We start from the raw sequence: 230686 nt of genomic DNA on the forward strand, positions 1-230686 counted from the left end.
TACCCCAGAATTTTTCACAGATGCACAAGGGGAATTAAGTAGAACAGGGTAAATAATTAAATGTTTGTAGTGAGAACTAAAGTTCTCAAACCAGGATTAAAGTCCTGAACACGAACTGAAGCCTAGTATTTTTACATCACTTAACATAGGTTGCTTTTTTCAAGTCGTTCTACTTACTCATGCGATCGCTCTCACTTTAGTAAAATAAAATACTGATGTCAACGAGTACCCATAATTTTTTTCCAAGCACCTTCTAAAATCTACTTGACCAAAGAAAAACAGGATACAAGCCCCTCTCATACTAAGTTCCGATGCCTGCGGCATAGCGTTGCTTAACACGTAGGGTCTCGTAGAGAAGCGACGTGAAAACTGGCTCTCAACCTTCACTTTTGACCAATACAATCTACACGGGTATTTCTATGATAAATTCCGTACCTTCTCCTAAAGCCGAGTTACATTTCAACTGGCCACCGTGGCTTTCCACAACAATTTGTTTAGCTATAGCCAACCCTAAACCTGTACCTTTACCTACACCTTTGGTAGTAAATAAATGGTCAAATATTTTGTGTTTAACTTCTTCGCTCATACCTTTACCATTATCAGCAATGGAGATTTTCACAGATTTATCTGCTATTGATGTAGTAATTGTGATCTGGTTAGGATGAGATTTAATCTCCTCAAAATTCCGTCCGTGATTCGATTCATCTAATGCGTCAATTGCATTAACTAAAATATTCATAAATACCTGATTTAATTGCCCAGGAAAACATTCTAATTGTGGTAAATTCCCGTAGTTAGTTATTACCTCGATTGCGGGACGTTGTTCGTTAGATTTGAGACGATGTTTGAGAATTAAGATTGTGCTGTCAATACCTTCGTGAAGATTAAATGGTACTTTGTAGTCTCTATCAGCACGGGAGAAAGTGCGTAGGGAAGTGCTAATATTTTTTAACCTATCACAAGCTATTGTCATAGAATCCAGCATTTTTGGCAGGTCTTCTATGGTGTATTCCAAATCAATTTCCGACTCGTGATCGAGAATTTCTTCGGTTTTATCGGGTAAAGTTTCTTGATAGATTTTCAAATGTTCGAGAATATCGGCAAAGGTAGGTTTAGCTTGCTTGAGACTGGCAGCAATAAAGCCCAAAGGATTATTCATTTCGTGGGCGACACCAGCCACCAAGTTACCCAAGGCGGACATTTTCTCACTTTGAATGATTTGTAATTGGGCTTGTTGCAAATCCAGTTCAGCTTGTTTGAGATCGCTAATTTCAATCAAAATGCCATCCCATACAATTTCACCATCCTCACCACGTTCTGGCTGGGATGCAGCCTTTACCCACTTGATATTTCCATTAGGTGTAATAATGCGCCATTCATGCTGAAAAGGGGTGAGATTTTTCGCTGACTCGACAACTATTTGAAACGCCTTTGCTCGGTCGTCAGGATGTTCAAAATCGCGCAAGCTGTATTTCCCTGACATGAAATCTTCTGCTGCTATTTCATAAAGTGTTTGACACCCAGAACTAACGTAAGGTATAGAAGCTGAACCATCAGCCTTAATCCGGATCTGATAAATTATTCCAGGAACATTATTTGCCAGTTTTTGAAAGCGGGCTTCACTGAGCCGTAATTTTTCCAGCGATCGCTCTAACTGTTGGGCATTTTCCTGAGAACGTTGATAAAGTTGGGCATTTTCTAGAGAAATGGCAACTTGTGTGCAAAGTAAATTCAATAGTTGCACGCGATCGCTCGTAAATGCCCCTCTCACTAAATTATTTTCTAGATATAAAATCCCCAGCAATTTACCTTGATACAAAATCGGGCTGCACAAAATACTCAAAGGCTTTTGACGGATGATGTATGGGTCATTGGCTAAGGTGGTATCTGCGGTTGCATCCAACAAAACAACAGTGTGTTGACTATGCTTGACTTTGTAAATGAGTTTGTGAGGAATTTCCAGGCTGTCTTCAACGGGAAGACTTGGTAACATAATTGGCTTATAACCCTGGGTAATTGAACCTTGAATTAATAAATGATTGTCTTGCAACAGCATTAACACACATTTATCAGCCCCAGCATTTTCGATGATGATTCTCAGTAAAGACGAAAGCAGTTTTTCTAGTTCGATTTCTCCAGAGATCGCTTGAGATGCTTTGAGAATTGCTGTTAAATCTAGGGTATCTGAGACATTACTGCTACTGCTAGAGACTGAAGAACTACTTTTTGTGACAGTCCCCACGGTGAAGATAGTTTCGTTGGTGGAAAGGGTCGAACGGCTTTGCTGTAATATGGGGGCAAGTAACTGCGGATAGCGTCTTTCTAAATCGGCGACTTTCGCTTTTGCTCCCCATTTAGCATAACAATAATAGGCTTCTTGCAAATACCAAATGGCAGCTTTTTCTCTACCCCAATCCAGGTAAAATTTTGCTGCTAATTCGTTGGCTAAACCTTCTTCTTGGATATAGCCATTTGCTTTAGCGCCAGCAATAGCGCGATCGTACCTGTCTCCCGCTTCATAGTAATATCCTAAAACCCGTTGTTTTTCTGCCTCAACTAAATACCATTTATGTAAATGATTCATAGGGGCATTTTGTGCAGAATGATGCAGACGAGTTTGATGGGTTGCGATTTGGGCGAGGATTTCAGCCTGCTCTGGCTTTGACTGTGTGCGGAAGATAGCGAGATATGTCAGGGCTGCGTAAAAGTGAAAAATCGGAACACAAATTAATCCCGATACTGCCATTAAATACAGCTTGATTTGTTTAATGTAGCTTATTGCAGGCGAGTAATTTCCCCATAAGTAAGCTAGCATCAGTTTGGCTATGTAAGCCGTAGAGATAGCCGTCAGTTCACGATCCTGAAAATGCTTAGGAAACATCTGTGTTTCATCATAAGCACTACCAATTAAGCAATCTGGTTGATTGACAGGTTCCCGCAAATTTTTGACTGTCTGCCAAGTTAGGTTTAAATAAACTTGCGGAGAAAATTGTTTAACCTGAGCCAAGGCGGCGCTGTAAGTTGCTAACTCAGATTCGCAAATATCTAATTCCACCCCACTAAATAATCTTACCTGGCTATAACCCACAATGCTGTAGCCAGCACGGAGAAAATCACCAGTATCCATACCAATCCTATAGCTATCTTTCAGTGTTAATTTTGTTGCCTGCAAAGTTTCCCGATGATGCTGAATAAAATCCCCAAACAGATGTAGAGTCATGGATTTATACTCTGGTAAATTGAAACGCTCCAGCAATGAGAGGGCTAATTTACCAAAACTGTAGCCTGTTTCCACTTCTTGCAAAACAGCACACATCACCAGTCCATGAATTGCATACCCCACCGTCGATGTTGGTGTATTTCCGAACTGGAGTGACAAACTCACCATCTTTGCGCTCAGAATAGGTAATAAACCTGGTATTCCCACGAAAATGGGTGAAAATAACCTTCCTAATAGTTGCATTGCTGCCACTGATGTAGGATCGGTCATGACTGGTAGATCAACTAGTTCCCCAATCTGTCTGCTCTGGAGTTGATTCGTAATAGCTTGTAGAACCTTGGCAATTTCAGCTTCATCGGGTTCACGAGGAAATTCTACTCCTAATTGGGAAAGTGCATCTGTTCCTATGGCAATCGCCTCTAACATCTGGCTCTGGGTTGTTTGTGCCGCGATTTGAATTGTGTAAATTTTCACTTTGTCTAAAATTGTCTGAGCGGATCGCAACACCATTGCTGCTATCTTTTCCATCTCCTCAAAGTCACCATTGAGATAGGCAACTTCAACAGCCGCAATATGGAGGTTGAGAGCTAATTCATACTGAGTTTGCCAGCAGTTTGTTTGTAGCAACTCAATGCCTAGTTGTAAATACTCCGTTGCGGCGGCATAAGCTGTGGAATTTCTCGCTTTAACTCCCGCTTGTAAGTTGAGTTTAGCTAATGCTTCCCGTTCACTTAGTTGAGTAATTAGCTCTTGTCCTCGGTTCAAGTGTCCGACAATATCAAATAGTTTTTCCTCTTGCTCTATTTGAGATAAATTTTGCCGTAGTAATTCTCCAATTTTTAGATGAGTTACTGCTTTTTGATTATTAGGGATGAGAGAATAAGCTGCTTGTTGGACTCGGTCGTGTAAGAATTTATAAGTGAATACTCTTTTGCCATTATCATTAGTTATGCGTTGATGATCTAATAATGTATCTTGTTGATAAAACTTATAAATATTACTAGTTGGTAGGATCAAACCTTCCTGTAATGCTTGCCACAAATCAGTAGCAATTTCTACCTCCGTCTGACCGGAAACAATTGCTAAAATTGATAAATCAAAATAGTTACCAATACAAGCAGCTAATTTCAGCACATCTTGAGTTGATGCAGATAATCTCTGTAATTGAAATACCATAAATTCAACTACATCTGAAGTAAGTGATTGCTGGTTGATTGCCGTAATATCACATTGCCAATATCCCTCAAAGAAGTTGAATTGAATCAGATTTTCCTGATGTAATGCTTTGAGAAACTGTGTACTAAAAAATGGATTACCTTGAGTTTTTTGATATACCAGTTGTGAAAGATTCCAGGCTAAAGCTTCTGTACATTTGAGTGTGTCAGCCACTAATTGATTGATGCGTATTTGACTCAGTGGTGTTAAGGTAATTGTATTAATTATTGATGGTAATTTTTTAATTTCACCCAAGGTAAACATTAATGGATGTGATGGGCTGACTTCGTTATCACGATATGCACCTATTAATAGTAGATATTCTGTATCAGCAATTAAGATTTGCATTAAGTTTAATGATGCCAAATCCGCCCATTGTAAATCATCTAAAAATATTACTAATGGATGCTCTTTACTAGTAAAAACGTGAGTGAACTTCTGGAATAATAAATTAAAGCGATTTTGGGCTGCGCTACCTGATAAGTCTTTTGTGGGTGGTTGTTGACCAATAATGAGTTCTAGTTCGGGAATAACGTCAATAATTACCTGTCCATTTTCACCCAATGCCTCTAAAATCTGAACTTTCCATTGCTGAATTTGGCTATTGCTTTCTGTTAATAATTTACCTATTAAATTACGAAACGCTTGGACAAAGGCCGAGAAGGGAATATTGCGTTGAAATTGCTCAAATTTACCTTTAATAAAATAACCACGTTGTCTAACAATCGGTTTATGCACTTCATTGACAACTGCCGTTTTACCAATTCCTGAAAAGCCAGCCACCAGCATCATTTCTGTTGCACCAAGACTGACTCTATCAAAGGCTTGTAGCAACATTTCTATTTGGGCTTCTCTACCATAAAGTTTATCAGGAATGATGAAGCGATCGCACACATCCCTCTGGGCAATTTTAAAACTCTCAATTTTGCCAGTTGCTTGGAGTTGAGACAAACAATTTTCTAAATCATATTTTAATCCCAATGCACTTTGATAGCGGTCTTCGACATTTTTTGCCATCAATTTGCTGACAATTGCTGATAATATTGGTGGGATTTGGGGATTAACTTCATGCGCTAATGGTGCTGTTTTGGCAATATGACAATGTACTACTTCCATCGGTTCATTAGCTGGAAAAGGTAACTCTCTTGTGAGTAATTCATAAAAAGTTACACCCAGAGAGTAGAAATCTGTCCGGTAATCAATTCCGCGATTCATTCTCCCGGTTTGTTCGGGAGATATATAAGCTAGTGTTCCTTCTAAAACATTGGGGTTAACCAAAGTTTGGGTTTCTCTTGGTAGTAAAGATGCAATACTAAAGTCGATTAATTTAACTTGCTTAGTTTCAGGGTTAATTAATATATTGCTGGGTTTAATATCTTTATGAATAATGCGCTCTTTGTAGAGTATATCTAAGGTGTTACAGAGGGCGATCGCTATTTGTAAAAACTCATCAAGTGACGAAACATAATTCTTAAAAAAATAGTCCTTGAGGGAAATTCCCCCAAAGTCTTCCATTACCAAGATATAACCATTTTGGAACGATTCCAGGCTATAGGTTCGGATGATTCCAGGATAGTTAAGATTTTTAGCAATAGTATACTGGTTGCGGAATTGTACTAGTTCGCTAAAGCTGGGATAATGATTTTTCAACAGTTTGATAACTACGGGTTTGTTATCAGTTTCTTTTACAGATCGGTAGACAAAAGTTCTAGAACCATCATAGAGTTGTTCATGAACTATATATCCAGGAATACTGACTTGAGTAGCAATCATACTGCGTCCAGGCTAGATAATTTCCTACTTAGTATTCCCAGATTGGCAAGTTAAATACCCGACAGCTTATCCATATTTAATTTTAAATGTGAATACTTGCTTGTGTTTTATTGAGAAAGTAAACCTGCATTCAATGCTTTCGTGATGCGATCGCTCGAAAATTGCAAGTGGGCTAACGTGTAAATATCCCCTTGTTTATCCCATTGTTTTAGTTGGGTGTCAATAGCGTTTTGCAATTGGCGTAATTCATACCAAGCTAGGGTGCTACCGTCTTCGGGTATATCAAGATGATGTAAGACCATTTCCAGCAAGATATCTAAATATTCTCGTTGCAACGAACGGCGGATGCTAGAAATTGGCTGTGGTTCTGCTGTGCTGAAAACTTCCGTCCAGATGCCTTGTTGCAAGGTATCGAATAATTCTGGTATGGAAAGGGCTTGTTCAGAGGAGCTTTTCAGTTCTATATCTTGTAAACGGTGCAGACGTTCACTATCTAAGAGCGATCGTAAAATAAATCGTTGAAAATTTAAAACACGTTCGTGAATGGGATAGTCAAGGCGGTTGTTGGGTACAGAACTGCCCCAATGTTGCCAACGGGATGGGGCTAACTGATTGAGTAATTTTGGTGAAAAACTAAAAGCATCTTCAGCAAATACATACTCTTGTAACTCTGCCAAAGCTTGACGTTGTTTGCTAAGGGGAACCGGTACAAATGCCCAGGAACTATCATCACTAGCATGAGTCCGGCGAAAGGACTGCCCACCAATATATTTAGAAAGTAGCGCGGCGTTACGAAAATAATATTTCAATACTCGATTAAATAAAACGCGCAAATGACTATAGCTTTCTCCCTTGGGTAGATAATGCTCGTCCAAGCGTTGCCACATGGCGCGGGCGTTATCCATTTGCCATTGCGAATAAACCAGCACATCACTACTCATATCCCAAACATTCGCCAAAGGATTGATATCCCAAATATCTTCATCTGTGGCATAAGATAATTCTGGTTGCGGCGATGCTAAAGCAATTTGCTGTAAAAAACTTCTTTCTACTTCCGGCGTAACTACCTCATCTACTCCATGAGGACTGTATCTATAACCGTACTCAATCGCCCATTCATCATAGGGGCCAATCACTCCGGGAAAATAATCCCCTTGTTCCACTCCCTGGGGTGCAATGTTCACAGGTAGATAATCCATCACCGAACTCACTAAACCCTTGACGCGAGTAATTTCTCGGTTATTTAATTCTTGGGGCGTTAACATAGTGCTACCGTGAAAGTTGTGGCGCAAACCGAGAGTATGACCAACTTCATGAGCTACAAGATAGCGCAGATATTGATGCACATACTCCTCCATCGTTTCCCTACTAGGTTGAGTATTTTGCAAAAGCGATAACGCCAAAGCCCCCATAGCGGCTTGTTCAGAAGTATTTTGGCTATAGCAGAGTTCGGAGGAGTGGAGGGGTGTAGGGGTATAGGGGTGTAGGGGTGTGGGGGCAGAATATTTGTTAATATCCCCCTGCTCCCGTTCGCGTAGCGTCCCGTAGGGAAGTTCGCCCGGAGGGAAACCCTCCGGGCGACTTCTCTTCCTGCTTCCTGCCCCCCTGCCCCCTGCTTCTCTGCACATATCCCCCAGAGACAAACCATCATTCATCAACGCTTGGTACTCATGCTGAACAGACAGCACCATATTGGCATCGATGATGATATCTGCATCCAAAATTTCCCCTGTGAGAGGGTTGACACGGACTGGCCCTTTGGCAAAACCTGCATCCAGAGAATTGAACCAGCGAATAGTGTTGTAGCGGACATCAGCTGGTTGCCAGTCGGCATCATCTGGCATTTGTCGCACTTCCATAGCGTTGATAAATCCGGCTTTGGCAAATGCTTTATTCCACATCAGTACACCTTCCCGAATCGCTTGGCGGTACTGCTGGGGTACAGCATTTTCAATCCAAAATACTATCGGTTGTTTGGGTACAGATGAAGGTGCATCCGGGTCAGATGGTTCCAGATGCCAGCGATTGATGTAACGGACAAAGGATTCTTGTGTGTTGTGATGCGAGAAGTCTTGAAAAGCAGTAATGAAATATCCAACTCTGTCATCGGCTAGGCGGGGAATATAGCCATTGTTTTCTTGAATTTGGGAAAAACTGTAGTGTACCTTGAGGGTGAGCGCTCGGCTATCGGGTAAGGTAACTAAATTTGCTCCTTCTGGCGAGGAAAAACCGTAAACTGCATCGATTTCTAGATTTTCCGGCAAGCTGTTGACATCACCAAAATAGGATTTGCTTGCTTCTAGGCGATAGTCTGCCTGTAAAGAGTATTTCAATAGAGGTGTTAAGCCTGGAAAGTCCTGCATTAGCAGGTCGCCCAAGTTTATGAGTATGCTTTTACTACGTGAATCAATGCTGTTGATGGGTAGTGAATAAAGAACTGAGTCGCTAAATGAGCGAGCAAGCGATCGCTGTTCTGGTTGACTTGCATCTGTACGGAATTTAACATTACGCACTACAAAATGCAAATTATTATTGACTCGCTGAAAATAGAACAGATAATCAGCCAGGGGTGAACCGCTATAAATACCGCTTTCCCCAATACCTGATTCTAAAGTCACCGTAGCTAAGTAGTTTTTATTTAATTGTTCTGGCTTAATTTCTAAGAAAATATCCCCAAAATTTTCCTGACCATAAAGAGTAAAAAGCCCTTGTACTTTCTTGATTCCTTTGACAAACTCACGAAATCGCCGAAAATCTTCCTGTGGTTTCTCCCCAAGATTATTTTCGGCAACAGTTAAGTTTTCTACTACTGGATATGTGTTGAATTGCTCTAATTCAAGGCGTGTCAGTTGCTCGGCTCTTACATAATTAGTACTGAGTAAGAAACTGTATAGAAAGGCTACAAATATTACTAACCTAGTTAACCAGTATCTCATCCTTTAGTTTTCTGCCTGAAGCGGTTTTCTTGTAGAAAAATTTAGATTAATTCATCATTTGTCAACTGTACAAACATTTACGTGATATTCATGGATAACAGGTAACTAAGTTTACTTGAGTCAAATAACATTGCTAACCCAAAAATGGTGTGCGATTTGAATTTTGTGAGCGTTATTCTGCAATTTTTCATTTATAAAATAAAATTGATTATTCAGCAATATTTATTTCTTAAGACAGATATTTTATAAGCCCCAAGATAGATGTATCAGAAGTATATCTGCATTGAACATGAAAAAATGTAATGGATGCTACGCTGAAAAGCTGATAAATTGTGAAGAACGCAGTAAGTGATCGCGTAAACGCTCAGCATCCCTCAGGGAGAGTAGAAATTTTCAGATGTTAAACTCATCAACGCCGAACTCTACAATGCTGATGTAGAAAGCGTTGTTCTGACTAATACTGATTTAAGGGGAGCTATTTTATACGGTGCTTACTCTAGATAAAATTAGAAAACCATGACTTTAATCACAACTGCATTCGTGACTTTTGACCTATTTAGCCATACAAATCTAGTTTTATGATTAACAATGGCTTGGATTTAGCCGGCCACAACTAATTTTATTAACATTTTATTTACGGAGCATAAATTTACTATGGCCTTCCGTCTTCCCGTAATAGCTACTGCTTTTATGGTTACCAGCATCAGTATTGGTGCAATGTTGAGTGTTGCTCCCCCTGCCTCAGCTCAACAAATCATAACTTGTGAGAGTCAAAATAATCGGAGGAACGTTTGTATCGCACCCTCAACAGGTAGAGTGAGGTTGGTTAGGCAGTTGTCTAATGCTAGCTGTAGAGGAAATTGGGGTCAGAACAGAAATCGTATTTGGGTGAGAAACGGTTGTCGAGCCGAGTTCTCAACTGCTAATTCTAGATATGGCAGAGGTGGCAGGTATAACAGAGATACCCGATACAACAGAGACAGAGACAGCAGATACAACAGAGACGATAGGTATAACAGATGGTAGCTCTAGTAGTTCCTCAAGCACATTATTCTATGTCATAAATACCCGACTTTTTGAAAAGTCGGGGATCTGAACGTCCGCAGTCTGTCAAAATCAATTGAGTGGAGTACTAGATAGGTTATGATAAATTAGTTATCCTTGCCCTAAAAAAGTATTCACATAACTAGTTAATCTAGTTTTTCTTCGCAATAGATTGATTTTGAGAAAGTAGCAAAATCTCCGGAGAGGAAAACAAGAAACTCCTCTGCAAAACCCTACGTCTAGACGGACGCAAGGGTTTCATTTTTAAATAATATAATAGCGATTCCGAGTTAAGAGAGGTACAGAACCTCATGTTTTTAAGCGCCGAGAGATTGCCTAATTTTATTAGCAGTGTACTCCGTACCTCAGCAGACTCAGAAATGCTATACAAATATTCCAAACTGTATTACGTATGCGGCATTATACAATGGATGCACTTAGAAGTTGTTTGAAAAGTGATTGGCTGTGATTTTAAGCACTCATTGATCCCCCCTAGCCCCCCTTAAAAAGGGGGGAAAATGAATCAAAGTCCCCCTTTTTAAGGGGGATTTAGGGGGATCTAAAATGTTTTGCTACCAAGCATATGACTTTTCAAACATCCTCTTAGACCAATTACCACCCTCTACCAATAATTTACTTAAACATAATGACTAATCATACCTATGCTTTTTTGATTTAATTACTTCAATAACATCATCATGACGTTGACCATCGATAATATCTTTTAAATGAATTTTACCCTCAATATACTGAAGATGAAGTCGCCATCCTGATAATTTATCGATATCAGCACGATATATTGCCTGTTTGATACCTTTGACTTTACGGAGTCTAGTTTTAGGAAAAGTTCTAGTTCGATGACATTCATGATCTTCTAGTTCTGCCAAAGCTTCTAGAAAATCAATTTTTAGATGATCAGGTAAGATATCCATAGCCTCATGAATGACACCATGCTCATCTAAAAGTGGCTTAATCCGTGACATCAGTTGGAGTGAACCTCAAGTTCTTGATTTTTCACACTAAAATCGTGATAGAGAGATTCAGCTATTGAATTGTAAGCTTTTGAAGCGTCTTCAGTATGGACTACTCTAAATAACGTTATTACCGTCACGTCAAAAATTGGATCGTCGTCAATAGTAATTATTAATCTGACATCTTTATCGATAATCAAGGCGTAAAGAGAAGATTCATAATCTGCATCAAGTTTGATATCTTTTAATCTAAAAGCTTGATTTTCCAATAACTTTTTATTTTTCGATAATAACTCAACGTAGCGATTAAGCTTTTTAACTATTTTAAATTTTTCTTTATTATTAAACTTATTTAAATCGTGTTCAAATTCTTTTGTGGACTCAATAAGTATTTCCATTTAACTGATTCCAGACCTGAAACACTAAACTAATTTCAAATTTAACCTATAACGATAAAAAATTGAGTATTCCCAAGCTATTTATCTGGAAAGGTAATGATATGGATAGATTTATAACTATATGTTACTCACTACGTTAATTATACTTGCATAAAAACAGCGATCGCCCTCAGAAATTAGTATACATAAATTTGTAGTGATAATCAGTTGTATTTAACACCACATCTCTTATGCCAAATACAGTATTTTCCCCTTTACTCATACTCGTATTAGGACTTACTCTTACTCAAACTATCGGTTGTGCAAATAATCCAGATGATTCTGTCGTTGCCCAAACTTCGACGAAGCCAGAACCTCAAATTGTTGTACAGCCAGGGGAAATTAGGGCTTTACCAGGAAAGTTAGATAACATCCCTGTATTTAACAGTAATAGTCCAGAGTGGGTAAAGAGTGAAGGAATTTTGCTGTCTACTTTTCCCACAAATGGTAAAAAAACACCAACAGCACACCTCAATTTTCCTTTTCAGGGACGGTTTGATTTATTTGCCCACCATTACACCCACACACCTAAGGATTTACAAACGCTTTACCTGGGGGTAATTGTCAATAATCCTGGGAAAAAACCTGTGACAGTCGATGTCTTACAAGCAGCCAGTTATCTGATGCAGGATGCACCTTTTGTCACCTTACCCCCCTACATAGAAAACAACGATGGTAAAGCCTACTCAGGGCCAGGGGCTAGGGCTGTTGCTGATGTTTTGCGGGGTGTGAGACAGGCTGATTTTCCCGCTAAGTTGGTGATTCCCCCTGGACAAAGCCGGATGTTGCTGAATCATCCTATTCCTGTACGGAATTTGGCAAAGCCTGTCAATGGTCGCTCAAGTTTTTTGCGTTTGCGGAGTAGCGATAAAATTTACACAGCAAGCTTGGCGATGTTTGCTAAAAAAAATACTGATGGTTCTGACCGTGCGCCTACTATGGCTGAATGGCAAGCTTTACTCAATAATGGTAACTTTGCTGGGCCACGGGATAAAACGCCTACTCCACCCAATGCTACCAGTGGGGCGTTGATTTATGGTCGTGTGGCTGGCGTTTCTCAAGGTTCCCAATGGCAAGCCATTCTCACTGATAATCCCCAGGCAACAACTCTCACCATACCCCAAGTCGGCAAAGGCATTTCTTACCCTATAGTAACTCTGCGTGGTGGTCGATTGGGTACAGGACAAAGCCAAACAGCTAAGATGCTGGTGCGCTATCCTGATACGGCATATGAAGCGCATGGTAATTACGGTGTGGAATATAACCTCAACTTGCCCTTGAAGAATAACACTAACCAAACGCAAAAGGTGACTATTACTTTAGAAACACCCTTAAAGGAAGATAAGTTATCTCAAGGTGGTGTACGCTTTCGTAAACCTTCCTTAGACTTTCCCTTTTTCCGAGGTACAGTCAGGCTACGTTACTTTGATGACCAGGGAAAACAAAAGACGCGTTACGTACATTTATGGCATAGAACCGGACAGGTTTTAGAACCATTAGTACAACTTGTTATGCCACCATCAAGTAGACGCAATGTGCAGGTAGATGTAATTTATCCACCAGATTCCACACCACCCCAGATTTTGACTGTAAGAACTTCGTCAATTAATAATTAGCCGCTTTATCTAAATAAAATATGACAAGCGTAGGCCTAGCCTACGCCCAAACTTACTTACCGCCGTAGAAAAAGGCAATATCTTTTTCTTTCAGGGGTGCAAAGCCTGCTTCTATCAGTAATTGATCAAGTTCTGCTTGAGGAATATGTTTTGCGCCAATACGGATGATGCGCGATCGCATAGTATTAGATACACCACTACGCTGTCTATTTGCTTCCAAGGCCATGACTTTGTGATATAGTTCTAGCTTCACAGGGGGAATAGGTGTACCATCAAAATCGATACCTTTAGCGATCGCTTCATCAATAGCATCAGCACCTTTCGTATCAGAATTGGCTACGTTAGTTTCAGCAGTCATGATAATTTATTCTAATTTTATAGGTATATTTTACCAGTCAAGTCGCTTCGCTCCAATTCAAAATTCGTCTTGAAAAGTTTCCTACGGCGGGAAACCCGCCTACAGAACTTTCCGCAAAATTCAAAATTCAAAATTCAAAATGAAGACAGGACGAGAGTTTGGGGCTGTATATCTATCGCATTCTTTTTTCAAATTGCTATTATTTTTCGCGTTCTTTAAGTAATAAGTAATGACCATTTACTCATTACTCATTTAATCGGGTTCACCGATGATGACACCAACACGGTATGAATAAAAAATAGGTAAATCAATTACCAATACGCCAAATTCTCATAGTGTTATCTTCACTACCACTAACTAGGTTTGCCCCATCAGGAGTAAAGGCGACGGTTGTCACAGTATTTTCATGTCCTTCTAGGGTGCGAATTTCCTCACCAGTTTCCAAATTCCACAACTTGATAGTCTGGTCGCGGCTGGCACTAGCAAGAGTGTTACCATCTGGACTAAAGGCAATTGATGTAATTGTTTCTGTACTACCTTTTAATGTACGGACTCTGGTACCTGCGCCTACCTTCCAAATTTTAATGGTGCGATCGCGGCTGGCACTGGCAAGAGTGTTACCATCGGGACTAAAGGCGATTGATGTCACTGTTTCGCCATTTCCCGCCAGTGTGTGAGTTAAATTTCCCGTTTCTAAGTTCCAAATTTTCACAGTTTTATCAAAACTGCCACTAGCAATATTCACACCATCGGGACTAATAGCAACGGAACGCACCCAAAATGTATGTCCGGTAAGAGTATTTATCAATCTTCCTGTATTTAAATTCCAGACTTTAACGGTGTTATCATCACTACCACTAACTAAGGTTTTGCCATTGGGACTGATGGCGAGGGTATGAACTGCATCGCTATGTCCTGTTATGGTGCGAATTACTTGCCCAGTTTTCAGATTCCAGATTTTGATAGTGTTATCGTCACTACCACTAACTAAAGTTTTCCCATCTGGGCTAAAAACTACAGCATTCACTTTTCGGGAGTGTCCGTTCAAGGTAGAAATATCTTCACCTGTAGCTAACTGCCAAATTTTAATGGAGCGATCGCTACCACAGCTAGCTATGATTTGACCATTAGGACTAATAGCGAGGGAAACAAACGCGTTTTCGTCACTGGGAAGAGTGTTAGCCAGAGAAATAGTTCTCAAAGTTGTTTTGTGGGGCTGTGCTAAAACCACTTCACCAGCCTTATTCTGAGTTAATCTGGCGGATAAACTGCTGTAAATCCGTAGATATTGGCTAAACCAAGATTCGCTAAAACCAAATAGCAAAACTAAAGCACTAAGCAAGACTACACTTCTTAGTAGGGAATATTTCTTGGGTGACTTAGATAAATATGTCGTCTGAGGTACAGGGATTTTTCCAGAAGTCTGGCCGGCGGCTGGTAAAGCGAGGGGCTGTTTGGGAGTGATATCTTTAATAACTTCATCAGCCGATGTGTAGCGGTGCTTGAGGTCTTTTTGCAGCAGCTTGTCCAGCACAAAATCTAATTCAGGCGTTAAGGGACTGCGTAAATATTGCCGCCAATTGGACACCCAGCTATAACCGTGTTCCATCCACAATTGGAATGGCGAAACACTAGTTATGAGGTGAAAGCAGGTAGCCCCCAAGGCAAACAAATCACTAGCAGCATAAGCCTTACCATCCCGAATTTGTTCTAGTGGTGAGTAACCATGTGAGCCAATGGATGTGCCAAAATTCTGTACTTTGGCGGTTAATTGTTTAGATGAACCAAAGTCAATGAGATTTAATCGCCCATCGGTGCGACACCGGATAATATTTTCCGGTTTGATATCTCGATGAATCACACCGCGATCGTGAATAAACTTAAGAACAGGCAGTAAATCTAGTAAAATTGCTTGAATTTCCCCTGGTCGATAATTCTTACGCTGCTGCAACTCCTTGAGGAGATTTTGCCCATTAATAAACTGCTGCACCAAATACAGACAGTTGTCTTGCTCAAAATAAGCCATCAAGGTGGGAATTTGGGGGTGTTCGCCGAGTTCTTGTAAGCGCTTGGCTTCCTCAGCAAATAACTCCACAGCTTTTTTTTGTGACCAAGTACCTTGAAACTTTGGTGCTAGTTGCTTAATAACACAAGGTTCATTTAATTTATCTTTATCTTCTGATAGATAAGTTCTGCCAAATCCCCCCTCATCAGAAAGTACTCGCACAACACGAAAACGATTCCTCAAAAGCGGTACTAAGGTAGTACCACAACTTTGACACGACTTTTTTCCATCAGCATTTAATGGATTTAGGCAATCTGGATTTAAGCAGCAGATCATGTTCTGACAGGCGCGGCTGCATGAAAATGTATAGGAACTTTGTCCCGAAATTCCCTTGGTGAAGAGTAGCTCTCACATACGTTTGGTAGACGACGCTGGCTGAGGAATTTGGGGCGCTTTTATATCGTAAATCCTGGTAAATGCTGAACAGTCTTGCTCATTACAGCAAAACTTGGAGAGCTTGATAATTTATTATTCTCCAGATTATAGAATATTCCGAATTGAATTGGGGATTGGGAAGAGGCAGGGGAGCAGGGAGCAGGGAGCAGGGGGAAAAGATATACTAACCCATGACTTGAAAATTTAAAAGCCATCTGTTAAATCAGCAGGTGTCATGTGGGAATGAACTACTTGACCGTCTTTAAACCATACAATGCGTTTGGTTTGCCGAGCAACTTCTGGTTCGTGCGTGACCATAACTACTGTAATTCCACCGCTATTTAATTCGGTAAAAATATCCAACACCTCTTGGGTAGTGCGGGAATCAAGTGCGCCTGTTGGTTCATCTGCTAAGAGGACGACGGGACGATTGACAATGGCACGGGCGATCGCTACTCTTTGTTGTTGTCCACCAGATAATTGAGTAGGTTTGTTGTTGAGGCGTTTTTCTAAGCCTACACGAATCAAAGCTTCTGTGGCGCGATCGCGTCTTTCATTGGGGGTAACATCAGCATAAACCATCGGTAGCATAACGTTTTCTAAAGCCGATAGTTGGGGTAACAAATGGAATTGTTGAAACACAAACCCCAATTTTCTGTTGCGGATATGCGCCAAATCTTTATCATTCATTTGCGCCACATCCAGACCATCTAAATAATAATGTCCTTCTGTAGGACGATCCAAACAGCCAATAATATTCATCGCTGTGGATTTACCAGAACCCGAAGGCCCCATAATGGAACAATACTCACCCTCATTAATTACCAAATTCACATCATTGAGGGCTTTAACTTCAGTTTCCCCAATACCATAAACTTTAAAAATATTTTCTAGGCGAATAATTGCTGACTGTGGTGCAGGATGAGGAACGAGGGAATCGGTAAGAGAAATTGTGTTTGACATGGGTAAATGGGTAATTGGTAATTGGTAAATTAACTCTTGCTGTTGGGAATAGGTAGTGATATGTGTAAGACTTTTATGTTAGCAATAATACTTTTTAAATAACTCCACAAATTTCTGCCCAATCCCCAATCCCCAATCCCTAACCCCCAATCCCCAATCCCCAGCGTAACGTGTTTTCAGTTACAGTTATGCCGGATGCAATTAAGCCACAATGTTGATTAATCAATAGAAGTGCAGCCCTACCTATAAACGATGCTGCTGTCACATGAAACCTCGAATTATTGTTTGTGGCTTAGGACGAACTGGATATAAAATCTTCCGTTTGCTGAGACAGCAAGGTGCGTTTGTAGTAGGTATTCATCACAAACCCATCCCTGGCGAAGCTGGGGGAGATGTAATTATTGGCAATTTACAAACGGCTGCTACCTTAGCAGCCGCAGGGATTCATCAAGCACAAACTTTGGTGATTGCTAGCTCGGATGATGCTGTAAATTTGTCGATTATGATGCAGGCAAGGGTGCTAAATCCGCATATTCGGATTATTAACCGCTTTTACAATATTAATTTAGGCGATCGCCTAGATCAAACTCTGCCAGAACACCTGAGTATGAGTGTGATTGGATTAGCCGCACCATTATTTACTTTTGCTGCTTTAGGAAATCAAGCAATTGGGCAGATCAAGTTATATGAGCAGACTTGGCCTGTCCAAGAAGAGTATATTGATGAAAATCATCCTTGGCTTGGTCGTAAGTTAAGTGACCTGTGGGAGTGTCCGACACGGATGCCGATTTATTACTTACCTGTGGAAGGGGAGATGAGTTTGGTATCGGCGGTACTGTCTGGACAACACTTAAGAATAGGCGATCGCTTAATCGTGGGTATCCAGCCCCGTATCCGTTCTAACAGACGATCCTTAATCAAAAAATGCCTGAAAGTTCTCACTAGTTTACGGCAATTTCAGCAACATGGACAATCGATAATTGTGGGGGCGATCGTTTTACTGGCGATCGTTATAATTGCTACCCTCACCTATATGTCTACTGAATTGAGCTTATCTATGGTTGATGCGCTCTATTTTTCTGTAGGTATGATTACTGGTGCAGGTGGCAATGACAAGGTAGCGGAAAATGCTCCCAACAGTATCAAATTATTCACTGTGGTTATGATGCTGGTTGGCGCTGTGGTAATTGGTATTTGGTATGCCATGATCACAGATTTTATTCTGGGTACACGCTTCAAGCAGTTTTGGGATGCAGCCCGGATTCCCCTGCGTCATCACTATATTGTCTGTGGTTTAAGCGGTGTTGGTAGTAAAATTGTTCAGCAACTTCATACCAGTGGTTATGAAGTGGTAGTGATTGAAACTGACTCCAACAATAAATACGTCAATTCTGTACGTGGGTTAGGTATTCCCGTAATTCAAGGCGATGCCAGTTTCCGTACCACCCTCAAAACCAGCAATATAGATTCTGCGGCCGCCGTGCTAGCTGTAACCAATAATGATGCTACTAACCTAGAGATCGCCCTAAAAGCTAAAGGTTTAGCCCCTAAGATTCCCGTAATTGTCCACTATGCCGACCCTGATTTTGCAGGTATAGCGCAACAAGTATTTGACTTTGAAGCGGTATTAAGTTCAGCAGAATTGGCAGCACCAGCCTTTGCGGCGGCGGCTTTGGGCGGACGTATTTTGGGTAACGGCATCACCGCAGATAAACTTTGGGTAGCATTTGCCACTTTAATTACGCCGTCACATCCTTTTTGTGGTCATGTGGTCAAAGATATAGCCATGTCGGCTGACTTTGTGCCTTTATATGTAGAAGCTAATGGTCAAAGGGTTCACGGCTGGAACTTATTAGCAACATACCTGAGGGAAGGCGATGTTTTATATTTAACAATGCCAGCAAATCAGCTATATAAATTGTGGCGTGACGAACGGGCGTGTAATGCCTAGTTTGAGGGATTGGGGAACAATACGCTTCGGATAAGCAGGGGAGGAAAGGAGTTTATTTTCATAATTTTTCTCTTCCTCTGCTTCTCTTCTCCCCTGACTTCCCCTGCCTGCCTTAACCAAGAAATCCCTTAACCGAAACGTATTGGATTAGAGAAGGTGGGACACTTTTCATTCTTCCAGCACTCAGTCCCTAATCCCCAGTCCCTAATCCCTAAACTTATCGCACTTCCACAACTGCAATCACTTTTTCATCGCGGTTGAGTTGGAGGATGGTTTCACCTTTACCATCTCTGGGCAATATCGGTACTGTGTCTGTGGATATCCGCACTACTCGCTCTCTATTGGTAAGTAATGCCACTTCACTAGAGGTATTTGCCCCTACCATAGCCGCGAGATTATCGGTTTTATTGACAAATTTCATGGATTGTGTACCTAAGTCACCTCGATTTGCTGACTTGATCTGATTGACTGGTAAGCGTTTCGCGTATCCTTCCTCAGTGACTAACAATAAATACTCTGCTTGTGCTGCATTCACGCAACCAACCATACACTGATTTCTCAGCAACCGGAATGCTTGTAAACCCATCGCCGTCCTACCCATAATTGGTAGTTGTTCATCATTGGCAGAGAATCTCAACAATCGTCCCCCAGAACTAGCCAAAATTAGGTGCTGTCCTGCTTTACTGAACTGAGTTAAGAGTAATTCATCATCATCTTTGAGTTTTAAAATCGTTACACCACGACGAGTCAAGTTAGTTAATTCTTCCAACGATAGGCGTTTAATTCTTCCCTGCTTAGTTAAGAGAATTAATTGTTGCGCCGCCAAATTTTCTGGTAGTAAAAGGCGGCTGACTACGGGTTCTTGATTACCTTGGGCTGTGGTAGTTAGCATGGTAATCAATGGTGTTCCCCTTGGTGAACGTCCAGTAGTTAGGGGAATGTCTCCCACTTTCACTGGGTAGAGTTTACCGCCGTTGGTGAGTACTAATAATTCTTTGTGGGTGTCGGTGATGTTGGTTTGGATAATGAAGTCATGTTCTAGCAGACCATTTTCCACCTTAGATTTTTTCCCTGGCTGAATCCGGCGTAGGTATCCGCGATGGGTAATCTCTAAAATCGCTTCTTCCGCAGGTTCTAAAGGTGAAAGATTTTCTGTATCTTCATCTGTTTTGGCAGAACTATTGTGTTTATCAGCCTTTTTATTTTTGGGTAGTTCCTCCAAACTTTTAGCGCCTAACTTTGTGCGTCGAGGATCGCCGTATTTTCGTTTGAGCGATCGCAAATCTTTTTTCAGCGCCTTGAGTAATTCTTTGCGATCGCTTAATAACCGATCCAACAAAGTGATCTGTTCGCTCAGTTCCCCAAACTCACGCTGTAAGTTCTGTTGTTCTAAACTGGTAAGGCGACGCAATGGCATGGACAAAATTGCATCTGCTTGGTCTTCACTCAAATCTAGTTGGCTACACAGGGTAACTTTCGCCGTACTTCCATCGGGTGCTTGTCGCAAAATTTCGATGACCTCATCTAAGTTAGATAAGGCTTTGAGTAAACCTTCGACGGTGTTTAATCTGCTGGCTGCTTTACCCAACTCATAACTGTAGCGACGATTGAGGGTGTGTTCTCGAAAATTCAAAAACTCTTGTAACAATTGCCGCAAACTTAACTGGCGGGGTTGTCCCTCAACAATAGCCAAAAGAATTGCCCCAAAGTTAGTTTGCAAAGCTGTTTGATGATACAAATGCTGGAGAACTTCTTGGGGATTGGTATCCCGTTTGAGTTCAATCACAACCCGCATCCCTTCGCGATCGCTTTCATCCCGCAGATCAGAAATTCCTTGCAGGCGGCCTTGATTGACTAATTCCGCGACTTTCTCAATCCAGCCAGCCTTATTCACCTGATAAGGCAATTCCGTGACGATAATTGCCATCCGGCGTTTACTTCCCCTACCGCCAGGAATTTCCTCAACGGTAGCCACACCCCGCAGGACAATACCACCTTTACCCGTGATATAAGCTTCCCGAATCCCAGTCTCACCAACTATTTCCCCACCAGTGGGAAAGTCTGGCCCCGGTATCAACTCTAATAATTTTTCATCAGCTAAATCTGGTTGGTCAATGAGGGCAATCAAACCATCAACTATTTCCCCTAAATTATGCGGGGGAATATTTGTCGCCATCCCCACCGCAATTCCTGAACAACCATTCAGCAATAAAAACGGCAACTGAGCAGGTAATACTGTCGGCTCTTGTTGGGAGTTATCAAAGTTACCCACAAATTCCACAGTTTCTTCACCAATTTCTGTCAGCATTCCCTCATGACTAATGGGAGCTAGACGCGTTTCTGTGTAACGCATCGCCGCCGGTGGGTCATTATCGACGCTGCCAAAATTACCATGTCCACCAAGTAAAGGGTAACGGCTGGAAAAATCCTGCACCAGCCTCACCAAAGCATCATAAACAGCTTGATCGCCATGAGGGTGGTATTTACCCAGCACATCCCCCACCACACGGGCGCATTTCCGGTATGGTCTATCGGGGGTTAAACCAAGTTCGTGCATGGCATATAAAATCCGCCGATGAACTGGCTTTAAGCCATCACGAACATCTGGTAATGCTCGGCCAACAATCACACTCATGGCATATTCGAGATAAGACCGTTGCATCTCTGTGTGCAGGGCTGTTGTGATTACCTGTCCCGTGGAGAGAAGGTTTAACTGTTTTGCCATGAGTTTTTTCCCTGAGATTGAATTACATAAAAGTCGCTTGCACTAAACACGGCAGCAAACACAGCATAACGGATGAAATGGGATTCATAACACAATATTGATGATCACCGGATAAAAAGCCGTAGTATTATCCTTGATGACAGCAAAGCATATTGATACTAAAAATAAGCTAGACAACTGTGTTTATTCAGATTGTCATCCCATTACCTCTATAAATAAAATTCTCATGAAAACTGTTTTGATTGTCGAAGACGATCTAATTAATGCTCGTGTATTTTCCAAAATTTTGACCAAGCGCGGTGGCTTAGGCGTGAAACATACTGAAAATGTAGATGAGGTGATGAAAATTGCTCAGTTAGGAGAGGCAGACCTAATTCTAATGGATGTTTCTCTATCTAGGAGTGTTTATCAAGGCAAATCTGTGGATGGGATCAAGATTACACAAATGTTAAAGTCTGACCCCCAAACAGCAAACTTACCAGTAATTCTCGTCACAGCACACGCTATGGAAGGCGATCGCGAGAACTTTCTCCGGCTGAGTGGTGCTGATGGCTACATCTCTAAGCCCGTTGTAGACCACCAGCAATTCGTTGACCAAATCATAGCTCTTCTCCCCAGTGACAACCACTGAACGCTTTATAAATTTTTTCAGGAACCATCACTCAAAAAAAAGATTGGGTGATGGTTCCCAATTTTATAGTATAAACGTACTATAAACATGGATAATAAGCAAGTGGTTAGGGGTGTAAGGGTGTAGGGGTGTAGGGGTTTAGGGGTTGAAGAGAAATCAATCTCTTCTGCCTGGCTTTATGTCTCCGGGTACTGGTCTCTGCCTTTCTTGACAACTATTGGCAGAACTCAGTATATTCAGCGAGTGAATCAAGTTAATAGTTAACGTGAGTTCGACAAGTCTTTTTCGACCTCTCCCCCAGCCCCTCTCCGACGCGGAGAGGGGAGTAAAGAGCTAAAATGTCAACAAAAAATAGGGTTTTAAAGCCTCTCTCCTTGCAGGGGAGAGGTTTGGAGAGGGGTTTTTGTATTCGTCGAACTCACGTTAAGTTATTGGTCTCACCAATTTCCTACACCCCTACACTCCCATACCCCTACACTCCCATACCCGTACACCCTCATACCCCTACACCCCTAATTTCACTGTCTAGGAGTAGGTGCGCTTTCTCGCTGTCCTAAAGCTGCTTGGATGCGCGGTAATTCCAAGAATTGTTTTGTATCAGACAATAAGCGATCGCCCCACAAATTTTCTTTGAGAAAATCTATGCTGGCATAGCGCGGATCAATCCGGAGTGCGGCTTCTCCTAAAGATATACCCTGTTGGCGATCGCCTTTGGTATACAGAGCCACTGCTAGAGCTAGCAATGGTTCTGCGGCTTGTTTATCAATGGCAACAGCAGATTGCCATCGCTTAATGGCTTCGTCCACGTTACCTTGTTCGTAGCTGATTAAGCCAATATTGTTAATTGCTGGCCAGAATTTTTTATCTTGGGCTACAGCTTTATTGTATTGAGCGATCGCATCTGGCAATCGTCCTATCATGTAATAGGCGTTTCCTAAATCAAACAATCCATCTGCTTCGTTGGGTTTCAATGCCAAACCAGCTTGGTAATGTTCAATAGCTACTTGATATTTTTTTTGTTGAAAATTAGCCGAGCCTAAAGCAAACAAGACATCAGCATTCTTGGGATTGATTGTTTTTGATCTATTGAGAGATGCGATCGCTCCATCAAAATTTTTAGTTTGCAACTGCAAACCACCCAAGAGAAACCACACTTTATCATTCCCAGGAGCTAACTGGCTGGCCAATTTTGCTCTTGCTAAAGCCAATTCATACTGCTGGAACTGCCCCAGTTGAGCCGCTTCTTGGGCTAAACTCAACCCTTGCTTTTCCAACTTTGCTGGATCTAGTTGCAATGTATGAGGTATCAACGCCTGTGCATGAGCTGCTTGGGGCATACTCCACAAACCACAGACAACCAGAAGAGAAATCAAACTAACGTGTTTAGGCACACTACCGCCCTCTTGAGCCATAAATCAAATAATCTTTCAGCTAGCTTAAACGATCTCCGCCTAAGGCGGCAGGTAAATGTTACAGTCGTTTGCGCGAACAAGGGGAATGTTGGGGATTGGGGATTGGGGATTGGGGATTGGGGATTGGGGATTGGGGATTGGGGATTGGGGACTGGGGATTGGGGGCTGAAATGTTATGGAAGTAAGGTGGGCATTGCTTACAGATAGTTACGTTTGTTCAATCATCAATCAAATCGCATTCTTATATCCGCTTTGAAACTATGTTAGGCATTAGATAATTATCAGTATTAAAACAACGCCAAGTGCTTACATAAAAGCTACACAATTTTACTCATCCGCCTCATAATTTAGGTCAATCTCATCACCCCAAATTACGGATAATTCATATTTATTAATAAATAATGGCAAAACTTCTCACCTGTTTAATTCCCGGTTTTTCAGGTAATTATCAACTTATGTAGTGCAGAAAAATGATTTATTTTAACTCTAGCAGTAGATAAAAAATCAACGATGGTTGTGACTATAGTCATAGATAAATGAGCAAATACTAATGACTTTTGTCACTTATGAAATCTAGTCTGCCTGGCTGATAATTGCTGATATAGGTTGGCAAATTCCCAACGCCTGAACCTAAACAAACAGCAACATCAGCACAAACAAGAAGAAAATATTATGTTGAAAAAAAATCGTGCCACTATATTTTTAGCTGCTGTCGTCATGTTTGCTCCTATGCTTTTGGCTACTCCTGCCAATGCTGGAAGCAGATATAACAATAGAGAAGTAAACCAAAGAAGAGCAGTTTACCAAAGACCAGTTTACCAGCGAGTAGTCAGACTCCGTAATGGCGCTTATAGGCTTCCTAATGGGCAAGTTATTCCTGGTAACAGACTAGTCAGACTGCGTAATCAAGGTTATTGGAGACTACCTAATGGTGATATCGTTCTTCCTAGTCAGGAAATTGTTCCTGTTAGAAGCATTGTCAGGCTAAGAGATGGTAGCGTTAGGTTACCTAATGGAGTCCTAGTAAGACTGTAGTCTTGAATTTTATTTAAAGTCTAGAAACCTACAGAACTAGTATTGATTTACTAGTTCTGTATTAAATTTTTTAACAACGGAGTGCAAATGACAACTGAGACAACACACCCCGTAGATTCATCAATATTGCTGCCACAGACCAAGAAAAAAGCTAAAATCAATTGGCTTTCTTGGCTGATTGTCTTAGGGATTGTGGGTGGTATCGGCTACGCAATTTATTACCAATTAACAGTAGTTCCTCGTCAGCAAGCTAGAAGCAGGGTACTTACACAGGCTGTAGAAAGGCAGACTCTACCAATTACAGTTTCCGCAAATGGAACCGTCAAACCTGAACGGTCAGTCAACCTCAGCCCGAAGAATTCTGGCATACTCAAACAATTGCTAGTCAAGGAAGGGGATGTTGTTAAACAAGGGCAAGTTTTAGCCTACATGGATGATTCCAACTTGCGAGGACAACTGATCTCTGCACAGGGGCAGTTAGCTCAAGCTGAGGCAAACTTGCAAAAGGTACAAGCGGGGAATCGTCCTCAGGATATCGGTCAATCTCAGGCTCAGTTAGATGAAGCCTTGGCAAACTTACGTAAGCTAGAGACAGGTAATCGACCACAGGATATTGCTCAAGCCCAAGCACGCTTAAAAAGCGCACAAGCCAGCTTAACTCAAGCAGAAGACGATTTACGCCGGAATCAGCAACTTTATAATGACGGGGCGATCGCTCTACAAGTCGTCAATCAAAAACGTACAGAACGCGATAGCGCTCAAGCCCAAGTCAATGAAGCCCAGCAAGCATTGGCCTTACAACAAGCCGGCTCACGCCAAGAAGACATCGAGCAAGCAAGGGCGACAGTCAGACAGAGACAGGAAGCCTTGGCGCTGCTAAAAGCGGGGAACCGCCGAGAAGATATTGATGCAGCCAGAGCGCAGGTAACATCTGCCCGTGGTTCCCTACAAAATACCCAAGCGCAAATCAATGACACCGTACTGCGTGCGCCATTTGATGGTATTGTGACCCAAAAATACGCTGATCCAGGCGCTTTTGTTACACCCACAACCTCAGGAAGTGCTGTTTCTTCCGCCACCTCTTCTTCAATTTTGGCGTTAGCCTCACGTAATGAAGTTGTAGCCAATTTATCTGAATCGAATATTGCCAAAATCCGGTTAGGTCAAAAAGTGACAATTACCGCAGATGCCTATCCAGGTAGAACCTTTGAAGGTAAAGTCAGTCAGATTGCTGCTCAAGCCACAGTAGAGCAGAATGTCACCAGTTTTCAGGTCAAAGTATCATTGAGCGATTCTCAAAGATTATTGCGATCGGGGATGAATGTGTCAGCAGAATTCCAAGCTGGTCAATTAGATAATGCTTTAGTAGTACCCACAGCCGCAGTTGTGCGCCGGGAAAATGCCACAGGTGTTTTTGTCTCAGGAGCCAATAACCGACCAGTTTTTACTCCGATTAAAACTGGAGCGACTGTTAATAGTTTTACTGAAGTCCAATCTGGCTTGAAAGGTAACGAAAGAGTCCTGCTCAGTTTCCCTCCAGGAATGCGACCCCAATCAACACCAAGAGGAGGAGTTTTTCCAGGGGTAGGCGGCGGTGGTGGTCGTTCTTCCGGTGGTCGTTCGCGTAACGCTGCACCTTAAGGTGAGAGAGAATTTGTACACAAAGTCCGTAAATTATACCTTCCCCAGTCCCCAATCCCCAATCCCCATTTATGTTTAAGGGTTTTTATAAAAAAAATAATACTCGTACCGTCCCATTTCTAGAAATATTATTAATGGCGGCTGAAACCCTGTGGAGTAATAAATTACGCACAGGGTTAACTATGTTGGGTGTAATCATTGGTATTGCTTCAGTCATTGCTATTACTTCCGTGGGTCAGGGGGTGCAGAAGAGTGTGGAGCAACAAATTCAAGCTTTGGGAACAGATGTTATACAAATTTTGGCGGGTGCGCCTAGAAGTGGCAATGTTCGACAGGGTTTAGGTTCTACTAGTACATTAACTTGGGAAGATGCAAAAGCGATCGCCCAACAAGCGCCCTCAGCTGAAATTGTTTCTGCTTACCTCCAGCGCAACGCCCAAGTTGTTTATGGCGGGGAGAACACTTCTACCACAATTTACGGCACAGATTTAAACTACCCAGAAGCGAGAAATACTCACCCCCAAGAAGGAAGATATTTTACTCAACAAGAATTAGATTCCTCCGCCCAAGTTGCAGTGATTGGGCCAACAGTCCAGAGAACATTGTTTGGCCAGGGTGGTACACCCATAGGTGAGAAAATCCGCATTCAAGGAGAGGCTTATGATGTGATTGGAATTACGGAACCAAAGGGTTCTCAAGGCCCGATGGATAGAGATGACCAGATATTTATTCCTCTGACAAGTATGTCAAAGCGGTTGGTGGGAAACAATGCCCTGACTGGCGTTTCGGTAAGTGGAATTTTAGTTAAATCTAGTAATCAGGAACAGTTAGAAGCGGCACAATTTCAAGTTACAAATATTTTACGTTTGCGCCATAATATCTATCCGCCACAAGCCGATGATTTCCGCCTGACAAATCAAGCCGACATTGTGAGTACCTTCACAAACGTAGTGGGTTTATTTACGATTATGGTAGTGGCGATCGCTGGTATCTCCCTAGTTGTTGGTGGTATAGGTATTGCCAATATTATGCTAGTCTCCGTTGTGGAACGAACACGGGAAATTGGCATTCGTAAAGCCGTAGGAGCCACAAATTCAGCCATTCTCAATCAGTTTTTAGCCGAGGCGATCGTCATTTCTATTGTTGGCGGCGGTATAGGTATAGGCGGGGGAATTTTAATTGCTTTTGCCTCCGCTACTATATTCAAATTTCCCTTTGTAATTTCTATGATTTCCATTATTGTTGGCTTTGGACTCTCACTCACCGTTGGCTTAATTGCCGGAGTAATTCCCGCTAGAAATGCCTCCAAGCTAGACCCCATTACCGCCTTACGCAGTGATTAAAAATTAATTCCTGAGTGTTACTAATATGACAACAATGATTTGGATGGAATCTATTACTAAAACCTACCAATTAGGAGAAGTCCGCGTTCCTATACTTAAAGGTATTCAACTGGGTATTGAAGAAGGAGAATATGTTTCTATTATGGGTGCGTCAGGTTCTGGTAAATCTACACTCATGAATATTATGGGATGTTTGGATCGTCCTAGTGCCGGACACTATATTTTTGAAGGTAGAAATCTAACCACTTATAACGATGATGAATTAGCTTATATACGCAATCAACGCATAGGTTTCGTATTTCAACAGTTTAATTTGCTATCACGGGCAACAGCCTTAGAAAATGTGATGCTACCGATGGTTTACGCTAACTTACCTAAACGCAAACGTCGTGAAAGAGCATTAGAAGCATTAAAAAAAGTAGGATTGGGAGAACGGATTCTCAATCGTCCCAGTCAACTTTCTGGGGGACAACAACAACGAGTAGCTATTGCTCGTGCTTTAGTAAATCGACCAGCTTTAGTTTTAGCTGATGAGCCTACAGGAGCTTTAGACACCGAAACATCTTATGAAGTGATGAGTTTATTGACGGAATTAAATCAACAAGGAATTACGATTGTCATTGTTACCCATGAACCGGATATTGCGGCTCAAACTAAAAGAGTAATTCGAGTTCAAGATGGTTTAATCGTATCAGCCTAATGAATAGAACTTACGCAATTGTCATCATCAAACTAACTAGCGTGGCAAGCCTTAAATAGTGCGGGGAAAAAGTTTTTGTGGTGCAGTCATCTTGCCTGTACTAGAAGGGCTAGAAGCCCATCCCATAAGAGAACTATAATGCAACATTTGAGATTGGGCAGTCCAGTAGGGGTAGCAGGTAGAGATATTGTGCCATTTGAACTGTTTTATGACCTGAGTTCACCCATTTAGGTGAAGGCATATATATTTACTCAGGAATAATATTAGGTTAGAGAGGGAAACAATATCACGTATTTTACGTCCAAATACTGAATTTAAACAAATATTTACCTTATTATAGCTCTAAAGCGTTTTATCTCTGACCACTCCCCGAACCAAGGTTAATAGGCCGCTACTTATGACTGCGTACATAGAAGTTCCGATGATTGGTAAAGTTAAATACCCGGCGCGCTGGCTGGTGGGACTAGCAGCTGTTGGTGTTTTAGTAGTTGGCTCGGCCACAACCTACAAGATAGTTCAACAGGGAAATAGTAAGCAAGATGTAACGCAATTAACGGTTCCGGTAGAAGCTAAGAATGTCACTATCAGAATTACCGCCAGTGGTAAAGTTGTGCCGGTGCAGAGTGTGAATCTTAGCCCGAAAAACCCTGGTGTGCTGGCGCAGTTATATGTAGAACAAGGCGATCGCGTGGAGCAAGGACAGATCATTGCCCGGATGGATGTGGGTGAGATCGAAGCTCAAATTGCTCAATATCGCGCCAATATAGCCCAAGCCCAAGCCCAGTTAGATGAAGCTAGGGCGGGGAATCGTCCTCAAGAAATTGCTCAATCTAAAGCGCGTCTAGCCCAGGCTCAAGCTCAATTAGCTGAGTCTGTGGCCGGGAATCGTCCCCAAGAAGTTGCTAAAGCCCAATCTCAAGTTGATGCAGCCCAGGCCAGGGTAAATTACACATCGGAACAGGTAAAACGTTATCAATATCTCTTTAACCAAGGGGCAGAGAGAAAACAATTATTTGATCAAGCCGTTAGTGAAGACAAAAGTGCGAGAGCTAATTTAGCAGAAGCACAAAAGCAATTATCCTTATTGCAAAGTGGCACTCGGAGTGAGGTGATCTCTGCAAAGGAAGCTGCTGTCACCGAAGCACGGGCAGCATTAGTACTTTCACAAGAAGGTAGCCGCCCCGAAGAAATTGCCCAACGTCAAGCAGCTGTGAAAGCAGCCCAAGCACAGCTAGCAGCCGCCCAAGTTAGATTAGCAGATACGATTATTCGCGCGCCTTTCTCTGGCATAGTCACTCAGAAGTACTCCAACGTGGGTGCTTTCGTCACTCCTACAACCTCCGCTTCCACCAGTGCTTCTGCAACTTCTAGTTCCATTGTGGCGTTAGCCAGGGGTGTAGAAATCTTGGCGCAAGTCCCAGAAGCTGACATTGGCCGCATTAAACAAGGGCAACAAGTAGAAATTGTGGCAGATGCCTATCCTGATGAAGTTTTTCAAGGGCGTGTACGTTTAATTGCCCCGGAAGCAGTCATAGAACAGGGTGTGACATCCTTTCAAGTGCGGGTAGCCATCGATACGGGAGTGGATAAACTACGATCTGGCTTAAATGTAGATTTAACTTTCTTGGGCGATCGCGTCAATAATGCTCTGGTATTACCGACAGTTTCCATTGTCACAGAAAATGGCAAAACAGGTGTCTTAGTACCAGATGCCCAAAATAAACCCCAGTTTCGAGAAGTCACCGTTGGCGCACAAATCCAAGACCAAACTCAGGTTTTATCTGGCTTGAAAACAGGCGATCGCGTGTTTGTTGACTTACCCCAAGACTACAGAATCCAACAGGCCAAAGAAAAGGCAAATCAATGAATTTCCTAGAAAGTATGCAAATGGCAGGGAAAACCCTGCTGTCCAATAAGCTGCGTAGCGCCCTGACGATGTTGGGCATTGTTATTGGTAACGCCTCAGTCATTGCCATGATTGGGATTGGGGAAGGGGGACAGAGGTTTGTTCAGCAACAGTTAGAGTCACTAGGCCCAAACGTGCTGTTTATCATTCCAGGGAATCAAGCTACTCAACGGATCTCTAACGAATTACCCAAAACTCTGGTATTAGGGGACGCAGAAGCGATCGCCACCCAAGTACCAACCATCGCCGCCGTGACGGTAGAGTTAAATAGTCGGCAGGTAGTCACCTACAGTAACAGAAATACCAACGTTAATATTATTGGTACAAATCCCAACTTCTTAAGAGTGCGGGATTTTAATGTTGATAGAGGGCGATTTTTTACCGATATAGATATGAAACGCAGCAATCAAGTTGCGGTACTCGGTGCAAAATTAGCTGGAAGACTTTTTGGAAATACCAACCCAGTGGGGCAGCAATTACGTATCAAAAATGCTAGCTTTCAAGTCATTGGTGTATTGGAAGCCAAAGGCTCAAATCTTGGTGTCGATTATGATGATGCGGCAATGGTGCCAATCATTACCACGGCTAACCGGATTGTGGGACGCACCTCTCCCTATGGATTAGAGGTAACTTTTATTGTCGCCTCCGCGAAAAATGCCGAGAGTGTGGATGCAGCCGTATTCCAAATTACCAACTTACTGCGACAACGCCACAAAATCACCGGCGAAGATGACTTCACCATCCGTACCCAAAAAGATGCCTTGCAGACAGTCGGACAAATCTCCAGTGCATTGACAATTATGTTAGCGGCGATCGCTGGTATATCATTGTTTGTTGGTGGCATCGGCATCATGAATATTATGCTCGTTTCCGTCACTGAACGCACCCAAGAAATTGGACTCCGCAAAGCCATTGGCGCGACAGAACAAGATATTTTATTGCAATTTATTATTGAATCTGTGATTGTGTCTGCCATTGGTGGCTTAGTTGGGACTGGTGTTGGTGTTGGTGGCATCATGTTAGTGGCAGCCTTGACACCTCTAGAAGCCGCCATTTCTCCTGTAGCCATTGCCACAGCAGTGGGTATTTCTGGGGCGATCGGTTTATTTTTTGGCGTGGTTCCTGCCCGTCGTGCAGCTAAACTTGATCCTATTGTAGCCTTGAGAAGTGCTTAGTATGGGATCAGTTCATCTACAGTTTTCGGCAATAAAAAATGCCTGCATATGCAGACATTTATGAGGCTTTCTGTCACTGTAATCGGCTACAATCATGTTTGAATCATGATGCTTTTATTTTTGCTGATCCAAAATCATAAATCAATCCCATAAAATCATAATTTTAGACATAAATCACTGAATTATATCTTGAATTTTGCCTTTTTATTAATACAGTATTAGAGATTAATATACGACATTCATTATAAAATTCATATTTAGAATTTTTTTCGGAAATTTCCGATTATATGATGTTTCTAAATAGTGAATAATAAGCAGTTTTCCTAGCTATTAGTTAGACAAAAATGGGGTATTTACGTCTGCAAAATTTTATATTTCGCCCCAAATTTTAAATTATAAAAGTAGAGGTGGTCAGGTTAATAGCCCCAGAAACTTCCCAGTTCTGGGGTTTTACTTCGTTCACAAATACAACTACTATCCTACCGAGTTAAAAACTAATAATGCCTGTGGAGGTAGGTAATGGGTAAAACAATTACCTACCACCAATTACCAACCTCTCTTCGTAATTTCATAAATCACATCAGTCTGTCGTGTATCGCCGGGGTGTATAAACAGAGATACTACCATCACTACGCTGAATAGACCGGGTTTGTGTGGAACCAATCAAAATCACGGTTCGCATATCGGCGCTATCTGCTGCTAACTGGTCAAGAGTGATTACTTTAACAGTTTGTCCTGGTCTGCCAATATTCCGCGCCAATACTATGGGTGTAGAGGGTTTTCTATACTGCAATAATATATTTTTAGCTGCCGTTAATTGCCAAGTGCGTTCTTTAGAAACAGGATTGTAAAAGGCTATAACGAAATCAGCCTGGGCTGCTGCGGCAATGCGTTGTTCAATGATTGACCAAGGTTTTAAGATATCAGATAGGGAAATAGCACAAAAGTCATGCCCCAAGGGTGCGCCAATGGTGGCTGCTGCGGCCTGCATGGCAGAAATTCCTGGCGCAACGTGAATATTAATGCTTTCCCATTCTGGTTTCAAGTGATAATCCAGAACTTCAAACACAGCTGCTGCCATTGCATAGATACCAGGGTCGCCAGAAGAAACTACAGCCACATATCGCCCAGTAGCGGCTAAATCAAGCGCCATTGTTGCACGGGCAATTTCTTCGCGGTTATCTGACTCATGACGTTGCTTACCATCAGCTAGGGAACCAAGTAAATCTAGATAGGTTTTGTAACCTACCAAGTCAGTTGCTGACTTGAGTATGTCCTTGACTTCCGGCGACATCCATTGTGAACCACCAGGGCCAGTCCCAATAATAGCTAACCTCCCCCGTGGTTGACCGATGGTATCGGGGTCGATGGGTTGGGGGGAAATGGCGATCGCAATATGAGAAGATGAAGCAATTAGTTGACCAGATTTATCTGTGGCGGTTAGTGCAGTGGCTTCAGCGAGGTTATGACCTTCTGTGAGTAAGGTTTCTAGTTGGCTTGAAGAGAAAAATCGGGTCGGGACATCATAGGTATTGGCTACAGCATCAATTACTGAACTTGCGGCGATGGTGATAGGTGCAAAAACTGCGGCGATAGATGGGGGTGCGAGTTCCGCGTCAGCAAGTAACTGCTGTATGGATTCTACAGTAACAGAGGGGTGAGTGATGGCGATCGCTACAGTTTTGGGATGATACACCAAACAATTAGCTGAGGGAGTCACCAAGCGTTCAGTTACCAGAATAGTTAAATCACCCTTAGGGTCGATAGGTAATTGACTATTACTTAACCAAGGTGCCGTTCCTTCTAATCTTACCTGCGCCCCTGCTAACAAATCTGAGATAAACTTTTTTGCATCGTCTGGATTTGCTAAATAATATCCAGGGGGAGGAGATAACAAAGCCGTGCGGAAACGAATATCACCCGTTGTTGTAATTGCAGCCTTAACCTCTAGCGCCTCACCAATGCGCCGCGCCAAATCATTTACCCCATTTAGTCCACCCAACAAAGGCACAACCGCGCTACCATCCTCCGCCACAGCCAACACTGGCGGTTCTTGACGTTTATCGGAAATCAAGGGTGCTAATGTTCTGATGAGAATACCAGCCGCACAAATCCCAATTATCGGCGTTCCCCCAGCAAACAACTCCCGCAGTGTTTCACCAAAATTCGTCAAGCTAACATCCACCCCAGAGGTGCGTCCTGCTAAACCGTATAGTGTCGCCCCTGGTAAGACGGTCATTATTTTACGGGCTAGTGCGACACTATTTTGACCCAATACTACAACAGCAGGTGCAACCTTGTTCATTAGCGTTCTTGAGCTTTGGAATTGAAATTGTAGTTAATATTTTTCAAATCAAACCATGTAAAGTCCTGGAATATGCTTATCCAACATCTACAATTGTGACTTGATTGTTGCTTACAGAGAGAAAAGCACCTCCATGCTTCTGCGCCATTCCAAGAGATTCGAGTGACCAAGCTAAAGCATAAGAAATATCATTATTGGTTTTTGGAATAGATATTTCAAAATCGGGGAAACAAATCTGAGTTGTAACTTCTCGCCATACAGGCATTATTCCTCTATGCACCGTATAGTTCTGTAAATATATATTTACTTTAAAATCTTGGTTATATATTTTTTTTAAATCGTGTTCTTGGCGCATTGTGAAATCACTACAACTCACAACTGAAAGTCTTTGATCTATATAAAAATGCACTATATAATACATTGCTGGGACTACAGATTTATTTGTGATAATTGCATTCAATGCTATTGGCTTTGAAAACTTCTCATCTTCTTCAAAATCCAGTCTAACTGAGTTGTTCTCAATGCAAAATTGTAGTGCTAAGTCAGGAGCATCAGCACGATTAGCAGTATCTCGAACTTCGTACTCCTCCATCGGAACCGACTGATAATTAAACCTTTTGTAGAAAATATGATTATCTGCCATGTGAGGCGCACGTTTGCTTTGTGGAATGTTAACCACATAAATAACGCGTCCAGGATTATTTTGCTTTAGTTCAATTTGCTTGATCCTGATACCATCAATACGACGTTGAATCTTTGAATTGATTACTTGTTCAAGCCATTCTTTTGTTATGTCTGCGGGATCATAACCAACATCAATTTTAATTGGAAGATGATGCTCCTCAATTACGCCATATATGATTACGCCTCCTGCTGAGTTAGCAAAAGCAGATACATCTTTACTAATTTCCCTTCGTTTAGCATCAGTTTTTTGGAGAGCCTCACACGCTTTGTAGTCAAGCTCAAGGCTTTCTTGAACTCCTTCTTGTATGAGTAATTCAATATCTTCCTCTTCCCAATCCCAAGGTTCTTTCATAGCATTATTTCTTTATTCTAATTTAATGTGGCAGTCAAAAGATGTTATGTGTCTAAACCTATAAACAAAACATTAGAAGAGACAGTATAACAAAAAGATAATTTTCCAATTTTCAAAATATAAGAACAGTTAGTCCAACACTAATTAAAAAATAATATGAGCATTGGTTGGTACAAAACTTCTACAACCGACTCTTTGTAGGTATCACAATCATCGCAAAATAAGGTACTTCAGCCGGGTCAACTTCATCTAAAGGTACAATCCTTTGGTGTGTTGTTGTTGCTCGCTCGATATATAATGCCCGTGATGCTAGTCCTAATTTATGCAAGACATCGCGCACTTTGGTGAAGTGGCGACCTAGTTTCATAATGGCGGCTGCATCGGTTGTCAGCAATTTGGAAGTGAGTTCTTCTGCTGGGAGGGGTGCGGGTAGTACGGTGAGAATATCGTTGTAGTAGGTGAAGGGTACACCCAAGGAAACTGGACAAGCCATTAGTGAGGAAACGCCAGGGACGACTTCCGTTTGATACTTTTCCGAAAGTCGTGTGAATACATACATAAATGAACCGTAAAAAAACGGGTCGCCTTCACAAAGTACGACTACATCTCTTCCGGCTGCTAGGTGTTCGGCTATGGGTGCAACTTCTTGGTCGTAAATGTCCTGGGCTTTTTCTGGTTCTAAGGCGCGGGGGAGATGATAGGCTACTTCGATTTGTTCTCCTGTGAGATATTGAGAAACGATCGCTCGCGCTATACTCTCTTTATCTGTGGCTGATTGATAGGCAATGACAGGAGCAGCACGTAATAACCGCAATGCTTTGATGGTCAATAGTTCGGGGTCTCCTGGCCCTACACCCACCCCGTAGAGACGACCTTTAGCTGTCATGGTTATTCTTCCTCCGTTGCCAGGGCGTTAACTGCGGCGGCGGCGATCGCACTCCCACCCCGCCGACCGTGTAAAGTCATATATGGGATATTACGGCTATCTGCTGCCAATGCGGCTTTTGATTCAGCCGCGCCCACAAACCCGACTGGGAAACCCAAGATTAAGGCAGGTTTGGGGCATCCTGCATCTAGCATTTCCAATAGGCGAAATAGGGCTGTAGGTGCGTTCCCAATGGCGACAACTGCCCCTTCTAGATGGGGTATCCACAATTCTAAAGCCGCCGCCGAACGTGTATTACCCAATTTTTTTGCTAGTTCTGGTACTTCTGGTTCATTCAAGGTACAAATAACCTGGTTGTCAGCAGGTAAGCGCCGCCTTGTCACCCCGTCGGCTACCATACGACAATCACACAAAATCGGTGCGCCGACTGCTAGTGCTGCCCTGCCAGACTGTGCTGCGGTGGCTGAATATCCCAAGTCTGTGACAATATCAGTCATTCCACAGGCATGAATCAGGCGTACTGCAACTTTTGCTATATCTGGCGGGAGTATATCTAGATTTGCTTCCGATCGGATGATAGCAAAGGAATTGCGGTAAATTTCATTGGCATCGTGGATGTAGTCAGACATGGGATTTGCTTGAGGAAATAACTGCTTTAGTTGGGGTGTTTCATGGTGATTAGTGCATTGTCCGAAGGATTCGTCTGGTTTTGCATATTCGTTTTTATACATTCCCAATATTTGCTCTATTGTTGTCGGCAATTCAGCAACAGCTATATAGGGATGGACTTCCCGACCGAACTTTTCACGACTATCACGGTCACCCACATACACTTGATATCCTTCTCCGGTTTCATTATTAACACCAAGTAGAGTAATATCACTATCGCCGTGGTGGGCGCAGGATTTATCACAACCGCTAAAGTGGATAGTCACTGGGTGTTCTAGGGTGATGTGGGATTCCAGGTAATCTGCTAGCGCGAGGGCATGACTTTTAGTATCTGTAGCAGCAGCCGCACAACCTTGAATACCAGAACAAGCTACTAAGCCACTCTTAATATTTGCGGCTGAGAAGTCTAATCCTAACCCCAAAATGTGACTTTGAACCTCAGTCAGCCATTGTTGGGGAATATCTGTTAACAACAAGTTCTGCCAAGGTGTCAACCTGAGAGTCCCGTTCCCATATTTAGCAGATAAATCAGCTAGACTCTTTAATTGCCAAGTTTCCAAGCGACCAAGGGGTAAAACAAGACCAATGTAGTATAAGTTTTGTTGGTGTTGGGGATGAATACCGATGTGGTGGTATTTAGTATGTGACCTCTCCCCCAACCCCTCTCCTACAAGGAGAGGGGAGAAATGCTTTGTCTTCTCCCCCTTCCCTACGAGGGAAGGGGGTAGGGGGGTTAGGTTCTTCCCCCCAAAGGAAATAGTTAAAAGTTTCTCAACTTCTTGAAGATAATTATCTAACCCCAAACTATTCACTACTTCTCGCAGTCGGGGCTTGCGTTTATTATGAGCATCAGTATGAGCTAAGTAAACCTCTGTCAAAGCCATGAGGACTGGTAAACATTCCTCTGGTGACAACAAAATTCCGGTGTCAATGGGTGGTTTTCCTTTTGCACCGATACTTAAGCACAGACGGAAGTAAACTCTGTTCTCTACTAAAGTGGCAGCAAAGGTGATATCGTTGAGGCGATCGCTTACCGAAACTAATCCACCACCATCAAAACACACGCTAAACTTTGCCGATAGTCTTGACAAGGCAGAATTTTCAGTAATGTAACTATCCCAACTTCTAACGAAGGAACGGGTATCAATTAATTCTTGAGGATCAATACCAGCCGTGGGACTGGTCATAATATTACGGATTTGGTCTACACCTGTATTGCGAGAACCCAAACCAAGTTCTTGCAGGCGCTTGAGGACTGGAGAATCGATGTCGGCGCGAATTTCCCGGATTTGGATGTTAGCACGATTTGTCACATCCACATAGCCGCCACCGTATTCGTCAGCAATATCTGCGATCGCCTGACATTGTTTACTATTAATAATTCCACCTGGTATTCTGATGCGAGACAAAATCCCATCTTGGGCAGGTGTGGCATAAAACAAGCCAGGACAAGGTGTTGAACCAGACAACAAGACAATCACTCCTTCTCTGTGCGACGCAGAGATTAGACAGCTAACTCTTGGAATTGGCATTCTGACTCGGAAAGTTACAAGAATTTCGCTTGTGACTTTTCATTACAGCTGCGGCACAGCCCCGGAATCGCACCGGAGTTTCCCAACACCAAGCTTTAGTAATTTACCATGAGTTGCCACTTATCATATTGACTGCTTCATATTTTTCATTAATACCAATTCTCTATGAAGTTGCGTCAAATAAATGATGTAGAGACGTTGCATACAACGTCTCTACAGTACAGAATAAAGTGCATCTATGGCTACGCCAGGCAAGCTACATTAAGAAACGGTATAACTCTATTATCTTTGTTAATTAGCAAAAAATAACCGACTTACTTAATAAATCGGTTATCTCAGTTTTTAGCTCTGAAACTATTAACAAAAAACCAAAATACCGTTGCTAAACTCCGACTTTAGCTTTTGACCAAACGCCGTTTTCATCTTCGTCAAATTTTTGATGAACAGCTTCCCAAGCTGCTTGTTCAGCTGTAAACTCATCACTAGTCTCGTTCAATACACCGTTATAGCGTTCAATAAAGGTGCTTTGAGCTTCCGAAGAAAGATGAGAACGCACTTCAGGAGATAAATCTTCTGAACTCTTGCAAGGCCCAGGACAAGGACGAGCCAAAGTTTTATCAATTGTGCTGATTTCTTCTGCACCAGCACTTTCCAAGAGTAGCTGAAATTCACCAGTGCGATCGCTTGGTACTTCGGTTAATAACAAAAACTCACCGGCTTGTAGGCGGGTTTGGTAGATTGCAGCTTTATCTTCTGGCATTCCCAAGGTTGTCAGAACTGAGACTAAGCCAGCGCCAGCACTACCAGCGATCGCCCCACTAGCCGCCCCCAATAGTAAAGCACTGATGGGGCCTGCTGCCACAATCGGCCCGACGAAGGGAATAAACAGTACGCCTACACCTGTTAACAAGCTGAGGAAGGAACCAAACAAGGAACCAAAAATCGCTCCTGTTCGCAAACCACCCAAAATCACATCTCTTTTGGTGATAAAACCTGCAATCCGAGTTTCGGATTGAAAGTTTCTACCCATGACTGAGATATGGTCTCTAGGTACACCTCTATCTAACAAACGGCGAATTACATCATCAACTTGTTTCTGCTCTTTAAATACGGCAGAGATAGTACGTTCTGCTTGATAAACTTCTGGCACTTGTATACTCCCTAATTTTATTTTTATTTATTCTTAGGACTTAGGCACTGAACCAAAAAACTTTTCTGAGGGTGGTCAATAGTCAATAGTCCACAGTCCAAAAATTTTGATTTTGACTATTGACTAAAAGCATTACACACCAACAGGTGTTTTAGTTTCTGTTGCTGGTTGTGTACCATTTGGCTCGATTGGTTGCCCTTCAATAAATGAGCGCAACATCCAAGCGATCTCTTCGTGTTCTTCCATGAGTCCGGTGAGGAAGTCGGCAGTTCCTTGATCCTGGAACTCATCACCACTGCGGTCTACATGGTCTCTGAGGTTGCGAATCAATTGCTCATGATCCTGTACAAGATTAGCCACCATTCCCGTAGCACTGGGAACATCTCCGGCGTGTTCTTTGAGAGTAGCGATTTGCAGAAATCCTTCCATTGAACCTATAGGATAACCACCCAGAGTCCGGACTCGTTCAGCGATCGCATCAATATTCTCTGTTAGTTTTTCGTAGTGTTCTTCCCATAATTGATGTAGACTGCGGAACTGTGGCCCGACTACATCCCAATGGTATTTTTTTGTTTTCACCAAAAGTAAATAAGAATCTGCTAAATCTTGATTCAACAGATTAATTACACTTTGACGCTGTTCGTCTGTTAAACCAATGTTTATTCTAGGCATTGCTTTTCATTCTCCGGTGAACTTATAGATTAAGTTCTCAAAATATCGGCTAGATTTACATCGGTCACTAGAAAGATTGTCCTTTACAAGTAATTACAACTAAAGGACTACTTGGAGATTGGATTATAGAAAAATCTCAACATTATCAGAGTGGGAAATATATAGTAAAATCCGTTTATGACCTTTTTTGAATTTTGTTGGCGCAGCCTTACCGTAGGCTATTTTTAATTTTGAATTGGAGCCAAACATTTCTACTAGGAAACAACTTAATGACGATATTGCAACCTTTTTGAGCTAGGCGAATGGCGATCGCTTGCCCAATCCCTGAACTTCCGCCTGTAATGAGGGCATTTTTCCCTTTTAATCCTTTCATGGTATTTTTTTCTTATTTTGTATAAATTTTCATCTAGTAATACGGATAATCTTGTCCTGTTGTGGCGGGCAATTCCCTCGTCCATCACAGTTACTGGTTGTCACATATAATTCACCATCTGGCCCCATAATTGCCTCTCGCAGTCGTCCATATTTACCTTGTAAATACACCTCATGACGCTCGACTTGTTGGGGCGACTGAGGAGCGAAGACGACGCGCTGTAAGTGTTCTGAACGAAGCGTGGCAATAATCAAGCTACCTCTCCACTCAGGAATAGTATTACCTGTATAAATAGCTGCTCCCCCAGGCGGTAGAGCTTCACGCCAAACAATCGAGGGAGTCACAAGTCCTTCTCCTGATTCACAACGGTAGATAGTAGGCCAGCCAAGGTTGTCGCCAGATCTGGCTAGACTGAGTTTATCGTGACCTCTTCTGCCTAAATCACCGCTAGGGCCGTGGTCTGTTACCCATAGAGTTGATTGATCCCGCCAATCAAACCCCTGAGTGTTGCGAATTCCAGTGATATAGACAGGATTTTTCTCAAAGGGATTGTCCTGTGGCACTTGTCCATCCGGAGTCACACGCAGAATTTTTCCAGCTAGGCTATTAACATCCTGGGAAATTTGTGGATTCCTCGCATCACCAGTCCCAATGTACAACATTCCATCAGGGCCGAAGCGGATGCGACCCCCATTGTGAAATTGCGCTACAGGAATATCATCAACAATCACCCTATCTGGTGAAGCAGTGAGTCCGTTCTCAGATAGTCGCCATCGTTCAACGCGATTTACCTGCGAACCATTTCTATCAGCAGTATAGTAAACATAAAAAAATCTGTTTTCGGCAAAGTTGGGATGAGTTGCAATCCCAAGCAAACCATCTTCACCGCTATCAGTAACATTAATTGTAGCTACTGGCTGAGAAACAAGTTTACCATCCCGCACCAGGCGAACTCGTCCAGGACGTTCGGTCACTAACATATCTCGATTTGGCAGAAAAGCAATTCCCCAAGGCACTTCTAACCCTGTGACTACTTCTTCGGCACGCACATTTACCTTTCCTGGTGAACCGAAGCCATTTTCTACTAGAGTGCAGGCTTGATTGTTAGTAGCAGTTTGTTGACTAATTGGTGCGGCTGCTTGCGTTTCTTGATTGCTATTATCTGCGGACTCAGTTGTTGGTAAGTTACAAGTAGAAAGTCCTAGCAAAACCATGCCAAAAAGTAATTTTTTAGCAAGAATATTTCTCAGTTGCATGATTTATTTTCTCCTAAAAATCGCCGACCGCATGGTTTAATATCTAGATTATGTTAATTTTAAAACCATGAAAAATCTAGTTTGTATTGGTAGTAAAAATTATCAAAATTGTATTTTAGTCTAATAAATAAAACCTCAATTTACAGGTTTGTGTCAAAGAAATTTACTAGCCTTGGAAAGGGGTTAATCAAAAAAAAATCTACTGGAAATATTTCATGGTCACTAGGTTTACGTCCTATTTTTTCAAGTTATTCCATCTCAAAACTGAGTAATGTTAAATGACTAGGATTTATCATTAACTCTTTTGCTACTAAGAATGCTGCAATAGTCCAAGCTTGATATTTTCTGGATTGCTTACCAATGAGACGAGCATTCTTACCGTCGTAGTATTCTGGCCATCCATCCTGACGTAAACGTTTTTCTGCAATATCAATAGCTTTTTCGGCAATGTCTAAGCGGTTTGTCTTATGTGCGGCTGCTGTGAGTAACCACAATAAAACTGGCCAATTACCACCATTGTGATAAGACCAAGGAATATTTTTGGGATCGCTACCTGTGATAATTTGCCAATCTCTACCTTCTAGGGCTGGATAACAGAGTTTCATGGGCATATATCCAATTAAATCTTGCCAACGATACTCGATGAGATTCTTCTTCACTAGCTAAAGCAGTGATAATTGCCATGAGATTTCCCAGTGCAAAGAACCGAAAATCCATCCGTCCAGGGCCAAGATTACCTGCCAGATAACCACCATTATCCGGTAGCCATTCTGTTAACCAATCGGGAATCGATTCAGGATAAATATTAAATCTATTAGCTATTTCTTTACCAAATTCATCACCCTTAAAACGATAAATTTCATTTAAACGATTTAAATCAATCCAGTAATATTCTCGCAAATGATAGGTAAGAGGTTGTAAACGTTGAGTTACGCTATTAGAACAAGAAAGATTAGCATCATTGGAGAGCAGGAGTTCCTTAGCTGCACGTAAAGCCGCATAAAATAGCACCTGAATTTCTAGAGGATGTTCGTAGACACCCATACGTCTGTCAATCATAAAAGCACCATCGGGAACTAACATTGTGGGGTACATAGCAAACCGATGTGCAAGACACATTTCTAAAATTAATTTGATTCCCTGTTGAAATTCACTTTGGTGAGCCAGTGCAATATCACCTGTAGATTTTACATAAGCCCGTAGTAAAATAATCCACCACAAGCAAGAATCAACAGGTGGAACTCTGGCGATCGCGTGTTCTCCAAAATCAGCAGTTAAATACTCTTCACCATCTTTAACTACTACTTTAAAACTGGCTGGCATGAGTCCTGGCCCTGGTTTAAATGAGTCCATTTGCGGTTCATGACTCTGTAAATGCAAAGTTGCGATTAAGAAATTGCGGACAATTTCCGGTTTACCACTAGTCAAAAAAGCCAACGCTGATAAGACAAAATCACGGACAAAACATTGGTCATAATTTAGTGCATCTGACCCGGCTTCTAAGGCTGCTACTGTACCAATCGGACGACTACGATAATAAATAATCGACTTTTCTATTAATGTCCAAGCTTCGGCAATTGAGTCATGTTTTGTTTTCATTATTGGCATTATCTCCTTAATCACTGCTACATCTTTACTGAGGTTGAGAAACAGAAAGATATAAAATTCTGCGTTCTATATTTGTTTCTCTTGGGACAGGTCGGTATTGCAACCAGGCAAACAAAGCCGCAGTCCCAAGAAAAATTAAGGTGATAGCTGCTACTAATTGCAGCATGATACTGTAACGCATAAAAAAAATTTAATATTTATCTTTTGTGTGTGAGAATCAAGATTTTATCATCAATAAAGCACGGACATTATGAGTGCATTTATCAAATAACACCTTGACTAAAAATACTTAAATTAAGCATGAAGCTATCAAATAGCAACCTGTAAATTAAGTTAAACAAGGTTGTAATGTTCCATGTGAATGTGAGTGACAGGTACTTCTAATTCGTGTAAAGCTCTCTCTACTTGATCCATCATTTTTGGCGCAGCGCAGATGAAGTAATTGCGAGTTGCTGGACGCTTAGGAATGTAGCGTTCTAGTAGTTTCTTATCAACATATCCTCTTTCCCCTGACCAATCCTCTAGAGGTTCTTTGAGAACGTGAATCACTGTTAGGTCTAATTGGTTTTTTAAGTCTTCAATTTCTTCTCGATACGTGATATCTTCCCAAGTTTTACTAGCATAAATTAAGAGTAAGGGACGTTCATCTTGACGTTCTGCTAAGGTAAACAGCATACTGACGATTGGTGTGATGCCAATACCACCAGCAATCAAGACAAACCCGGCAGTATTTTCATAGCGGTCTGTGGTGAAAACTCCGTAAGGGCCATCAAGGAAGGCTTTAGTGCCTGGTTTGACATCTTTGATTGTGTTTGTAAAGTCTCCTAAAGCCTTAATACCAAACTCAACGCAATCGCTATGCTCTGCGCTGGAAGCAAAAGAAAATGGATGTTCCCGCATTCTAAAGGGCGAAATTCCTAAAGTTAACCAAGCAAATTGACCTGGTTGGAAATGAATTCCTGTATGTCCTCTGGGACGTAAGACTAAATTCCAAACATTGCCTCTTTGAGGAATTACGGCTTCCACTAAGTAAAGTTTTTTCTGCATAAAGTAAGGCTTAACCAAGCGGACATAAACCAACAACCACAACGCCGCGATGGCAATCCCACTCCAAATCACTGCTTTCCAAAATAGTCCTAAGTAATTACCCACACCCAAAGCGTGTCCCAAACCGAAAGTAACGATAATCACAGCTAAGATGCCATGAGCTGTACGCCAAGGTTCATAGGGAATGTTCAGTTGTTTGCGCCAAATAGAAGTAATAATAATTGCCATGAGTGCCAAAGTAGCGATTACTGCTGCCCTAGCTCGCCACGGTGCTGTAAAGAAATTTAATAGTTGTAGCGTCTCTGGATTATTAATAAACAAAATTATAGGGTGAGCCAGGATGAAGAAGAAAGCTGCTATCGAGGTATAGCGGTGAAATTGAAGAATTAAGTCTACACCGTAGGAAGCTTCAACGCGGTTAATCCGGGCAGTCAGAGCAAATTGCATTGCCATCATTGCTAAACCAATGAAACCCAAAGCCGCAGAAAATTCTAATAAAAAACTACGTTCATCGCTGGGTGTAGGTGGGTATAAAAGTAATATCAATAGGGGAAATAAGATAATTACAATATATGCAGCTATCCAAGATACCCCTATAACTACGGGATTCTTCATTAATAAACTTCTCATCAGCCCATACCTCTTAGCTTGGTTGTGATGATACAATTTGCAGCCTTTTCATTTCCGACTAGTTCACCTTCAAAAGGCCAAAAACTGCGGCTGTAATTAACAATTTCCTAAAGTTTTCTCTTTCCACTTCTGTTAGCTTATTTTTAGTATCGATGATGAATGTGAAGAAAAAGTGACAAATTACCATGCTGTCAATAATTTTGGGTTCTTTCGCTAGTTTTATGGTGAATCTCAAATTCAGACGAATTTTAATATCTGTAATTTATTGATATTGATGTCTGGAATATATGGAGGATAAGAGCTTAAGAACAATGGAACTCCCAAGTTAGTTATGATAAAATCTTATAAATAAATTAAATATGTCTCAATGTGATTAATAGCAATTAGTGGCAATCGCCCAAGACTGTAAAGGAATACACAAGTAATTAAGAATATAAAAGAGAATAAGTTTAAAAATAAAATTGCCATTTTAATAGAAATGCTATTCAATCTCCTACTTCATGTTATTACTAAAATTATTAATATTGAAAGTATCAAAGTTCTGAATTATGATTTTATGGATGATAATGAAATTGTAATTCAAATCTAAAATCAATCAAAATTTTGTCAGTGTCATCGCTGTGAAAAGACAACTAATAAAACTCATCAAAATCGTGGGTATATTTTCAGAGAATACAGAGTTAAGTAGACTTGTCCATCCTTCCACCGGAACGCAGATTTGGTAAACTCTGCACTGCCAATTCGTGAAATTGCTCCCAAATACTAAATAATAGGTAATAGGTGTTTTGAGCAACTACCTATTACCTATTATCAAAAGCTTATCTTCTTACAGTTGGAGATTGTCAGATTATTTATGTTTACTTTTTGCCGGTGACTTTTTCCAGTAAGTTTTGAATCTCACCTTCTACTGAGGTTGAGTCTTGGGAATTTGCAGGACGCTTCTGCTTATCGATATCTGCGGCTCCTTGAACTTCGTTTAGTCCTTCATTAGATTTCTTTTGAACTTCCTTTAGTCCAGGAGGTGCGGATCTGGCAACTTCATCAGTTGCTTTCTGTGTTTCTAAAAGTTGGTCTGTAGCTTCTGTAGGCTCACTTTGGTAGCTACTAATGGCAAAAGCAGGAACTGTGCTAGATAGAAATAGCAATGCACAAGTAAAAGCAACAATTAAAAAGCGGACTGGGCGTAACATAGATAAAACAACACTAAAAATCTTCATTTGTAACCCTCATTATTAGCATCAACTACTCTTAACTCTTACTTTGAGAAAGAAGCACATATTTTTATTTAAGCAAATTAAATAAATAGACTGCTTCCCTTGAAGTTGTTAAGTTACAAGCTTGGCGAATAATTATTTTGGTATACTTGTATTTGATTGAAAAATTCAAGCATTCACTCGGTTTTAATTATTCTTGCTCAAAGGCTTGCATGATGATTTTATATCCTAAAAAAATAAACTAATACATCGACCGGTAGACTGAATTTGTCTTGATTATTATTTACATTAAAATCATTCTTTAGATAGATCGAACACAAATAAATTATCTATTGATTTATTTCATGAAAAATATTTACTTTCAGAATATACAAACTAAATAATCTGTTGCTCAATAAATTAGGCAAAAATACTAGTGTTTCAATCTTTATCTTTATAGCTTGAATCATAATTGCTGATGATAAAAAATAAAGGTTTAAAACTACGTAGTAACACGACAAAAATGCACCAAGACTGGTAATGAGTAAAAACTCTATAGTATACGGATATAAGATTTTCAGTTTGTTTTTATAATTATGTGACTTTGTAATAATTTTCTGCGTAAGAATCCCTGGTATAGTTCATAAAAATGGTTTTTATGTAGTATCAAATTTCAGAAGAAGAGGCGATCGCCTGAGATATCGTTCCGCAAATGCGCTGATGATTTCCTTTCCCACCTTGATAAATTCAGCAGAATCACGGTTACGTAATTTTGTCCTTTTGATCAAAACTTCGATTATCCAGTTTATGAGGGTGAGTTAATGATTAGCCCTGTAACGAACGTCATTCGCGTCAATCAGGCGATGGCAAAAGAAGTTGCTCATGAGTGGGAGCGAGCCTCATGTAGTGAAATCAGTGCCTACTGTTTGCATATCTTGCAAGAGATCGGTTGTAGTTATACTGAACTCCCAGAAAACCTACAAACACGCGAACAGCAACTTAACTTAATCGCAGGCTTCGCATCTTATGCCTTTGGGGAGGTAGAAAATGTCCAAACTGCTAATTGAAGATAATTTTGACGATAATTTTTATACTTCAGAATGGGCAGAGACAGTAACTGTACCAGCAACGGATGACGATTTGTTAATTTTGACTCAAAAGTTATCTAATCAGTTCGTCCCGACCAAGGTATTTTTTCAAGCTGTGGCGATCGCTGCCTATGATGGTGCATCCGCTTTCCGCTATGCTGATAATTATTTGACTAGCGCTAAACATAAAAATAGGCGTAAAAATCCCTTGTTGTTCAGGAAACCATTGACAAATTTTGATTATAACTAAAGCTTTACAGGTGTAGGTTTTTCACATCAGAGCTAGTCACATCCTACGATAGATTCTCTATTTATCTCTTCTCTGACTTGTTCAATATTATTGTAAAAAACCTACATTCAAAAATAAAGATTACTGGGTTTGTCTCCCAGTCTACGCAAGTCAGTATGGCTAAGGGAATAATAATCAAAATCGAGTTTCATACTCAAATAATAATTGACTTTCGTTTCCTAAATTAGTTGAGCCGCGCACCAGAATTTCATCATTCAAACGATAGAGCAGGTTATAGCGCAAAGGTTCAGTAGTAGAAAAAGCTCGTGATAAAGAGACGGATAGATTGCGATTAAGGTTAAACACACCCTCTGCTGATAAATCGAGAACTGAAGCTCTTCTAGATTCCTGATTAGTGGTGGGGGTAGGAAAAATGCGAAATTCACTAAAACCAACAGCCTGTCCAATCGCCGTAATTGTGCCTTGCAAACCACCTAAAAGAGTAGAACTGGCAAAATTAGTCAGCCCTTGTGTCGCATCGCCTTGAGCAAAGTCACTCAAAATCGAGCCACCCAGCAGACTAACAATTTCGCCTCGACTACGGCGTGGTTCGCTTGTTAGTTCCAGATTATTTGTCAATTCACTAGCTGGCCCTGTCGCCCTTGCTTGGACGCGAACGGTGCGTAAAGTCCCGAAATTATTTGCAGAAACATCACTAATTTCCGCAGAAAAAGGTGATTCTAAGGTGCGATCGCTCCTAGTCGATGCTTCTGGTACAATTGCCACCAGCCGTACATCTAAAGTAGGGTCTAGCCCTTGATTTGGGGTAAATCGCGCGGTTTGTTCATAGCCCCGCGCCAAGGTAAACTCGGTTGTAAACAGGCTGATTCTTCCCCCCGTTAAACGAATGACTCCTTCAGGGAGAGGATTTGCTAATGTACCATTGATTGTTAAATCGCCTTCGGCATCGAAACTAAGTATCGGCTGACTAAAAACCTCTCCCCCTGGTAAAAAACCTAGTAGAGACTGGCTGGTGACACGCACATCATCACCCAGAGTCAATCGCAAATCTGCAAACTCTACAGGCAAATTCGGTCGAGTTGGTGGTTGTGGTGTGACCGTTGCTTGGGGCATATTGCTATTTAATTCTATAGTTGTAGCACGAGTGTTAGTTTCTGTTGTCGTTGTTTGTTTTGAGTTAGCGGTAGTGTTGCCAATAGTCACTTGACCATTGCTAAGTGTAATCTCACCACCAATTCGAGGTCTGAGCGCTGTTCCCCGAATCACAGCATTACCACTGACATCTCCTGTATATAAGCCTGCAACCTGGAAATTGAGTTGATTTTGGATTGCTACTGTTAGGGGATTAGTTACAGTTTCCCCAGTTGCGAAAATTGGTAGGCTGCCCGATGCAGATACTAAACCTTGATTATATGTGGCTTGAATTCCCTGAACATTCAACCTATCGCCATTAAACTGTAATGTGCCTGTAACGTTGGTGAGGGGATTGGCTAAAGCTTGAGCGCCAATCGTCGCATTGTTAATTGTGGCATTACCATTAATTATTGGCTGCTCAAAAGTCCCTTGAACATTGAGATTTACCTGTCCTTGACCATCTACCCAAGTAACTTGATTATTAGTCAAGACATTTAACAGCGCTAAGCCTTCATTGTTCACATTGGCGTTAACACTAATTTGATTGTTATCTGGTGGCTCGGTGACGAAAGGTAACTCGGCTGGTATGCTACCTGTAATTGCAATGGGTTGGGTTCCTGTTAACAGTAAAGTACTATTAAAATTCACACGAGCATTGTTATAGTCAAAATTTAGTTGCCCTGTTTGTATAGGTTGCTGGTTGAAAGTTGCATTGGCTAGGGTTACTTCTCCAGTCACCCTGGGTTGTTGTAAACTACCCGCTAAATTAGCGATCGCATTTACTTGTCCAGTAATATCTATAGGATATCGGGCGATGAATGGATCTAAGAGTGATATAGGTAGACTGTCTACCCTCAATTGTCCCGATAAATCCTCAGTGCCTAACTGTCCTGCAAAAGCCACCAATCCCTGATTTATACCTATACGTAATGGTGAGAGGGTGACAATACCATCAGCAAAATTACCATTAGCAACGACTTCATTAATTGAGTAATCACCCCATCGCCAATTAGCGCCTTGAAAATCAAAGCCGACATTTAACCCAGTCCGCAACGAACCACTGGCTGTAATTGCCCCACTTAAAGCACCAGTTAATTCTGATAGGCTGGGCAACGCTGGTGTTTGTTGTGTATCTGCTTGTTGTTGTTGTCTGACGGATGCTTCAAGTTTTGAGAAATACTCTAATTGGGTTTGCAAATCTGCATTAGGTAAACGCACAGGTGTAGTGTTGAGTACTTCCGCACCCGCCAGCGTCGGTGATTCTAAACCCCCACCAAAATCTCCAAAATCAAATAGACTAAACGCTTGTAATAGATTTTCAACTCTCGTTTGATTTAAATTAGCTTGTAGTTGAAACTTGGGGTCATTGCCTGCTTGCAAACTGCCACTGACAGCAATGTTACTATCACCTAACCGTAATAACCCGTTCGCTAAATTAGCAGTACCATCAGCGTAGTTGATGTTACCACGAAATTCGTCGGCTGAGGCTCTGGCAATCCGGGGATTAGCAATTGCCACATCTCCAGCTACGGCATAATTATTTAAATTAACAACTAAATTCCCCGATAGCTCTCCACCTAAAGGTCTGAATTGATTATTCGGTAAAAAACCACTCACTAGAGCGATGGGGAACTGTTGAGCGTTGATGATTAAGTTATCTTCCTCAGTTCTACCTGTCGTGACAGCGCCAGCACGTTGGACTAAAAACGAACTGGGTCGATAATTAGCATCTAAATTCAGGGCTATCTTGTCTTGTGTCCCGGCGAGTTGCAAACTTGCCCCTTGTCCTCCTTGAAAATTCACATTACCAGTTAAAACCGGGTCAAATGCCAAACTACCCACATTGAAATTTCTTAGCCGGATATTGCCGCTAGCCTCAGGAGTATTGAGAGTGCCGGTCACTTGTCCATTAAAGTTGAGTAACCCTGCGATTGCTACATCTCCAGGGGTTTGAAAACCAGTTTTGCTGAGGTCAAAATTCTGCGCTTGGACATTCAAATTCAAGCCAGCAATTTGGGGTGTACCCGTTTGAGGTAATTGTACAGCGATCGCACCACTCGCACTTAATCCTGGAGTTGTGGCACGTTGTACTATAATCTGCTTGCCATTCCACTGAAATTGAGCGTTAATTGGTTGCGCCAACTGTGCCAACCCTTGAGAAGCGTTGATTTGTCCTGCGGCGCGAATATCTGCTAGTTGAAAAGATGCTGTCGTCCCTGCCAATTGGATATTACTGCTGAGTCGTCCTTGCAGTTGGGGGGAAAAGCGGTTGAGTTGAATTTGCTCAGCATTAGCCAGCGCTTGCCAGCGACCATCATTTAAACTGACATTCCTCAGGTTGACTGTACCACCTGCCACATTTAGGTTTGCCCGTCCTGTAGCTTGGATAGTTGAAGGTTGAATAGCCGCCGTACTACCTGACAAATTAAATACCGCATTGCTTAACACTCCCTGAAATTGGGGCGGTATCTGCTCAAATCGGTCGAGTTGAATTTGGGAAACATTCGCCACTGCTTGCCAACGCCCAGCATTGAGGTTGACATTCCTCAGGTTAACACTACCACCTGCCACATTTAAGTTTGCCCGTCCTGTAGCTTGGATAGTTGAGGGTTGAATAGCCGCCGTACTACCTGACAAATTAAATACCGCATTGCTTAACACTCCCTGAAACTGGGGCGGTATCTGCTCAAATCGGTCGAGTTGAATTTGAGAAATATTCGCCACCGCTTGCCAGCGTTGTTGAGCAACCCGACCTGTAGCCCTGATTGTACCTCCTGCCACATTCAAAACAGCACTGGGTAAAAGCAAATTACTTCCTTGTTGAGCAACAACAATTTCCCCTGTAGTGGGATAGGTAGCCGTTGGTGCTTGTACTTGGGTCACAGCCCGCAAATTGCCCAGAGTACCAGAAACTCTAGTATTTGCCGATACATTACCAACTTTGATGGCTGCGTTTGTTTCTACCAGTGCATCCCCTGGTAAATTTTGGGCTTGGATATTCAACGAAACGTTACCTTGGGGCGCAAGTTGGACTTGACCACTCCCAACAATTTGCCCCCCAGATGGTGGCTGCACTTGAACACTAGAAATATTTAGAGCTAAAGGCTGTTGTCCCAAAGAACCAGTGATTTTTGCCTTAGCGGAGATATTTCCCACTTGAATAGGTGGAGTTATGCCATAACTACGTGACAGTATATCCCCTGAGACACCATCAGCCTGAATATCAAAATTTACATTACCGCCCAGTTGACCTTGACCACTTCCTGTAATTTGACCACCTGCGGCGGGAATTAATATCAGATTCGGTACAGCAATTTGAGTTGCCGTTTCAGATACACTCAAGCGGAAATTAGTTTTTACGCCTGTAAATAGAACACGGTCAACTTGAATCGGTTTGATACTGCTGGCTGTACCACTCAGAATAGGTTGCTGTAATTCACCTTGGACTTTAATATCTGCTGTTACTTCTCCCACTGCGGGGACTGGAGAATTTACCTTGAGGGTGTCTAAGAGTTGTTTGGCACTAACTGACTTTACTTGAGCCGCCAGATTAAAACCTGTTTGAGTATTAACTGTACCATTTGCCAACAAGGGAACTTGACCAAAGTTTGTCCTTAAATTCTCTAAAGCAATAGTCTGTCCTTGAAATATTAATCTGCCATTGGCGTTAGAAAAAGACTGCGGAAGATTTTGAACTTTAGCTGTAACTTGATTGGTGGTGGCCGTTCCCGTAATCGATATTTCTGACTGATTGGCGGGAATCTGTGCTGCTAAGTCCGCATCAATACGCCCAGATTGTAGAACAATGGGCAACTGAACTAAACGACTGATATCTGATGCTAATAAGCTTTGCGCTACAACCTGAAGATTAGTAAGTTGTGTTTTTGGTTGTGTTTCACCAGAGATTTTAACCGTTCCTCCCCTGGTGAGTTGACCATTAATTTGATAACCTATTCTCTCATTATCAGGCGAAAATCGAGCAACACCACCGACCTGTGTTAGTACAACAGAGCCTTGCGGTTTAGTTGGTGAGGAGGCTGATAATAATTCAATATTTCCATCAACAATATTTAGGGTTTGTAACTGAGTCTGGATTGCTCCACTTCCTTCTCCTGTCTTTACTTCAGCCGTTACCCAACGACCATCTTGCTCTTGTTGGATATAGACATTTGGTTTAACTAAGGTGACATCTAATACTAGCGTCCGAGTGACAAGAATTTGCCACGGGGAAAACTGCACATCTACAGCTTGTGCTGTTACTGTGTCAGGATCAGTGGGAGTTGCTGGTATTGATAGAGAGCTAAATCGGAGACTGGAGAGTGTAAAACCTTCGACTTGCCCTATTTTGATAGAACGTCCGAGTAATTGCTCTAGGTTAGTCTCAACTAAGGGTGCTAAATCGTTATATACATAATTTCTTGCCCACCAAGCACCAGTAGCGACTCCTGCTAGCGCCATAATTCCTAATACCAGACTGGCGCGTCTGGCAACAATTAGAGATAAACGACGGTGATTTGGAGAGCGCGTCATTTCCGTTACTAAATATTGTTATTGAGTAACAAATGATTTATTACCCCACAATAAAGTAGTGGTTTTACGCTCCGGGAACAACTCTTTCAAGATAGAGTTAGTATCTCCCTCTAATGAGGATTGACAATTGGTTACTAGTCAATAATGGTCACTGACAACTTTAGTTAGAAACTCTGGCGCAAGATGCCCCACCACCTCCGGGATCAGCGAAAACAGCCAGGGTATGATATTCCGGCGGGGTATCTTCATAAAGAACTTTAAAAGTATAAAGTTTACTTTGACCTTGAGCTTCAGTAATTACTGTTAAAAGTGTATTGTCGGTACTCCGCACACCCGGAAGATTGAGTTTAGGAATCCGTCGCAGTTGAATAACATTAGCGGCTGAGTTTTTACAATCAGCACCGCTTTCTGGGCCAAACTGCATACACATGGGGCCGTCAAAGTCTAGTGTTACCTGAGAAGGGTCATTTAACCAAACTTTGCGAATCTTTTCGCCTGCGGGAATAAAGCTCAGGTTTGTCCCTTGTTCGTACCAGACTTTGATAGTCGGGACTAATCCACCTAAACCTTGTGCTTGGCAGGAAAAAATAGAACGCAGAACAGAATTTTCAGCTACAGCACGACTTCCCAGTAAAACGATCGCACCAGAAAAAATCCAAGTAGCTAAAGACAAGGGGGAAAAATTATTTTTAGCCTTCATGAAACGAATTACGAATTACTTAAAGTTGTATTGGTTGATTGACATAAATTTCTACTTCGGTTCCAGCGCCAAGGAGCCAAACATTTGTTTGTTGCATCATTTGGGCGATCGCCTGTTGATTACGCTGGGAAATTTGCGGGACGACGGAGTTTAAACCACCTTCCACAATTCCAGCCGCTAAGTTGCGTTGGGGGTTGGTGCTGCTGATTGTAGTTCCAGCACCGGTCGAAGTCGTTATTTGGGATTCTGTACGGTTAAATAATTCTGCGGCTTTAGCCACACCACCTAAAATAAACAAGCCTGCATCCATCCCCGCAATAGATGAACCACGATCAGGGTATTGGCGTGCTAATAAAGGAGAACCTTTAGACCCCCGAATTGCCAGTGCATTGTTAGGTATATCTCTTTCCGAGAGTTCGCCATTATTCTCCACAATCATTTTGGCGATGTTGAGTTGCATCACCCCTTGTTCGGAAACCGATCGCAATTCAGTTAATAACTCGGTGTTGGCAGGTAAGGCGATCGTTCCATCCACGCTTTTGAGGGGTTCTCTTAAGCGAACAACAAACAAATTTTTATTTTCGTTGTTGTCGTCATTGTTGCCTCTGCCTCTAGTTGTTTCTCCAAAAACAGCTGTTGCCAACACTGCTTTAGCACTAGTTCCCACCTTCAATGATTGTGGGCTACGGGATTGCCTTTGGCTGATCAGCGAACTTGGTGGTTGTGGCGGTTGTTCTCCATTAGAATTCGTAGTCGGCCGTGGGACATTAAGTGGCGGCGGACTAGAGACGGTCATACTTGGTTGATCTACAGCATTTGCCTGGCCGTAACTACCTAACTTAGCCATCCTCGACCATTCTTCCCAAGGGTTGGGAGGGGTGGGTGCAGAATTTGGCTGTGCTAAAGGTGGTGGCGGTAGTTGGGGACTTGCAGAACTGGCTACTGGCATCGGTGCAGGTGGATAGGGATTTTGAGCAGGACGCTCAATAATAACCGTGCGGGGTGCTGATGTAGACGTTGTTGGCGATGCTAACGGTGTAACAGGATTGTTTGTTTGGGGAACGGAAACCCTGGCAGCATTTCTGAGATTTTGCTGGGCGACTTTTACCGCCTGGGTTTGTTCAGCCAGTGCTAATTTAGTTTTTAAAGTTTCTACTTCTTGTTCCAGGTTTGGCTTTGGGGTGAAGTTGGTGGCGGCGGCTTCAGGCTGAGACACAGTTGCTGGATTCTGTGTTGGCTTTTGATTGTTAGCACTCATGATCTGGGATAAAAACCCGCCAGCTATGACGACTAAGACTAAAGTACCCGTACCTACCAAGGCTAATTTAGCAAAAGGGTTAGATGCGAGGGGTTGCTCTGTTTGTACCTCTTGTGGTGGTGCGGAGGATGTCTGGTTTGTTGGTGCTATCTCTGCCACCTCTTTGGTGGGTTCTGCTGCCAATCCCACTAATTTAGCCATGTGGGATTCCCAATCAAAGGCATCTACTTCGGGGTGGGTTAGGGGTTTTGGTTGAGTTTCGGGAGTGGTGGAGTAAGGAGTCATGGTTTATTAATTAGGGAGTGGGGAGTTAGTTAGAAGTTCCGGCGCAATTTGTATCTTCGATATCGCAGATATTATAGATTTCTAAGCGAGATTCCCCTAAGCGGAAAGCTGCTAAATGCCAAGGCTGGGGTTGAGATGGTAGAGAAATAGACGGTTCATCTATAGCTCGAACTACAATTTGTTTATTAAAAGGAATTGACTTACCTAAATTGTCAGAACCATTAAAAATTAATTGATTGGCAAAAATTTCTACTTTCCATTGACGCTCTTTCACTAGTTTTGGTTGAGAGATTTTCTGGATTACTAATACATGATCATCACCTCTATTAGTATTACCAAATTGGCTCGGAGAATTTAACTGATTAATTTCTGATAAAAATTTTGCTTGTAAATTATTAACTAATAACTGTGAACTGGCTTCCCAAATGGCTGCTGGTGGTTGTTTGCGTGACCAAGTAAGCATGAGGCTCATAGTTTCACCCACAAAGCGGCGGACTGTTTCTGGATGTCGCTCTGAACTTGGTTTGGGGTCTGCTGTAATGGCGTTTCCATCAATTAGTTGTACCAAACTCCGGGGTGTAAATTGACGATTTAATTGCTGTAACATCGACCCGTGGAACATCAGTAACAGTAAAGTCAACAGGTTTAACCCAAATGTCCCCACAGCGAACAGGGGTAAAATACTAGTTTTTTTATTTTCTGGTTTAAGTAGCTGCATAAGTTTGGGGACTGGGGACTGGGGATTGGGGGAGAGATAATTTTTAACTGCTAACTTTTTTTCTGGGTAAATTATCGAATAAAGCTGCCAGCTTCACAGGGATAGGCTGCGTTGGTATTTGTGTTCTTATAGTCATCTAATAAACATAAGTTGCGGACTTCATAAATTTCTAATTTATCAGTGCGACTACTATAAATTGCTTTTTGCAGGTCGGTGCTATTTTCAGCTAAGGGATAAGGAAAATAGTCTACTGCACGTACTAATAAATCTTTATTGAAAGGAGTAATTGTTTTTCTGTTATCGCTACCTTTGGTTTGAATCAGGTCAGCTACCATCCCCACTCGCCAGGTTCCGGGTGCGATCGCTACTGGGGGGTAAACTCGTTTAATGGTTAATTGTGCTGACATCGCTTGAGTAGAATTGCTGGCAAAAACTTCGGGTGGAGTCATATCAGCGATCGCACTTAAAAAACCTTTGCGAAAATCCTCTGATAAGGCGAAACTCGCTACCCAACTACTGGTGCTGACTCGCTGGCTACCTCCTTGCGCTGTTCTAATCAATATTCCTGGGTCTGGCTGGGGTTTGGCGATGTCTTCCGCATTTTGTGGTGGTAGAGTTCCCGACCAATTAAACATGGATATCATCGTTTTACTAACGAATTGGCGAATCACTAAGGGATCTCTGGCTAAATCGTCCGTAACGCCTGCTGGCTTACCATCGATTGTCTGTACAAAATTGGGGGGTTTGCGGATACTCAACTGGCGGATATTTAAGCCTTGGACGAGAAAGATAACTAATACTAATAAGTGCAAACTAAAGGTGGCGATCGCAAATGTCGTCAGAATACTAACCGTTTGTTTTTTCTGCTGTAAAAAATTGACCATTTTCCCCACCCAATTTATATAAAACTCTATTTAATTTTGAAAATTTAAACTCTACAATTACCAATTACCACTTCTATATCCTGTCCCTAACAATAGTTGCTGCATTACTAATACCATTAAATACTGCTACAGCCCCCAACCCTGCTAAAACTAAAGATAATAGTGGTGCTAAAACTCCTAAGAAGATCATAAACCACATCAAATCTGGATTAGCATTAGGGTCTTGTGCGGGGCCGTTGACAATTACAGAGGCGGTGATAATAGCAATAATATTGAAGGAAAGTTTGGCAATTCCTGCTGATAAAAACCCTGTTAACCATAAGAAAATCGGTTTACCAGCCACCGGAAGTAAGGAACTGCCAACAGCTAGCGGCCCTAAGACTGCTATGAGTAACATAGTTGCTTCTATGAGATTTTGAAAAGCATATTGTAGTGAAACTAGAAAGTTTTTAATACTAGTTTGGACTGTATTTCCCATCAAAGCGCTAAAGTCAGTTTCTGATATATTACCTGTACCAAATCTGATTTGATTGACTTGAGTTTCCAGCCTAACTATCCAAGGCTTATTACCATATAAATTTCTATATTCTCTCCAAAGGTTATCGATTTTTTCACTAGCTTTAGTAAAGCATTGGGTTTGTTGTTCGCCAGTTAAAGATTGACAAGGACGAAGTAGTGAACCAGCTACTTCTTCCGCAATGCTCATGTTTAATGCTTGCTGATAAACTAAGTCAGCATCTGCGGTAGTAACTACTTGCTGATTGACCGTGTTAATAAAATTTCTGACACCTAATGTCAAAGTAGAAAGAAGACTACCATTACCTGAATTGCTTAACAGTACAACTACAATAAAAGGCCAAACAAGAGCCGATATTGGACGGGAGTATTCGCTGTGAATCATATCATTGAACCACTGGAGGACAAAGAATAATAAGGTTCCGACAGCAAAGAATATTCCTAGTTTTGTTAAGGCTCCATATAAGTTATCACTCGTATTATTTTGTAATAAATCTAGCCATTGATTGTCCCAACCTTCCGCAATACTACGAGCCGTTGCCATACCGCTATTCAAGGTATCAGTAACGCCAATATCAGCTAGGAGTGTGTAAATCGGGAATTTAATCATAATATTTATACAACTCTATTCTCTATGTCTTTATGGCAGAAAATAACGACCAGAGAAAAATAGATAAAGTAGTAATTTAATTTTCATTTTTTCGTCCAAATAAATCGATTTGAGAGGTAGTTCTCAACAGCCTCGCTGCTTCTGTGGATGTGTCTACTCGCCGTGCCCGATTGGCTTCTTCCATCTGTTGGGAAATATTCGCTAGATTTAAATTAGAGTATTGTAGAGACTGATTTGCCAATACCGTTTGATATAAGTTTTCACTGATAATCTTTGATTGCTCAGTTTGAATTTTAATACTTTGCACTTGTAAGTCAGCTTGACTTTGAGCCGCATTCAGTGCTGGATTCGCCGCCGCCGCAGCAGTATTAACGGCTGCCTGGAGAATGCTAGCCAAACCTGATTGAATTTGATCAGTTAAAGCAGAATACTCTTCAATTTTAGTAACACTTGCTTCTGTATCTTCCAATTTTGCTTTCATTCTTCTTTGTCCATTTTTACCCAGTGTTCCTTCTACCGAACTCCGGGTGAGGTAACGATTAATTTCATTTGTCACGGAGTTGGAACGTATCGCTTGATTACTTTCAAATTTGTCAGGTATGGAATTGAAAAATATGATATCTTTGCGAACCTGCTCACCAGCCGCAATAGGATTGGGTATATTCAAATCACCTGTTGCACCATTGAGAGCATTTTGACTGCTACTTTCTAGCGGTTTTAAAGTTTCACTCAAGTTATATTTTAAATAATTTTGCAAATCTGTGGAGTAGAATTGAAATTCAGTCCAAACTTTCCCCAATTGCGCTGTAGCTGGCGCTATCAACAATCCCAGTAATCCCAATGTGAATAAAATAGTTTTTTTCATTGCCATCACCATTCGTATTTTTCGATTAACTATTACGCAAACTAGCTACTAACTGACGTGCAAATACTGATATTGCTTCATATTTATTTCTGTAATCTTGCATTGCTTGTTGACGTGCTGTTTGCTCGTTAGGATTATTAGCAACTACTGCCAATTGTTCATAACCTGGATAATAACGACAGAAGGTATGAATGCCATTATCATCTAATAGCCATTGGCTATAAACGCCTTCTTTGCGAGGGAAAAAGCTTTCTGAGGCGTTACGTGCAATAATTTCTCTGGGATATTTGAGGATGCTGACAAAACTATCTACTGCAACTGGTTGGATACGACCAATTAATCGTGTGGTCAAGTTCTGTAAAATTTTGGATGAGGCTTTAGATTTGGCGATTGTATCGGGGTCTTGTGCAGATAAAATAACCCTAATCCCAGCTTTAGCGCCGTTCGCACACATCCTACCCACTAAATCAGATATTTGATCAAATTCAAATAAAATCGGTGCTTCATCAATAAAGAATATGGAGGCTGGACTACTTAAGGCGCGGCGTAAGGCGGCTGAATAAGCACTTAAGGATAGTACGGCTGCATCTTCGTTATCTGAGAGGTTGCGTAATGCAAATACCAATAGTTGTGCGTCTGTAGGAAAGCTAGAGGGTGCAGATATGGCTTGTCCTACGCGGCTGGAAAGCCAAAAACGTAAGCGCAGATGAATTTGACTGAGTGCATCTTCCACTCGGCCACTGACAGAATCTAGTTGCAGATGTTCTGGGGAACAAAAATGCAGAAAGTCGTGGAGAGTAGGGGTTTTTTGCCAGGCTGGAGTACCAAATCCACCAGCGATCGCCATTTTATATCTTTCTTGTATCCCTTTATCAGCGAAGAAGGCGCTTAAAGCCAAGTTGAGTAGGGAACGGACGGTTTGTGTTAATAGTTGGTTGTCGTTGGATGAGCCTAACACCATTGTCATGAGGGCTGATTCCAAAAAGCCCGTATAATCGAGTAGGCGATCGCGTTGTTGTTCTGGATCGAGCGATCGTAAATCTGGCTGCTCAAATAAATTATTTGATTGTTTAGAAATATCGAAATATGCACCATTCCCTTCCATAAAATGGGCATAGTCGGTAAAGGTAGATGTCCCATCAGGTTTAGGAAAATCTAAGGCGACTACGGGAATCCCATGCGCCAAAGCCTGGGTTAGAATTCCTGACACCAACACTGATTTACCTGCGCGGGTAGTCGCAAACAAGGCTAAATTCTTATGTTGGTTGAATAAATCTAACTGTACTGGTGTACCGCCTTCTTCGGCAATTAATTCAAAACCATGTTTATCACCAGCTTTGGTAATCACTAAAGGCATTAAACCAGGTACTTCACTAGTTAAATACAACTGGCGACGGTTAAAGGGTTTGACTAATAAACCTTCCCAAACTATTGGTAAAGACTGTAGCCAAATCTTCCAAGCATATTCAGTTTCTCGTACCACCCGCGCCGGACGTTGAAAGCAGTTTTCAATATACCGTGTGGCTTCATCCAATTTCTCAACACTGGGACGATGGACAAAAATAGCCAAACCTGTGTAAATTGGTACGGCTCCTTCAAATAATTGTTCTTGAGCTGCAACGGATTTTCTCAATTTCAATTGAGCGTTGACATCAATCGTCTTACTCTTTTCCTGTGCTAACATAGCCGTCATGTTCGACTGCTTCAGCACTCTTTGCAGGGTTGTCTTCACCAAAGCTGGGTTCGCCGCCGTTAGTTGACAAACAATTTCTGTATCTACTACCGATTCCCTCGCCAAGAGTTCCCATAGATAACGCAGTTGGGCAAATTTATTCGGCCAGCCACCTGGTTTTTCCAAAAAAGTCATCGCCCCAATGTAATTATTATTCACATTGACCCAACGGCGATCGGCACAAGGTACACCAGACTCCATCAACAGTGTTGTACTGTGGATATTTTCTATCAATAATTGCGTACTCGATAATTCTGAATGAGCTTGTTCATACAGTCCATTTTCATCCAGGGTTACTAATTGGGGAATCTCGATTGGTTGGGTATCATTAAACCTTCTCCAAACGTTTTCCCAAAGTTCCACCGCATTTAAAGGTTTAATATCTAAACCCATTTTGTTAGATAAAAGTTGCTCCCAACGACAAAATCCCTGTTGGTAAGCTTTAGCAATCACACTTTCGATTCGTTGGTTTTCAACTTCTGCAATGTCACCTTTGAACTTTAACCACCATCCTTCTGCTTTTCCTAACAGTTTTTCAATCCAATCATCGGCATTGGTGGAACTCGGTTCAATTGTATATGTAACGTATATTTTCAGGAATTTTGGCTTACGAATTCCCGCAGCAGTGAGTTCTTGCGCTCTAGCTCTCTCCGCCATCAACAAATATTTAATATCTCTAGAGGGAGCGCGCCTAATCAAGTCTGTTAATTCTGTTTGCCTTTGTTGATCTGAACTAAAAGACCCCATGTGCAGTGTCATTCTTTCCCCTTCGGGAATGTCTTTTAATCCAGATTCAATGTTATTGAAGATTGTGTCTATTTGTTCTTTTCTTAAAGTGGTATGGATGCCTTTACATTCAAACCCAAAAACAAAGCAAAATTTATCTTTCTGAGTTCCTTTCGTTAAAATATAAGCGCCAATATCACGACCATCCAACGCGATGCGTAGCATGGTTGATAAATGTAACGCATCTTCAAACGGCGTTAATCTACTTTCTTGTCCGGCGAGACCGATGCTTTGTTTTCCGATTTTTTGCTTCATAGTTAACTTCTAGCAAGCTGTGATAACGAGCAAAGCCTCTTGTCCAAGTGGGAACTCCAATAAACTTACTTAAAAAACGCCAGCTTCTACCACCCGATAATATCCACCAAGTGGCCATTCCCCAGCCAGCAATGAGAAAAGTCCATAGCCATCTTTGAAAGTCATCTGGGAAAATACCCCCAAAAATTCCATTGATGATGAAGTAAGCAGATAGACAAATAATTGTCCAAGGAAATATTTGGTCGGCAGGAATTGGCCCTAGTGAGGGCTGAGAGCCTAAAATTTGATTGACTGGGCGAAATTCTGGTTGCCGTTCCTCAGACATAAACAATCCGTAAAGACGAAGCTCTTATCTATTTACTAGTATCACCTATGACAAATCCTGTTAAAACATCTGCAATAGTGACAGCAATTACAACTAACAAAGGAGTCCTGGCAATACTTTGCCAATCCTCATCTTTACGTACTGCATTGATCACGCCAATGAGAGATACTGCAATATAGAGTAAGAATATTCCCCGTAATACGTTAAAAATTAAACTTACTGCTGGTTGCGTATTAGTATTATTTGTAGTGCCTTGGGTTAATGTATTTTTGAAAAAACTTTCTGCCTTGCCAAAAAATTGTGCCTGTGCAGGAAAGGCGAAATAATCTAACCAAAATAAACTAAGAATGACTGCTATTGCTGATATTTGACATACAATAAGCCACCGCTTTGGTAAATGCAATTGTTGTCCAATTTGTTGAATTATGATAGCGGTTAAACTACCAAATAGTAAGCAAAAAAGGAGCAAAGGGCTTTTTAAGCTGATAACGCTTAAAAATACGGCACAAGCTAACAGAAATGGGACTGATTCTACTAACTTAACCTTCCATCCTGCTAGTACTAGCCCGATTTTATTAATATCTAGCGTTACGTTTTTTCTGAAATTATAGTATTCTCTTTGAGAATTACCGTTCTGTTGAGACATCTACCAATTTTCCTACTAGCTATTACAAACCCTGGTTAAGACTGTTGTTTAAACCTTGATAATTTATCATGTACCAACGCCTGTTATTCAATAATTTATTAACTTTTAGTTACAATATTACTTCATGATATTATATATCGTTAAAAATTAGTTAACAATATCTTAACATTATGTTAAAAGTATATATTTCCATCTGCTACACTTGTCATGTTTGCTGAAAGCTATTGAGAGACTAACTCTTAATGTTTGATTACAAGCCTGGCTTATTGATGAATTAGCCAACTGACGATACTGCACGTTTATAGCAATTATCGGTCATAGTTTGCTGAATTGGCTCAAAATGCTAAACTCAATTATGTTATGGAAATCCGATTTGATTGTTAAAAAATATCTGAGTATCTTCGGGTTGGGTATTACCCACCCTACTACCTATATTTCAGAAATACCTAATTCTATCGTTGTCGAATTTATATTAATCCAAGATGATATGTCAGCTAATTTTTAGTTCTCAATTAGCACTATATATGATGATCTGAAGGTTTTAACTTGCCCAGAGATAATGCAGTAATTTCGGTAGATGCAGGTCATTACATCTCTAGCATACTCAATCAGAATTTTTTGACAAAGAGTTAAATACTTACACCCGTTTGTATAACTAGCAGTAAGTGTTGCTCATATGATAACCTCTGCACTAGGTTAATGGATAAATCAACAAATGTCCAGATTCTACTTTGTTCAGGACTTACGTATGAAAAGGGTTGGGGTAGGAGTGCAGGGGTTTAGGGGGTTTAGTGATAACTCTTTTTTTCTTACACCCTTACACCCTTACACCAGTCCCAGTATTATGTTTTGCGATTAACTAATGTGGCGCTGGCTTGGTCAACAGGCATGAGGATGACTTCGTTAATATTGACATGAGGCGATCGCGTGGCGCAAAAAAAGATGACATCAGCAACGTCCTCTGGTGTCAGTGGGTTGACTCCTTGGTAAACTTTTTTCGCCCGTTCTGTATCACCATGAAAGCGGACTTCACTAAATTCTGTTTCCACCATACCAGGGTCAACAGAAGTCACTCGTACTGGAGTACCTAACAAATCTTGTTTTAAGCCCTCGGAAATTGCCTTGACGGCAGCTTTTGTTCCACAGTAAACATTACCACCAGGATAGGTTTGATGTCCGGCGATAGAACCAAGGTTGATGACATGACCACGGCCACGATTTACCATCCCTGGAACCACATAACGGGTTAGATAAAGCAGACCTTTGATGTTGGTATCAATCATCTCTTCCCAGTCTTGAAAGTCGCCTTCATAAAGCTTATCTAAACCGCGACTGAGACCAGCGTTATTAATCAGAATATCAATTGCCGACCAAGCAGGAGGTAAACTAGTGATAGCAGATTCAACATGAGAGCGATCGCGCACATCTAACTGTAATAAGTGAGTCTCTACACCAAAATCTTGATTTAGTTCATCAGCTAACTGCTGCAACCTTTCCAGCCTTCGCGCCGCCAAGATAAGTTTTGCACCCGCACCAGCAAAAATCCTAGCGCAAGCATTACCAATCCCACTACTTGCGCCAGTAATCAAAACAATTTGATTCTTTAGGGAAATCATAGGTTAAGAGTCAATGGTCAATAGTCAACAGTCAACAGTCTGTAGTTGACTATTGACCCACCTACTACTATCTCACCACTTGTAAACGCTGTGTCACCATTGTCATACCACCGCCACGGAGGATAACGGCGGAAATCCAGCGATTACCTGGGGTGGATGGGGCGCGTCCCACTTTAAAAAGACCACCGGAATTGAGTAATTGCAAATCTACGGATGTGGGGTTGAGATATTTGGCAGGTTGAATAGCTTCTTCTAATGCGGTTCCCAATAGCAAATCTTCCCCTAAGGGTTCTTGGACGATCGCATCAAAATTATACTGCTGTCCAACTTTTACCTGTTGTGGTAATTTAACATCAACTTGGGGTGGTTTGTTCCCAGAAGTAATTAAGGTACGTTCCGCTAAAATTTCTTGGCGGGAGATTTTTCCGCCTGTAATACGCTGACGGGATCTAACAGTGGCATTGAGAGCCAAGTTATTATTTCCTGACGCTGAACCAGTAATGTTAGTAACAGTTTCTGCGATAATGGCGTTACCTTCAGACTTCCATGACTGTAGTTGTGTGGTGTATTGCAATTTGGGGTAACGCTGCCAAAATTTTACTAAGGCTTGTTCCAGAGTTTGGCGGTTTAACCCATCCCCATGAGTGAAAGTGGGGGTATAAAACTGCAATACTCCTTTAATATCCCCTTTACTAGCCGCAGCATCAATTTGCGTCAACAGACTGGTTAATTCAGTAGGGGCGTTTTGGGTAGTTCTGCTTTGAGCTACTTCGATGGCTTGGGTAGGTTGCCAAATGTTGACGAGACCCAAGGATAAAATACACAAAATCAGCCAAATGCTACGAGGAAATCTACTTTGGCGTTTCAGTAACAAAAAAATCATCTTTGTCATAGCGAAGAGTTTACTGATGGGAGTGGAGAAGGACAGGAAATTGTTTTATCTTAGTTAAGCTAGGCGCTAAACGGTAGACTTTGCATGGTAAACGCACCGATAAAATTACTAATAGCTGCCAGTGGGACTGGTGGACACTTGTTTCCGGCGATCGCACTGGCAGAAAAATTACCAGACTATGAGATTGAATGGCTTGGTGTCCCCAATCGCCTAGAGACTCAGCTAGTCCCTAAACAATATCCTTTGAATACTATTGCAGTCGAAGGGTTTCAGCAAGGCTTGGGACTTTCATCTTTAGTAATATTAGGTAAACTGATCGGTTCGATTCTGAAAGTCCGCCGACTGTTGAAACAAGGTAATTTTCAAGGAGTTGTCACCACAGGGGGATATATCGCCGGGCCAGCCGTGATTGCAGCGCGTTCTCTGGGTTTACCTGTAATTTTTCATGAATCGAATGCTTTACCCGGCAAAGTTACCCGCTTTTTTGGCCCTTGGTGTAGTGTAGTCGCCTTAGGATTTGATGTGGCTGCGAAGTATTTACCCCGTGCTACGAATGTTTGTGTGGGGACTCCAGTGCGATCGCAATTCTTAAATCTAAGTAATAATTCGCAACTAGATTTAGCCATTCCTGGCGGTGTCCCTGTAATTGTGGTGTTTGGGGGTAGCCAAGGGGCGGTGGCGGTGAATCAGTTAGTGCGTCAAGCGGCTCCAGCTTGGTTTGAGGCTGGGGCTTATGTGGTACATTTAACAGGCGATCGCGATCCTGATGTTGATAGTCTCAAGCATCCCCAATATATAGAATTACCCTTCTACGACAATATGGCGGCTTTGCTGCAACGGGCTAGTTTAGCAATTAGCCGTTCTGGTGCTGGTAGCTTAACAGAATTGGCTGTGTGTGGCACACCAGCAATTTTGATTCCCTACCCCTTTGCGGCGGAAGACCATCAATCTTACAACGCTGAGGTATTTACCAAAGCTGGGGCGGCGTTAAGCTTTAAGCAATCTGCTTTAACAGCAGAGTTATTGCAAAATCAAGTTTTAAATTTATTACAGTCCCCCCCAGAGTTAGCCAAAATGGGGGAAAATGCCAAGGCTATCGCTGTTCCTGATAGTGCTGATAAGTTGGCAGTTCTAGTACGGGAAGTTGTGGAGAGATGAGTCAATTCAAAATAAAGAGTCAATAGTCAACAGTCTCACCTGTTGTTAGTATTGGGGCATAAGGTGCGATCGCTTTTTGTCACATCCAGATTAGTTTTTAAATAATCTTGTAGTAAATCACACCCGCGTACTAGTAAATTTTCGAGTTTAATATCAGCTAAATTCTGGAAAATCACTTTACCATTGCCGCCGCCTGCTGCCAAAATTTGACTGTCGGGACTGAAGGTAACACTGGTTAATTCATCTTTGTCGCCTTTTAAAACCATCAGCAATGTGCCTTTCTGGTTCCAAAGCCTGATTTTATCATCACTATTAGCCGCTAACATCTTACCGTCGGGGCTAAAACTAACACTAATAAAACTATCACCGTCACCCGGTAGATTTCTTAACAAGCTACCGTCTCGATTCCACAGTTTAACTGTCCCGTCGATGCTGGCAGAAGCTACAATTTGTCCATCTGGCGACCATGCTACCCCGTTCACTCGGCGGCTATGTTCCTTGAGGGTGTGGAGTAGTTGCCCGTCTCGATTCCATAATTTCACGGTGGTATCATCGCTGACGGAGGCTAATATCTTACCATCAGGGCTAAAGCTGACCCAATTGACTGCATCGGTGTGACCTTGTAAGATGTGGAGTAGTTGCCCGTCTTGACTCCAGATTTTCACCATTTTATCTTTACTGGCAGAAGCTATTACCTGACTATCCGACGACCAGGCTACAGCTAAGACTGCATCTTGATGACCCTGTAAGGTATGTAATAATTTGCCATCTCGATTCCATAATTTCACTGTTTTATCTTTACTGGCTGAGGCTATCATCTGCTGATTTGGCGACCATGCTACGCCCCAAATTGACCCTGTATGCCCTTTGAAGATGTTTAATAGTTTCCCTTGCCGAGATAAAATTTTTACAGTTTGGTCTCGACTCGCCGCCGCCAAAGTCTCACCATCAGGACTAAAGCTAATACTTGTCACCCAGTCGTTACCATCGCCGTTGGGGTTTCGTAATAGCACTTCATCCCAGCGCCAGAGTGTCACCGTTTTATCTCGGCTACCAGAGGCGAAGGTGCGACCGTCAGGGCTAAAACTGACACTATTTACCCAACTGTTATGACCCTTTAAGGTTCCCAACAGCAGACCGCCAGGACTCCAAAGTTTGAGGGTTGCATCGATACTGGCGGAAGCGATAGTTTGACCGTTAGGGCTAAAGGTGACGGCTGTGACTCCCGCCGTGTGTCCTGATAGGGTTTTTAATAAATTACCTTGGCGATTCCACAGTTTAATAGTCTTATCAAAACTGGCGGTGGCGAGTATTTCACCATTGGGCGACCAAGCTACACCCAAGATTGCATCATCATGTCCTTTCCAGGTTTTGAGTGGTTGACCGTCCCGACTCCAAAAGTTGATGTTTTTGTCAGCACCTACAGAAGCGAGAGTTTGACCATCTGGTGTCCAAGCTATGCCCAAAACTGCATCATTATGGCCTGATAAAGTTTTGAGTAATTTCCCTTCTCGACTCCATAGTTTTACCGTCTTGTCGCTACTGGCGGAAGCAATCAGGGAACCATCGGGGCTAAAACTAGCATTATTTACTACATCTCTATGCCCTTGTAAGGTGGTTACTAGTTGACCGACTCGGTTCCATAGTTTGACGGTTTTGTCTTGGCTAGCAGAGGCAATTAACAAGCCATCAGGGCTGAAGTTGACACTATTTACTACATTAGTATGTTTGGATAAGGTGTTGATTAAGCTGCCATCATTACGCCAGAGATTGATAGTATTATCGGCACTGGCGGAAGCAATCAGGGAACCATCGGGGCTAAAGACCGCACTGTTTACCCCTGCGGTATGCCCGTCTAAACGGTTGTATTCCCTCACTCCCACAACGGCTTGATAGAGTGCTGTTTGCACCTGTTCTCTGGTGTAAGGGTCTACCCAAATAGCCCGTTGCAGTTTTCTGGCGGCTTTGACACCTTCTTTCACCGCATCAAGACCTTTTTGGGAAGCAAACAGGGCTTCGCTGGAGACGCTGAGGGTTTTAATTTCGCTATCTACTGCTGTAATAATAGAAACACTTAACCCCAAGATGGCGAGACATGAGGCAGCCAGGGCAATTTTTAGTGAACGATTGAGCTTGGCTTGGCTGAGCCTTTGTTGTTTCTGGCTTTCGGCTAGTTGGGCGGTTAATTCCTTTTCTTTGAGTTCAGCACGTAATTGTTCAATTTCTAGTTGAGTTAGTTCTTCTCGCTTGCGTAATTCCCGTAGTTCTGTGACTAAATCCAAACCTTGTTGGAGATGAGTATCTGTGAGTTTAGATTGCTTTTTTTGGCTGAGTTCGCTTTTAAGGCGGGCAATTTCCGTTTGACTTTGTTGGACTTTATGGCGTAGTTGGTCAAGTTGTGCTTGTAAGCTGGATTCCTGTTGTTGGAGATAGCGAATCAAATCGACTAAATAATCATGAATAAGTTGATAACGTTCGGGAATATCAGGAAACAAGACAACTAAGCCAGAGTTAACTAAAATATCTAAGACTAAATCTAATTTTTCAGGGTCTTCTAATTCTGCCAATTCAATAGCTAATTCGGCACGGGTTTTAAAAGGTCGTTTGTTGCTTTCATCTGTCAACAAATATAAAACAAGTAAAGCTGCACGCTCATTGTCAGGGCCACACTCTTTGATCAGTTCTTTGATATATCTTTCTATGAGTTTATTTGGTCGATATTGCTGATATTGTTTTAAGGTATTAATGCGCTCATCTTGGATTTGTGCGCCAACTACCTGCAATTCAATGGGGCGGACTTCCCCTAATTCAGTTGATAAATCTTCCACTACTGCATCAATTAAAGCTGGTTCCAAATTGACTTGAGAACGTGCTGTTAATTTTTGAATGATGACTTTAGCATATTCTGGGGAAAAATTATTTAATTGATAACGGATTTGTTTATCAAGGATGTTATTATTAACTGCTTCCAGGTAGGAAAGATGTTTAAATTCTAATAAGCGGTGTAAATAATCTTCTCTGATGGAAAAAATGATTTTGACAAAGGATATATTCAGACATTGACTGAGAAATTGATCAAATTCTTTCTTTTGTTGACGATCACCTACGGTGGGCGGAACGCCATCGCTATAACCAAAGAAGAATTCTTCAAACTGGTCGAAAATCAGCACCGTGATCAGGTGGTTATTGGCATTTTGGCGTAATTGTCCTAATATATCAGCGATCGCCATCGATCGAGCATAGCCCACATCCATCGCTGGTGTCGGTGTGGATAAAATCTCCGGCGTAATGCTGACATCTCCGGAAATATGCGCCACAGCCTCAGTTAAAGCCTTTCCTAATTCCCGTACCCAATCGGTGTATACTTGCAATACTACGGGCATGGCAATTTGATCACCAATCGCTCGATTTTGTAACGCTGGGACTAAACCAGCTGTCACAGTGGAACTCTTCCCCACTCCAGAAGGGCCGTGAATCACGATCAATTTTTGGTCAGCCCGGCTAATTCTGCCGATTAAGTTATTTATATCTTGTTCTCGACCGGAAGCGGCGATTTCTAAGGCTACAGTACTGCTACCAGAGGGTGACATCAAAGCGGGGTTGGTTGCTTGTCTTTGGGGTTGCAATCTTCCCGCACCAATAAAAGCCCGAAAACCATATTGCTGTTCTACAGAGCGGCGTTTTTGGCGGATGCGGTAAGCTTCTAGATATCTACCTGCTTCAAAATAGAGCGATCGCAATGTCCGCAGCATTCTAATATAACGATGAGCGTCATATTGATGGGTGCTATTTTCTAAAGCGGCTGGTAATTCTTTGGCTGCTTTATCTAAATATTCCTGTGCAACTGCTGGTTCACCTAAGTTTTGTTGGGCTTTGGCTAAAACTAGATAATATATTTGTGCCAACAGTAAGGGAAATAGGCAATGATGACGGTCACTATCGTTATGGTTTTGCGCCTCAGTTAATTTTAATAGTGATACGTGTGCCAAAATACTCGCCTGCACCCAGCGCGACTGCTGTAACGCCACCTGGGCCAGGAAACCATAATCGCAAGCCAGTTGAATTTGACTACCGTAGGTATGATGTAACTCCAGTGCTGTCTCTGCAACGGTTTGTAGTTCATCCCATCCTTGCAGATGTTCCAAAACTTCCGCCAGTTGACCAATAAATTCCGATGCTATATCTGGCCTTCCAGCTACCTGCAAAATCTCCAAACATTCTTGAAAATAGAATTTTGCTGTTTCCCAATGACGACGATTATCTAGCTGATTCTGCTCCGCTAAACGGCAATAACATAACCCTATATATAATTGCAAAACTCCCTGTCTAAGAATTGGGGAAGATAAAGGAGTAGGACGAACAGGAAAAGATATACTCTGTTCCCCAGTCCCCAATCCCCAATCCCCCAATCGTTGCCAAATTTGCAGACTTTGTTGAAAATGATTTAAGGCATGATGAATGCGATCGCTGACATAATCATCTAAGCCAAACACAAATTTTAAACTAGCGTTTAATTCTGGTTCTAAGGTAATACCCCTCTCATGGAGTTCCGCAATAGCGTAGTGCAGTTCATTACTGTGTTCCCATACCTGCTCTAAGGTAGAGTAATCATCACCGAATTGAGGCTGTTGGGGTTGTCCCATATCCTTGGGTAAGACTCTGGCAAATAAAGAGTCGGTTTCCTGTTGGAGAAATTGCAACAACTCTGGTGTTGTCATCTCAAACCGAATCGGTGTCGCCGCCCAACTGGCAAAATCCGGCGCTAAACGGATGACTTTTTGCAAGACTTCTTCATTCACCCAAAAAATCATCGGAAATGAATGACGTTTGGGAAATTCATCTCGAATATGATTAATGGCTCTGAGTAAATCGTCAATTTCCTCGACTGATTCTAAACCCAAAACCATCAAGGCTGATGGCTGTTGCTGTTGGGGGAGTAAATTTAAATGGAGAGTTGTATAAAGACTTCTGGTATTAGGAGGTAAGACAACTTTTTGAACGGGATTCTCAGCAAACATTTCATCTAGTCGTTGCAATATTTTCTCCTGCAAGACTCGATAATTACAGTAAACCAAAGCTACAGAAAAATTACCATGAGAAAGAGCGATCGCTCTCCATAAACTTGTGAAAGCACGCTCATTCGCTACTTTAATATCTACTGCTGGGTGTCCTTCAACCATGATTTAAATTTTTGTGTCTCCGCTATAACTGGGTTGACAGCAAACCAAGCTCCTTGATGGTCACGGTATTCAAAAACAAACAAACTCCGCAGAAGTGTGTGGTATTCAATATCACCCCTCACCCTTTGCTGCTGCACCACTTGAAAAATTAACTCCCATTCGTGGGGGTCAATGGCGTTAGCACGGTAGTCTCGTTGTCGTTGAATCACCAATTCGACACACTCCCGCCCAAAAGGTGGGTCTTGTTCACGCAGACAATCGAACAGCAATCCTAATAAATCCCGTACATGACCACCACTGATCAAACACAGGCGATCTAATGTTTCTAAATTATCAAACACATCTGTAATTAAGCCTAACCGATCGCTAGGGTCAATGTCAGGGAAACTCCTAGCGAGGATCATTTGTCGCATCATTGTTAATCCCTGAGTAAAAATTTCCCCAGACCGTAGGCGTACGGGTATCATCGGTAAAACCTTCGGTGCTACCCCTCCCCCTAAGCGTTGTTGCAGTTCGGCGCTATAGTTGGAAAAAGTTAAAGCCAAAGGAATGGTGTAAACTACATGACAATTGAGCTTGCGTAACTGCTCACCTCGTTCGATGAACAAGTATTCTGGTAGCGATCGCCCGGATGGTAAAGGTCGAATTGCTACCCTATCCAAATTATCAACAATAACCACCAATCCCTTCTTTCCTAAGGCTTTGAGGTCTTTATTACCACGTTCCAATAATTCCGAATTAATCGATTGTAGTATATTTTGAGTCCGTGGCTCTAAGTAATCTCGCAATCTTCGCCGTAGCTGGGGGCTTTCTTTGGTTTTGGCGGTAATCTTGGCAATTCCTATAGATAACTCACCTTCCACCCCTAGTTCAATTGGCGTTTGCAGAAAATCCACAACTTCCCCAAACAACTTAGTAAAGTAGTTGGGTTTGATTTGAATTTTTATGGCTTCTAAACTTTCGCTCACCTGACCGGCGATGGCGAGTAAAATATCAGTCACATCCACATCAGCCATTTCTAAGACGTGGGTAGACTCAAAATAAACTACGTGAAATTGCTGTTCTTCTAACTCGGCTTTAAGTCGCAATAACTCTGTGGATTTGCCACAGCCAAGATGCCCTGTAAATAGCTGACAAGTCGGAGCATCCGGTGATATTTTAGTAATTGTACGTAGTAAAGCCTCAATGATTTTACCACCCCGTACCGCCGCAAAATCGATATAATAGCAGCGATCGCTAGCATTACCCATCGTCAAAGGTCTGCTAGGATTGCAAGCTTGATAAAATCTTTCTAAATCTAGGGGCATAACTAATTAAATTTGCTGAAGAATGGGCAATATCAACCCTATTGAATAAATATATTAATTTTGAGAAATTTATGCTGTAAATCAGTAGAAATTCCCTAAAAATTGGGGACTGGGGACTAGGGACTGGGAAGCAGAGAGAAGAACTGATGACAACTGACAACTGACAATTGACTAATCAATCTAAATTAACTATGAATATTGCAATTATTGGCTGTGGCTATGTTGGTTGTGCGATCGCCCAACATTGGCAACAAAACCCTCATCTGTTTATAACTGCTACAACAACTACATCTGAACGTGTGACAGCATTACAAAAAGTGGCACACAAGGTTGTACTAACTCAAGGAGATGATCTAGATAAATTAACAAATATTCTCCAAAATCAAGATGTTGTCTTGTTGAGTGTGGGAGCAAAAGGCGGCGACTTATATGAAGCAGCATACCTCAACACAGCTAAAACTTTAGTCTCCGCTTTACAGCAAAATTCTCATGTTAAACAACTTATATATACAAGCAGCTATTCGGTTTATGGTAACAAAAATGGTGAATGGGTAGATGAAGAAACACCTACTATGCCCGTCAGCCGCAATGGAGAAATTCTTCAGGAAACAGAAGATATTTTACTATCAGCTTCTAGCGTCAATCTTCGTGTTTGTATCTTACGTCTAGGAGGCATTTATGGAGCTGGACGGGAACTAGTGAAAATATTTAGTAGAGTTCCCGGTACAACTCGTCCTGGTGATGGCAGTGATACCACAAACTGGATTCATTTAGATGATATTGTTGGGGCTATAGAATTTGTCCGCAACAACTCGTTACAAGGCATTTACAATCTAGTAGATGACGCGCATTTACCGAGTAGAGAATTGTTAGATACTCTGTTGAGTAAATATAATCTCACTCAGGTAATTTGGGATGAGATCCTCAAGAGTAATCGTCCCTATAATGCCAAAGTTTCCAATCGCAAAATCAAAGAAGCTGGATATCAATTGATTCATCCATATACGGTTTTTTAGGATGGGGACTGGGGATTCACAGAATAATATTTCACTCAGCAAGGATTGAACACTCTGCTATTGCCAACACCAATCAGAAATTAACAGAATTGGAGATAACTTGTCGCATTTTCCGCATATTGGCAGGTAGTTCAAAGTTCATCGCTTGTTGGATGAAAATAGAAGGTACAGGAATGTTAGGGGTAGCTTGAACACCGTAAATCAGTAGGGTTCCGTCGCCACAATCTTTCAGTTCCAAATTGGCTGTGAAGTCAACGAAAGTCCCTTTTTCCATACGGAATTGAATTTTATGACCTATAACTTCGACAACATTAAGATAAATTTCGACTTGAGCTGTGAAAAAGAAAAATGCCTTTTGTGCTGCTTGATACAGGCGTTTAACTTCACCACGCTGTAAAACTTCGCTCTTGGTAATGTCTGGAAAGTATTGTACCCAGCGAGGGTAATCAGTGATTTGTTGCCAGACTTGCGATCGCCTCAAGGGCAAGTACATACAAGCAGACACAGCACCACCCCAAGCAGTATGTGATCGTGTTTCTACTAAGATTTCACCCTGCATCAACAAGCTTTGCTTTTCTTGACTCCAAGTCATATTTGTACCTGCAATAACTGGGTCTGAAATATAAGATGCAGACATAATTTAGATTCACTCCTCAACTTATCCACCTTTGGGGTTGAATGAAAAACCATTCTCAGGCATCAAATTCAACATACCCAATTTTAGTTCCAGTTCAACACACAAGTTTTCCGGAACTAAATATTTTTAGGTTATTTTTCAGAAAATTTACGTAAAAAACCGTATATCTAACTACTATATGAAATTTATTTAAAGCTCCTCAGTAAAAAACCAGATCCCGAACTTCTCCAAGAAGTCCGAAATCTAGACAACTCGAATTGCAGAAAATCCCTGTTACCTTGACAATATAGAGCAAACTTGAAAACTAAAGGAAAAAGTAGTGAGCCAATCTTCCTTAAACCGCAGATTAATCCAGCTTCTAGGCGTGATTCTAGGCATTGGTATAGCTATCTGGCTGCTAAGAGGCTTTGGTATTCTCACCTTTATTCCTGGCGGAGTAATTTTATTATTTTTTCTGGCGGCGATCGCGATCGGTCTAATTGCTTATGCTCAAAAAACTTGGTGGCGTTTTTAATATAGGGGTGTAGGGGTTTAGGGGTTAGAAGAAGAACGGTATTAATAAGGTATCTTGACTTAAATTATTAGTTGTTTCCTCTACACCCTTACACCCTCACACCCTTACACCCTCACACCCGGTCTCAACAAAAAATCTAGGTGCGTAATTCCTAGCTAAATCAAAACTTAAAGTAGCTAAAATGTAGAGATGTGATATAGTATCTCTCTTACTTACCCTTGGTTTATGGGACTGCCAATTGTTGCAATTATCGGTCGCCCAAATGTGGGCAAATCAACCCTGGTTAATCGTCTCGCCGGGGAACAAACGGCGATTGTCCACGATGAACCGGGTGTGACACGCGATCGCACTTACTTACCAGCCTACTGGAGCGATCGGGAATTTCAAGTAGTAGATACAGGCGGCTTAGTCTTTAACGATGACACAGAATTCTTGCCCCTGATCCGCCAACAAGCATTAGCTGCCCTCCACGAAGCCAGCGCGGCTATTTTCGTTGTTAATGGTCAAACAGGCCCCAATTCGGCAGATGAAGAAATTGCCGAGTGGTTACGCCAACAACCAGTACCAGTCTTCTTGGCAGTTAACAAATGCGAATCCCCAGACCAGGGATCGATTCAAGCCTCCGAATTTTGGGAACTGGGACTAGGAGAACCTTACCCAATCTCTGCGATTCATGGCAACGGTACAGGCGAATTACTCGACGAACTCATTAAACACCTTCCTCCGACTACAGAATTAGAAGAAAATAACGAAATCAAAATTGCCATTATTGGCAGACCAAATGTTGGCAAATCAAGTTTATTAAACGCTTTTGCTGGGGAGGAACGGGTAATAGTCAGCCCCATTTCTGGGACAACCCGTGATGCGATCGATACTTTTATCGAACGAAATGGGCAGAACTACCGTCTCATCGATACAGCCGGGATTCGCAAAAAGAAAAGCATTGACTATGGTACGGAATTCTTTAGTATTAACCGTGCTTTTAAAGCCATTCGCCGCGCCGATGTAGTTTTGTTGGTCATAGATGCCTTGGATGGTGTCACCGAACAAGACCAAAAGCTAGCAGGCAGAATTCTCGATGAAGGTAAGGCTTGTGTCGTCGTCGTCAATAAATGGGATGCCGTTGAAAAAGACTCCTATACTATCTACGACTATGAGAAAAATCTGGAAGCACGGCTACATTTTACAGAATGGGCTGACACTATCTACGTCAGTGCGGTCACAGGACAACGGGTAGAAAAGATTTTAGAGTTGGTGACTAAAGCCAATGAAGAACACAAACGCCGCGTTAGCACATCAGTGATTAACGAAGTTCTGGAAGACGCAGTTAGTTGGCACTCTCCCCCAACCTCTCGCGGCGGTCGCCAAGGGAGAATTTACTACGGTACACAAGTCAGCACTCAACCACCCACCATTGCCTTATTTGTCAACGAGGCTAAACGCTTTAACGACAACTACCGTCGTTACATTGAAAGGCAATTCCGCCAACAATTAGGCTTTAAAGGGACTCCCATTCGCTTACTGTGGCGCAGTAAAAAAGTTAGAGATGTGGAAAGCGGTAGCGCCAATCGGGCAACTCGCGTTTAAGATTTGTCAATGGTCATTAGTCATAAGTCATTGGTCATTAGTCCTTAGTGTTTAGCTATGAACTGTTGACTATTGACTATGAACTATTGATTATGAACTATTGACTATGGACTATTGACTATGGACTTACTGCGATCGCTACCTTTAGGATTATACTTAGAACAACCGCAAACTTGGCTACATAAACTCGATCCGCGAGTCAAGTTTATCTGGTTGATGAGTTTTCTTACCAGCTATAGTTTTGCCAATAACTTCTGGCGTGTACTACTGGTAGCATTATTAATCCTTTTTACTGTCATTGCCAGAATACCCAGGCGAGTGTGGCAACAGCAGATGGGTTGGTTGCTAACATTATCATTTTTTGTGTTGGCGATCGCTGCCATTAGTCCTGATGGATTGGGTGTAGACTATCAATCACGCCTACCAGCTAACCCGCAAGTTTTAACCCAGCCAGCTAATACGAATAATCCTGCAATAGCCACAGAACAATTAAAAAGCAGTAAAAGCTATACTTACGTGCTGTTTCACAAAGGCCCGGTGAAAGTAACTCGCCGTTCTTTAGATTTAGCGGTGCGCCTAAGTACAATTATATTCACTGTTATCTACAGCACCAATTTATATCTATTGACAACCGCACCAGAGGAAATTACAGCTGGTGTAGAAAGCCTCATGCAGCCTCTACGACGATTCAAAATACCTGTAACTGAAATTACCTTGACTTTAACTTTATCCTTGCGTTTTATTCCCTTAGTCTTAGAAGAAGTGCAGAACTTAGTCCGTTCTGTTATGACTAGGGCGATTAACTGGAAAAAATTGGGCTTAAAAGGTGCAGTTAAAGTTTGGTTGATTGTCGCCGAGAGACTGTTAGAAAATTTGCTATTAAGGGCATCACAAATGGCCAGCGCCATGATGGTACGCGGTTTTACCAGTCCCAACGAACATCGAGTCCCTTGGCACGAGCTACGCTTAAAATTATGGGATTGGTTAGCGATCGCCTCTTTAACCATATTCTGGGGAATCAGAGTGGTCTTTGGCAATCAAATTTAATAGCAGCTAGGAGAAGACACAGGGAAGCAACTGACAACTGACAACTAAACTAATGACCAATTACAAATTTCCTCTAAAACTGTAGCAATGCAGACTGTTGTTAGGAACAGTTATTAGGAGAATGCGCCTGTGGGCTATTTTGCTCCAACAAACGATAATTATGGCAACATGGAGAGAAGTTAGAGTAAACAGCAGTATGAGAGTCTGTGCCTACAACTTCAGAGGGCGCATCCCCATGTCACTGGACACCGCAAACAAACGCATCAGGGATTTTCAGCGTTGTCGATAATTTTTCTATTCCCCTGCTTCTCCGCAATTGCTCCCCTACCTCTTCTCTTAGCATCTTCTACCTACAGGGATGAGATCAAGGTCTTTACAAGCTCCATTTAAGGGTAAAATTTGCTGATTCTCACCTGACTTTATGCAAATATTCCGGCACAAGAGGTATTATTGTCCGAATATTTGTCTTTCACTGCGAAAAAAAATTATAGATTCTCCTACTCGATTGATAGATGAATCCAGAAAACTCGGAAACCTACATAAATCACCCTACTTGGGGTTTGCTATATCGGATCTGCATGGTTGATGAAAGCCAGGATCTGTTCACAACACTTTACGCTCAACGCTTATTCTTTCTAGTAGGGAATGACATTAAAGCTATAAAGTTTCAACCGATAGGACGCACTGAGGCAAGAATGTTGTTAGAAAATCGCTTGCGTAATTTGCGCCGCAATGGTCAATCACAGGAGTACGATCAGCTTCAGAGTGTTTTCCAACGCACCTTCCAATGATTAGTTCGATCAACGAACGTATTACTCACATTCGGGCTTCCCTACCGCCTTCAGTCAGGCTAATTGCTGTCACAAAGCAAATGCCGACTGAAGTTATTCGTGCTGCTTATGCTGCTGGTGTCCGCGATTTTGGCGAAAATCGTATCCAAGAAGCTGCTAGTAAGCAAGCCCAGTTACAAGACTTACCAGATATTACTTGGCACTTTATTGGACATTTGCAAGCGAACAAAGCCAAAAAAGCTCTAGAACAATTTCAATGGATTCACTCTGTAGATAACTTGAAACTAGCACAGCGTTTAGACCAATTAGCGCAACAGCTAGGAGTCAATCCTCAAGTTTGTCTACAGGTGAAAATCCTCCCAGATCCCAATAAGTCTGGTTGGAGTGTACCAGAACTGCTGGCAGATTTACCCGCACTCAACCAGTGTAAAACTTTACAAATTCAGGGTTTAATGACAATTCCACCTTTTGGTTTAAATGATGCGAAAATTCTTCATGTATTTAATAGCACTTCCAAATTAGCAGAAGATATTGCTGAACAAAACTGGGATCATATTCACATGGAGCAGTTATCGATGGGTATGTCAGGGGACTACCAACTTGCAGTACAAGCTGGAGCAACGATGGTACGATTGGGAACCATATTATTTGGCCAGCGTACTTAAGACATATTACTCAGATTTTTTTTCTAGTATCAAATAGCCCTGGGTATGAATTACGGACAATAATTTTCTATACCAGTGTAATAAATTACAAAATTTTTACTGTAAACAAAAGTAAATAATCACGAGAAAGCACTAAAAATAACTTTAGTCAACTTTCTTTCGGATAATTGTTGGGATATAATCTTGACTCAATTATTGTATCTAGGTTAATGTACAGGCGTTCCCAATAGCGCCAGTCCATTGCCAATAGCAGTAGTAGATGCTACAAATAGCGATAAAATTAATAGGCTATTTGCCCTTTGTAGCTAGTTAAACAGCTACATCAACGATTAACCGGATAGTTAGAGGCAATTTGCAGAAGGAGTGCAACTAATATGAACAATATATTTTCTAAACTGCGAGACTTTGTTGGTCTCAATGAGCAGGTAGAATACGAGTACTACGAAGAAGAAGCAGATACAGATAACTACCAAAACCTGTATCAACAAGAAAATCCCCAACCAGCACCAGCAGAGGCTGCCCCAAACAATCGACGTTGGCGCGAACCCATGACTACAATGGGTGATGACGTAGCAACAGGAACAAAATCTGCGATGGGGAATGTGATTGGTATGCCAGGAGCAATTAACGGGATTTCTGAAGTATTAGTGCTTGAACCTCGTACATTTGAAGAAATGCCCCAGGCGATTCAAGCATTGCGCGAACGTAAATCAGTAGTGCTGAACTTGACCATCATGGACCCAGATCAAGCACAAAGAGCTGTTGATTTTGTTGCAGGTGGAACCTACGCGCTAGATGGACATCAAGAACGTATTGGCGAAAGTATCTTTTTGTTTACCCCCAGCTGTGTGCAAGTTAGCACCCAAGGTGGAGTTATTCATGAAGTACCCCAACCCCCAGCACGTCCAGCACGTCCGGCTTCAACTAATCCACCAGCTTGGGGCAACGAAACCAACCGGATGGCACAATAAAGTTAAATTAGTCATTAGTCCATAGTCAAGAGTCCAAATTAGAAAATTTTTGACTATTGACTATTGACTATTGATTAACGAATAACGACTAACGACTAATGACTATAAAATTTGGTTTAATTGGTGGCGGGGTAATGGGAGAAGCGCTCTTATCCCGCCTTATTGCGCGGGGAATTTATCAACCATCAGAAGTCATAGTCAGCGAACCGCAAACAGCGCGACAAGCTTTTTTACAGCAAAAATATCATGTGGGTGTGACTACAGATAACAGTTTGGTATTCACACAAGCTCAAGACGTTGTATTCTTGGCGGTGAAACCACAAGTGTTTAGTGCGATCGCTCAAGAATTAGCAGATACAGTATTCACAGACCATTCCCCCCTTGTCGTCTCTATTCTCGCAGGGGTGTCTTTAAGCCAGCTAGAAGCGGCATTTCCCCAATCACCAGTCATTAGAGCTATGCCCAATACCCCAGCCACTGTAGGCGCAGGGATGACCGCTATCTGCTCTGGTGCATACACTTACGCCCAACACCAGAAATTGGCGCAACAAATTTTTTCGGCAGTGGGGGAAGTAGTCGAAGTTTCCGAAAGTTTGATGGATGCAGTCACTGGGCTTTCTGGTAGCGGCCCGGCTTATGTCGCTTTATTAGTAGAAGCCCTCGCTGATGGGGGAGTGGCATCCGGGTTACCTAGAGGAATTGCCAATCAACTGGCGTTACAAACTGTGCTAGGAACAGCCCAATTATTACACGAAAGTAAACTCCACCCAGCCGAACTCAAAGACCGAGTTACCAGCCCCGGTGGTACTACCATCGCGGGGATTGCCCAACTAGAAAAAGCGGGATTTCGTTCAGCCTTAATTGAAGCCGTCAAAGCAGCTACCTGGCGATCGCAAGAATTGGGCAAATAGTCCATAGTCTATAGTCCGTAGTCCATAGTCCATATTTTGAATTTAGACTGTTGACTAATGACCATTGACTATTGACTCTTAACTAATGTCGAAGTTGACAAAAGACTCGTTAATATAGTAAACAGTCTGGTTGAAAAATTAATTGAGTGAATTATCCCGCGCCGTCTCCCGAACTGGACTTAGGGTTGATATTTCCCTTTGATCTGGATCAGTTTCAAAAAGATGCGATCGCGTCCCTTAACGCGGGACGCTCTGTTGTCGTGTGTGCGCCCACAGGTTCGGGCAAAACTTTAGTAGGAGAATATGCCATTTATCGTGCTTTAGCACGGGGGAAGAGGGTGTTTTACACCACTCCCTTAAAGGCGTTATCTAATCAAAAATTACGTGATTTTCGTGAGAAATTTGGGTTTGAGCAAGTTGGACTGTTAACTGGTGATGCTTCCATCAACAGAGACGCGCCAATTTTGGTGATGACTACCGAGATTTTTCGGAATATGCTCTACGGTACACCAATCGGGCAAGTCGGTATCTCTCTTGTGGATGTGGAAGCGGTGGTACTAGATGAATGCCACTACATGAACGATCGCCAACGGGGTACAGTCTGGGAAGAGTCAATCATTTACTGTCCTCGTGGAGTACAGCTAGTAGCCTTATCCGCTACTGTCGCCAATAGTGACCAACTTACCGATTGGCTAAGTCGCGTCCACGGTCCCACTGATCTGATTTACTCTGATTTTCGCCCTGTACCCTTAGAGTTTCACTACTGCAATCCCAAGGGACTTTTTCCCCTGTTGAATGATAGCAAAACTAAAATTAATCCCCGTCTAGCCAATAGAGGTAAAAAACGGCAAGGGGATAGAGGCAAAAATGGCAGACCAGAAGCCCCCAGCCTTATCTACACTTTGAACCAGCTTCAACAAAGAGATATGCTGCCAGCGATTTATTTCATCTTCAGCCGTCGGGGATGTGATAAAGCCGTAGCGGAAGTGGGGGATTTATGGCTAGTTAATAACGAAGAATCCCAGATACTACGACGACAAATAGATGATTTTTTAGCTCGTAACCCCGAAGCCGGTCGTTCTGGACAAATAGCCCCCCTTTATCGAGGTGTTGCGGCTCACCATGCCGGGATTTTACCAGCTTGGAAAGTTTTGGTAGAAGAACTATTTCAACAAGGGCTGATTAAAGTCGTATTTGCCACAGAAACCTTGGCAGCCGGTATTAATATGCCTGCCCGGACAACGGTTATTTCCACCCTATCCAAACGCACCGACACCGGACACCGCCTCTTAAACGCATCGGAATTCTTACAAATGGCGGGTAGGGCTGGCCGTCGGGGGATGGATAAGCAAGGTCATGTGGTGACGGTGCAGACTCCTTTTGAAGGCTCAAAAGAAGCGGCCTATTTAGCTACATCCAAACCAGACCCCCTAGTCAGTCAATTTACCCCTAGCTATGGTATGGTTTTGAACTTACTGCAAACCCACACCATAGATGAAGCCAAGGAACTGATCGAACGCAGTTTTGGACAGTACATGGCGACTTTGCATTTAAGACCAGATTACGAAGAAATTGCGGCTTTAGAGGGGGAATTAGCCAAACTACAAGAGCAAATCAACGCCGTTGACGAAAGTGACATCCTTATCTATGAAAAATTACGGCAACGGTTGAAAGTAGAACGTCAGCTATTAAAGACTCTACAAGAACAAGCCCAGGAGGAGCGACAAGAACAAATTAAAATGCTCTTGGATTTTGCCATTTCGGGAACCCTGTTGAGTCTGAAGGGTAAAAACATTACAGCGTCTACACCCATAACAGCCGTCTTAGTTGGTAAAACCTCAGGTTCTACTCAATCTGCTTGCTTAGTCTGCTTGGGACAAGATAACCGATGGTATGTTGCCTCTACTGCGGATGTGGTTGATTTATATGCTGAATTACCACGGGTAGATGTGCCGCCAGATATCCTACCACCACCAGAATTGATACTCAAACCAGGGCAATCCAGTCGTGGTGCAAAGGAAACAATGGCGATCGCTCAAAGTATCCCCGATCCTCAACAATCTCTGCATCTCTCCCCAGAGGTAGCCGAACAACTCAGCCGCACCGCCGCTATCCAAGCTCAATTAGAAGCCAATCCCCTGCATCAATCGGGTAATGTGTCCACGGTTTTCAAAGCCCGCGCCCGCTATGTGGAACTGGAAGCCGAACTCGAAGAAATACAGGCGCAAGTAGAACAGCAATCTCAGCGCTATTGGGAAGAATTTCTCAATTTAATTACCATCTTGCAGCAATTCGACTGCTTGGATAATCTAGTCCCCACCGCACTGGGTCAAATCGCTGCTGCTATTCGTGGGGAAAATGAACTGTGGTTAGGTCTAGCTTTAGCTAGTGGGGAGTTAAATAACTTAGACCCCCACCATTTAGCAGCCACTATCGCCGCTTTAGTTACAGAAACTCCCCGTCCAGATAGCAGGGTTAACTTCAACCTTTCCCCAGAAATAGACGACGCTTGGTCGAGATTACAAAAGACCCGTCGCGCTGTCTTAAAGGTGCAGTACCGACACGGTGTAGCCTTACCTGTAGGTCTGGAAAATCGCTATATCGGCTTAATTGCCCTTGTGGAACAGTGGGCTTTAGGAATCGAATGGGTTGAACTTTGCCAAAACACCACCTTAGATGAAGGTGATGTAGTGCGAATTTTACGCCGTTCTTTGGATTTATTATCCCAAATACCCCACGTTCCTAATTTGCCTGATGTTTTACAGCGTAATGCCTACCGTGCCATGCAACTGATTGATCGATTCCCGGTGAATGAAGTTGTGGAATAGGAAATGGGAACTTGTAACAAAAGTTATTTCTTTGTGAATAATGGGAAATGAAGAAAAGGGAATTGTAGAAACTAAGAACGAAGTTATTTTTCTACGCCGAGGTGAATTGTGAACCCATCTCTTCCAGCCATTGCTACCACCTTAGCTTTACTACTGGGATATTCAGCTAACCCAGTAGTTGCACTACCAACTAACAATCATCAAAACCTGACCATAGCCCAAACACCACAGTTAACAGATACCTTAATTGTCCCAGGGGAAAGGGTCGGCCCAGTGACACGCAAAACTACTAGGAGAGATTTAGCCAAAACTTTCGGCGCATCCCGCTTGGTTGATAAAACTATTGCTGGTGCTGAAGGTATAGGTAGTTTTGCTGCTACCCAAGTAAATCTCAGTCGTGGGCGCTCATTTTTGGTGGTCTGGAGCGATAAAACTCGGACGAAACCCTCAGATGTGCGCGAATTGGGTAGTGCATGGAAAACTCGTGAAGGTATTGGAGTCGGAACTCCTTGGAGTGAGTTACGCAATAAGTTAGGTAACTTTAAACTATATGGACTGGGTTGGGACTACGGCGGTACAGTTTTGTTAGAAAGTAGCAAGTTATCACGCTACCAAGGAAAATTGCTTGTACGGGTAGATGCGGCTACCAATGCTAGTGAGAGATATCCTAAGGACTACCAAGCAGTTTTAGGAGATAGTACTTTCTCTTCTAGCGATCGCCACTGGAAACCTTTAGGGATGAAAGTATCACAGTTAATTGTTATCCTCAATCCCAATTAATAAAACTGGCCAATACCTAAATCACTAGGTGATCCAAATTATCCCATTTTCCCCTACCTGATGGAAAAGTAGGCGATCGCTCTCACTTCTTACAGGCGCTATACATGAATGCTTATGTATTTGTAGCTATTTGACCAAAAATTTACCTGCTCTTAACTTAATTAATAGATTTAATGGGAAGATATACAGATAGCTAATTTGTAAAGAAAACTTTAATAATATCAAGTCCTTACTAGGTAAGACTTTTAGCGAATAGGCGCTTTATTAGCCCAAATCACTGAACTCTTACAACACAACTACTTTACTTACGTTTACAAATTAGCTTTCGATGTCTACCCTAAATCAAATAATAATGGTTAATTTTAGTGTAGCTATATGTACTTACAACGGAGCTAGCCGCTTACCCCTAGTTCTAAATAAGCTTAAAGAGCAAATTAATACAGAACACTTTACATGGGAAGTTATTGTTATCGACAATAACAGCACAGATAACACATCACAAGTTGTACTTGAGTTCCAAGCAAACTGGCCTCTATTCTGCACTCTTAAATATTTTTTTGAACCAAAGCAAGGTTTAGCCTATGCCAGACAAAGCGCAGTAGAAAAAGCCAGAGGTGAATTTATTGGATTTCTCGACGATGATAATCTACCAACTGTAGATTGGGTAGCGTCTGCCTACGATTTTGGTTGTAAACATCCTCAAGCAGGCGCATATGGTGGTCGTATTCAAGCTAATTTTGAAAATAATCCTCCCCAGGACTTTAAAAAATTAGCATTGTTTCTCGCAGTGATTGATCGTGGAGCAAATGCTTATATTTACGAACGACGTAAAGGTGTACTTCCACCAGCAGCAGGATTAGTAGTTCGTAGAGAAGTCTGGTTAGAAAATGTACCTAGCCAACTATTCTTAGTCGGTAGAGTTAAAAAATCTATGCTTGCAAGCGAAGATTTAGAAGCGCTCGTATATATCCAAAATGCTGGTTGGGAAATTTGGTATAATCCCGCAATGCTTATGTATCATGAAATACCTCACTGGCGACTAGAAAAAAATTATCTAATATCGTTAGTGCGTGGTATTGGATTAGCGAGACACCACATCCGTATGCTGCGTCTGCAATCCTGGCAAAGACCATTGTTTTTTATCATCTACTTAATCAGTGATGTCAGGCGTTTAATGATTCATTTATGGAAGCATAAAGAGAATATTAACGATAATTTAGTTACAAGTTGTGAGTTAGAGTTTCTTTTAAGTAGCCTTGTTAGTCCATTTTATCTTTTATGGATACATAAAAACAAGGAAAAAAGTTATTCTTAATGTATGCACTTGCTTGTTAAGGGTTACAGCAGTCTTGTTTTCTCAAGAAAAAAGATTGAATTCATAAAGGCAGCCCTTGACAAGCAAGATATTAGTGCAAATGTTTGATTTTTTTAGATCTACTTGTTTAGACAAACAATATCATAGGGTTTCTGGAATTAGATAATTATGTTCTTTCCCAGAACGGATATACCTAAATAAGCTGGCTTTATGTTGTCTAAGTTTCATGGAATAAATGCAGCAGAGTTTATAGAAAAATAAGATTTTTTGGCACCTTTAAATTAGGCGAATCTGTAGAAAAGTTTTTTGAACATAATAAAATAACAAGTTAAAATATGATGAGTCTCTCTAGCGCAGAAACCATTAGAGCATCTCTTCACAATGCTTTAGGAAAAATAGAAAGTTTTAAATCGTGTGCGTTACTTGATTATCCAGATCATCCTAATATCGGAGATCATTTAATATGGCTTGGTGGGGTAATTTATCTGACCAATGTTATGAAAACCCAGATTAAATATACTTGTAGCCTACATAATTTCTCTCCAAAAACGTTGGAAGATAATATTGGTAAATCACCCATAGTGTTTCATGGGGGTGGCAATTTAGGAGATTTATGGACTGAACAACAAAAATTTAGAGAAGGGATTATTTCCAAATACCGCGATCGCCCGATTGTTATTCTACCCCAAAGTTTATATTTTAGGCATGAGGTTAACTTAATAAAAACAGCGAATATATTTAATTCTCATCCTAATTTAACTATATTTCTGCGTGATGAACGTAGTTATAAAATAGCAAGAGAAGCTTTTGATAAGTGCCAAGTATTTAAGGCACCTGACATGGCTTTTCAGATGACGGACTTACAAGATATTTTCCATATTCAAAATAATAAATCATCAATATTGTATCTTTCTAGAAAAGATAGAGAAATCAATCAAAAGCAATCAGAGAATATTTTTGATTTGCCTAATTTAGTAGTTGAAGATTGGATTGCCTATGAATGGAAGTTTGGACATCCTACGAAAAAATTAGCCAAGTACGTTTCTACTTTATATAGAGAGGTATGGCAAAGGGGACTAGCTACTCCAATTGAATGGAATTCTCGACAAAAATGGCAAAATTCGTATCCATATGAAGTTGAATTCAATCATGTATATCAACCATCCATACATCAACTATCATGGAGTTTAATGCACAGTGGTGTTTATCAATTAAAGCAACATAGACTAGTTATAACCAATCGCTTACATGGACATATTATTTGTGTCCTTTTCAATATACCTCATGTATTTTTACCAAACAGCTATTACAAGAATGAGGCTTTCTACGAAGAATGGACAAAAGAAATTCCTGATTGCAGGTTTATTAAGGATACTTCCGAAGTAAAAATTGCTGTTGAAGAGCTATTAGCGTCAAGTACGGGTAAAGCAATCAATTAATATGGCTGTTGAAGGATTTCAAGGCTTTGTATTGTCAGGGTTTTGTCTTAGCCTGATGCCCTAATGATCTCAAAAATGCGACGTAGAGCTGATTCTCACATAGTAGAATCATCTCTACGTGAGTCTATCAGTCTGGACAAAAATTACGTTTTTTGATTATCTGACTTAAATCTACCTGCAAGAAAATCTCGTTTACCTAAGTGCTTGGTTTGACGTTTAGTAACTCGCTCTCGCCACATCCGAAAACTCGATTCTTTCATTTCGCGTCTCATGAGGGCGATTACCTGTTTCTCCAACAGCCCAAATTGAGCTTCAATTGCTTCAAAAGGAGTTCTGTCTTCCCAAGCCATTTCAATAATGCGGTCTATAGTTTCCATATCTAATTCTGGTAGTTTCATAATATTGAGAATGGGAAAAAGCAATCTTTAAGCACTCTGTTCTGTTTCTGTTGTTAGTTTCTGCCCAATTTTTGGTTCTGTACCTGCTAGCAAACGCTCAATATTACTCCGGTGACGCAAAATAACATACAAGCCACCAGCGATACCAAATAAAATGTAGGGTAAGGGTTGCTGTAAAACCACCATCACAATAGAGACGGCGATCGCCCCCATGATGGAACTAAGTGATACAATCCTTGATATTGCTACCACAACAGCAAATACACCAAAGGTAGCCAAACCCACCTGCCAATTCATGGCTAATAAAATCCCTAAGCTGGTAGCAACAGATTTGCCGCCTGTAAAGCCTAAGAAAATTGATTTACTATGTCCTAAAATGGCGGCTATACCTGCTAGAGTCACTAACCAAGGTTGCCACAGTTGAACATTTACCGTTGTAGGAATCAAATTTTGACTAGTGGCAAAGTTGAATAAATAGTCAACTAAAGCGATCGCCAATACGCCTTTTAAGCAGTCAAGTCCTAAAACAAATGCTCCAGGCCCTTTACCCAAGGTTCTCAGAACATTGGTTGCTCCAGTGGAACCAGAACCCACTTCACGAATATCAATCCCCTTCAATTGTTTTACAGCAATATATCCCGTAGGAAAAGAACCCAACAGGTAAGCCACCACTACCACTGCACCGCATAAACTCAACCACAAGCCCATAATCGATTCACCAGAATTGATAGTCTATGGTCTATAGTTTACACTCCACCAGTTTTCGAGTCATGACTTTTGCAGCTAGTTATTGCTTACACCAACAGAAATTTCTGACTCTTCATCTCTTGTCCGTTCTTCCCCAGGTACTGAATCGGAGAATTCAGCCGAGGGTGGTAAAGAAACGGTGATATCAGCCCCGTTGATAATAACTCCCACTAGTCCTAGTTCTGCTTCCACTAGTTGATCAATGGCTTCAGCCATCATACTGTCTTGTGTATAGTTAACTCGTGATACGAGTACTATGCCATCACTATAGGGTTGAATTAACAAGGGGTCATTAGATACACTTAACGGACTAGTATCTAAAATAACTAAATCATAGCGTTCTCTCACATCTTCCATGAGCCGCCGCATTTCGCTAGATTCTAAAATAGCGGCAGATTGACGCACAGGCCCAGGGCTAGGGATGATGTATAAATTTTCGACTTCAGGGACTAAGCGAATACATTCACTTAAGCTGCCATAATAACGCAGGGGTTCAAGTGTGGCATCCTCGTCGGGAGAAACTCTCAAAGAGGTGGAACGTGAAGGCGATCGCAAATCTGTCTCAATGATCAAGGTTCTTTTGCCAGCGCGGGCGGAGGCTATACCCAGGTTATAAGCGCTGGTTGTTTTACCTTCCTGGCTACTAGTACTAGTTACCAAAACCACTTTTAAGTTTCTACCACCAATGCGCCTTAAGTTACTGCGTAATTTCTCATAAAACTCTAAATACAAAGAATCTAGAGAAAGGATGACAGGTAGAGCTTCCGGTGGTAAATCATCCACTGGCAATACAGGTATTTCTCCCAACATTGCCACATCCCGTTGTTTGAGGCTGTCTCTGATAGCTTCTCTGGTGCGGAGTGTTCCTTCCAAGGAACCTAGTAAGAAAATCACCCCACCACCGACTATCAATCCTAAGAAACCACCTACCCCCAAGGTTAAAGGTACACTTTTGGGTTTTTTGGCATCAGCCGCTACCACGGGGGGTTGAGCAATGCTAAAGCTGCTTACTGTCTCTGCTTCGGCTGTTTGAGCATCGGTGAGCTTGGCTTGCATTTGATCATAAACTGCTTTCTTCAGCCCTACTGCTTGTTCTAAGCGCGATCGCTCTAATTGTTTGTTGGGTATTTGGGAATATTCTTGCCGCAGCCGGATTTCATCTCGTATTTGCTGGGCTAATTGTTGTTGTAGGGTTTCTTTTTGCGTTTGCAAAGCTACCATCTGGTTAGCTAGCTGCTGTCGGGCTGGATCTAAACTACTTTGGGCGCGGATACCACTAATATTTGTTGCTAAGGGTGCTGCTGTACCACCACCGCCAATTACTTCCGCCGCCCTTTGTTGGAGTAATTCTTCAGATGCTTGTTTTTGACGCTGCAACTGAATCATATTTGGGTGTTCTGGGCGCAAATCTTTACGAAGTAAAGCGATTTGTGATTCTGTCTGATAAATTTGCGATCGCAAGTTGGCGATAATTGGGTCAGCACTCAACGCCGAAGAAACATAAGATTGACCGACATCTAAACCCAACTTATCTTGCAAGCTGAAAATCTGCGCCTCAATTCCCGTAATAGTTTGGCGAATTACCCGTTGCTGATTTTGGCTACCAGTAACAGCACCAAGTAAACTACCATTTTCTGCGGCTAATATAGCAGGTCTTTCCCGGCGATCGTACTGTTCCAATCTTTTTTCGGCTGCTTGTAGCTCAGACCTTGCTTGTGGTATCCGTTCATTGATTTTGCCAATAATAGCTTTTAGTCGCCCAGTATTAATATCACTACTGAGCTTGACCATTGCCTGCATCAGCTCCAGCAATATTTCCTGCGCCCGCTTGGGATCACTATCTTTATATGCCAGAGAAATGACATTAGATTCTAATTCTCCAGTACGTGAGTTTCTTCTCGGCGGTGTAATCGCTACGCTGGAAGCAATTCTTCTTGACGGAATCTTCACCTTTGCCGACACATTATCAATTACTTGATCTGATAGCAGAACTTCCTGGTTTAATTCCTGACCTTGTTGCTGAATTTCGCTACCTGTCGTAGAAAATGATACCGGGGGTCGAGAATATGTCAGTGTGCCGCTTGCTGTATAAGTAGGTGCTGGTTCTGGTTGGATAGCCACCACTGTTGACCCCGCTACAACTAAAGCAAAGCTGGCTAATCCAATCCATTTATATTTTTCAAAAGCAATAATATAGCTCTTAACAATTGGTGGGGTCATAAAAGAGACATATAAAATTAATGAAAATTTATGCGGTCAATCAACAAAATATTGTCACACTTAGTAGCTATTATTCATCATTCATGATTCATAAGTCACCTGATTCACTTAATTCTTTATTTTCTGACATCAGTATCAATGCGATCGCGTGCAAAAACACTTTACCTTTGTAATACGGAGAAATTTAATTACTTAATTAATGTATCCAGTACAAAGGTGAAATTTCCGTTTCCCCAATCTCCCCAGCAGTTGATTATCTTTTAGCATTCCCTGACTACCGACTAAAGGTATCAAAGAAGTTGAGAAATGAGCGGACATTAAAGAATGGTTGGGTAATAGTACTGAGGAAATTTGTAATCCTGCCAATCAAGTTTCGTCCAACTACAATAACATCATTATCTTGTAGTGGCACATTCTGAGATACATCGCCTTCTAAAGCCTTTTTCCCATCTAGTCTTTGTGTAACTGCCTTGCCACGTTCCGGGTCAAAACGGACTAAAGCAATATCCCTAACGTTAGCAGTATCAAGATTAATTCCACCTAGTGCATCTATAAAAGTACTCCCATTAGGCAAAGCTTGAGTTACAAGACCACCAGCAGCATAGTTCAATACCCGGACTCTAATTTGTGGTGTCGCCAAGGTTGAACGGGCTACTAAATTGCGGTCATAACCGTCGTCTGTGCCGATTTCGCGGCGGGGAATAATTAACGCATCGCCATCTTGCAAACGTAAACTAGGTATTGAGCCATCATTTTGTAATGCGGCATATAAATCAATGGTTTGCGAAATTGCCGAACCATCAACTAATCGCCGACGTACTTGCACTTGGCGCAAATCTGCGCCAATGGTGGAACCACCCGCTACTTGCAACGCATCCCCAATTCGGGGTAGTGCAGCATTCAAGTTATAAATACCTGGTCTGAAAACCTCTCCACTAATACTAATTTGTACTGGACGCGGGTTAGCTAGGGTGACGACAAAAAGCGGATCATTAAGAATCTGGCTCAAACTCAAACGGATTTTTTCTTGTGCTTCTTCCAAACTTAAGCCTTGTACAGATACAATTCCTACCTGGGGAACGACAATATTGCCTTCTGCATTCACTTGGGCTTGAAAACTTGCATCTGGACGCTGTGAAGACAAAGATAAAACTACTACAGGATTAATCACAAAACGATTCAGCAAAGAGCGAATCTTTTCTTGTGCTTCTAGCAAGGTTAAACCTTGTAGGGGAACAGTCTCCAGTAGCGGCACTATGATATTGCCTTCTGGATTAATTGCTGCTTGAAAACTCAAATCTGGAAAGCGTTGGACAACAACGCTAACTGCATCTCCCGGCCCCAAGCGGTAAGCACCAGGTGGGCGTTGAAATGTGACATTGATTACATCACCCGATCCCAATAAGTAACGGGTAAATTGGGGAGAAGTTTCGTTATTTGGATTCTGGGGTACAGCTTCCGTCTCTGGTGGAGGTGTAGGAAATAGTTGCCCAGAAGGAGGTAAAGTTTGAGCAATTACAGGCTGAAAGGGCGTAGCCAAGAAAACCCCTACCTGTATACTTACAAGGGATAAAGCGCAGAATGCACGCATATAATCATTGAAAACTATTAACATTGTTGAATTCAGAATATACCGCAAGGAGTAGCTGCCATTATGAACTAATTTTTAAATGGCCCGCCCATCAATGTGGATTGTACTGTTTCGCCTATAGACTTGGCTAATGGCCAAGTAGTTTCCACCTGACCTAAAGGTTCCATCGGAATGAGAATACTGACAGCTACCCACGGAGCGCGACTCTTGTGCAATTGTGCTAACTGATCCGCCAAAAACCAGCGCAATGGAGATGAATAGCCACCATTGGGTAAGGCATACCATTGCAGGACTGCAAAGGTTTCCTGATCCGTAGATACACGAAAAAACATGGCTTCAACTGGAACTTTTCCATTTTCCCCGACATTCCCAGGTTTTGTGGCGGTAAGTTGAGCAGAACGTGATTGTGCTACATCCCATTTCCCCCAGCGTAATTTTCCCCAACCACTAACATCTGTCCACTCTACTTCTGGTTGATTTTTGGGGCCGTTTTGCGGCAGTAACAGCAATAGTGCCTGATTGTTGGAACCTGCTTGCTTAAGAATCTGCAAAGACCACTTATGTTGGCCGATAACTTGTTCTATTTGATTAACAGTTTGCCAGCCAGGAAGATTTAAGCCTTTACTCCGTATTTCTCTCAATTCTTTGAGGTTGGCAATAGATGGTGGTTGTTTCCACTGCCAACGTCCACTCAGATAACCAGGTACTGCTCCCACTGTCAATAATAGTAGGAATAACAAAAGCACTATCCAAGTAGTTAAGTGCTTGTGGTTGAGAAATTTAGATAAAGGGATCATTAGTAAAAATTGCTATATTTACGCAAAATTTTACTGGAAAAAATGACACTATAGGTTCAGTAAAATCGTCAGTCTATCTACGTTTATACCCTAGAATCTGTACAACAAATTTATTCACTCTGTCCAAGTATATGAAGTCTTGGTAAATTTTCTTTGCCAGATACCCAGAATTTACTTATAGATCAATACGGTTCAAGTAGGGGAAGTAGGGGAAGAAAGAGGGTTATTTTCAGAATGATTCTCTTCCCCTACCTTCACCAAAAAATTTCTTAACCGAATCTTCTATGTAATAATACCTGCACGATGATGATTTAATCAGTAATCTCAGGTGAAATTAGCTGGCTTTCTCCCTCTATTTCACTCTCTAGAGGTGCGGAAAAATAATCACTCATCCTATTCAATATTGGTATTAAAGACAACAGCATCAAAGCAGAGTAGAGGTCGCCTCCCCAGCTATCGTGTAGCCATTTAAAAGCTGCTTCTTGGCCTGTGCCATGAAAAAAGCTAAGTATGGTGTTACGGATGATATTGGCAATTACACTAATAAGAACAGCAGTCGATAAAAACCAAACAGTTGTGCGGCGAGAAGATAAATTATCTGTCCAATAAAGCAGCATCAAACAAACGTAGATAGTTGTGAATAACATCTTTAAACCCGCACAGTAGGGAGCTACTTCAACTATTCTGCCAGATACGTAAATATTGATACCATCAACAACTGCATCCATACCAAACTGATTGAGAATGAAACCAGCTGTACCTGCAATAAAGCTTTGCAAAGGAAAAGTATAAGGAGCTATGAGATAAGGCATAGCTGTTGGGGTGGCTAAAAATAGCAGAAGTAAGGGAAAGCCTTGTAATTTCAAGCCAGGAAAACCCTTAAACCACAAGCATAATCCTGCCAAGATTGCGGGGAAGGAGAGATTCACCCATTCGGTAACACCAGTCAAATAAAACACTGCCCCAATGACGAGTAAAGTTGCTCCTAAGGGATGGGTTTTATTGGGTAGACGTTGCCATTGTTTGCGGTTACCCCAACTCAGATAAGCAGCAAATGGGATGCCGATAATGCCATGACTGAAATATTCGTGTTCTGTGCTGATGGTTTTATACAGCCAACCGTTTAACCAATGTAGTAAAACAGGAGCATATAGCAGGGCCAAAAGACCTAAAATGCCTATGCCTAATAATTGATCCGTGTTTCGGGTTCTAATTTGTTGCTGAAGTGACATAAGCGTAAGCAATTCAAATTTTAAGTGTTCAAAAATCAGAATATATAAGTTGATCAACTCTCTTTGAGGGAGTTCAAAATTACGAATGCCATTGGTAATTGGTAATTATGAAAACACCAATTACTTATTACGATATAGGAATCCGATTTGATTATTGAACAAACGTAAGTATCTGTAGGGTGGGCAATGCCCACCATATCCGGGTTTTGCTGGGCAATGCCCACCCCAGTACGTATGATTCACAAATCAGAGAGTAGCCCTATATAACCTTGTGGGTGTTTAAAAAAATGCAGTACTGAAACTTATGCTACTTTACTTTCCTGGGTAGTAGATGCTGGTTTTTCGGGAAAATCTCCTACTGCTTTGGCTATAGCTGCTACAACTTCTCTAATTTGGCTTTGGTTCAAACCAGGATACATCGGTAAGGATAATATTTGCTTGGCTAGTTTTTCTGATTGGGGAAAATCTCCAGGTTTATAGCCTAAATCAGTAAATGCTGGCTGTAAATGACAAGGAATCGGGTAATGGATGCCGGTTTGAATCCCTACGGCTGTCAGTTGTTCTTGGATGTGCTGACGTTCGACTGGACAGGAATCATCAATTTTAATCGCGTAAAGATGATAAACATGACCCGTGCCACTCTGGTTTTGCATGGGGATAATACCAGCAGATGCTAGTGGTGCTAATTCTAGATCGTATGTTTGGGCGATGGTGAGGCGATCGCTATTCCATTGCGGTAAATGAGGCAATTTTTCCAGTAATACGGCTGCTTGTAAGGTATCCAGACGGCTATTTGTACCCAGTTCGACGTGAACATACTTCTGGGATGAACCATAATTGCGTATGCTGGCAACTTTCCTGGCTATATCTGCATCGCTAGTTAGTAATATTCCCCCATCACCCAATGCACCTAAATTCTTGCTGGGATAAAAGCTAAAAGCGGCGGCTGTCCCCACGGAACCAGCTTGATATCCTTCTCTATGGGCTAGGTGCGCCTGGGCTGCGTCTTCAAAGATTAACACCTTGTGCGTTTGGGCAAAATCTATTAACTTTTGGGGTGATACCATCTGTCCATAGAGATGCACGGGAATAATTGCTTTAGTATTGGTGGTGACTACTTTGGCTGCTGCTTCTAAGTCAATTAAGGCTGTTAGGGGGTCACAATCTACGAGAATGGGTTTAGCACCTACTTGGAGAACACCAATTAATGTGGCGACAAAAGTATTAGCGGGTAAGATTACTTCATCACCAGGGCCTATATTACAGGCTTTTAAACCCAAGGCGATCGCATCAGTTCCCGAAGCTACACCCACTCCATAACCTACTCCTGAGGCGGCTGCAAAGGCAGATTCAAACTCGGAAACTGCTTTGCCTAATATAAAGTCTCCCTGTTGTAATACTTTCTGAATCGCTTGCTGTATCTGATTTTCGATTGGCTGGTGTTGTAACTGCAAATCGACAAAAGGAATTTTTATAGTCATTTTACTCATTGCTAGTTAGCCTCAAGAATAAATACCAGTAATTTATCTAGTTCTAATATGATGTATTTATTACATAACAGCCAATGGAGAAAAACTATATCACTCCAAATTCATCAATCTTTTATGAATTCTGCACTTAAATAAATCTATTTAAGTGTTAATTAGGGAATAGAGACTGTCTTTGACGGCAGATTTAAGCCCATCTGACGCATTTCACACACGACTCATCTTGTGTGTTATCTTACCTTACTTAGATAACGATTCTTAGCAGTGCTAGCGATCGCCCACTACGAGAGATAAATGACCAACGGAAAAAACGGACAAAAGAAAAAAGTGGTTCGGGTTTGTTATGAGCTTCAAAAGCTGGAACCATAACTTTGCTGATTCTATTGGAACTATAATCTTGCCGTTGCAGCAAAGTTATGGGTAAGGTTACAAAAAAGCCGCCACGAGGACGGCTTTCTTCATATATGGGCAGTACCAGACTCGAACTGATGACATCCTGCTTGTAAGGCAGGCGCTCTACCAACTGAGCTAACCGCCCGTTCATTTCACTAACAATCAATATAGCAAAATATTTTGAATTACGCTAGTATTTTGAGGAAAATTTTTTTAAGTATTTTTGAGAACCTGTAAATGCCCTCTGGTCGGACGCACGATCGCATTACTTTATGGGCGTTGCCGTTGGTAGCGGGTCTGACTTTCTGGCAGACTCGCTCTGGCAATGTCACTTTGTTGGTGGCTGGTGGGTTTATGTTTGGTGGGTTGATGTTCGGCCCCGATTTAGATATTTACTCGCGTCAATATCAGCGTTGGGGTTTTTTGCGCTGGATTTGGCTACCTTATCAAAAAAGTCTCCGGCATCGTTCTTTTTTATCCCACGGGCCGCTAATTGGGACAACACTGCGGGTTGTCTATCTCAGCAGCTTGTTGGCTATCTTGACAGTTGTGATTTTGGCAGTTGCTGATAAGCTCTGGAATGTGACTGTGACATGGCAGGATGTAGAAGTGACAGTGGGGCGATCGCTCACTAGTTACAGCATGGAATTCTGCGCTTTATTTTTGGGTCTGGAACTGGGGGCGATGAGTCATTCTCTCAGTGATTGGGGCGGTTCGGCTTACAAACGTTTCCGTAAGCAGGGGGTTCGGGGAATATTTCCTAGTAGCAAAATTAAGAAACGTAAGGTGACGAGTCGTCGGTCTACTGGCGGGAGAAAAAATCAAAAACGGTAATACTGGGAAATGCACAGGTACAAGGAGTATGGAATCAAATCATTTGGCAGCTTTGCAAGAATTAATTGAGGTGGTAGCGAAGTTGCGATCGCCTGATGGGGGTTGTCCCTGGGATTTGGCACAAACACCCCAAACCCTGACACCTTATGTAATTGAGGAGGCTTACGAGGTTGTAGATGCCATTAAGAGTGGAGATCAGGAGGCGATCGCAGAGGAGTTGGGTGATTTATTATTACAAGTGGTTTTACAAGCCCAAATTGCTAGTGAATATGGTCAATTTTCTCTGCAAGACGTTGCCCAAGGTATCACCCAAAAGTTAATTCGTCGCCACCCTCATGTATTTGGTGATGTGTCGGTCAATAGTGTAGATGAGGTGCGGCAGAACTGGGAACAAATCAAAGCGGCGGAAAAAGGCGAACCATCAGCAGAAAGTCAAAAGCTGAGTACAAAACTTAGTCGCTATGGACGTACCCTGCCCCCACTCACAGCCGCGATGAAAATTTCCCGAAAAGCTGCTGCTGTGGGTTTTGAGTGGGAGAATATTGATGGTGTGTGGGCAAAATTCCATGAAGAGTTACAGGAATTTCAACAAGCTTTAGCCGAGGAAACACCAGAACGCCAACAAGCGGAATTAGGTGATTTACTATTTGCGGTGATTCAGTTAGCCCGTTGGCATAATCTTGACCCTAGCGAAGGATTGCAAGGAACAAATCAGCGATTCGTCCAACGGTTACAAAAAATGGAGGCGGTAGTTGACCGCCCCCTTTCTGATTACAGTTTGGATGAGTTAGAAACTCTATGGCAACAGGCTAAAGCCCAACTTGCTAAGGAGTAGACTTCCATTTAATATTGCAACCCACACTCGGTTTTTGTTCGTCAATGACAGGTTTACCCGCCAGTACGGCATCAATGGCGGCGCGTAAATCTGCACCCGTTACAGGTTTACCGTTGCTAGGACGGCTATCATCTAATTGTCCTCTGTATGCCAGGTGGCGATGGTCATCAAATACGAAGAAATCAGGGGTACAAGCAGCAGTATAAGCCTTGGCTGTCTCCTGTGTTTCGTCGTAGCAAAAGGGAAATTGCCAACCTAGTTCTATTGCCAATGCTTTGAGAGATTCAGGCGCATCATCTGGGTAATTTTCTGCATCGTTGGCACTGATGGCGACGATTCCTAAATCCCTTGTGGCATAATCCTGACCTATTCGTGTTAATTCATCTTGAATGTGCTTCACAAACGGACAATGCCGACAAATAAACATTACTAATAGGGCTTTTTTATCGGCAAAGGTAGAGAGAGAGATTGTCTTGCCAGATACTACGTCTGGTAGATGAAAATCTGGCGCTTGTGTGCCTATCGGCACCATTATCGAAGCAGTTAAAGCCATAGTTCACCCGGTATCTTGATTTTGACAACGGCTCTTGCTGTTTGTCACAGTCAAAATAACATGAAATATCTCATAAATTTAGAGGCGGAAAAATTCCCGCCTCTGTTTTTGTTAAGTTATTTTTTTACAAAAATTAAGATTTATCTATTGCAAGTTTGTCAGAAGACCTAAAATTCCTTTTCCTGTAAATACTTCTAATGCGATTAAGGAGATGAAACCAATCATTGCCAAACGACCGTTGAGTATTTCTGCATAGGGGGTGAACCCAGTGCGATCGCCTTGCTCATCTACATATACTTTTGGCTCAATCGCAAAGTTGTTCATCAGTCCTTGGTCGTCAACGATGGCATTGTTTGTACGCATTTTATTTTCCCCAGCTTAATCTGTTGTTAAGAACTGTAACAGATATATTAACTATTGTAAAGTATCTGAGTCCATCTGAAGATATATCATGGTGAATCGAGTTCACAACCACGTCTAAAGAACACCTTTAGCTTTTAGACAATTTCAGTTACACATAAAACTCCCAGAAGCCAATGGATCGATTCCGAGTAGAAGTTATAGCTAAAACACCAAACCCCCAGCAGGTGATTTACGCCGCAATGCACCAAGACTATACTGATGGGTTCGTGTTTGACGAGCGCGACTCCTGGCCCTCGGAGTCGGAATGTGGCGACATTATTATTAAGCGCCTGTTAGCTGGGGAAAGAGGACACTATGGCCCGTTAGAGCATCCCCAGATTGTTTTCAACTGCGGCTATTTTCCCCACAGTGTTATGCAGCAGGCGCGTACACATAGGGTTTCAGTATCATTTGATGTACAATCTTTTAGGTATACGGGTAACCAGTTTATTGATGTAGTCGAAGGTAGAAAAGACATTGAAGATGTTTTTTACCTGCGTCCTGTTGGTTATTACACAGATAGACAGGGCAAAAAATATTACTATTCTCCAGAACAAAGAGCCGCAGATTTGCAGTGGTGTTTAGAAGCAGCTAAACGTTACAAAGCTGATTTTGAAGGGGGAATGTCTGAAGAACACGCACGAGGTAAAGTACCCTTTGATTATCGCCAGCATTTCGTCGTCAGCTTTAACCTGCGCTCATTTTTGCACTTTTGTGACTTACGCAATAAGAAAGATGCACAACTGGAAATTCAAAAGTTGTGTGAATTGATGTGGCCTCATTTTGCAGAGTGGTCTCCGGCGATCGCTCAATGGTATGAAAAATCCCGTCTGGGTAGAGCCAGGCTATCACCATAATTCAACCGCTTTCCACTTATAGGTGTAATTTTATCGACCCTCGGCTAGCCATCGAGGGTTTTTTTAGGTGTAAGGGTGTAAGGGTTTCAAATATTTATACCCCTATACCCCTGTACCCTTGTACCCCTATACCCCCCACCCAAACATAAGTTGCTCTGATTAATCGCATCCATTATTTTTTGTCAAGTCCTATTGACCTTTTGTAACAATATTGTTAAATTAATTTACATAAAGTAACAAACTAAGAAAAAAACTATGTATACCACCGTTAACGAAGCAGGCATTTTAAATAACTACGCTACCGAACCCAAAATGTATTACGCTGCCTACCCCAACCAAGAGCAACAACGCCAATATGCTTTACAGGGTGCGTTTGCTACATTGCTGATCACAACTTTAGTTTTGGTTGCTTTGGGCATTAGCTAAGATTTTTACATTTCAATATCGCCGTATCTCATTGTCATTCGTACTTCTTCTATAAACCTCGGTTAGTTTCGCCGGGGTTTTTTGTTGCGCGGAGCGTGAATGCTAATAGATCAATATGAGATCACTAATCTAAAGCCAAAAAACTAAAATGAGATGAGCAATCCCCGTGAAAAACTAAAATGAAATGAGTAATCCCCGTGTTTTGTGCCTCGGCGAAGTTCTATTCGATTGTTTAGCTGATCAATTAGGGCTAAAGCTGGAAGAGGTAAAGTCTTGGACTGCTTATCCAGGAGGAGCGCCTGCTAATGTGGCTTGTGCTTTGGTGAAGTTGGGAACTCCCGCCGGATTTATTGGTGCTGTCGGTGAGGATGAGCCAGGAAATGCGCTGGTTAAGCTATTACAAGAAGTAGGTGTAGATACAACGGGTGTACAACGTCATTCTACTGCCCCAACAAGACAAGTCTATGTGGTGAGGGATCTAGCAGGCGATCGCACTTTCGCTGGCTTCGGTCAGTATGATACCTCTGAATTTGCTGATACGCATTTGCAAGCCAAGCAATTACCAGAGTCAGTGTTTCAAGAAGCAGATTTCCTGATTTTGGGTACTTTGGAATTAGCCTATCCCGATAGTGAAAAAGCTATTCACCGAGCTTTGGAACTAGCTGAACAGTACGACCTGAAGATTGTGCTGGATGTTAACTGGCGGCCAGTATTTTGGCATGATGAAAATATTGCTAGGCAAAAAATTCAGGAAATTTTCAAACGCGTTGATTTTCTCAAGCTTGCCAAAGAAGAAGCTGAATGGTTATTCGACACCTCTGATCCAGGCGCTATTACTTACCGTTTAGGCTCCATTGAGGGGGTATTAGTGACTGATGGCGAAAATGGCTGTGGTTATTGCTTAGGTGAGAATGAAGGTAAAATACCTGCTTTTGCTGTCTCTGTAGTAGATACCACGGGTGCAGGAGATAGCTTTCTGGCAGGGTTTATCCATCAACTGAGTCAACATGGCATTCACAACTTGAATGATGCAGAGACAGCAAAGCGCATTATTACTTATGCTAGTGCTGTAGGGGCGTTGACTACTACTAAAGCAGGTGCGATCGCTTCTCAACCCACTGCGGTGGAAGTGGAAACTTTTCTAGCCTCCCATAAAATCTAGCTGAACTACCCACATCTGACCCGTCGAGTCAGATGTGGGGCTTCCGTCGGTTCAAGCTAAAGTAGTAATAGTGATAGTTGTAGTACTCAATTTGGCTGCTCTGTTATCTCTTGCCTAACTAGAAGAGAACCAAGATTTTTGCTTACCAGGGTATTTCGGTTATTTGATCTCAAATCGAGTCACAGCATACATTACTGTGTTATCTTTCTTTTATCAAAAAAGGGCGAACGAGGGGACTTGAACCCCCGAATGGTGGAACCACAATCCACTGCCTTAACCACTTGGCTACGCCCGCCACACACATTCTTGATTATAGCACCTGTTTAGTAAATTTATCCAGAATTTTTTTTTGTGAGGAACGGACTTTGCTGATTGAGAGTCTTGGGAATGCAAATTGATTTAGCGAATTAAAGTTAGGAAATATGAAACCCCTGACCATTATGGCATCGGTAGGAGCCTTAGGATTAGCGGCTGTGTTGGGAGTAACAATGGCGAAAACCAACCCTAATCAGACTGAATATGAAGAGTATGCTGTGCAACGGTTGACAGGATACTTAAAGAATGATGTCTGCAATAAAACAACAAAGCTCTTAGAACGTTTAATTAATTACAACTGTGACAAATTGATAGATTCTGCTAACCCTCAACTCCGGCAACTCCTCTCAGCTACAACAGAAAGACAAGACTTTGCTCTGTTTAGCATTTACCGTACAGAACTAAAATTAAGTAATTGGATGCCGTCTTACAAGTTTGAAACGGTGGGAGCTTTTAATAATTTTTACACTTATACAGCAGAAGAACAGTGATAGGTAAATGAGAAAAATTAATGACTGTTGATTTTCTGTAACATAATAAAAATAGTTACAAGAAGTTTCACCATTGCCCATGACATCTGCTTATCTGCTTGTATCCCACGGCAGCCGAGATCCACGTCCAGCGATCGCTATGCAGCAAATAGCAGGACTGATGGCTGAAAAATTACATCTTCCAGAAAAGTTAGTGGGAACAGGATATTTGGAGGTGGTTTCTGAACCTTTGCATGAGCAGATCAGAAATTTTGCTCAAATTACTGTAGCTTGTGGGTGTCATCATCTGAAAATTATACCTTTGTTTCTGTTTCCGGGTGTTCATGTGATGACGGACATTCCTAGTGAAGTAACACAGGCGCAACAGGCTGTAGGTAAAGATATGCTGATTGAATTACAGCCATACTTGGGCAGTCATCCGGGTTTACCAATATTTCTCCAAAAGCAAATCGCTACTATAAAAGCACAAGCGTGGATTTTGTTATCTCATGGTAGCCGTCGCCCAGGTTCTCAAAAACCAGTGGAAACAATGGCGACATATATAGGCGGAGTGGCTGCTTACTGGTCTGTGGCTCCTAGTTTAGAGTCAAGAGTTCAAGAATTGATTGCTATCGGTTACAAAGAAATTGCAATTTTGCCATACTTTCTATTCTCCGGCGGCATAACTGATGCGATCGCTCAAGCGGTTGAAGCGCTAAAATTACAATTTCCTGGGGTAAGTTTATACTTGGCTGAACCTTTGGGAGTTAGTGGAGAATTAGCCGATTTAATTGGGGATTTGATTTACACATGAACCGCACAGACAATGAGGGGCAAAAGAGTTTGGGTAAGGTCTATTTAGTAGGTGCGGGGCCAGGCGATCCAGGACTGATGACGGTGAAAGGCAAAGGTATATTAGAATGTGCCGATGTGGTCATATATGATGCTTTAGTCAGTCCAGCAATTTTGGCAATGATTAATCCCCAAGCAGAGCAAATTAACGCTGGTAAGCGCATGGGGAGACATTCCCTATTGCAGGACGAAACAACTCAACTACTAATTGAACAAGCCCAAAATCATGCTGTTGTTGTGCGCTTAAAAGGTGGCGACCCCTTTATTTTCGGTCGTGGTGGGGAAGAGATGGCTGATTTGATTGCGGCTGGGGTTCCGGTGGAGGTTGTACCAGGTATTACATCGGGAATTGCAGCGCCAGCCTATGCGGGGATTCCCTTAACTCATCGCTTGTATAGTTCATCTGTGACTTTTGTAACTGGACATGAGTCGGCGGGTAAGTATAGACCGAAAGTCAATTGGCAAGCGATCGCCCAAGGTTCGGAAACGATTGTCATTTATATGGGTATCCACAATCTACCTTACATTGTGGAACAGTTGAAGACGGCTGGGTTGAGTTTAGCAACACCAATTGCTTTAGTACGTTGGGGTACACGTCCCGAACAAGAAGAATTAATTGGTGAGTTAGGGACAATTATAGAACTAGTGGAGAAAACCGGATTTGAAGCGCCAGCGATCGCAGTCATTGGCTCTGTTGTCAATATGCACAGTATTTTATCTGTAGCAGGTCGTGTTCATTGATTTGTCAATGTGTCTACATCTAATACCGTTTCTTGATGTAGCTTGCCTGGCGTAGCCATAGATGCACTTTATTCTGTACTGTAGAGACGTTGCATACAACATCTCTACATCATTTATTTGGTGCAACTTCATAGAGAATTGGTATAAGCAGGTAATTGCTAATAGTTGATATTAGGTAATGTGTTTAAAAATTACTTTTAGCAAATCACCTTGATTAAAAGGTTTAGTTAAGTGACCTGATGCTCTGACTATCTTGGCTCTCGCTCTATTGACTAGTCCAGCTTTTGCTGTCACCATAATTACAGGGGTGTTTTTGAAATATGAATGTTTACGTAATAAAGAACATAACTCATAGCCGTCCAAATCAGGCATATCAACGTTGATTAAAATGATATCTGGCTTTGTACAGAGAATTTCCATTAATGCTTTTAGAGAATCTGTAACGCCAATTACTGCAAATATTTGATCATCTAAAAAGTTTTTAATCTTATTTAGCACAGTTGGATCATCATCAATACAAAAGATTGTATATATCTTCTTATCAGCCGATGTGGGAGATATCTGTGAATATCCGTGATTAATAGTATTAGATTGAGATACATATCGCTTTGAATATTCTATAGATTTATTAGTATTTATTTGCGGTAAGCTTGGCTCAGGCTTAGGCTTAGGCTGAGTGTGCGGAGGCGGTGTAAATTTGGTGCTACGTTTGCTGTTAACTGGTATTTGGTTACTTTCTGTAGATGAAGATATCTCTTGACTAGATGCTTCTCTGCGGAATGCTTCAGGAACACGCCCACGCTGTTGACACTGTTCGACTAATAACCGAACATTCAGATAGCAGAATTTAGGTAAATCATCTAAAAAACTTTCAGGAATAAATTCATAACTTCCTTCTTCCAGCATGAGAAATGATTCTACTACTTCTAATGCTAATTGTTCTATCAGGACGGCTGCTTGTGACGAACTAATATATTTCTGATTGACTAACCAACAAATAGCTAAATAATCAGGATTGGGTATAGCTTGATTTTCAATTCCTGTTTCAAATATTGCTCTTAACTGCTCGTTAATTTCTTTAGGTAGGGTGGCAATTTGTGGACTTAAGTTTCCTAAATGTCTATAAAGAGGTTCAAACATCCTCTCTGAATAGCAGGCATAAATGAGCTTACCTTCTTCTACGTATATAGACCAGGTACCTGAAGTACTAAATACTTGTAAACAACCAGTGATTGTCTTCCCAGTTATTTTTTTTAATAAAGATAGGGGTTGTATTTTCTGAAAAAATCTGTATCTAGTAATCGGAAGTGTTTTCATGGCGATCGCTCTGTTATTAAATCAAGATTTAAAATAAAAATTAGTGAAAAGGCTTTTACTGTAGGCAAATATATTTCTGAGGATCTGTTTAGCTAAATTCGGCAATTTACAGTTAAGTCAACACAGTCAGTCTTTATTTTTTATTTTCATGGCAATATTTCCACTAAGCAGTTGCCCTAAAGATGTGCAACTCCCCTGAGTGGAATAGTTTCATGATGTCAAACAGAAAAATTGCTCAACCGATTACTAGAAAACATTCTTTCAAAAATCAGGTTGCTTTTCTGTATCTTTCATTAACTTGGCTAATCTAACAGTACCTTAAGTACTACACGTATAGTTATTGGCTCAAACCCATCAGTAGCAAAAGTATTATCTGTGTTTTTACTGTATAACGTAAAATTAAGGTATGTCAGACTTAAATACGGTTACATCACAAAATACTAGTTTTTTTGCTTACTACGTAAGTATTGCTTTAGTAGTTACCCAAGTTTGAGATTTTAGAGATGTTGTTTGCCAGATTTTCTACGGCCATCACTTGCAAAATGTCAATAGCATATTTTCATTATAAAAATCCTATTTTTCCCAACGGTAGATACGCAAGTAATGGCTCACTAAAAGCTAGGTTACTCCAATTTATCTAGGCAAATAAAAATAATATATAAACTTTATGACTAATGCTTAAAGGAAATGTGAATGACGGTAAGATCAGAATGGTGTTTAAACACGTATTGACTCATTAGTTATCCTGAGGGTTAAAAACCGTATAGTAGAAACCAAATTTTTATAATTATTTAACATTGAATTGATTCATTTGTCCCCAATCCTGAATGTTGAACGAATTTTACCTAGAAGTTGAAGAAAACAGCGCACGCATCGACCGTTACCTCGCAGAAGAATTACCAGATTTATCCCGTTCTCGGATTCAGCAGTTAATTGAACAGGGGAAAGTCCAAGTTAATGGCAAAGTTTGCACATCTAAAAAGATTAACCTGAAAGTAGGCGATCGCATCACTTTAGAGGTTCCCGAAGCGCAACCTCTAGAACTACAAGCAGAAGATATCCCCTTAGATATTCTCTACGAAGATGACCAGTTACTCATTCTTAACAAGCCGGCTGGTTTAGTCGTCCACCCTGCACCAGGACATTCTCATGGCACATTGGTAAATGCTTTGTTGGCACATTGTCCTCATCTTCCTGGTATTGGTGGTGTGCAGAGGCCGGGAATCGTCCATCGTTTAGATAAAGATACAACAGGGGCAATTGCGATCGCTAAAACCGACATCGCGTATAAACACATCCAAGCACAACTCCAAACCAAAACCGCACGACGAGAATATTTAGGTGTAGTTTACGGTGCGCCAAAAACTTCAAGTGGCAAAGTAGATTTACCCATCGGTCGCCATCCCCAAGACCGCAAGAAAATGGCTATTGTCCCTGTAGAAGAAGGGGGAAGGTCAGCCATCACCCATTGGCAAATACAGGAACGCTTGGGAAACTTCACCCTAATTCATTTCCAACTCGAAACCGGACGCACTCACCAAATTCGAGTTCACAGCGCCAAAATAGGTCATCCTATCGTCGGCGACCCCGTTTATGGTTCCGGTCGTTCTGTTGGTGTAAATTTACCTGGTCAAGCACTCCACGCTTGGAGATTGAGATTGCAACATCCAATTACAGGAGATTGGGTTGAAGTTACGGCAACGCCTCCACAAAGTTTTACAACGCTCCTAGAAATTCTTAGACGCAGAGCAGCTATCTCTTCTTAACAGACGCGATTAACCACGTCTATAAAGAATGATGCGCGTTTGCAAAGCGTCCCGGAGGGAAGCGCAATAAAAAAATTTTCGATGTTTTGTTACTCAAATTCACAAAACATTACATATAGGTTTTTCTTGATAAATCAAATAATTGCTCCTAATAATGCGCGAATTGCTTATAGACAGCAGTTAACAGGCTATTAATAATTATGATGAATATTAGTCTTGAAAACTATTATCATTTTTAGCTACAAAATAAAAACCAAAGATTGTTATTTAAAACACAGACTTTTTTTGACAAAAAGCCTGCTTTAGCTTTTTTTATCAATTTCTACTGTCAGCATAAAAGCATATATAAGCTTGATTTGCTACCACGATATAAATTGTACTTGAGGATTTATTAAGTAAAGTAAACAATATTATTTAATTGTTAAACAGGTTTTCATATAAAAGCATTACAAGCTTTATAAAATAAAAATTTTTGGATAAGTCTGTATGGATTAACACTATCTTACAAAACTTAACAATAAATTTACTCAAGCCATATATAAAATACGAACTAAGGTTTTAAAAGCAATTAAAAACAAAAAACAAATTGCTGTTTTTTCTAATAAGAAATAGTACATATTTGCAGTTCCCCAAAGTAATTAATGGGGGTGGATGCTGCTGAAAAATTTGTTTTCTAAATAGCAATAATAATTGCTGTCAACCTTATAACAAGCTGCAATGAACTTTAGGAGGAAAGAAAGATGCTTGATGCTTTTTCCAAAGTAGTTGAACAGGCAGATAGAAAAGGTAATTATCTCAGTGTAGATGAAATCAACGCATTATCGGCATTAGTTACTGATAGTAATAAGCGGTTAGATATAGTTAACAGACTAACAAGTAATGCTTCCTCCATTGTGGCTAATGCTTATCGTGCTTTAGTTGCTGAGCGTCCACAAATATTTAATGCTGGTGGTGCTTGTTTCCACAACCGTAACCAAGCTGCTTGTATCCGTGATTTAGGATTTATTCTGCGTTACGTCACCTATTCTGTATTAGCAGGTGATGCTAGTGTCATGGACGATCGCTGCTTAAATGGTCTGCGGGAAACATATCAAGCTTTGGGTACTCCTGGCGATGCAGTAGCATCTGGAATCCAAAAAATGAAAGATGCTGCAATTGCAATTGCCAATGACTCTAAAGGCATTACTAAAGGGGATTGTAGTCAGTTAATTGCTGAATTAGCTAGCTATTTTGATCGCGCTGCTTCTGCGGTTGTTTAATTAGATTTTTTTCCAAAACTTTTTTCAAACTGACTGTTAGTAATTAATCACAGATCAAGGAGATTAGGAGAAGTATGAAAACACCTTTGACCGAAGCGATTTCTGCTGCTGATGTTCGTGGTTCTTACCTCAGCAACACGGAAATGCAAGCAGTTTTTGGTCGTTTTAACCGCGCTCGTGCTGGTTTAGCAGCTGCTCAAGCATTCTCTAATAATGGCAAAAAATGGGCAGAAGCAGCAGCAAATCATGTTTATCAAAAATTCCCTTACACCACTCAAATGAGTGGACCCCAATACGCTTCTACTCCAGAAGGTAAATCCAAATGTGTTCGTGATATTGACCACTATCTTCGTACTATCAGCTATTGCTGCGTAGTTGGTGGTACTGGTCCCTTAGATGAATATGTAGTATCTGGTTTAAGCGAACTCAACAGCGCCCTTGGTTTATCTCCTAGCTGGTATGTAGCTGCACTAGAATTTGTCCGCGACAATCACGGTTTAAATGGTGATGTTGCAGGTGAAGCTAACATCTATTTGAACTATGCAATTAACGCATTAAGTTAAGACAAAGCTTGTGGGTCTTGGGAAATAAGTAATCGCTCAGTTTATGTGAGTTACTTTGTAACTGCGGTGAACATAATTGCAGCATTTTTCTAATTCCCAAGACCCAAATTTATAATCAAAAAAATTGAGAAAGGAGCGTTTGTCAAAATGAGTAGTTCAGTCGCAGAAAGGCTAGCAATTAGAGATGCCATCGGCAATAAAGTTGAACTGCGCCAAAATTGGAGCGAAGATGATTTACAACAAGTATTCCGGGCTGCTTATGAACAAATTTTTGGACGGCAAGGAATATATGCTAGCCAAAAATTTACGAGTGCGGAAGCTTTGTTAAGAAATGGCAAAATCAGTGTGCGGCAATTTGTGGAGGTTTTAGCCAAATCTGAGTTTTACAAAGAATGCTTTTTTTATAAAAACTCTCAAGTGCGTTTGATCGAATTAAACTATAAGCATTTACTAGGACGCGCACCGTACGATCAATCAGAGATTGCTGATCATGTAGACATTTATGCTGCTCGTGGCTACGATGCTGACATTGATGCTTACATTTACAGTCCAGAATACGAAAATGCTTTTGGTAATTCTATTGTTCCTTATTACCGTGGATTCCAATCAATTCCTGGGATGAAAACAGTAGGATTTAATCGCATATGTGAGCTTTATCGCGGTCGGGGTAATAGCGATAATGCACAAATGGGAAAGAAAAATTCTCGTTTACGAACAAAAGTTTCTTTGAATTTGCCTAATGGAATTTTGCCACCAACCTCCGCCGGGACAAACTTTGTTTCCGCAGCACCGACGTTAATCAGTTCGGCGACAAAGGGTGATAATCGGATGTTTGTGATTGAAGCGATCGCCGGTGGATTGAATACAAATGTAGCAATCCGTCGCAGCCGACAGGTTTACACCGTTTCCTATGAAAGACTTTCTGCTACTTACCAAGAAATTCATAAGCGTGGTGGAAAGATAGTCAAGATTTCCCAAGTGTAGAAATGGTTGCTAGATACCCGACTCCTTCAAGTCGGGTATCTGAGTAAATTTTAAATTTCGGAGCGAAGTGATGTGACATCTGAACCAATTCTTTCTCCAGAAACAGCGATCGCTGCTTTATCTGATGAGGATAACCAAATTCGTTATTATGCTGCTTGGTGGTTGGGTAAACATAACGTACAGGCTGGTTGTACAGCGCTATGTGCAGCCTTATTTGATGAACGCTATCGCATCCCACTAGGAGGGTATCCTCTGCGTCGTCAGGCTGCACGGGCCTTAGGAATGTTGAAAAATCCCCAAGCTGTACCAGCGTTAATTGCAGCATTAAAATGTGATGAAGATTTACGTCTCAGGGAAGCAGTAATTTGCTCTTTAGCGGCGATCGGTGACAAACGAGCTGTGATTCCTTTGCTCAATCTTTTGCAATCAACTCAAGCACAACCTTATGAAGCTTTAATCGAAGCTTTAGCTACTCTACAAGTTTGGTCAGCCCGTCCACAAATTGAACCTTTTCTGAAGCATTATTCTGAGCGTGTGCAATGTGCAGCTGCTCGATATTTGTACCTGCTAACCCAAGAATCTGAATACATTGAACGTATTGTCAAAAATCTCAATCACGACAATATGTATTTACGTTGGGCGGCGGTATTTGACTTGGGTGCAGTTGCTCATCAACAGGCAGTACAGGCAATCTTAGCGGCTCAGGTTCCTAATAGCTTAAAGCTCTTAAATTTAAAGCGTATTCTTGAAGCTATGTTGAACAACAATAGTGTTAATCAGGAAAAAGCATCTGTATTATTTGGAGCAATTGATGATTTATTAATTCAACTTTAAAACTAATAACTGAATATTAAGGATTGGGGATTGGTCTGTTCTTACATCTCCAGTCCATTTTGTGCTGCATTGTTTTATCCACAAAGAAATTTATGAATCAAGCCTCATTTAGCGTACAAATCAATAGCAATGGAACCCCGGAAGAAGCGATGCCTACGGTAAGCTACGCTAATCCTACCATTCACTCTACGGCTGCCGATGCAACACGAGATGCCGCCGCTATTACCACCTTAATCGCAGCATTTCATCATCACCATCCTGCTGTTAGAAGTGCGGCTGTAGATGAATTAATCAAATTGGGAAGCATCACAGTGAATTTGTTAATTGCTGCTTATGATGATTCTCAAGATCAAGGTTTTCAAGCCCAAATCATTCAAGTTTTAGCTCAAATTGGTGATGCAAAGGCGCTAAACTTATTAGCCGAGGTAGTGGGGACAAGTGTAGCTAATCACTGTCAAGGTAATGTCCGCCGCATTGCTGCAAGAGGGTTAGGCAAAATCGCCAGCACCACCAGCAATCCAGAAATTATCAATAATGCCCAAGAAAAGTTAATCTGGGCATTACTTACCCCCGAAGATTGGGGTCTACGTTATGCTGCTGCGGTCTCTTTACAAGAAATTGCCACGCCAAAAGCTAAAGCTGCTTTACAACAAGCGATCGCCCAAGAAACTGATCCCGTTGTTCGCACACGTATGGCGATCGCTTTGAGTGAGGAAGCAAGGGAGAGGAACTGAGAGATTTCCCCAATCCTTAGATCCCTGAAAATGTTGCGAAAGATTAATTTTACGTTTATTCACAAAAACCATCCTGTGGAAAAAAATGGCGTAAAACAGCAATAGATTGTTATCACTAGGTTTTTGCAACTCTTAAAAAATAATTAAGACACCAATATTTTGCCTAAAATCACTGATTTATGAAGTTGTGTTACGAAAGAATAGCCTTTTTCTCAGTTCTAGCCCTTGTATGTAAAGCATTTGAGGGGGTTCTTATTCATGCAACTTATTTATTCACAATTTGTAACAAAATAAGGATCTATAGCATTGTATAAACATAAGCTGGAGGGGTTAAACGACAGACAAAAGTTAAACGAGGCAATCGATTCACAAAGTTTGCCAGCTTCTCATAAAATCACCCCAGTTTCTCATTTTTCTCATTCATGGAAGTGGCAAGAAATTTTGAGACTACCTGAGAAGCAGTTTGATCCCTGGTCTGTTGACAACCGTTTCCAAGAAATAAAACATAGCCAGTTTTAATTCAGACATCTCTCAAACCAGAATTAGGAGATTAAAGTCCATGACATTAGACGTATTTACCAAGGTGGTTTCTCAAGCTGACTCCAGAGGCGAGTTCCTGAGCAACGAACAACTAGACGCATTGGCAAACGTTGTTAAAGAAGGCAACAAGCGCTTGGATGTTGTTAACCGCATCACCAGCAACGCTTCTGCAATCGTTACCAACGCTGCTCGTGCCTTGTTTGAAGAACAACCCCAGTTGATTGCTCCTGGTGGTAACGCTTACACCAACCGTCGCATGGCTGCTTGTCTACGCGACATGGAAATCATCTTGCGTTACGTCACCTACGCTATCCTCGCTGGCGATGCTAGTGTTCTAGACGATCGCTGCTTGAACGGCTTGCGCGAAACATACCAAGCTTTGGGAACTCCTGGTTCTTCCGTAGCTGTTGGCGTTCAAAAAATGAAAGATGCTGCTGTTGGCATCGCTAACGACCCCAACGGTATCACCAAAGGTGATTGCAGCCAATTGATCTCTGAAGTTGCTAGCTACTTTGATCGCGCTGCTGCTGCTGTTGGTTAATTTTAACTGACAAGTCCAGCACCTACTGAAACCTAATTATTTTAGGTAACAGGTAAAAACTACGAAATTACTAAGGAGAATTTTACATCATGGTTAAAACCCCCATTACCGAAGCAATCGCAGCTGCTGATACCCAAGGTCGCTTCTTAGGCAACACCGAATTACAATCAGCTCGTGGTCGTTATGAGCGCGCTGCTGCTAGCTTAGAAGCTGCTCGTGGTTTGACTTCCAACGCTCAACGCTTGATCGATGGTGCAACCCAAGCTGTTTACCAAAAATTCCCCTACACCACCCAAACTCCTGGCCCTCAGTTCGCTGCTGACAGCCGTGGTAAATCCAAGTGCGCTCGTGACGTTGGTCACTACCTACGCATCATCACCTATAGCTTAGTTGCTGGTGGTACTGGCCCCTTGGATGAATACCTAATTGCTGGTTTGGCTGAAATCAACAGCACCTTTGACCTATCTCCTAGCTGGTATGTTGAAGCTCTGAAGCACATCAAAGCTAATCATGGTTTGAGCGGTCAAGCTGCTAACGAAGCTAACACCTACATCGACTACGCTATCAACGCTCTCAGCTAGATAGCTTCCTGCCCGGAAAGGGGTGCAAGTGCTGGATGTAGTCATCACCTAGCAGTTGAATCTCGTTCCGGGCATAGTTTTATCTAGGAATAGCTGTCGGTAGTTATAATCGGCAAAAACAATAGGGGAAACTTAAAATGGCAATTACAGCAGCAGCATCTAGGCTGGGAACAGAGCCTTTTAGCGACGCACCTAAAGTAGAATTACGCCCCAAAGCTAGCAGAGAAGAAGTAGAGTTAGTAATTCGCGCCGTCTATCGGCACGTTTTGGGCAATGATTACATACTGGCATCAGAGCGCCTTGTAAGTGCAGAGTCTCTATTGAGAGATGGCAATCTGACAGTACGTGAATTTGTGCGTAGCGTTGCTAAATCAGAACTCTACAAAAAGAAATTTTTCTACAACAGCTTCCAAACTCGGCTAATCGAACTTAACTACAAACACCTGTTGGGTCGCGCGCCTTATGATGAGTCAGAAGTTGTTTACCACTTGGACTTGTACCAAAACAAAGGTTACGATGCCGAAATAGACTCCTACATAGATTCATGGGAGTATCAAAGCAACTTCGGTGATAACGTCGTTCCTTACTACCGTGGTTTTGAGACTCAAGTAGGACAGAAAACCGCAGGTTTTAACCGGATTTTCCGTTTATACCGTGGTTATGCTAACAGTGATCGCGCTCAAGTAGAAGGTACTAGGTCTCGATTAGCGCAGGAATTAGCTAGCAACAAAGCTTCTACAATCGTGGGGCCATCTGGAAGTAATGATAGTTGGGGTTTCCGGGCTTCAGCAGATGTAGCTCCCAAGAGAAACTTGGGTAATGCCGTAGGTGAAGGCGATCGCGTATATCGACTAGAAGTTACCGGAATCCGTAGTCCTGGCTACCCCAGTGTACGACGGAGTAGCACGGTATTCATAGTACCTTACGAGCGACTCTCTGACAAGATCCAGCAAGTTCACAAGCAAGGTGGCAAAATCGTTAGCGTCACCTCTGCGTAAGATAAGCGGATTTTGTCAGTGGTCGGTGGTCATTAGTTAGTAGTCAGGATTCAAACAACTGACAACTAGCAACTGACAACTAACACGCGACAGCGCTATAAAACTTACAACAATAGGAGATAGAGAAGTAATGTTCGGTCAAACCACACTTGGGGCTGGTAGCGTTTCTTCTTCTGCTAGTCGAGTATTTCGCTACGAAGTCGTAGGCTTGCGGCAAAGCTCAGAAACAGACAAAAACAAATACAATATCCGCAATAGCGGTAGTGTGTTTATCACAGTGCCATACAGCCGGATGAACGAAGAATACCAACGGATTACCCGTTTGGGTGGCAAAATCGTCAAGATTGAGCAATTGGTTTCCACAGAGGCATAACAGCGCCCTGGTAATGATAGAACCCAGTGTGGAAGAATTTCCCGCAGACAACGGGCCACAGCTAACACCAGAACTAGCCATAGCTAATCTGCAATCATCAGACTTAAGTCTCCGCTATTATGCTGCTTGGTGGATAGGCAAGTATCGGGTGAAGGAAGGTGCTGCTGTTGATGGTTTAATTGCAGCCTTAGAGGATGAAGCCGATAGAACTGAACTTGGTGGTTATCCTTTGCGGCGCAATGCAGCCAGGGCATTAGGGAAATTGGGCGATCGTAAAGCCGTACCAGGCTTAATTAAGTGCTTGGATTGTCCTGACTTTTACGTGCGTGAAGCAGCAGCCCAATCTCTGGAAATGCTCAAAGATAAAGCAGCAGCACCAGCACTCATCAAATTACTGGATGGGGGAGTCGCACAGGCCGTGCAAGTAACAGGGCGACCTCATCTAGTCCAACCCTACGAAGCAGTATTAGAAGCGTTAGGAGCTATTGGTGCTACTGATGCCATTCCTCTGATTCAGCCATTTCTAAAGCATCCAGTCTCACGAGTGCAGTGCGCCGCAGCTAGAGCAATGTATCAACTGACACAAGAACCAGTATATGGAGAGCTGCTGGTAAAAGTGTTAGAAGGTAATGACCTCAACCTACGACGAGTTGCTTTGGGAGATTTGGGTGCAATTGGATACTTGGCAGCAGCAGAAGCGATCGCCAACGCCAAAGCCGAAAACAGCTTCAAACTCATAGCCCTCAAAGGATTGCTAGAACATCAGATGTCAGCAGAGTCAAACGCCCTCTCAATATCTGATCAAGCTATCCGGGTCATGAAGCTCATGGATTCATTGTTGTAGTCAATAGTCCGTAGTCCATAGTCCGTAGTCCATAGTAGTTGACTATTGACCATTGACTATTGACTGTTGACTATTAACTATTAAACGTTGACTAATGACTGATGAACTAATTAATGGCGTTGCTCTGGCGGATACACCAGAGAAACTGGTAAAAGCAGTACAGGAATTGGCACTAGCCAAAGATGTAGCTGCAATTCCCACTTTAATAGCTGTGTTTGGTTATAACAACCCAACGGCAGCAGCAATCGCCTCTACTGCCTTGGTGCAGATGGGAGAAGTAGCAGTCCCCCATTTACTCACTCAAATAGATGACTATAACTATGGCGCACGGGCTTATTCGATTCGCACACTCGCGGCGATCGCTGATCCCCGTGCTTTAGATGTATTAATCGATGCTGCTGCTACAGACTTTGCTCCTAGTGTCCGCCGGGCTGCGGCTAAAGGATTAGGGAACTTACATTGGCACAAGCTAGATTTTCCCGACAACCAAACAGCACCCAAAAAAGCCTTGGAAACACTGCTGTTTATTTCTCAAGATGCAGAATGGTCGATTCGCTATGCAGCGATCGTCGGTCTGCAAGGTTTAGTAAACATACCCGATTTACAACAGCCCATCCATACTAGACTCAAAGAAATGCTGGTAACTGATACCGAAAAGGCAGTCCGCGCCCGCATTCTATTGGCTCAAAGTCAATAGTTGAATTGAGTTTCATAAGAAAAGGTGAAAGTAAAAATGTCAATACCTCTGCTGGAATATGCACCTTCTTCACAAAACCAACGTGTAGAAGGTTACGAAGTACCAAACGAAGATACCCCAACTATTTATCGGTTAGCTGCGGCGATCGATGATGCCGATGTTGATGCCATTATTTGGGCAGCATATCGGCAAATTTTCAGCGAACACCTGATTATTAAAAGCAATCGTCAATCCTTCTTAGAATCTCAACTACGGAACCGGGCAATCAACGTCCGTGATTTTATCCGGGGATTGGGCAAATCAGAAGTTTACCGCACCCAGGTAGCAGAACTCAACTCCAACTACCGTTTAGTTGACATCACCTTAAAGCGGTTTTTGGGACGTGCAGCTTATAACCAAGATGAAGAAATCGCTTGGTCAATTGTCATTGGCACTCAGGGTTTACATGGTTTTATTGATGCTCTGTTAGACAGCGACGAGTATAGAGAAAACTTCGGTGATGACATCGTACCCTACCAACGCCGACGCTATAAAGACAGACCCTTTAACCTAGTTAACCCCCGGTATAACGCATATTGGCGCGATCGCCAAACCCTCACCGCCCTGGGAGGACGTTCCTTCTACAACGCCCGTACTTCTGGCACTTTAACAAAAGACGATATTCGTCGCGCCATTCCCGCCAACTTCATGGCATTGGCAGGTAAAATCCTCACCCCAGAACGGAACTACCAGCGCACCATCGCTTCCGTCACCTCCCAAATTAAAGATATAAAAATTCCTGACACCAGCCGCGAAGTAACAACCCCCGAAGTCACCGTTAAACCAGTGGCCGTAGCTTTGCCATATCGTTATATCCCTGGTAACAAGACCACTTGAAGCGATAACTGTACAGACGCGATTCATCGCATTTCTAACAATTGTACAGACGCGATTCATCGCGTCTCCAACAACTGACAACTAAACCAAACTATGTCAATCCCATTACTTGAATACAAACCCAGTTCTCAAAACCAGCGTGTTCCTGGGTACGAAGTTCCTAACGAAGATACCCCCAGAATCTACCGCATCGAAGATGCCGCCTACGATAGCGAACTCAAAGAAATCATTTGGGCTACTTATCGGCAAGTATTTAGCGAACACGTCATTTTGAAATTCTTCCGCCAGGGCAACCTAGAATCCCAACTGAAAAATCGGGCAATCAGCGTCCGCGACTTCGTTCGGGGTCTAGCAAAATCAGAGGCTTTCAAGACTTTAGTCATCAAGAGTAACTCTAATTACCGCCTTGTAGAATTAGCACTGAAACGCCTTTTGGGTCGTGCGCCTTATAATAAGGATGAAGAAATTGCATGGTCAATCAAGATAGCAACCAATGGTTGGGATGGCTTTGTTGATGCGCTGCTAGATTCGGAAGAATATCAGAGCAACTTCGGTGAGAACATAGTCCCCTACCAACGGCGACGCTACAAAGATAGACCCTTCAATCTAGTCACCCCACGCTACGGCAACTACTGGCGCGATAAGTTGGAAAGTGAGCGCTACATAGAAGGTGATATTAAGAATTTCTTGGAATTAGCTAAATCCATAGAAATTAAGACCGTCACCTTTACACCAGTCAGCACTGCCAATATTAACATTCCCGATACAACTCGGAACACCACACCAACAGGGATTCCCATCTCCGTAAATCCTAGCGCCAATTTCCCCGTGCGGTAAGTTGCCGACCTACTTCTTTAAAACCGGAGATTTTCACAATGGCATTACCTTTATTGGAATACAAACCCACAACTCAAAATCAACGAGTTCAGAGTTTTGGGACGGCGGATGTCAATGAGGACACCCCTTATATCTACCGTCTAGAAGATGCCAACTCTCCCAGTGAAATTGAAGAACTGATTTGGGCTGCCTATCGCCAAGTCTTTAACGAACAAGAGATTCTCAAGTTCAACAGACAAATCGGCTTAGAAACCCAACTCAAAAATCGGTCAATCACAGTTAAGGATTTTATTCGGGGTTTAGCCAAGTCAGAGCGCTTTTATCAGCTAGTTGTTACACCCAACAACAACTATCGGCTGGTGGAAATGAGTCTCAAGCGGCTATTGGGACGCTCTCCCTATAACGAAGAAGAAAAAATTGCTTGGTCAATTCAAATTGCCAGCAAAGGTTGGGGAGGATTTGTTGATGCACTGATTGATAGTACAGAGTATGAACAAGCCTTCGGTGATAATGCCGTACCCTACCAACGCAAACGGTTGACTACAGACCGACCATTCAGCTTTACACCCCGTTATGGTGCAGATTACCGCGATCGCGCTGGTATTGTTAGACCAGGACGTATGAGTAACTGGAATAACAGCGCCAACCAAAATTATGATGGAATGGCAATATTAGGCGTATTGCTAGCCATCAGTACCGGACTGACTTTTCTATTCGTCCTAAATTGGTTGGGAATCAGTTCTAGCTTCTGAACCTAATGCGGGAAAATAAGTAAAGCATGAAGGAGGATTTTGAGAAATCAAGCCTCTTTCAGTTAATAAAGCTAGCTGTTTAACTTTTTAATAAGGGGAATAACTCAGCATGGCATTGCCATTACTCCAATACAAACCAAGCTCTCAAAATCACCGGGTTGCCAGCTTTGGTGCGGCTGACCAAAATGAAGATACACCATACATCTATCGTATAGAAGATGTCAGCTCATACACTGATATTCAAAACATCATTTGGGCTTCCTATCGCCAAGTCTTCAGCGAACATGAAATCCTCAAATTCAACCGCCAAAAAACTCTGGAATCCCAGGTGAAGAACGGTTCTATTTCCGTCAGAGATTTCATTCGTGGTTTAGCTAAGTCTGAAGCTTTTTACCGTTTAGTAGTCTCAGTTAACAACAACTACCGCCTAGTTGACATCACTCTCAAGCGCCTGTTGGGTCGTTCTTCCTACAATAAAGACGAGCAAATTGCTTGGTCTATTGTTATCGGAACCAAAGGTTTTAGCGGTTTTGTTGATGCACTCATCGACAGTGAAGAGTACACCAAGAACTTTGGCGAAAACATCGTACCTTACCAACGCAAACGGATGGAAGGTCGCCCCTACAACTTGGTAACACCACGCTACGGCGAAGACTTCCAAGAAAAAGCAGGCACAGTTCAAACCGACTGGCGCTTTACCTTGGACAAATTCTACAGCCGCAAGTCCCAAGAAAAACAACTACGGGAAGGCGACCCTCGGAAGTTTGCAGATTTAGCAGCTTCAGTTGGTAACCAAGGTAACTACGCACAAAGAATCTCTGCTTTTGATATCGATTATCTAAATGCAGTGCCAAACCGTACCAGACGCTAAGATTTAAAATCTGAGTGTTGATAATTTGATACTGGGTCTAGTTTTTGCGTTGATGTGACGAAAAGTTAGCAATTTTTCTGTTAGCTAGGCGTGACATTGGGTGGAGGCTAGACTCAGTTGTTTTTAGGGGTTTAGGGGTGCGTAAGTTCTGGCTTCTTTTACTATATTTTTTGACCACTGACGAAAAAAGTTAAATTTTCGTACCAAACACCTTGCTCTGTCGCTTTCGCTTCAATTTCTCGACAATATTCTGCTTGCAACTTTTCCATCTGTGCTGATGACAGATTCAATAAAGGATTTTCTCTAGGGTGGAACCATCCGCCATTCCATCTTTTAGCTTGCTCTAGGCTGCGGTAGAAACCAAGTTGCTGAGTTTTCACCTCAATATTTTCAAAACTAGCCGCCTGCATGAGATGATGACACTTTTCGATAGTACCTGTTGGTTCATTGATATTAACGAGTAAAATATCATTTTCTGCACAAGCTTTAATCAGAGTTGGCGCTTCGCATGACTCTTGAGAACAGCAAGAAAATCCTACTATTCCACCTTTTTTGAGAAACCGATACCACTTACCTAAAGCAGCCGGAATATCTTGGAAATAGACGATCGCGGTAGAACAAAGAATGACATCAAAACTTTCATCTTCAAAGTTGATGTATTCGGCATCTGCTTTTATTAATTCGATATTTTGCCACCCTAGTGTTTTAATCTTCTGTTCCGCTTGAGCCAGCATTCCTGAAGAAAAATCTACGCCAATTACCTTGCCAGTAGAACCAACAATTTCAGCAGCAGCGATCGCAATAATACCCGTCCCCGTCGCCAAATCCAATACTTTCTGCCCAGTTTTTAAGGGAATCAGTTCTAATAAAGGCAAAGCGCGACGGATTGTATAGTCGTTGTCATAACTGGTTCTACTGTCGAAAAAGTTGATTACGTCAATCTTATATTTTTGCTCGTATTCTCTGTTATCCATAAATCTAATACTAGTTCTCTATGAAGTTGCACCCAATAAATGATGTAGAGACGTTGCATGGAATGTCTCTACTCATTAAATGTTTAATTTCTGCTTGTAAATTAGCTCTAGCAGATTCTTCAGCAAGTTCATACATCAAAGGTGTGAAATATATACGCTGTCTTTGCAAAAATTTTTCTAAAACTCGTGTCCGTCCTTGAACATAATCAGTTTCTGACACCCAAGCATATTCTTGACGGATGGCGTGAGCATATTCTTGATAATCTACTGGGTTAGTCGCCAAAATTGCCAAATCGGCATCTAATAAAACCTGACTATCAATATCATCAGCTTGGTGATGCTTGGTGCTGAGAATGAGGCGCTTCACTTTGGTTATGCAACTGAGGGGAATGCCTAAACTCTGGAGTGCTTCACCAGCATAGTCAGAGCTTTTTTCTTCATTATCTTGGGCTTGAGTATCATAAATTACATCATGGAACCAAGCCGCAAGTTCCACCCTAGCCAAGTCTTGAGCGTAAGTTCCTAAAGTTTGGATCGTCTGGAGAACACAACTAATATGCTTTAGCGTGTGGTAATGGCGATGAGGGGAAGAATAAGCTTGAATTAAGTGCGTAAATACCTGGGTGGCAGATGTTTTGTCCACTGAGAAATGTTGCAGTGTTTGTTGCCATTGGTAATATAGAAAATTTTCTGCTGTCTGCATCAGAGCAATTTCCATCATCATTGTCCTACTTAAATAACTGTAGGACTTTTGCAAATTGCAATTTTAAATCGCTTATGGGTGGTGACAATAAAATTGACGAGTCACAATAGAAAACACGGACTTTACATATAGGAATCCGATTTGATTATTGAAAATATCTAAGTATCTGTAGGGTGGGCAATGACTACCACAACCATGATACGGTGGGCATTGACTGTCCTACCTACATTTCAGAAATCAAATACTGATCCTATATAAAGTCTTAAATTAACTCAGGAGTTCCTATCAGTGGTATTACAAGTACAAACCAGCACCTACGAAGCAAAAACTCAAGAAATTGCTAGACAATTATTAGGAGCAACTCAAGAAAATCGCTCGTTTTTTGCTTCTTTACGTGATCAAATGCGTTGGGATGATAAATTACTGGCTTGGGCGATGAGTAATCCCGGTTTACGGGTGCAATTATTTCGGTTTATTGATACTTTACCCGCATTGCATAGTAAAGCGGAAATTGCTGCACATTTACAAGAATATTTAGGGGATGAATCTGTTGAACTTCCTGCCGCTTTAAAGGGAATGCTCAATTTTGCCAACCCTGACTCTGTGCCGGGACAAGTGGCTGCAACTACCGTCTCTACAGCAGTTGAGACTTTAGCTCATAAATATATTTCTGGGGAAAATATTAAACAAGTCATCAAGACAGTTGAACGACTACGAAAAGAAAAAATGGCCTTCACCATTGACTTACTTGGTGAGGCGGTAATTACAGAAACAGAGGCACAATCTTATCTAGAAAGGTATCTAGAATTAATTAGCCAATTAACAGAAGCATCGAAGAATTGGGGAACTGTTGGGGCTATTGATGAAGCAGATGGCGAACAGCTAGCAAAAGTCCAGGTTTCTGTGAAGTTAACGGCGTTTTATTCCCAATTTGACCCATTAGATGCTAAAGGTAGTGAGGAGAAAGTTAGCGATCGCATTCGCATTTTATTACGTCGTGCTAAGGAGTTAGGGGCGGCTATCCATTTTGATATGGAACAGTATGCTTATAAAAACTTAACTTTAAATATTTTGCAAAAAATCTTATTAGAAGATGAGTTTCGTCAACGTACAGATATTGGCATCACAATTCAAGCATACCTAAGAGATAGTGAGCAAGATGCCAGAAATGCGATCGCTTGGTTGAAACAGCGCGGTTATCCTTTAACTATTCGCTTGGTAAAAGGGGCTTATTGGGATCAGGAAACTATTAAAGCGGCGCAAAAGCATTGGCCACAGCCTGTTTTTAATGATAAGGCGGCGACAGATGCCAATTTTGAGGCGATAACTCAGTTATTGCTGGAAAATAACCAGTATGTTTATTCTGCCATTGGTAGTCATAATGTGCGATCGCAAGCTTTGGCTATAGCGATTGCGGAAACTTTGCAGGTTCCCCGGCGGCGGTTTGAGATGCAGGTGCTGTACGGGATGGGGGATAAGTTAGCGAAGGCTTTGGTTGATCGGGGTTATCGGGTGCGGGTTTATTGTCCTTATGGTGATTTGTTACCGGGGATGGCTTACCTGATTCGGCGGTTGTTGGAGAATACGGCGAATAGTTCTTTTTTACGGCAAAATTTGGAGAATCGGCCTGTAGAGGAATTATTGGCGGCTCCAGATATTAATTTGGCTCACGCAAAGGCGCAGAGAAGCAAAGAGGAGAAGGGTTCTTTTGGGGCGACGGATACGGATTTCGCGGTGGAGGAGGAGAGAAAGGAGGCGGCGCGGGCTTTTGCGGAGGTGCGTGGGGCGTTGGGGCGGAGTTATTTACCTCTGATTAATGGGGAGTATGTGCAGACGGCGGAGGTGATTGATTCTGTTAATCCTTCTAATTTTGGTGAGGTGATTGGGAAGGTTGGGTTGATTAGTGTGGAACAGGCGGAACAGGCGATGCAGGCGGCGAAGGCGGCGTTTCCAGGTTGGCGGCGGACTCCGGTGAAGGAACGGGCGGCGATTTTGCGACGGGCTGGTGATTTGTTGGAGGAGCGTCGGGCGGAACTTTCGGCTTGGATAGTTTTGGAGGTGGGTAAGCCTGTTAAGGAAGCAGATGCAGAGGTTTCGGAGGCGATCGATTTTTGTCGCTATTACGCTGATGAGATGGAACGGCTGTATCAGGGTATAAATTATGATGTGGCTGGGGAAACAAATCGTTATATTTACCAGCCACGGGGTATTGTGGTGGTGATTTCTCCTTGGAATTTTCCTTTGGCGATAGCCTGTGGCATGACTGTTGCTGCTTTGGTTACAGGCAATTGCACTCTGCTGAAGCCGGCGGAAACTTCTTCTGTGATTACTGCCAAATTAACGGAGATTTTGCTAGAAGCCGGTATACCTAAAGGTGTATTTCAATACGTCCCCGGTAAGGGTTCTCAAGTCGGGGCTTATTTGGTAAGTCATCCTGATACTCATCTGATTGCTTTTACAGGTTCTCAGGAAGTTGGTTGTCGGATTTATGCTGAAGCAGCTACCCTAAAACCCCAACAAAGGCACATGAAGCGGGTAATTGCGGAAATGGGCGGGAAGAATGCCATCATTGTGGATGAAAGTGCTGATTTAGACCAAGCCGTTATCGGGGTGGTACAGTCAGCTTTTGGTTACAGTGGGCAAAAATGTTCTGCTTGTTCGCGGGTGATAGTAGTAGAAGCCATTTATGATGCTTTTATCCATCGGTTGGTGGAGGCGACAAAATCTTTAAATATTGGTGAGGCGGAGTTACCAAGTACTCAAGTCGGCCCGGTGATTGATGCCAATGCCCGCGATCGCATCCGCGAGTATATTGAGAAAGGTAAGGCAGAATCTCAGGTGGCGTTGGAGTTAAGCGCACCCAACCACGGCTATTTTGTTGGGCCTGTCATTTTTGGGGAAGTTCCACCTCATGGCACAATAGCCCAGCAAGAGATTTTTGGCCCTGTGTTGGCGGTAATCAAAGCCAAAGATTTTGCCCAAGCCTTAGCCATTGCCAATGATACCGACTACGCCTTGACTGGCGGGCTTTATTCCCGCACACCTTCCCATATTCAACAAGCCCAGGAAGAGTTTGAAGTGGGTAACTTATATATCAACCGTAACATTACAGGGGCGATCGTTGCGAGACAACCCTTTGGCGGTTTCAAACTTTCTGGTGTTGGTTCCAAAGCCGGCGGCCCTGACTATCTCTTGCAATTCCTAGAACCACGGACAATTACAGAAAACATTCAGCGCCAAGGTTTTGCACCAATTGAAGGAGCAGAATAAGCTATAAAAATAGGTGGGGCAAATGCCCTACCTGTGTTTATTTATAAATAAATTTGTGATGTCAGATGTCATAATTAAAATTGCTCAATTGCCTGAAGAATTTCCGGTAGTTGCAACAATTAGGAAAATCGTGTTTCAGGAAGAACAAGGAGTAGATGCTGCTTTAGAGTTTGACGGTAAAGACGATATTTGTGAGCATTTAATCGCTTACTTGGATGATCAAGCTGTAGGTACTGCCAGACTGAGATATTTAGATGATAAGACTGTCAAAATAGAAAGATTGGCTGTTTTATCTATAGCTAGAGGGCAGGGAATCGGTCAGAAAATTATGGAGAAAGCATTAGAATTTATCGCTCATAAAAACATTACTGAAGCTGTAGTCCATGCCCAGACATATATCAAATCTTTGTACCAAAAATTAAATTTTACCGAAGTAGGAGAAATATTTATAGAAGCTAGTATTCCCCACATAGAAATGAGAAAGAAAATCTAATCTTACAAGTGTTTAAATCATTGGTATGGGTTTTGACTGAAAATCAAGAATACCAACTCCTCAATTTATATTTCTTGATCTGGCAGAAATAAAGTGAATTGACTCCCCACACCCACAGTAGATGTTACCGTCACATCACCACCGTGCAACCGTGCTAATTTCCGAGTCAAAGCTAAACCTAAGCCAGTGCCTTCATACTGACGATTTAACCGACTATCTAGTTGTTTAAATGGTTCAAATAAAAGTGGAAATTGATTTGAATCAATGCCAATGCCTGTATCCGAGATGATAAAATTAATCCCTTCAGGCACTCTTTTGACAGTCAAAGATACTTCACCTACCGAAGTGAATTTAATTGCATTCGTGAGTAGATTAAGGAGCATTTGCTTAATCCGGCGGTCATCAGCTATGCAAATACTAGCCTCTGGATCAATTTCTTGAGTAAGTTTTAAGCCTTTGGAGATAGCGCGATCGCGTACTGTTAATAAAACATCGTTACACACATCTATTACTAGCAAAGGAATCAGGAATAACTCCTCTTTACCTGCTTCCACCTTTGATAAATCTAAAATATCATTAATCAGCGCCAGCAGGTGTTCGCCACTGCTATAAATACAACTTATATATTCTTGTTGTTTTTCATTGAGAGAGCCGACTATTTCTTGTTGTAATAACTGTGACAATCCCATAATTGCGTTAAGCGGTGTCCGTAGTTCATGACTCATCGTTGCTAAAAATTCACTTTTGGCACGGCTACCAGCTTCGGCTGCGGCTTGGGAAGCACGCAGTTTCATTTCTGTTTGTTTCCGGTCAGTAATATCATCAATAATTGCTAAAAAATATTCTGGTTCACCGTAAGAACCCGGAATTACAGAAACAGACAACCTAGTCCACACTAACCTACCATCTCGATGCAAAAAAGCTCTTTCGATTTCCAGGTGCGGCTTTTCGTGGTGTTGTTGAGCATCTATACAAATTTCGGTCATAAGTTGCTTGTAACGTTCTACATCTCCCCTTTGCTGGGAAATATAATCTGTAAAACGTTTACCACATAATTCTTCTCGTTGATATCCCAACATTTGGCACAAAGCAGGGTTCGCATCCACTATCTGAGCTTTCATATCAACAAGTCCAATACCAATAGAGGAAAGTTCAAAAATGGCTCGGAATTGTGCTTCGCTCTTTCGTAGTGCTTCTTGAGCAATATTACGCTCTCTTGTCTCCATCGCTAAAGAGACAAAATCAGCGATTGAGCCTGCAAAATTTTCTTCATCTACAGTCCACTGGCGTAATTCACCACAGTGTTCATGAAAAACTACTCCTACTAAACGACCACCTACCCAAATGGGGGCATCAAGCAAAGATACAACTCCAGCGACAGATAGATAAGTTGCGGATAACTCCTGAGTTCTTTTATCGTTAATGGCATCATATACAGCAATGCTGCGCTCTTCTTCCAATGTTTGGAAGTAAATGGGATAACTCTCCTTTAATAGAGACTGGCCAGAACTATGAATTTGCTGGCTGACATCATATAAATCAATACACTCAATGGCTGAACCATCTTGGTTGTATAACCACACGCTAACTCGTGCAACTAAAAGTGTCTGAGCGGCAGCTTCTGTGATTTCTTGTAACACAGCATTGAGAGGCCCTTGCTGGAATGTTTTGCTTCTTGCCAATTGCACTAGGGTCTGATTTTGTTTGCGGCGCACGCTTTCTGTGATTCGCATACCCTCTTGATTTGCCTGGCTTGCTGTAATATCTTTAACCACTACCACCTGCATGTGTTGTTCCTGGAAAGAAATCACTTTGCCTTGCAGTTCTTTAAATAAAATAGAACTGTTTTTGTAGATACAATTACGAGATAAGGTTTTACATATCTGGAAAATCTTTTTTTCTTAAAGGTGATAATTTCTAAGATAAAAAATTGAACAAGATTTTGTAACATCTGTTCCGCAATTTCATCATTTATAACTATAATCGCCACAATGGTAGTAAGCGATCATACTGAAGTAAAAAGTTTAAAGTTTTTATAACTTGATCATAATAAATTTAACATAAGTAAATTTATTACTAAGGTAGCTAGGGCCATTCCAACCAGTATGTGATGCTTGCGATGTCACTATTTTGGTTTTCGCCAAATAATCTCCCCTGAAGAAAGATACCCCAGAAGTAGAAGTCTGTAACAATTGAATTAAGAACACAGATGCTGTTGTAGAGGTGTCTAATGGAAAATAGTAGTGTGAGAATTGTATCTCTGATTCCTAGTGCAACAGAGATTTTAGCAAACTTGGGTTTGAGTGATGCTATTGTTGGGCGATCGCATGAATGTGATTATCCCCCAGAAATCCAAAATCGTCCAACTTGTACGCAAGCACGGTTGAATAGTGATGCTTCCAGCAGCGAGATTCATCATGAAGTGAATAATGTACTGCAATCTGCGCTGAGTATTTATCAGGTAAAATTAGACGTTTTGGAGCAATTAAAGCCTACCCATATTTTGACCCAAGACCAGTGTGATGTCTGTGCAGTCAGCCTCAAAGATGTAGAAGAAGCGGTTAAAGAACTTACCCAAAGTTCTCCCCAAATCATTTCCTTGCAACCTAATCTGCTTGAGGATGTATGGCAGGATATTGAGCGCGTAGCTCATATCTTTGGTGTAGACTCAGTAAAAATACTAGATAATTTAGAAGCCCGTGTCAAAATTTGCCAACAAAAAATTCAAGGGCTTTCTCTAGAAGAAGTACCGACTGTGGCTTGTATTGAGTGGACAGACCCACTGATGGCCGCAGCAAATTGGATTCCTGAATTAGTCAACTTAGCTGGGGGACAAACACTATTTTCCCTTATAGGTCAGCCGTCCCCACATTTGGAATGGGAAAATCTTTTAATTAGTAATCCAGATATTATAATTTTCATGCCTTGTGGCTTTAACTTACAACGAACTCGTCAAGAAGCCCAACTATTCACTCAAAACCCAGAATGGACAAAACTGCACGCCAGCCAAACTGGTAGAGTTTACATCACTGATGGTAATTCCTATTTCAACCGTCCAGGCCCCCGACTGGTAGATTCTCTAGAGATATTGTCAGAGATTTTACACCCAGAAATTTTTGATTATGGTTACAAGGGTACTGCTTGGGAACCTTTATAAAGAAGCTGCTTGATTTAGCCATTCAATCAGCATTTTTAAGCTATGAGGTAATACTGCTTCATTAACAATTATTGTATGGGTTTTACCATTATCTTCTAAAGTTATCTGATACTGAAAGCGATCGCCTGCGGTGGGGTTTAGCCCATAGTTAACAGTGGGTGGAACACCATCACCTTGAAGTGTTGGTAGTTGAAATAAACCTGCTGCTGTCACCAGTCGGGATAGTTCCTCAGCCTGCTGCGGCGGTAGTTGGCTGGTATCAATATTAATTTTCTTACTAATCCCCGTAAATCCGCCTGTGCGTTCCAGTAATACCCGCATTTAAATCAGACCGGAAGATGATATTTTCACCTCCCAGTTTAACAAAAATGAGTCATTCACTCAGGCATAATTATTGGGTAAATATGGGATGACGAATGACGTCGGCGTTAGATTAATTGCAGGCTATGACGATTTAACTCAAAACTCCCACCTGTTTCCAAGCATTCTGTACAGCTTTATGTTCTAGACTACCGTCGCCATAGAGTTCGCTAGCAACTTGGATAGTGACATCAGCAGCCTTTGTAAAATCAGCTTTAGCACGTAAGCGATCGCGCAAAGCAATATACCAAATTTTACCTGCTTTCTCCCAAGCATAGCCACCAATCTCTACTGCTGCTAGATAAAAAGCTCGATTGGGAATCCCTGAATTGATATGTACCCCTCCATTATCAGCCCAGCCTGTATATTGGTCTTTTACATGACCTGGTTGGGGGTCTTTTCCTAAAACAGGATCATCATAAGCTGTCCCCGGCTCTTTCATGGAACGGACACCTACACCCTTGACGTTGGGCATTAATAAAGCATCACCAATCAGCCAATCAGCTTCTTCCGCTTTCTGATTTTTTACCCTTTGTTTGACCAAAGCACCAAACACATCAGAAAAAGATTCATTCAAAGCCCCTGGTTCGCCGTAATATATCAGTCCTGCCTCGTGTTGAGTTATACCATGAGTTAGTTCATGGGCAATAACATCAATTGACTTGGTAAAGCGATCGAATAATTCACCATCACCATCGCCATAAACCATCTGGTCGCCATTCCAAAAGGCGTTTTCATATTTAACACCAAAATGGATTGTAGAATCTAAACGTAATCCTTTGTCGTCAATAGAATTGCGCTCAAATATTTCGTAGAACAGGTCATAAGTAGCTCCAGCCCCATCATAAGCTTCATTTACTGCCACATCGCTACTAGGGGGATCACCTTCAACACGTACTATTTTTCCTGGCAATTGTTCACTGTTTTGAGCATCGTAAATAGTACGACTTTTTTCCCCAGGAGAAGGAGATAGAAAGACGTTGCCAACGATGTTTCTCCGTCCGCGTAATTGGGCTGAAACATTTAATGTTTGAAAAGCCCAATTCCTTTGCAGTGGCGTACCATTAAGGGCAATATTTTCTAATATATGCGGTGGAATGACACAGCAAATAGGACATCTAGTATTGACTGTATGATTACATTCCAACCTAGATGATTTATTTTTATTTCTAGCCATCTAATCTAGTCTCCTGAAGGAATTCAGCATTAAAAAAGGAGAGGAAATAAGGTAGATGGCCATTCCCTGGTTAATAGTTTGATGAACCGTTTCTAATCTTCATTTTCCAATATCTTGCTAAAAAGTAAACAGTACTTCTAAAGAGCGATCGCAGGTAGAATATTCTGTGGAAATACATATATTTCTAGTTTCTTAATAGTTAATCAACTAAGAAATAAAGCATATTATGTATTCACACCAGATATTTTTTAGGCATGGCAAAGCTTAGAGTTAATCTGCCATAGCAATAAGGCATGATTTACCATCAAGAATGATATATGGGAATCCGATTTGATTTCTGTTGGCGTAGCCTGCGCTTACGCATAAAATTCTCAGTATCTATAGGGTGGGCCTTGCCCACCAAAACCATGAGTAACTGTAGGGTGCGTCAGCCCCAATAATTTTGTACACATTAGAGTATTTTCTGCATCTGACGCACCCTACTATTGTGCTAGTTGCGTAAGTCCTGTATTTATGTATTTTTCATTGCCAAAATCTTCTGTGCTACTGAGTCAGAAACAGGCATCACCGATAATCTATTTCCTTGTTTTACCACCATTAACTCCTCTGAACTAAAATTTTCTTTTAGAGTTGTTAATGAGATGGAATCAGAAAATTTTTCTACAAATTCTACTAATACTGTTTGCCAACGTGGGGTTTCTGGAGTTGATTTTGGGTCGTAGTATTCACTGCTGGAATCAAACTGAGTAGGGTCGGCAATATATGTTTTGACTACACGCATTAACCCGGCAATACCCGGAGGATTGGTGTTGGAATGATAGAAAAAAACTATGTCTCCTGGTTGCATTTGTCGCATAAAATTGCGAGCTTGATAATTACGGACACCATCCCAAATAGTCTGATGATCTTTTTGTAGATGAGTAATGCCATAAACTTCTGGCTCTGATTTCATTAACCAATAATTCATCGAGTTGATATTTTTAAAATAAAGGGTAAATTTAAACTTTATTGTGTAGTGTGTGCGAGTTTTTATCTGATATTTTGTCTTAGTGAGATTTTTCTAGGCAGGGAAGATGCAAGGGTTTGGAAAAGGTTGTAATAGCAATTCTCTATGCAGTTGCACCGAATAAATGATGTAGAGACGTTGCGTGCAACGTCTCTACAGTACAGAATAAAGTGCATCTATGGCTACGCCAGGCAAGCTACATCAAGAAACGGCACTACACCCAGTCTCAATAGACAAACTGGGTACGTAAGTCCTACCTTATTCAATGTCTAAACTACTGCTGTTGTTGCTTTCAAAGCAAAAATTTTCTCAATCACATCTTCCACTACTTTATCTGGTGTAGAAGCTCCAGAAGTAACACCCACAACAATTTTTCCTGCTGGTAACCAGTTTTCTGTTGTTACTAATTCTCCATTTAATTGCCGATGTTCGATGGAATTTACCGATTTAATTCGCTCCACAACATCAATGTGATAAGAAGGCAGTCCACGTTCTTGAGATATTTGTTGCAATTGGGTGGTATTAGATGAATTAAAACCGCCAATGACAATCATTAAATCTAAATTTTCCTGTACTAATTCCAGCATTGCATCTTGACGTTCTTGGGTAGCGTCACAGATGGTATTAAAACTTTGAAAATGCTGATTTAATTCTACAGGCCCATATTTTTGTAACATGGTATGCTCAAACAGTTTACCAATTTGCTCAGTTTCGCCTTTGAGCATAGTTGTTTGGTTAGCAATACCGACTCGTTCTAAATCTTTATCAGGGTCAAATCCTGCGGAACAAGCTTTGGCAAATTTTTGTAAGAATTCTTCTCGGTTGCGACCATGAAGAATGTAATCAGCGACATATTGGGCTTCTTTTAAATTTAAGACGATTAAATATTTGCCAGCAAAAGAACTAGTAGCAATAGTCTCTTCGTGCTTATATTTGCCATGAATAATTGAGGTGTGATCGCCTTTTTTGTGCTTTTCTACTGTATTCCAAACTTTTGAGACCCAAGGGCAAGTAGTGTCAACAATTTTGCAACCTTTTTCGCTGAGTAGCTGCATTTCTTGAACACTAGCGCCAAAGGCGGGGAGGATAACCACATCATTATTGCCAACAACGGAAAAGTCCTTGTTACCAGCCTCCACAGGGATAAATCCTACCTGCATCTCCTGCATTCGTTGATTCACAGAGGGATTGTGAATAATTTCATTGGTAATCCAAATACGTTCTGTGGGGAAATGCTTGCGAGTTTCGTAAGCCATAGCTACAGCACGTTCCACACCCCAGCAAAAACCAAAAGCTTGGGCTAGTCGGATAGTGACATCGCCTCTTTGCAGAGTGTAATTGCGATCGCGTATTTCTTGAATTAAGCTACTCTGATACTCAGACTGCAATTGGGTAGCTACTTCTGCCTGATGACCGAAACCCTTACGGTTGTAATTTTCAGAATGTTGTAGTGTACGCTTAAAAGTTTTTGTATCCATTGTTGTATTTTTTAATATCTTCTCTTTCTGATTCTCTCGCGCCAAGAGGCCTTTTAGTTGCAGAAATCCTCAGTTTAACCATAAAAAATTATAAAAGCAGGCAGTCCTGATGAAAAAATTTCACAGTCATAGATGAAAAATATCTTCCCCCTATACCCCCACACCCTTACACCCCTATACCCTCTTTCAAGTCAGGAAAAAGGAACTCAACTCCTGAGATATGTGACACCCAATTGACATGAGGTGACGATACACGCTACATCATGAGTCACACATGAAAATTTCAAAGATGAAAAATTCCTTGAACTACCGACTTCATCAGTATGTGGAGGAGAGAAAATGGATGTCAGCTTGATCGTGTCAAACATACTGAATCCGCCAGTACTCTTCTTCTTTCTGGGAATGCTTGCTGTTTTTGTCAAGTCGGATCTGGAAATTCCTGCGCCTATACCTAAAGCCTTATCGCTTTATTTGCTATTCGCCATAGGTTTTAAAGGAGGAGTAGAACTAATTAAGAGTGGGGTGACTCAGGAAGTGGTTTTCACGCTTCTAGCGGCGATGTTAATGGCCTGCTTTGTTCCCATTTACACGTTCTTTATTTTAAAACTGAAACTGGATACTTACGATGCGGCGGCGATCGCCGCTACTTATGGCTCGATCAGTGCTGTTACCTTCATCACCGCCAGCACCTTTTTAAGTGAGTTGGGCATTACTTTTGATGGTTACATGGTAGCAGCCCTGGCCCTGATGGAATCTCCAGCCATTATTGTTGGTCTGATATTGGTCAACCTCTTCACCGTTGATGAAAAGCGAGAATTTGCCTGGTCAGAGGTTTTACAAGAGGCATTTTTGAATAGTTCCGTCTTTTTGTTAGTCGGTAGCCTCTTCATTGGTTTCTTAACAGGAGAACATGGTTGGCAAGTCTTAGAACCCTTTACACAAGGCCTATTTTACGGCGCTCTCACCTTCTTTCTCTTAGATATGGGATTAGTGGCAGCCAAAAGAATTAAAGACTTGCAAAAAACCGGATTTTTCCTGATTTTATTTGCCATACTAATTCCAATACTCAATGCCGGCATTGGCTTACTAATTGCCAAATTCATTGGTATGCCGGAGGGCGATTCCCTATTATTTGCTGTGTTGTCTGCTAGTGCTTCTTATATCGCCGTCCCAGCAGCTATGCGGTTAACTGTTCCAGAAGCTAACCCCAGCCTGTATGTTTCTACCGCTCTGGCCGTGACATTTCCGTTCAATATCATTGTGGGCATTCCATTATACCAGTACGGAATTAACCTATTTTGGAGGTAATAATATGCAGCTAGTGAAAAAGATAGAAATTATTGCTAATGCCTTTGAATTGAGCAAAATCTTAGAAAGTTTAGACAAATCTGGAGTATATGGTCATGCAGTTATCCGTAATGTTGCGGGTAAGGGATTACGGGGAACAACAGAAGATTTAGATATGACAATGCTCGATAACGTTTATATCATTGCGTTTTGTCAGCCAGAGTATATCAAACCAGTAGCAGAAAATATCAAACCCCTGCTCAATAAATTTGGCGGTACTTGTTATATCTCCGATGTGATGGAAATTCGCTCTGTAAAATGTGTTGCTTCCCTATAAAAGCAATTCGCCATCAATATTGGCTTTCCTTTAGCTGAACAATCGCTGCCATGTAAGTTTTTTTCCATGACTATCCCAATGCCAGCGCAATAAATTCCCAGGTTGACCCGGTGTCATTCCTGGCAAACCAATTGCCTTTCTGGGGGCATCAGTAGCAAGTAACAGCGCAGTTTCCACATCGCAAATTTCCCAATTCGCTAAGTTTTCTACCCCTACCAATAAAGGTAAGGTTGTGCCTGATAATGTACCATCTGGTAGCCGTGCAGTACCCCCTTGAACTTCTATTTGCCGACTGTCCCAAGGATACACTCCATCCGTTAGCCCCAAAGGAGCGAGGGCATCACTAACGAGAAATATCCCTTGACTGGCACGGAGAAGGATTTGCAACATGATGGGTGAAACGTGCTGGCCATCGGCAATAAAACCACACATGACATGAGGATTAGTTATAGCTGCCCCTAAGAGTCCCGGTTCGCGGTGATGTAAGGGAGGCATGGCATTAAAGGCATGAGTTACCATTGTTGCACCCAATGCAAAAGCATTTTGGGCTTGGTTAGCTGTTGCCAGAGAATGTCCTAAACTGACGGTGATTCCCAAAGAACGTAAATATGGGATGACTTCCCCAGTAGTATCTAACTCCGGTGCTAGGGTGATGACTTTAACAATATGGGCATAATCTCCCAAAACCCGTTGGACTTCTTCTATGGTCAGAGGTAGTAAATACTCGGCTGGATGAGCGCCCCGCTTTTGATAGTTTAAGAAGGGGCCTTCTAAATGTACGCCTAAAATTTGGGAACCAGGTTTTGTGGTAGAGATAAAATCAGCAATAACAGCAAGCGATCGCTGGATATTTTCCACTGAAGTTGTTACCAGTGTAGGTAAAAATCCATCTACTCCCACATCCCATAAAAATTGGCAAATTTTTTCTAATAAATAGGCATTCTCAGCCGCCAAATCAGGAAACGCCAAGCCCAAAGCACCATTAATTTGCAAATCAACGCCACCCAAAGAAATCCAATCTCCAGCCACATCTATAATTTGTAACTCTGGTGACGCAACCCTGTTAAATCCAGCCCTCATCGGTGATATTTGTTCAATTATGCCTCCCTGATTCACCACAAGCATCTGCAAATCTTGGTAGCCAGGAACTCTAGCATTAATAATATCTGTAGGTTTGTGTATGGTAGTTGGTAATTGGTAATCGGTAATTGTTAATTGGTAATTGTTCATAAGTTACCCCTCTTTCGTCTCCCCTATCCCCTCATTCGTTGAATAGTAACTCTATGTGAGATGATAATTGCACCCACAGCTTTATTGTGGGTAAAAATTTTGAATTTTGAATTTTGAATTTTGAATTATTATGGCTCCCTTAGTTGGCATTATTATGGGTAGCGATTCAGATTTGCCCACGATGAAAGAGGCGATCGCTATTTGTGAGGAATTTGGTGTAGAAAATGAAGTGGCGATCGTTTCTGCCCATCGCACCCCAGAACGTATGGTGGAATATGCCCAAACAGCCCACCATCGGGGTATCAAGGTGATTATTGCTGGTGCAGGCGGTGCAGCCCATCTTCCCGGCATGGTAGCATCTTTAACTCCTCTACCAGTAATTGGTGTGCCAGTCGCTACCAGAAACTTACAAGGTGTGGATTCTTTATATTCAATTGTACAGATGCCTGGGGGTATTCCTGTGGCTACGGTGGCGATCGGTAACGCCAAAAATGCCGGACTATTGGCTGTGCAAATCCTCGCTACTCAACAGCCAGAATTATTAACTAAAGTCCAAGCATACCGTCAAAACCTATCTGACTCAGTAATGACAAAGCAAGCAAAGTTAGAACAACTAGGTTACAAGCAGTATTTGCAACAGGAGATGCTTGGAAAATAAGGAGTGGGAAGTATGGAGAGATGAGTAATGAACTTTTTCCCTCTCTCCCTTATGTTTCAGTAACACCAAAATTTTTGTATGTCTCGGATTTATTAACAGAAACTAATCTTTTTTATTTAAACTTAATAATTTGCTATATAACTAGCCCTGATTATGGTGAATTGATGACTTTACATAAGATTTACGTATTTTATTTGACCAGTTATGGTGCATAAAAGTATGTTTAAACAAAAAAATGTATTAACCAATACAGAATTAATGTTTAGGTAAATAGAAAATCAATCAAATTTATTGATAAGTTAACCGAACAGCAACTTTCATAACAGAAATTAGTCACGCAATTTCTTAAACCTCAGATTCTGATTCTTGAGATGAGAAGTTGGGGTAGTTTTCGGGAAACTTCAATCAAAATTTCGACCAAATCTTGTCTACATTATTTAGTTCACCTAACCACCAAGGGTAAGTCTGCTACTACTAACATCAATTATGGCTATAAACACAGGAAAAAATAAGCTGATGAATAGGCATATTCAACCCTGGCAACGCCTATTGGTGTTAGCGATTGGCTCGATGGTATTTGCTGTTTTTGCACCGACAATTGTGCAAGCGGCAAATACTCCTACCCTAGAATCTTTATCAGAAACTACAATCAAACTGCAAATTTCCATTGATACTACTTGGGTACTACTTTCTGGGTTTTTAGTATTTTTCATGCAAACCGGCTTCGCCATGCTAGAAGCTGGTTTAGTTCGCCAAAGAAGTGTAGTTAATACCCTACTAGAAAATTTCATTGACGCTGCTGTCACAGTCTTGGCATGGTGGGCAGTGGGTTTTGGTATCGCATTTGGTACAAGTGCAGGTGGTTTGTTTGGTATAGATACATTCTTTCTCAACCAGTTACCGGGTGCTGATGGTAGCTACCCATTGGGCGCACCTGGTTCTACAGCTGCTATCAACACCTATACTTTGTTCTTTTTCCAGTTTGCCTTTGCTGCTACTGCCAGTACCATCACTACTGGTTCAATGGCTGGCAGAACCGACTTTATAGGTGACTTAATTTATAGTGCGATTATGGGTGCTATTAGCTACCCAATTATCGTGCATTGGGCTTGGAACTCCAATGGCTGGTTAGGCAAACTCAGTTACCATGATTTCGCCGGTGGTTCAATTGTTCATACCGTAGGTGGCTGGACAGCACTAGTTGGGGCATATTTGCTTGGGCCTCGTCCCGACCGTCCTCCTTGGGGAAAACTACCACCAGCCCATAATTTAGCCTTGGCAACTTTGGGAACGATGATTCTCTGGTTTGGTTGGTACGGGTTTAACCCTGGTTCAACCCTTGGTACTGCTAATCCAGGGTTGATTGGGTTAGTAACTATTAACACAACACTAGCAGCAGGTGCAGGCGCACTAACAGCATTAATCTTTCTGTATGTTCGTACAGGTAAGTGGGATTTAGTTTACTGTCTCAATGGTTCTCTAGCTGGTTTAGTCGCAATTACAGCACCTTGCGCTTATGTGGCTCCTTGGGCTTCTGTACTAATTGGTTTCACGGGGGGAATTTCGGTTGTATTAGGAGTGAGTTTAATTGAGTCACTCCACATCGATGACCCAGTGGGAGCATTTTCCGTCCACGGTATCAGTGGCATGATGGGTACTCTCTCCATAGGTTTTTTAGGACAAGCGGAACTCACCCTTAATCAAAAAGCAGGGCTATTTTTAGGTGGTGGGTTTGATTTGCTGGGTATCCAAATGCTGGGGATAGTGGCGATTACGGTTTTCACCGTCGCTTTTGCCTTTCTGATGTATGGTGGCCTCAAAGCTGTGGGATACTTACGTGTTAATGCTGAAGCAGATAGTATCGGCATTGATGCTTATGAACATGGTGCTTCAGTGTGGCCTGATATTTACCCAGTTGAAGAGGTAAGCAAACTACAAGACCAGACAAAAATTTCTGAAAATAAAACTTTAGAGGAGCAATAAAATGGCCAATATTTTCAATATTTTATCTGATCAATCTTTACAGAAGTTTCTTGGAAATGATATTGACAATGTGAGGCGATCGCCCCTTTAACTCGTCAAATTTTGTTAATTAAAGACTCAATGAAGGAGACATGAATAATTGGAGAAACAATCTATAATAAATTTTTCAGAATTCCTGAAAATAATATTTACAAAAGTGCCATCAATTTCCTAAACTCCTACTTAGGTCAGTTAAATTTTCCATTTGTAAATTTGTGATGTCAATAAACAATAGCAAATAAACACTTAATTTCACCTAAGTAGTCTTTCTTTGTAAACATCCTCACACAAGAACTGATGAGAAAGAGTCTAGAAACTAGGAACTCATCACTCATTACTCTCCTTTGCTGTTAAAGATAGTTGGAAGGTTAGCAATTCGGACTCATGTACCAACAGAAATCAAGAACAAGAAATAGGCGCTTTTCTACCAGAAATTACGCTAAAAGTAGACAATCTAACTCGCAAATCCAGATATTTAATCTAGTCAAAAAACTCTCTCCCAGTTGGCAAGCTTGTATACCTCTGGCTTGTTTGATTGTTTTAGGTTGGAGTTATGTAGCAGTTGCTCAAGCTCCAGCAGCAGGGCCGACAACAGCAGAACTAAAAGTTGCGCTTGACACCCTATGGGTAGCGATCGCTGCGTTCTTAGTATTCTTTATGAATGCTGGTTTTGGTATGTTAGAAACCGGCTTCTGTCGTCAGAAAAATGCTGTTAACGTTCTTGCCAAAAACTTAATCGTCTTCGCCTTGGCAACCGTTGCTTTTTGGGCAATCGGTTTTGGGTTAATGTTCGGTGATGGTAATGATTTCATTGGCTTCAATGGTTTTTTTCTCTCAGGAGAAGATAACAGCCCGGCAACAGGTGACGCTTATAAAGGTGTGTTCAGCGCTTTAAGTTGGGCTGGCGTACCTTTAGCCGCAAAATTCTTATTCCAGTTGGTGTTTGCTGGGACTGCGGCAACAATTGTCTCTGGTGCAGTTGCCGAAAGAATCAAGTTTGTTGACTTCTTGATTTTCAGCCTTTTACTTGTAGGTATCGCCTACCCAATTACCGGACACTGGATTTGGGGCGCTGGTTGGTTAGCTGATAGAGGTTTTTGGGACTTTGCTGGTTCTACAGTGGTTCACTCAGTTGGTGGTTGGGCAGCTTTGATGGGAGCTGCATTTCTGTGTCCCCGTATTGGTAAATATCAAGATAAGCAAGTTGTGGCTTTACCCGGTCACAACATGAGTATTGCTACCTTGGGTTGCTTGATTCTGTGGTTGGGTTGGTTTGGTTTCAACCCTGGTTCTGTAATGGCTGCTGACCCCAATGCTATTACTCACATTGCCTTAACAACTAATATGGCTGGTGCTGTCGGTGGTATTGCTGCTACTATTACTGCGTGGTTGTACTTAGGTAAACCAGACCTATCAATGATTATTAATGGCATTTTGGCTGGTTTAGTTGGTATTACTGCATCTTGCGCTTACGTCAGCATTCCTAGTTCTGCGATTATTGGTTTCATTGCCGGAGTCATAGTTGTTTTTGCTGTGACCTTCTTCGACAAACTCGGTATTGATGACCCAGTAGGAGCGACTTCAGTTCACCTTGTTTGTGGTGTTTGGGGTACTCTGGCAGTTGGTTTGTGGTCGGTTGGGCCTGGTGTTTACTCTTGGTATGGTGAAGGACTTGGCCCAGCCAAGGGTTTGTTTGCTGGTGGCGGTTTAGGACAGTTGATTACTCAATTCTTAGGTGCTGCCGCAGTCGGCGGTATGACTGTACTCGTCAGTAGTATTTTCTGGTTAGCACTGAAAGCTACTTTGGGTATTAGAGTCACCAGAGAAGAAGAATTGGAAGGCTTGGATATCGGCGAACACGGTATGGAAGCCTACAGTGGATTCCTGAAAGAAGCTAGTCCTGGTGGATTTGCAGAAGGCAAGACATCTGACGGCTATTAAAGGGGAAGATTACACAATTACCTAATAAATCCTCTATAGTCCATGACCCCGGTTTCTCGTGGAAATCGGGTTTTTTTCATCTAGATTCCCATAAGGGACTTCCAGATAGGACTTACGCACCCAGATTTTTTGTTGAGGCTGGGTGTAAGGGTGTAGGGGTAGACTTTATTTACTTGGAAGCCCCTAATTGCATCTCCAGAGAGAATTATTTTTTGATTAAAATTTGTGGAAAGATAAATCAGAGTAGCTTGTAAGACAAAAATCTTTGGCTAAAAGTAATGAAATGTAACTAAGTATACAAGGTAACTGATCATCAGGGAGTAAGAAATAAACGTGTTTCAGAAAATTTTGATAACTGGGGTGATTACCCTACTACTGCTGACAATTCCTGTTATGGGTAGTGCTTGGGCGCAAGTCCCAGCAACGGCTCCACCTGCTGATACAGGAGATACAGCATTTATGCTGATTTCATCAGCCCTAGTCTTGCTGATGACACCAGGATTGGCATTTTTCTACGGTGGATTTGTACGATCGCGCAATATTCTCAATACATTGATGATGAGTTTTGTATTGATGGCGATCGTCGGCGTTACTTGGGTTTTATGGGGTTATAGTCTGTCATTTGCGCCAGGACTGCCATTTATTGGTGGTTTACAGTGGTTTGGGTTAAACGGTGTGGGGCTAGAAACCACAGGTTATCTGCAAGGTTCAGAGCCGACAAATGTGGTTTCTTATGCCGGGACGATTCCCCATCAGGCATACATGATATATCAAGCCATGTTTGCCATTATCACCCCAGCCTTAATTTCTGGAGCGATCGCCGAACGGATGAGTTTCCGTGCCTATTGCCTATTTGTGCTACTGTGGTCAACCTTTGTTTACACGCCTCTAGCCCACATGGTTTGGGCAAAAGGTGGATTATTAGGTTTGTACGGTGGCTTAGGCGCGCTCGACTTCGCCGGCGGTACAGTAGTTCATATTAGCTCTGGGGTTTCTGCCCTCGTGGCCGCAATAGTCCTGGGACCGAGGAAAACCCATCCCGATCGCCTCAGCCCTCCCCACAACGTAACATTTATTTTGTTGGGTGCTGGTTTGCTATGGTTTGGCTGGTTCGGTTTTAATGCTGGGAGTGCCTTATCTGTTGCTAGTAGCACTTCTGGCAGTTTCATTACTAATCCAGCCACAACTGCCTTTGTTGCCACCAATACCTCAGCCGCAGCTGGGGCTTTAATGTGGCTAATTCTAGAAGGAGTATTACGCGGTAAACCCACCGCCGTAGGTGCAGCCACAGGCGCAGTTGCCGGTTTAGTAGGGATTACCCCAGCCGCCGGCTTTGTCACCCCTCTAGCGTCAATTTTGATAGGTTGTATCACAGCTTTTGTTTGCTTCTATGCCGTAAGTTTCAAACACAAGTTAAATGTTGACGATGCCTTAGATACCTACCCGGTGCATGGTGTTGGTGGAACAGTTGGCGCAATTCTCACAGCCTTGTTTGCCACCGCCGAAGTTAACTCAGGCGGTAAAAACGGCGTACTCAAGGGTAATTTTGGTGAACTAGGTGTGGAACTGGCCGCCATTGTCATCGCCTATGTAATTGCAGCAGTTGGCACTTGGATAATTTTGAAGATCATTGATGCTAGCGTTGGCTTACGGGTGAAAGAAGAAGCCGAATATCAAGGTTTGGATATCAACGAACACGGAGAAGAAGCATACAACTCCGAGTTTAGCGATCGCATCGTACCGTAAAAATTTAGGCATAGCCCAAATTTGACAACTGACTAATGACTAATGACTAATGACTAATACCGATTTAAAATCTGAGTCAAATCATTGGTAGATGTCGCTAGTCGTGTCAACTGCTACAAAACACTTTCCGGCTTGGGCTTTTTTCTCACTGGTATCCAACGGCATACTGATGCTGGCTGTCATCTTGCTAATTTGGCAACAGCAGAAATTATCCATCTTTTCCAGTAATGCACCCCTCTCGGTTCCAGTTAGTCAACCCCAAGCTGTTGCACCAGAGTTAGGTCCCCGTCACCAACTCAATTACCAACAATGGGTAGATATTCTTAAACAAGAAGCCAACGTCGCTGCCGAAAAACGTCCCCAGCGCTTAAGCATAATGGCTGGGGATTCTCTAAGTTTGTGGTTTCCCGTTGAATTATTACCGGAAGATAGGAACTGGCTCAATCAAGGAATTTCTGGCGAAACCAGTCGTGGACTATTACAAAGATTGAATCTTTTTGACAAGACTCAACCAGAGACGATTTTTGTCATGATTGGCATTAATGACCTCATTCGTGGGGTCAATGATGAAGTCATTTTAGATAATCAGCGACAAATTCTCCGTTACCTGCGAAAAACTCACCCCAAAACTCAAATCTTTGTTCAGTCGATTTTGCCTCATGGGGCAGAGGACGCAACCTGGGAAGGAAAAGAAAAACTTCTAGCCATTCCCAACAGCCGTATTCAGAAGTTAAATCAGCAATTACGAAGTATAGCTACTAAACAAAGTGTTAAATATATGGATTTGTATCCCTTGTTTACTAACCAAAAAGGAAATATGCGCCCAGAATTTACCACTGATGGCTTACACCTAAGCCCTGCAGGCTACGTAGTTTGGCGCACGGCGTTACAAGTTTATCAACAGGGAGTAGACAGATAACTTTTAAATTTAAAACTTCTCTATTTTATATAAAAATTAGAGTTGAATCTTGAAAAAGTCTAAGTATCTGTAGCATTGCCCACTGTGCTGTAGTTTTGGTGGGTGATGCTTATCTTAAGCGCATTTCAAAAATCAAATACTAATCTTGTATTTTACTCACTAATACAAAACCACGAGTTTTCTGAGAAACTGAATCAACTGTATTCATGGCTTTCCATAAATCTGTTGTCTTTACCCAAACTGGTGGGTATTTATAGCGGGAAACATCCATAATTAAAAATCTATCGGTCTGCTCATTGTAAGCAGCTAAAGGTGATATATGTCCCCCCCTTTCTTGTCCAATTTCCTTACGTAAATAATTAACTATGACAAAGTTTCCGTCCTGTTTTAAATTTTCTGCTACCTGTTTTCTAAATTCTTCTATATTTGTATTGCTAGCATGATGCACTTTGACTTCTACACCATAACTAGCTATTAATCCTCCCAATTCATCGAGAGTCATACCTTGACTAGCTACTACTTCAGGCGCGATTACTGCTTTAGTTTTTTCGTTGCTGAAAAAGTTGTCTTGAGTGAATACACGGTAGGGAGAATATTGGGCTGTTTCTGGTGCATCAATTCCCAAGCTATTCAGCACCATAATTATACTAGCTACACCACAGTAAGCTTGATTAACTTGCGTAACGAACTGCATACTCAGAGGAAAGAAGTCTTCTCTTGAGCCACTTGTAAGTAATAATTTTTCTCCTTCGTTGGAATTGAAGCCAATTAAGTTAGGCGAAAGTGTCAAAGTTTGAGCCAGAACTTGGCTACTAGAAAGGCACAATCCAATAACTGTTGCTGGGATAAAGAGTTTCATGATGCTCACACACAGATGCAGAGATTTTGCTTAGAGAGTTTTGATGAGTCCTTTGGATTTACGGAACTCCCTTGCTACTTCTTTTATGTCCTGTAATTCGCCTTCAACTAAATAATTGAGTTGTCGCATTTCATCAGCAGCAATTTTACCAGTTAATTGCGCGATCGCTGTTTTTAATTGGGGATATTTTTTTAAGGTTTCTTGTCTGACAATTGGTGTTGCTTCGTACGGAGGAAAGTATTGTTGATCATCTTTGAGAACTACTAAACCCAAACGAGCAATTTGTCCATCTGTCGAGTTACCCGCTACCATATCAACTTGTTTTTGAATCAAGGCACGATATATTAAACCCAAGTCCATAATTTGTGGTGGTTTAGTAAACTTTAAACCGTAAGTCTTGGCTAACCCAGGAAAACCATCCTCTCGTTCTAAAAATTCATAGCCAAAGCCACCGCGCCATTGGGGTGTATATTGAGCCGCGTCTGTGAGAGTTTGGATGTTATAGCGCCTCGCATCTTCACCTCGAACAATGATGGCAAATGTATTTTCAAAACCTAAGCTAGGCATTACCTCTAGTTGAAACCGTTGACTATAAGCTTGTTTTAGCTTCTCGTAAACTACTTGAGGATTATTAATTACTGGTTGTTTTAATATACCAGTAAAAGCGGTGCCAGTATATTCAATATAAGCATCTATCTTGCCAGCAAGAATCGCATTATGACAAACAAAAGAGCCACCCAATCGCGGACGGCGAGCTACTTTTAAGCTAGTAGTCTCTTCAATTTGCTGTGCTAAAATTTCACCTAGAATATCTTGTTCCGTAAAGTCTTTTGAGGCGATAATAATATCGCCATTAGTTGTATTTGTGCTGGGACTACAACTAGCGATCGCCAGCACCAAAGTCAAAGATAATAAGAAAAATATTAAAAATCTTTTCATAATAAATAACCAGAAGAAAGATAATTATTTTTATATAACTTAATTACGAATTAACCTTGAATTTTTGCTCTAACAATCCAATTAATAAATCAGCCAATAAAGCAATTACCGCCGCAGGAACTGCCCCAGCTAAAATTAATTGATCATTGACTACGGCAATTCCTCTAAAAATAAAGACTCCCAAACCACCAGCACCAATGGCAGCTGCAATAGTGGCAATTCCAATAGAGATAACTGTCGCTACTCGCACCCCAGCCAAAATAACTGCCATCGCTAAGGGAATTTCTACCTGTAATAACAATTGTCTATCAGTCATACCCATTCCCCGCCCAGCTTCTCGAATCGCCGGATCTACTCCAGAGATGCCTGTATAAGTATTACGAATTAGTGGCAAAAGAGAATATAAAGCCAGGGCAACAATTGCTGGAGTCGCACCAATACCACCAATTACAGGAACGGGGATGAGTAAGCCAAACAATGCTAAACTGGGTATAGTTTGGAGAATATTAGCTATACCTAAAATCGGTTGCCGCAGTTGTTTTTGGCGCGTGATTAAAATTCCTAAAGGAATGCCAATAATAATGGCAATACTAATAGCAATACCTACTAAAAATAAATGCTCTATCGTGCGTTGTAGGATTTCTGGAGCATACTTAATTAAGAAGAAATCTTTCATGGATGGGGGACTGGGAATTAGGGATTGGGGACTGGGGAGCTATGATCAATTTTGAATTTTGTAGCTTTAGCTTCCCGCAAGGTAATTTGAATTGATCAATTAGCTAGTTTGTAGAGAATACAGGCATTGTAGAAAAGCAAGACTTTCTGGATGCTGGGAAGCAATAAATTCATCTTTGGTTCCTAAAAATACCAACTCTCCTCCATACATTAACCCAATTCTTGATGCTAAAACGAAGGCTTCTTGGATATCGTGAGTAACAAAAACCACTGTCTTACCTAATTCCTGTTGTAATCGCTGAAACTCTCGTTGCAGTTCTAAGCGTGTAATGGGATCAAGTGCGCCAAAGGGTTCATCCATCAACATAACTGGGGGATCTGCGGCTAAAGCTCTAGCGACACCGACTCTTTGCCTTTGTCCTCCAGATAATTCATGAGGGTAACGTTGAGCGAATTGTGCTGGATCTAAGCCTACCAAGTGCAGCAATTCATAAACCCGCGTCTTAATTTGTTTGGGTAGCCAGCCTTCTAAAGTTGGGACTAAACCCACGTTGCGTTCTACAGTGAAATGGGGAAATAGCCCCGTTTCTTGAATTACATAACCAATCTTGCGCCGCAGTTTAATTTCATCCCACTGATTCGTAGGTATTCCTTGAAATAAAACTTCGCCTTGGGTGGGTGTAAACAGACGATTGATTAATTTCATGGTGGTAGTTTTGCCACTACCGCTACGTCCCAGTAATACTAGTGCTTCTCCTTCGTAGATGGCAAAGTTGAGATGGGATACAAGAAGACGATGATTACGGCTAAATGTAACATCACGGAATTCAATTGTTGCTGATTTGGTTTGCGGCATAATATTCATTTTTAACTCGTAGCAGGACTGACGCAACTGGCACAATAGTAGGGTGCGTCAGATGTGGAAAATTCCTAAATTTGTACGAAATTAGTGGGACTGACGCACCCTACAGTTAGTTTGATTATCACACTTGCGTAATATCAATTCTCTATAAATTTGTATCTCAGTAGCTTTAGCTTTCGGTAGGGTATTTTGAATTTTAAATTTTGTTGGCGTAGCCTTCCCGAAGGGTATTTTGAATTGATTCATATGATTGGTCACCCAAAACATAATCTCAGTAAAAAACGCACCGTGTTATGTGGCGGTGCGTGATAACAAAGCTAAATTAATGAGTTAATTTCCAGCTAACAGTGCTTTTGTTGCTGATTCTCCAGACTTTTTCAATTGACGCGTGATTTGAAACATTAATAAACCCAAAATCCCACCGTGTCCCAGAAGTGCTAAAAAAGCGGTCATTGTTGGTATATAGCCAGTTGATGGGTACAAAATAATTATTGGTGCAGCTACAGAAAGTAACCACAGGAAAGGTTGATTGCCTGGGTTAGAAAACAACATTGCTAAAACGATTGGTGGCAAAATAATAACAGTGCCTACCATCCCATTAGCCCAAAAGAGCCTCTGTTCATTTTTCATCAATAGGAGTAGTTGAGCCAAGGCTGCATAAATGATGGCTAAACTACCTGCAAAAACTACAGATAGAAGGACAATAAGTTTATCAGATGTAGACCCTGGTACAACTAAAGTAAAGAAAATTAAACAGCTAATAGCAATTATGGCATTGATGGCGATCGCTAATATACCCGGACTTTTTTCACCCCAAATTAAATCGCTGATTAATTTGCTTTTACCTAGCTTCTGGTACATATACATATGTCGATAGCGTGACCAATCTTGTAGAGTTTGGCGGTTGGGAGTCAGTGCTGCAATCAAATACAAAAATAGTCCCAAATCCAAAAACATTAAGGTAGCTAAATTTTCCTTTAATCCCAAATAAGAGTAAGATTTATCTAGGAACTGTGATTGCCAATTGGCAAATCCCAAAGTCAGAATAACAAAGCACGAAGTTAATAAATAACTTTGCTTTTTACTCAACATAGTAGCATTTTTATCTCGATAGCAACGGTTTAGAGATTGCCAAAAAAAGTAAGTTCCAATTAAATAAACCAAGATATTGAAGCATACCATAATAGGCAAACTGCTTCCCAATGGTAGAGCAAACCAATGAATCCCAGCAAATTCAAATTCACCAGAATAATCGTTTAGAAAATAATTTGGGCTAAATAAATGAAAGATAGTAAATGGATAATTACCTGTTCTGCTATCTCGCAGTGCTGCTTTAGCAAGTAAGAGAAACCCTAAAATTAACCCACTACCTAACCAAGCTTGAAAGCCGCCTAACCAAGTACCTACCAAACCAAATAATAAGGCTCCACTATAGTAAAAAATGCTAGATACTATCAAAACTCCATAAAAACAAAGAATCTGAATTAAGGGAATTTGTGCGTTTATTCCTAAAGATAAATGAAACGGAATTGCTAGTGATAATCCAAAATACAAGAGAATGGGAACTCCTAACATTTTGCCATAGAGAATACTTTCAGGCGATTGGGGGCTAAGTCGAATAAAATTGAGTGTAGCTCGCCGTTCTTCTGTTGCTAAGTCGCTAATAAGTAAGTAAGCTCCTCCTACCAAGAGAGTCAAGATAGCAGTAAAACTGAGCAACGTAAAGACATCTTGACTCCATAGTTGCCAGTTAATTATGACACGATCATATTCATCTAACAAACAAGATGGTGAATTAAAGTCATTGGTAACACCTGTACAATATTTATGGGTGATTTCATAGGAAGAATAAGAATTGATATATTGTGCTGGTAGTTGAGTTTGGCAGTAAATAAAGAGGATGAATTGACTTAGCAAAGATACAGCAACAGCCAGCAAAATATTACGAAGTTGCCAACGCCCTTTAATTTCTCGTAACAGTTGCGGATTCCATTCGCTGAGTTTGTACATAAAATTTTGCATCATTGGCGGAACTCCAAAAATGGGCATTGATAATATTGACTAATTAAGATGCTTGTTTGTGTCCTAATTTTAAGAAGATACTTTCCAAATCTTCTTGTGTACAATGAAAGTTAGTTATGGGGATACCGGAGAGAATGAGCGATCGCAGTAATTCTGCACAATCATCTTGTGTACCAGCAAAATTAACCCTTATGCTATTTTTTCCCGGTATTTTCTCACATTGCTCGACTAATGGATAATTTTTTAATTCACTCATAAGAGATTCTAAACTACCCGATGTAGATAACATAATCTGTTGCTGAGAAAGTCGTTGGTAAAGTGCTTGCAGTGAAGCGCTTTCTACTAAAAAACCCAACTCCATAATCCCTACAGATGTACAAAGTTCGGCTAAATCACTCAAAACATGAGAAGAAATTAATATTGTCATCCCCGCTTCTTGCAACGCTTTAATGATTTGCCGAAACTGCATTCTCGCAATGGGATCAAGCCCAGAAACAGGCTCATCTAACAGCAGTAAAATGGGTTCATGAATAATCGTCCGTGCTAAACTCAAACGCTGTTTCATCCCCCGTGATAGGGTAGAAATTTGGCTTTTACGTTTATTTTCTAGTTGTATCAGTTCTAAAACTTCATGTAGGCGTTGAGTCCGGCGTGGTTCCCGCAAGCGATACAGCCTCGCAAAATAATCTAAGTAATCCCAGACTGTTAAATCTTCGTACAGAGGATAGTCATCAGGTAGGTAGCCAAGGTGACGCTTGAGAGTGGAGTTACTTTTATCAAGTCGTAGATGTTCCCCGTTAATATAAATTTCCCCTGTAGTTTGTTCCTCAGCTGCTGCTAACATTCGGATGAGAGTTGTTTTTCCCGCACCATTCGGCCCAATTAACCCATATACTTCACCCATTTGGATCTCTAAATCAACGTCATTGACGGCAATATGTCGTTCAAATTGCTTAGTTAATCCACGGGTACGAATTGCTAATTCTTTTACCATAGGGGAATACAAAAAATAAATTATCCGAAATTAATGGTTTGGTAGGGTGCGTCAGTATGAATAATTTTTGAGTAACCGATGCAGGTAATAGGTGATATTCCAGTTACCTATTACCCATTAGCAGATTCTCAATCCCCTGATGGGTGAAGAATTTTATCTGGAAGTCCATAGCTGCTGGAGTGCGCCTGTTGTTTAAACACTAACCTACCTTGTGTATACAGATTGTGCCAGTTTCGTTTCGGAAATTGAAACTGAAGTGATCTTATGTACACCAAAATAAGCTGCCTTGGGATAGATGTAATTAAGAGACATAATGATTAGTGTGACTATTTAGCACGGTTGATAACGCAAGTGAGAGAATAAAAAAGCAAACACTTGCTTTATGGTGTAAATAGCATATTTGTGATTTATCAAACCATTGGCAATTTCTATCTAATTTTGGGTTAGGGGTGAGTGGTTGTCATATGATTGAAAACTGCCGCGTCACTTGCTATGAGTCTAGGAACCCTAGTTAACTCGTGGTTCGGAGAAAAGGCACATTAAACTAGATCAAGAACAACTAGCGACTAACAACTAACATACGTAGTTTATTTAGACGAGGTAGATAAGCGGATTATTCTCATGAAAAGACTGTTGAAATATCTGAGTCTAGGTTTATTGTCTATTGGTTTTGCCGCTAAACCAGGTTTAAGTGCTGAACGTATCAGTCTTTTTTACCCTCCCTTTGGTGAATTTTCTTTACCTGTTAGTTCGTTAGAAACCTTTGCTAAGCAAGGGAAGATTGATGGTGATTTACAGTTTTATGCTCAACGTGCAACTCCCGAACAGTTGACACAACTACGGGAGTTTCTACAACAACGCTTTGATGTCACTCCTACCTTCATATCTCAAATTACTTACTCACCAATCGGTGAACAGGTTTTGCAACGCCTGGGAGACATAGTACAGACCGATTCCCGCCGCAATGGCTTTTATGCTTTGCGTTCTGCATTGATTCTATCCGCCGCCAAACCACAGGGTTTCTCAGTTATTAATGTCTTACGTAATTTTCCCAGTGATAATTTGCGGCTGAATTTCTCAGAGGGTGTGAGAATAGTTGATGACTTGTCACGATTGACCAAAAATAGGGATAGAGTGGTTGCGTCTCTGCAACAAGGTGCGGTAGCTCAGACTGTTGTTTCTAATGAGAATTTATCTAAACTACCAGATTTACGATCGCCTGGAAAGTTCCGTTGGCAAATAGTCAATTTCACCTTAAATGATACTCAGCGCAATCGCCGTTTACCAGTAGATTTATATTTACCACAAGCTAATACAGATACTCAAGGAAAACCACCTTTTCCCCTAGTTGTGATTTCTCACGGCATCGCCTCAGACCGCTATAGTTTTATTTACCTGGCTGAACATCTAGCATCCTACGGTTTTGCTGTTGCTGTATTAGAGCATCCTGGTAGTAATGCTAAACGCTTCGAGCAATATTTTGCAGGCTTGGCAAGTCCGCCAGAACCTAGAGAATTTGTTGACAGACCTTTAGATATTAAGGTGCTTCTCGATGAACTCCAGCGTTTGGAACAGTCCGATCCCAGGCTCCAGGGTAAACTCAATTTTCAACAAATTGGGGCGATCGGTCAATCCTTTGGTGGTTATACGGTTTTGTCCTTGGGAGGGGCAAAAATAAATTTTAACCAACTCAACCAGGACTGTAACCCCGAAAATTCTAGTTTGAATATATCGTTACTGTTGCAGTGTGAAGCTAATCAATTATTGCCACAAGATTATCAGTTGCAAGACAGCCGTATTAAAGCAGTCATTGCCATTAATCCTATTAGTAGCTCTATTTTTGGTGAAAGCGGTATCAGTCAGATTAAACTTCCTGTGATGATGGTAGCAGGTAGCCAAGATATTTTCGCCCCACCTGTACCCGAACAAATTCGCCCTTTTACTTGGCTTCCTAACCCCTATAAATATTTAGTCTTAATTGACAATGCTACCCACTTCACTCTCATCGGCGATTCACCCCAAGGGAAGAATGTCTTACCTGTACCAAGTGGATTGCTTGGCCCTGACAGAACTGCGGCTTATTCCTATCTCAAGGCTTTAAGTGTGGCTTTTTTACAAGCCAATCTACTCAATCGTCCTGAATATCGCTCTTATTTGCAGCCTTCTTACGCTCAATCTATTAGCCAAGCTCCTCTAAATCTGAATATTTGGCAGTCATTAACTGCTGAACAATTGATGGAAATTAGGGAGTAGGGAAGGGGTAATGAGGGGAAAGAGTTGATGTCCAGATGTTGGATACAACTTTTTTTCTAATGACAACTAACAACTGACCAATAACAATTTCAGTATTATTGCTGACGACAAACTAAGTGAAATTGTTCTGCGACAATATATTTTTTTTGTGTCTTCTTTGTGTCTTTCATATAACAAGTTTCTATTAATTCAAAACCTTTCATTTAATTGTCAGGGGATCACCACATTTATCACAAAGCATTCATAAAAACTTATATAAAAACAGATTGTTTATATATCTGATTGTTAATAAGTATTAAGAAATACTTATTAAAGAATATTGCAAGTCCTTGATTTAATTGCTAACGTGTGTGAAGGCAACGATGCTGATAAATGCTCTGATATTAGAAGAGGTAAAACCTATGAGCCATATCCATTCAGCCAAATATGTAAGAACTTGATTGCAATCTGCGAACTACAACCAATGCAGATTAGCCCATATATATCGTTGCTAGAGGCTAATTGCTGTTGTGACATTGAATGCAACTAAAAATTTGTTTTACCTCACGGTGATTAGTTAACGATGAACTGAGGTAAGACTGGGACTCTGGAGGATAAAATCCATGAATATTCGAGGTAAAGTAGCCCTGGTGACTGGGGCTTCCCGTGGAATTGGGCGAGCGATCGCTTTAGAATTAGCACAACAAGGAATACACAGATTAATTTTAGTGGCACGCGATCGCCAAAAGTTAAGAGAAGTCGCCCAGGAAGTGGAGGCTATGGGAGTCCAAGCCACAACATTGGCGATTGATTTAACGCAAGCCACCGAGGTAAACATTGCCATAGCGCAACTATGGCGCAATTACGGCCCCATTCACTTACTTGTTAACTGTGCAGGCGTTGCATACCAAAGTTCATTCTTGCAATCAAAACTTCCCCAAGTTCAAGAAGAACTTTCTGTAAACTTATTGGGAATGTATACCCTCACCAGCCTCATCGCCAAACGTATGGCTAGCCAAAGACAAGGAACTATTGTCAATGTTTCCAGCTTAATGGGGAAAGTAGCTGCACCAACAATGGCGACTTATTCAGCCACAAAGTTTGCTATCTTAGGCTTTACCCAAGCCTTGCGCCGCGAACTTGCTGAGTACAACATCCAGGTGAAGGCGTTATTACCATCCCTCACCGACACAGATATGGTGCGTGACTTAAAACTATTTCGCTGGGTGATTCCCATGACACCCCAGGAAGTAGCCAAAGCGTTAATTACTGGACTAGAAAAAGATGCACCAGAAATTTTAGTAGGATGGCAAAGTCATTTAGCCGTGTGGTGTCAACGTTTAGCCCCTTGGTTACTGGAATTGGTTTTAAAAATTGCCACACCACCAGCTATTAGACAACAACAATCTGACGAAAACTTGAGCTTTTGGGCAAAAATCCAGCGTTTTGGCGATTTCTTCTTTTCTGGAAACAAGTTTCCCTTCGTATTCGCCCGTAAAACCTGACGTAAATCTCTAATTATTTCCCAAATTCCCTCAGTTACAAGCTGATGGAATTTTTTGGCGACATCACACCAATTCAAATTGGTATTACGAATTACGAATTACAAATTACGAATTAACAATGACCCATTACCAACTACCATAATCAATACTCATTGTTGCGGAGCAACTAAAATGCTGTTCTTACAAAATACTCCCTTGCCAGAAATTATTGATGGTTTGCCAAATATATCTGGTTGGGAAGCTGAGGTTCTCTCTGTTGTTAACAATGATGCGCCAGTCTTCTTACCCACCACGAATATTAAGTTAGAAGATGTGAATGCAGTATTTGCGATCGCTCTACATATGCACCAACCAACTATACCAGCAGGTGATGGTGGTGAACTGATCAGCAATCTGCAATATATGTTTGCACATCCCCACGAAGGCGACAACCACAACGCCGGGCCTTTTGCCTATTGTTACAGCCGTATGGGAGAATTCATCCCTGAACTAGTCAGCCAAGGTTGCAATCCCCGTGTGATGTTGGATTACTCTGGTAATCTTTTGTGGGGACTCCGGCAAATGGGGCGCAATGATGTCTTAGATAGTCTCAAGGGTGTTACAGGCGATCGCACATATCAACCTCATGTAGAATGGCTAGGGACAATGTGGGGTCATGCTGTTGTTCCTTCCACACCAATCAAAGATATTAAATTGCATATCTTGGCATGGCAACAACATTTTGCAGCAATTTTTGGCTGGGAAGCATTAGCCAGAGTTAAAGGTTTTTCTCCGCCAGAAATGCACCTCCCAAATCACCCTGATACATTATTTCAATTTGTCAAAGCCCTTAAAGAATGCGGTTATCGCTGGTTACTTGTCCAGGAACATACTGTAGAAACAATCGATGGGCAATCTCTAACTAATAGACATTTACCCCATCGTTTGCTTGCCAGAAATTCCCAAGGTGAAACTATTAGTATCATTGCCTTAATTAAAACCCAAGGTTCTGATACTAAATTAGTTGCTCAAATGCAGCCATACTACGAAGCGAAAACTTTATCAAAGCGTCGATTAGGCAATGTAGAAATTCCCCCCATAGTCAGTCAAATTGGTGATGGTGAAAATGGCGGCGTGATGATGAATGAATTTCCCAGCGCCTTCAAACAAGCTTGGTGGGATATGGTAAATCATGGTGGTGGAAAATCCGGTGTTGTCGGGGTATGTGGCACAGAATATTTAGAGTTAATTGAGGCGGCTGGTGTTAAACCTGAAGACTTTCCTTCTTGTCAGCCGGTGGGACAACACCAAATCTGGCAGAGAGTTGCACCAGACAATAATCAACCGGAAGCTGTGGAAAATGCCATTCAAGAAATCAAGCAAATTAATCCCAACTTTCACTTAGAAGGAGCTTCTTGGACAAATCATATTAGTTGGGTGAGGGGATACGAAAATGTTTTATCTCCCATGTACGAATTGAGTAGTTTATTTCATCAAAAGTTTGATAATTTATTACTCAACAATTCATATTCATCTATTACCAAACAACCTGATTATCGCCAAGCGCTGTTATACAATCTCCTTTTGCAGACAAGCTGTTTTCGCTATTGGGGGCAAGGTGCTTGGACTGATTACGCCCGTGAAATTTATCAACGTGGTAAGAGTTTGTTGACATCATGATTTTATTTAGATGACTATTTATAAAGTAAATATTAAGTAGTGTGTGTTACGGCTATGAAAGATTTGGGACTGAGAGACAAAAAAATTTAGCCGTAACGCACCATCTGTGAGGCGGTGCGTTAGGCGCGAGAATAGTTATTTTGTAACCAATCATCAGGGAAATAAGCGCCTAACACACCCTACTGATTGCTTGTCAACTGGAAAAAATTACACCAAGTTTAAGAAATTAGCCCTAAGAGAGTTGAAGTGATAACTTATATGATTAGTTGCCCAGAAGGGCGCAAATTATGAAAAGCTTTTCATCTCTGTTTGGTAAGACTAAAAAAAATAAATTAGCTCGCTTTACAACTCCATTAATAGCTGCACTGGCGTTAGCTGGGGGGATTAACTCTGCTCATGCCGCTAACATAAAAACATCCGCGCCTACAGAAATTTCTTCAGCATCAGTCCGAGTAGAACCGACAAAACCAGCTATTGTTAAGTATCAGGCGGCAGGGGTTGATCCTTTTGTACTCATTCCCATTGTGCTAGTTGGCGGTTTAGTAATATTTGTCCCCTTATTTTTTGGCGGTTTAGTTGTTATTGGCGAACGCGAGGTTGGTGTCGTCGTCAGAAAGTTTACGATTTCTGGAAAGGGTTTGCCAGCCGGACAGTTGATAGCCCTCAATGGTGAAGCAGGTTTACAAGCAGATACTCTTGCCCCTGGTTGGCATTGGGGTTACTGGCCTTGGCAGTACTCTGTACGTAAAGAGCCTGTAGTTGTTGTGCCTCAAGGTGAAATCGCCGTTATTGTGGCGGCTGATGGTGCATCAAACCCACCAGAGAGGATTTTAGGTAAAATCGTCGATTGTGATAACTTCCAAGATGCCCGAAAATTCCTGACTCAAGGTGGTGAAAAGGGTCGGCAAATGGGATTTCTCACGGCAGGGACATACCGCATTAATACTGCCCTGTTTAAAGTCATCATGGCAGCCAATGCTAGTAGCCACGGCATGAGTCCCGAACAGTTGCGGGTGTATACTGTTGCTTCTGACAAGGTAGGTATTGTTACTACCTTGGATGGTATACCCATTAATGTAGGTGAAATTGCTGGGTCAGTAATTACTGGACATGATAATTTCCAAAATGGTCAAAAGTTTCTGGATGGTGGCGGACGTAGGGGTTTACAAGAACAGATTCTACTTTCTGGTTCCTGGAACTTAAACCCTTGGTTTGTCAATGTTGAGCAAGTACCAATGACGGAAATTCCCATCGGTTATGTGGGTGTGGTGATTTCCTTCGTCGGGAAAGCCCAAGAAGATGTAAGCGGTGCAGCTTTCACCCACGGTAACTTGGTGAATCCTGGTCATAAGGGCGTATGGGTTGAGCCGTTGTATCCGGGTAAACACCCACTCAACACCCGCATCATGAAAGTGGAGTTAGTGCCGACTATTAATATAGTGTTGAACTGGTCAGGACGGACTGAACGCCATAAATACGATGCCAATTTAGAAGCTTTGACAGTGCGTTCTAAAGATGGGTTTGCCTTTGATTTGGAAGTGTCGCAAATCATCCATGTCGGCGCTTTGGATGCACCCAAGGTAATTTCTCGCGTTGGTTCTATGCAGAATTTGGTTGATAACGTTCTAGAACCAAGTATTGGCAACTATTTCCGCAACTCGGCCCAAGATTACACCGTGTTGGACTTCTTAAACGCCCGGAGTGAACGACAAGTAGAAGCATCTGAATATATCAAAGCAGCGTTGCGGACTTATGATGTTCAAGCAATTGATACCTTGATTGGGGATATTCAGCCGCCAGCGTCGTTGATGCAGACACAAACAGACCGGAAAATTGCTGAGGAAGAACGCAAAACCTACGAAGTTCAGCAGATGGCACAAACCCAACGTCAACAGCTTGTGCGGGAAACAGCCCTGGCTGATATCCAACGAGAAATGGTGACATCAGAACAGAGTGTGCAAATCGCTGAACTCAAAGCCCAAGCGCAAATTAAGCAAGCGAACGGTGAAGCAGAGGGAACGAAACTCCGGGCTATCGCTGAAGCGGAAGGTATCCGGGCAACAGGTAACGCGAAAGCGGAAACTTACAGTCATGGTGTGCAAGCATTGGGTATACAAGGCTATACGGCAATGCAAATGATGCAGATTATCGGCGATCGCAATGTTCGTTTAATTCCTGATATCCTGGTTGGTGGTAATAATGGCAGCACTAATGGCTTAGTTGACGGCTTGCTGTCGATGATTTTGTGGAATCAAACTAATAAAACAGGTGAAGTTACACCACTACCAACTACCACCCCACCACTATCACCAAACGGTAATTCTCAGTTGGTTGTAGAGTTGCCTAAAAATGAGTAAGTCGGCGTGAATTCTCCCTGACGCGGAGAGAGGCTTTAAAATTCCCCCTTCCCTTGTAGGATACTGTTGGCGAATTATTGAGGGGTTAAGCCCCTCAAGAGTTTGGAACAGTGGAAAAAAGAGAATAAGTATATTGAGCGTAGCATCTACAAAGATTATGACCCTGCACCCGCGTGATATGTCGCAGATTCCTGAAACAACAGCGCAAGTAGCCCGGAATTCATTTCCCAAAGGGAACATATATATGAAGATGCGGGATGAAATAGGAGTGTTATATAAGGATGAGGATTTTGTCAAACTTTACCGCGCAGATTGTGGTCAAAGTGGAATATCAGCAGGACAACTGGCATTAGTGACAGTAATGCAATTTATCGAAGGTTTAACGGATAGACAAGCGGCGGATGCAGTGAGGGGTCATATTGATTGGAAATACGCACTATCGTTGGAATTAAATGACCCAGGGTTTGATTATTCAGTACTTTCAGAATTTCGTCAGCGATTAATCAAAGCAGGACGAGAGCGAGAGTTACTCAACCAAATGCTAGCTCGTTTCCAAGAACTAGGTTGGCTCAAAAATCGCGGCCGTGTCAGAACTGATTCAACTCACGTATTAGCCGCAGTACGACAGTTAAATCGTTTGGAATTAGTGGGAGAAACTTTACGTCATACCTTAAATGACTTGGCTTATTTTGCCCCTGATTGGCTCAAATCGAGAGTTGACGTTGATTGGTTTGAACGTTACTCCCTGAGATTTGAGCAATACCGCTTGCCCAAATCAAAAGCCGAACGTGAGAAATTGAGGCGAAAAATTGGTGAGGATGGTCATCATTTGCTATCCGCTTTGTATGCAGACTCAACTTGTAATTGGCTGTGGCAGATTCCATCAGTGGAAACATTACGTATAGTTTGGGTGCAACAATACTATATTCAATTGCAACAAGTCTATTGGCGAGAACAAGATAACTTACCACCAAATAGACTACAGATTGAATCTCCTTACGATGTTGATGCACGCAATTCCAGCAAGCGAGAAATCAACTGGACTGGTTATAATCTGCATCTGACAGAAATTTGTCACCCCATACTGCCAAACTTAATTATCAATGTGGAAACGTCCGTGGCCACAAGTGCGGATGTTGAGATGACACCAGTAATTCATTCTCGTTTAAACCAGAACAATCTTTTGCCACAAGAACATGTTGTCGATACTGGCTATGTCAATGCTCAAAACTTAGTCGATAGTCAATCCCATTTTCATGTTGATTTAGTAGGAAAAGTTCCCCCCGGAACTAGTTGGCAAGCAACAGCACAATCCGGCTTTGAGCAAAATTGCTTCACTATTCATTGGGATTTGATGCGTGTTGATTGCCCAATGGGTAAACAAAGTAAGTCCTGGCGTACAACTGTCGATAGCCATGACAATCCAGTAGTCAAAATACAATTTGACAAATCCGATTGTTCGCTTTGTTCAAGTCGCTCAAAATGCACTCGCTCCAAAAAACTACCGCGTCTTCTGACCCTCAAACCACAGGAACTACATCTTGCATTACATGATGCTCGCATTCGCCAAAAAACTGAATCTTTTCAACAAATTTATCACCAACGTGCTGGCGTTGAAGGCTTGATTTCCCAAGCTACTGGTCGCTACCAATTACGCCGTTGTCGCTACATTGGTCTTGCCAAAACTCTCTTGCAGCATGTCATTACTGCTGCTGCTATCAACTTCAGTCGGATGTGGGATTGGTGGCAACATGTCCCATGCAGTCAGACTCGCGTTTCTCACTTTGCTCGAATTGCTCCCACTGCCTCATAGTATTCCTGATTTTCTATTTTGTGATGATTGGTTTTGCCCTCTATCAATTCGCCAACAGTATCCTACAAGGGAAGGGGGTTAGGGGGTTAGGTTTCATTTATACTTTTACTATAGAGCGATCGCCCTCAGAACACGAAACTTCAGCCTCAGAACACGAACAACGCTGTTAATTTCTTGAGCGATCGCCTGTCACTATGACAATTATCATGATTTAAGTGAGAAGCGATCGCCATAAAACCCGAACATTTGAGCTTGGAACGAGAATTGCCGGGGTTGAAACGAAAACGTTTTAGTTTTAAATGAGAATCGTCAGGGTTGAAATGAGAACGTTTTAGTTTTAAATGAGAATTGCCGGGGTTGAAACGAGAATGATGGTGTTTATTGTTTGAGCGATCGCTTGTCATCATATATTTATTATGGATTGGGTGGGGTGCAATGCCGGCTGCTGGCTACGCCAACGTATTCTTACCCTAAATTCCATTCCCCTCATCACTCCTTTTTACAAACCTGCTTATCACTCTCACTCAAATTTGGCGCATAAATTAAATAGTTACGCAACCACCCACAACCCCGTGCCAGTAATTGCTCTAAACTTTCCACCTGCCACAGCCGCGCTGTCTTGTCTCTAGAGGCGGTGAGGATGCGCTGCCCATCCGGGCTAAAGGTGGCACTGTTGACCCAATCCTCATGCCCTTGGAACTTGGCAATTTCCCGACCCTGTAAGTCCCACAACCGCGCTGTCTTGTCTCTAGAGGCGGTGAGGATGCGCTGCCCATCCGGGCTAAAAATGGCACTGTTGACCCAATCCTCATGCCCTTGGAACTTGGCAATTTCCCGACCCTGTAAGTCCCACAACCGCGCTATCTTGTCTCTAGAGGCGGTGAGGATGCGCTGCCCATCCGGGCTAAAAATGGCAGTTATGACATCACCCTCATGCCCCTGGAACTTGGCAATTTCCCTGCCCTGTAATTCCCACAGCCGCGCTGTCTTGTCAGATGATGCAGTGAGGATGCGCTGCCCATCCGGGCTAAAACTGGCACTGATGACCAAATTCTTATGCCCCTGGAACTTGGCAATTTCCCTGCCCTGTAAGTTCCACAACCGCGCTGTGCTGTCACTTGAAGCGGTGAGGATGCGCTGCCCATCCGGGCTAAAGGTGGCACTGAAGAGCCAACCCTTATGCCCCAACTCAGCGATTTGTCGACCCTGTAAGTCCCACAGCCGCGCTGTTTTGTCATCGGAGGCGGTGAGGATGCGCTGCCCATCAGGGCTAAAGATGGCACTGAAGAGCCAACCCTTATGCCCCTGCAACTCAGCAATTTGCCGACCCTGTAAGTCCCACAACCGCGCTGTCTTGTCAGGTGAGGCAGTGAGGATGCGCTGTCCATCCGGGCTAAATGTGGCACTGCTGACCACATTCTCATGCCCCTGCAACTCAGCAATTTGCCGACCCTGTAAGTCCCACAACCGCGCTGTCTTGTCAGGTGAGGCAGTGAGGATGCGCTGTCCATCCGGGCTAAATGTGGCACTGCTGACCACATTCTCATGCCCCTGGAATTTAGCGATTTGCCAACCCTGTAAGTTCCACAACCGCGCTGTCTCGTCTCTAGAGGCGGTGAGTATGCGCTGCCCATCCGGGCTAAATGTGGCACTGTTGACCCAATCCTCATGCCCCTGCAACTCAGCGATTTGCCGACCCTGTAAGTCCCACAACCGCGCTGTCTTGTCAGATGATGCAGTGAGGATGCGCTGCCCATCTGGGCTAAATGTGGCACTGTTGACCCAATCCTCATGCCCCTGCAACTCAGCGATTTGCCGACCCTGTAAGTCCCATAACCGCGCTGTCTTGTCAACGGAGAGGGTGAGGATGCGCTGTCCATCTGGGCTAAATGTAGCACTGATGACTGAATTCTCATGCCCCTGGAACTTAGCGATTTGACGACCCTGTAAGTCCCATAACCGCGCTGTTTTGTCAGATGATGCAGTGAGGATGCGCTGCCCATCCGGGCTAAAGGTGGCACTGAAGAGCCAACTCTTATGCCCCTGGAACTTAGCGATTTGCCGACCCTGTAAGTCCCACAACCGCGCTGTCTCGTCAACGGAGGCGGTGAGGATGCGCTGCCCATCTGGACTAAAAGTGGCACTTCTGACCCAACCCTCATGCCCCTGTAACTCAGCGATTTGCCGACCCTGTAAGTCCCACAACCGCGTTGTCCTATCACCGGAAAGGGTGAGGATGCGCTGCCCATCCGGGCTAAAGGTGGCACTGATGACCGAACTCTCATGCCCCTGGAACTTAGCGATTTGCCGACCCTGTAAGTCCCACAAACGCGCTGTTTTGTCAGATGATGCAGTGAGGATGCGCTGCCCATCTGGACTAAAGGTGGCACTGTTGACCGAACTCTCATGCCCCTGGAACTTAGCGATTTGCCGACCCTGTAAGTCCCACAAACGCGCTGTTTTGTCAGATGATGCAGTGAGGATGCGCTGCCCATCTGGACTAAAGGTGGCACTGTTGACCCAATTCTCATGCCCAGCCATGACTGTCATACCCCGCACGTTATCTAAAATTGTCTGTAAAGCCAACACTGGGCTAGCCGCCGGGTAGTCCTTAAGTTGCTTGATTCCCTGCTTGTCTATTAAACTTTTTAACTCTCTACCATCCCGCATTGCTGCCAGCAAAGCACCTATTTGATTAAACTCAAAGCGGTTAATATTGGCCACTCCTGACCGTTCCAGCCGTGTACCTGTCAAGGCAATTTCTCGTTCTGCTTCTGTCTTTTTCAGGTTATCTTGCGCCCGTTTTTGCTGTGCTTCCGCAGTTTTTAACCCCACCAAAGCCTGTCGTTGTTGTTCTCTCGCTTGTCGCAAGTCGTTTTGTGCCTTTTCTACTTGTCCCCGCGCCTGCTTTTCTTTATCTTGTGCTTGTTTCAGTTGTTGATTTGTTGCATTTAGCTGTTGCTTGGCAGTTAGCTGTTGCTGTTTTAAATTAGCCGTCGCATCCTGGAGATTTTTATTAGCATCAATCACCTTTTTATTAGCATCAACAACTCGCTGCTGTGCCGTTGCGAGTTCTCGTTCTTTCTGTTGTTTCTCTCTATCAATTTTGTCCCGTTCGGTTCTCGCATCAGCCAATTGTTTATTACTTCGCCCCGCCAACACTCCCAAACCTACCGCCGCCACAACAGAAATAATCAACAGCACCGAAGCAATAAAAACTCTTTGCCGAGCTTTTTTATTAGCTGCTGTTAAAATTTCTTGTTCTTTGCGTGCCAGTGCTAAACTTTTTTCAACTTCTCGCTTTTGTAATTCCTGACTAGCATCTAAAAATCGGTCATCAACATCAGTTAAATTTTTCCCAATGCGCCAAGCCAAAGCCTCTTGTAATGCTTGTCCACGTAACAGGCGCGATTCATCTTGATAATTAGAAGCCACCCAAGCATTAAACGTATCAGAGTATGGACGCAACCCAGCCAAAATATTCTCACACCACTCTTGCTGAAACACCTCTGCATAGATGCGGTTATAAATTCGCAATTTGCCATCCCGCCGCACTACTAACCCAGTCAACCGCAGCATCATCTGGTCATAACTATCATCAGCAACAAGCTCACTTTGCTGCAAAATCTGCTGATATAACCCCAACAGCCGCCCGGTGCGCTGTTCCCCACTCCGCATGATTCTGTCACGAATTGTCTTTAAATGTTCTGGTTCGTCTTGTCCTTCCCAATTTTCAATAATCCGGTTTTTGACTACCGTTGCAACTAAATTTTCAATTGATGATTTCTCTTTGTTTTCACCAGACGCGATGAATCGCGTCTCTACAAGGTAATCTGCGATTAATAAATTACAAACTTTTTGGGTTAAAAATGGCTGTCCTCCTGTCCACGCCAACACCGCCGCTATGATTTCTTGGGGATTACCTAACGCGGCTAAACCTTGGGCTAATGGTTCAGCTTCGGCTAACTCAAAACCTGTTAAATCAATTGCCCTACCAATATTAAAAGGTGTGCGTCCTTTATCTTGAATCAAGTCTGAGGGCGTAGACACCCCAATTAAGGCAAATGTGATGCGATGATATTCAGGATGATCCGCCCTTCGGTTATAACAATCCCGAATCACGGCAAAAAAATCATCGAGATTAAAATCAAGGCTTAAAACACTATCAATTTCATCAATAAAAATAACTATATTTTCGGTAATTCTTGGCAATAAAACCGTTTCAATAAACTTACTAAAACGCTGCACAGGTGAAAGTAAACCGTTGTTATTCCACCAAGTTTCTAAATCGAAATCAGTATATAAATTAAAGTATCCTACCAAGGTATCAATCACCCCTGCATACCATTGTTCCGGCGTAATCTCAGCCGTCCCAATAGCGGTAATATCCACAGCCGCACAAGCAAACCCCTCCGCCTGCAATCGCCCCATCACCTGCACCCGCAAGCTAGATTTCCCCATTTGGCGGGAGTTGAGGACATAACAAAATTGTCCAGCCTTCAAGCCTGTATATAAGTCTTCATCAGCTTGTCGTTTGACATAAGTTGGCGCATCTGCGGGAAGGCTACCGCCAACTTGATACTGATACTGCATACATTGGGGGTGTAGGGGTATAGGGGTGTAGGGTGTGTCAGTGCAAGAAAACTTAGCTGTACCTAGAAATTATTTATACTGACGCACCCTACTGACTGGATTTAGATCCCCGACTTCTTTAAGAAGTCGGGGATCTGGGGGATCTGGGCAATTTATTTGTTCAAACCTAAGCGATCGCTAAAATATTTACTATATAAATTACACAAAGACATAACTTTATTTCCTTCAAATTTTACTAAGCCCATACTGCGGAGTTTAAAGGCTGCTGTTGTTCCCACATCCACAGGATAATCTACTGTTACCACTTGCTTGAGTGCTGCCAGTAATTGCTCATCATCTTGTAAACTCAATAAATGGCGGCGTAAATGGTCATTATAGGGGCCTGCTTCTGTGGGGGCGATGTGTTGGAGTTGGTCTAAGGTCATCCTGTCTTGGGCAATTTGATAAAGCGCTACCCTGACTAAATAAGGATGTCCACCCACCAACATCATTAACTGTTCCACCTGGAAATTAGTCCAAGTGAGTTGATGACGCTGTAATAAATCTTGTACTTGTAGTTGATTCAACTCTGGTAAATCTACAGGGAAACCGACATTAAAAGGCGACTGATTGATATTTAAAGGAATGTACACCTCCTTAGAATGCACAATGATTAACCGGAGATTTTTCCAAACTGCGTCATTTTTAGCACGCTCATGCCAAGCCCGCAGCAACCCGAAAAAATCTGTAGCAATTTGGGGATGTTTGAAAATTTCGTCCACTTCATCCAAACCCAAAGCGATGGGACTATTAATTTCCGGTAACAAATATCTTTGAAAGTAATTTGTACACTTGTTCTTACTTCCCAAAACACCTTGCCAATAGTCGCTTAACTTTTCGGGCAGATTGAGACTATCAGTAATGCTGGCACAGAACCACTGTAAAAATAGATCCAAACTGCCCAAAAACTCTGCATCGGCTGACTGGAGGTTCACTGAGGTGGTTTTGCAGCCATGTTTACTAGCGTGATCCAGCACCCTGGACATCAATGAACTTTTGCCCATTTGTCGCGGTGCTTTCATCCGAATCAAAGCCCCGGATTGCATAATTTGTCGGTAACAGTCTGCTTCCACTGGCGGACGTTCCACATAAAAAGCTGAATCTAGAGGAACTTGCCCCTCTGGAATTTCTAAGGCTACAGCAGGCGTTATTTGAGATGTCTGTGCTTGATGTTTGCGACTTTTGAGGACTGGTGTAGAAGATTCAGGAATGCTGTTGAGATCAATAGCATTACAGCCAAACTCATAAGCCGTCTCATAAGATTTATTAGCTCCTAGAGCATCATAAAACCCAATGGCAAAAGCGATCGCTGCCACATCCCCAATTCCCTGATTCATCCCCATCACACAATCAATGTGTTGGTGAATCGCCTCCGCTTGCACCTCGCTATAACAGGCGTTTAATAATACGCACTCAATTTTGTCTTTAAATAACCCAAATAGATCAGCCAGTGCTTCTGTACTTACCAGTTGGCCTTCCTCAGCATCATTTTCCAGTATCAAACCCTGATGACCAACACCATGACCAGAAAAATGCACAATGTGCGGTTCATAGTCTAAAAGCGCCCTGCGCAAATCTTCAGGACGCACAGCCCATTTAGTAATAATGTCAAATTTATCTCGGTTTCTCGCACGTTCTAATCCTGTCTGAATTTCCCTGACTTCCTTATCTAAACGCAGTAAGCCGGTATTTGTGGGATTAGCTGACAAAATCAGAATCTTTTTCACAGTAATTTTGACTAGATAAATACTGACTGCTGGTATAGGTGTAGTCTACTACTAAAACGTGGGTAAAAAGACTTGATGGCTTTTCTACACGGTTGCAAAATTGATGTGTTATAACATACTAAATTGTTACGCAAGATGTGTTTTAAAACACTATTTGTGAATCGGGACTGAATAAAAACTTATTCTCATAGTCCTTATTTAAAAGGTTTATGGAAATTAAGCTTAATTTCCGTGCCTGCTAAGACGTATTGTATTTTACTGTGTAAATTACTGAAGACACAATCATGATTACTACCGACATCACTAGTCTTGAACAGCAACCCCAAAAAGGAATTTCCTCCAGTCTAGAAGCCCTCTCCTCCTTAACTGGACAAAAAACACTGTTCATCCTCAAACTATTGGAATATTTGTTAGCAGCAGCTTTTGTTTGTGCTGGTATTGTCCTCACCGTTTATGCAGATAACAAAAACTTGTTAATTAGTGGAATCATTGCTTTAACGATTCTGAGTTTCTTGTTTCTGTTCAACAGACAATTATTTCAAGACTCACAAAATACCGCTTATCGGTATAGTATTATCAAAAAAGCAGAACTTTATAGTTATTTATTAAATAACAGTAATTCTGTTTTTGATAGTAATCAGATAGTTCCTGCCAGAGAAAAAGCTTTACAGTATTGCCAAGATTTAATTGACGATTATAAAAAGGCTCGTAACCTTTCTCGCAATCTTTATTATGTTTTGCAAATTTCCACTGTTATTCTATCAGGCATCACCCCAATTTTAGTTTTGGTAGATAAACTAGAAGCAGGGCAAGCTTGGCTAAAATGGCTACCTGTAATTTGTCCCGCTATTGCCTCAATCGTTGCGAGTATTGTCACCTCATTTCCTTTCCAAAAAAATTGGGTGGCAGCTAACACAACTTTGGAATTATTAGAGGCTGAACAAGAAAAATTCATTTTGGGCGTGACACCAGCTTATCGTTGCTATGACTTATCCGACACTAGTCAGCAGCAACAAAAAGCCAGCCAAGCGATAGAACAATTTATTGTGCAAGTCAATAATATTCATCTCCAACAAGTGCAACAAGCTAGCGAAGTACAACAGGAGAAGAAAGAATCAGAAAAAACTAACACTAATAACTCTGAAACAGATGACAAGAGTTAACCCTAATTTGTAATGACTGTTGCGTCAGTTTTTATTAGCTGCCGCTATGTAATGTGAGCTAGATGACCTCTCCTCAACCCCTCTCTCTTGAAAAGTTCTGATATCGCCGGAAGCCGGCGCACCCTGCGGAAAGCAAGCTACAGACTTTTCGCTCCGACACGGAGAGGGGTTTCAATATTAAATAGCTTTAAAGTGTCTGTAGGGTGGGCAATGCCCACCGTATCATGGTTGTGGTGGGCATTGCCCACCCTACACGTATTTCTAATAATTAAATCAAGATACCTTATAAATACTGTTCTTCTCCTAACCCCTACACTCCTAAACCCATTCACAGCAAGAGTTTGACTTTTTCTTAATGAAATTCCCCTTACGTCCTATGGATACACACATTGGTGTTCCCACAATTGGGTCAGAAACAATACGACACTCTAAGCCGGAACTATTTACACCATATCCTCAGTCATTACCTGCTTAGGTTCTCCAGCAGTGAAAATTCGACCTTGTTTGACGACAACTAGATGATCTGCATAACGACAAGCCTGATTTAAATCATGCAGCACCATGACAAGTTCTAGACTTCATCGTCTTTCACAACTGAATGTTATAGATTAGGAGATAAGCACGCCGCTTCAAAAATTGACCAACAAATCAGGATAGTTGTGATGAAGAATCAATTTGTTGTATCCTTTCTTTTGAAAAGCGCTTTAGTCTTTTCGCCTTTTCTGCTGTGTGCTGATATTAGCCGTGGACAAGCTACAGTATCTATCTCTCAACAAAAAATACTTGCTCAAGCATTAACAAATCAGGAAAGAGAAGAGTTAACAAGATTACGTGCAGAAAAGAGCGATCGCGCCCAAATTCAAGCTGATTTTGAGCAAGCCTTTAGCCGTACAACCGTCCTGCTCAATATCTGGTTAGTCATCCTTAGTTTATTTCCTGTCGCCATTATTGCTCTATTTTGGTTGTTAAGACGAGTAGCCATTCGAGAAATTGTGAATAGAGCAATGTCACAATTCGAGGGAGTAGACAAACTAGAAACTCAGTTAATCATCGTTAAACAAGATGCTGAAAATCTCATCCAAGATACAAAAAGTATCAATCGCCTTTTAGAAAGAGAAATTGATTCCTTACAGCAAAAGATTAAAATTGAGCAAGAAAATTTATCTCTTGTAACATCCGAGTTACTGCAAGCAAAAACAGATAACTTAGCGCAAATAGCAACAGAGATTGCTACTTTTCAAAGTAAGGTAGAGAGTTTATTTGGGGAATTTTCTCATAGATTAACTCAATCTGAGTCAGATACTCAAAAGCTCAAAGATATGACTTTAGAAAATATAGTTAAGATAGAGTCGCTACTTGAGCATCAACTTGCAGAACTACAAAAAGAAGCTGAGAAACACCAAAAGACAGTTTTAGGGGATATAGATACTGCTGGGTTTGATTTTAAGAATTATCTGATAAATTTACAGGCAGAAACTCAGAAATATAAAAATAGTATTTTTGATGATTTGTCTCGCCTGCAATCAGAATTACAGGGGTATTTACAACAACAGAAAGATATTCAGCTAGGAAATATTCAAGAAGTCGCCAATATTTTTAATAACCAAGTCTCAGAACTGCAATTAGAAGCCCAAAAGCAAAAATATTCACTGGATAATAATTTAAACAAATTGCAGACAGATACACAAATACATAAAGATGAAATTATCCAGCGTTTAGAAGAACTGAAAGATTTATTCCAAGCTCAAGTTGCTGAATTACAAATACAGACTCAGCAAGAGTTAGCATCATATCTATCTGAACTCAAAATAGATACTGAAAATAGTAAAGAGAAAATTATTGAGGAATTAGAAAAATATGAGTCAGATTTTATTTCCCAATTTTCGGAATTACAGTTTAATGCTCAACAACAAAAGTTGCTGATTTTAGAAAAGCTAGAGAGATTAGAAACAGATTTTGTCAACCAACTCTCAGAGCTACAATTAGATGCTCAACGGCGTAAGGATATAATTCTGCAAGAGTTGATAGAAAATAAACTTCCTGTGATTGTGGAAGCACAACCTATACACAAAGCTCAATCAGAAGTTTTAGTAAATGAAAATGAACAGCCACAATTAAGCTTTGATGAATGTATTGAACAGGGAGATAGTCTGTTTTCTCAAAAGAGTTATGAAGAAGCGATCGCCTATTACGAACAAGCTATTAAACTCCAACAAAATAATGCTGTAGCTCGGTTTAAGCATGGCTTAACTTCTGCAAGGTTGAAACGCTTTAAAGATGCGATAAAATCTTATCATCAGGCTATTAAGATGCAACCAAACTATCATCAGGCTTGGTGTGATCTTGGTGTGGCTTTTGGAAATATCCGCCGACATCAAGAAGCATTTGCCGCCTTTGATAAAGCTACGCAAGTTAAACCTGATGATACAGTTGCGTGGTCAAATCGCGGCTTGGCTTTGATAGAATTAGAAGAATATGAAGAAGCGATCGCCTCTTTTGATAAAGCCTTAGAATTACAACCGAACTCTGCGAAAATTTGGGACAAACGCGGTTACACTCTAGTCAGATTAGGTCGTGATGATGAAGCAATCACCTCTTTTAATCAAGCTTTAGAAATTAAACCAGAATACGCAAGTGCTTATTATAACAAAGCCGTCTGTTATGCACTGCAACGAGATGTTGAATCATCTCTAGAAAATCTGCAACAAGCCATTACTCTAAATCCCAAATATAAAGAAGATGCTGCCACTGATATAGATTTTGATGAGATTGCAGATGATGAAAAATTTAAACAATTAATTGCAACTCCGTAGGAATTATTTAAGAAAGTGCAAGTAATATTTTACAGAGGTTCACACTCATATCTACCTTTAATTTCCTGATTAAAAAATTCACCAATAGAATCTGCTGATTGTAAATCTCGCCAAGTCTCTGGCTCTATTCCTGAATATTGATAAACTGCTCCATTATAAAATTCAATCTGTAATACTTGTTCTTCATTATCGTAGCCCACAGATGTTGCCATTGATGAGCTAACGGGTAACATTGGAATTGCCTCTTCTGCAAAAGGTAGTGCATTGGCTTCGGCTACAATTTCATTCAGTTCTTGTAGTCCTTCATAAGCTTGAATAGGTGCAGGAATTTCTAAAAACTCAAATTCATCGCCTCGGTCGAGCAATAATTGCAAATATCCGTCAGCATGAGAGATAGCAACTAAATTAGTTAAGTCGTAAGGATTCAGGTAACAGAGTATTGACAAAGGGGACAGTAGAGGTGGAGTATCAAAAATATGAACCAAAACTTGCCTCAAGATTTAGACAGAGAAAGTTTGAGCCAGTTATCTAAAGAAGAACTGGTGGACATCATCATTGAGCAGAGCAAGGTAATACGTGAGCTACAAAAGATAATATTAGAACTACAGCAAGAAATAGAGCGTTTAAAAGTCAGCAGAGATTTAGATAGTTCTAATTCATCAAAACCTCCATCACAAGACATTCACAAAAAAAGCGAAAAAGAAAAAGTGCCTCACCTTGAGGAATCAAACCCACCGAAAAAGAAACCAGGTGGGCAACCAGGACATCAAGGTAAAACTCGAAAGGGTTTTGGCAGAGTAGATCGCTATGAAATTTTACGTCCAACGGATTGCATTTACTGTGGTCAAAAAGCATTTGCACCCCTAGCAGTAAAAGTAGAAAAACACGCGGTAGCGCAACTAGTAGAATGTCCCATAGAAATAGTTGAGTATCAACGCCATACGTGCGTGTGTGAATGCTGTGGAAATATACAAACAGCAGCCTGGCCCCAAGAAATTATTCCAGGACAAGATTTAGGAACGTCGTTACAAGCATTTTTAGGGTGGACAAATAACTATGCACATATGCCCTACGAAAAACAGCAGGAAATGCTTTGGGAACTTGGTGAGATTGAAATTGGATTGGGAACTTTAGTCGCCACCAATGAACGAATACAACAAGCAATTGAACCGAGTATTCATGAGTTAAGTAATTGGGTAAAACAGACACAACCTAACATCCATGTAGATGAAACACCTTGGTCAGTTAAAGGGGTTAAAGAATGGTTGTGGGTAGTGGCTAATTCTGAATTCTGCCTGTTTACTGCGGCTGATACTCGTTCTAGAGCCGAACTAGAAGCAATTTTAGGGACTGAGTATACAGGTGTACTCAGCAGCGATGATTTTAGTGTTTATAATGGCTATCAAGCTGTTGCCCAACAGAAATGTTTGGCTCATCTACGTCGTCACTTCAAAAAATTGATTCAACTTCCCGGTCTTCACAACAAAGCTATCGGCGAAACCTTTGTCAATTTAATTGATGAAGCCTTCAGAAGTTATGCTCAATGGTTTGAAACTCTTGACTCAAACAGTTATAACGATTGGATAAATCAATTCAAATTCAAGTTGCAATTTTCTGTTGATCAATGGATTAACTTGGCAGGAGCTACGGCTGGAAACCTTTTACGTTCTTTGCGCGATAAAGCAAGCCAATGGTGGTATTTCCTTGACCATCCTGAAGTTCCTCCTGATAATAATCTCGCTGAACGCTCGCTGCGTTTAGCTGTGACAAAACGTAAGGTTAGTGGTGGTTCACGCTCGATGAAGCGGTTTCAACATACTGCCAATTTGTTGACGGTAGTGCAGACTTGTCGCCGTCAAGGTAGGTCTGTTATTGATTTTTTTGTGCAAGCTCTAATTGCTGATTCTAATAATTCTCACTCTCGCCCCTCTTTACTTCCGCAATATTAGACCTGAATCCTTACGTTAAGTCTATCTTAGATAGCTTCATGAATTTTGCTCTCCTATAGGTCTAGTTGAAGGTTTTGAACTTATACAAAATATAGTATATGTGTACTATAGAAAATACTAGCTTGTCAATTAGCTTCACAAAGTCTTTAATCTCTCACTGTAATTCCCGCAAAACTGAGAAGCCAATTAGGGGATTAAAACATTATAGATAAATTGCGATCGCTATGTCCGTGTAAATATGGCGCAGATGGATTATCAAGAACGTTCTCAAAAAGAACAATATCAACTTTTAGATGCGTGTCAGAGAATAGCCATTCCTCTACTTAAATAACATATTAATAGCACCGGAGAACAGCTAGTGGCTTGTTTACCACAAAAGCGGTAAGACCACAAATTAATTATTTATTCAATTAAGTTGCTCTGTAAAATTTGTTTTAAATTGTAAGTAATTAATATATTGGCAACAATGCAACTGCTAAAAACTAGAATTGCTATGACTCTATTAAGAAATAACAGCTTTTTAGTTCTTAATACTTCTTGGATAACGATGGGTGCATATACGATAGATATTAATGCTATAAAAATGTACTTAAATCCTTTAAGATTTAAAATATAAAAATTAGACCAGGGATGTCCCAGTCCGTAGTTTAGACACCAAGAAAATATAATAATAATTATAACGGAAGAATTTAGAAGGGAAGGTTTTTTAATGAAATCACCAATAAAATAGCCTGATGATATTAACAGAAATGGATACAAAGGGATGGTATACCAACAATAAAAGTGACTCTGTGCGCCCGAAAATATTGACATAAATAAGTATGTTATTAGTGGTAAATAAATTAACTGAATTTTATAGTTACTCACTAAATTTTTCATTGCATAGGGCAGAGTCATCCAACCAAGAATAAACCAAGCATCTATAAAAGGGAGATTGCCAGAAAATATCATTTCCTTTAAGATGAGAATGCTATTGAAACGCTGAGAATGTGCTTTTAATACAGATATAAATAGCTTAAAATCATAAAACCAACCATAAACAAAGTATAGAGAAAATGCAAAAATCCCAGCCGTCATAACTATTAAGCCATCTCGGAGCTTTTTCTTATATACAAACATTAATGATAAAGCTGCAACAATAGATAGACCCGTTACTTTTACCAAAGGGGCAAGGCTAGTCAGCGCCACTAGTATATAAAAATACATGGTGCGTGATTTATTTAAATATTCTAGAAAACAAAATATACTACCTAATAATAATAAAATTAATAAATTTTCACTAACTGCCAATCTAGATAAATATACAAATAAGGGGTCAGTTGCAAATATCAATGTTGTAATAGTGGCTATCTTGGTATTAAAGAGTTTGTGATTAATAAAATAAAAAATAAAAATAGATATACTAGAAAAGATGAGGCTAGGGATTCTAATTAATTGTGTGGTGCATTCCCAAAAAGTATTTGCACCAAGCAATATAGCAAATCCGCCGACAATTAAACCAAATAAAGGTGGATGATCAAACCAAGGTGTAACTAAATATAAATTTTTCTTTCCTAGCCATTCAATCCTCGTCAATTTGTCGGTATCGTATGCGGAAAGATAAGACCAGGAAGTAGGTACAGAATTCTGGATTAAACTCATGCCACTCCAGGCAAAAGCATACTCATCAAATGTAAAATTTTCGTCCGGTACAACAGCATAGTTATAAACTCTTAGCCATGTACCTAAAATGGTAATAAGTACAGCAATGAGTAAGTTTTTATTATTTGTTATGATTATTTTGATTAAATCAGTGTTCATTTATTTAATGCTTACAATTTTCTACGGAATAAAATGTATACTAGGGATATGTCAGTTTAAAAGACTTTATATTGAAAAAGAGAAACTTTATCTGACATATAAAACAAACTTGGTTTTTGCAGCATGAGTTTTAACATTATGAATATACGCTGTGAAACTGCTACAGATTATTTAGCTATTTCCGAAGTTAATAATTTAGCTTTTGGTCAAGAAAATGAATCGCAGCTAATTGATAAAATTCGGATTTCTGAGTTTTATATTCCAGAGTTATCATTAATTGCCGAAGTTAACCATACTGTAGTTGGTCATATTCTTTTTAGCTATATTGAGTTAGCAGGAGAAGAAAAAATACAAGTGCTTGGATTAGCACCTATGGCTGTGCATCCTGAATTTCAAAGACAAGGAATTGGCAGCGCCCTAGTCAAAGCGGGATTAGAAAAAGCAGATGCAAGAGGAGAAAGTTTAGTTATTGTATTAGGGCATCCACAGTTTTATTCTCGTTTTGGTTTCGTGCCGTCAGTTAATTATAAAATTGCTAGTCCTTTTCCAGTACCAGACGATGTATTTATGGTCAAAACACTACGAAGTTATCAAGATAAATATCAAGGAAAGGTTATTTATCCACCTGCTTTTTCCCATGTTTAAGTAAATAGGTGGGTAATGCCCACCTAAGAGAACATTAACCCATCAGAATTACAGTATCGATGACGTGAATTATACCGTTATCTGCTTCAATATCTGCGGCTAAAACTGTGGCATTTTTCACCTCAAAACCATCAGCACAATCAATTTTAATCGGTGAACCTTCCACGGATGTAACTGTGCCAAGTTTTGCTAAATCAGCCTGCTTCAGCTTGCCAGGTACCACATGATACGTTAATATTCTCGTTAATTGGGGAATATTCTGCACCAAAGTTTGTATAGTTCCTGGGGGTAACTTAGCAAAAGCATCGTCGTTTGGTGCGAAAACAGTAAACGGCCCTGGACTTTTTAAAGTTTCTACTAAACCAGCAGCTTGTACAGCTGTCACCAGAGTTTTAAAACTATCTGCACTAACTGCAATATCAACAATATCAGCCATCTGTTTCACCTCAATCTCTGCCAAGAATTTTAAATTATATTAAAACTGTTTTAATTTTTATCACAAAGTTTGTTTAAAAACATGACATTCAGATAATCCATATCTCAGCCGACTTGTGGAAGCTGTTCTATGATAATTATCGAAAAATTCTGGCAGACAATTTATGAGTGAACGCAAGTATGCGATCGTGGGGACTGGTGCATTAGGCGGCTATTATGGTGCTAAATTGCAAAAAGCTGGTTCGGATGTTCATTTTTTACTCAAACGTGACTACGGAAAAGTCAGTCAAGATGGTTTATTGGTAGAGTCTAAAGACGGCAACTTTACCCTACCCCAAGTTAATGCTTATAGCGATGTGGCAAAGATGCCAAAATGTGACGTGGTAATCGTCGCCCTGAAAACTACACAAAATCATTTGCTACCAAAGTTATTACCATCTATTGTTAAAAATGATGGGATAGTTTTGGCATTACAAAATGGGCTTGGTGTAGAAGAAGAAATTGCCGAGATTCTCCCTAAGGTTCACATAATTGGTGGGTTATGCTTTCTATGTTCTAATAAAGTGGGTGCAGGGCATATTCATCACTTAGATTATGGACAAATTATTTTGGGTGAATATGCTCATGGGTATTCAAGTATGGGTATTACGGATAGGATGCAGCAAATAGCCCATGATTTTCAAGCTGCTGGTATTTCTATTGAATTAGTCGAAGACTTATTACTGGGACGGTGGAAAAAACTGGTGTGGAATATTCCCTACAACGGGTTGTCTGTAGTTCTCAATGCCAGAACTGACGAATTAATGGCAGATACCTACACTCGTACATTAGTTGAACAATTAATGTATGAAGTCAAAGCAGGGGCAATTAGTATGGGGCGAAATCTTCCTGATAGTTTTATTCAAACCATGCTTGATTACACAGTAAAAATGAAGCCTTACCGCACCAGTATGAAAATCGACTATGATGAGTGCCGTCCCTTAGAAGTAGAAGCCATTGTTGGCAACCCATTACGCAAGGCTCAAGAAGTCGGTGTAAACTTACCGCAAATCAACTGTCTCTACCATCAACTCAAGTTTTTGGATGGGAGAAATAGGATTGGTCAGTTGACAGTTGACAGTTGATAGTTGTTATTCTCTTCAATCCCCAAGCCTGTGGCAAAATTTATTAGAGTCCTTCCAAACTGAAATTTCCCAGAATGACCGCAACTATAACCAATCTTCCCAGTCTCTACGATCCTTTTACCACTGAAGCCAAGTGGCAAAAATTCTGGGAAGAAAACCAAATTTACAAAGCTGACCCTAACAAGGATGGTGAACCTTATTGTGTGGTGATTCCGCCGCCAAATGTCACTGGTAGTCTGCACATGGGTCACGCCTTCGAGAGTGCGTTGATTGATACCCTAGTGCGCTATCACCGAATGCAGGGGCGTAATACCTTGTGGCTACCCGGAACTGACCACGCCAGTATTGCAGTCCATACAATTCTGGAAAAACAACTCAAGGCTGAGGGCAAAACTCGCCAAGAGTTGGGACGTGATAAATTCCTAGAACGTTCTTGGCAATGGAAGGCGGAATCAGGGGGAACCATTGTTAATCAGCTGCGACGTTTGGGTGTTTCGGTAGATTGGTCGCGGGAGAGGTTTACTTTAGATGAGGGCTTATCTAAGGCTGTAGCCGAAGCTTTCGTCAGTCTCTACGAAGAGGGTTTGATTTATCGTGGTGAATATTTGGTAAATTGGTGTCCGGCCACTCAGTCAGCTGTGTCTGATGTGGAGGTGGAATCAAAAGAAGTGGAGGGTAATCTTTGGCATTTCCGTTATCCTCTGACCGATGGTTCTGGTTATGTGGAAGTAGCGACGACTCGACCGGAAACCATGCTTGGTGATACGGCTGTTGCAGTTAATCCCAATGATGACAGATATAAACATCTGATTGGTAAAACCCTCACACTGCCAATTACACAACGGGAAATTCCTATTATTAGTGATGAATTAGTTGACCCTGCTTTCGGTACAGGTTGCGTAAAAGTGACTCCCGCCCATGACCCCAACGATTTTGAAATGGGTAAGCGTCACAATCTGCCGTTTATTAACATCCTAAATAAAGACGGTACACTCAACGCCAATGGTGGGGAGTTTGCAGGACAAGACCGCTTTGTAGCAAGGAAGAACGTAGTATCTCGCCTAGAAACAGATGGTTTTCTGGTGAAGATAGAAGATTATAAGCATACCGTACCCTATAGCGATCGCGGTAAGGTTCCTGTCGAACCTTTATTATCTACTCAATGGTTCGTACAAATTCGCCCCTTGGCAGATAAAGCGTTAGCATTTCTTGACGAGAAAAATAGCCCAGAGTTTGTTCCCCAACGCTGGACAAAGGTTTATCGTGACTGGTTGGTAAATCTGCGGGATTGGTGTATTTCTCGACAATTATGGTGGGGTCATCAAATCCCCGCTTGGTACGCGGTGAGTGAAACCAACGGACAAATTACCGATAACACGCCTTTTGTGGTGGCAAAATCCACAAATGAAGCCTGGGAGAAAGCTAAAGCGCAATTTGGGGAGAATGTCCAACTAGAACAAGACCCAGATGTACTAGATACTTGGTTTTCCTCAGGACTGTGGCCGTTTTCTACCTTAGGCTGGCCAGAACAAACCCCAGATTTAGCCAAATACTACCCCACTACTACCTTAGTTACGGGCTTTGACATCATCTTTTTCTGGGTAGCAAGAATGACGATGATGGCTGGTCATTTCACAGGACAAATGCCGTTTCAGACCGTTTATATTCACGGTTTGGTCAGGGATGAAAATAATAAAAAGATGTCCAAGTCGGCTAACAATGGAATTGACCCATTGTTACTGATTGATAAATACGGTACTGATGCCCTACGGTATACCTTAGTTAGGGAAGTAGCCGGTGCTGGTCAAGATATCCGCTTGGAATATGACCGTAAAAAAGATGAATCACCCTCGGTGGAAGCATCCCGCAACTTTGCCAATAAGTTGTGGAACGCTGCCAGATTTGTGATGATGAATTTGGATGGACAGACACCAGGGCAACTTGGTCAACCAAATGCCACGGAATTAAGCGATCGCTGGATTATTTCCCGCTATCATCAAGTTATCAAGCAAACTACCAATTACATTGATAATTACGGTTTAGGGGAAGCAGCCAAAGGAATTTACGAATTCATCTGGGGCGATTTCTGCGACTGGTATATTGAACTAGTAAAATCCAGACTGCAAAAGGACGCAGACCCTTTATCACGTAAAGCAGCACAACAAACCCTCGCCTACGTCCTCGAAGGGATTCTCAAGCTACTGCATCCCTTTATGCCCCACATTACAGAGGAAATTTGGCAGACTCTCACCCAACAACCAGAAAATTCTTCACAAACTTTAGCTTTACAAGCCTATCCCCAAGCAGATGCAAACTGGATAAATCCCGCCTTGGAAACACAGTTTGATTTGTTGATTGGTACTATCCGCACAATTCGTAACTTACGCGCTGAGGCGGAGGTGAAGCCAGGGGCAAGAATCATCGCCAATTTACAAACTGATAGTGAATCAGAAAGACAAATCCTCATAGCTGGTCAATCTTATATTAAAGATTTAGCCAAGGTGGAGACTTTGACCATTGCTGCTGGACAACAGCCATCAACGGTGACAAAAAAGAAACCCCAAAGGGGCTTAAAAACTATCGGCTTAGTTATCGCCGGCCTGGTTTTCCTCAGGGTAGCTTTGGCGGTAGCGGATACAGTTGATAATGTTCCTTTCCTGGGAAATTTCTTTGAAATTGTTGGGTTGGGTTACTCTGCTTGGTTTGTCGCCCGTAACTTATTATCCACCCCAGCTAGACAAAGATTTTTAGCTAAGTTCTTCGCTTCACCCACTGAGAAGAATCTTTCAGAGACAGTACCACAAGCGCCACAAGCAGCAGAAAAGTCTATCGCTGGTGTGGTAGGAACTGTACAAGTTGTTATACCTCTAGCTGGTGTAGTGGACATTGAAACTCTACGTGCCAAACTAGAGAGAAGCATCAGCAAAGCGGAGGCTGAAGCTCAATCTCTCAAAGGTCGGTTAAGTAATCCTAAGTTTGTCGATAAAGCTCCAGCAGATGTAGTACAAGCTGCGCGAGATGCTTTAGCTGAGGCAGAAAAACAAGTGGAAATTTTGCGCTTGCGCCTTCAGACATTGGTGTAAGCATTACCTACGCGATTTGGCATATTTGCAAGAGGTAATGAGAAATTTATAACTATCTCATTACCTTTTGCAAAGTCAAAAATTATTCAAAAATTAAAACTTCACAATACTATATAAACTTAAAATCTGAAATGAAAGCACAACTAAAGTCATGCTATATCTAGCCCAGGTGCATAAAAATGAGTTTTTAGATCAGTACCAACTACGCTTATTAGCGCGTCAAGAAGCTGATTATCTATGGACAATAATTCCAGAAGAAGCTTTTATTCTTCTGGGTAAAGGCAACACAATCAGCGATAATTTGTTGGTTTTAGTGGAACTTTCCTCTACCGGTGAAATCGAAAAATTAGAGGATGCTAGTAGCTGGGTACTGAATATATTGCAAACTTATCTCAGCACTGGTATGACTCCAGAATTGTTGCAACAAGAAGTAGAAAGAGCAGAACAATGGCGACAGTCCCTAACTATACAAAACCAAGACCTAGCTCGCCGTTCTCTAGAATTAGAAGCTCGTCGAGAGCAAATTCAAGCTTTAGAGGAAAGTTTGAAACGCGAACGTAATGGATACCAAAAAGAGAGCGATGGTGATTCCTAATTGAGGGAAGAACTAAGGATTATAAATATACAATTATTAACTGTTATCTTTTGATGACGAAAAATCTTACGTCTTATTAAATATATATTGAATCATTAAAAATATTTTATGGGGCGGGTAATACAAACCGTAAAAATAAGGTAATATCCATAATTAATGTCAATTCGATAAGCAACACATTATTGGGTGAAGACGCGATGAATAGCGTCTCTACAAATGGTTTATTTGCCGCATTCTTGTTTCATTATAAATCTTCATTTATGTATGGAAAATAAAACATCAGAAGAATGTTATAAAATTCCTAACTGGTTGCTGATTATATCAACAGTCGCACTTGTTTTGGGAATATTTTTAAGATTTTATCATCTTGAACAAAAAGTTTATTCTTTCGATGAAACTTTCTCCTCAACCTATATTTATGGGCAACACTCCCAAGCCTACCAAAATTTTGATAATTCTATTCTCAGCATCGGCGAACTGCAAAAATATCTCTTCATAGACGCAAATAAAACTTTAATTCAATCAGTTGAGCAAGTAATTGAAAAACTTTATGTATTTCCTCCAATCTACCCAGTTTTGACAATTTTATGGTCGTATTTATTTAATCATTGGTTTGATAATGGACTAGTGATTCAAAGAAGTTTAGCTGCTTTATTAAGCGTGATTGCAATCTGGGGAATCTACTGGTTAGGATTGGAGTTATTTGCATCTAAAACTACCGCATTTGTAGCGGCGGTAATTGTAGCTATTTCTCCCTTTCATTTACAATATGCCCAAATCATCCGCCCCTATAGTATTTTGATAGCGACTACAGTCATTGCCTGTGGATACCTACTTAAAGCTATACGGTTTAACAATTTATTCTGGTGGCTGATTTATGGATTAAGTCTTGTGATTGGGCTTTACTCTAATTTGCTATTTGCACTTGTTTTAGTGGCTCATACACTGTACGTCTTGATTAACGAGAACCTTAGAAATTTAAAAAGTCTCACTGCATATTTTTTGACATTAGGAATTAGTACCTTAGCTTTTTTACCTTGGTTATGGGCTTTTATAAATTCCAGTATGCTGAAATATTCGGTTGAACAAGTGTCTGATAAAAGTTCTTTGTTTGGGTTAATCAATGCTTGGTTAAAGGGTATACAGAACCTTTTTATTGACTTATATCATCCCTTTTTTTCGCCTAATTTTCTCAAAGCTGCCCAGTATTTCTTCGCTCCAATTATATTAGCGATCGCCGCAATTTCTCTCTATACACTTTGTCGATACGCACCGAGAAAAATCAGAAACTTTCTCCTGGCATTAGCGATCGCCACAGGAGTCAGCTTGATGGTGAAAGATGTCATCAGTGGTAGTTCTATCACCACCAGAATGCGCTATTTGATTCCTTTCGTTTTAGCTATGGAATTGATAGCTGCATACTTGATTGGTAGTTGGTTGACTGCTAGCCAATCTTCACACAGGCGATGGGGACAGTTTGCTTTATCAATTTTAATTTTGTGTGGTGTGAGTTCCTGTCTGGTAATTTCTGCTGCACCATCATGGAATGCCTTTGGTAGTCCCCATTTTCCCAAAGAGTCGGCAATCATCAGTTCAGCCGATCACCCACTAGTTTTATGCACAAATCTAGACCGGGCATTATCCATGAGTTATCTAGTTGACTCAGACACTAAATTTAAACTAATTCGAGATGATCTGACAATTCCCGATGGGTTTAACAGGGTTTTTGTTCTAGAAGCATCAGCAAAAACCCTCAAACAACTAGCAGCCAAACATAAATTAGTGAATACTTTTCCCCAGGGTAGATTGTTTGAAATTGCGGGTGTTGTTAGATCCCCGACTTCTTGAAAAAGACGAGGATTTGATCTTAAAAAAACAACTGTAAATAAGCTGACAAAATTGGTTGTCCACCAAAGAGAGTGATAAAAGCTCCTGAGGCGAGGAAAGGGCCAAAGGGAATTTTTTGCCCCCATTTGCGTTTCGAGAGCATGATAGCCCCAATACCTACCAATGTGCCTAAAGTACAGGCAATCAATCCAGCCAGAAGTAAATATCGCCAACCCAACCAAGCACCCATCATGGCAGCAAGCTTGGCATCTCCTGCACCCATCGCCTCTTTTTGTAAGAAAACTCCTAAAAGAGCGATCGCCTCAAATAACCATAAACCCAAGACAGCGCCAACAATGCCCATCATTAAGTGTCTAATTAATCCTGGCAAACTAGGGTCAGAGGCATAGCCAACAACCATTTGAAAGACCAAACCCAAGACTAATCCTGATTTGGTGAGGGGATTAGGTAGGGTCATAGTATCTAAATCAATTAAGGACAATGCTAATAGCCAGCTGCAAAACGTCCAGTATCCTAAGGTCAGAATTGAAACGTGAAATATCAAAAATACGCAAAGAAAAATGATCCCTGTCACTGCTTCCACTACAGGGTATCTCAGAGAAATTTGACTTTTACAATAACGACAACGCCCTTTTAACCATATCCAGCCCAGCACAGGCACATTATCATAGGCTTTCAGTTGGTTTAGGCAATGAGGACAACGGGAGGGCGGCCACAGGATGGATAATCCTGCCGGTAATCGATAAACTACAACATTAATAAAGCTGCCAATAGATGCACCCAAGGCGAAAACGAACACACTCGCCAGGGTTACTATCAAAGTTTCCATATAGTCAATTGTCTTGAGTCCTGTGTCATTTGTCGTTGATTTTTCGCTGATTGTCGAGGGTTACCACTGACAACTGACAACTGACAACTGACAATTGACTAATACATATAGGATTCAATTTGACTCAATGGCACAAAACATTCTTGGGGTAACAAAACGGGTTGATTGGTAAAAATTACTTTACCCCGGTGAGTGACACGATTAATAGCTACTCCTGAAGGCTGGCCAGCGATTTCAGGATGTACTTCGCAGTGGGTGTAATAAATTTGCCCCGCAGCTCTTATCACGGCTGGGTCAACCAGAGGGGACTGGTTCTTTGGGGCAGTAAAAGTAGCTTTTCCTTGTCCTTGTTTTAAAGCGTACACTATGCTGTTATGTGATTGCTAGATTTTGGTTCCAGTTTAGCCGAAACATCCGGTAATGGTTGCCAATTTGCCTGTTTTTACCGGGAAATTATGATTTTTCTAATGCTTTAATGAGGGAGTCACCCATAGCCCGGCAACCCAAAAGATTCATACCCACCGACATTATATCCCCTGTGCGATCGCCTTGCTCTAAAACTTGTAACACAGCCTGTTCTATTTTGTCTGCTGCTTGTGGTTGGTTTAAAGCGTAACGCAACATCATCGCCGCACTTAAAACTTGGGCAAGGGGGTTGGCTTTATCAAGTCCTGCGATATCTGGGGCAGAACCGTGGACTGGCTCAAATACTCCCGGCCCAGAAGCCCCAAGGCTAGCTGAAGGTAACATTCCAATACTACCCGTGAGCATAGCAGCCGCATCCGAGAGAATATCCCCAAACAAGTTGCCTGTAACGATGGTATCGAACTGCTTAGGAGCGCGTACCAATTGCATAGCGGCATTATCTACATATAGATGGGAAAGTTCCACATCCGGGTATTCTTGGGAAAGTTTGGTGATGCGATCGCGCCACAATTGGGATACATCTAATACATTAGCTTTATCTACTGAACAGAGTTTGCCCCGACGTTTGCGCGCAGTCTCAAAAGCTATCCGGCCAATTCGGTCAATTTCTGATTCTGTATAAACCATCGTATTAACACCACGTTTCTCACCAGTCTCAGTAGTAAAGATACCTCTGGGTTTACCAAAGTAAATGCCACCAGTGAGTTCCCGCACCACCATAATATCTACACCTTCCACAACTTCCCGCTTCAAAGTCGAAGCGTCAATTAACTGCGGTAAAATTTGGGCTGGGCGTAAATTGGCAAATAATTCTAATCCCGCCCGCAATCCCAGCAAGCCCCCTTCTGGGCGTTGGTGAGGGGGTAAGGAATCCCACTTATAACCACCAATAGCAGCGAGTAATACAGCATCACTTTGGCGACAAGTATCTAAAGTAGCCGATGGCAGAGGTTCGCCAGTCGCGTCAATCGCTGCACCGCCAATCAAAGCTTCTTGGAAATCAAACTGAATATCAAATTGCTGCCCTACGACTTTCAGCACATCTACCGCCACTGCCATAATTTCAGGGCCAATTCCATCGCCAGGGAGTAGGGTAATTCGATAGTTCTGAGTCATAGCTGAATTTTCATGTGGTAAATGCTTGCAGATTAAATATCATACCGAGCAAGTGTACCAACGTAATTTGTAATTTGTAATTTGTAATTGGGGAATGTAGGATATTTAAGCGTCAGGCTCTACACCGAGCGATCGTAATTGTGCTATGAGGCGTTCATTCCTTTGACGTTCCTGTTCCGTCCTTTCTTCTCCTGTCAGCAACAAATTACCCTGCAAATCCCACCAGCGCAGCCAGGGTAATTCCATATTTTGATATTCACCCTCCCATATACCTAACTCCACACCTAATGGATGTATGGGATAATGTCCGCGCTCATTAACTGGTAATAATTCATATTGCCCACCAATTAATTCATAAACTTCTACACTAGCTTTATTTACTTCATAAATACCGTAAAAAGCCGGATGAATTACCTGCTCATAAATCCAAAATTTCCCCTTCCAAGGTGTTTTGTCTCGTTCCTCCGTACCATCACCAGAAACAAATTCCAAAGCAATTAATGGGGAAATAAACTCACGCCACAGCACATAAGATCGTCGTGTTTGTCCATCAAGTAAAGGTGGGACATTCGGTACATAAAACCAATCTGGTGCTTCTGCGTCTTTCTCTGGAGGGTCAGTCATCCGCCAGTAGATACCACTATCTTGACCTATACAGTATTGTCCATCAGAATGGCGTTTTTGTAATACAGGTTTAATCGAGTCGGTGAGTAGAATGCTTTGGGGATGTTCCTGAAAGTTTTTCACAAAAGTGCCATCGGACTCTGGTAGTTGCGTATGGTCTGGGAAAGGAGTGAGGTCGGTGGAGGGATTGGTTGCAGAGGTCATAAAGCTACCTTTGCAGAGGTAATGGTTGTTTTTCAGTATAGCAGTGAGAAAGGGAGGAGAGGCGATCGCTCTTCATATCGGAACACTAAACGCAAAAGCATATACAACTAAAAAACCTCTAGCCATAAAATGTCTTTTTGCTTGCGGAAAACACCAAAATGAGAAAGCATTCAAGCAAAATGAGAAAGTAAAATGCCTTTTTGCTTGCGGAAAACACCAAAATGAGAAAGCATTCAAGCAAAATGAGAAAGTAAAATGCCTTTTTGCTTGCGGAAAACACCAAAATGAGAAAGCATTCAAGCAAAATGAGAAAGTAAAATGCCTTTTTGCTTTCTCATTTCAGTAGATCGCGTATTCATTTCCAAAGATTTTGTAAAAAAACCGCAGTTTTTTGACTAATTTCAGTAGATTGCGTAGTCAATTTGATAAATTCCGCAAGTATAGTCGCAGCCAGATAGATTAGAACATCAAGCTAAGTTAGTAATTAGTAGGGTGCGTCAGTATGAATAATTTCTAGGTGTAGTGAGATTTTCTCGCACTGATGCACCCTACCCTACTCTTCACAAAGCTCATTCAAGTGCCAACTATCTATTATGTAAAAATAAGTACAAATATTTGGGGAGTTGCAAAGATGGCTTGGGTAGCAGGTGGTCAGTTGCAAGGTGGCAAATACACAATTGAAAGGGAGTTGGGAAGGGGACGGTTTGGTATTACATATTTGGTAACAAACAGGAATAGCGATCGCTTAGTTATTAAAACCTTAAATGATAATTTGCTTCAATCTCTCAGTCAACCGCAACGCGCACGACTGGAAAATATGTTTTACAGTGAAGCCCTAAAACTTCAAAAATGCCATCATCAGCATATTGTAAAGATTATAGAACTCTTTAGAGAAGCAGAGTATCCGTGTTTAGTCATGGAATATCTCGGTGAAGATAGTTTAGCTAATCTTCGCCCAGCCATACTTTCGGAACAAGACGCACTCCGTTATATTCAGCAAATTGGGGAAGCACTGATAGTTGTACATAAAAATGGACTCATTCATCGGGATGTACGTCCAGAAAATATCCTTTTGCGGAAGCGAGACGGGAATTTAGAAGCGGTGTTAATTGATTTTGGTCTAGCTCTTGATTTTGATTACATTTTAACCACAAGCCGGACTCAAGAAACGTCCGCCGGATTTACACCATCTGAGCTTTCTACTCAAGGTACTATAGCTAAGGCTTGTAGCGATGTTTATTCACTAGCGGCTACTCTCTATAAACTGCTGACGGGGAGAACACCTGTGGATGCAGTTAAGCGCAAATTAAACGGTGAGCATTTGGTTTCCCCAAAAGAATACAATCCTCAAATTAGCGATCGCACCAACAGGGCAATTTTAACTGGGATGCAGCTAGATCCCAAACAGCGATCGCAATCAATGCGAGAATGGCTAGATTTATTAGGGTTGACTCAGCCTGAGACAAATGTTACATCTGACACCAAGTCAAATTGGGAACGCAACATTCAGATGTGGGGAATTATTGTAGCGGCGATCGCGGCTATTGGAACCTTACTCTCAGGCATAGTTGGCTGGATACCTATTTTTAAACCCTCTTCACCACCCAGCCCATCATTAGTGTCTCCTAGTCAATCGCCTAGTCAAACTCCGTAGAATTAGCTAAACTCATATCATCATGCTGGCTTTGAACTAATTATTTTTACTCAGAGGTATTCATGCCCTGGATAGCAGGACAACAATTACAAGGTGGTAAGTATGTAATTGAAAAAGTTCTGGGACAAGGGGGATTTGGAATTACTTATAAAGCATTGCAAGTTGAGCTAAATCGTCCAGTTGTGATCAAGATACCCAATGAATTTCTCAGCCATGACCCAGAGTATGAAAAATATGTAGAGAGATTTATTAAAGAAGGGAGAATACTAGCACGCTTATCTCAAGAACCTCATCCTCACATTGTGGGAGTAATCGACCTGTTTCAAGAAGGTAATACTCACTGTCTAGTCATGGAATTTGTGGAAGGGGAAAATTTGTTTGAGGCTATAAAACACAGAGGGGCGTTACCAGAATCTGAGATTGTGCGTTGTATCTCTCAGATTGGGGAAGCTTTGGTAAAAGTACATCAAGCAGGGCTAGTACACAGAGATGCTCACCCTGGAAACATCATGCTGCGGAAGAATGGTAAAGCAGTTTTAATTGATTTTGGCATTGCTAAAGAACTCTTGCCTCAAACGTTAAGTTCAACAGGTAATATAGGTAACAGAGGATTTGCACCCTATGAACAGATGACTAGAGGGAGTCGAGAACCAACGGTTGATGTTTACTGTCTAGCTGCGACACTCTATTATGCAGTTACAGGTCAACCCCCTACAAATTCTCTAGCTCGTAAGCTGGAAAATGTTCCCCTCAAGCCACCTAAACAAATTACTCCCAATATCAGCAATCAATTAAATAAAGCAATACTCAAGGGTATGGCGCTGGAAGCACAAGACCGTCCCCAATCAATGCAAGCATGGTTAGCAATCTTAGAAGCACCAAAGCCAACTCCTCCATATTCTGTTGTTCCAGTTCATAAAAAAGAAGCTGTTAGTCCTAAACCCAAGATAAAGTTACAAGCTTCTCCACGTAAAGCAGTTACTAAGTCACATAGCATTATTCCCTGGGGCTGCTTGATTGGTATATTATTCAGTTCCTTATTTATAGGCTACCTCTTTGCTATGTCTAACGCTCCGTTTTGGGCTTGGGCTGTGACTGTAGCTGGGACATTGACTTGGGCTGTGGCTGTGTCTGGGGTTGTGGTTGGGGGGGCTGTAGCTGTGGCTGTGGTTGGGGCTGCAACTGTGGCTTTGGTTGGGGCTGCAACTGTGGCTGGTGCTGGGATTTGGGCTTGGTTTTGGGCTTTGGCTGTGGCTGCGTTTTGGGGTGGGGCTGGAGAAAAATTACAAAACTACTTCAGTCAGTTTCATACTTTTTTGATTTTGGTTACTACTTCCTTCTTTGGCTTGGGCTTGGGGCTGCTAGTACATCGGGTATTCAATGTGTTATAGATTACTAAAACTTTCAAATCTAATTAGTAAAAGATTTTTAGCATTTGCATTGGGTGGAAAAACAAGGAGGAGATCACACTTTTGTCCCAAAAAAACCTAAGCTTCTAGTTCAATGCCGAGTAATCAAATCCTTGCTTTTAAAGGTATTAAGCCATCCTTGTAATTGACCTGAAAAATCAGTAAAAATAAAAACATCACTCTATAGTGAGGTGGATTATGGGAAAAGAAGAACAATTACTTGAAGGCTGGCGAGAACTCACACCCGAAAATCAGCAAAAGGTTTTGGAGTTTGTTGAAGCCCTAAAATCCCAATCAGAAGCAAAAGAAACGAATCAAGAATATATTCCACAAACGCCCTTAGCCAAGAAACTATGGGAAATTCGTCAACGAGCGATCGCTTCTGGAATAAAATTACTGAACAAAGCCGAAATTGAACAAGAGCTTGCTTAAACGAAAGGCGATCGCCATTTCCCATAAACTTGTAGAGACGTTGCACGCAACGTCTCTACAGGAATTATTTGGTGATTGGTAAAAGAAATGTGATCGCCTGTTTTAACCTACTTCACCAACATCCGATTAACTGGCGAAACACCCGCCAAATCTAGAATTTGCGGAATCAAATCTTCCCGCTTGACGGCCATCATGTGGACACCATGACACAATTGCCTTGCTATCTGTACTTGTTCGGCAGCAATTTTGACACCTTCTTCTAATGGGTCTTTGGCTTTGGCTAATCTCTCAATAATGTGTTCGGGTATATTTACACCGGGAACGCACCTATTAATAAATTGGGCATTTTTTGCTGATTTCAACAGAAAAATTCCTGCCAAAACTGGCTTTTTATGAACAGAAGCTATCTTATCCATGAACTTTTCTAGTCTTTCAAAATCAGTAATTAATTGACTTTGAAAAAACTGCGCTCCGGCTTCAATTTTGCGTTCAAAGCGACTTTGCAAACCAGACCAACTGGCACATTGGGGGTCTACGGCTGCACCGACAAATAAATCAGTTGCGCCATCAGTCAAGGGTTTATCGTTGCAATCGACACCTTGATTCATTTTCCGAATTAGTTGCAATAGTCGCACTGCTTCTAAATCAAAGACGGCTTTGGCTTCGGGATGATCGCCTGCTTTTACTGGGTCGCCAGTTAAAGCTAAGATGTTACGAATACCCAAGGCATGAGCGCCCATGAGGTCGGCTTGTAAGGCAATACGGTTGCGATCGCGGCAAGCCATCTGACAAACTGGTTCAATACCCTGTTGCAACAAAATCGCCGATGCTACCAATGAAGACATCCGCAACACCGCACGGCTACCATCGGTAATATTGACAGCATGAACTCTCCCCTTAAGAGTCGCCGCCATTTCCATCATGTGTGTGGGATTTCCCCCTTTTGGTGGTGCTACCTCGGCGGTAACTAAAAATTCCCCCGCTTGCGCGGCTTTACTGAAATAATTCAAAGCAGTATAGCTATGGTTATCGTCCATAACGTGATGATGTCTGTTCTTTTTAAGGGTATAACGAATTACACCTGAAAGAACAAGGGGTGGGATTGGGTATTGGGTATTGGGGACTGGGGATTGGGGACTGGGGAAGGATGAAATATAATTCTTCCCCCAGCAGTCCCTCATTACCAATTACCAATTACCAATTAAACAGGTACAGAATACCCTAACGCCGCTCTCACATCTGCTAGAGTTTGGTTGGCGACGGCTTCGGCTTTTTCTCGTCCGTCACGTAAGACTGATTCTAGATAGCCTTTGTCGGCGGTGATTTCTTGATATTTTTCTTGGATGGGTTTGAGGGCGTTGATGGCTGTTTCGGTTAATAGTGGCTTGAATTGTCCCCAGCCCATGTCTTGACATTCTGCGGCTACTTCTTCTTTCTTTTTACCAGACAGTAGCATATATAAAGTCAGCAAGTTGTTGCACTCTGGGCGTTCTGGGTCGTCGAAGGTTAAACCTTTGACTGGGTCAGTTTTACAACGTTTAATCTTATTAGCAATCTGGTCTGGTGGGTCTAAAACGTTAATGCGGCTTAACTCTGAGGGGTCAGATTTAGACATTTTGCGTGTCCCGTCGGTGAGACTCATCACCCTTGCCCCTTCCTTGCGGATTAAAGGTTCTGGCAATTTCAGCACAGGTTTATCTTTGGCGAATTGGTGATTAAATCTGTTGACAATATCCCGTGTTAGTTCCAAGTGTTGCTTTTGGTCTTCACCTACCGGCACTTTATCGGCTTGGTAAAGCAAGATATCAGCCGCCATCAGCACTGGATAGATTAACAAGCCTGCACCGACGTTTTCCCCTTGCTTGACTGCTTTCTCCTTAAACTGAATCATGTCTTGTAGCCAATTTAGGGGGGTGATGCAGTTGAGAAACCAAGCAAGTTCAGTGTGGGCTGAGACGTGGGATTGGACAAAGACATTCGAGTATTTTAAATCAATACCACAGGCTAAATAAAGTGCAGCGATCGCATAAGTGTCTGCCGCCAATGTAGCTGGATTATGCGGTACAGTAATTGCGTGTAAATCCACTACACAAAAGAAATTATCGTACTGGTCTTGAATTTCTACCCAGTTGCGAATTGCCCCTAAATAGTTACCCAAATGTAGATTACCAGTTGGTTGAACTCCCGACAGAACGCGCTGCTTACCCATAAATCCTAGTTTAGTTATCTCAAATTCCCACCTTGTACAGTGGCGATGGCAAAACACATATCATTTTGTCATTAGTCAATAGTCATTAGTCAATAGTCCATAGTCGATAGTTCTATAGGTTGGATTTGAGCGAAAACTAATAAATATACTACACATTTAATATGATAAATCTTGTGGGGTGGGCATCTGGCTGCCTTTGTATAATTTACTGGTGTAAAATGTGCTGTAGTTACGGCTGTGTTATTTCTTGCTTGGGCAAGGTTGAGGAAATAAATTAATATTTATCAATATTTTTTAGATATAAATATGCGCGAACTTTACCCACTCATCGAACCTTATAAAGAAGGTAAATTAAAGGTTTCCCAATTACACACCATTCATTTTGAAGAATCAGGAAACCCCCAAGGTAAACCCATAGTGTTATTGCATGGTGGCCCTGGTGGGGGCTGTCCTCCAGTTTATCGGCAATATTTTCACCATGAAAAATGGCGATTAGTCATGTTTGATCAACGTGGCTGCGGTAAAAGTCAACCCCATGCCGAATTGAGGGAAAATACCACTTGGGATTTAGTCAGTGATATTGAAAAACTCCGAGAACATTTAGGAATAGAAAAGTGGGTGGTTTTTGGTGGGAGTTGGGGCAGTACTTTATCTTTAGCTTACAGTCAAACTCACCCTGAGCGTTGTTTAGGCTTGATTTTACGCGGGATATTTTTGCTCAGACAAAAAGAGTTACGCTGGTTTTATCAAGAAGGTGCTAGTTATATTTTTCCTGATGCTTGGGAGGAATATCTGCAACCAATTCCTGTAGATGAACGTGATGATTTACTCACGGCTTATTACCAACGTTTAACTAGTCCAGATTCACAAGTTAGACAAGAAGCGGCTCGTGCTTGGTCAATTTGGGAAGCTAGCACTAGCAGATTATTTCCTGATACCCAACTAAAGCAAACTTTTGCTGAGGATAAATTTGCAGAAGCTTTTGCCCGGATTGAATGCCATTATTTTATAAATAAAGGCTTTTTAAATTCTGACCATCAACTATTATTAAATGTTGACTGCATTCGCCATATCCCTAGTGTAATTGTCCAGGGGCGTTATGATGTAGTTTGCCCAATGACATCAGCTTGGGAATTACATCGTGCTTGGCCGGAAGCTGAATTTATTGTAGTTCCTGATGCTGGTCATTCTATGAGTGAAGTGGGGATTCGTAGTGCTTTGATTGAGGCGACGGATAGGTTTGCTGATGCAGGCTAGATATGATTATCCTTTTTAACGCGGAGTGACGCTAAGGTTAGCGCAGAGGTACGCTGAGGGTTTTTCTTGTATATTCTGAGGTATTAAACTGACACAAATGAAATTTATTGGTATCGATTTGGGTTGGAAGTCTCAACCGAGTGGTTTATGTTGCTTGCAATTAATTGAGGGTAAGTTAGAGATAGTTGACTTAGATCGTCAAGATGCGATCGCTCATATTTTCACCTGGATAGATACTTGGGTGCAACCGGATGAACCAGCCATCATCGGCGTAGATGCACCCACCCTTATACCTAACTCGACGGGAAGTCGTCTCCCTGACAAACTCACCCATAAGTATTTCGGTAAATATCACGCTGGTTGTTACCCCGCCAACCAAGGTCTAGCTTTTGCAGAACGGACTATAAATTTTGGTTTAGAATTAGAATCTCGTGGTTTTGCCCATGCACCTACAATAGAAGCACAAAAATTAGGCAGATATCAAATAGAAGTTTTCCCCCATCCGGCAATAGTTCACCTATTCAGCTTAGATCGTATTCTTAAATATAAAAAAGGGCGCATCAGTGAGCGCCGCTTAGAATTAATCAAACTTTATCAATATATTGTGGATATCCTACCCACAATGGAACCTGCTTTGTGTGTCAAAAAGTTATCCCTTGGTGAAATTCCCCACACTGGTGCAGAACTGAAAGCCGCCGAAGACAAACTCGATAGCTTAATTTGTGCTTACGTAGCTGCCCATTGGTGGTATTGGGGAGAACAACGTAACCTAGTATTAGGTGATCGCACCACTGGTTACATTGTCATCCCTAAGTCAGTGCTGAGTCATGAGTTGTAATTCCCAGCACTGTTTTGTTTTACTCGGCCCAAGCGATTAACCTGGGTTCATAAGGAGTAGATAAATGTGGGTGTTTTGGCAATACGCGCAAGGATAAGCCTTGTAAACCAGAGGTGGTGTAAAGGATATTAGCCGTATAAACACTTAAACCATCAGTATCCTGTCCTTGGTAATCCATAACTACAGGCACAGCGTTGACAATATCACCATTGGCATCAATGGAACCTTGATATAGCTCCACTTGCACATCATCATTATTTAATGTTGCCAAGTCTACTTTGGCTTTGACAGCAACGGTTTGATTAACTTCAATATCTGCGCCTGCGGATACATCGACATCTTTGATTTTGATATTAAACCAATGGTCACTAAGTTTGGCTTTCCAATCTGCTAATTCCTTAGCTGGGGCATAATTATCAGATGTTAAAGTGTGATAGCGATCGCTGGCTGGGAAATAAGCCCGTTGTGCATATTCCCTAACCATCCGCGCTGTATTAAAGAAGGGACAGTTCAACCGGATAGCGTCTTTCATTTTGGCAACCCAAGGTCTGGGTAAACCATCGATATCGCGGTGGTCGTAAAATAAGGGTACGACTTCTTTTTCCAGTAAATCATAGAGAGCATTGGCTTCTACTTCATCCTGGTAGTTGGGGTCTTCGTAATTTTCCCCATGTCCAATCGCCCAGCCTGTGCGGACGTAATCGGCTTCATCCCACCAACCATCTAACACACTCAGGTTAGGTAAGCCATTCATGGCTGCTTTCATCCCACTAGTACCAGATGCTTCTCTGGGACGACGGGGTGTGTTTAACCAAATATCGCAACCCGCAACCATCAACCGGGAAATATGAATGTCGTAGTTGGGAACAAACACTATTTGTTTTTCTAGGTGTTGTTCGCGGATAAAGTGATTAATTTCGCGGATGAGTTCTTTTCCAGGAATGTCTTTAGGGTGGGCTTTACCCGCGATGACAAATTGTACTTTGCGGTCTTTGTTGCCTAATAAGATGCGTTTAATCCTTTCCACATCCCGCATCCACAGAGTAGCGCGTTTATAGGTGGCAAAACGACGGGCAAAGCCAATAGTTAATACGTTGGGGTCTAGAACTTCCTGGGCTTGGAAAATTTCGGAAGCAGAAGCACCGCGATCGCGCAGGTGTTTAACCAAATGGTCGCGCACATACAGTATCATGTCCAAGCGACATCGTTCGTGATTTCGCCACAACTCCTCATCAGGAATTGCATCCATCCGTTCCCACAATTGGTTGTCTGGTGGTGCTGATGACCAATTTGGCCCCAAGTAGCGATCGTATAATTCCTGAGTTGATTTGGCAACGCAACTACGGGCGTGAACACCGTTGGTAATCGCTGTAATGGGTACTTCCTCAACAGGAACCTTTTTCCACAAACCTTGGAACATTTGCCGGGACACCACACCGTGTAACTGGGCTACACCATTAGAAAATGTTGCCATCTTCAACGCCAGCACCGCCATACTAAACGGCCCAGATAAATCACCTGTGTTTTCTCGCCCCAACCCTAAAAATTGCTCTTTAGGTAAGCCAAAGATGTCTGCATAATAACCAAGGTAATACAGAATCTTGTCCGGAGGAAATAAGTCGATTCCTGCCGGTACTGGTGTATGCGTGGTAAAGATGTTACTCGAACTCACCACCTGTTTAGCTTCCGCATAACTCAAACCCTCTTCTTGAATTAACAAGCGGATACGTTCTAGGGCTGAGAAGGCGGCGTGACCTTCATTCATGTGGTAAGCCGTGACTTCATAACCCAAAGCCTTCAACATCTGCACACCACCAATACCCAACATAATTTCTTGGTGGATACGCATATCGATATCACCACCGTAGAGTTGGTCTGTGATGTCGTGGTCGTAGGGGTTATTCGGCTCAATATTCGTGTCTAGCATATACAGGGGTACTGTTCCCACCTGTACCCGCCAAACTCTGGCATATACCTTGCGTCCGGGGTAATCCACCGCAATCTGCAATTCTGAACCATCAGGATTGCGTTCCAGGTGCAAGGTCATGTTGTAGAAATCGTTAATCGGGTAACGTTCTTGCTGCCAGCCATCGGCATTGAGATACTGAGCAAAGTAACCTTGCTGGTATAGTAAACCCACACCAACTAAGGGTAGACCTAAATCACTGGCTGATTTCAGGTGATCCCCTGCCAGAACACCCAAACCACCAGAATAAACGGGTAGACAATCAACCAGCCCAAATTCAGCCGAAAAATAGGCGTAACATTCTTTTGGCTGTTGACCGCGTTGTTTGTGATACCAACTGCGCTCTTGTAAATAATCATCTAATTGACGGTTAGCACGATCCAACTGTGCCAGGAAGCCTTCATCTTCCACGACTTCCCAAAGCCGTCCTTGACTGATTGTACCCAGCATTAGTACGGGATTGTGGTGGCTAGATTCCCACAAATCTGGGTCTAAACGACGAAATAAATCTTTAGTCTCAACGTTCCAATCCCAGTGTAAATTATACGCCAGTCGCCGCAACGGCTCAAGTCGCGGCGGCAAGGAAGGAGAAACATTGAATGTACGAATCGGCTGCATAGGTTAGCAAAGCTCCCAGTTTAGCTATGGATATTGTTCACTGTCTTTCCCCAATGTTGCCAATTCTTTATACTATGTTTGTAAAATTGCCATGACTTTGTTAAGGAATGGAAATCTTTGCGCCCATACCTGCTAAACTTCGTGCCATCAGTCCTTTTATTAGGTTGCTGGTTAGAAAAACTTGTATCTTAGGTGTGAAAATCTCAAGATTCTCTTAAAGATTATCTTAGATCCCCGACTTCTTTGAAAAAGTTGGGGATCTAATTAGCACCAAGGGAAGGCTGGTCTGGTGAATTTTTGGGCATCGTCAGGGCGACTGCGGCGGCAAATGTCATCTCTGCGGCTATTTGATAAGCAAGTTTAATATTAGACTTCCTGTCTCTGCTGTTGTTAGGTGTGTAGGATTTATGGCGGGGTAATTCCTGCTTAACCCTACCAGAGGCGATCGCCCGTTGTAAGATAATCAACGCATCTACATCTTCTGAATCAAAATTTGTTTTCAGCAGCACTTGAATTTGGTTTTGGTCAGCAATACTCAAACAACCAGTATTTAAAGCTTTTTGGGCGATGTCCTGAATTAAAACCATAATCCGTGCCAACTGTATAAGTTTATAGTAATACCTGATACTGCAAATTTTTGGGCGATCGTAAAACCTTGAACGATGGGAAGTATATCAGGATTGTTTCCAAAATCTACAGCAACTGACACCCAAAACACATCCCCCAATTGGCTCACCTGATTGGGGGATTTGCACATTTTTGGCTATTTTTAGTATTGACAATTAAAAAAGTATTGTATGTTGCATTCGCTAATGATTTGTCCAAAATTGTCTCTCAAGCTGACTGAATATAAATTCGATATCTAGAACTTATATTTAATTTCATTTTTGACAGAAATATTAAGTATAAACCCATAAGGCTTATTCACTAAGTCCTATCTATACAAGTACGTATGTCTATTGACCTGTATATCTAGCGATCGCTTTTCTTAGTAGTTTGATGAGAATAAAGTGAAATCCAATATACATCATACTGAAAACCGAAAATATTCCCGCAACAAGACAATTCAACATTAATCAGTAAAATTCGCTACCACAAGTCTAAATATTGATTCTTATGTCTAAATTTATATTGATTTAATATTTGCTTGAAACTTAAATCTGAATTTACTTTTTTCCGGATATGTTTCATAGTATTTTCTACCCAATATACTAACAAATGGCATTCGAGACTCAATCATAAATAAAATATTATTTCATAAATATGTGGCTTTACTTACATAAAACCAATTTTTGTTATTAACAACACATCAAATTTATTACATATCAACAATATTAAAGAAACTATTTCCTGCGGTTGATCCACAAACTATAAAATGTGTTATGCTGGTGAGCAATTATTGTTAAAAACCATTCATGTGATTATAAACGTGATTAGGTTAGTTCGTAAATCATCAGTGTGCAACATGATGAGAGCAGCATACTCTAAAAATTCTTTGCCGGAGAGTCGCCATAGCAATCGGGGAAGCGCTTACTTGTTTGCACCGATGGTGAATTTTAATGTGATGGCCGAAGTTGGAGATACTCCACCATAACTTGGTTATATTTCAGTAAAATACCAAGTATTATTCAACACAAATTACATTTTGATATATAGACAAATTTCCTCAAAAATTTTATTTAGTCTGGACAAAATGTATTTGAGTTGACGAAAGCTTGTTCAATTGAGTTGTGAAAAATACTTCGCTGCATATAGAGCGGATGTCAGACGAAAAATAACTATATCTATCCGTTGCTATTGTCTAAACAGTAGTGAAATTAGTCTGTCCCAAGCTAGATCAACTCACAATTTAATACTCTGAGTTTTGACACTGTAATTACCTGAGCATTAGCTTTTGTATCGCCGGAGATAAAAATAGCAACAATCTTGAAATAAGGGATGGATAAATACTACCAAGATATGTTGTTGCTGGCAACACAGCTAATCAAATTGGGGTGCAGAAAAACAGCATACTAATTCTGTTATCTCTTGGAAAAATTACAAACGTTGTAAACCTGGATTCTTATTCAAAAATCTTTTGAGTTATATCCAGCACAGTGGGCATTTGTGTATCAATACTCACCAAAATTAATACTGGATAAATATCAGGATAATTGGCACTACAGAAATAAAGATACATATCCAAGACACTAGCCACATCGTTCACAATATTTATCGGATAACTTAATCATGAATCATCAGAGATATTCTGCCAAATCACAGCGATTTCAAGAACTTCTGGCAATCACTGTTTTCGGGAATATCCCCACACTACTGCTAGGCCCAAAATTAAGGAATCTCGTATATCGAATGATTTTTGCTCACATAGGCAGTCCTGTATATATTCAACATGGAGTAGAATTTACCAACGCTTCTAATATTGAAATTGGCAATAGTGTACATCTATTTAAAGGTGTACGTCTTGATGCTAAAGGGCATCCAAACAATAGAATTTATTTGGCAGATGGAGTGGCAATTGAGCGCAACGTTGATATAGGGTGTCTGGAAAATACGTGTATTCACATTGACGTGGAAACTTTCATTGCTTCTGATGTTTGTATTTCTGGGCCAGGAGACATCACAATTGGTAAGCGTTGCATGATTGCTGCTCATTCAGGTATATATGCTAACAATCACAACTTTACAGATCCGATATTGCCGATTAAATACCAAGGTGTTACTTGTAAAGGGATCGTGATTGAGGATGATTGTTGGCTAGGACATGGAGTAACGGTATTGGATGGTGTGACCATTGGTAAAGGAAGTGTCATTGGTGCAGGGGCAGTCGTCACCAAAGATATTCCCCCATTCTCCGTAGCTGTAGGCGCACCTGCACGAGTAATTAAAAGCCGTGTTGCCCAGGATTTAGTTACATCTGGAGATTAGGGATGGGGATCAAGGGAAGAAGCAATTACCAATTTATCTTCAAAATAGGAAACCTCCGGCTGAAGAAAACGTCACAAGATGAACTAGTTAACAACTAAATCCTATTCAGGGTCATCCACTCCGCCAGAAAAAACTGAGCATTAGCTAAGGAAACTGAACATGGTCTTAACGACCACTGCGGCACTCTCAAAAAGTAACGAGATGCGGGTAATATAAAGAAACTACCTTTTCTGCATGGCAGATACTGAGGACGAAGCTCTACCTTTTGGAGATATCGCAGATGCTCACTTTAAAAATCGCTGTTTATATTGTTGTTGCTTTCTTTGTGGCTATCTTTGTCTTCGGATTTTTGTCTAATGACCCAGCTCGTAACCCCGGTCGTCGGGATTTAGAGTAAAAGCGAGACAATTTATCCGTGAGCGCCGGAAGTTAGAAAACACCAGATTGAAAAACACTACCTGCCAAAGATTTTTCCTTTGCAGTGTAGTGTCTCCCTCAGGGAGTTTACTCAAGCACAGGTGAATTCATTCCGGCTATTAATTGGCTATTTGTTAGGTTGATTGTGTCCCAATATGCTTCATCCAGTTCTGCCGCCTGCACCTCCTTCCCTTGTTGAACCTATACAACCTGCAAATTCCACCCCATCTGCTAGTGATAGTCGATTTCATTTAGTGAGTGAGATTGATACCACTAAGCAAAACAAACTAGAGACCGCCAAACCCCCAGAGAAACAGTTTCAAAATCCAACTGTAGAGAAAACAGAAGATTCTTTGCAGTTACCAAGACCCACCAGCAATAAAACAGAGCATTTAATTGCAACTCCTGTTCTGGCAAAACCCAGTACACCAGAAATCTTCACTTCAGAATTTTCCCCCCTTACCCCTTCTAGTAGCGCTGTTAATTTAGGACAAACCTTGACAATTGGTTATTCTGTCCAAAAAAATACAAGCACTAATTCCCCAGTCTTCCCTACAGCGACAATTCCTCAGTCTGTCCAAAAAAATACAAGCACTAATTCCCCAGTCTTCCCTACAGCGACAATTCCTCAATCTGTCCAAAAAAATACAAGCACTAATTCCCCAGTCTTCCCTACAGCGACAATTCCTCCAGATGTATCACCTCAAACAAAACTAGTCGCCTCGGCATTGACTAAGCAAGAACAGAAAGACGAGGTTACTGTACAACAGACTGGGGACAAAATTAATATCTCTGTATCTGATAGTGACCCGGTAGTTAATAATCAACCAATTCAAAATGTTATTGAGTTTAAGTCGCGTAACTCGTTAAATAAACTATCAATACAAACTGTCACGCCAGCTCTTAGTTCACAAGCACAGTCACCAATACCAACTCGAACACCTGCTACACCCAACAATACACTACCAGCCCGACAAAGAATTGTAGAAGTGACTTCAGATCGGCAGGAGTATGATGAGCAAAGACGCGTGATTACTGCCGAAGGTAATGTATTAGTACGGTTTGATGGGGCGCTACTGGATGCCGATCGCGTGCAGGTAAATTTAGATAACTTGATTGCGGCGGGAGAGGGAGATGTAGTTTTAACTAGAGGAGATCAGTTATTACGAGGACAACGCTTTACTTATAATTTTGTCCAAGACAGTGGGGAATTAGAAAACGGAAGCGGTGAAATCAACGTACCCTCAGCATCAAGAGATTTTGCCTTCTTACCCACTGATGTGACAGCTGGTGGCGTACCACAACAACCACCAAGCAACTCTATCCGCACCAATCAACCTCTTTCTAATGTCAGCAGTCCCGGTGGCATTGAATTTACATTTGGGGGAGGGAGCGAAGCGAGTAATCTGCCTCCTCCCAAAGCTGGGGGTGAGGTGAAGCGTATTAGGTTTGAAGCCGAGCAAATTGAGTTTTATCCCCGTGGTTGGCAAGCGCGAAATGTGCGCCTGACAAATGACCCATTTTCACCACCAGAATTGGAGTTACGGGCAGATACAGTCACCGTCACACGGGAGGCTCCTTTAATTGATCGGATCACCACACAGCGACAGCGTTTAGTCTTTGACCAAGGCTTGACCTTACCAATCCCCATAAATCAGCAGAAAATCGACCGTCGAGAACGGGATAGCACACCCTTTATCGTCTCTCCTGGCTATGATGGCGATAAGCGGGGTGGTGTTTTTATTGAGCGCGGTTTTACACCTATTAGTACGGATAGTACTAATTTGCAGATCACTCCCCAGTTTTTCGTCCAGAAAGCCATACAAGGTAATGATGATGTGACGGGGTTATTTGGTGTCAAAGCCAGATTAAATTCTGTTTTAGGTACCCGATCTGTACTTGAAGGTATCGGAGAACTAACTAGTTTTAATTTTGACGACATAGACGAGAATTTAAAGGCGAGTTTACGTTTACGCCAAGCCTTAGGCGATCGCAATCCTCATGTGGTGAATTGGGAATACAGTTACCGCGATCGCCTCTATAACGGTACACTTGGCTTTCAAACCGTCCAAAGTAGTTTGGGTGGTGTCATTACTTCTCCAGTTATTCCTCTGGGGAACTCTGGGATCAACCTCAGCTATCAAGCCGGCGCGCAGTATATCAACGCCAACACTGACCGCCAAGACTTGCTAGATCCCATCAGAACCAATGATCGAGTCTCTCTTGGTCGCCTACAAGGTAGCGCCGCCTTGAGTAAAGGGTTTTTACTATGGCAAGGAAAACCACTACCACCCACAGCCACGGAAGGTTTAAGATATACAGCTACTCCTGTAGTTCCTTACTTACAGGCGATCGCCGGTATTACTGGTACTTCTAGCTACTACACCAATGGCGACAACCAAAGCAGCCTGACTGGCACAGTTGGCTTAGTAGGGCAGCTTGGTCATTTTTCTCGCCCCTTCCTTGACTACACAGCTTTTAACGTCCGTTATTCCCAAGGTTTAACCAGTGGACTATCACCCTTTTTGTTTGACCGCTACGTTGATGAAAGAGTACTCAGTGCCGGCATCTCCCAACAAATTTACGGCCCTTGGCGTTTAGGTTTTCAAACATCAATTAACTTAGATACTGGTAAAGAAAGTAGCACAGACTACATTGTTGAATATAGCCGACGCACTTACGGAATCACCTTGCGCTACAATCCGGTACTGGAATTAGGCGCTTTTAGCATCCGCATTAGTGACTTTAACTGGACTGGCGGTGCAGATCCATTTTCGGAGGTTAGACCAGTTGTCGGTGGTGTGAGTCAGTAGTGGAGACTACCTTTTTTGATAAACAACTGACTATTGACAATTTAAAGGTAAAGTAATTGTAAACGTAGTCCCAACACCTTCTTGGGAGTTAAAAGCAATTTCTCCTTTGTGAGCTTCAACGCATCTTTTAACTATCACTAAACCTAGCCCAGTCCCTTGAATTGATTGAGAATTAGAAGCTCGATAAAATGATTCAAATAGATGGGTTTGATCTGCAACAGGAATACCAATACCTTCGTCTTGAATCCGGAAAATTGCTACACCTTTAGTTTGATCAAAAGTTAAGTCAAACCTGATAGTTTCATTTTGGGGAGAATACTTGACAGCATTAGAAAGTAAGTTCACAAATATGTAATGTAATAGTCGTTCATCCATAAACGCATTTGTAGTTTCGTCACTACAGGTAAAAATAATTTCATGTCCACTAATTTCTACAGTTGTGAATTCTTCTATTAACTCTTGACAAAATCCCTTTAAATTTAAGAGTACAGGGTTACAATCAAGCTTTGCCGCGTCAGATTTACCCATAAACAGGACATCTTCCATGAGTAACTTCATGGATTGCACAGCGCCTTTAATTCTCTTTATATATGTATTTTTTTTGGTTTCGGTTAAATTTTGCCCGTGTAATTCTATCAGTTCTATTGCTGTTTGAATTACACTCAAAGGATTGCGAAATTCGTGAGAGACAGTAGAGATAAATAAGGATTTAAGATTGTTCAGTTCTCGTTCTTTTTGCAGCGCTTGCTCTAGTAATTCTGTTTGTCTTCGTTCACTGAGATCCCAAAAAACAATTACCACACCGTTGATTTTGTTTGGTAGTCCCATGATGGGTGAAGCACTATCACCGATAGGTACCCTTCTGCCATCTTTGGTAATCAAAGATGTATATTCATCTAAATAAACTACTTTTTGTTCTCTGAGAACTTTTGTAACTGGATTTTCTAAAACATTTTCTGTAACTTCGTCAATGATATTAAAAATCTGGGATACTTCATGTCCAATAGCATCTGCTTGATGCCAACCAGTAATTTCCTCGGCGGCTGGGTTCATAAATGTGACGTTTCCAAACTCATCAGTGGCGATAACAGCATCACTAATTGAGTTTAGGAGGGTTGCTAACCGATCACGATTTTCTCTTATGTCCCTTTCCAAGCGATGTTTCAGCAAACCCATTTCAATGGAAATACGCAAGTCTTTAGAGGTGAATGGTTTGACAATATACCCAAATGGTTGAGTGATCTTTGCCCGCTCTATAGTATTATCGTCACCATAAGCAGTTAAAAATATAACCGGAATATCTAAATGTTCCCGAATGTAACTGGCAGTGGTGATACCATCGATTTCACCTTTGAGGATAATATCCATGAAAACTAGTTCTGGGCTAGTCTCTATTGCTTTAGCGATCGCCGCTTTTCCAGAAGAGGCTGTACCGATAACAATATAACCTAGTTGATTCAGTTGACTAGCAATAGTTCTAGCTACGATCACTTCATCTTCAACGACTAAAATTTTGACTGGCTCCATTGTCAATTTACAGTTGTTCAGTTAATGCGAAAATTGGATTTTAAATGTAGTTCCTGGTTGACGTTCGATACTAACAGTGCCTTCTAGTTGTTCTGTTACTAAGTCATGAACTAGCGAAAGGCCTAAAGAATCTGTATACCGCCAATCTAAATTATCTGGTAAACCGATACCATTATCTTGAATAGTCATCTCAATTTTGTCATCGACTTTTTGTAAATCAATTTTTATTGCACCTGTTGTATTTTGAGGAAAAGCGTGTTTCAGTGAATTGGAAATTAGTTCATTGATAATTAAACCGCAGGCAATGGCTTGATCAAGATTTAAATCAACCGGGTGAATATGAGTTTCTAAACTGATTCTCCCTGGCTCTAATTGATAGGATATTAAAATACTCGTAGCTAAATTATTAACATAATCAACAACATCAAGTTGCCCAATATTTGGTGAAGTATATAAGTTCTTGTGAATCATTGAGATGGACTCAATACGGTTTTGACTTTCTTGCAGAGTTCTGATTAATTCTGGGTCTTTGAGTGTTTGAGAATGAAGTAGTAATAATCCAGAAACTATCTGTAAATTATTTTTAACCCGATGATGAACCTCTTTGAGTAAAACCTCTTTTTCCGCTAAGGCACTTCTCAAGCGAACTTCTACTTTTTGGCGTTCAGCCAATTCATTTTGGGCTTGCTGAAGTATGCTTGATTGCTGGATGGCGATCGCAATGGGGACGGAAAGTTGGTCGAGCAAATCTAGTTCATGCGCTTCCCAGTCCCGTGGGGTAGAACATTGATGGGCTATTAATAAACCCCAAAGCTGCGGCACAGTGTTGCCTTCACTCACTTCTAACAGAATAGGTACAACTAAGTTAGCTTTAACTTGAAATTGTTCTAATAAATGCAGATGACAATCAGTTAATCCAGCTGTGTAGATGTTGGCGATCGCTCTTTTATGTCCTTGACAATAATCTGCTCCTGCGCCTGACTGGAAACAATTATCTTGAATATCTGCACCTAGAGCAATTTTCCATCCAGGCTTCACCGATTCTGCTACGATTTTACCACTCATATCTGGGGCAAACTGATAAACCACGACCCGATCAACCCCAAGCAAGTCTTTAATTTCTTTAACTGTGGCATTCAGAATATTTTGTAGATTCAGCGATTGGCGAATTCGTTGAGCAACAGCACGCATTAACTGTTCTCGCTCAATCTGTCCTTTCAAAGCCCGTTCGGTTTGTTTACGCTCGGTAATTTCTTGACCAATACCAATTATTCGACCGTCGGCAAGTTTGATATTTATCCAAGAAGTATCTAATACTTGCCCATATCGTGTCTGAGTTCTAAAATCACCCCAAATACATTCTCCTGATTGCATAAACTTGATGACCGATTGACGATATTCAGGCTGAGGATATAACTCTGCAAAAATATCAAGGGTTTGATAATCTCTCAAACTCCAACCTAAAAGACGCTCTAATTCTTGATTTATCCATTGAACCTGACCTTCAGGACTAATCAGTGCAATCATCAACGGGATACCAGCAAAAATACTTTGTAAAAGTGCATTTTGCTCTTGTAACTTGGCTTCAATATTTTTGCGCTCTGTAATATCGTAGAGGACGGTTAAAATTGCATACTCGTTGTTGAAATTTAAGTACTGAATTGAGGCGATCGCCCAAAATGAAGTTCCGTCACTTTTCTTAAATTGAATATCATAATTCTGAAGTGATCCATGTTGACTAAGAGCTTCTAATATCTGCTGTCGGTCTTCGGAGTTTTCATATAAATCTGCGGCATAGTGATTAATTAAATCATTTCCAGATAGTTGGAATGTTTGCAGAAACTCTGAATTAGTATATAAAATTAAGCCATCATCAACGCGGGAAATCACCAAAGGTACGGGAATTGCTTCCAGAATAGTTCTAACTCTGGCTTCACTTTTTTGTAGATTCCGTTCTATTTGAATATGTTCAGTAATATTTATGGTATCAACTAAACAAGCTTGATAACCTGAATATTCTATATAATTAATAGCTAATTCAACATCAATAACTTGTCCACCCCTTAGACGATGTTGACATTCCATTAGGAAGGGAAGTTGAGAATATTCCTGTTCTATATCCCTGATTAAGTCCGATATAAACTCAGGTACAAAAACTTGGGCAAACTGCATTTGTAAAAACTCTGTTTTTGAGTAACCATATTGTGTAATAGCAGCTTGATTAACATCTAAAATTTGTAGACTTTGCATCTCACATATCCACATAGGACGAGGATTATTAGTGAACAAGAGATGAGCATTGAAGCTGCTTTCATGATTAATTCGCTTTTTGTGTAACTCTAATTGTCTGATGATTTGACGCGCTAAACGTTGGAGTATTTGCTGTTCTTTTAAACTTAAGTTACGGGGGGTAAAATCTATCACGGCCAGACAACCCAAGGCAAAACCCTCAGAGTTAATTAAGGGAACTCCTCCATAGAAACGGAAAGCGCTTGGCTTTTGCCTCACTAGGGGATTTTCTACAAATCGTTCATCTTGCCAGGTGTCAGGAATAATCAATATGTCATTTTGCCCAATTGTATGAATACCAAGACATATATCACGTGGTATTTCTAATTCAGAAATTCCTACTTTTGACTTAAACCATTCTCTTTGAGAATCTAAAATACTGATCAGAGCAATTGGTGTATTACAGCTATCGGCAGCAATATTTACCAGATCGTCAAATACTTCTTCTGGTGGTGTATCTAAAATGCAATATTGATAGAGCGCTTCTAAGCGTAGGCTTTCACTGTCGGTAAACAACATTATTGCTTTATTTGATGAATAATTGATGATAAGCTGCATTTTCCAGTAGAAATCGCAGTTTTAAACTCATCTGTAAAGTCTAGCTAAGCTATTCTGCCTTTAAGTTGCACAATCCATCGTCAGTGCTGTTGATTGTTGACTGTTAACTGTCAACAGCCCTTATTAGTAGTTATGCAATTTAGACGCTTAGTAGCTGAATATTCATTAATTTTAATCTAGCTAGGTCAGCATATATTGCCAACAACGTATGAGTAAAGTTGCCAAAAGTGCTTACCTAGTTGAGAAAGCTGACGGTGTTAAGTTCCCACTCCCCAGTCTCACCGCCATTTCACCAAGCGTCTCTTAAGATAAGGAAATCGTTCCTCATAGCTGTTTCATTCGTCTTTATGTACGTAGTTCATAGTGATACTTAAAAAACAGTAGCCTACGGCAAAGCGTAGGCTAGATAGGAAATAACTCTATGACTCTCAATTTACAATCGATAGCGATCGCTTTGATCAAATTCTTTATGGGGCTGACAAGCAGGTAAAATTCTGCGGCGTTTACCCTAAAGTATGTTAAATGCTGCCTAGCGTTACTGTACGCAGTCGGCAATAATAGTATAACCTTTGTCTACAAGACTCCCTACAAAAACATCAGGGTGCCAAAGAGAACATAAAGATACTCTCCAACCGACCGCAGGTCATCGCTACTTAATTTTTTGTTTAATAAAAGTGACTACTTGGGCGAGCTGTTTCTTCAAACCTTCAATTTCTGCCTGCATCTTAGCAACTTTGTCATTAAGTGCTTGAATTTCAGCAGCCGCATCTGCATCTATTCCAGCCGTTGCTACTGTAGTAGTGGTAGCAACTGTAGGTGGAGCTACTGTTGCTACAGCGCCATGTGTCATAGTAGCAGTGGCTGTATTACCATTCTTAGCAGCAACTGCTCCTACTGGTTCTTGGCGCGGTAATTTAGCCTTAGTCATTGCTGACTTAATCGCATTAATGAGCTGTTTCTGATCAAAAGGTTTACCCAAAAATTCAAAATACTCGAAAGGTTCAGTGATTTTTTCCGTCACCTCTTCCTTCCTCCCAGACATAATTACCAAGGGAATTTTTCTCAGTTCAGGATGCGCTTGAACTTGCTGGAATACTTCCCAACCACTTAATTTAGGCAGCAGGAAATCCAACATGATCAAGCTGAGTTTTTCTTGTCGGATGAGATTTATCCCTTCCAAGCCGTCCTTGGCTTCTAATACCTCAAAATTGCCAGGGGGCAACATTTCACGTACTTTTACCCTGACAACGGTAGTGTCATCGATAACTAAAATTTTGTTACTTGCCACGACTGATTACTCTAAAAGAATATTGAAGTTTAAATAGCGGCTTCCCTGGGGGATGCTGTGTGAATTCCGAATGACCGTGAGAATCTCCCCACTATATCCAACATTGTTATTAATTGGGGGATAGTATATTTCGGTATAAATGTCGTCGTCGGCAGTGTTTAACAAAACTTTGAGGATATGGAGTAATAGGAGAAAATAGGAGAGAGTTTATTGATTTGAAGTTATATCTCCCTACACCCCTAAACCCCTACACCCCCACACCCAGTCTCAACCGACAATTTTAGTGCGTAAGTCCAATAGAGATTTATTTTTATTTATCAGCCTATGACTGCCTCACAACCTGCTCAGTTTAAGTCGGAAATCACGGCAATGCCCAGTTGGTTGCGCCGTCCCATTGGCAAAGCTAGTGAACTGTCAACAGTACAGCGCATTATTAAACAGCGTCAAATTCATACAATTTGTGAAGAAGGTCGCTGCCCGAATCGGGGTGAGTGCTATGCCCAAAAAACGGCTACATTCTTACTTATGGGGCCTACCTGCACCCGTGCTTGTGCTTTTTGTCAAGTCGATAAGGGTCATGCACCAATGCCAATTGACCCAGAGGAAGCAGCAAAGGTGGCAGAAGCGGTACAACTTTTGGGACTGCGTTATGTAGTACTTACTTCTGTCGCTCGTGATGATTTACAAGATCAGGGAGCAAGCCACTTTGTCCAAACTATGGAGGCAATTCGTCAACTAAATCCGGGTACTCAAATTGAAGTGTTGACACCGGATTTTTGGGGTGGTGCAGGCGCAGGGGAAGCCGGACAACGCCAGCGCCTAAAAATGATTGTAGAGGCGCAACCAGCTTGTTTTAACCATAACATTGAGACAGTGCGTCGCTTAACCGGGCCAGTCCGCCGGGGTGCTAAATACGATCGCTCTTTGCGGGTTCTCTCTCTTGTCAAAGAACTAAACCCCCATATTCCCACCAAATCAGGCTTAATGGTGGGACATGGAGAGACGGTTACTGAACTAGTCGAAGCAATGACAGACTTAAGGGCTATAGGATGCGATCGCCTCACTATCGGTCAGTATATGCGCCCATCCCTAGAACATTTACCAGTCCAAAAATATTGGACACCAGAAGAATTTGAGCATCTGGGCAAACTAGCCAGAGAAATAGGCTTTAGCCACGTCCGTTCGGGTCCACTAGTTCGCAGTTCCTATCATGCTGGGGAGGAACCAATACCGTTCGGATAAGCAGGGGAGGCAGAGGAAGCAGAGGAGGCAGGGGAGGAAAGAAGTTTATTTTCATAATTTTTCTCTTCCCCTACTTCTGTTCTCCCCTTACTTCCCCTGCCTGCCTTAACCAAGAAATCCCTTAACCGAAACGTATTGGGGTAGGAACAGGAATAATTCCAGATTCTCTACTCAACACCCCCTAATTTGCGATTCACACAAATATTTTTAAAGAATGTGGGCAATTGTGTCCTCTGTTTGGTATTTCTGAAAAAGTCATGACATAAGGAGAACCGATTTATGGCTAAAGCCAAAACTCCCGCAGTTGCCAATACCGGCGCTAAACCCCCCTATACTTTTCGTACAGCTTGGGCGCTGTTGCTACTAGGTGTTAACTTTCTGGTAGCAGCTTATTATTTCCACATTATTCAATAGTTCAATTGGGGAAGTAGGGAATAGGGACTAGGAAGGGAGAAAAATTTTACCCAATCCCCCTTTGTGTTTGCAGTAGCCTGGGTCGGGAAACCCTCCCGCAGCGCTGTCTCACCAGTTCCTAATTCCCAGTCCCCAAACTAAGTGGAATGGTGTTGCTCACATCGTGCCTTTAAATAAACCTTTAGGACGAATGAGCAACACCAAAATCATGATTAGTAGGGCAACACCTTGTTTGTATTGGGAACCTAACAAGGGTGTACTCACTTCTTGAACAATACCAATGATAAAAGCTGCGGCGATCGCACCGTAAGGGTTGCCAATACCGCCCAAGATTACGGAAGCGAATAGCGGCAAAATTAAAAACCAACCCATATTAGGACGTACTGCCGTAATTAAGCCATACATACTGCCACCTAAAGAGGTAACTGTGCCGGCAATTAGCCAAGTCCAAAAAATTACTTGCTCCACATCAATCCCAGAAACCTTGGCTAAATCCAAATCGTCAGCAACAGCACGCATCGCCTTACCAATTTTTGTGTTTTGTAAGAGGTAGTGCAGTGCGCCGATGGATAATACTGCTAATGCCAACACCAGCAATTGATTTTGTGGTACTTTCACACCAAAAATATCTAAAGCAGGAGTGATGGGTAAATTATAATTTTGGTTTCTGCCGCCCCAAATTAAAATAATCCCGTTACGCAGGAATAATGCCAGCCCAATTGAGATAATAATAAGAGTAGTGGAATTAGCTCGGATCGAGCGCATTCTAGACCATAGCAATTTTTCTGACAGTAACATTGCTCCCACCGTTCCCACTACTGCCACTATCATCGATAACCAAATATTTACCCCAAAAGTGTTGACCAACAAAGTCAAATAAGCCCCTAAAGTTAAGAAATCACCGTGGGCAAAATTAGACAACCGTAAAATTCCATAAGTTAAAGTCAGTCCCACAGCCGCAAGAGCGATAATGCTACCTACCGCAATACCATTGACAATCAGTTGAATCGTTTGTATGTCCATATTGCTAATTAAATAAGCTAATCTATAGTTATTTAGAAAGTGGTGATTGACAACAAAAATTCCCAGTTTATCACCAAAAATCAGTACTATAAGTTATGATTTATCGACAAAAAAGAATTGTGAGCTAATATACATAGAATCGTGTTTGCATTTTTTGCAAAACTAAAGTTGTTAAACGGTCTAGTTGACCATGCAGCAGTATTCAAGCTTACCAGAACACAACTCATCGATAGACACAACGCCGACTCTGTTGGCAAAAAGTCAGCAGCTTTGCGCTGAGTTATGGCTGGAACGCAGCTTGAACCAGCTACAAACACGCCTGCTTAATTGCTTAGAGTCTGCTTTCAACAGTGTTCCCACAAGAACCACAGAAGCGGATATTTTCCAAACAGTGGTTAATGAACTAGACATTGCTTTAAACAATAGCAATGTGGGTTTTCCTTTGTGTGCTGTGGGGATTGCTCTGTTGCAACCGCAAGCAGCAGTTGGTAAAGTTTACTATATTTCTCGCCCTCTATCTCTAGGCTGTCAACCTCCACTCTTAGAAGAAATATCCAAAGACGGGAAAAAACTGCGGTTGCAATTGCAAGAAGCGATCAAAATTACAGATTTACAAAAACTAGAAAAGCAACAACCTCCACAAGCTTGGCAATTAAGGGATGATGCTGATGGTGTGATCGGGTGGTTACTTCTGGCGACAGATAACTCAAAGCCTCATGAAAACGCATTCACAGCACCACATCCTCAACTTAATACGCAACTCATGGAGCGATCGGCCGAACAATGTGTGAAAGCCTTAGCACATCTCAAAAAAATACAATCTTTGCAGCAGAAATCTCAAAATTTAGGTATTTCTAATCAGGAATTGGAGCGGACTAATCAACTGAAAAATCAGTTTTTAGCCAATACAAGTCATGAAATTCGCACACCCCTAAGTTCGATTATTGGTTTTACTCACCTGCTTCTAGCGCAAGGTTACGATCCAACGAGAGAGCGCCATCATGAATATTTAAATATTATTCAATCTAGTGGTAAACATCTATTGGCTCTGATTAACGATATTTTGGATCTCTCCAAGATTGAGGCTAATCAGTTAGAAGTACAGTGGGAAAAGGTGAATGTACCAGAACTTTGTCAAAATGTATTAACGCTGATCAAGGAGAAGGCCGCAAATAAAGGGGTGAAATTGTCTTTGGAATTAGATCCCCATATCAAGACTTTTGTTGCTGACCCTTTGCGGCTCAAACAGATGCTTTTGAACTTGTTATTTAATGCTCTCAAATTTACTAATCAAGGCACTGTTGGCTTAAAGGTGACACAGCGAGAGTCATTTATCCACTTTACAGTCTGGGACACTGGTAGCGGTATTTCTCCAGAAAATCTGGCGCTACTGTTTCAACCATATTTCCAAATTCCTAATTCTTCAGTTGCCCAACATGAAGGTACTGGTTTAGGTTTAGTGGTGACTCGTAAACTGGCAGAAATTCACAATGGTTCTGTAGAAGTAGAATCCCAAGTTGATCACGGTTCCCGCTTCACTATTATCTTGCCTCTACAACAGAATGGGCAAGTATTAGTAGGAGAAGATATGGAGGATGAGGAAACGACATCTCCTGCATCTTTGACACCTAACAGTTCAAAAGACATTTTGTTAGTTGAGGATGATTTACCCAACGGTGAATTGATGCAAACTCACTTGTCTAAGTTGGGATATAACGTTACTTGGGTCAAGAATGCCCATGAAATGTGGGCAAAACTAGACCAACAACAAGCAGCAGTTATCTTAATGGATATCCGGTTACCAGATGGTGATGGTTTAGATTTAGTCAAGCAGTTGCGAGAAAAATCTCAATATCAACAGATTCCTATTATTGCCCAAACAGCGATGGCGATGAAAGGCGATCGCTCTATCTGTCTATCTGCTGGAGTCAACGACTATATTTCTAAACCCATAGATTTAAATCTTTTGGCCAGTCTGGTGGCTAAGTATAGTCAGCTTTAGGGATTGGGGACTGGGGACTGGGAGGAAGGACTAATTACCACTGACAACTGACAACCGACAACTGACAACTAACAACTGACCAATGATTAAAATATTGCTATAGGGTTTTGGCAGGATTTGGGAATGATGTTAACTGAAAAGCTTGAGCAATTGAAGGCCTTATTTACAGAAATGGAACAGGCTTTAATTGCCTATTCTGGGGGTGTTGATAGTACTTTGGTAGCGAAGATAGCCTATGATGTGTTGGGCGATCGCGCTTTGGCTGTGACTGCGGTTTCACCTTCGTTGTTACCAGAGGAACTAGAAGACGCGAAAATTCAAGCCGCAACGATTGGTATTCCCCATAAAGTTGTCCAAACACACGAAATGGACAACCCCAATTACACATCTAATCCCGTCAATCGTTGTTATTTTTGTAAAAGCGAATTACACGACACCCTCAAACCTTTAGCTGTAGAGATGGACTACCCCTACGTAGTCGATGGGGTAAATGCTGATGATTTGCATGATTATCGTCCAGGGATTCAAGCTGCGAAGGAAAGAGGGGCGCGATCGCCTTTAGCAGAAGTTGGTGTGACTAAATTAGAAGTCAGACAGCTTTCTCAGCAATTAGGCTTACCTTGGTGGGAAAAACCAGCCCAGCCTTGTCTGAGTTCCCGTTTTCCCTACGGTGAGGAAATTACCATAGCCAAATTGCAACGGGTAGGTAGAGCCGAAATTTATCTTAGGAAGTTAGGTTGGCAAAATTTGCGTGTCCGTTCTGAAGAAGATACAGCCCGGATTGAATTACCACCAGAAAAAATCAAAGATTTTGTCTTAACAACAGATTTACCCTCTGTAGTCAACGCATTCCAAGAGTTGGGATTTATCTACGTCACCTTAGATTTAGAAGGTTATCGCAGTGGTAAATTAAACCAAGTTATCAATCAGGCGAATACCCCAATAAAGGTCTAATCACCAATGATCAAAAAGTCTCTGCTTCCACAGAAACGAGAATACAACCATTAATCCTCCAACTATCATCTGGTTGTTTCTCCATAAAATACAAAGCCCTGAGAGGAACACCATCGGGTGCTAAAAGCAACACTGGTTGAGTGATATTGTCCTGAATTGTGGTAACGTTTTCAAAGAAAACTGAGCGTGGACGATACACCGCCGGATAACTCATACTCACCATCCGCAGGAAATTCTCGGCGTTTTGAAATTGCTCTTGAATTGCTGGAGTAGCACAAGCAAAAGCACTTGGTGCATCATCTTGTTGAAAAGCTGCTAATTGGCTTTCAATCACAGATCGGATGGTAAGAAAATCTTGATCAGTAACTTCCATAAATGTATCAATTACGGTAGTTTTTGTTGACGCTTCACTGTTAAATATTGACTGTTATACAGTTTCTTAATAAAGATGTGCTTTGTTCTCGACTGTAGAGACGTTGCACGGAACGTCTCTACATCATTTATTTGGTGCAACTTCATAGATGATTAGTATTAACGGTCAACATTTTTGTTTTGAGAGAGTTTGAATTCTACCTGTTGGATAGCAAATCGCCACACATCATAACCATCAGCCGACAAATGCAAGCCATCTGTGGTTAAATCAGAACGTAAATTGCCATCACCGTCTGCAAACCAAGTATGAATATCTAAATAATTTACTTTTTCTTTCTTAGCAATTTGAGCCAGTTTTGTATTAATTTCCCGAATCCGACTATTAGAAATTGTTGGTAGGTTAGTAGGTAATATAGATTGTATAAAAATCTGAGTCCTGGGGTGAGACTGCCGTAATCTCCGAACCATCTGCCGGTGATTACGCAAAATGACTTCATCGCTGGTTCCTTTTCGTAGGTCATTAATCCCAGCCATGATGTAGATAGCATCAGGACGCGTATATGAAAAAGCTGTCAATCTATTGGCGATACCAGTGGAAGTATCTCCAGATATACCTTGATTTAGCCACAACTTACCAGATGGTAGCTTTTCTCTAGGAAACCACATACTCAAGGAATCCCCAACAAGGATACTGAGACGGTTTTTACCTTGACCTTGAGCGATCGCTTTAGCTTCTAGAGCCAATAGACTTTTCCAATCATCATAAGTTAGTTGCTGCTTTTGAGTCGCATCTCGTAATGATTGGTCACTATCACCATCCTGGCGTGTGTAAATCTGACCTGTTTTCAGTGCAGCTAATCGGTAATAGTAAAGTTGATTACCAGAAGTTAATAGTTGGTTAGTCGGCTGGGGATTGAGGTTAAAGAATGAGTTTATGGGTGTTGATGATTCTTGATTGGTAAATTGCAGTAAAGGGTTATGAGAACCGGGAATATTTTTCTCGCCATTCGTTGATTGAGAGGCTTTAGATGGTGACAAAGGTTGACTGCTAAATTCGGGGAAGGATACGTTAAAAAGCGTAGGCAAGCTTTTTTCATCTGCATCCTGTGGTAAGCTCTCAAACGCCTGTGATAGTTGGTTACTGAATGGGGATAAAGATATATCCTCGGTAATCACCTCCGGTGAGCTTTGTTTTATATCCGATGCGAAACTAGAATTATCTGGCAGGATATTCGATATCTGTGGTAGAGCTGATGCTGGTAGTGTCAATCCTGTTAACAAGCCTACTGCCAACAGATAAGAATCCCTCATCACTTTATGTCTCCTCTGTGTACTTTTTTGTTCTATGACAGTTTTGATTTCCTACATTCAGGAATTTTACTGTTGTTAAAATATTATTTTTATTGAAAACGTATAGTTCTGTAAACTAGGTTAACGAGATCATATTTAACAATTCACCAATTCTTTAAAGCACGTCTTGCGGTTGAATTAGTAAAAATGATTGCACTGATGTTAACAGCCTGTATTAATAGGTCATTAACTAAGTATTATTACTAGCTTTATGACGTATGTAATAATTACTACTTAATTCCAGCATATCTTCCGTATCAAAACTTGTAAATATTCATCTTCATCCATTTAAATAAATTTCTATTGGTATAGAAGAAACCAGGATAAAGTGCTAAGATTTAGTCGCAGTGATTGATGATTCCCCATAATTTTGTGGCTAGAGCTAGTACAGCAATTGGTGTTAGTCCAATTATTAAAGAGATTGTGCAGAAACAGGCACATTCTACCCGTTTAACCCTAAAAGAGGTAATTCTCATGGGAATGTTAGCAATAGATAAACTTGACGATCAAGGTCGTCAAGAGTTAGCAGACAAGGTTCATCAAATGCAAGTTAATGGTGAAATATAAATTTGTTTGCTCTATGTTAGTAGTCACAAGTTCATAACACAATTGATTGGCTATTAAGCGAACAAGAGTAAGGATACAAACCCCTAAATTGTTTATGGGAATTGTGCTTCTGGACTCCAAATTTGGAATTTTTTGTAGTGGCTGACTATTCACTAAATCTATAGCGACTTCCCAGAACATAATCCTGATTAATTTCCACAGCAATCCAACGACGTTGGAAAGTTTCAGCAACAAACCCAGTAGTATTAGAACCTGCAAATGGGTCTAATACTAAATCCCCTTCATCAGTCAAGAATTTGATGAAGAACTCAGCAAACCCCTGAGGAAATCTAGCTGGATGTGGTTTAACCCCTGCTGCTTTACAACGTCGTAAATAAGTACTGTTGGATTCAGTATTAGCAATTTCTAGCAAATTTGGGGGAATTGCACCCTGATTATCTTTTTGAAACTTATCAGAAATATCATGTCCACTAGGACGAACTTGCGCTTTATAACCTTTTTTGAGTAATCGCTTCATACTCTGGCTATAGGGCTTTAAAATTTTTTTGTTATCTGCTTTGGGATTGGGAGTTTTTGATAGCCACCAAACAATATTTACTGCATCTTTGACACGGACTCTTCTAATAGTTACCCATTCAGCCGGGGTAGGTAATCGTGCAGGATTGTAATGATAGAATTCCTGAGCCAGAAAAAATCCAACTTCCTTACATAATCTCACTAGCAGTTCGTATTGATAAATACTCCGCACAGGATTTCCTGGAAGGTATGCACCGCCTAAATCTAAAATAAATGAACCATTTTCTGCTAAGACTCTCTTAAATTCGTCAGCGAAAGGTAAAAACCATTCAATATATTTTTCTGCGCTTTCGTTACCGTATTCTTTTTTACGCGTTAAAGCGAATGGTGGTGAAGTGAGGATTAAGTTAACACTGTTGTCGGGGATAGACTTGATAATTTCTAAACAGTCGCCTAAATATACTGCTCCGTGTTGCTGAGTATAGGAAGGTATAAAATTAGTTAATTCTATGGTTGTTGTTTGTTGTGAGTTCAAGCGACATTTTAACTATTGCGATGAGTCAAAGACTACCACTTTTTGTAAGGTAAGAATTTACCAGACATAGTAATCTTAACGCGATCGCCTTTTGGGTCTGCTTCTTTTTCCACATCCAAGGTAAAGTCAATTGCACTCATAATTCCATCGCCAAACTTTTCCTGAATGACTTGCTTAATCGGAAAGCCATACACCTGCATAATCTCATAGAAGCGGTAAATCAGTGGGTCTGTAGGTACAATTGGCCCCAAGCCTTTGATTGGATATTCAGTTAAATGTTGAATATAGCTGGGGTCTAATCCCAATGCTTCCACCAGTAACTTAGCTTCTTCCTCTGATGCGCTTGCTTGGCGGTAGAATAAGGCAGCAATCCATACTTCATTCCGCCCCAAAATTGCTTCTAAGTCAGCAAAGCTGAGTCCTTGGTCTTTCTTCGCCTGTAAGAGAGTTTGCGTAATTTCCGGTATCGACATCTGATAAATCTTCTACTGAATTAATTTTGTCAGAGAAAATTCTACCATGACGTAGCAAGTAATAGGCGATGGTAGGTCATCGTAGTCTTGCTATTCTACCAAGGTGCAAATTGATCTACGTTAAACCGCAATCTGACCACTCATACGCTGTTCTAATAATTCCAACAACCCATCTACATCCTGCCCGACTTGCTCAAAACAGAGTGGTGGCGGGGGTTCTGGTGCAAACTGAATTAACTTGATTTCACCTCTACCAATACCAATCATCAAGACTTCAATTTCTGGTTGATTATGTTCAATAATTCCCAAAAGTTCCTGGAGTCGATTTTCTACATTATTATTTAATTTCTCTACAGCCTCTTGCGGGCAGTAAACAAAATGTGGGGTAGGCTGTAAATCGATACCGATAGTACCTTGGCTATCACCATTTTCTAACCATAACCCCCAAAAAAGTGCAGCCAAATCTTGCTGGTTTTCTTTGACAAACCTATCTAACTGGCTACGCCACTTACTATCACCTGATTCCGGCTTAGTACTACTAAACATCATAAATAATTAGCCATTGGTCAACAGTCAATATTTATTACTCATTTCAAACCACTCTGCACACGCCAGAGGTTAGCATATATTCCATCCTTGTCTAACAATGCTTCATGGGTTCCTGACTCCACTAATTGTCCATGTTCCATGACATATATACAATCAGCATTGCGAATTGTGGAAAGACGGTGAGCGATCGCAATTGTAGTTCTATTGATGGTAATTCGTTCGAGCGATCGCTGAATTGCTGCCTCTGTTTCATTATCCACTGCCGAGGTAGCTTCATCTAAAATCAAAATCGGTGGATTCTTCAAAACCGCCCGTGCAATGGCTATTCGTTGTCTTTGTCCCCCAGATAACTTTTGCCCCCTTTCTCCCACAATTGTTTCATAACCCTGGGGTAGATGGCTAATAAATTCGTGCGCTTCTGCTATCTTGGCAGCAGTGATGATTTCTTGTTCTGTCGCATCGAAAGTACCGTATGCTATGTTCTCAGCTACCGTGCCATGAAATAGGAATACATCTTGACTAACTAAACCCATACTACGGCGTAAATCGCGTAACTTTAAATCTTCTATATTGATCCCATCTAAGGTTATTTTCCCAGCTTGCACTTCATACAAGCGCAGCAGCAGTTTTACTAAAGTACTTTTACCAGAACCAGTAGAACCAACAATAGCAATAGTATTACCTGCGGGTATTTGCAAAGATAAATGTTTAACTACAGGTAATCTATCTTTATAGGCAAAAGTAACATTGTTAAATTCCACGGCACCGCGTACTTCTTCTACAGGTAAAGCAATATTTCCTGTATACGCTGTAATCGGAGTATCTAACAACTCCATCACTCTATTAGTGGAAGCCATAGCCCTTTGATAAAGATCAAAAGTTTCCCCCAATCTAGTTAAAGGCCAAAGTAGTAGCTGGACTAAAAATACTAATGAACTATAAGCGCCTACGGACATTCTCCCCGCAACGGTTGCCATACCCCCAAATAGCAGCAATGAGGTAAACCCTACGAGAATTAGCATCCGAATTAGGGGAATAAAAGCGGCAGACAAGGCGATCGCTCTTGTGTTACTTTGACGATAAGCGGAACTATCTATTTCTAAACGCCCTTTTTCATACTCTTCCGCCGTAAAGCTTTTAATTGTGGTGATACCACTCAGGTTATTGGACAAACGCCCATTGAGTAACCCTACTTTTTCCCGTACATCGGCGTAACGTGGTGCTAGCAATTTCTGGAAAGCCACCGAACCCCACAGAATAAATGGCATTGGTAAAATAGCCATCCAAGCTACGCTGGGAGCCAAAATAAAGAAGGCGCCGCCAACGACTACAATAGTCGTGACTACCTGGATAATGTCGTTAGCGCCCACGTCCAAAAAACGTTCTAGTTGGTTAACATCATCACTGAGGATAGACATTAAACCACCTGTGCTACGTTCTTCAAAATAAGCCAATTCCAATTCTTGTAGGTGACTATATGCGTCCAAACGTAAGTTATGCTGGATATTCTGTGCTAGGTTACGCCATAACACGCGATAGCGATATTCAAAAAATGACTCTAGTATCCAAGTGATGACTGTGAGCAGCGCCACAATTAAAAATTGCCCAAAGATATCTTTTATTCCCAACTGAGCAATGATAGAATCCTGCTGCTTAACTACCACATCCACCGCCATACCAATTAAAGCTGGTGGAGCTAAATCAAAAAGCTTATTTAGAATTGAACAACCAACCGCCAACAACATTTGTTGACGATACTGGTATCCATAGTCAAACAGGCGCTGTAAAGGATGTGCAGAATGTCTACGCCTTTGTAATACCCGGTGAGATGGAGATGCTATAGCCACAGCCGTTGCAAGTTGTGTGCAACTGATATTACCACAGAGTGGAGACAGGGAGCATGGTGTGAGACAACGCGGTCTTCTCGACGAGGTGCTACGCGAAGGGTAGGAAGAGAAGAGAACTATTAACTATGGACTGTCAACCGTCAACCTTTAACTAATGACTACGGAGAAACAAGCTTGAAAAATCAGCAATTGGGAAATTGGCAAACTACTGTGTTCGGAATTTTGGTGGCAATAATTGTGATTATTGGGTTAAATTCCTTTATTATTATCAATCCAGGGCAGGCAGGAGTGTTGAGTATCTTAGGGAAAGCTAGGGATGGGGCGTTACTAGAGGGAATTCACTTGAAGCCGCCTTTGATTTCGGCGATAGATGTTTATGATCTCACCGTCCAAAAATTTGAAGTACCAGCAGAAAGTTCTACCAAGGATTTACAAAATTTGTCTGCTAGGTTTGCTATTAACTTTCGCTTAGATCCCATTCAGGTGGTAGATGTGAGAAGAAAGCAAGGAACTTTAGAAAATATTGTCTCGAAAATTATCGCGCCCCAAACACAAGAAGCATTTAAAATCGCTGCGGCTAGAAGAACCGTGGAAGAAGCAATTACCAAGCGGAGTGAATTAAAAGAAGACTTCGATAATGCTTTAGGCGATCGCCTAGATAAATATGGAATAATAGTATTAGATACTAGCGTAGTTGACTTGACCTTCTCGCCGGAATTTGCCAGAGCCGTAGAAGAAAAACAAATTGCTGAACAACGCGCCCAAAGAGCCGTTTACGTAGCGCGAGAAGCCGAACAAGAAGCGCAAGCAGAAATTAATCGAGCCAAAGGAAAAGCAGAAGCCCAAAGACTTTTAGCAGAAACTCTCAAAGCCCAAGGTGGGCAATTAGTACTGCAAAAAGAAGCCATAGAAGCCTGGAAAACTGGTGGCGCGCAAATGCCCAAAGTTCTAGTCATGGGTGGAGAATCACAGGGCAGTGTACCCTTTATCTTTAATTTAGGGAACACCCAAAATTTAAACTAATTGTCTACTCACACACAAACACAACTTAGGAACATAATAAAGTCATTTATGTCAATGCCCAATCATCCCAATCTTACCACCGCCGACGCGAAAAAAATCCTCAATAAATTCAACTGCTTAGATATCGCCCCGATTCTCAAGCCATCAGAAAAAGAATCAGTTCGTCGGGCATTGATTTTGATCACCAAACTTTCTGACTATCAAATATTAGGAATTTGCGCCGATACAGCCGACGAAGGACTACTAGCTATGAAAACCTACTCTCACGCTTTAGGTTATGAAGTTCCTATTGATCTACCTGTAGTTGAAGGCCCAGTCTACATTAAATTAAATGGCAAAAATGGTCTGTGTTATCTCGACTCCTACGCAGGACATCATCGCGGTGTCCTAGTATCATGCCAATCTTACTATGAAGGAGGAATTAACGAAATGTATGGACATCTACCCCTCGACTTATTTGTTTAAAAGTTTAGATTTAATCTGAGGTACGCTACACTCAATAAGCGTACCTCTTCCTCCTCAAATCTTCTGACCTTTGCGCCTGGGCGTGAGCTAAACAGTATCTTTTAAAATTGCTATGAGCGTCATCACATTACAATCAGTTAAAAAAGACTTTGGAATCAAAGAAATTTTAAAAGATGCTAGCTTTAGTTTAGATGCTACTGATAAAGTTGGCTTAATAGGTACAAACGGTTCCGGCAAATCCACTTTATTAAAAATGATCGCCGGCATAGAATCTATTGATAGTGGACAAATTCTTTGTACTTCTGGTTCTAAAATCATCTACTTACCCCAACAGCCAGACTTAGATGAAAACCTTACTGTTTTAGAACAAATTTTTGCCGACAGTGGCGAACAAATGACCTTAGTACGTGAGTATGAAGAACTTTCTGATAAACTAGCTCACTACCCAGAAGATAGCCAAATCATGTCCCGTCTTTCTGTTGTCATGCAGCGCATGGACGCAACTAACGCCTGGGAGTTAGAAACCAATGCCAAAATTATCCTCAGCAAACTAGGAATTACTGATTTTGATGCGCCCATTGGCAGTTTATCTGGCGGCTATCGTAAGCGTATAGCTTTAGCAACAGCCTTACTTGCAGAACCAGATGTTTTACTGATGGATGAGCCAACAAACCATCTGGATGCTTTGTCTGTAGAATGGTTACAAAGCTATCTTAACCGCTTTCGTGGGGCATTATTCCTGATTACACACGATCGCTACTTTTTAGATAAAGTTACCAACCGCATCATCGAAATCGACCGAGGCGATGTTTACAGCTATGCAGGTAATTACTCATACTACCTGGAAAAGAAAGCTCTGGCGGAAGAATCAGCCATTAGTACCCAACGCAAACATCAAGGTGTATTGCGGCGAGAACTAGAATGGCTCAAGCGCGGCCCCAAAGCCAGAAGTACCAAACAAAAAGCCCGCATTCAACGCGTCCAAGCCATGCGCGAAACTGAGTTTAAACAAACTCAAGGTAAAGTGGATATCTCCACAGTTAGCCGTCGCATTGGCAAAAAAGTGATTGATTTGCATAACATTTCTAAAGCCTATAATGACCGCATCTTAATCAAAGATTTTACCTACGAATTTAGCCCGGAAGACCGCATCGGCATTATCGGCGGTAACGGTGCTGGCAAGTCTACCTTAATGAATATCATCACCGGGCGTATAGAACCCGATGCCGGTAAAGTAGAAATTGGTTCTACCATCCACATTGGTTATTTTGACCAACATTCTGAAGAATTACTCACAGCTGTAGATGAAAATCAGCGCGTGATTGACTACATTAAAGAAGAGGGAGAATTTGTTCAGATAGCCGATGGGACAAAAATTACTGCTTCCCAAATGTTAGAACGCTTTCTCTTTCCAGGGAATCAGCAGTATGCACCAATTCATAAACTATCTGGTGGTGAAAAACGCCGATTATTTCTCCTGCGTATCCTCATCAGCGCCCCCAATGTCTTAATTTTAGATGAACCGACAAACGATTTAGATGTGCAAACACTAGCAGTCTTAGAAGACTACTTGGAAGATTTTAGCGGTAGCGTGATTGTAGTTTCCCACGATCGCTACTTTTTAGACCGTACTGTTGATACAATATTTGCCTTGGAAGAAGGTGGAAACCTGCGGCAATATCCAGGTAATTATTCAGTTTATCTAGACTACAAAAAAGCCGAGGAAGCACAACAAGCAACACTCAACACTAAAGAAAAGACAAAAAATTCCCCAGAAACAAAAGTTACATCGCAAACTAAAGATGTAGAAACTAAAAAACGGCGTAGACTATCCAATTGGGAAAAGCGGGAATTTACCGAGTTAGAAGGCAAAATTGCTCAACTAGAGGACGAAAAAACCCAAGCCGAGCAAGCACTAACTCATGTCCCTCCCGGCAATTATACCCAAGTACAAAAACTCTACGAACAAATAGAAGCGCTGAAGCAAGCAATTGATGTAGCGACTGAGCGCTGGTTAGAATTAGCGGAGATAGAGTCTTCCGAGAGTGGGTAAGCGCAACATGATAGCTCGAAAGCAGAATCTACCATCAAACCTGGCATTAAAGGATGCCCGAATTGCCAACACAAATCAATTCTTTAAAAACTCTGCCACTGAGTTTACCAAAAGTTCGCCTTAATATTGACAATCAGATGTTACTCTTTGTCTGAGTGGAAGTTTGACTAGGTTTTCAGGTTAGTGCTTTTCATCGGGCTATTGATAACTTTAGCCGTGCATCCAATAGTTAGATATAGTGCCAAACAATGATCATGATCAATCCTCATACTCAAGACATCCGCTCTCAGTCCATTCATTTTTTAGAACAGACTCCATCAGAACGCCTGCAAATTCTGCAAGAATTAGGCTTGGGCCGTTTCAAGTTCTTATCTAAAATCCGTCTGAATGACAGCAACGTTGATTGTGTGATTCGCTTCTTTCAAAATCCCGGACAGATGAAATTTCCCAATCTTTCTGGTGCGGATTTGTCTGAATTAAATTTAGACGAAGTAAGTTTAATTCGAGGTAATTTGTCAGAGGCAAATTTACAAGGAAGTAGCCTATTAAATGCTGATCTAATTTTTGTGAATTTCACAAAAGCTGACTTAAGAAAAGCTGATTTAAGAGGTGCAACTCTCAATGGAACTGTTTGGTTAGATACCCTTGTGGACGAGTGCCAGTTAGGAATTGGTAATGGTTTAACCAAGCAGCAACGTAAAGATTTACAACTGCGGGGAGCGAAGTTCAACTATTTGGCAGATGATAATTAAATTGCAGTATTAACTATTAGGCTGCTGGATTTTATTTATCTGGGAAAGGTGCATGAGTAAGGCAATTAAGCTACCCCAAAAACTAATGTTATTGGGGTCAGGTGAGTTGGGCAAAGAATTTGTCATTGCGGCTCAACGTCTTGGTAATTATGTGATAGCCGTTGACCGCTACGCCAACGCACCCGCGATGCAGGTTGCTGATTTTTGTGAAGTAATATCAATGCTTAGTGCTGATGATTTAGAAGCTGTAGTCACTAAGTATCAACCTGATTTTATCATACCAGAGATTGAAGCAATTAGAACCGAGAAACTACAGGAATTTGAAGACAGAGGTATCACTGTCATCCCCACTGCGGCAGCTACGAATTATACAATGAACCGCGATCGCATTCGGGAATTAGCCCATGAAGAATTAGGTATTAGAACCGCGAAATATGGTTATGCTATTACTTTAGAAGAATTGATTGCTGTTTCTGATGAGATAGGTTTTCCCAATGTAGTCAAACCTGTGATGTCGTCCTCAGGTAAGGGACAATCGGTAGTAGCTACAAAAGAGGAAGTAGAAAAAGCTTGGAATTATGCGATCGCTAATTCTCGTGGTGATAGTCAAAAAGTCATCGTCGAAGAATTTATCAACTTTGAAATTGAAATAACTCTCCTCACCATTAAACAGTGGGATAGTCCGACAATTTTCTGTTCACCCATCGGACACCGTCAAGAACGAGGCGATTATCAAGAATCTTGGCAACCGGCCGGCATTAGTGAAGATAAGATATTAGAAGCGCAAGCCATAGCCAAAAAAGTCACAGATGCTTTAGGCGGTGCTGGCATATTTGGGGTAGAATTTTTCATTACCAAAGACGAAGTAATCTTTTCTGAACTATCACCTCGTCCCCACGATACGGGAATGGTGACATTAATTTCACAAAATTTGAACGAATTTGAGTTACATTTACGAGCAATTTTAGGCTTACCCATTCCCAAAATAGAACAGTTGGGGCCTTCAGCCAGTGCCGTAATTTTAGCATCAGAAAAATTAGATGCACCCGTGTTTACGGGTATCGCCGAAGCATTAGCCGCACCAGACGTAGATATTAGACTATTTGGTAAACCCACAGCACATCCTTACCGCCGTATGGGTGTCGCCTTAGCCAAAGCCGAGAATGTGCAAGCCGCTAGGGAGAAAGCGACAGACGCAGCAAGTAAAATCCAAATCAGTAGTCAATAATTGCTGACTACTGCAAAAAAATTTTCAAAGTTCCTAAAAATGTCCATATCTCAAAGGAAAAATTTAGTTATGCAGGCACTATCCGATGAGATTATAATTAACTAATGTTACCAATGTCACGAGGATGATAAAAATGGATGTTGAGAAACTCCGTGACGAAACAATAGAGATATCAGATATTACAGCCTGGAATAAAAATGGGCAAAAACTTTTAGTATCAAAAATTAGAGCCAGAGACATTCAAGAAGATATTAAATCTAAATTAGAAGAAATTCTCAAATTTGAATATAAACATAATGGAATTATAGTGCCTTATGCTATAACCGCTACTCGTGAAGAAATTAAGATTTTTGAATGGGATGGCAAAAATCTCAAGGATATCTACACCTTCCCAACTCATGAAATTATGTCTGAGTACGATGCAGAATTTAGTAATAAGAGAATTTTTGAGTATTATCTAGAAACATTAGTCGAGGGATGGTTAAGAGATTTAGCTGAACACTGGAAAACTGATAATCCACCTAAATCAAAAGAATTAAAGCAGATAGGTTTCGTGGAAAAGCTAGCCGATGCGGCGGTACAGTGAAGGGTCGTAATTTTAGTGATAACGCTTTATATCGAAACTAATTTCTTTATTGGGTTTGCTAAAAGCCAGGATAAGGATTCTGAAAAATTAGTCAATAACATATCGCCAGATAGAAATACACTGATTAAAATTGTGACTCTTTCAGTGTGTTGTATGGAATCTCTTTCTGTACTAAATGATGAAATTAGTATAAGCAATCGTTTCCAAAATAATTTGGATTTTGAAAGAAATAAACTAAAAGGAGATAAAAATTCCCCATATTCTCAAGAAATTCAAAGATACCTTGAACAAGCCAAAATTAAAAATAAAGCGCGATTGAATTATATAAATAATCGTCTCTTTCAAGTTCTTGAATGGGCTACTAAGAATGTAGAGTTAATACAATTAAAACCAGATATACTAAGTGCAAGTCTTCAACAAATACTTATTACTGATCAAACAGATAACCTAATTTTGCATTGTATTCTTGATCACGCCCGAACTCATCAGAACACATATCCAAATGGGAAGAAAATCTTATTAACTGAAAACTCTAGAGACTTTGGTACAAAAGAAATCAAGGAAATATTGCAGGGAGTTGGTATCAAGTATCTTACTAGCACGGAAAAGTTTCTAGGTTGGCTGCAATCAAAAAACATAGAAGCTTACAATTCCATACAACCAACTTTTGGATGACTTTAATTCATCACACTTACGATCATGAACTATCAATGGCTAATCTGTGATATATCCATCAAGTTGATCATCTCACGCCACTGTGGGCGACTATTTATGCCCTTGCATCAACAATATGTACCAGAAAGCCGCCACTCATTAACATAGATAAAGATATAGCATTTGCCCGTCTAGGTTATGAAGTCAGAACTACCGATAATTGCTAGCGATCGCCTAATATTACGTATAGGTATCCAAGAAGATATCCCCAAAATCCTCAAATACTTTCTGGAAAATAAAGATTATCTCACTCCATTCTATCCTACTTGGGTTGACCAGTTCTTTACAGCAGAATATTGGCACTATCAATTAGAAAATAATTTTTTAGAATTTATCCATGACCAGTCTTTAAAACTATTTATCTTTCCCAAAAAGCGACCGACAGAAATTATCGGGACTATAAATTTTAATAATTTTGTTAAAGGCGCTGCCCATTTTTGTTATGTAGGATATAGTCTCGCAGAAACTGAACAAGGCAAAGGATATATGACGGAAGCTTTAAAAGCAGCTACCGATTATGTGTTTGAAGAATTGAATTTCCACCGCGTTATGGCTCATTATATGCCCCACAATCAGCGTAGTGGCAACGTACTCAAAAGGCTAGGTTTTGTCGTGGAAGGTTACGCCAGGGACTATTTATTAATTAATGGTAAATGGCAAGACCATATTTTAACTAGTCTTATCAACCCCAACTGGCAAGAAAACGAAAATGGGTAATGAGTACTGAAAATCCCATAATTAACCTATTACCACTAAAACTCCAAAGGGGTACGCCGACAAAATACCTTTTGCAACGCTACCGCGTAGCTTGCTTCCCCGTGAGGGTAAGGGTTCTCCGTAGGAGTACGAAAAGAAAGAACAAGCGTTTGAGGCTGTGTATTTGTCGCATTCTTTTTTCAAATTGGTCTAACAACCATAGAAAAATTCTATGCAAACAATATTTTTATCTTAATCATCCATTAAGCACGAATACCCATAGTAGCGTAAAGTTAAAAACATCCAAATAATTTAAATATTACGATTTAGTTTTTTAAAGCTTGAAATCGCTCGACAATCATCCTCAACATTCTGTTGTTGAGAATTTTTTGAGTGTCTGATTGCCGATGCCAGACTTCATTCTCCAACTGAATCTTTATTCGTGGCCGATCTTTTCTATGAAAGGGAGCGCTTCCAATTAGTTCGATCTACCGTTCATTGACCACAACTATGGCAATCACCAATCTCATCCAGTTTAATAACCTCCGAGGCGATATCTTCGGCGGTGTCATTGCTGCCATTGTCCCGTTACCCCTGGCCTTCTGATCTGCCTCTAGGGCGGGTTCCCTCGGTGAACTCTATGGGGCAGTTTGTGTTGGCTTTTTTGCCGACTTGTTTGGCGGTAGCCAACGTTAATTTCTGAACCGACTGGGTTAATGACTATCAGACCCGTCTACAGGTTCCCATACAGCACCTGTGATGTAAAGGTGAAGCTCCTCACTCTTACTTAGAGTAAATCTTGAAAGTTCATTTAGTTCATTTATTGCAATACTCCTCATCAGAGGAAGCACAAGGAGGTATTCGTGGATTTTGTGTCGCTGTTCGTGAAGGACTTCATTGCCCAATTACAGTCCCCAACACTCGCCTTTTTGATTGGTGGGATGATCATTGCTGCCCTCGGTAGCGAATTGGTTATTCCTGAGTCGATTTGTACGATCATCGTCTTCATGCTGCTCACCAAAATCGGTCTGACAGGTGGAATTGCGATCCGTAATTCCAATCTGACTGAGATGGTGTTACCCATGATCTTTGCTGTAATAACAGGGATTACGATTGTATTCATCTCGCGCTATACGTTAGCCAAGCTGCCAAAGGTCAAAGTCGTTGATGCGATCGCAACTGGGGGATTGTTTGGAGCCGTGAGTGGTTCTACAATGGCTGCCGGTCTGACGGTACTGGAAGAACAAAAGATGGCATATGAGGCATGGGCTGGCGCACTCTATCCCTTCATGGATATCCCAGCGTTGGTAACTGCAATTGTTATCGCCAACATTTACCTCAACAAGAAGAAGCGTAAAGAAGCAGTCTACTCTACTGAGCAGCCTGTTGCGGCTGGTGATTATCCCGATCAAAAAGATTATCCCAGCAGCCGTCAGGAGTATCTCAGCCAGCAGAAGGGAGATGAGGATAATCGCGTCAAGATATGGCCGATCATCGAGGAAAGCCTCCGGGGTCCTGCCTTATCGGCAATGTTGTTAGGTCTCGCTCTGGGACTATTCACCCAGCCGGAAAGTGTCTATAAAAGCTTCTACGATCCCGCCTTTCGCGGCTTGCTTTCGATTTTGATGCTGGTCATGGGGATGGAAGCTTGGTCAAGAATTGGTGAACTGCGTAAGGTAGCCCAGTGGTACGTTGTATATAGTGTGGTGGCACCGTTTGTACATGGGCTAATCGCCTTCGGTCTCGGCATGATTGCCCACTACACCATGAACTTCAGCATGGGCGGTGTTGTGATCCTAGCTGTCATCGCCTCCTCTAGTTCAGACATCTCAGGACCACCCACATTGCGAGCTGGTATCCCATCAGCCAATCCATCCGCCTATATAGGCGCATCCACAGCCGTCGGTACGCCAGTTGCGATCGGCTTGTGTATACCGTTCTTCCTCGGACTTGCCCAGGCGATCGGCGGCTAATCCCAGACGGATTGAGGTCTGTCGGCGCTTCCTTGACCTGGCAGACCAAGTAGATCAATGTACATCATTTAAGGAGGTAACTAACATGAGCAAGCGTGCCAACAAGCTCGTCATCGTCACAGAAAAGGTTCTGCTGAAAAAGGTCGCCAAGATCATTGAAGAAGCTGGGGCGACTGGTTATACGGTGGTGGATACTGGCGGTAAAGGCAGTCGCAACGTGCGCTCTACGGGTAAACCCAACACTTCCGATACCGATTCCAATGTAAAGTTCGAGGTACTCACCGAAAATCGGGAGATGGCAGAGAAGATTGCGGATCAGGTCGCAATCAAGTTTTTCACCGATTATGCGGGCATTATCTATATCTGTGAAGCAGAGGTACTGTACGGGAGAACTTTCTGTGGGCCAGACGGCTGTTGAATCGAAATGACTCGCCACGAAAGGAACAAGCAAGTCATTGCTGCGAGTTTCTGTGGGTCAGACGACTGTTGCATCAAGAGGACACAGACCCCAAAGGCCGAGGTCATAACCTCGGCTTTTGAGTGACCGTGTTTCCTGTCCGCACTACCTTGATCCTGGTGCAGAAGTTATTCCCCCCGCAGTTTTATAACTTCCTCAAACCCTTAACCTTCATTGCTTTAAACTCATGATTTTGTCCAACATTCTGCCTCCTTTCATTGGGGGGATGACCACTCTCATGGCTCCGATACCATTCCTGGCGACCGTTGTTGCTGAGGATTCACCCATTATTCTGTCTGGCGTATTGCTGACGCTGGTGGTGATTTATCTGGCCAGCAAGTTCGGTGCAGAGGTCGCCAGACGCTTGGATTTTCCTCCCGTCCTGGGGGAACTAGTCGCCGGTGTAATTGTCGGCGTTTCGGCATTGCACCTGGTGATATTTCCCGAAGGGGGGCTGTCTGCCTCTGACTCGGTGATTATGACTGCGTTGCAAGGATTGAATCAATTGGCACCAGATGCCCTCACCCGAATCTTTGAGTCGCAAAGTGAAGTGATTTCAGTTCTAGCTGAAATCGGCGTGATTATTCTGCTGTTTGAAATCGGACTGGAATCCGATCTGCGGCAACTGAAGGAAGTGGGAATTCAAGCCACGGTTGTCGCCTGTGTCGGAGTCGCGGCACCTTTTGCGGCAGGTACGGCAGGGTTAATGATACTCTTTCATGTCGCAGCCATTCCAGCGATTTTTGCGGGGGCTGCGTTAACGGCAACGAGTATTGGCATTACCTCTAAAGTGTTGTCAGAGTTAGGTCAACTCAAATCCAAAGAAGGACAAATCATTGTTGGCGCGGCGGTGATTGATGATGTTCTCGGCATTATTGTCTTGGCTGTAGTCGCCAGTTTAGCCAAAACCGGTGAAATTGATGTTGCCAATGTCATTTATTTGATTGTCAGTGCTACGGCATTCTTGATTGGATCAATTTTATTGGGGGGTGTCTTTAACAAAGGTTTTGTGGCGATCGTAGAGCAGCTCAAAACCCGTGGAAATATCGTCATTCCGGCATTTATCTTCGCTTTCTTTATGGCATTTTTAGGGAACGCCATTCACCTCGAAGCGATTTTGGGTGCCTTTGCTGCGGGTTTGGTACTCGATGAAACCGATCCCCGGAACGAGTTGGATGAATTAATCAAACCGATCGCCGATTTACTGGTACCTGTCTTTTTTGTGACGGTGGGAGCGCGTGCCGACCTCGGTGTTTTAAACCCGGCGTTACCAGAGAATCGGGCGGGACTATTGATTGCAACGTTTTTGATCGCAGTGGCGATTATCGGCAAGCTGATCACAGGTTGGGCAGTGTTTGGACAACCCGGCATCAATCGAGTGGCGATCGGGATTGGGATGATTCCACGAGGTGAGGTGGGTCTAGTGTTTGCCGGCATCGGATCAGCTAGCGGCATTTTGGATAAGCCTCTGGAGGTGTCAATTATTATCATGGTAATTTTGACAACTTTTCTGGCCCCACCTTTTTTACGGGTTGCCTTTGGTTCATCCACGAATCCCATCCCAGAATCTACCACGCCTGTAGAAACAGTAAGTGAGTAACGGCTTTAGGGAGTTCCAAGCAATAAAATCCCCAATGTATAAGAATGATAATTATTATAGGGGAAGGGAAGTCAGGGCTGCCGATGGCAGCCCTGACTTCCCTTTTTATTGAATATATGAATTCACAACATATGATGAATAGGAAGGCAAATTTGCTTACTTAGTAGTCAATCTCAGATAAGAATAACAGGGTCAGAAATAATGAATGAACTTAAAACACTCTTTCCTGTTGAGTTATGAGGGATGAGTAAGTAGAACGTAGCCTAAGCAAATAACAAAAGAAGCAAGTTATTAACTGTTAAATGGGTTCTTTATTAGAAAAAACTTTCACAACTCCCCTATTAGAAGTAAGGGGAGTTTTTGGATTTTACAAGCAGACGCTTTTTAGTTCCAGGGTGAAGGGATAGCTGTTGTTGATAGTACCTTATCAGCCATCAACCTGATTGCGGTTCTACCACAACTGGGACAAGTGAGTTCTAAAACTTGTGGGGAAACTCCTTCTACCTCACTTAATAACCCTTGTTTACAGTGCCAACATTCAAAAATAACTCTGCTGACTGGTTGGTTACAGTCTAGTATTTTAACGTGTTGAAAGTTTCTAGTTTCGTTGTCTTGAGTTCTTGGCTTGTAAGATTTTTTAATTTCTTTAATTTCCATATTGTCTGTAAGTGCTGGTAATTTACATTACAAAATGATGCTCAAGGCATGGGTTGACAATCCGTAGAAGAAAAGGAAGTGTTCAAACCTTGGCTTTTTCTCTTTTCAGGCTTTTTCACATAAAACTGGGTGTCCTTCGATTTTATTTGGAAGACTTCCTTAACTCAATAGAAATGCGGAAATTCATAATAAGGCTGGGTAGATTATTTTATAAAAATCACCATCTCTGAGATCAACAGGGTATATTTATGACGGACTTAAAAGAAGTATTAACCTTTATTGAAAAAATTGAAAGTGAAAATCTGGGCAAATCGGCTTATGAAATCGCTAATCTTTTACGTGGTTATACAAAGTCAGAATACACGAGTAAGTTATGGACTTTAGCCACAGGGTATGAGCAAAAATACATTGCAGGAGCATTTCAAGGCAGACTCAACAAACATTTATTATTGAGTGGCGAAATGACTGACTTTGCTCATTTCATCGCCTCACTTTCCGACCAAATCAACCAACCAGGAATTAAAAAGTCTGACTTAACCAGTTGGACTGCTGACCATACCTCATGGGCTGGGGATATTGGCTCTGCTATTATATTTTATCGCTCTCAAGCTGATAAAGGGAATGCCATGACCCTTGAGAGAGTACTGATGGGTCTGGCTAGTGACTCCGATTTTACCGCTAATGTTGCCGCTTACTTAGTTGGCTTTGTGATTAATTTAAATCAACAAACTACCATTTCACAAGCTATTGCTGATTACGATGAAATCCAATATGCAGAGCATATTAAAATATTTATCAAGAAACGTTTTGGGGGCATTATTGAGGGTAATAAATTACAAAATCCAGATTTAATTGAATCGGAAATTCAGCAATCTGTGTCTACTTTTATGAAGTTATATTCCCCTGCATCTAATTTATATAAATCTTTAAAAACCTTACTAAAATTTCCACCTCAATTAAGATGGCAGAACAAGACTGTGCTTAATAGTAGTGATTTGCAGATTGGTTCTCAACATTTCTTGTCTCATGTGATGAAATATGCAGCCTTAGAGAGACAATAGTTATTTTTCAGAATCCTTGGCTTTTCTCATCCTCCTACTCTCAGGGACTTCCAGCTAAAAAAATATCCCATCGCTTTGATGAGCAGAGAGAAGTCTGAGCGCAGGTTTCCTCGGATCAGAATTTCGGGGGGAGCAGAGGGAGAAATCATCTTCTCATCGTCTTTGCTATCAACATTGGATAATGTATTTTCTGGAAATCCCCGATAACTGTGTTTTTTGACGCTTTGTCATCAAGCCGAGGTAGGAGCATGAGGCTTCTAGAATTAAATTGAGCGATCGCGCTTACCTCCTTGAGCATGAGCATTCAAAAACCAAACAGAATTTCTCTATGCTGCAATTTAAAGGAGTAGCATAGTTTAAGAGTTGATAAAACTTGAATTATTTCCGGGATATTACAGTTGCCACTGATTACTTTATCAAAAATCTACGCTTTTGCGACCCCCTTCTTCCCCAAATCCTAGTCCGAATTTAAAGATTACTCACAGACTTTTTAAGAATCTCTATAAAGTCTATTTTTCTCTGCCAGTATTCATCAACCTGAAGCGTACAATAAATATATATAAGTACATAGTGTAGATATGATGGGCAAATACCACCCGTATTTGCTCGGAATCTCTGGTTTACTGACAAAACTTCTAGCTTCATTGTCTAGAAAGTTCAATGAAAATTGCCACTGGCTATCTGAATGCTGTTAGTTTAGTGAAATTTCGGGGAACTATGTAACTATAAACTTTTAATATTTGTCAGTAAAATACCCGAACAGTCAATGCAACTGCTTTATAAAGCTTGTGAAAAGACAGTTTCTGAGTATATAAACCTATGAATATGAAAGAAAGAGCTACCGATGCGGATTCAATCCAAGCCGATAAGGTAGAAATCGCTGTCCAACTGGATTCGGAGTTATTGGAGCAAATTCAGCACCTAA

187 protein-coding genes, 2 tRNA genes, 5 pseudogenes and 1 riboswitch (1 of these 195 cut by a window edge) are annotated in these 230686 nt (G+C 41.6%); of the genes and pseudogenes, 102 read left to right on the plus strand and 92 right to left on the minus strand.

Features of this window, described 5'->3' with window-relative positions; translation table 11 throughout:
* Positions 1–403: 403 nt before the first annotated feature.
* On the minus strand, positions 404–6208 hold the full coding sequence (locus GSQ19_RS19950) for an ATP-binding sensor histidine kinase (RefSeq protein WP_011319598.1): 5805 nt from the start codon (positions 6206–6208) through the stop codon (positions 404–406).
* Between the two features lie 107 nt (positions 6209–6315).
* Positions 6316–9144 carry a zinc-dependent metalloprotease gene (locus GSQ19_RS19955; protein ID WP_011319599.1) on the minus strand — a complete coding sequence of 943 codons (2829 nt, stop codon included), beginning with the start codon at positions 9142–9144 and terminating at the stop codon, positions 6316–6318.
* A 408-nt stretch (positions 9145–9552) separates the two neighbouring features.
* Between GSQ19_RS19955 and GSQ19_RS19960 the strand changes: the two genes are divergently transcribed.
* Together GSQ19_RS19960 and GSQ19_RS30580 are read left to right on the plus strand one after the other, a co-directional pair.
* The gene (locus GSQ19_RS19960) at positions 9553–9648 is read left to right on the plus strand and encodes a pentapeptide repeat-containing protein (protein ID WP_104010031.1); all 96 of its coding nucleotides are present in this window, start codon (positions 9553–9555) and stop codon (positions 9646–9648) included.
* A gap of 213 nt (positions 9649–9861) precedes the next feature.
* Positions 9862–10170 (plus strand): DUF3011 domain-containing protein, encoded by a 309-nt coding sequence (locus GSQ19_RS30580; protein ID WP_224312162.1) that lies wholly within the window; start codon positions 9862–9864, stop codon positions 10168–10170.
* A 668-nt stretch (positions 10171–10838) separates the two neighbouring features.
* Here GSQ19_RS30580 and GSQ19_RS19970 read toward each other — a convergent pair.
* Together GSQ19_RS19970 and GSQ19_RS19975 are read right to left on the minus strand one after the other, a co-directional pair.
* Positions 10839–11171, minus strand: a complete 333-nt coding sequence (locus GSQ19_RS19970) for a hypothetical protein (protein WP_010994610.1) — start codon at positions 11169–11171, stop codon at positions 10839–10841.
* Positions 11171–11557 carry a hypothetical protein gene (locus tag GSQ19_RS19975; protein ID WP_011319600.1) on the minus strand — a complete coding sequence of 129 codons (387 nt, stop codon included), beginning with the start codon at positions 11555–11557 and terminating at the stop codon, positions 11171–11173. The genes GSQ19_RS19970 and GSQ19_RS19975 overlap by 1 nt, the downstream gene beginning before the upstream one ends.
* Before the next feature lie 230 nt (positions 11558–11787).
* Here GSQ19_RS19975 and GSQ19_RS19980 point away from each other — a divergent pair, with 230 nt between their 5' ends.
* Positions 11788–13212, plus strand: coding sequence for a DUF3370 domain-containing protein (locus tag GSQ19_RS19980; RefSeq protein WP_011319601.1), 1425 nt, complete (start codon positions 11788–11790; stop codon positions 13210–13212).
* A gap of 52 nt (positions 13213–13264) precedes the next feature.
* On the opposite strand, the gene GSQ19_RS19985 is transcribed toward GSQ19_RS19980, so the two are convergent.
* The 3 genes from GSQ19_RS19985 to GSQ19_RS19995 form a co-directional block, all read right to left on the minus strand.
* On the minus strand, positions 13265–13570 hold the full coding sequence (locus GSQ19_RS19985) for a small RNA NsiR4-regulated ssr1528 family protein (protein WP_011319602.1): 306 nt from the start codon (positions 13568–13570) through the stop codon (positions 13265–13267).
* A gap of 307 nt (positions 13571–13877) precedes the next feature.
* Positions 13878–15911 (minus strand): serine/threonine-protein kinase, encoded by a 2034-nt coding sequence (locus GSQ19_RS19990; protein WP_011319603.1) that lies wholly within the window; start codon positions 15909–15911, stop codon positions 13878–13880.
* Positions 15912–16214: 303 nt separating this feature from the next.
* Complete coding sequence (locus GSQ19_RS19995; protein ID WP_011319604.1) at positions 16215–16973, minus strand: ABC transporter ATP-binding protein; 759 nt, start codon at positions 16971–16973, stop codon at positions 16215–16217.
* 265 nt (positions 16974–17238) lie between these two features.
* Here GSQ19_RS19995 and GSQ19_RS20000 point away from each other — a divergent pair, with 265 nt between their 5' ends.
* A complete protein-coding gene (locus tag GSQ19_RS20000; protein WP_011319605.1) occupies positions 17239–18924 on the plus strand; it encodes an NAD-binding protein in 1686 nt (561 codons plus the stop codon).
* Between the two features lie 217 nt (positions 18925–19141).
* Here the strand turns inward: GSQ19_RS20000 and gyrA are convergent, their stop codons facing one another.
* Complete coding sequence (gene gyrA / locus GSQ19_RS20005) at positions 19142–21649, minus strand: DNA gyrase subunit A (RefSeq protein WP_011319606.1); 2508 nt, start codon at positions 21647–21649, stop codon at positions 19142–19144.
* Between the two features lie 226 nt (positions 21650–21875).
* Between gyrA and GSQ19_RS20010 the strand changes: the two genes are divergently transcribed.
* Complete coding sequence (locus GSQ19_RS20010; RefSeq protein ID WP_010994618.1) at positions 21876–22280, plus strand: response regulator; 405 nt, start codon at positions 21876–21878, stop codon at positions 22278–22280.
* A 518-nt stretch (positions 22281–22798) separates the two neighbouring features.
* Here GSQ19_RS20010 and GSQ19_RS20015 read toward each other — a convergent pair.
* The gene (locus tag GSQ19_RS20015; RefSeq protein ID WP_011319607.1) at positions 22799–23692 is read right to left on the minus strand and encodes a tetratricopeptide repeat protein; all 894 of its coding nucleotides are present in this window, start codon (positions 23690–23692) and stop codon (positions 22799–22801) included.
* A 672-nt stretch (positions 23693–24364) separates the two neighbouring features.
* On the opposite strand from GSQ19_RS20015, the gene GSQ19_RS20020 reads away from it, so the two are divergent.
* The 6 genes from GSQ19_RS20020 (at position 24365) to GSQ19_RS20045 (ending at position 31492) form a co-directional block, all read left to right on the plus strand.
* Positions 24365–24727 (plus strand): hypothetical protein, encoded by a 363-nt coding sequence (locus tag GSQ19_RS20020; protein WP_011319608.1) that lies wholly within the window; start codon positions 24365–24367, stop codon positions 24725–24727.
* An 87-nt stretch (positions 24728–24814) separates the two neighbouring features.
* On the plus strand, positions 24815–26368 hold the full coding sequence (locus tag GSQ19_RS20025) for an efflux RND transporter periplasmic adaptor subunit (protein WP_011319609.1): 1554 nt from the start codon (positions 24815–24817) through the stop codon (positions 26366–26368).
* A gap of 71 nt (positions 26369–26439) precedes the next feature.
* Positions 26440–27711 carry an ABC transporter permease gene (locus GSQ19_RS20030; protein ID WP_011319610.1) on the plus strand — a complete coding sequence of 424 codons (1272 nt, stop codon included), beginning with the start codon at positions 26440–26442 and terminating at the stop codon, positions 27709–27711.
* A 25-nt stretch (positions 27712–27736) separates the two neighbouring features.
* A complete protein-coding gene (locus tag GSQ19_RS20035; protein WP_011319611.1) occupies positions 27737–28411 on the plus strand; it encodes an ABC transporter ATP-binding protein in 675 nt (224 codons plus the stop codon).
* Between the two features lie 397 nt (positions 28412–28808).
* Positions 28809–30278: an efflux RND transporter periplasmic adaptor subunit gene (locus tag GSQ19_RS20040; protein WP_011319612.1), complete on the plus strand. Its 1470-nt coding sequence runs from the start codon at positions 28809–28811 to the stop codon at positions 30276–30278.
* Entirely contained in the window at positions 30275–31492 is a 1218-nt protein-coding gene (locus GSQ19_RS20045; protein WP_011319613.1) for an ABC transporter permease, read from the plus strand. The genes GSQ19_RS20040 and GSQ19_RS20045 overlap by 4 nt, the downstream gene beginning before the upstream one ends.
* A 580-nt stretch (positions 31493–32072) precedes the next feature.
* Here the strand turns inward: GSQ19_RS20045 and cobJ are convergent.
* From cobJ to GSQ19_RS20100, 13 genes and pseudogenes are all read right to left on the minus strand, one after another.
* Positions 32073–33797, minus strand: a complete 1725-nt coding sequence (cobJ, locus tag GSQ19_RS20050) for a precorrin-3B C(17)-methyltransferase (RefSeq protein WP_011319614.1) — start codon at positions 33795–33797, stop codon at positions 32073–32075.
* Positions 33798–33873: 76 nt separating this feature from the next.
* The gene (locus tag GSQ19_RS20055) at positions 33874–34833 is read right to left on the minus strand and encodes an AlbA family DNA-binding domain-containing protein (RefSeq protein WP_011319615.1); all 960 of its coding nucleotides are present in this window, start codon (positions 34831–34833) and stop codon (positions 33874–33876) included.
* Positions 34834–35014: 181 nt separating this feature from the next.
* Positions 35015–35719: a precorrin-2 C(20)-methyltransferase gene (locus GSQ19_RS20060; protein ID WP_011319616.1), complete on the minus strand. Its 705-nt coding sequence runs from the start codon at positions 35717–35719 to the stop codon at positions 35015–35017.
* Positions 35720–35721: 2 nt separating this feature from the next.
* Entirely contained in the window at positions 35722–36348 is a 627-nt protein-coding gene (locus tag GSQ19_RS30410; protein ID WP_041456827.1) for a precorrin-8X methylmutase, read from the minus strand.
* A 147-nt stretch (positions 36349–36495) separates the two neighbouring features.
* Positions 36496–37920, minus strand: a pseudogene (gene cobG / locus GSQ19_RS30415) (precorrin-3B synthase); the annotation flags it as partial.
* Positions 37893–38046: riboswitch (cobalamin riboswitch) on the minus strand. Its footprint overlaps the pseudogene before it by 28 nt.
* Positions 38047–38302: 256 nt before the next feature.
* Positions 38303–39070, minus strand: a complete 768-nt coding sequence (locus GSQ19_RS20070) for a ChaB family protein (RefSeq protein WP_011319618.1) — start codon at positions 39068–39070, stop codon at positions 38303–38305.
* A 132-nt stretch (positions 39071–39202) separates the two neighbouring features.
* Positions 39203–39742, minus strand: coding sequence for a Dps family protein (locus tag GSQ19_RS20075; RefSeq protein ID WP_011319619.1), 540 nt, complete (start codon positions 39740–39742; stop codon positions 39203–39205).
* 268 nt (positions 39743–40010) lie between these two features.
* A pseudogene (locus GSQ19_RS20080) lies at positions 40011–40115 on the minus strand (SDR family NAD(P)-dependent oxidoreductase); the annotation flags it as partial.
* A gap of 29 nt (positions 40116–40144) precedes the next feature.
* A complete protein-coding gene (locus tag GSQ19_RS20085) occupies positions 40145–41371 on the minus strand; it encodes a PQQ-dependent sugar dehydrogenase (protein ID WP_011319621.1) in 1227 nt (408 codons plus the stop codon).
* Positions 41372–41619: 248 nt separating this feature from the next.
* Positions 41620–42970, minus strand: a pseudogene (locus tag GSQ19_RS20090) (glycoside hydrolase 100 family protein).
* Between the two features lie 34 nt (positions 42971–43004).
* A complete protein-coding gene (locus tag GSQ19_RS29805) occupies positions 43005–43160 on the minus strand; it encodes a hypothetical protein (protein WP_011319622.1) in 156 nt (51 codons plus the stop codon).
* A 152-nt stretch (positions 43161–43312) separates the two neighbouring features.
* Entirely contained in the window at positions 43313–44656 is a 1344-nt protein-coding gene (locus GSQ19_RS20095; RefSeq protein ID WP_011319623.1) for a ferredoxin reductase family protein, read from the minus strand.
* Between the two features lie 857 nt (positions 44657–45513).
* Positions 45514–45873 (minus strand): hypothetical protein, encoded by a 360-nt coding sequence (locus tag GSQ19_RS20100; RefSeq protein ID WP_011319624.1) that lies wholly within the window; start codon positions 45871–45873, stop codon positions 45514–45516.
* A gap of 797 nt (positions 45874–46670) precedes the next feature.
* Here GSQ19_RS20100 and GSQ19_RS20105 point away from each other — a divergent pair.
* The gene (locus GSQ19_RS20105; protein ID WP_011319625.1) at positions 46671–46916 is read left to right on the plus strand and encodes a hypothetical protein; all 246 of its coding nucleotides are present in this window, start codon (positions 46671–46673) and stop codon (positions 46914–46916) included.
* Positions 46897–47187: a hypothetical protein gene (locus tag GSQ19_RS20110; protein ID WP_011319626.1), complete on the plus strand. Its 291-nt coding sequence runs from the start codon at positions 46897–46899 to the stop codon at positions 47185–47187. The genes GSQ19_RS20105 and GSQ19_RS20110 overlap by 20 nt, the downstream gene beginning before the upstream one ends.
* Positions 47188–47361: 174 nt before the next feature.
* Here the strand turns inward: GSQ19_RS20110 and GSQ19_RS20115 are convergent, their stop codons facing one another.
* The 12 genes from GSQ19_RS20115 to GSQ19_RS20170 form a co-directional block, all read right to left on the minus strand.
* Positions 47362–52851 (minus strand): translocation/assembly module TamB domain-containing protein, encoded by a 5490-nt coding sequence (locus tag GSQ19_RS20115; protein WP_011319627.1) that lies wholly within the window; start codon positions 52849–52851, stop codon positions 47362–47364.
* A gap of 160 nt (positions 52852–53011) precedes the next feature.
* Positions 53012–53551, minus strand: a complete 540-nt coding sequence (locus tag GSQ19_RS20120; RefSeq protein WP_011319628.1) for a hypothetical protein — start codon at positions 53549–53551, stop codon at positions 53012–53014.
* A gap of 19 nt (positions 53552–53570) precedes the next feature.
* Positions 53571–55094 carry a TrbI/VirB10 family protein gene (locus tag GSQ19_RS20125; RefSeq protein ID WP_011319629.1) on the minus strand — a complete coding sequence of 508 codons (1524 nt, stop codon included), beginning with the start codon at positions 55092–55094 and terminating at the stop codon, positions 53571–53573.
* 25 nt (positions 55095–55119) lie between these two features.
* Positions 55120–55812, minus strand: a complete 693-nt coding sequence (locus GSQ19_RS20130; protein ID WP_011319630.1) for a hypothetical protein — start codon at positions 55810–55812, stop codon at positions 55120–55122.
* 71 nt (positions 55813–55883) lie between these two features.
* On the minus strand, positions 55884–56696 hold the full coding sequence (locus GSQ19_RS20135; protein WP_011319631.1) for a hypothetical protein: 813 nt from the start codon (positions 56694–56696) through the stop codon (positions 55884–55886).
* 73 nt (positions 56697–56769) lie between these two features.
* Positions 56770–57822 carry a hypothetical protein gene (locus GSQ19_RS20140; protein ID WP_011319632.1) on the minus strand — a complete coding sequence of 351 codons (1053 nt, stop codon included), beginning with the start codon at positions 57820–57822 and terminating at the stop codon, positions 56770–56772.
* A gap of 76 nt (positions 57823–57898) precedes the next feature.
* Positions 57899–58687 carry a hypothetical protein gene (locus tag GSQ19_RS20145; RefSeq protein WP_011319633.1) on the minus strand — a complete coding sequence of 263 codons (789 nt, stop codon included), beginning with the start codon at positions 58685–58687 and terminating at the stop codon, positions 57899–57901.
* Positions 58688–58712: 25 nt separating this feature from the next.
* On the minus strand, positions 58713–61460 hold the full coding sequence (locus GSQ19_RS20150; RefSeq protein WP_041456230.1) for a hypothetical protein: 2748 nt from the start codon (positions 61458–61460) through the stop codon (positions 58713–58715).
* Complete coding sequence (locus GSQ19_RS20155; protein WP_011319635.1) at positions 61408–61785, minus strand: hypothetical protein; 378 nt, start codon at positions 61783–61785, stop codon at positions 61408–61410. Before GSQ19_RS20155 ends, GSQ19_RS20150 begins: the two co-directional genes overlap by 53 nt.
* Positions 61786–61813: 28 nt before the next feature.
* The gene (locus GSQ19_RS20160) at positions 61814–62431 is read right to left on the minus strand and encodes a hypothetical protein (protein ID WP_011319636.1); all 618 of its coding nucleotides are present in this window, start codon (positions 62429–62431) and stop codon (positions 61814–61816) included.
* A gap of 842 nt (positions 62432–63273) precedes the next feature.
* The gene (locus GSQ19_RS20165; protein ID WP_011319637.1) at positions 63274–64047 is read right to left on the minus strand and encodes an SDR family oxidoreductase; all 774 of its coding nucleotides are present in this window, start codon (positions 64045–64047) and stop codon (positions 63274–63276) included.
* 67 nt (positions 64048–64114) lie between these two features.
* Entirely contained in the window at positions 64115–64939 is an 825-nt protein-coding gene (locus GSQ19_RS20170) for a Cif family virulence factor (protein WP_011319638.1), read from the minus strand.
* 84 nt (positions 64940–65023) lie between these two features.
* Between GSQ19_RS20170 and murG the strand changes: the two genes are divergently transcribed.
* A complete protein-coding gene (murG, locus tag GSQ19_RS20175; protein ID WP_011319639.1) occupies positions 65024–66097 on the plus strand; it encodes an undecaprenyldiphospho-muramoylpentapeptide beta-N-acetylglucosaminyltransferase in 1074 nt (357 codons plus the stop codon).
* A gap of 35 nt (positions 66098–66132) precedes the next feature.
* Here murG and GSQ19_RS20180 read toward each other — a convergent pair whose 3' ends face one another.
* A complete protein-coding gene (locus GSQ19_RS20180; RefSeq protein ID WP_011319640.1) occupies positions 66133–71277 on the minus strand; it encodes a WD40 domain-containing protein in 5145 nt (1714 codons plus the stop codon).
* The gene (locus tag GSQ19_RS20185) at positions 71253–72584 is read right to left on the minus strand and encodes a P-loop NTPase fold protein (RefSeq protein WP_011319641.1); all 1332 of its coding nucleotides are present in this window, start codon (positions 72582–72584) and stop codon (positions 71253–71255) included. The genes GSQ19_RS20180 and GSQ19_RS20185 overlap by 25 nt, the downstream gene beginning before the upstream one ends.
* A 191-nt stretch (positions 72585–72775) precedes the next feature.
* Here GSQ19_RS20185 and GSQ19_RS20190 point away from each other — a divergent pair, with 191 nt between their 5' ends.
* Positions 72776–73600 (plus strand): SDR family oxidoreductase, encoded by an 825-nt coding sequence (locus GSQ19_RS20190; protein WP_011319642.1) that lies wholly within the window; start codon positions 72776–72778, stop codon positions 73598–73600.
* A gap of 73 nt (positions 73601–73673) precedes the next feature.
* Here GSQ19_RS20190 and GSQ19_RS20195 read toward each other — a convergent pair whose 3' ends face one another.
* A complete protein-coding gene (locus GSQ19_RS20195; protein ID WP_011319643.1) occupies positions 73674–74237 on the minus strand; it encodes an SRPBCC family protein in 564 nt (187 codons plus the stop codon).
* Between the two features lie 319 nt (positions 74238–74556).
* On the opposite strand from GSQ19_RS20195, the gene GSQ19_RS20200 reads away from it, so the two are divergent.
* From GSQ19_RS20200 to GSQ19_RS20250, 11 genes are all read left to right on the plus strand, one after another.
* Complete coding sequence (locus tag GSQ19_RS20200; protein ID WP_011319644.1) at positions 74557–74751, plus strand: hypothetical protein; 195 nt, start codon at positions 74557–74559, stop codon at positions 74749–74751.
* 225 nt (positions 74752–74976) lie between these two features.
* The gene (der, locus tag GSQ19_RS20205) at positions 74977–76338 is read left to right on the plus strand and encodes a ribosome biogenesis GTPase Der (RefSeq protein ID WP_011319645.1); all 1362 of its coding nucleotides are present in this window, start codon (positions 74977–74979) and stop codon (positions 76336–76338) included.
* A 120-nt stretch (positions 76339–76458) separates the two neighbouring features.
* A complete protein-coding gene (locus GSQ19_RS20210) occupies positions 76459–77385 on the plus strand; it encodes an energy-coupling factor transporter transmembrane component T family protein (protein ID WP_011319646.1) in 927 nt (308 codons plus the stop codon).
* A gap of 512 nt (positions 77386–77897) precedes the next feature.
* A complete protein-coding gene (gene pipX, locus GSQ19_RS20215) occupies positions 77898–78176 on the plus strand; it encodes a transcriptional coactivator PipX (protein WP_010994661.1) in 279 nt (92 codons plus the stop codon).
* Entirely contained in the window at positions 78173–78841 is a 669-nt protein-coding gene (locus GSQ19_RS20220; RefSeq protein WP_011319647.1) for a YggS family pyridoxal phosphate-dependent enzyme, read from the plus strand. Before pipX ends, GSQ19_RS20220 begins: the two co-directional genes overlap by 4 nt.
* Positions 78842–79215: 374 nt before the next feature.
* Complete coding sequence (locus GSQ19_RS20225) at positions 79216–79812, plus strand: cell division protein SepF (protein ID WP_011319648.1); 597 nt, start codon at positions 79216–79218, stop codon at positions 79810–79812.
* 98 nt (positions 79813–79910) lie between these two features.
* Entirely contained in the window at positions 79911–80723 is an 813-nt protein-coding gene (proC, locus tag GSQ19_RS20230; protein WP_011319649.1) for a pyrroline-5-carboxylate reductase, read from the plus strand.
* 146 nt (positions 80724–80869) lie between these two features.
* Entirely contained in the window at positions 80870–83551 is a 2682-nt protein-coding gene (locus GSQ19_RS20235; protein WP_011319650.1) for a DEAD/DEAH box helicase, read from the plus strand.
* Positions 83552–83659: 108 nt separating this feature from the next.
* The gene (locus tag GSQ19_RS20240) at positions 83660–84331 is read left to right on the plus strand and encodes a hypothetical protein (protein WP_011319651.1); all 672 of its coding nucleotides are present in this window, start codon (positions 83660–83662) and stop codon (positions 84329–84331) included.
* 352 nt (positions 84332–84683) lie between these two features.
* On the plus strand, positions 84684–85646 hold the full coding sequence (gene hpsE, locus GSQ19_RS20245) for a hormogonium polysaccharide biosynthesis glycosyltransferase HpsE (RefSeq protein WP_242035372.1): 963 nt from the start codon (positions 84684–84686) through the stop codon (positions 85644–85646).
* A 335-nt stretch (positions 85647–85981) separates the two neighbouring features.
* On the plus strand, positions 85982–87085 hold the full coding sequence (locus GSQ19_RS20250) for a polysaccharide pyruvyl transferase family protein (protein ID WP_011319653.1): 1104 nt from the start codon (positions 85982–85984) through the stop codon (positions 87083–87085).
* Between the two features lie 143 nt (positions 87086–87228).
* Here GSQ19_RS20250 and GSQ19_RS20255 read toward each other — a convergent pair whose 3' ends face one another.
* From GSQ19_RS20255 to GSQ19_RS20290, 9 genes are all read right to left on the minus strand, one after another.
* Positions 87229–87483, minus strand: a complete 255-nt coding sequence (locus GSQ19_RS20255; RefSeq protein WP_011319654.1) for a TIGR03643 family protein — start codon at positions 87481–87483, stop codon at positions 87229–87231.
* Between the two features lie 27 nt (positions 87484–87510).
* Positions 87511–88191 carry a glycerol-3-phosphate 1-O-acyltransferase PlsY gene (gene plsY / locus GSQ19_RS20260; RefSeq protein ID WP_011319655.1) on the minus strand — a complete coding sequence of 227 codons (681 nt, stop codon included), beginning with the start codon at positions 88189–88191 and terminating at the stop codon, positions 87511–87513.
* Positions 88192–88266: 75 nt separating this feature from the next.
* Positions 88267–90450: a GumC family protein gene (locus GSQ19_RS20265; RefSeq protein ID WP_011319656.1), complete on the minus strand. Its 2184-nt coding sequence runs from the start codon at positions 90448–90450 to the stop codon at positions 88267–88269.
* A gap of 274 nt (positions 90451–90724) precedes the next feature.
* On the minus strand, positions 90725–92065 hold the full coding sequence (locus GSQ19_RS20270; RefSeq protein WP_011319657.1) for a polysaccharide biosynthesis/export family protein: 1341 nt from the start codon (positions 92063–92065) through the stop codon (positions 90725–90727).
* 44 nt (positions 92066–92109) lie between these two features.
* Positions 92110–92838 carry a cyanoexosortase B system-associated protein gene (locus GSQ19_RS20275; protein ID WP_011319658.1) on the minus strand — a complete coding sequence of 243 codons (729 nt, stop codon included), beginning with the start codon at positions 92836–92838 and terminating at the stop codon, positions 92110–92112.
* Positions 92839–93149: 311 nt separating this feature from the next.
* Positions 93150–94070, minus strand: coding sequence for a cyanoexosortase B (crtB, locus tag GSQ19_RS20280; protein WP_011319659.1), 921 nt, complete (start codon positions 94068–94070; stop codon positions 93150–93152).
* Between the two features lie 302 nt (positions 94071–94372).
* A complete protein-coding gene (locus tag GSQ19_RS20285; RefSeq protein WP_011319660.1) occupies positions 94373–95560 on the minus strand; it encodes a DegT/DnrJ/EryC1/StrS family aminotransferase in 1188 nt (395 codons plus the stop codon).
* Between the two features lie 241 nt (positions 95561–95801).
* Positions 95802–95924, minus strand: a complete 123-nt coding sequence (locus tag GSQ19_RS30295; RefSeq protein WP_255449160.1) for a hypothetical protein — start codon at positions 95922–95924, stop codon at positions 95802–95804.
* A gap of 98 nt (positions 95925–96022) precedes the next feature.
* A tRNA-Val gene (locus tag GSQ19_RS20290) sits at positions 96023–96095 on the minus strand.
* Positions 96096–96187: 92 nt separating this feature from the next.
* On the opposite strand from GSQ19_RS20290, the gene GSQ19_RS20295 reads away from it, so the two are divergent.
* Together GSQ19_RS20295 and mazG are read left to right on the plus strand one after the other, a co-directional pair.
* A complete protein-coding gene (locus tag GSQ19_RS20295; protein WP_011319661.1) occupies positions 96188–96784 on the plus strand; it encodes a metal-binding protein in 597 nt (198 codons plus the stop codon).
* A 28-nt stretch (positions 96785–96812) separates the two neighbouring features.
* Positions 96813–97619, plus strand: coding sequence for a nucleoside triphosphate pyrophosphohydrolase (gene mazG, locus GSQ19_RS20300; protein ID WP_011319662.1), 807 nt, complete (start codon positions 96813–96815; stop codon positions 97617–97619).
* On the opposite strand, the gene GSQ19_RS20305 is transcribed toward mazG, so the two are convergent.
* Both GSQ19_RS20305 and GSQ19_RS20310 read right to left on the minus strand, forming a co-directional pair.
* On the minus strand, positions 97609–98172 hold the full coding sequence (locus tag GSQ19_RS20305) for a thioredoxin family protein (RefSeq protein WP_011319663.1): 564 nt from the start codon (positions 98170–98172) through the stop codon (positions 97609–97611). The two genes, mazG and GSQ19_RS20305, sit on opposite strands and share 11 nt — an antisense overlap.
* A 144-nt stretch (positions 98173–98316) precedes the next feature.
* Entirely contained in the window at positions 98317–98535 is a 219-nt protein-coding gene (locus GSQ19_RS20310) for a chlorophyll a/b-binding protein (protein WP_011319664.1), read from the minus strand.
* Between the two features lie 173 nt (positions 98536–98708).
* On the opposite strand from GSQ19_RS20310, the gene thyX reads away from it, so the two are divergent.
* The 3 genes from thyX (at position 98709) to GSQ19_RS20325 (ending at position 101019) form a co-directional block, all read left to right on the plus strand.
* Positions 98709–99431: an FAD-dependent thymidylate synthase gene (thyX, locus tag GSQ19_RS20315; protein ID WP_011319665.1), complete on the plus strand. Its 723-nt coding sequence runs from the start codon at positions 98709–98711 to the stop codon at positions 99429–99431.
* 255 nt (positions 99432–99686) lie between these two features.
* Positions 99687–99857 carry a photosystem II assembly protein Psb34 gene (psb34, locus tag GSQ19_RS20320; protein ID WP_011319666.1) on the plus strand — a complete coding sequence of 57 codons (171 nt, stop codon included), beginning with the start codon at positions 99687–99689 and terminating at the stop codon, positions 99855–99857.
* Positions 99858–100041: 184 nt separating this feature from the next.
* Complete coding sequence (locus tag GSQ19_RS20325) at positions 100042–101019, plus strand: carbohydrate kinase family protein (RefSeq protein WP_011319667.1); 978 nt, start codon at positions 100042–100044, stop codon at positions 101017–101019.
* A gap of 222 nt (positions 101020–101241) precedes the next feature.
* Here GSQ19_RS20325 and GSQ19_RS20330 read toward each other — a convergent pair.
* Positions 101242–101314: transfer RNA gene (locus GSQ19_RS20330), tRNA-His, on the minus strand.
* 127 nt (positions 101315–101441) lie between these two features.
* Here GSQ19_RS20330 and GSQ19_RS20335 point away from each other — a divergent pair.
* From GSQ19_RS20335 to cobA, 3 genes are all read left to right on the plus strand, one after another.
* Positions 101442–101825, plus strand: coding sequence for a DUF4359 domain-containing protein (locus tag GSQ19_RS20335; RefSeq protein WP_011319668.1), 384 nt, complete (start codon positions 101442–101444; stop codon positions 101823–101825).
* 79 nt (positions 101826–101904) lie between these two features.
* Complete coding sequence (locus tag GSQ19_RS20340) at positions 101905–102618, plus strand: sirohydrochlorin chelatase (RefSeq protein WP_011319669.1); 714 nt, start codon at positions 101905–101907, stop codon at positions 102616–102618.
* On the plus strand, positions 102615–103397 hold the full coding sequence (cobA, locus tag GSQ19_RS20345) for a uroporphyrinogen-III C-methyltransferase (RefSeq protein WP_011319670.1): 783 nt from the start codon (positions 102615–102617) through the stop codon (positions 103395–103397). The genes GSQ19_RS20340 and cobA overlap by 4 nt, the downstream gene beginning before the upstream one ends.
* Before the next feature lie 171 nt (positions 103398–103568).
* Here cobA and GSQ19_RS20350 read toward each other — a convergent pair whose 3' ends face one another.
* Positions 103569–104714: a response regulator gene (locus GSQ19_RS20350; protein WP_011319671.1), complete on the minus strand. Its 1146-nt coding sequence runs from the start codon at positions 104712–104714 to the stop codon at positions 103569–103571.
* A gap of 827 nt (positions 104715–105541) precedes the next feature.
* Between GSQ19_RS20350 and GSQ19_RS20355 the strand changes: the two genes are divergently transcribed.
* The 16 genes from GSQ19_RS20355 to cpcG4 all read left to right on the plus strand — a co-directional run bounded on the left by GSQ19_RS20355 (position 105542) and on the right by cpcG4 (position 118764).
* Positions 105542–106480, plus strand: coding sequence for an RluA family pseudouridine synthase (locus tag GSQ19_RS20355; RefSeq protein ID WP_011319672.1), 939 nt, complete (start codon positions 105542–105544; stop codon positions 106478–106480).
* Between the two features lie 740 nt (positions 106481–107220).
* Complete coding sequence (locus GSQ19_RS20360) at positions 107221–107739, plus strand: globin family protein (RefSeq protein ID WP_011319673.1); 519 nt, start codon at positions 107221–107223, stop codon at positions 107737–107739.
* A gap of 74 nt (positions 107740–107813) precedes the next feature.
* Positions 107814–108302 (plus strand): globin family protein, encoded by a 489-nt coding sequence (locus GSQ19_RS20365; RefSeq protein WP_010994700.1) that lies wholly within the window; start codon positions 107814–107816, stop codon positions 108300–108302.
* Positions 108303–108449: 147 nt separating this feature from the next.
* Positions 108450–109286 carry a phycobilisome linker polypeptide gene (locus tag GSQ19_RS20370; protein WP_011319674.1) on the plus strand — a complete coding sequence of 279 codons (837 nt, stop codon included), beginning with the start codon at positions 108450–108452 and terminating at the stop codon, positions 109284–109286.
* Positions 109287–109358: 72 nt separating this feature from the next.
* Entirely contained in the window at positions 109359–110120 is a 762-nt protein-coding gene (locus tag GSQ19_RS20375) for a HEAT repeat domain-containing protein (RefSeq protein WP_011319675.1), read from the plus strand.
* Positions 110121–110212: 92 nt separating this feature from the next.
* Positions 110213–110854, plus strand: coding sequence for a HEAT repeat domain-containing protein (locus GSQ19_RS20380; protein ID WP_011319676.1), 642 nt, complete (start codon positions 110213–110215; stop codon positions 110852–110854).
* A gap of 559 nt (positions 110855–111413) precedes the next feature.
* Positions 111414–111935: a C-phycocyanin subunit beta gene (gene cpcB, locus GSQ19_RS20385; RefSeq protein ID WP_010994704.1), complete on the plus strand. Its 522-nt coding sequence runs from the start codon at positions 111414–111416 to the stop codon at positions 111933–111935.
* 89 nt (positions 111936–112024) lie between these two features.
* Positions 112025–112516, plus strand: a complete 492-nt coding sequence (cpcA, locus tag GSQ19_RS20390; RefSeq protein ID WP_010994705.1) for a C-phycocyanin subunit alpha — start codon at positions 112025–112027, stop codon at positions 112514–112516.
* A gap of 137 nt (positions 112517–112653) precedes the next feature.
* Positions 112654–113514: a phycobilisome linker polypeptide gene (locus GSQ19_RS20395; protein WP_011319677.1), complete on the plus strand. Its 861-nt coding sequence runs from the start codon at positions 112654–112656 to the stop codon at positions 113512–113514.
* A gap of 130 nt (positions 113515–113644) precedes the next feature.
* Positions 113645–113887: a rod-capping linker protein CpcD gene (gene cpcD / locus GSQ19_RS20400; RefSeq protein WP_011319678.1), complete on the plus strand. Its 243-nt coding sequence runs from the start codon at positions 113645–113647 to the stop codon at positions 113885–113887.
* Between the two features lie 13 nt (positions 113888–113900).
* Positions 113901–114731: a C-phycocyanin alpha-cysteine-84 phycocyanobilin lyase subunit CpcE gene (gene cpcE / locus GSQ19_RS20405; protein WP_011319679.1), complete on the plus strand. Its 831-nt coding sequence runs from the start codon at positions 113901–113903 to the stop codon at positions 114729–114731.
* 94 nt (positions 114732–114825) lie between these two features.
* Entirely contained in the window at positions 114826–115428 is a 603-nt protein-coding gene (gene cpcF, locus GSQ19_RS20410; RefSeq protein WP_011319680.1) for a C-phycocyanin alpha-cysteine-84 phycocyanobilin lyase subunit CpcF, read from the plus strand.
* Between the two features lie 36 nt (positions 115429–115464).
* A complete protein-coding gene (gene cpcG1 / locus GSQ19_RS20415) occupies positions 115465–116304 on the plus strand; it encodes a phycobilisome rod-core linker protein CpcG1 (protein WP_011319681.1) in 840 nt (279 codons plus the stop codon).
* Between the two features lie 93 nt (positions 116305–116397).
* Positions 116398–117141: a phycobilisome rod-core linker protein CpcG2 gene (gene cpcG2 / locus GSQ19_RS20420; protein ID WP_011319682.1), complete on the plus strand. Its 744-nt coding sequence runs from the start codon at positions 116398–116400 to the stop codon at positions 117139–117141.
* Positions 117142–117179: 38 nt separating this feature from the next.
* The gene (gene cpcG3, locus GSQ19_RS20425; RefSeq protein WP_011319683.1) at positions 117180–117893 is read left to right on the plus strand and encodes a phycobilisome rod-core linker protein CpcG3; all 714 of its coding nucleotides are present in this window, start codon (positions 117180–117182) and stop codon (positions 117891–117893) included.
* A 109-nt stretch (positions 117894–118002) separates the two neighbouring features.
* Positions 118003–118764, plus strand: a complete 762-nt coding sequence (cpcG4, locus tag GSQ19_RS20430) for a phycobilisome rod-core linker protein CpcG4 (protein WP_011319684.1) — start codon at positions 118003–118005, stop codon at positions 118762–118764.
* Between the two features lie 161 nt (positions 118765–118925).
* On the opposite strand, the gene GSQ19_RS20435 is transcribed toward cpcG4, so the two are convergent.
* Together GSQ19_RS20435 and GSQ19_RS20440 are read right to left on the minus strand one after the other, a co-directional pair.
* On the minus strand, positions 118926–119738 hold the full coding sequence (locus tag GSQ19_RS20435) for a class I SAM-dependent methyltransferase (protein ID WP_011319685.1): 813 nt from the start codon (positions 119736–119738) through the stop codon (positions 118926–118928).
* A 10-nt stretch (positions 119739–119748) separates the two neighbouring features.
* Positions 119749–120459 (minus strand): HD domain-containing protein, encoded by a 711-nt coding sequence (locus GSQ19_RS20440; protein WP_011319686.1) that lies wholly within the window; start codon positions 120457–120459, stop codon positions 119749–119751.
* 270 nt (positions 120460–120729) lie between these two features.
* Between GSQ19_RS20440 and pruA the strand changes: the two genes are divergently transcribed.
* Both pruA and GSQ19_RS20450 read left to right on the plus strand, forming a co-directional pair.
* On the plus strand, positions 120730–123711 hold the full coding sequence (gene pruA / locus GSQ19_RS20445) for an L-glutamate gamma-semialdehyde dehydrogenase (protein ID WP_011319687.1): 2982 nt from the start codon (positions 120730–120732) through the stop codon (positions 123709–123711).
* 58 nt (positions 123712–123769) lie between these two features.
* Positions 123770–124204 carry a GNAT family N-acetyltransferase gene (locus GSQ19_RS20450; protein ID WP_041456835.1) on the plus strand — a complete coding sequence of 145 codons (435 nt, stop codon included), beginning with the start codon at positions 123770–123772 and terminating at the stop codon, positions 124202–124204.
* Between the two features lie 65 nt (positions 124205–124269).
* Here GSQ19_RS20450 and GSQ19_RS20455 read toward each other — a convergent pair whose 3' ends face one another.
* Entirely contained in the window at positions 124270–125991 is a 1722-nt protein-coding gene (locus GSQ19_RS20455) for an ATP-binding protein (RefSeq protein WP_011319689.1), read from the minus strand.
* Positions 125992–126434: 443 nt separating this feature from the next.
* Between GSQ19_RS20455 and GSQ19_RS20460 the strand changes: the two genes are divergently transcribed.
* Positions 126435–127361 (plus strand): cobalamin-binding protein, encoded by a 927-nt coding sequence (locus GSQ19_RS20460; RefSeq protein ID WP_011319690.1) that lies wholly within the window; start codon positions 126435–126437, stop codon positions 127359–127361.
* Here the strand turns inward: GSQ19_RS20460 and GSQ19_RS20465 are convergent.
* From GSQ19_RS20465 to GSQ19_RS20480, 4 genes are all read right to left on the minus strand, one after another.
* Entirely contained in the window at positions 127356–127682 is a 327-nt protein-coding gene (locus tag GSQ19_RS20465; protein ID WP_011319691.1) for a protealysin inhibitor emfourin, read from the minus strand. The genes GSQ19_RS20460 and GSQ19_RS20465 overlap by 6 nt on opposite strands.
* 133 nt (positions 127683–127815) lie before the next feature.
* On the minus strand, positions 127816–128898 hold the full coding sequence (locus tag GSQ19_RS20470; protein WP_011319692.1) for a M4 family metallopeptidase: 1083 nt from the start codon (positions 128896–128898) through the stop codon (positions 127816–127818).
* Positions 128899–129409: 511 nt separating this feature from the next.
* Complete coding sequence (locus GSQ19_RS20475) at positions 129410–129865, minus strand: EVE domain-containing protein (RefSeq protein ID WP_011319693.1); 456 nt, start codon at positions 129863–129865, stop codon at positions 129410–129412.
* A gap of 308 nt (positions 129866–130173) precedes the next feature.
* Positions 130174–131382 carry a 4-hydroxy-3-methylbut-2-enyl diphosphate reductase gene (locus tag GSQ19_RS20480; RefSeq protein ID WP_011319694.1) on the minus strand — a complete coding sequence of 403 codons (1209 nt, stop codon included), beginning with the start codon at positions 131380–131382 and terminating at the stop codon, positions 130174–130176.
* Between the two features lie 339 nt (positions 131383–131721).
* Here GSQ19_RS20480 and GSQ19_RS20485 point away from each other — a divergent pair, with 339 nt between their 5' ends.
* Both GSQ19_RS20485 and GSQ19_RS20490 read left to right on the plus strand, forming a co-directional pair.
* Positions 131722–132690, plus strand: a complete 969-nt coding sequence (locus tag GSQ19_RS20485; RefSeq protein ID WP_011319695.1) for a sodium-dependent bicarbonate transport family permease — start codon at positions 131722–131724, stop codon at positions 132688–132690.
* 4 nt (positions 132691–132694) lie between these two features.
* Positions 132695–133006 carry a P-II family nitrogen regulator gene (locus GSQ19_RS20490; protein ID WP_011319696.1) on the plus strand — a complete coding sequence of 104 codons (312 nt, stop codon included), beginning with the start codon at positions 132695–132697 and terminating at the stop codon, positions 133004–133006.
* A gap of 30 nt (positions 133007–133036) precedes the next feature.
* On the opposite strand, the gene nagA is transcribed toward GSQ19_RS20490, so the two are convergent.
* Positions 133037–134236, minus strand: a complete 1200-nt coding sequence (gene nagA, locus GSQ19_RS20495) for an N-acetylglucosamine-6-phosphate deacetylase (protein WP_011319697.1) — start codon at positions 134234–134236, stop codon at positions 133037–133039.
* 130 nt (positions 134237–134366) lie between these two features.
* Here nagA and purE point away from each other — a divergent pair, with 130 nt between their 5' ends.
* From purE to GSQ19_RS20520, 5 genes are all read left to right on the plus strand, one after another.
* Positions 134367–134894 (plus strand): 5-(carboxyamino)imidazole ribonucleotide mutase, encoded by a 528-nt coding sequence (gene purE / locus GSQ19_RS20500; RefSeq protein ID WP_011319698.1) that lies wholly within the window; start codon positions 134367–134369, stop codon positions 134892–134894.
* A gap of 516 nt (positions 134895–135410) precedes the next feature.
* A complete protein-coding gene (locus tag GSQ19_RS20505) occupies positions 135411–136877 on the plus strand; it encodes an ammonium transporter (protein WP_011319699.1) in 1467 nt (488 codons plus the stop codon).
* A gap of 423 nt (positions 136878–137300) precedes the next feature.
* Positions 137301–138857 (plus strand): ammonium transporter, encoded by a 1557-nt coding sequence (locus tag GSQ19_RS20510; protein ID WP_159368355.1) that lies wholly within the window; start codon positions 137301–137303, stop codon positions 138855–138857.
* Between the two features lie 393 nt (positions 138858–139250).
* Complete coding sequence (locus tag GSQ19_RS20515; protein WP_199312699.1) at positions 139251–140603, plus strand: ammonium transporter; 1353 nt, start codon at positions 139251–139253, stop codon at positions 140601–140603.
* A gap of 103 nt (positions 140604–140706) precedes the next feature.
* Positions 140707–141522 carry an SGNH/GDSL hydrolase family protein gene (locus tag GSQ19_RS20520; protein ID WP_104010035.1) on the plus strand — a complete coding sequence of 272 codons (816 nt, stop codon included), beginning with the start codon at positions 140707–140709 and terminating at the stop codon, positions 141520–141522.
* 139 nt (positions 141523–141661) lie between these two features.
* Here the strand turns inward: GSQ19_RS20520 and GSQ19_RS20525 are convergent, their stop codons facing one another.
* The 6 genes from GSQ19_RS20525 to GSQ19_RS20550 all read right to left on the minus strand — a co-directional run bounded on the left by GSQ19_RS20525 (position 141662) and on the right by GSQ19_RS20550 (position 147873).
* On the minus strand, positions 141662–142381 hold the full coding sequence (locus GSQ19_RS20525; protein ID WP_011319703.1) for a phytochelatin synthase family protein: 720 nt from the start codon (positions 142379–142381) through the stop codon (positions 141662–141664).
* Positions 142382–142411: 30 nt separating this feature from the next.
* Positions 142412–143320, minus strand: coding sequence for a glycine betaine ABC transporter substrate-binding protein (locus GSQ19_RS20530; protein ID WP_011319704.1), 909 nt, complete (start codon positions 143318–143320; stop codon positions 142412–142414).
* A 43-nt stretch (positions 143321–143363) separates the two neighbouring features.
* On the minus strand, positions 143364–143996 hold the full coding sequence (locus tag GSQ19_RS20535; RefSeq protein WP_011319705.1) for an ABC transporter permease: 633 nt from the start codon (positions 143994–143996) through the stop codon (positions 143364–143366).
* A 99-nt stretch (positions 143997–144095) separates the two neighbouring features.
* Entirely contained in the window at positions 144096–144851 is a 756-nt protein-coding gene (locus GSQ19_RS20540) for an ATP-binding cassette domain-containing protein (RefSeq protein WP_041456838.1), read from the minus strand.
* Positions 144852–145187: 336 nt separating this feature from the next.
* Positions 145188–146882, minus strand: coding sequence for a hypothetical protein (locus GSQ19_RS20545; RefSeq protein WP_011319707.1), 1695 nt, complete (start codon positions 146880–146882; stop codon positions 145188–145190).
* 40 nt (positions 146883–146922) lie between these two features.
* Positions 146923–147873, minus strand: a complete 951-nt coding sequence (locus GSQ19_RS20550) for an ABC transporter ATP-binding protein (protein WP_011319708.1) — start codon at positions 147871–147873, stop codon at positions 146923–146925.
* Positions 147874–148494: 621 nt separating this feature from the next.
* Between GSQ19_RS20550 and GSQ19_RS20555 the strand changes: the two genes are divergently transcribed.
* The 5 genes from GSQ19_RS20555 to GSQ19_RS20575 all read left to right on the plus strand — a co-directional run bounded on the left by GSQ19_RS20555 (position 148495) and on the right by GSQ19_RS20575 (position 157439).
* Entirely contained in the window at positions 148495–150126 is a 1632-nt protein-coding gene (locus GSQ19_RS20555; RefSeq protein WP_011319709.1) for an alpha/beta hydrolase, read from the plus strand.
* Between the two features lie 602 nt (positions 150127–150728).
* Positions 150729–151610 carry an SDR family NAD(P)-dependent oxidoreductase gene (locus tag GSQ19_RS20560; RefSeq protein WP_011319710.1) on the plus strand — a complete coding sequence of 294 codons (882 nt, stop codon included), beginning with the start codon at positions 150729–150731 and terminating at the stop codon, positions 151608–151610.
* Between the two features lie 171 nt (positions 151611–151781).
* Complete coding sequence (locus GSQ19_RS20565) at positions 151782–153269, plus strand: hypothetical protein (protein ID WP_011319711.1); 1488 nt, start codon at positions 151782–151784, stop codon at positions 153267–153269.
* A gap of 287 nt (positions 153270–153556) precedes the next feature.
* Complete coding sequence (locus GSQ19_RS20570) at positions 153557–155626, plus strand: SPFH domain-containing protein (RefSeq protein ID WP_011319712.1); 2070 nt, start codon at positions 153557–153559, stop codon at positions 155624–155626.
* A gap of 157 nt (positions 155627–155783) precedes the next feature.
* Positions 155784–157439, plus strand: coding sequence for an IS5-like element ISAva5 family transposase (locus GSQ19_RS20575; RefSeq protein WP_159368356.1), 1656 nt, complete (start codon positions 155784–155786; stop codon positions 157437–157439).
* 146 nt (positions 157440–157585) lie between these two features.
* On the opposite strand, the gene GSQ19_RS20580 is transcribed toward GSQ19_RS20575, so the two are convergent.
* From GSQ19_RS20580 to GSQ19_RS20595, 3 genes are all read right to left on the minus strand, one after another.
* The gene (locus GSQ19_RS20580; protein WP_011319715.1) at positions 157586–157846 is read right to left on the minus strand and encodes a hypothetical protein; all 261 of its coding nucleotides are present in this window, start codon (positions 157844–157846) and stop codon (positions 157586–157588) included.
* A gap of 82 nt (positions 157847–157928) precedes the next feature.
* Complete coding sequence (locus GSQ19_RS29810; RefSeq protein WP_011319716.1) at positions 157929–162032, minus strand: AAA-like domain-containing protein; 4104 nt, start codon at positions 162030–162032, stop codon at positions 157929–157931.
* Between the two features lie 152 nt (positions 162033–162184).
* Complete coding sequence (locus tag GSQ19_RS20595) at positions 162185–163798, minus strand: AAA-like domain-containing protein (protein ID WP_011319717.1); 1614 nt, start codon at positions 163796–163798, stop codon at positions 162185–162187.
* Positions 163799–164082: 284 nt separating this feature from the next.
* On the opposite strand from GSQ19_RS20595, the gene GSQ19_RS20600 reads away from it, so the two are divergent.
* Positions 164083–164961 carry a DUF4231 domain-containing protein gene (locus tag GSQ19_RS20600; protein ID WP_011319718.1) on the plus strand — a complete coding sequence of 293 codons (879 nt, stop codon included), beginning with the start codon at positions 164083–164085 and terminating at the stop codon, positions 164959–164961.
* Between the two features lie 318 nt (positions 164962–165279).
* On the opposite strand, the pseudogene GSQ19_RS20605 reads toward GSQ19_RS20600, so the two are convergent.
* A pseudogene (locus GSQ19_RS20605) lies at positions 165280–165530 on the minus strand (hypothetical protein); the annotation flags it as partial.
* A gap of 93 nt (positions 165531–165623) precedes the next feature.
* Here GSQ19_RS20605 and GSQ19_RS20610 point away from each other — a divergent pair.
* Positions 165624–167774, plus strand: coding sequence for a tetratricopeptide repeat protein (locus tag GSQ19_RS20610; RefSeq protein WP_011319719.1), 2151 nt, complete (start codon positions 165624–165626; stop codon positions 167772–167774).
* A 29-nt stretch (positions 167775–167803) separates the two neighbouring features.
* Here GSQ19_RS20610 and GSQ19_RS20615 read toward each other — a convergent pair whose 3' ends face one another.
* Entirely contained in the window at positions 167804–168250 is a 447-nt protein-coding gene (locus GSQ19_RS20615; RefSeq protein ID WP_224312183.1) for a KTSC domain-containing protein, read from the minus strand.
* Here GSQ19_RS20615 and GSQ19_RS20620 point away from each other — a divergent pair, their 5' ends adjacent.
* Positions 168251–169723 (plus strand): IS66-like element ISAva2 family transposase, encoded by a 1473-nt coding sequence (locus GSQ19_RS20620; RefSeq protein ID WP_011316419.1) that lies wholly within the window; start codon positions 168251–168253, stop codon positions 169721–169723.
* A gap of 402 nt (positions 169724–170125) precedes the next feature.
* Here GSQ19_RS20620 and GSQ19_RS20630 read toward each other — a convergent pair whose 3' ends face one another.
* Positions 170126–171523, minus strand: coding sequence for a glycosyltransferase family 39 protein (locus GSQ19_RS20630; RefSeq protein WP_011319721.1), 1398 nt, complete (start codon positions 171521–171523; stop codon positions 170126–170128).
* 138 nt (positions 171524–171661) lie between these two features.
* Between GSQ19_RS20630 and GSQ19_RS20635 the strand changes: the two genes are divergently transcribed.
* Positions 171662–172168 (plus strand): GNAT family N-acetyltransferase, encoded by a 507-nt coding sequence (locus GSQ19_RS20635; RefSeq protein ID WP_041456233.1) that lies wholly within the window; start codon positions 171662–171664, stop codon positions 172166–172168.
* Positions 172169–172202: 34 nt separating this feature from the next.
* On the opposite strand, the gene GSQ19_RS20640 is transcribed toward GSQ19_RS20635, so the two are convergent.
* Complete coding sequence (locus GSQ19_RS20640; RefSeq protein ID WP_010995492.1) at positions 172203–172604, minus strand: fasciclin domain-containing protein; 402 nt, start codon at positions 172602–172604, stop codon at positions 172203–172205.
* Positions 172605–172767: 163 nt separating this feature from the next.
* On the opposite strand from GSQ19_RS20640, the gene GSQ19_RS20645 reads away from it, so the two are divergent.
* The 4 genes from GSQ19_RS20645 (at position 172768) to GSQ19_RS20660 (ending at position 179253) form a co-directional block, all read left to right on the plus strand.
* The gene (locus GSQ19_RS20645; protein ID WP_011319723.1) at positions 172768–173727 is read left to right on the plus strand and encodes a putative 2-dehydropantoate 2-reductase; all 960 of its coding nucleotides are present in this window, start codon (positions 172768–172770) and stop codon (positions 173725–173727) included.
* A gap of 74 nt (positions 173728–173801) precedes the next feature.
* Positions 173802–176810 (plus strand): valine--tRNA ligase, encoded by a 3009-nt coding sequence (locus GSQ19_RS20650; RefSeq protein WP_011319724.1) that lies wholly within the window; start codon positions 173802–173804, stop codon positions 176808–176810.
* A gap of 151 nt (positions 176811–176961) precedes the next feature.
* Entirely contained in the window at positions 176962–177405 is a 444-nt protein-coding gene (locus GSQ19_RS20655; RefSeq protein ID WP_011319725.1) for a hypothetical protein, read from the plus strand.
* A gap of 264 nt (positions 177406–177669) precedes the next feature.
* Positions 177670–179253, plus strand: a complete 1584-nt coding sequence (locus GSQ19_RS20660; RefSeq protein WP_104009940.1) for a glycosyltransferase family 39 protein — start codon at positions 177670–177672, stop codon at positions 179251–179253.
* A 19-nt stretch (positions 179254–179272) separates the two neighbouring features.
* On the opposite strand, the gene GSQ19_RS20665 is transcribed toward GSQ19_RS20660, so the two are convergent.
* The 4 genes from GSQ19_RS20665 to GSQ19_RS20680 form a co-directional block, all read right to left on the minus strand.
* Positions 179273–180082 carry a prepilin peptidase gene (locus GSQ19_RS20665; protein WP_011319727.1) on the minus strand — a complete coding sequence of 270 codons (810 nt, stop codon included), beginning with the start codon at positions 180080–180082 and terminating at the stop codon, positions 179273–179275.
* Positions 180083–180180: 98 nt separating this feature from the next.
* A complete protein-coding gene (locus tag GSQ19_RS20670; RefSeq protein ID WP_011319728.1) occupies positions 180181–180447 on the minus strand; it encodes a hypothetical protein in 267 nt (88 codons plus the stop codon).
* An 88-nt stretch (positions 180448–180535) separates the two neighbouring features.
* Positions 180536–181624, minus strand: a complete 1089-nt coding sequence (gene leuB / locus GSQ19_RS20675; protein ID WP_011319729.1) for a 3-isopropylmalate dehydrogenase — start codon at positions 181622–181624, stop codon at positions 180536–180538.
* A 105-nt stretch (positions 181625–181729) separates the two neighbouring features.
* The gene (locus GSQ19_RS20680) at positions 181730–182452 is read right to left on the minus strand and encodes a Uma2 family endonuclease (protein ID WP_011319730.1); all 723 of its coding nucleotides are present in this window, start codon (positions 182450–182452) and stop codon (positions 181730–181732) included.
* Positions 182453–182495: 43 nt separating this feature from the next.
* Here GSQ19_RS20680 and GSQ19_RS20685 point away from each other — a divergent pair, with 43 nt between their 5' ends.
* The 4 genes from GSQ19_RS20685 (at position 182496) to GSQ19_RS20700 (ending at position 185947) form a co-directional block, all read left to right on the plus strand.
* Positions 182496–182798, plus strand: coding sequence for a hypothetical protein (locus GSQ19_RS20685; protein WP_041456234.1), 303 nt, complete (start codon positions 182496–182498; stop codon positions 182796–182798).
* Positions 182799–183083: 285 nt separating this feature from the next.
* The gene (locus GSQ19_RS20690; protein ID WP_011319731.1) at positions 183084–184106 is read left to right on the plus strand and encodes a serine/threonine protein kinase; all 1023 of its coding nucleotides are present in this window, start codon (positions 183084–183086) and stop codon (positions 184104–184106) included.
* Between the two features lie 62 nt (positions 184107–184168).
* Positions 184169–185497 (plus strand): serine/threonine protein kinase, encoded by a 1329-nt coding sequence (locus GSQ19_RS20695; protein WP_011319732.1) that lies wholly within the window; start codon positions 184169–184171, stop codon positions 185495–185497.
* Between the two features lie 216 nt (positions 185498–185713).
* A complete protein-coding gene (locus GSQ19_RS20700) occupies positions 185714–185947 on the plus strand; it encodes a hypothetical protein (protein WP_011319733.1) in 234 nt (77 codons plus the stop codon).
* 107 nt (positions 185948–186054) lie between these two features.
* Here the strand turns inward: GSQ19_RS20700 and GSQ19_RS20705 are convergent, their stop codons facing one another.
* Positions 186055–186984: a methylenetetrahydrofolate reductase gene (locus GSQ19_RS20705; protein WP_041456235.1), complete on the minus strand. Its 930-nt coding sequence runs from the start codon at positions 186982–186984 to the stop codon at positions 186055–186057.
* A 164-nt stretch (positions 186985–187148) separates the two neighbouring features.
* A complete protein-coding gene (trpS, locus tag GSQ19_RS20710) occupies positions 187149–188156 on the minus strand; it encodes a tryptophan--tRNA ligase (RefSeq protein ID WP_011319735.1) in 1008 nt (335 codons plus the stop codon).
* Between the two features lie 306 nt (positions 188157–188462).
* Between trpS and pip the strand changes: the two genes are divergently transcribed.
* Both pip and GSQ19_RS20720 read left to right on the plus strand, forming a co-directional pair.
* Positions 188463–189413: a prolyl aminopeptidase gene (pip, locus tag GSQ19_RS20715; protein ID WP_011319736.1), complete on the plus strand. Its 951-nt coding sequence runs from the start codon at positions 188463–188465 to the stop codon at positions 189411–189413.
* A 97-nt stretch (positions 189414–189510) separates the two neighbouring features.
* Positions 189511–190251 carry a DUF429 domain-containing protein gene (locus tag GSQ19_RS20720; protein ID WP_011319737.1) on the plus strand — a complete coding sequence of 247 codons (741 nt, stop codon included), beginning with the start codon at positions 189511–189513 and terminating at the stop codon, positions 190249–190251.
* 19 nt (positions 190252–190270) lie between these two features.
* Here the strand turns inward: GSQ19_RS20720 and glgP are convergent, their stop codons facing one another.
* From glgP to GSQ19_RS20735, 3 genes are all read right to left on the minus strand, one after another.
* On the minus strand, positions 190271–192835 hold the full coding sequence (gene glgP, locus GSQ19_RS20725) for an alpha-glucan family phosphorylase (RefSeq protein WP_011319738.1): 2565 nt from the start codon (positions 192833–192835) through the stop codon (positions 190271–190273).
* A gap of 260 nt (positions 192836–193095) precedes the next feature.
* Positions 193096–193422, minus strand: a complete 327-nt coding sequence (locus tag GSQ19_RS20730; RefSeq protein ID WP_011319739.1) for a hypothetical protein — start codon at positions 193420–193422, stop codon at positions 193096–193098.
* Positions 193413–193571 (minus strand): hypothetical protein, encoded by a 159-nt coding sequence (locus GSQ19_RS20735; RefSeq protein ID WP_011319740.1) that lies wholly within the window; start codon positions 193569–193571, stop codon positions 193413–193415. The genes GSQ19_RS20730 and GSQ19_RS20735 overlap by 10 nt, the downstream gene beginning before the upstream one ends.
* A gap of 729 nt (positions 193572–194300) precedes the next feature.
* On the opposite strand from GSQ19_RS20735, the gene GSQ19_RS30300 reads away from it, so the two are divergent.
* Positions 194301–194429, plus strand: coding sequence for a hypothetical protein (locus tag GSQ19_RS30300; protein WP_255449162.1), 129 nt, complete (start codon positions 194301–194303; stop codon positions 194427–194429).
* Between the two features lie 468 nt (positions 194430–194897).
* Here GSQ19_RS30300 and GSQ19_RS20740 read toward each other — a convergent pair whose 3' ends face one another.
* Positions 194898–195041: a hypothetical protein gene (locus GSQ19_RS20740; RefSeq protein ID WP_159368357.1), complete on the minus strand. Its 144-nt coding sequence runs from the start codon at positions 195039–195041 to the stop codon at positions 194898–194900.
* Between the two features lie 23 nt (positions 195042–195064).
* On the opposite strand from GSQ19_RS20740, the gene GSQ19_RS20745 reads away from it, so the two are divergent.
* The 3 genes from GSQ19_RS20745 (at position 195065) to GSQ19_RS20755 (ending at position 198990) form a co-directional block, all read left to right on the plus strand.
* The gene (locus GSQ19_RS20745) at positions 195065–195760 is read left to right on the plus strand and encodes an acyltransferase (RefSeq protein ID WP_011319742.1); all 696 of its coding nucleotides are present in this window, start codon (positions 195065–195067) and stop codon (positions 195758–195760) included.
* 280 nt (positions 195761–196040) lie between these two features.
* On the plus strand, positions 196041–196157 hold the full coding sequence (locus GSQ19_RS20750) for a photosystem II reaction center protein I (RefSeq protein ID WP_010995449.1): 117 nt from the start codon (positions 196041–196043) through the stop codon (positions 196155–196157).
* A 175-nt stretch (positions 196158–196332) separates the two neighbouring features.
* Positions 196333–198990 (plus strand): DUF3769 domain-containing protein, encoded by a 2658-nt coding sequence (locus GSQ19_RS20755; RefSeq protein WP_011319744.1) that lies wholly within the window; start codon positions 196333–196335, stop codon positions 198988–198990.
* A gap of 30 nt (positions 198991–199020) precedes the next feature.
* Here the strand turns inward: GSQ19_RS20755 and GSQ19_RS20760 are convergent, their stop codons facing one another.
* The 3 genes from GSQ19_RS20760 to GSQ19_RS20770 all read right to left on the minus strand — a co-directional run bounded on the left by GSQ19_RS20760 (position 199021) and on the right by GSQ19_RS20770 (position 204652).
* Positions 199021–200517, minus strand: a complete 1497-nt coding sequence (locus tag GSQ19_RS20760) for a hybrid sensor histidine kinase/response regulator (RefSeq protein WP_011319745.1) — start codon at positions 200515–200517, stop codon at positions 199021–199023.
* A 21-nt stretch (positions 200518–200538) separates the two neighbouring features.
* Complete coding sequence (locus GSQ19_RS20765; RefSeq protein WP_011319746.1) at positions 200539–203364, minus strand: PAS domain S-box protein; 2826 nt, start codon at positions 203362–203364, stop codon at positions 200539–200541.
* Between the two features lie 649 nt (positions 203365–204013).
* On the minus strand, positions 204014–204652 hold the full coding sequence (locus GSQ19_RS20770; protein WP_011319747.1) for a response regulator: 639 nt from the start codon (positions 204650–204652) through the stop codon (positions 204014–204016).
* A 324-nt stretch (positions 204653–204976) separates the two neighbouring features.
* Between GSQ19_RS20770 and lipA the strand changes: the two genes are divergently transcribed.
* Both lipA and psaX read left to right on the plus strand, forming a co-directional pair.
* On the plus strand, positions 204977–205894 hold the full coding sequence (gene lipA, locus GSQ19_RS20775) for a lipoyl synthase (protein WP_011319748.1): 918 nt from the start codon (positions 204977–204979) through the stop codon (positions 205892–205894).
* Positions 205895–206173: 279 nt separating this feature from the next.
* The gene (gene psaX / locus GSQ19_RS20780) at positions 206174–206308 is read left to right on the plus strand and encodes a photosystem I protein PsaX (RefSeq protein ID WP_011319749.1); all 135 of its coding nucleotides are present in this window, start codon (positions 206174–206176) and stop codon (positions 206306–206308) included.
* Positions 206309–206464: 156 nt separating this feature from the next.
* On the opposite strand, the gene GSQ19_RS20785 is transcribed toward psaX, so the two are convergent.
* Positions 206465–207331: a branched-chain amino acid ABC transporter permease gene (locus GSQ19_RS20785; RefSeq protein WP_011319750.1), complete on the minus strand. Its 867-nt coding sequence runs from the start codon at positions 207329–207331 to the stop codon at positions 206465–206467.
* A gap of 190 nt (positions 207332–207521) precedes the next feature.
* On the opposite strand from GSQ19_RS20785, the gene hrmK reads away from it, so the two are divergent.
* Both hrmK and larE read left to right on the plus strand, forming a co-directional pair.
* Entirely contained in the window at positions 207522–209333 is a 1812-nt protein-coding gene (hrmK, locus tag GSQ19_RS20790) for a hybrid histidine kinase/response regulator HrmK (RefSeq protein WP_011319751.1), read from the plus strand.
* 123 nt (positions 209334–209456) lie between these two features.
* Entirely contained in the window at positions 209457–210287 is an 831-nt protein-coding gene (larE, locus tag GSQ19_RS20795; protein WP_011319752.1) for an ATP-dependent sacrificial sulfur transferase LarE, read from the plus strand.
* A gap of 10 nt (positions 210288–210297) precedes the next feature.
* Here the strand turns inward: larE and GSQ19_RS20800 are convergent, their stop codons facing one another.
* Positions 210298–210660: a DUF4864 domain-containing protein gene (locus GSQ19_RS20800; RefSeq protein WP_011319753.1), complete on the minus strand. Its 363-nt coding sequence runs from the start codon at positions 210658–210660 to the stop codon at positions 210298–210300.
* 158 nt (positions 210661–210818) lie between these two features.
* Entirely contained in the window at positions 210819–211970 is a 1152-nt protein-coding gene (locus GSQ19_RS20805; RefSeq protein WP_011319754.1) for an SGNH/GDSL hydrolase family protein, read from the minus strand.
* Between the two features lie 393 nt (positions 211971–212363).
* Between GSQ19_RS20805 and GSQ19_RS20810 the strand changes: the two genes are divergently transcribed.
* Positions 212364–212576, plus strand: a complete 213-nt coding sequence (locus GSQ19_RS20810) for a hypothetical protein (protein WP_011319755.1) — start codon at positions 212364–212366, stop codon at positions 212574–212576.
* A 145-nt stretch (positions 212577–212721) separates the two neighbouring features.
* On the opposite strand, the gene GSQ19_RS20815 is transcribed toward GSQ19_RS20810, so the two are convergent.
* The 4 genes from GSQ19_RS20815 to GSQ19_RS20830 all read right to left on the minus strand — a co-directional run bounded on the left by GSQ19_RS20815 (position 212722) and on the right by GSQ19_RS20830 (position 216496).
* A complete protein-coding gene (locus GSQ19_RS20815; protein WP_011319756.1) occupies positions 212722–213627 on the minus strand; it encodes a DNA-methyltransferase in 906 nt (301 codons plus the stop codon).
* A gap of 32 nt (positions 213628–213659) precedes the next feature.
* On the minus strand, positions 213660–214100 hold the full coding sequence (gene cynS / locus GSQ19_RS20820) for a cyanase (RefSeq protein WP_011319757.1): 441 nt from the start codon (positions 214098–214100) through the stop codon (positions 213660–213662).
* A gap of 120 nt (positions 214101–214220) precedes the next feature.
* Positions 214221–214649: a beta-carboxysome assembly chaperone CcmS gene (gene ccmS, locus GSQ19_RS20825; protein ID WP_011319758.1), complete on the minus strand. Its 429-nt coding sequence runs from the start codon at positions 214647–214649 to the stop codon at positions 214221–214223.
* A 38-nt stretch (positions 214650–214687) separates the two neighbouring features.
* On the minus strand, positions 214688–216496 hold the full coding sequence (locus tag GSQ19_RS20830; RefSeq protein WP_011319759.1) for an ABC transporter ATP-binding protein: 1809 nt from the start codon (positions 216494–216496) through the stop codon (positions 214688–214690).
* Between the two features lie 174 nt (positions 216497–216670).
* On the opposite strand from GSQ19_RS20830, the gene GSQ19_RS20835 reads away from it, so the two are divergent.
* The 12 genes and pseudogenes from GSQ19_RS20835 to GSQ19_RS20890 all read left to right on the plus strand — a co-directional run bounded on the left by GSQ19_RS20835 (position 216671) and on the right by GSQ19_RS20890 (position 228043).
* Positions 216671–217519 (plus strand): prohibitin family protein, encoded by an 849-nt coding sequence (locus GSQ19_RS20835; protein WP_041456237.1) that lies wholly within the window; start codon positions 216671–216673, stop codon positions 217517–217519.
* Positions 217520–217567: 48 nt separating this feature from the next.
* Positions 217568–217984: a DUF1824 family protein gene (locus GSQ19_RS20840; RefSeq protein WP_011319761.1), complete on the plus strand. Its 417-nt coding sequence runs from the start codon at positions 217568–217570 to the stop codon at positions 217982–217984.
* Between the two features lie 112 nt (positions 217985–218096).
* A complete protein-coding gene (locus GSQ19_RS20845; protein WP_011319762.1) occupies positions 218097–220037 on the plus strand; it encodes an ABC-F family ATP-binding cassette domain-containing protein in 1941 nt (646 codons plus the stop codon).
* Positions 220038–220285: 248 nt separating this feature from the next.
* Positions 220286–220789, plus strand: a complete 504-nt coding sequence (locus tag GSQ19_RS20850; protein ID WP_011319763.1) for a pentapeptide repeat-containing protein — start codon at positions 220286–220288, stop codon at positions 220787–220789.
* Between the two features lie 52 nt (positions 220790–220841).
* Positions 220842–222017, plus strand: coding sequence for a formate-dependent phosphoribosylglycinamide formyltransferase (gene purT, locus GSQ19_RS20855; RefSeq protein WP_011319764.1), 1176 nt, complete (start codon positions 220842–220844; stop codon positions 222015–222017).
* A 133-nt stretch (positions 222018–222150) separates the two neighbouring features.
* A complete protein-coding gene (locus tag GSQ19_RS20860; protein WP_011319765.1) occupies positions 222151–222603 on the plus strand; it encodes a hypothetical protein in 453 nt (150 codons plus the stop codon).
* A 15-nt stretch (positions 222604–222618) separates the two neighbouring features.
* The gene (locus tag GSQ19_RS20865) at positions 222619–223278 is read left to right on the plus strand and encodes a PIN domain-containing protein (protein WP_011319766.1); all 660 of its coding nucleotides are present in this window, start codon (positions 222619–222621) and stop codon (positions 223276–223278) included.
* 177 nt (positions 223279–223455) lie between these two features.
* Entirely contained in the window at positions 223456–224034 is a 579-nt protein-coding gene (locus GSQ19_RS20870; protein ID WP_011319767.1) for a GNAT family N-acetyltransferase, read from the plus strand.
* Positions 224035–224523: 489 nt separating this feature from the next.
* Positions 224524–224738: pseudogene (locus tag GSQ19_RS20875) on the plus strand (SulP family inorganic anion transporter); the annotation flags it as partial.
* Between the two features lie 138 nt (positions 224739–224876).
* Positions 224877–225986 carry a sodium-dependent bicarbonate transport family permease gene (locus GSQ19_RS20880; RefSeq protein WP_011319769.1) on the plus strand — a complete coding sequence of 370 codons (1110 nt, stop codon included), beginning with the start codon at positions 224877–224879 and terminating at the stop codon, positions 225984–225986.
* 85 nt (positions 225987–226071) lie between these two features.
* Complete coding sequence (locus tag GSQ19_RS20885) at positions 226072–226404, plus strand: P-II family nitrogen regulator (RefSeq protein ID WP_011319770.1); 333 nt, start codon at positions 226072–226074, stop codon at positions 226402–226404.
* A gap of 277 nt (positions 226405–226681) precedes the next feature.
* A complete protein-coding gene (locus GSQ19_RS20890; RefSeq protein WP_011319771.1) occupies positions 226682–228043 on the plus strand; it encodes a cation:proton antiporter in 1362 nt (453 codons plus the stop codon).
* A gap of 384 nt (positions 228044–228427) precedes the next feature.
* Here the strand turns inward: GSQ19_RS20890 and GSQ19_RS20895 are convergent, their stop codons facing one another.
* Positions 228428–228700, minus strand: coding sequence for a hypothetical protein (locus GSQ19_RS20895; RefSeq protein WP_011319772.1), 273 nt, complete (start codon positions 228698–228700; stop codon positions 228428–228430).
* A gap of 248 nt (positions 228701–228948) precedes the next feature.
* Between GSQ19_RS20895 and GSQ19_RS20900 the strand changes: the two genes are divergently transcribed.
* Together GSQ19_RS20900 and GSQ19_RS20905 are read left to right on the plus strand one after the other, a co-directional pair.
* Entirely contained in the window at positions 228949–229761 is an 813-nt protein-coding gene (locus GSQ19_RS20900; protein ID WP_011319773.1) for a hypothetical protein, read from the plus strand.
* An 819-nt stretch (positions 229762–230580) separates the two neighbouring features.
* Positions 230581–230686: the 5' end (the start) of a hypothetical protein gene (locus tag GSQ19_RS20905; RefSeq protein ID WP_011319774.1), read on the plus strand. Its footprint extends 131 nt past the window's final position; the window shows 106 of its 237 coding nt (coding positions 1–106); it begins with the start codon at positions 230581–230583; its stop codon lies off the right edge, out of view.

The organism is Trichormus variabilis 0441 (genome assembly GCF_009856605.1).
In the GTDB taxonomy this organism is placed as follows: domain Bacteria; phylum Cyanobacteriota; class Cyanobacteriia; order Cyanobacteriales; family Nostocaceae; genus Trichormus; species Trichormus variabilis.

What these genes read in the sequence shown, in the direction of transcription:
- GSQ19_RS19950 (WP_011319598.1), bottom strand. Translation starts at nt 6,208, where the DNA reads ATGATTGCTACTCAAGTCAGTATTCCTGGATATATAGTTCATGAACAA.
- GSQ19_RS19955 (WP_011319599.1), bottom strand. Translation starts at nt 9,144, where the DNA reads ATGAGATACTGGTTAACTAGGTTAGTAATATTTGTAGCCTTTCTATAC.
- GSQ19_RS30580 (WP_224312162.1), top strand. Translation starts at nt 9,862, where the DNA reads ATGTTGAGTGTTGCTCCCCCTGCCTCAGCTCAACAAATCATAACTTGT.
- GSQ19_RS19970 (WP_010994610.1), bottom strand. Translation starts at nt 11,171, where the DNA reads ATGTCACGGATTAAGCCACTTTTAGATGAGCATGGTGTCATTCATGAG.
- GSQ19_RS19975 (WP_011319600.1), bottom strand. Translation starts at nt 11,557, where the DNA reads ATGGAAATACTTATTGAGTCCACAAAAGAATTTGAACACGATTTAAAT.
- GSQ19_RS19980 (WP_011319601.1), top strand. Translation starts at nt 11,788, where the DNA reads ATGCCAAATACAGTATTTTCCCCTTTACTCATACTCGTATTAGGACTT.
- GSQ19_RS19985 (WP_011319602.1), bottom strand. Translation starts at nt 13,570, where the DNA reads ATGACTGCTGAAACTAACGTAGCCAATTCTGATACGAAAGGTGCTGAT.
- GSQ19_RS19990 (WP_011319603.1), bottom strand. Translation starts at nt 15,911, where the DNA reads ATGATCTGCTGCTTAAATCCAGATTGCCTAAATCCATTAAATGCTGAT.
- GSQ19_RS19995 (WP_011319604.1), bottom strand. Translation starts at nt 16,973, where the DNA reads ATGTCAAACACAATTTCTCTTACCGATTCCCTCGTTCCTCATCCTGCA.
- GSQ19_RS20000 (WP_011319605.1), top strand. Translation starts at nt 17,239, where the DNA reads ATGAAACCTCGAATTATTGTTTGTGGCTTAGGACGAACTGGATATAAA.
- gyrA (WP_011319606.1), bottom strand. Translation starts at nt 21,649, where the DNA reads ATGGCAAAACAGTTAAACCTTCTCTCCACGGGACAGGTAATCACAACA.
- GSQ19_RS20010 (WP_010994618.1), top strand. Translation starts at nt 21,876, where the DNA reads ATGAAAACTGTTTTGATTGTCGAAGACGATCTAATTAATGCTCGTGTA.
- GSQ19_RS20015 (WP_011319607.1), bottom strand. Translation starts at nt 23,692, where the DNA reads ATGGCTCAAGAGGGCGGTAGTGTGCCTAAACACGTTAGTTTGATTTCT.
- GSQ19_RS20020 (WP_011319608.1), top strand. Translation starts at nt 24,365, where the DNA reads ATGTTGAAAAAAAATCGTGCCACTATATTTTTAGCTGCTGTCGTCATG.
- GSQ19_RS20025 (WP_011319609.1), top strand. Translation starts at nt 24,815, where the DNA reads ATGACAACTGAGACAACACACCCCGTAGATTCATCAATATTGCTGCCA.
- GSQ19_RS20030 (WP_011319610.1), top strand. Translation starts at nt 26,440, where the DNA reads ATGTTTAAGGGTTTTTATAAAAAAAATAATACTCGTACCGTCCCATTT.
- GSQ19_RS20035 (WP_011319611.1), top strand. Translation starts at nt 27,737, where the DNA reads ATGACAACAATGATTTGGATGGAATCTATTACTAAAACCTACCAATTA.
- GSQ19_RS20040 (WP_011319612.1), top strand. Translation starts at nt 28,809, where the DNA reads ATGACTGCGTACATAGAAGTTCCGATGATTGGTAAAGTTAAATACCCG.
- GSQ19_RS20045 (WP_011319613.1), top strand. Translation starts at nt 30,275, where the DNA reads ATGAATTTCCTAGAAAGTATGCAAATGGCAGGGAAAACCCTGCTGTCC.
- cobJ (WP_011319614.1), bottom strand. Translation starts at nt 33,797, where the DNA reads ATGAACAAGGTTGCACCTGCTGTTGTAGTATTGGGTCAAAATAGTGTC.
- GSQ19_RS20055 (WP_011319615.1), bottom strand. Translation starts at nt 34,833, where the DNA reads ATGAAAGAACCTTGGGATTGGGAAGAGGAAGATATTGAATTACTCATA.
- GSQ19_RS20060 (WP_011319616.1), bottom strand. Translation starts at nt 35,719, where the DNA reads ATGACAGCTAAAGGTCGTCTCTACGGGGTGGGTGTAGGGCCAGGAGAC.
- GSQ19_RS30410 (WP_041456827.1), bottom strand. Translation starts at nt 36,348, where the DNA reads ATGTCTGACTACATCCACGATGCCAATGAAATTTACCGCAATTCCTTT.
- GSQ19_RS20075 (WP_011319619.1), bottom strand. Translation starts at nt 39,742, where the DNA reads ATGCCTAGAATAAACATTGGTTTAACAGACGAACAGCGTCAAAGTGTA.
- GSQ19_RS20085 (WP_011319621.1), bottom strand. Translation starts at nt 41,371, where the DNA reads ATGCAACTGAGAAATATTCTTGCTAAAAAATTACTTTTTGGCATGGTT.
- GSQ19_RS29805 (WP_011319622.1), bottom strand. Translation starts at nt 43,160, where the DNA reads ATGCGTTACAGTATCATGCTGCAATTAGTAGCAGCTATCACCTTAATT.
- GSQ19_RS20095 (WP_011319623.1), bottom strand. Translation starts at nt 44,656, where the DNA reads ATGAGAAGTTTATTAATGAAGAATCCCGTAGTTATAGGGGTATCTTGG.
- GSQ19_RS20100 (WP_011319624.1), bottom strand. Translation starts at nt 45,873, where the DNA reads ATGAAGATTTTTAGTGTTGTTTTATCTATGTTACGCCCAGTCCGCTTT.
- GSQ19_RS20105 (WP_011319625.1), top strand. Translation starts at nt 46,671, where the DNA reads ATGATTAGCCCTGTAACGAACGTCATTCGCGTCAATCAGGCGATGGCA.
- GSQ19_RS20110 (WP_011319626.1), top strand. Translation starts at nt 46,897, where the DNA reads ATGTCCAAACTGCTAATTGAAGATAATTTTGACGATAATTTTTATACT.
- GSQ19_RS20115 (WP_011319627.1), bottom strand. Translation starts at nt 52,851, where the DNA reads ATGACGCGCTCTCCAAATCACCGTCGTTTATCTCTAATTGTTGCCAGA.
- GSQ19_RS20120 (WP_011319628.1), bottom strand. Translation starts at nt 53,551, where the DNA reads ATGAAGGCTAAAAATAATTTTTCCCCCTTGTCTTTAGCTACTTGGATT.
- GSQ19_RS20125 (WP_011319629.1), bottom strand. Translation starts at nt 55,094, where the DNA reads ATGACTCCTTACTCCACCACTCCCGAAACTCAACCAAAACCCCTAACC.
- GSQ19_RS20130 (WP_011319630.1), bottom strand. Translation starts at nt 55,812, where the DNA reads ATGCAGCTACTTAAACCAGAAAATAAAAAAACTAGTATTTTACCCCTG.
- GSQ19_RS20135 (WP_011319631.1), bottom strand. Translation starts at nt 56,696, where the DNA reads ATGGTCAATTTTTTACAGCAGAAAAAACAAACGGTTAGTATTCTGACG.
- GSQ19_RS20140 (WP_011319632.1), bottom strand. Translation starts at nt 57,822, where the DNA reads ATGATTAAATTCCCGATTTACACACTCCTAGCTGATATTGGCGTTACT.
- GSQ19_RS20145 (WP_011319633.1), bottom strand. Translation starts at nt 58,687, where the DNA reads ATGAAAAAAACTATTTTATTCACATTGGGATTACTGGGATTGTTGATA.
- GSQ19_RS20150 (WP_041456230.1), bottom strand. Translation starts at nt 61,460, where the DNA reads ATGAAGCAAAAAATCGGAAAACAAAGCATCGGTCTCGCCGGACAAGAA.
- GSQ19_RS20155 (WP_011319635.1), bottom strand. Translation starts at nt 61,785, where the DNA reads ATGTCTGAGGAACGGCAACCAGAATTTCGCCCAGTCAATCAAATTTTA.
- GSQ19_RS20160 (WP_011319636.1), bottom strand. Translation starts at nt 62,431, where the DNA reads ATGTCTCAACAGAACGGTAATTCTCAAAGAGAATACTATAATTTCAGA.
- GSQ19_RS20165 (WP_011319637.1), bottom strand. Translation starts at nt 64,047, where the DNA reads ATGATTTCCCTAAAGAATCAAATTGTTTTGATTACTGGCGCAAGTAGT.
- GSQ19_RS20170 (WP_011319638.1), bottom strand. Translation starts at nt 64,939, where the DNA reads ATGACAAAGATGATTTTTTTGTTACTGAAACGCCAAAGTAGATTTCCT.
- murG (WP_011319639.1), top strand. Translation starts at nt 65,024, where the DNA reads ATGGTAAACGCACCGATAAAATTACTAATAGCTGCCAGTGGGACTGGT.
- GSQ19_RS20180 (WP_011319640.1), bottom strand. Translation starts at nt 71,277, where the DNA reads ATGGTTGAAGGACACCCAGCAGTAGATATTAAAGTAGCGAATGAGCGT.
- GSQ19_RS20185 (WP_011319641.1), bottom strand. Translation starts at nt 72,584, where the DNA reads ATGCCCCTAGATTTAGAAAGATTTTATCAAGCTTGCAATCCTAGCAGA.
- GSQ19_RS20190 (WP_011319642.1), top strand. Translation starts at nt 72,776, where the DNA reads ATGAATATTGCAATTATTGGCTGTGGCTATGTTGGTTGTGCGATCGCC.
- GSQ19_RS20195 (WP_011319643.1), bottom strand. Translation starts at nt 74,237, where the DNA reads ATGTCTGCATCTTATATTTCAGACCCAGTTATTGCAGGTACAAATATG.
- der (WP_011319645.1), top strand. Translation starts at nt 74,977, where the DNA reads ATGGGACTGCCAATTGTTGCAATTATCGGTCGCCCAAATGTGGGCAAA.
- GSQ19_RS20210 (WP_011319646.1), top strand. Translation starts at nt 76,459, where the DNA reads ATGGACTTACTGCGATCGCTACCTTTAGGATTATACTTAGAACAACCG.
- pipX (WP_010994661.1), top strand. Translation starts at nt 77,898, where the DNA reads ATGAATCCAGAAAACTCGGAAACCTACATAAATCACCCTACTTGGGGT.
- GSQ19_RS20220 (WP_011319647.1), top strand. Translation starts at nt 78,173, where the DNA reads ATGATTAGTTCGATCAACGAACGTATTACTCACATTCGGGCTTCCCTA.
- GSQ19_RS20225 (WP_011319648.1), top strand. Translation starts at nt 79,216, where the DNA reads ATGAACAATATATTTTCTAAACTGCGAGACTTTGTTGGTCTCAATGAG.
- proC (WP_011319649.1), top strand. Translation starts at nt 79,911, where the DNA reads ATGACTATAAAATTTGGTTTAATTGGTGGCGGGGTAATGGGAGAAGCG.
- hpsE (WP_242035372.1), top strand. Translation starts at nt 84,684, where the DNA reads ATGGTTAATTTTAGTGTAGCTATATGTACTTACAACGGAGCTAGCCGC.
- GSQ19_RS20250 (WP_011319653.1), top strand. Translation starts at nt 85,982, where the DNA reads ATGATGAGTCTCTCTAGCGCAGAAACCATTAGAGCATCTCTTCACAAT.
- GSQ19_RS20255 (WP_011319654.1), bottom strand. Translation starts at nt 87,483, where the DNA reads ATGAAACTACCAGAATTAGATATGGAAACTATAGACCGCATTATTGAA.
- plsY (WP_011319655.1), bottom strand. Translation starts at nt 88,191, where the DNA reads ATGGGCTTGTGGTTGAGTTTATGCGGTGCAGTGGTAGTGGTGGCTTAC.
- GSQ19_RS20265 (WP_011319656.1), bottom strand. Translation starts at nt 90,450, where the DNA reads ATGACCCCACCAATTGTTAAGAGCTATATTATTGCTTTTGAAAAATAT.
- GSQ19_RS20270 (WP_011319657.1), bottom strand. Translation starts at nt 92,065, where the DNA reads ATGTTAATAGTTTTCAATGATTATATGCGTGCATTCTGCGCTTTATCC.
- GSQ19_RS20275 (WP_011319658.1), bottom strand. Translation starts at nt 92,838, where the DNA reads ATGATCCCTTTATCTAAATTTCTCAACCACAAGCACTTAACTACTTGG.
- crtB (WP_011319659.1), bottom strand. Translation starts at nt 94,070, where the DNA reads ATGTCACTTCAGCAACAAATTAGAACCCGAAACACGGATCAATTATTA.
- GSQ19_RS20285 (WP_011319660.1), bottom strand. Translation starts at nt 95,560, where the DNA reads ATGAGTAAAATGACTATAAAAATTCCTTTTGTCGATTTGCAGTTACAA.
- GSQ19_RS30295 (WP_255449160.1), bottom strand. Translation starts at nt 95,924, where the DNA reads ATGGTTCCAGCTTTTGAAGCTCATAACAAACCCGAACCACTTTTTTCT.
- GSQ19_RS20295 (WP_011319661.1), top strand. Translation starts at nt 96,188, where the DNA reads ATGCCCTCTGGTCGGACGCACGATCGCATTACTTTATGGGCGTTGCCG.
- mazG (WP_011319662.1), top strand. Translation starts at nt 96,813, where the DNA reads ATGGAATCAAATCATTTGGCAGCTTTGCAAGAATTAATTGAGGTGGTA.
- GSQ19_RS20305 (WP_011319663.1), bottom strand. Translation starts at nt 98,172, where the DNA reads ATGGCTTTAACTGCTTCGATAATGGTGCCGATAGGCACACAAGCGCCA.
- GSQ19_RS20310 (WP_011319664.1), bottom strand. Translation starts at nt 98,535, where the DNA reads ATGCGTACAAACAATGCCATCGTTGACGACCAAGGACTGATGAACAAC.
- thyX (WP_011319665.1), top strand. Translation starts at nt 98,709, where the DNA reads ATGGATCGATTCCGAGTAGAAGTTATAGCTAAAACACCAAACCCCCAG.
- psb34 (WP_011319666.1), top strand. Translation starts at nt 99,687, where the DNA reads ATGTATACCACCGTTAACGAAGCAGGCATTTTAAATAACTACGCTACC.
- GSQ19_RS20325 (WP_011319667.1), top strand. Translation starts at nt 100,042, where the DNA reads ATGAGTAATCCCCGTGTTTTGTGCCTCGGCGAAGTTCTATTCGATTGT.
- GSQ19_RS20335 (WP_011319668.1), top strand. Translation starts at nt 101,442, where the DNA reads ATGAAACCCCTGACCATTATGGCATCGGTAGGAGCCTTAGGATTAGCG.
- GSQ19_RS20340 (WP_011319669.1), top strand. Translation starts at nt 101,905, where the DNA reads ATGACATCTGCTTATCTGCTTGTATCCCACGGCAGCCGAGATCCACGT.
- cobA (WP_011319670.1), top strand. Translation starts at nt 102,615, where the DNA reads ATGAACCGCACAGACAATGAGGGGCAAAAGAGTTTGGGTAAGGTCTAT.
- GSQ19_RS20350 (WP_011319671.1), bottom strand. Translation starts at nt 104,714, where the DNA reads ATGAAAACACTTCCGATTACTAGATACAGATTTTTTCAGAAAATACAA.
- GSQ19_RS20355 (WP_011319672.1), top strand. Translation starts at nt 105,542, where the DNA reads ATGTTGAACGAATTTTACCTAGAAGTTGAAGAAAACAGCGCACGCATC.
- GSQ19_RS20360 (WP_011319673.1), top strand. Translation starts at nt 107,221, where the DNA reads ATGCTTGATGCTTTTTCCAAAGTAGTTGAACAGGCAGATAGAAAAGGT.
- GSQ19_RS20365 (WP_010994700.1), top strand. Translation starts at nt 107,814, where the DNA reads ATGAAAACACCTTTGACCGAAGCGATTTCTGCTGCTGATGTTCGTGGT.
- GSQ19_RS20370 (WP_011319674.1), top strand. Translation starts at nt 108,450, where the DNA reads ATGAGTAGTTCAGTCGCAGAAAGGCTAGCAATTAGAGATGCCATCGGC.
- GSQ19_RS20380 (WP_011319676.1), top strand. Translation starts at nt 110,213, where the DNA reads ATGAATCAAGCCTCATTTAGCGTACAAATCAATAGCAATGGAACCCCG.
- cpcB (WP_010994704.1), top strand. Translation starts at nt 111,414, where the DNA reads ATGACATTAGACGTATTTACCAAGGTGGTTTCTCAAGCTGACTCCAGA.
- cpcA (WP_010994705.1), top strand. Translation starts at nt 112,025, where the DNA reads ATGGTTAAAACCCCCATTACCGAAGCAATCGCAGCTGCTGATACCCAA.
- GSQ19_RS20395 (WP_011319677.1), top strand. Translation starts at nt 112,654, where the DNA reads ATGGCAATTACAGCAGCAGCATCTAGGCTGGGAACAGAGCCTTTTAGC.
- cpcD (WP_011319678.1), top strand. Translation starts at nt 113,645, where the DNA reads ATGTTCGGTCAAACCACACTTGGGGCTGGTAGCGTTTCTTCTTCTGCT.
- cpcE (WP_011319679.1), top strand. Translation starts at nt 113,901, where the DNA reads ATGATAGAACCCAGTGTGGAAGAATTTCCCGCAGACAACGGGCCACAG.
- cpcF (WP_011319680.1), top strand. Translation starts at nt 114,826, where the DNA reads ATGACTGATGAACTAATTAATGGCGTTGCTCTGGCGGATACACCAGAG.
- cpcG1 (WP_011319681.1), top strand. Translation starts at nt 115,465, where the DNA reads ATGTCAATACCTCTGCTGGAATATGCACCTTCTTCACAAAACCAACGT.
- cpcG2 (WP_011319682.1), top strand. Translation starts at nt 116,398, where the DNA reads ATGTCAATCCCATTACTTGAATACAAACCCAGTTCTCAAAACCAGCGT.
- cpcG3 (WP_011319683.1), top strand. Translation starts at nt 117,180, where the DNA reads ATGGCATTACCTTTATTGGAATACAAACCCACAACTCAAAATCAACGA.
- cpcG4 (WP_011319684.1), top strand. Translation starts at nt 118,003, where the DNA reads ATGGCATTGCCATTACTCCAATACAAACCAAGCTCTCAAAATCACCGG.
- GSQ19_RS20435 (WP_011319685.1), bottom strand. Translation starts at nt 119,738, where the DNA reads ATGGATAACAGAGAATACGAGCAAAAATATAAGATTGACGTAATCAAC.
- GSQ19_RS20440 (WP_011319686.1), bottom strand. Translation starts at nt 120,459, where the DNA reads ATGATGGAAATTGCTCTGATGCAGACAGCAGAAAATTTTCTATATTAC.
- GSQ19_RS20450 (WP_041456835.1), top strand. Translation starts at nt 123,770, where the DNA reads ATGTCAGATGTCATAATTAAAATTGCTCAATTGCCTGAAGAATTTCCG.
- GSQ19_RS20455 (WP_011319689.1), bottom strand. Translation starts at nt 125,991, where the DNA reads ATGCAGGTGGTAGTGGTTAAAGATATTACAGCAAGCCAGGCAAATCAA.
- GSQ19_RS20460 (WP_011319690.1), top strand. Translation starts at nt 126,435, where the DNA reads ATGGAAAATAGTAGTGTGAGAATTGTATCTCTGATTCCTAGTGCAACA.
- GSQ19_RS20465 (WP_011319691.1), bottom strand. Translation starts at nt 127,682, where the DNA reads ATGCGGGTATTACTGGAACGCACAGGCGGATTTACGGGGATTAGTAAG.
- GSQ19_RS20470 (WP_011319692.1), bottom strand. Translation starts at nt 128,898, where the DNA reads ATGGCTAGAAATAAAAATAAATCATCTAGGTTGGAATGTAATCATACA.
- GSQ19_RS20475 (WP_011319693.1), bottom strand. Translation starts at nt 129,865, where the DNA reads ATGAATTATTGGTTAATGAAATCAGAGCCAGAAGTTTATGGCATTACT.
- GSQ19_RS20480 (WP_011319694.1), bottom strand. Translation starts at nt 131,382, where the DNA reads ATGGATACAAAAACTTTTAAGCGTACACTACAACATTCTGAAAATTAC.
- GSQ19_RS20485 (WP_011319695.1), top strand. Translation starts at nt 131,722, where the DNA reads ATGGATGTCAGCTTGATCGTGTCAAACATACTGAATCCGCCAGTACTC.
- GSQ19_RS20490 (WP_011319696.1), top strand. Translation starts at nt 132,695, where the DNA reads ATGCAGCTAGTGAAAAAGATAGAAATTATTGCTAATGCCTTTGAATTG.
- nagA (WP_011319697.1), bottom strand. Translation starts at nt 134,236, where the DNA reads ATGAACAATTACCAATTAACAATTACCGATTACCAATTACCAACTACC.
- purE (WP_011319698.1), top strand. Translation starts at nt 134,367, where the DNA reads ATGGCTCCCTTAGTTGGCATTATTATGGGTAGCGATTCAGATTTGCCC.
- GSQ19_RS20505 (WP_011319699.1), top strand. Translation starts at nt 135,411, where the DNA reads ATGAATAGGCATATTCAACCCTGGCAACGCCTATTGGTGTTAGCGATT.
- GSQ19_RS20510 (WP_159368355.1), top strand. Translation starts at nt 137,301, where the DNA reads ATGTACCAACAGAAATCAAGAACAAGAAATAGGCGCTTTTCTACCAGA.
- GSQ19_RS20515 (WP_199312699.1), top strand. Translation starts at nt 139,251, where the DNA reads ATGGGTAGTGCTTGGGCGCAAGTCCCAGCAACGGCTCCACCTGCTGAT.
- GSQ19_RS20525 (WP_011319703.1), bottom strand. Translation starts at nt 142,381, where the DNA reads ATGAAACTCTTTATCCCAGCAACAGTTATTGGATTGTGCCTTTCTAGT.
- GSQ19_RS20530 (WP_011319704.1), bottom strand. Translation starts at nt 143,320, where the DNA reads ATGAAAAGATTTTTAATATTTTTCTTATTATCTTTGACTTTGGTGCTG.
- GSQ19_RS20535 (WP_011319705.1), bottom strand. Translation starts at nt 143,996, where the DNA reads ATGAAAGATTTCTTCTTAATTAAGTATGCTCCAGAAATCCTACAACGC.
- GSQ19_RS20540 (WP_041456838.1), bottom strand. Translation starts at nt 144,851, where the DNA reads ATGCCGCAAACCAAATCAGCAACAATTGAATTCCGTGATGTTACATTT.
- GSQ19_RS20545 (WP_011319707.1), bottom strand. Translation starts at nt 146,882, where the DNA reads ATGATGCAAAATTTTATGTACAAACTCAGCGAATGGAATCCGCAACTG.
- GSQ19_RS20550 (WP_011319708.1), bottom strand. Translation starts at nt 147,873, where the DNA reads ATGGTAAAAGAATTAGCAATTCGTACCCGTGGATTAACTAAGCAATTT.
- GSQ19_RS20555 (WP_011319709.1), top strand. Translation starts at nt 148,495, where the DNA reads ATGAAAAGACTGTTGAAATATCTGAGTCTAGGTTTATTGTCTATTGGT.
- GSQ19_RS20560 (WP_011319710.1), top strand. Translation starts at nt 150,729, where the DNA reads ATGAATATTCGAGGTAAAGTAGCCCTGGTGACTGGGGCTTCCCGTGGA.
- GSQ19_RS20565 (WP_011319711.1), top strand. Translation starts at nt 151,782, where the DNA reads ATGCTGTTCTTACAAAATACTCCCTTGCCAGAAATTATTGATGGTTTG.
- GSQ19_RS20570 (WP_011319712.1), top strand. Translation starts at nt 153,557, where the DNA reads ATGAAAAGCTTTTCATCTCTGTTTGGTAAGACTAAAAAAAATAAATTA.
- GSQ19_RS20575 (WP_159368356.1), top strand. Translation starts at nt 155,784, where the DNA reads ATGACCCTGCACCCGCGTGATATGTCGCAGATTCCTGAAACAACAGCG.
- GSQ19_RS20580 (WP_011319715.1), bottom strand. Translation starts at nt 157,846, where the DNA reads ATGATGACAAGCGATCGCTCAAACAATAAACACCATCATTCTCGTTTC.
- GSQ19_RS29810 (WP_011319716.1), bottom strand. Translation starts at nt 162,032, where the DNA reads ATGCAGTATCAGTATCAAGTTGGCGGTAGCCTTCCCGCAGATGCGCCA.
- GSQ19_RS20600 (WP_011319718.1), top strand. Translation starts at nt 164,083, where the DNA reads ATGATTACTACCGACATCACTAGTCTTGAACAGCAACCCCAAAAAGGA.
- GSQ19_RS20610 (WP_011319719.1), top strand. Translation starts at nt 165,624, where the DNA reads ATGAAGAATCAATTTGTTGTATCCTTTCTTTTGAAAAGCGCTTTAGTC.
- GSQ19_RS20620 (WP_011316419.1), top strand. Translation starts at nt 168,251, where the DNA reads ATGAACCAAAACTTGCCTCAAGATTTAGACAGAGAAAGTTTGAGCCAG.
- GSQ19_RS20630 (WP_011319721.1), bottom strand. Translation starts at nt 171,523, where the DNA reads ATGAACACTGATTTAATCAAAATAATCATAACAAATAATAAAAACTTA.
- GSQ19_RS20635 (WP_041456233.1), top strand. Translation starts at nt 171,662, where the DNA reads ATGAATATACGCTGTGAAACTGCTACAGATTATTTAGCTATTTCCGAA.
- GSQ19_RS20640 (WP_010995492.1), bottom strand. Translation starts at nt 172,604, where the DNA reads ATGGCTGATATTGTTGATATTGCAGTTAGTGCAGATAGTTTTAAAACT.
- GSQ19_RS20645 (WP_011319723.1), top strand. Translation starts at nt 172,768, where the DNA reads ATGAGTGAACGCAAGTATGCGATCGTGGGGACTGGTGCATTAGGCGGC.
- GSQ19_RS20650 (WP_011319724.1), top strand. Translation starts at nt 173,802, where the DNA reads ATGACCGCAACTATAACCAATCTTCCCAGTCTCTACGATCCTTTTACC.
- GSQ19_RS20655 (WP_011319725.1), top strand. Translation starts at nt 176,962, where the DNA reads ATGCTATATCTAGCCCAGGTGCATAAAAATGAGTTTTTAGATCAGTAC.
- GSQ19_RS20660 (WP_104009940.1), top strand. Translation starts at nt 177,670, where the DNA reads ATGGAAAATAAAACATCAGAAGAATGTTATAAAATTCCTAACTGGTTG.
- GSQ19_RS20665 (WP_011319727.1), bottom strand. Translation starts at nt 180,082, where the DNA reads ATGGAAACTTTGATAGTAACCCTGGCGAGTGTGTTCGTTTTCGCCTTG.
- leuB (WP_011319729.1), bottom strand. Translation starts at nt 181,624, where the DNA reads ATGACTCAGAACTATCGAATTACCCTACTCCCTGGCGATGGAATTGGC.
- GSQ19_RS20680 (WP_011319730.1), bottom strand. Translation starts at nt 182,452, where the DNA reads ATGACCTCTGCAACCAATCCCTCCACCGACCTCACTCCTTTCCCAGAC.
- GSQ19_RS20690 (WP_011319731.1), top strand. Translation starts at nt 183,084, where the DNA reads ATGGCTTGGGTAGCAGGTGGTCAGTTGCAAGGTGGCAAATACACAATT.
- GSQ19_RS20695 (WP_011319732.1), top strand. Translation starts at nt 184,169, where the DNA reads ATGCCCTGGATAGCAGGACAACAATTACAAGGTGGTAAGTATGTAATT.
- GSQ19_RS20700 (WP_011319733.1), top strand. Translation starts at nt 185,714, where the DNA reads ATGGGAAAAGAAGAACAATTACTTGAAGGCTGGCGAGAACTCACACCC.
- GSQ19_RS20705 (WP_041456235.1), bottom strand. Translation starts at nt 186,984, where the DNA reads ATGGACGATAACCATAGCTATACTGCTTTGAATTATTTCAGTAAAGCC.
- trpS (WP_011319735.1), bottom strand. Translation starts at nt 188,156, where the DNA reads ATGGGTAAGCAGCGCGTTCTGTCGGGAGTTCAACCAACTGGTAATCTA.
- pip (WP_011319736.1), top strand. Translation starts at nt 188,463, where the DNA reads ATGCGCGAACTTTACCCACTCATCGAACCTTATAAAGAAGGTAAATTA.
- GSQ19_RS20720 (WP_011319737.1), top strand. Translation starts at nt 189,511, where the DNA reads ATGAAATTTATTGGTATCGATTTGGGTTGGAAGTCTCAACCGAGTGGT.
- glgP (WP_011319738.1), bottom strand. Translation starts at nt 192,835, where the DNA reads ATGCAGCCGATTCGTACATTCAATGTTTCTCCTTCCTTGCCGCCGCGA.
- GSQ19_RS20730 (WP_011319739.1), bottom strand. Translation starts at nt 193,422, where the DNA reads ATGGTTTTAATTCAGGACATCGCCCAAAAAGCTTTAAATACTGGTTGT.
- GSQ19_RS30300 (WP_255449162.1), top strand. Translation starts at nt 194,301, where the DNA reads ATGATGAGAGCAGCATACTCTAAAAATTCTTTGCCGGAGAGTCGCCAT.
- GSQ19_RS20745 (WP_011319742.1), top strand. Translation starts at nt 195,065, where the DNA reads ATGAATCATCAGAGATATTCTGCCAAATCACAGCGATTTCAAGAACTT.
- GSQ19_RS20750 (WP_010995449.1), top strand. Translation starts at nt 196,041, where the DNA reads ATGCTCACTTTAAAAATCGCTGTTTATATTGTTGTTGCTTTCTTTGTG.
- GSQ19_RS20755 (WP_011319744.1), top strand. Translation starts at nt 196,333, where the DNA reads ATGCTTCATCCAGTTCTGCCGCCTGCACCTCCTTCCCTTGTTGAACCT.
- GSQ19_RS20760 (WP_011319745.1), bottom strand. Translation starts at nt 200,517, where the DNA reads ATGGAGCCAGTCAAAATTTTAGTCGTTGAAGATGAAGTGATCGTAGCT.
- GSQ19_RS20765 (WP_011319746.1), bottom strand. Translation starts at nt 203,364, where the DNA reads ATGCAGCTTATCATCAATTATTCATCAAATAAAGCAATAATGTTGTTT.
- lipA (WP_011319748.1), top strand. Translation starts at nt 204,977, where the DNA reads ATGACTGCCTCACAACCTGCTCAGTTTAAGTCGGAAATCACGGCAATG.
- psaX (WP_011319749.1), top strand. Translation starts at nt 206,174, where the DNA reads ATGGCTAAAGCCAAAACTCCCGCAGTTGCCAATACCGGCGCTAAACCC.
- GSQ19_RS20785 (WP_011319750.1), bottom strand. Translation starts at nt 207,331, where the DNA reads ATGGACATACAAACGATTCAACTGATTGTCAATGGTATTGCGGTAGGT.
- hrmK (WP_011319751.1), top strand. Translation starts at nt 207,522, where the DNA reads ATGCAGCAGTATTCAAGCTTACCAGAACACAACTCATCGATAGACACA.
- larE (WP_011319752.1), top strand. Translation starts at nt 209,457, where the DNA reads ATGATGTTAACTGAAAAGCTTGAGCAATTGAAGGCCTTATTTACAGAA.
- GSQ19_RS20800 (WP_011319753.1), bottom strand. Translation starts at nt 210,660, where the DNA reads ATGGAAGTTACTGATCAAGATTTTCTTACCATCCGATCTGTGATTGAA.
- GSQ19_RS20805 (WP_011319754.1), bottom strand. Translation starts at nt 211,970, where the DNA reads ATGAGGGATTCTTATCTGTTGGCAGTAGGCTTGTTAACAGGATTGACA.
- GSQ19_RS20810 (WP_011319755.1), top strand. Translation starts at nt 212,364, where the DNA reads ATGATTCCCCATAATTTTGTGGCTAGAGCTAGTACAGCAATTGGTGTT.
- cynS (WP_011319757.1), bottom strand. Translation starts at nt 214,100, where the DNA reads ATGTCGATACCGGAAATTACGCAAACTCTCTTACAGGCGAAGAAAGAC.
- ccmS (WP_011319758.1), bottom strand. Translation starts at nt 214,649, where the DNA reads ATGATGTTTAGTAGTACTAAGCCGGAATCAGGTGATAGTAAGTGGCGT.
- GSQ19_RS20840 (WP_011319761.1), top strand. Translation starts at nt 217,568, where the DNA reads ATGTCAATGCCCAATCATCCCAATCTTACCACCGCCGACGCGAAAAAA.
- GSQ19_RS20845 (WP_011319762.1), top strand. Translation starts at nt 218,097, where the DNA reads ATGAGCGTCATCACATTACAATCAGTTAAAAAAGACTTTGGAATCAAA.
- GSQ19_RS20850 (WP_011319763.1), top strand. Translation starts at nt 220,286, where the DNA reads ATGATCATGATCAATCCTCATACTCAAGACATCCGCTCTCAGTCCATT.
- purT (WP_011319764.1), top strand. Translation starts at nt 220,842, where the DNA reads ATGAGTAAGGCAATTAAGCTACCCCAAAAACTAATGTTATTGGGGTCA.
- GSQ19_RS20860 (WP_011319765.1), top strand. Translation starts at nt 222,151, where the DNA reads ATGGATGTTGAGAAACTCCGTGACGAAACAATAGAGATATCAGATATT.
- GSQ19_RS20870 (WP_011319767.1), top strand. Translation starts at nt 223,456, where the DNA reads ATGAAGTCAGAACTACCGATAATTGCTAGCGATCGCCTAATATTACGT.
- GSQ19_RS20885 (WP_011319770.1), top strand. Translation starts at nt 226,072, where the DNA reads ATGAGCAAGCGTGCCAACAAGCTCGTCATCGTCACAGAAAAGGTTCTG.
- GSQ19_RS20890 (WP_011319771.1), top strand. Translation starts at nt 226,682, where the DNA reads ATGGCTCCGATACCATTCCTGGCGACCGTTGTTGCTGAGGATTCACCC.
- GSQ19_RS20895 (WP_011319772.1), bottom strand. Translation starts at nt 228,700, where the DNA reads ATGGAAATTAAAGAAATTAAAAAATCTTACAAGCCAAGAACTCAAGAC.
- GSQ19_RS20900 (WP_011319773.1), top strand. Translation starts at nt 228,949, where the DNA reads ATGACGGACTTAAAAGAAGTATTAACCTTTATTGAAAAAATTGAAAGT.